The 230,037-nt window shown below is 63.1% G+C and carries 213 protein-coding genes, 2 tRNA genes and 1 pseudogene (2 of these 216 only partly in view); 95 read left to right on the top strand and 121 right to left on the bottom strand.

The window, feature by feature from the left end:
• The 4 genes from F1609_RS02155 to F1609_RS02140 all read right to left on the bottom strand — a co-directional run.
• Positions 1–253, bottom strand: the beginning of a protein-coding gene (locus tag F1609_RS02155; protein WP_167074196.1) for a hypothetical protein. 1,499 nt of this gene lie to the left of the window's left edge; only the first 253 of its 1,752 coding nucleotides appear in the window; the start codon lies at positions 251–253; its stop codon lies off the left edge, out of view.
• A gap of 32 nt (positions 254–285) precedes the next feature.
• On the bottom strand, positions 286–678 hold the full coding sequence (locus F1609_RS02150; protein WP_167074194.1) for a GtrA family protein: 393 nt from the start codon (positions 676–678) through the stop codon (positions 286–288).
• Between the two features lie 48 nt (positions 679–726).
• Positions 727–1,671 (bottom strand): glycosyltransferase family 2 protein, encoded by a 945-nt coding sequence (locus F1609_RS02145; RefSeq protein WP_167074192.1) that lies wholly within the window; start codon positions 1,669–1,671, stop codon positions 727–729.
• A 142-nt stretch (positions 1,672–1,813) separates the two neighbouring features.
• The gene (locus F1609_RS02140; RefSeq protein WP_167074190.1) at positions 1,814–3,358 is read right to left on the bottom strand and encodes a DEAD/DEAH box helicase; all 1,545 of its coding nucleotides are present in this window, start codon (positions 3,356–3,358) and stop codon (positions 1,814–1,816) included.
• A 317-nt stretch (positions 3,359–3,675) separates the two neighbouring features.
• On the opposite strand from F1609_RS02140, the gene F1609_RS02135 reads away from it, so the two are divergent.
• Positions 3,676–6,840 carry a ligand-binding sensor domain-containing diguanylate cyclase gene (locus F1609_RS02135; RefSeq protein WP_167074188.1) on the top strand — a complete coding sequence of 1,055 codons (3,165 nt, stop codon included), beginning with the start codon at positions 3,676–3,678 and terminating at the stop codon, positions 6,838–6,840.
• Positions 6,841–6,959: 119 nt separating this feature from the next.
• On the opposite strand, the gene F1609_RS02130 is transcribed toward F1609_RS02135, so the two are convergent.
• The 10 genes from F1609_RS02130 to F1609_RS02085 all read right to left on the bottom strand — a co-directional run bounded on the left by F1609_RS02130 (position 6,960) and on the right by F1609_RS02085 (position 18,384).
• Positions 6,960–8,012, bottom strand: coding sequence for a beta-ketoacyl synthase (locus tag F1609_RS02130; protein ID WP_167074186.1), 1,053 nt, complete (start codon positions 8,010–8,012; stop codon positions 6,960–6,962).
• A 45-nt stretch (positions 8,013–8,057) separates the two neighbouring features.
• Positions 8,058–9,014, bottom strand: coding sequence for a hypothetical protein (locus F1609_RS02125; RefSeq protein WP_167074185.1), 957 nt, complete (start codon positions 9,012–9,014; stop codon positions 8,058–8,060).
• 11 nt (positions 9,015–9,025) lie between these two features.
• Positions 9,026–9,958: a type VI immunity family protein gene (locus tag F1609_RS02120; RefSeq protein WP_167074182.1), complete on the bottom strand. Its 933-nt coding sequence runs from the start codon at positions 9,956–9,958 to the stop codon at positions 9,026–9,028.
• 22 nt (positions 9,959–9,980) lie between these two features.
• Positions 9,981–11,078, bottom strand: coding sequence for a DUF4150 domain-containing protein (locus F1609_RS02115; protein WP_167074180.1), 1,098 nt, complete (start codon positions 11,076–11,078; stop codon positions 9,981–9,983).
• The gene (locus F1609_RS02110; protein WP_167074178.1) at positions 11,075–12,163 is read right to left on the bottom strand and encodes a DUF2169 family type VI secretion system accessory protein; all 1,089 of its coding nucleotides are present in this window, start codon (positions 12,161–12,163) and stop codon (positions 11,075–11,077) included. Before F1609_RS02110 ends, F1609_RS02115 begins: the two co-directional genes overlap by 4 nt.
• Before the next feature lie 39 nt (positions 12,164–12,202).
• Positions 12,203–12,496, bottom strand: a complete 294-nt coding sequence (locus F1609_RS02105; protein WP_196785387.1) for a hypothetical protein — start codon at positions 12,494–12,496, stop codon at positions 12,203–12,205.
• Entirely contained in the window at positions 12,493–13,878 is a 1,386-nt protein-coding gene (locus F1609_RS02100; protein ID WP_167074176.1) for a hypothetical protein, read from the bottom strand. Before F1609_RS02100 ends, F1609_RS02105 begins: the two co-directional genes overlap by 4 nt.
• A gap of 97 nt (positions 13,879–13,975) precedes the next feature.
• Positions 13,976–16,201: a type VI secretion system Vgr family protein gene (locus tag F1609_RS02095; protein WP_167074174.1), complete on the bottom strand. Its 2,226-nt coding sequence runs from the start codon at positions 16,199–16,201 to the stop codon at positions 13,976–13,978.
• 702 nt (positions 16,202–16,903) lie between these two features.
• Positions 16,904–17,659, bottom strand: a complete 756-nt coding sequence (locus tag F1609_RS02090) for a hypothetical protein (protein WP_167074172.1) — start codon at positions 17,657–17,659, stop codon at positions 16,904–16,906.
• Positions 17,660–17,766: 107 nt separating this feature from the next.
• Positions 17,767–18,384, bottom strand: a complete 618-nt coding sequence (locus F1609_RS02085; protein WP_167074170.1) for an LON peptidase substrate-binding domain-containing protein — start codon at positions 18,382–18,384, stop codon at positions 17,767–17,769.
• 212 nt (positions 18,385–18,596) lie between these two features.
• Between F1609_RS02085 and F1609_RS02080 the strand changes: the two genes are divergently transcribed.
• Entirely contained in the window at positions 18,597–20,366 is a 1,770-nt protein-coding gene (locus F1609_RS02080) for a hypothetical protein (RefSeq protein WP_167074168.1), read from the top strand.
• On the opposite strand, the gene F1609_RS02075 is transcribed toward F1609_RS02080, so the two are convergent.
• Positions 20,341–20,808, bottom strand: coding sequence for a hypothetical protein (locus tag F1609_RS02075; RefSeq protein WP_167074166.1), 468 nt, complete (start codon positions 20,806–20,808; stop codon positions 20,341–20,343). The two genes, F1609_RS02080 and F1609_RS02075, sit on opposite strands and share 26 nt — an antisense overlap.
• A 28-nt stretch (positions 20,809–20,836) precedes the next feature.
• Positions 20,837–21,016, bottom strand: coding sequence for a DUF6726 family protein (locus F1609_RS02070; protein ID WP_167074164.1), 180 nt, complete (start codon positions 21,014–21,016; stop codon positions 20,837–20,839).
• Between the two features lie 128 nt (positions 21,017–21,144).
• Here F1609_RS02070 and F1609_RS02065 point away from each other — a divergent pair, with 128 nt between their 5' ends.
• Positions 21,145–21,855 (top strand): aspartate/glutamate racemase family protein, encoded by a 711-nt coding sequence (locus tag F1609_RS02065; protein ID WP_167074162.1) that lies wholly within the window; start codon positions 21,145–21,147, stop codon positions 21,853–21,855.
• A gap of 212 nt (positions 21,856–22,067) precedes the next feature.
• Entirely contained in the window at positions 22,068–23,111 is a 1,044-nt protein-coding gene (trpS, locus tag F1609_RS02060; RefSeq protein WP_167074158.1) for a tryptophan--tRNA ligase, read from the top strand.
• A gap of 47 nt (positions 23,112–23,158) precedes the next feature.
• On the opposite strand, the gene F1609_RS02055 is transcribed toward trpS, so the two are convergent.
• From F1609_RS02055 to F1609_RS02030, 7 genes and pseudogenes are all read right to left on the bottom strand, one after another.
• Entirely contained in the window at positions 23,159–23,893 is a 735-nt protein-coding gene (locus F1609_RS02055; RefSeq protein WP_167074156.1) for a substrate-binding periplasmic protein, read from the bottom strand.
• Entirely contained in the window at positions 23,860–24,411 is a 552-nt protein-coding gene (locus F1609_RS02050) for a hypothetical protein (protein WP_167074154.1), read from the bottom strand. The genes F1609_RS02055 and F1609_RS02050 overlap by 34 nt, the downstream gene beginning before the upstream one ends.
• Positions 24,412–24,558: 147 nt before the next feature.
• Positions 24,559–25,554 (bottom strand): hypothetical protein, encoded by a 996-nt coding sequence (locus tag F1609_RS02045; protein WP_167074152.1) that lies wholly within the window; start codon positions 25,552–25,554, stop codon positions 24,559–24,561.
• 541 nt (positions 25,555–26,095) lie between these two features.
• Positions 26,096–26,290 carry a HigA family addiction module antitoxin gene (locus tag F1609_RS35320; RefSeq protein WP_167074150.1) on the bottom strand — a complete coding sequence of 65 codons (195 nt, stop codon included), beginning with the start codon at positions 26,288–26,290 and terminating at the stop codon, positions 26,096–26,098.
• A 109-nt stretch (positions 26,291–26,399) separates the two neighbouring features.
• Positions 26,400–26,681 carry a hypothetical protein gene (locus F1609_RS34400; protein ID WP_229421555.1) on the bottom strand — a complete coding sequence of 94 codons (282 nt, stop codon included), beginning with the start codon at positions 26,679–26,681 and terminating at the stop codon, positions 26,400–26,402.
• Positions 26,681–26,839 (bottom strand): FecR/PupR family sigma factor regulator, encoded by a 159-nt coding sequence (locus F1609_RS34395; RefSeq protein WP_370661586.1) that lies wholly within the window; start codon positions 26,837–26,839, stop codon positions 26,681–26,683. The genes F1609_RS34400 and F1609_RS34395 overlap by 1 nt, the downstream gene beginning before the upstream one ends.
• Positions 26,836–27,262, bottom strand: a pseudogene (locus F1609_RS02030) (sigma factor-like helix-turn-helix DNA-binding protein). Before F1609_RS02030 ends, F1609_RS34395 begins: the two are co-directional and overlap by 4 nt.
• Before the next feature lie 76 nt (positions 27,263–27,338).
• Between F1609_RS02030 and F1609_RS02025 the strand changes: the two are divergent.
• The 5 genes from F1609_RS02025 to F1609_RS02005 all read left to right on the top strand — a co-directional run bounded on the left by F1609_RS02025 (position 27,339) and on the right by F1609_RS02005 (position 32,413).
• Complete coding sequence (locus tag F1609_RS02025) at positions 27,339–28,274, top strand: alpha/beta fold hydrolase (RefSeq protein ID WP_370661590.1); 936 nt, start codon at positions 27,339–27,341, stop codon at positions 28,272–28,274.
• A gap of 101 nt (positions 28,275–28,375) precedes the next feature.
• Entirely contained in the window at positions 28,376–29,836 is a 1,461-nt protein-coding gene (locus F1609_RS02020; RefSeq protein ID WP_167074146.1) for a catalase, read from the top strand.
• A gap of 198 nt (positions 29,837–30,034) precedes the next feature.
• A complete protein-coding gene (locus tag F1609_RS02015; protein ID WP_167074144.1) occupies positions 30,035–30,814 on the top strand; it encodes a hypothetical protein in 780 nt (259 codons plus the stop codon).
• A gap of 82 nt (positions 30,815–30,896) precedes the next feature.
• Entirely contained in the window at positions 30,897–31,307 is a 411-nt protein-coding gene (locus F1609_RS02010; RefSeq protein ID WP_167074142.1) for a YbaN family protein, read from the top strand.
• A gap of 74 nt (positions 31,308–31,381) precedes the next feature.
• Positions 31,382–32,413, top strand: coding sequence for an Rpn family recombination-promoting nuclease/putative transposase (locus tag F1609_RS02005; RefSeq protein WP_167074140.1), 1,032 nt, complete (start codon positions 31,382–31,384; stop codon positions 32,411–32,413).
• On the opposite strand, the gene F1609_RS02000 is transcribed toward F1609_RS02005, so the two are convergent.
• Positions 32,410–33,114 carry a GAF domain-containing protein gene (locus F1609_RS02000; protein WP_229421551.1) on the bottom strand — a complete coding sequence of 235 codons (705 nt, stop codon included), beginning with the start codon at positions 33,112–33,114 and terminating at the stop codon, positions 32,410–32,412. The two genes, F1609_RS02005 and F1609_RS02000, sit on opposite strands and share 4 nt — an antisense overlap.
• A 277-nt stretch (positions 33,115–33,391) precedes the next feature.
• Here F1609_RS02000 and F1609_RS01995 point away from each other — a divergent pair, with 277 nt between their 5' ends.
• The gene (locus F1609_RS01995) at positions 33,392–34,951 is read left to right on the top strand and encodes a methyl-accepting chemotaxis protein (protein ID WP_187362890.1); all 1,560 of its coding nucleotides are present in this window, start codon (positions 33,392–33,394) and stop codon (positions 34,949–34,951) included.
• A 91-nt stretch (positions 34,952–35,042) separates the two neighbouring features.
• On the opposite strand, the gene F1609_RS01990 is transcribed toward F1609_RS01995, so the two are convergent.
• Positions 35,043–35,423, bottom strand: coding sequence for a translational machinery protein (locus F1609_RS01990; protein WP_167074136.1), 381 nt, complete (start codon positions 35,421–35,423; stop codon positions 35,043–35,045).
• 227 nt (positions 35,424–35,650) lie between these two features.
• Complete coding sequence (locus tag F1609_RS01985) at positions 35,651–37,177, bottom strand: flavin monoamine oxidase family protein (RefSeq protein ID WP_167074133.1); 1,527 nt, start codon at positions 37,175–37,177, stop codon at positions 35,651–35,653.
• Positions 37,178–37,409: 232 nt separating this feature from the next.
• Between F1609_RS01985 and F1609_RS01980 the strand changes: the two genes are divergently transcribed.
• From F1609_RS01980 to F1609_RS01960, 5 genes are read left to right on the top strand one after another with little or no spacing between them, the layout of a single operon-like run.
• Positions 37,410–40,145, top strand: a complete 2,736-nt coding sequence (locus tag F1609_RS01980) for a type VI secretion system Vgr family protein (RefSeq protein ID WP_167074131.1) — start codon at positions 37,410–37,412, stop codon at positions 40,143–40,145.
• Positions 40,146–40,154: 9 nt separating this feature from the next.
• The gene (locus F1609_RS01975) at positions 40,155–41,288 is read left to right on the top strand and encodes a T6SS effector phospholipase Tle3 domain-containing protein (RefSeq protein WP_167074129.1); all 1,134 of its coding nucleotides are present in this window, start codon (positions 40,155–40,157) and stop codon (positions 41,286–41,288) included.
• On the top strand, positions 41,289–42,365 hold the full coding sequence (locus F1609_RS01970; protein ID WP_167074127.1) for a hypothetical protein: 1,077 nt from the start codon (positions 41,289–41,291) through the stop codon (positions 42,363–42,365).
• The gene (locus F1609_RS01965; RefSeq protein ID WP_167074125.1) at positions 42,362–43,840 is read left to right on the top strand and encodes a virulence factor; all 1,479 of its coding nucleotides are present in this window, start codon (positions 42,362–42,364) and stop codon (positions 43,838–43,840) included. The genes F1609_RS01970 and F1609_RS01965 overlap by 4 nt, the downstream gene beginning before the upstream one ends.
• A 34-nt stretch (positions 43,841–43,874) precedes the next feature.
• Entirely contained in the window at positions 43,875–44,138 is a 264-nt protein-coding gene (locus tag F1609_RS01960; RefSeq protein ID WP_167074123.1) for a PAAR domain-containing protein, read from the top strand.
• A gap of 67 nt (positions 44,139–44,205) precedes the next feature.
• On the opposite strand, the gene F1609_RS01955 is transcribed toward F1609_RS01960, so the two are convergent.
• A complete protein-coding gene (locus F1609_RS01955; RefSeq protein WP_167074121.1) occupies positions 44,206–45,087 on the bottom strand; it encodes a LysR substrate-binding domain-containing protein in 882 nt (293 codons plus the stop codon).
• Positions 45,088–45,198: 111 nt separating this feature from the next.
• On the opposite strand from F1609_RS01955, the gene F1609_RS01950 reads away from it, so the two are divergent.
• Positions 45,199–46,620 (top strand): pyridoxal phosphate-dependent decarboxylase family protein, encoded by a 1,422-nt coding sequence (locus tag F1609_RS01950; protein ID WP_167074119.1) that lies wholly within the window; start codon positions 45,199–45,201, stop codon positions 46,618–46,620.
• A gap of 108 nt (positions 46,621–46,728) precedes the next feature.
• Positions 46,729–47,223: a helix-turn-helix domain-containing protein gene (locus F1609_RS01945; protein ID WP_167074117.1), complete on the top strand. Its 495-nt coding sequence runs from the start codon at positions 46,729–46,731 to the stop codon at positions 47,221–47,223.
• Here F1609_RS01945 and F1609_RS01940 read toward each other — a convergent pair.
• Entirely contained in the window at positions 47,205–47,939 is a 735-nt protein-coding gene (locus F1609_RS01940) for a siderophore-interacting protein (protein ID WP_167074115.1), read from the bottom strand. The genes F1609_RS01945 and F1609_RS01940 overlap by 19 nt on opposite strands.
• Positions 47,940–47,964: 25 nt before the next feature.
• Between F1609_RS01940 and F1609_RS01935 the strand changes: the two genes are divergently transcribed.
• Positions 47,965–48,447, top strand: a complete 483-nt coding sequence (locus F1609_RS01935) for a MarR family winged helix-turn-helix transcriptional regulator (protein WP_167074113.1) — start codon at positions 47,965–47,967, stop codon at positions 48,445–48,447.
• Positions 48,448–48,503: 56 nt separating this feature from the next.
• Here F1609_RS01935 and F1609_RS01930 read toward each other — a convergent pair whose 3' ends face one another.
• The gene (locus F1609_RS01930) at positions 48,504–49,472 is read right to left on the bottom strand and encodes a hypothetical protein (protein WP_167074111.1); all 969 of its coding nucleotides are present in this window, start codon (positions 49,470–49,472) and stop codon (positions 48,504–48,506) included.
• A 203-nt stretch (positions 49,473–49,675) separates the two neighbouring features.
• Here F1609_RS01930 and F1609_RS01925 point away from each other — a divergent pair, with 203 nt between their 5' ends.
• Positions 49,676–50,845: a hypothetical protein gene (locus F1609_RS01925; RefSeq protein WP_167074109.1), complete on the top strand. Its 1,170-nt coding sequence runs from the start codon at positions 49,676–49,678 to the stop codon at positions 50,843–50,845.
• A gap of 147 nt (positions 50,846–50,992) precedes the next feature.
• Here F1609_RS01925 and F1609_RS01920 read toward each other — a convergent pair.
• From F1609_RS01920 to ybiB, 8 genes are all read right to left on the bottom strand, one after another.
• Positions 50,993–51,069: transfer RNA gene (locus tag F1609_RS01920), tRNA-Ile, on the bottom strand.
• A 132-nt stretch (positions 51,070–51,201) separates the two neighbouring features.
• Entirely contained in the window at positions 51,202–53,400 is a 2,199-nt protein-coding gene (rpoD, locus tag F1609_RS01915; protein ID WP_167074107.1) for an RNA polymerase sigma factor RpoD, read from the bottom strand.
• A gap of 510 nt (positions 53,401–53,910) precedes the next feature.
• Complete coding sequence (dnaG, locus tag F1609_RS01910) at positions 53,911–55,695, bottom strand: DNA primase (protein ID WP_167074105.1); 1,785 nt, start codon at positions 55,693–55,695, stop codon at positions 53,911–53,913.
• A gap of 151 nt (positions 55,696–55,846) precedes the next feature.
• Positions 55,847–56,296, bottom strand: coding sequence for a GatB/YqeY domain-containing protein (locus F1609_RS01905; RefSeq protein WP_167074103.1), 450 nt, complete (start codon positions 56,294–56,296; stop codon positions 55,847–55,849).
• Positions 56,297–56,458: 162 nt separating this feature from the next.
• Positions 56,459–56,671 (bottom strand): 30S ribosomal protein S21, encoded by a 213-nt coding sequence (gene rpsU, locus F1609_RS01900; protein WP_008451879.1) that lies wholly within the window; start codon positions 56,669–56,671, stop codon positions 56,459–56,461.
• A gap of 123 nt (positions 56,672–56,794) precedes the next feature.
• The gene (locus F1609_RS01895; protein ID WP_167074101.1) at positions 56,795–58,003 is read right to left on the bottom strand and encodes a BaiN/RdsA family NAD(P)/FAD-dependent oxidoreductase; all 1,209 of its coding nucleotides are present in this window, start codon (positions 58,001–58,003) and stop codon (positions 56,795–56,797) included.
• A 133-nt stretch (positions 58,004–58,136) separates the two neighbouring features.
• Positions 58,137–58,922 carry a uroporphyrinogen-III C-methyltransferase gene (cobA, locus tag F1609_RS01890; RefSeq protein ID WP_167074099.1) on the bottom strand — a complete coding sequence of 262 codons (786 nt, stop codon included), beginning with the start codon at positions 58,920–58,922 and terminating at the stop codon, positions 58,137–58,139.
• Positions 58,906–59,895: a DNA-binding protein YbiB gene (gene ybiB, locus F1609_RS01885; RefSeq protein WP_167074097.1), complete on the bottom strand. Its 990-nt coding sequence runs from the start codon at positions 59,893–59,895 to the stop codon at positions 58,906–58,908. The genes cobA and ybiB overlap by 17 nt, the downstream gene beginning before the upstream one ends.
• 120 nt (positions 59,896–60,015) lie before the next feature.
• Here ybiB and F1609_RS01880 point away from each other — a divergent pair, with 120 nt between their 5' ends.
• The 4 genes from F1609_RS01880 to F1609_RS01865 all read left to right on the top strand — a co-directional run bounded on the left by F1609_RS01880 (position 60,016) and on the right by F1609_RS01865 (position 64,192).
• A complete protein-coding gene (locus F1609_RS01880) occupies positions 60,016–61,521 on the top strand; it encodes a DUF4331 domain-containing protein (protein WP_167074095.1) in 1,506 nt (501 codons plus the stop codon).
• A 21-nt stretch (positions 61,522–61,542) separates the two neighbouring features.
• Positions 61,543–61,782, top strand: a complete 240-nt coding sequence (locus F1609_RS01875; RefSeq protein WP_167074093.1) for a hypothetical protein — start codon at positions 61,543–61,545, stop codon at positions 61,780–61,782.
• 92 nt (positions 61,783–61,874) lie between these two features.
• Positions 61,875–63,068, top strand: coding sequence for a tetratricopeptide repeat protein (locus F1609_RS01870; RefSeq protein ID WP_167074091.1), 1,194 nt, complete (start codon positions 61,875–61,877; stop codon positions 63,066–63,068).
• Positions 63,065–64,192: a HupE/UreJ family protein gene (locus F1609_RS01865; RefSeq protein ID WP_167074089.1), complete on the top strand. Its 1,128-nt coding sequence runs from the start codon at positions 63,065–63,067 to the stop codon at positions 64,190–64,192. Before F1609_RS01870 ends, F1609_RS01865 begins: the two co-directional genes overlap by 4 nt.
• 248 nt (positions 64,193–64,440) lie before the next feature.
• On the opposite strand, the gene F1609_RS01860 is transcribed toward F1609_RS01865, so the two are convergent.
• Positions 64,441–66,129: an alkaline phosphatase D family protein gene (locus F1609_RS01860; RefSeq protein WP_167074087.1), complete on the bottom strand. Its 1,689-nt coding sequence runs from the start codon at positions 66,127–66,129 to the stop codon at positions 64,441–64,443.
• 185 nt (positions 66,130–66,314) lie between these two features.
• Here F1609_RS01860 and F1609_RS01855 point away from each other — a divergent pair, with 185 nt between their 5' ends.
• Entirely contained in the window at positions 66,315–67,373 is a 1,059-nt protein-coding gene (locus tag F1609_RS01855; protein ID WP_167074536.1) for a 3-deoxy-7-phosphoheptulonate synthase, read from the top strand.
• Between the two features lie 113 nt (positions 67,374–67,486).
• Here the strand turns inward: F1609_RS01855 and F1609_RS01850 are convergent, their stop codons facing one another.
• Positions 67,487–67,768 carry a Rieske (2Fe-2S) protein gene (locus tag F1609_RS01850; RefSeq protein WP_167074085.1) on the bottom strand — a complete coding sequence of 94 codons (282 nt, stop codon included), beginning with the start codon at positions 67,766–67,768 and terminating at the stop codon, positions 67,487–67,489.
• A 161-nt stretch (positions 67,769–67,929) separates the two neighbouring features.
• Between F1609_RS01850 and tsaD the strand changes: the two genes are divergently transcribed.
• Together tsaD and F1609_RS01840 are read left to right on the top strand one after the other, a co-directional pair.
• Positions 67,930–68,970 carry a tRNA (adenosine(37)-N6)-threonylcarbamoyltransferase complex transferase subunit TsaD gene (gene tsaD, locus F1609_RS01845; RefSeq protein ID WP_167074083.1) on the top strand — a complete coding sequence of 347 codons (1,041 nt, stop codon included), beginning with the start codon at positions 67,930–67,932 and terminating at the stop codon, positions 68,968–68,970.
• Positions 68,971–69,056: 86 nt separating this feature from the next.
• On the top strand, positions 69,057–69,902 hold the full coding sequence (locus F1609_RS01840; protein ID WP_167074080.1) for an endonuclease/exonuclease/phosphatase family protein: 846 nt from the start codon (positions 69,057–69,059) through the stop codon (positions 69,900–69,902).
• Positions 69,903–69,956: 54 nt separating this feature from the next.
• Here the strand turns inward: F1609_RS01840 and F1609_RS01835 are convergent, their stop codons facing one another.
• From F1609_RS01835 to F1609_RS01805, 7 genes are all read right to left on the bottom strand, one after another.
• On the bottom strand, positions 69,957–70,754 hold the full coding sequence (locus tag F1609_RS01835; protein ID WP_167074078.1) for an ABC transporter ATP-binding protein: 798 nt from the start codon (positions 70,752–70,754) through the stop codon (positions 69,957–69,959).
• A gap of 1 nt (position 70,755) precedes the next feature.
• Positions 70,756–71,658, bottom strand: coding sequence for a nitrate ABC transporter permease (gene ntrB / locus F1609_RS01830; protein ID WP_167074076.1), 903 nt, complete (start codon positions 71,656–71,658; stop codon positions 70,756–70,758).
• Between the two features lie 14 nt (positions 71,659–71,672).
• Positions 71,673–72,911 (bottom strand): CmpA/NrtA family ABC transporter substrate-binding protein, encoded by a 1,239-nt coding sequence (locus F1609_RS01825; RefSeq protein WP_167074074.1) that lies wholly within the window; start codon positions 72,909–72,911, stop codon positions 71,673–71,675.
• Positions 72,912–73,089: 178 nt separating this feature from the next.
• Positions 73,090–73,380 carry a DUF427 domain-containing protein gene (locus tag F1609_RS01820; RefSeq protein ID WP_167074072.1) on the bottom strand — a complete coding sequence of 97 codons (291 nt, stop codon included), beginning with the start codon at positions 73,378–73,380 and terminating at the stop codon, positions 73,090–73,092.
• Position 73,381: 1 nt separating this feature from the next.
• A complete protein-coding gene (locus F1609_RS01815; RefSeq protein WP_167074070.1) occupies positions 73,382–74,053 on the bottom strand; it encodes a DsbA family oxidoreductase in 672 nt (223 codons plus the stop codon).
• 62 nt (positions 74,054–74,115) lie between these two features.
• Positions 74,116–74,733, bottom strand: a complete 618-nt coding sequence (gene plsY, locus F1609_RS01810; RefSeq protein ID WP_167074068.1) for a glycerol-3-phosphate 1-O-acyltransferase PlsY — start codon at positions 74,731–74,733, stop codon at positions 74,116–74,118.
• A gap of 117 nt (positions 74,734–74,850) precedes the next feature.
• On the bottom strand, positions 74,851–77,088 hold the full coding sequence (locus F1609_RS01805) for a TonB-dependent siderophore receptor (protein ID WP_167074066.1): 2,238 nt from the start codon (positions 77,086–77,088) through the stop codon (positions 74,851–74,853).
• A gap of 183 nt (positions 77,089–77,271) precedes the next feature.
• Here F1609_RS01805 and F1609_RS01800 point away from each other — a divergent pair, with 183 nt between their 5' ends.
• On the top strand, positions 77,272–78,531 hold the full coding sequence (locus tag F1609_RS01800) for a TerD family protein (RefSeq protein WP_167074064.1): 1,260 nt from the start codon (positions 77,272–77,274) through the stop codon (positions 78,529–78,531).
• Positions 78,532–78,594: 63 nt separating this feature from the next.
• Here the strand turns inward: F1609_RS01800 and F1609_RS01795 are convergent, their stop codons facing one another.
• Entirely contained in the window at positions 78,595–81,027 is a 2,433-nt protein-coding gene (locus F1609_RS01795; RefSeq protein ID WP_167074062.1) for a M66 family metalloprotease, read from the bottom strand.
• A gap of 240 nt (positions 81,028–81,267) precedes the next feature.
• Positions 81,268–81,759 (bottom strand): aminoacyl-tRNA deacylase, encoded by a 492-nt coding sequence (locus F1609_RS01790; protein ID WP_167074060.1) that lies wholly within the window; start codon positions 81,757–81,759, stop codon positions 81,268–81,270.
• A 38-nt stretch (positions 81,760–81,797) separates the two neighbouring features.
• Here F1609_RS01790 and F1609_RS01785 point away from each other — a divergent pair, with 38 nt between their 5' ends.
• Positions 81,798–82,772 carry an endonuclease/exonuclease/phosphatase family protein gene (locus F1609_RS01785; protein ID WP_167074059.1) on the top strand — a complete coding sequence of 325 codons (975 nt, stop codon included), beginning with the start codon at positions 81,798–81,800 and terminating at the stop codon, positions 82,770–82,772.
• Here the strand turns inward: F1609_RS01785 and F1609_RS01780 are convergent.
• Positions 82,753–85,233 carry a sensor domain-containing protein gene (locus F1609_RS01780; protein ID WP_167074057.1) on the bottom strand — a complete coding sequence of 827 codons (2,481 nt, stop codon included), beginning with the start codon at positions 85,231–85,233 and terminating at the stop codon, positions 82,753–82,755. The two genes, F1609_RS01785 and F1609_RS01780, sit on opposite strands and share 20 nt — an antisense overlap.
• 337 nt (positions 85,234–85,570) lie before the next feature.
• Here F1609_RS01780 and F1609_RS01775 point away from each other — a divergent pair, with 337 nt between their 5' ends.
• From F1609_RS01775 to F1609_RS01765, 3 genes are all read left to right on the top strand, one after another.
• A complete protein-coding gene (locus F1609_RS01775; RefSeq protein ID WP_167074055.1) occupies positions 85,571–86,797 on the top strand; it encodes an efflux RND transporter periplasmic adaptor subunit in 1,227 nt (408 codons plus the stop codon).
• 4 nt (positions 86,798–86,801) lie between these two features.
• Complete coding sequence (locus F1609_RS01770) at positions 86,802–89,927, top strand: efflux RND transporter permease subunit (RefSeq protein ID WP_167074053.1); 3,126 nt, start codon at positions 86,802–86,804, stop codon at positions 89,925–89,927.
• A gap of 97 nt (positions 89,928–90,024) precedes the next feature.
• Positions 90,025–90,492: a nuclear transport factor 2 family protein gene (locus F1609_RS01765; RefSeq protein WP_167074051.1), complete on the top strand. Its 468-nt coding sequence runs from the start codon at positions 90,025–90,027 to the stop codon at positions 90,490–90,492.
• Between the two features lie 52 nt (positions 90,493–90,544).
• On the opposite strand, the gene F1609_RS01760 is transcribed toward F1609_RS01765, so the two are convergent.
• The 6 genes from F1609_RS01760 to F1609_RS01735 form a co-directional block, all read right to left on the bottom strand.
• A complete protein-coding gene (locus tag F1609_RS01760) occupies positions 90,545–90,709 on the bottom strand; it encodes a hypothetical protein (RefSeq protein ID WP_167074049.1) in 165 nt (54 codons plus the stop codon).
• Between the two features lie 76 nt (positions 90,710–90,785).
• A complete protein-coding gene (gene xerD / locus F1609_RS01755; protein ID WP_167074047.1) occupies positions 90,786–91,691 on the bottom strand; it encodes a site-specific tyrosine recombinase XerD in 906 nt (301 codons plus the stop codon).
• Positions 91,664–92,185 carry a methylated-DNA--[protein]-cysteine S-methyltransferase gene (locus F1609_RS01750; RefSeq protein ID WP_167074045.1) on the bottom strand — a complete coding sequence of 174 codons (522 nt, stop codon included), beginning with the start codon at positions 92,183–92,185 and terminating at the stop codon, positions 91,664–91,666. The genes xerD and F1609_RS01750 overlap by 28 nt, the downstream gene beginning before the upstream one ends.
• Before the next feature lie 328 nt (positions 92,186–92,513).
• Entirely contained in the window at positions 92,514–93,794 is a 1,281-nt protein-coding gene (locus F1609_RS01745; RefSeq protein ID WP_167074043.1) for a TRAP transporter large permease, read from the bottom strand.
• Positions 93,791–94,360 carry a TRAP transporter small permease gene (locus F1609_RS01740; protein WP_167074041.1) on the bottom strand — a complete coding sequence of 190 codons (570 nt, stop codon included), beginning with the start codon at positions 94,358–94,360 and terminating at the stop codon, positions 93,791–93,793. The genes F1609_RS01745 and F1609_RS01740 overlap by 4 nt, the downstream gene beginning before the upstream one ends.
• A gap of 100 nt (positions 94,361–94,460) precedes the next feature.
• Positions 94,461–95,453: a TRAP transporter substrate-binding protein gene (locus tag F1609_RS01735; RefSeq protein ID WP_167074039.1), complete on the bottom strand. Its 993-nt coding sequence runs from the start codon at positions 95,451–95,453 to the stop codon at positions 94,461–94,463.
• Between the two features lie 188 nt (positions 95,454–95,641).
• On the opposite strand from F1609_RS01735, the gene F1609_RS01730 reads away from it, so the two are divergent.
• From F1609_RS01730 to F1609_RS01715, 4 genes are all read left to right on the top strand, one after another.
• Positions 95,642–97,567, top strand: a complete 1,926-nt coding sequence (locus F1609_RS01730) for a sensor histidine kinase (RefSeq protein ID WP_229421548.1) — start codon at positions 95,642–95,644, stop codon at positions 97,565–97,567.
• Positions 97,568–97,593: 26 nt separating this feature from the next.
• The gene (locus tag F1609_RS01725; protein ID WP_167074035.1) at positions 97,594–98,178 is read left to right on the top strand and encodes a response regulator transcription factor; all 585 of its coding nucleotides are present in this window, start codon (positions 97,594–97,596) and stop codon (positions 98,176–98,178) included.
• A gap of 117 nt (positions 98,179–98,295) precedes the next feature.
• Positions 98,296–98,763, top strand: coding sequence for a DUF2061 domain-containing protein (locus F1609_RS01720; RefSeq protein ID WP_167074033.1), 468 nt, complete (start codon positions 98,296–98,298; stop codon positions 98,761–98,763).
• Positions 98,764–98,796: 33 nt separating this feature from the next.
• Positions 98,797–99,171 carry a DUF3052 family protein gene (locus tag F1609_RS01715; RefSeq protein ID WP_167074031.1) on the top strand — a complete coding sequence of 125 codons (375 nt, stop codon included), beginning with the start codon at positions 98,797–98,799 and terminating at the stop codon, positions 99,169–99,171.
• 188 nt (positions 99,172–99,359) lie between these two features.
• Here F1609_RS01715 and queG read toward each other — a convergent pair whose 3' ends face one another.
• Positions 99,360–100,454 (bottom strand): tRNA epoxyqueuosine(34) reductase QueG, encoded by a 1,095-nt coding sequence (queG, locus tag F1609_RS01710; protein WP_167074029.1) that lies wholly within the window; start codon positions 100,452–100,454, stop codon positions 99,360–99,362.
• A gap of 55 nt (positions 100,455–100,509) precedes the next feature.
• Between queG and tsaE the strand changes: the two genes are divergently transcribed.
• The 3 genes from tsaE to F1609_RS01695 are packed head-to-tail and all read left to right on the top strand — an operon-like array spanning position 100,510 to position 103,288.
• A complete protein-coding gene (tsaE, locus tag F1609_RS01705) occupies positions 100,510–100,995 on the top strand; it encodes a tRNA (adenosine(37)-N6)-threonylcarbamoyltransferase complex ATPase subunit type 1 TsaE (protein ID WP_167074024.1) in 486 nt (161 codons plus the stop codon).
• On the top strand, positions 100,959–102,488 hold the full coding sequence (locus F1609_RS01700) for an N-acetylmuramoyl-L-alanine amidase (RefSeq protein WP_167074022.1): 1,530 nt from the start codon (positions 100,959–100,961) through the stop codon (positions 102,486–102,488). The genes tsaE and F1609_RS01700 overlap by 37 nt, the downstream gene beginning before the upstream one ends.
• Positions 102,485–103,288, top strand: a complete 804-nt coding sequence (locus F1609_RS01695) for a D-hexose-6-phosphate mutarotase (RefSeq protein ID WP_187362888.1) — start codon at positions 102,485–102,487, stop codon at positions 103,286–103,288. Before F1609_RS01700 ends, F1609_RS01695 begins: the two co-directional genes overlap by 4 nt.
• On the opposite strand, the gene F1609_RS01690 is transcribed toward F1609_RS01695, so the two are convergent.
• Together F1609_RS01690 and F1609_RS01685 are read right to left on the bottom strand one after the other, a co-directional pair.
• Entirely contained in the window at positions 103,285–104,337 is a 1,053-nt protein-coding gene (locus F1609_RS01690) for a carbonic anhydrase (protein ID WP_167074020.1), read from the bottom strand. The genes F1609_RS01695 and F1609_RS01690 overlap by 4 nt on opposite strands.
• 127 nt (positions 104,338–104,464) lie before the next feature.
• Positions 104,465–105,109 carry a VTT domain-containing protein gene (locus F1609_RS01685; RefSeq protein ID WP_167074018.1) on the bottom strand — a complete coding sequence of 215 codons (645 nt, stop codon included), beginning with the start codon at positions 105,107–105,109 and terminating at the stop codon, positions 104,465–104,467.
• A gap of 181 nt (positions 105,110–105,290) precedes the next feature.
• On the opposite strand from F1609_RS01685, the gene F1609_RS01680 reads away from it, so the two are divergent.
• From F1609_RS01680 to F1609_RS01605, 16 genes are all read left to right on the top strand, one after another.
• Positions 105,291–106,223, top strand: a complete 933-nt coding sequence (locus F1609_RS01680) for a peptidylprolyl isomerase (protein ID WP_167074016.1) — start codon at positions 105,291–105,293, stop codon at positions 106,221–106,223.
• Positions 106,224–106,474: 251 nt separating this feature from the next.
• Positions 106,475–108,343 carry a DNA mismatch repair endonuclease MutL gene (gene mutL / locus F1609_RS01675; protein WP_167074014.1) on the top strand — a complete coding sequence of 623 codons (1,869 nt, stop codon included), beginning with the start codon at positions 106,475–106,477 and terminating at the stop codon, positions 108,341–108,343.
• A 2-nt stretch (positions 108,344–108,345) separates the two neighbouring features.
• The gene (locus F1609_RS01670; protein ID WP_167074012.1) at positions 108,346–109,566 is read left to right on the top strand and encodes a multidrug effflux MFS transporter; all 1,221 of its coding nucleotides are present in this window, start codon (positions 108,346–108,348) and stop codon (positions 109,564–109,566) included.
• A 16-nt stretch (positions 109,567–109,582) separates the two neighbouring features.
• Complete coding sequence (miaA, locus tag F1609_RS01665; protein ID WP_167074010.1) at positions 109,583–110,527, top strand: tRNA (adenosine(37)-N6)-dimethylallyltransferase MiaA; 945 nt, start codon at positions 109,583–109,585, stop codon at positions 110,525–110,527.
• A gap of 51 nt (positions 110,528–110,578) precedes the next feature.
• Positions 110,579–110,655 (top strand) — tRNA-Met (locus F1609_RS01660).
• Between the two features lie 165 nt (positions 110,656–110,820).
• Complete coding sequence (locus tag F1609_RS01655; RefSeq protein WP_167074008.1) at positions 110,821–112,053, top strand: tyrosine-type recombinase/integrase; 1,233 nt, start codon at positions 110,821–110,823, stop codon at positions 112,051–112,053.
• 110 nt (positions 112,054–112,163) lie between these two features.
• Positions 112,164–112,727 carry a hypothetical protein gene (locus F1609_RS01650; RefSeq protein ID WP_167074005.1) on the top strand — a complete coding sequence of 188 codons (564 nt, stop codon included), beginning with the start codon at positions 112,164–112,166 and terminating at the stop codon, positions 112,725–112,727.
• 223 nt (positions 112,728–112,950) lie between these two features.
• Positions 112,951–113,205 carry a helix-turn-helix transcriptional regulator gene (locus F1609_RS01645; RefSeq protein WP_167074003.1) on the top strand — a complete coding sequence of 85 codons (255 nt, stop codon included), beginning with the start codon at positions 112,951–112,953 and terminating at the stop codon, positions 113,203–113,205.
• On the top strand, positions 113,202–113,507 hold the full coding sequence (locus F1609_RS35185; RefSeq protein WP_308609334.1) for a helix-turn-helix domain-containing protein: 306 nt from the start codon (positions 113,202–113,204) through the stop codon (positions 113,505–113,507). Before F1609_RS01645 ends, F1609_RS35185 begins: the two co-directional genes overlap by 4 nt.
• Complete coding sequence (locus tag F1609_RS01635; RefSeq protein ID WP_167074001.1) at positions 113,500–114,093, top strand: hypothetical protein; 594 nt, start codon at positions 113,500–113,502, stop codon at positions 114,091–114,093. The genes F1609_RS35185 and F1609_RS01635 overlap by 8 nt, the downstream gene beginning before the upstream one ends.
• Positions 114,090–114,380 carry a hypothetical protein gene (locus tag F1609_RS01630; protein ID WP_167073999.1) on the top strand — a complete coding sequence of 97 codons (291 nt, stop codon included), beginning with the start codon at positions 114,090–114,092 and terminating at the stop codon, positions 114,378–114,380. The genes F1609_RS01635 and F1609_RS01630 overlap by 4 nt, the downstream gene beginning before the upstream one ends.
• Positions 114,381–114,394: 14 nt before the next feature.
• Positions 114,395–116,536 carry an AAA family ATPase gene (locus F1609_RS01625; protein ID WP_167073997.1) on the top strand — a complete coding sequence of 714 codons (2,142 nt, stop codon included), beginning with the start codon at positions 114,395–114,397 and terminating at the stop codon, positions 116,534–116,536.
• Positions 116,533–116,997 (top strand): hypothetical protein, encoded by a 465-nt coding sequence (locus F1609_RS01620; RefSeq protein WP_167073996.1) that lies wholly within the window; start codon positions 116,533–116,535, stop codon positions 116,995–116,997. Before F1609_RS01625 ends, F1609_RS01620 begins: the two co-directional genes overlap by 4 nt.
• On the top strand, positions 116,994–117,287 hold the full coding sequence (locus F1609_RS01615) for a hypothetical protein (protein WP_167073994.1): 294 nt from the start codon (positions 116,994–116,996) through the stop codon (positions 117,285–117,287). Before F1609_RS01620 ends, F1609_RS01615 begins: the two co-directional genes overlap by 4 nt.
• A 145-nt stretch (positions 117,288–117,432) precedes the next feature.
• On the top strand, positions 117,433–118,083 hold the full coding sequence (locus tag F1609_RS01610; RefSeq protein ID WP_167073992.1) for an HK97 family phage prohead protease: 651 nt from the start codon (positions 117,433–117,435) through the stop codon (positions 118,081–118,083).
• A complete protein-coding gene (locus F1609_RS01605; protein ID WP_167073990.1) occupies positions 118,080–119,252 on the top strand; it encodes a phage major capsid protein in 1,173 nt (390 codons plus the stop codon). Before F1609_RS01610 ends, F1609_RS01605 begins: the two co-directional genes overlap by 4 nt.
• Positions 119,253–120,397: 1,145 nt before the next feature.
• Here F1609_RS01605 and F1609_RS01600 read toward each other — a convergent pair.
• The 3 genes from F1609_RS01600 to F1609_RS01590 all read right to left on the bottom strand — a co-directional run bounded on the left by F1609_RS01600 (position 120,398) and on the right by F1609_RS01590 (position 122,706).
• The gene (locus F1609_RS01600) at positions 120,398–121,039 is read right to left on the bottom strand and encodes a hypothetical protein (protein ID WP_167073988.1); all 642 of its coding nucleotides are present in this window, start codon (positions 121,037–121,039) and stop codon (positions 120,398–120,400) included.
• Between the two features lie 153 nt (positions 121,040–121,192).
• Positions 121,193–121,405, bottom strand: a complete 213-nt coding sequence (locus tag F1609_RS01595; protein WP_167073986.1) for a hypothetical protein — start codon at positions 121,403–121,405, stop codon at positions 121,193–121,195.
• Between the two features lie 23 nt (positions 121,406–121,428).
• Positions 121,429–122,706 carry an SGNH/GDSL hydrolase family protein gene (locus F1609_RS01590; RefSeq protein ID WP_167073984.1) on the bottom strand — a complete coding sequence of 426 codons (1,278 nt, stop codon included), beginning with the start codon at positions 122,704–122,706 and terminating at the stop codon, positions 121,429–121,431.
• A gap of 108 nt (positions 122,707–122,814) precedes the next feature.
• Here F1609_RS01590 and F1609_RS01585 point away from each other — a divergent pair, with 108 nt between their 5' ends.
• Complete coding sequence (locus F1609_RS01585; RefSeq protein WP_167073982.1) at positions 122,815–123,726, top strand: LysR family transcriptional regulator; 912 nt, start codon at positions 122,815–122,817, stop codon at positions 123,724–123,726.
• Here the strand turns inward: F1609_RS01585 and F1609_RS01580 are convergent.
• The 4 genes from F1609_RS01580 to F1609_RS01565 form a co-directional block, all read right to left on the bottom strand.
• Positions 123,723–124,058 (bottom strand): putative signal transducing protein, encoded by a 336-nt coding sequence (locus F1609_RS01580; protein WP_167073980.1) that lies wholly within the window; start codon positions 124,056–124,058, stop codon positions 123,723–123,725. The genes F1609_RS01585 and F1609_RS01580 overlap by 4 nt on opposite strands.
• Before the next feature lie 89 nt (positions 124,059–124,147).
• A complete protein-coding gene (locus tag F1609_RS01575; protein WP_167073978.1) occupies positions 124,148–125,299 on the bottom strand; it encodes a CaiB/BaiF CoA transferase family protein in 1,152 nt (383 codons plus the stop codon).
• Positions 125,300–125,310: 11 nt separating this feature from the next.
• Positions 125,311–126,465, bottom strand: coding sequence for an acyl-CoA dehydrogenase family protein (locus F1609_RS01570; RefSeq protein ID WP_167073976.1), 1,155 nt, complete (start codon positions 126,463–126,465; stop codon positions 125,311–125,313).
• 13 nt (positions 126,466–126,478) lie between these two features.
• Positions 126,479–127,663 carry a lipid-transfer protein gene (locus F1609_RS01565; protein WP_167073974.1) on the bottom strand — a complete coding sequence of 395 codons (1,185 nt, stop codon included), beginning with the start codon at positions 127,661–127,663 and terminating at the stop codon, positions 126,479–126,481.
• Between the two features lie 102 nt (positions 127,664–127,765).
• Here F1609_RS01565 and F1609_RS01560 point away from each other — a divergent pair, with 102 nt between their 5' ends.
• Together F1609_RS01560 and F1609_RS01555 are read left to right on the top strand one after the other, a co-directional pair.
• Positions 127,766–128,401, top strand: a complete 636-nt coding sequence (locus F1609_RS01560; protein WP_167073972.1) for a TetR/AcrR family transcriptional regulator — start codon at positions 127,766–127,768, stop codon at positions 128,399–128,401.
• A 63-nt stretch (positions 128,402–128,464) separates the two neighbouring features.
• Positions 128,465–130,180: a cation:proton antiporter domain-containing protein gene (locus tag F1609_RS01555; RefSeq protein ID WP_167073970.1), complete on the top strand. Its 1,716-nt coding sequence runs from the start codon at positions 128,465–128,467 to the stop codon at positions 130,178–130,180.
• 79 nt (positions 130,181–130,259) lie between these two features.
• On the opposite strand, the gene F1609_RS01550 is transcribed toward F1609_RS01555, so the two are convergent.
• Entirely contained in the window at positions 130,260–132,224 is a 1,965-nt protein-coding gene (locus F1609_RS01550; protein WP_167073968.1) for an AAA family ATPase, read from the bottom strand.
• A 468-nt stretch (positions 132,225–132,692) separates the two neighbouring features.
• On the opposite strand from F1609_RS01550, the gene F1609_RS01545 reads away from it, so the two are divergent.
• Positions 132,693–132,830 (top strand): hypothetical protein, encoded by a 138-nt coding sequence (locus tag F1609_RS01545; RefSeq protein WP_167073966.1) that lies wholly within the window; start codon positions 132,693–132,695, stop codon positions 132,828–132,830.
• 278 nt (positions 132,831–133,108) lie between these two features.
• Positions 133,109–133,342 carry a PEP-CTERM sorting domain-containing protein gene (locus F1609_RS01540; protein ID WP_229421546.1) on the top strand — a complete coding sequence of 78 codons (234 nt, stop codon included), beginning with the start codon at positions 133,109–133,111 and terminating at the stop codon, positions 133,340–133,342.
• 75 nt (positions 133,343–133,417) lie between these two features.
• Here the strand turns inward: F1609_RS01540 and F1609_RS01535 are convergent, their stop codons facing one another.
• The 3 genes from F1609_RS01535 to F1609_RS01525 all read right to left on the bottom strand — a co-directional run bounded on the left by F1609_RS01535 (position 133,418) and on the right by F1609_RS01525 (position 136,307).
• Positions 133,418–133,972: a DUF1697 domain-containing protein gene (locus tag F1609_RS01535; protein ID WP_167073964.1), complete on the bottom strand. Its 555-nt coding sequence runs from the start codon at positions 133,970–133,972 to the stop codon at positions 133,418–133,420.
• Positions 133,973–133,982: 10 nt separating this feature from the next.
• Positions 133,983–134,591 carry a glutathione transferase GstA gene (gene gstA / locus F1609_RS01530; protein ID WP_167073962.1) on the bottom strand — a complete coding sequence of 203 codons (609 nt, stop codon included), beginning with the start codon at positions 134,589–134,591 and terminating at the stop codon, positions 133,983–133,985.
• A gap of 150 nt (positions 134,592–134,741) precedes the next feature.
• The gene (locus F1609_RS01525; protein WP_167073960.1) at positions 134,742–136,307 is read right to left on the bottom strand and encodes a sensor histidine kinase; all 1,566 of its coding nucleotides are present in this window, start codon (positions 136,305–136,307) and stop codon (positions 134,742–134,744) included.
• Positions 136,308–136,492: 185 nt separating this feature from the next.
• Here F1609_RS01525 and F1609_RS01520 point away from each other — a divergent pair, with 185 nt between their 5' ends.
• Together F1609_RS01520 and F1609_RS01515 are read left to right on the top strand one after the other, a co-directional pair.
• A complete protein-coding gene (locus F1609_RS01520; protein ID WP_167073958.1) occupies positions 136,493–136,834 on the top strand; it encodes a hypothetical protein in 342 nt (113 codons plus the stop codon).
• The gene (locus F1609_RS01515) at positions 136,831–137,673 is read left to right on the top strand and encodes an HDOD domain-containing protein (protein WP_166872055.1); all 843 of its coding nucleotides are present in this window, start codon (positions 136,831–136,833) and stop codon (positions 137,671–137,673) included. Before F1609_RS01520 ends, F1609_RS01515 begins: the two co-directional genes overlap by 4 nt.
• Before the next feature lie 81 nt (positions 137,674–137,754).
• On the opposite strand, the gene F1609_RS01510 is transcribed toward F1609_RS01515, so the two are convergent.
• A complete protein-coding gene (locus F1609_RS01510; RefSeq protein WP_167073956.1) occupies positions 137,755–138,099 on the bottom strand; it encodes a hypothetical protein in 345 nt (114 codons plus the stop codon).
• Between the two features lie 619 nt (positions 138,100–138,718).
• Between F1609_RS01510 and miaB the strand changes: the two genes are divergently transcribed.
• The 11 genes from miaB (at position 138,719) to F1609_RS01455 (ending at position 152,361) form a co-directional block, all read left to right on the top strand.
• Positions 138,719–140,080 carry a tRNA (N6-isopentenyl adenosine(37)-C2)-methylthiotransferase MiaB gene (miaB, locus tag F1609_RS01505; RefSeq protein WP_167073954.1) on the top strand — a complete coding sequence of 454 codons (1,362 nt, stop codon included), beginning with the start codon at positions 138,719–138,721 and terminating at the stop codon, positions 140,078–140,080.
• Positions 140,077–141,126 (top strand): PhoH family protein, encoded by a 1,050-nt coding sequence (locus F1609_RS01500; RefSeq protein ID WP_167073952.1) that lies wholly within the window; start codon positions 140,077–140,079, stop codon positions 141,124–141,126. The genes miaB and F1609_RS01500 overlap by 4 nt, the downstream gene beginning before the upstream one ends.
• Positions 141,110–141,574, top strand: coding sequence for an rRNA maturation RNase YbeY (gene ybeY, locus F1609_RS01495; protein ID WP_167073950.1), 465 nt, complete (start codon positions 141,110–141,112; stop codon positions 141,572–141,574). The genes F1609_RS01500 and ybeY overlap by 17 nt, the downstream gene beginning before the upstream one ends.
• A 151-nt stretch (positions 141,575–141,725) precedes the next feature.
• Entirely contained in the window at positions 141,726–144,020 is a 2,295-nt protein-coding gene (locus F1609_RS01490) for a hypothetical protein (RefSeq protein ID WP_167073948.1), read from the top strand.
• A 470-nt stretch (positions 144,021–144,490) separates the two neighbouring features.
• The gene (locus F1609_RS01485) at positions 144,491–145,369 is read left to right on the top strand and encodes a CorC family transporter (protein ID WP_167073946.1); all 879 of its coding nucleotides are present in this window, start codon (positions 144,491–144,493) and stop codon (positions 145,367–145,369) included.
• Complete coding sequence (lnt, locus tag F1609_RS01480; protein WP_167073945.1) at positions 145,369–146,940, top strand: apolipoprotein N-acyltransferase; 1,572 nt, start codon at positions 145,369–145,371, stop codon at positions 146,938–146,940. The genes F1609_RS01485 and lnt overlap by 1 nt, the downstream gene beginning before the upstream one ends.
• Before the next feature lie 104 nt (positions 146,941–147,044).
• On the top strand, positions 147,045–147,956 hold the full coding sequence (gene glyQ / locus F1609_RS01475) for a glycine--tRNA ligase subunit alpha (protein WP_167073943.1): 912 nt from the start codon (positions 147,045–147,047) through the stop codon (positions 147,954–147,956).
• Positions 147,957–147,973: 17 nt separating this feature from the next.
• A complete protein-coding gene (glyS, locus tag F1609_RS01470) occupies positions 147,974–150,061 on the top strand; it encodes a glycine--tRNA ligase subunit beta (RefSeq protein ID WP_167074528.1) in 2,088 nt (695 codons plus the stop codon).
• Positions 150,062–150,072: 11 nt separating this feature from the next.
• Positions 150,073–150,642, top strand: coding sequence for a D-glycero-beta-D-manno-heptose 1,7-bisphosphate 7-phosphatase (gmhB, locus tag F1609_RS01465; protein WP_167073941.1), 570 nt, complete (start codon positions 150,073–150,075; stop codon positions 150,640–150,642).
• A gap of 31 nt (positions 150,643–150,673) precedes the next feature.
• Positions 150,674–151,414 carry a lysophospholipid acyltransferase family protein gene (locus F1609_RS01460; RefSeq protein ID WP_167073939.1) on the top strand — a complete coding sequence of 247 codons (741 nt, stop codon included), beginning with the start codon at positions 150,674–150,676 and terminating at the stop codon, positions 151,412–151,414.
• A 14-nt stretch (positions 151,415–151,428) separates the two neighbouring features.
• A complete protein-coding gene (locus F1609_RS01455; RefSeq protein ID WP_167074526.1) occupies positions 151,429–152,361 on the top strand; it encodes a M48 family metallopeptidase in 933 nt (310 codons plus the stop codon).
• A 14-nt stretch (positions 152,362–152,375) separates the two neighbouring features.
• Here the strand turns inward: F1609_RS01455 and F1609_RS01450 are convergent, their stop codons facing one another.
• The 8 genes from F1609_RS01450 to rfbC all read right to left on the bottom strand — a co-directional run bounded on the left by F1609_RS01450 (position 152,376) and on the right by rfbC (position 159,966).
• Positions 152,376–152,933, bottom strand: a complete 558-nt coding sequence (locus tag F1609_RS01450; protein WP_229421545.1) for a YcxB family protein — start codon at positions 152,931–152,933, stop codon at positions 152,376–152,378.
• A 45-nt stretch (positions 152,934–152,978) separates the two neighbouring features.
• On the bottom strand, positions 152,979–154,241 hold the full coding sequence (gene waaA, locus F1609_RS01445; protein ID WP_167073937.1) for a lipid IV(A) 3-deoxy-D-manno-octulosonic acid transferase: 1,263 nt from the start codon (positions 154,239–154,241) through the stop codon (positions 152,979–152,981).
• Positions 154,241–155,221, bottom strand: a complete 981-nt coding sequence (waaC, locus tag F1609_RS01440; protein WP_167074522.1) for a lipopolysaccharide heptosyltransferase I — start codon at positions 155,219–155,221, stop codon at positions 154,241–154,243. The genes waaA and waaC overlap by 1 nt, the downstream gene beginning before the upstream one ends.
• Before the next feature lie 22 nt (positions 155,222–155,243).
• On the bottom strand, positions 155,244–156,626 hold the full coding sequence (locus tag F1609_RS01435; RefSeq protein ID WP_167073935.1) for a phosphomannomutase/phosphoglucomutase: 1,383 nt from the start codon (positions 156,624–156,626) through the stop codon (positions 155,244–155,246).
• 203 nt (positions 156,627–156,829) lie between these two features.
• Positions 156,830–157,138, bottom strand: coding sequence for an H-NS histone family protein (locus F1609_RS01430; protein WP_166887084.1), 309 nt, complete (start codon positions 157,136–157,138; stop codon positions 156,830–156,832).
• 81 nt (positions 157,139–157,219) lie between these two features.
• Positions 157,220–158,314 carry a glycosyltransferase family 4 protein gene (locus F1609_RS01425; protein ID WP_167073933.1) on the bottom strand — a complete coding sequence of 365 codons (1,095 nt, stop codon included), beginning with the start codon at positions 158,312–158,314 and terminating at the stop codon, positions 157,220–157,222.
• Positions 158,315–158,533: 219 nt separating this feature from the next.
• Positions 158,534–159,424: a dTDP-4-dehydrorhamnose reductase gene (gene rfbD, locus F1609_RS01420; RefSeq protein ID WP_167073931.1), complete on the bottom strand. Its 891-nt coding sequence runs from the start codon at positions 159,422–159,424 to the stop codon at positions 158,534–158,536.
• Positions 159,421–159,966: a dTDP-4-dehydrorhamnose 3,5-epimerase gene (gene rfbC, locus F1609_RS01415; protein WP_166872010.1), complete on the bottom strand. Its 546-nt coding sequence runs from the start codon at positions 159,964–159,966 to the stop codon at positions 159,421–159,423. The genes rfbD and rfbC overlap by 4 nt, the downstream gene beginning before the upstream one ends.
• On the opposite strand from rfbC, the gene F1609_RS01410 reads away from it, so the two are divergent.
• On the top strand, positions 159,956–160,225 hold the full coding sequence (locus tag F1609_RS01410; RefSeq protein WP_167073458.1) for a hypothetical protein: 270 nt from the start codon (positions 159,956–159,958) through the stop codon (positions 160,223–160,225). The genes rfbC and F1609_RS01410 overlap by 11 nt on opposite strands.
• A 23-nt stretch (positions 160,226–160,248) precedes the next feature.
• Positions 160,249–161,094, top strand: coding sequence for a symmetrical bis(5'-nucleosyl)-tetraphosphatase (locus F1609_RS01405; RefSeq protein ID WP_229421544.1), 846 nt, complete (start codon positions 160,249–160,251; stop codon positions 161,092–161,094).
• Here F1609_RS01405 and F1609_RS01400 read toward each other — a convergent pair.
• The 6 genes from F1609_RS01400 to F1609_RS01375 form a co-directional block, all read right to left on the bottom strand.
• On the bottom strand, positions 161,091–161,831 hold the full coding sequence (locus tag F1609_RS01400) for a lysophospholipid acyltransferase family protein (RefSeq protein ID WP_167073925.1): 741 nt from the start codon (positions 161,829–161,831) through the stop codon (positions 161,091–161,093). The genes F1609_RS01405 and F1609_RS01400 overlap by 4 nt on opposite strands.
• Positions 161,832–161,927: 96 nt before the next feature.
• Positions 161,928–163,238, bottom strand: a complete 1,311-nt coding sequence (locus F1609_RS01395; RefSeq protein ID WP_167073923.1) for a dihydroorotase — start codon at positions 163,236–163,238, stop codon at positions 161,928–161,930.
• Between the two features lie 2 nt (positions 163,239–163,240).
• Positions 163,241–164,206, bottom strand: a complete 966-nt coding sequence (locus tag F1609_RS01390; RefSeq protein WP_099875215.1) for an aspartate carbamoyltransferase catalytic subunit — start codon at positions 164,204–164,206, stop codon at positions 163,241–163,243.
• A complete protein-coding gene (pyrR, locus tag F1609_RS01385; protein WP_167073921.1) occupies positions 164,199–164,717 on the bottom strand; it encodes a bifunctional pyr operon transcriptional regulator/uracil phosphoribosyltransferase PyrR in 519 nt (172 codons plus the stop codon). The genes F1609_RS01390 and pyrR overlap by 8 nt, the downstream gene beginning before the upstream one ends.
• On the bottom strand, positions 164,701–165,042 hold the full coding sequence (gene ruvX / locus F1609_RS01380; RefSeq protein ID WP_215907622.1) for a Holliday junction resolvase RuvX: 342 nt from the start codon (positions 165,040–165,042) through the stop codon (positions 164,701–164,703). The genes pyrR and ruvX overlap by 17 nt, the downstream gene beginning before the upstream one ends.
• 89 nt (positions 165,043–165,131) lie before the next feature.
• The gene (locus F1609_RS01375; protein ID WP_167073919.1) at positions 165,132–165,794 is read right to left on the bottom strand and encodes a YqgE/AlgH family protein; all 663 of its coding nucleotides are present in this window, start codon (positions 165,792–165,794) and stop codon (positions 165,132–165,134) included.
• 192 nt (positions 165,795–165,986) lie between these two features.
• Here F1609_RS01375 and F1609_RS01370 point away from each other — a divergent pair, with 192 nt between their 5' ends.
• Positions 165,987–167,435, top strand: a complete 1,449-nt coding sequence (locus F1609_RS01370) for a cryptochrome/photolyase family protein (RefSeq protein WP_167073917.1) — start codon at positions 165,987–165,989, stop codon at positions 167,433–167,435.
• Between the two features lie 72 nt (positions 167,436–167,507).
• On the opposite strand, the gene F1609_RS01365 is transcribed toward F1609_RS01370, so the two are convergent.
• The 6 genes from F1609_RS01365 to F1609_RS01340 form a co-directional block, all read right to left on the bottom strand.
• Positions 167,508–173,390 carry a hybrid sensor histidine kinase/response regulator gene (locus F1609_RS01365; RefSeq protein WP_167073915.1) on the bottom strand — a complete coding sequence of 1,961 codons (5,883 nt, stop codon included), beginning with the start codon at positions 173,388–173,390 and terminating at the stop codon, positions 167,508–167,510.
• 27 nt (positions 173,391–173,417) lie between these two features.
• Entirely contained in the window at positions 173,418–175,733 is a 2,316-nt protein-coding gene (locus F1609_RS01360; protein ID WP_229421542.1) for a methyl-accepting chemotaxis protein, read from the bottom strand.
• Between the two features lie 44 nt (positions 175,734–175,777).
• The gene (locus tag F1609_RS01355) at positions 175,778–176,320 is read right to left on the bottom strand and encodes a chemotaxis protein CheW (protein ID WP_243492478.1); all 543 of its coding nucleotides are present in this window, start codon (positions 176,318–176,320) and stop codon (positions 175,778–175,780) included.
• A gap of 3 nt (positions 176,321–176,323) precedes the next feature.
• Positions 176,324–176,695 (bottom strand): response regulator, encoded by a 372-nt coding sequence (locus F1609_RS01350; RefSeq protein ID WP_167073913.1) that lies wholly within the window; start codon positions 176,693–176,695, stop codon positions 176,324–176,326.
• Between the two features lie 15 nt (positions 176,696–176,710).
• Positions 176,711–177,112, bottom strand: a complete 402-nt coding sequence (locus F1609_RS01345) for a response regulator (protein ID WP_126076625.1) — start codon at positions 177,110–177,112, stop codon at positions 176,711–176,713.
• Between the two features lie 105 nt (positions 177,113–177,217).
• Complete coding sequence (locus F1609_RS01340; RefSeq protein WP_167074514.1) at positions 177,218–177,370, bottom strand: rubredoxin; 153 nt, start codon at positions 177,368–177,370, stop codon at positions 177,218–177,220.
• Between the two features lie 108 nt (positions 177,371–177,478).
• Between F1609_RS01340 and thiD the strand changes: the two genes are divergently transcribed.
• Together thiD and hemL are read left to right on the top strand one after the other, a co-directional pair.
• Positions 177,479–178,315 carry a bifunctional hydroxymethylpyrimidine kinase/phosphomethylpyrimidine kinase gene (thiD, locus tag F1609_RS01335; RefSeq protein WP_167073911.1) on the top strand — a complete coding sequence of 279 codons (837 nt, stop codon included), beginning with the start codon at positions 177,479–177,481 and terminating at the stop codon, positions 178,313–178,315.
• Entirely contained in the window at positions 178,312–179,601 is a 1,290-nt protein-coding gene (gene hemL, locus F1609_RS01330) for a glutamate-1-semialdehyde 2,1-aminomutase (RefSeq protein WP_167073909.1), read from the top strand. Before thiD ends, hemL begins: the two co-directional genes overlap by 4 nt.
• Here hemL and F1609_RS01325 read toward each other — a convergent pair whose 3' ends face one another.
• Positions 179,602–179,964: a colicin immunity protein gene (locus F1609_RS01325; RefSeq protein ID WP_167073907.1), complete on the bottom strand. Its 363-nt coding sequence runs from the start codon at positions 179,962–179,964 to the stop codon at positions 179,602–179,604.
• Positions 179,965–179,974: 10 nt separating this feature from the next.
• On the bottom strand, positions 179,975–180,256 hold the full coding sequence (locus F1609_RS35315; protein WP_167073905.1) for a colicin E5-related ribonuclease: 282 nt from the start codon (positions 180,254–180,256) through the stop codon (positions 179,975–179,977).
• Here F1609_RS35315 and F1609_RS01315 point away from each other — a divergent pair.
• Positions 180,200–180,478: a hypothetical protein gene (locus tag F1609_RS01315; RefSeq protein WP_167073457.1), complete on the top strand. Its 279-nt coding sequence runs from the start codon at positions 180,200–180,202 to the stop codon at positions 180,476–180,478. The two genes, F1609_RS35315 and F1609_RS01315, sit on opposite strands and share 57 nt — an antisense overlap.
• 104 nt (positions 180,479–180,582) lie before the next feature.
• Here F1609_RS01315 and corA read toward each other — a convergent pair whose 3' ends face one another.
• The 9 genes from corA to mpl form a co-directional block, all read right to left on the bottom strand.
• Positions 180,583–181,548, bottom strand: a complete 966-nt coding sequence (gene corA, locus F1609_RS01310) for a magnesium/cobalt transporter CorA (RefSeq protein ID WP_167073903.1) — start codon at positions 181,546–181,548, stop codon at positions 180,583–180,585.
• A gap of 81 nt (positions 181,549–181,629) precedes the next feature.
• On the bottom strand, positions 181,630–182,052 hold the full coding sequence (locus tag F1609_RS01305; RefSeq protein ID WP_167073901.1) for a DUF4124 domain-containing protein: 423 nt from the start codon (positions 182,050–182,052) through the stop codon (positions 181,630–181,632).
• A 20-nt stretch (positions 182,053–182,072) separates the two neighbouring features.
• Positions 182,073–182,786 carry a monofunctional biosynthetic peptidoglycan transglycosylase gene (gene mtgA / locus F1609_RS01300; protein WP_167073899.1) on the bottom strand — a complete coding sequence of 238 codons (714 nt, stop codon included), beginning with the start codon at positions 182,784–182,786 and terminating at the stop codon, positions 182,073–182,075.
• Positions 182,783–183,610, bottom strand: a complete 828-nt coding sequence (aroE, locus tag F1609_RS01295; RefSeq protein ID WP_167073897.1) for a shikimate dehydrogenase — start codon at positions 183,608–183,610, stop codon at positions 182,783–182,785. The genes mtgA and aroE overlap by 4 nt, the downstream gene beginning before the upstream one ends.
• On the bottom strand, positions 183,607–184,491 hold the full coding sequence (locus F1609_RS01290; protein ID WP_167073895.1) for an energy transducer TonB: 885 nt from the start codon (positions 184,489–184,491) through the stop codon (positions 183,607–183,609). The genes aroE and F1609_RS01290 overlap by 4 nt, the downstream gene beginning before the upstream one ends.
• Before the next feature lie 79 nt (positions 184,492–184,570).
• A complete protein-coding gene (locus F1609_RS01285; RefSeq protein WP_167073893.1) occupies positions 184,571–186,622 on the bottom strand; it encodes a ribonuclease catalytic domain-containing protein in 2,052 nt (683 codons plus the stop codon).
• A 33-nt stretch (positions 186,623–186,655) separates the two neighbouring features.
• Entirely contained in the window at positions 186,656–187,249 is a 594-nt protein-coding gene (locus F1609_RS01280) for a chorismate--pyruvate lyase family protein (protein ID WP_167073891.1), read from the bottom strand.
• A complete protein-coding gene (locus tag F1609_RS01275) occupies positions 187,246–187,833 on the bottom strand; it encodes a YqiA/YcfP family alpha/beta fold hydrolase (RefSeq protein WP_167073889.1) in 588 nt (195 codons plus the stop codon). The genes F1609_RS01280 and F1609_RS01275 overlap by 4 nt, the downstream gene beginning before the upstream one ends.
• Positions 187,830–189,209 (bottom strand): UDP-N-acetylmuramate:L-alanyl-gamma-D-glutamyl-meso-diaminopimelate ligase, encoded by a 1,380-nt coding sequence (gene mpl / locus F1609_RS01270; protein WP_167073887.1) that lies wholly within the window; start codon positions 189,207–189,209, stop codon positions 187,830–187,832. The genes F1609_RS01275 and mpl overlap by 4 nt, the downstream gene beginning before the upstream one ends.
• 78 nt (positions 189,210–189,287) lie before the next feature.
• On the opposite strand from mpl, the gene F1609_RS01265 reads away from it, so the two are divergent.
• From F1609_RS01265 to F1609_RS01230, 8 genes are all read left to right on the top strand, one after another.
• On the top strand, positions 189,288–189,932 hold the full coding sequence (locus tag F1609_RS01265) for a hypothetical protein (protein WP_167074512.1): 645 nt from the start codon (positions 189,288–189,290) through the stop codon (positions 189,930–189,932).
• Positions 189,929–190,498 (top strand): TlpA family protein disulfide reductase, encoded by a 570-nt coding sequence (locus F1609_RS01260; RefSeq protein WP_167073885.1) that lies wholly within the window; start codon positions 189,929–189,931, stop codon positions 190,496–190,498. Before F1609_RS01265 ends, F1609_RS01260 begins: the two co-directional genes overlap by 4 nt.
• 137 nt (positions 190,499–190,635) lie before the next feature.
• On the top strand, positions 190,636–191,073 hold the full coding sequence (gene aroQ, locus F1609_RS01255; RefSeq protein ID WP_167073883.1) for a type II 3-dehydroquinate dehydratase: 438 nt from the start codon (positions 190,636–190,638) through the stop codon (positions 191,071–191,073).
• A gap of 93 nt (positions 191,074–191,166) precedes the next feature.
• Positions 191,167–191,631 carry an acetyl-CoA carboxylase biotin carboxyl carrier protein gene (gene accB, locus F1609_RS01250; protein ID WP_167073881.1) on the top strand — a complete coding sequence of 155 codons (465 nt, stop codon included), beginning with the start codon at positions 191,167–191,169 and terminating at the stop codon, positions 191,629–191,631.
• 9 nt (positions 191,632–191,640) lie between these two features.
• The gene (gene accC, locus F1609_RS01245; RefSeq protein WP_054268457.1) at positions 191,641–193,041 is read left to right on the top strand and encodes an acetyl-CoA carboxylase biotin carboxylase subunit; all 1,401 of its coding nucleotides are present in this window, start codon (positions 191,641–191,643) and stop codon (positions 193,039–193,041) included.
• On the top strand, positions 193,038–193,985 hold the full coding sequence (gene prmA / locus F1609_RS01240) for a 50S ribosomal protein L11 methyltransferase (RefSeq protein ID WP_167073879.1): 948 nt from the start codon (positions 193,038–193,040) through the stop codon (positions 193,983–193,985). Before accC ends, prmA begins: the two co-directional genes overlap by 4 nt.
• A 4-nt stretch (positions 193,986–193,989) precedes the next feature.
• On the top strand, positions 193,990–196,110 hold the full coding sequence (locus F1609_RS01235; RefSeq protein ID WP_167073877.1) for a zinc-ribbon and DUF3426 domain-containing protein: 2,121 nt from the start codon (positions 193,990–193,992) through the stop codon (positions 196,108–196,110).
• Positions 196,111–196,119: 9 nt separating this feature from the next.
• Positions 196,120–197,058 carry a carbohydrate kinase family protein gene (locus F1609_RS01230; protein ID WP_167073875.1) on the top strand — a complete coding sequence of 313 codons (939 nt, stop codon included), beginning with the start codon at positions 196,120–196,122 and terminating at the stop codon, positions 197,056–197,058.
• A 98-nt stretch (positions 197,059–197,156) separates the two neighbouring features.
• Here F1609_RS01230 and F1609_RS01225 read toward each other — a convergent pair whose 3' ends face one another.
• Both F1609_RS01225 and F1609_RS01220 read right to left on the bottom strand, forming a co-directional pair.
• Entirely contained in the window at positions 197,157–197,456 is a 300-nt protein-coding gene (locus F1609_RS01225) for a DUF167 domain-containing protein (protein ID WP_167073873.1), read from the bottom strand.
• The gene (locus tag F1609_RS01220; protein WP_243492493.1) at positions 197,453–197,980 is read right to left on the bottom strand and encodes a YggT family protein; all 528 of its coding nucleotides are present in this window, start codon (positions 197,978–197,980) and stop codon (positions 197,453–197,455) included. The genes F1609_RS01225 and F1609_RS01220 overlap by 4 nt, the downstream gene beginning before the upstream one ends.
• Before the next feature lie 52 nt (positions 197,981–198,032).
• Here F1609_RS01220 and F1609_RS01215 point away from each other — a divergent pair, with 52 nt between their 5' ends.
• Complete coding sequence (locus tag F1609_RS01215) at positions 198,033–199,286, top strand: hypothetical protein (RefSeq protein ID WP_167073871.1); 1,254 nt, start codon at positions 198,033–198,035, stop codon at positions 199,284–199,286.
• An 819-nt stretch (positions 199,287–200,105) separates the two neighbouring features.
• Positions 200,106–200,585, top strand: coding sequence for a cache domain-containing protein (locus tag F1609_RS01210; RefSeq protein ID WP_229421540.1), 480 nt, complete (start codon positions 200,106–200,108; stop codon positions 200,583–200,585).
• Between the two features lie 154 nt (positions 200,586–200,739).
• Here the strand turns inward: F1609_RS01210 and F1609_RS01205 are convergent, their stop codons facing one another.
• From F1609_RS01205 to F1609_RS01165, 9 genes are all read right to left on the bottom strand, one after another.
• Positions 200,740–201,864: a ribonucleotide-diphosphate reductase subunit beta gene (locus F1609_RS01205; protein ID WP_167073869.1), complete on the bottom strand. Its 1,125-nt coding sequence runs from the start codon at positions 201,862–201,864 to the stop codon at positions 200,740–200,742.
• A gap of 81 nt (positions 201,865–201,945) precedes the next feature.
• Complete coding sequence (locus tag F1609_RS01200) at positions 201,946–204,903, bottom strand: ribonucleoside-diphosphate reductase subunit alpha (protein ID WP_167073867.1); 2,958 nt, start codon at positions 204,901–204,903, stop codon at positions 201,946–201,948.
• A 661-nt stretch (positions 204,904–205,564) separates the two neighbouring features.
• A complete protein-coding gene (locus F1609_RS01195; protein WP_167073865.1) occupies positions 205,565–206,989 on the bottom strand; it encodes a sigma-54-dependent transcriptional regulator in 1,425 nt (474 codons plus the stop codon).
• A complete protein-coding gene (locus tag F1609_RS01190) occupies positions 206,986–208,722 on the bottom strand; it encodes a sensor histidine kinase (RefSeq protein WP_167073863.1) in 1,737 nt (578 codons plus the stop codon). Before F1609_RS01190 ends, F1609_RS01195 begins: the two co-directional genes overlap by 4 nt.
• Before the next feature lie 3 nt (positions 208,723–208,725).
• On the bottom strand, positions 208,726–208,989 hold the full coding sequence (locus F1609_RS01185; protein WP_167073861.1) for a PP0621 family protein: 264 nt from the start codon (positions 208,987–208,989) through the stop codon (positions 208,726–208,728).
• Positions 208,986–209,789: a cytochrome C assembly family protein gene (locus F1609_RS01180; protein ID WP_167073859.1), complete on the bottom strand. Its 804-nt coding sequence runs from the start codon at positions 209,787–209,789 to the stop codon at positions 208,986–208,988. The genes F1609_RS01185 and F1609_RS01180 overlap by 4 nt, the downstream gene beginning before the upstream one ends.
• A gap of 67 nt (positions 209,790–209,856) precedes the next feature.
• Positions 209,857–210,654: an ABC transporter ATP-binding protein gene (locus tag F1609_RS01175; RefSeq protein ID WP_167073857.1), complete on the bottom strand. Its 798-nt coding sequence runs from the start codon at positions 210,652–210,654 to the stop codon at positions 209,857–209,859.
• Position 210,655: 1 nt separating this feature from the next.
• On the bottom strand, positions 210,656–211,471 hold the full coding sequence (locus tag F1609_RS01170) for an ABC transporter permease (RefSeq protein WP_167073855.1): 816 nt from the start codon (positions 211,469–211,471) through the stop codon (positions 210,656–210,658).
• A gap of 46 nt (positions 211,472–211,517) precedes the next feature.
• Positions 211,518–212,492, bottom strand: a complete 975-nt coding sequence (locus F1609_RS01165) for an ABC transporter substrate-binding protein (RefSeq protein ID WP_167073853.1) — start codon at positions 212,490–212,492, stop codon at positions 211,518–211,520.
• 291 nt (positions 212,493–212,783) lie between these two features.
• Here F1609_RS01165 and ffh point away from each other — a divergent pair, with 291 nt between their 5' ends.
• Complete coding sequence (gene ffh / locus F1609_RS01160) at positions 212,784–214,154, top strand: signal recognition particle protein (protein WP_166887218.1); 1,371 nt, start codon at positions 212,784–212,786, stop codon at positions 214,152–214,154.
• Positions 214,155–214,433: 279 nt separating this feature from the next.
• Positions 214,434–214,847, top strand: coding sequence for an SWIB/MDM2 domain-containing protein (locus F1609_RS01155; protein ID WP_099875175.1), 414 nt, complete (start codon positions 214,434–214,436; stop codon positions 214,845–214,847).
• 87 nt (positions 214,848–214,934) lie between these two features.
• Here F1609_RS01155 and F1609_RS01150 read toward each other — a convergent pair whose 3' ends face one another.
• The 4 genes from F1609_RS01150 to F1609_RS01135 all read right to left on the bottom strand — a co-directional run bounded on the left by F1609_RS01150 (position 214,935) and on the right by F1609_RS01135 (position 220,969).
• Positions 214,935–216,317, bottom strand: coding sequence for an alkaline phosphatase (locus tag F1609_RS01150; protein ID WP_167073851.1), 1,383 nt, complete (start codon positions 216,315–216,317; stop codon positions 214,935–214,937).
• 40 nt (positions 216,318–216,357) lie between these two features.
• Positions 216,358–217,797, bottom strand: a complete 1,440-nt coding sequence (locus tag F1609_RS01145; RefSeq protein ID WP_167073849.1) for an alkaline phosphatase — start codon at positions 217,795–217,797, stop codon at positions 216,358–216,360.
• 821 nt (positions 217,798–218,618) lie between these two features.
• On the bottom strand, positions 218,619–219,224 hold the full coding sequence (locus F1609_RS01140; RefSeq protein WP_167074506.1) for a lytic transglycosylase domain-containing protein: 606 nt from the start codon (positions 219,222–219,224) through the stop codon (positions 218,619–218,621).
• 11 nt (positions 219,225–219,235) lie between these two features.
• Complete coding sequence (locus F1609_RS01135) at positions 219,236–220,969, bottom strand: proline--tRNA ligase (RefSeq protein ID WP_167073847.1); 1,734 nt, start codon at positions 220,967–220,969, stop codon at positions 219,236–219,238.
• 204 nt (positions 220,970–221,173) lie between these two features.
• On the opposite strand from F1609_RS01135, the gene F1609_RS01130 reads away from it, so the two are divergent.
• The 3 genes from F1609_RS01130 to F1609_RS01120 all read left to right on the top strand — a co-directional run bounded on the left by F1609_RS01130 (position 221,174) and on the right by F1609_RS01120 (position 223,903).
• Positions 221,174–221,785, top strand: a complete 612-nt coding sequence (locus F1609_RS01130) for an RNA pyrophosphohydrolase (RefSeq protein ID WP_167073845.1) — start codon at positions 221,174–221,176, stop codon at positions 221,783–221,785.
• An 87-nt stretch (positions 221,786–221,872) separates the two neighbouring features.
• The gene (locus tag F1609_RS01125; RefSeq protein ID WP_167073843.1) at positions 221,873–223,396 is read left to right on the top strand and encodes a retropepsin-like aspartic protease; all 1,524 of its coding nucleotides are present in this window, start codon (positions 221,873–221,875) and stop codon (positions 223,394–223,396) included.
• 81 nt (positions 223,397–223,477) lie between these two features.
• A complete protein-coding gene (locus F1609_RS01120; protein ID WP_167073841.1) occupies positions 223,478–223,903 on the top strand; it encodes a DUF1841 family protein in 426 nt (141 codons plus the stop codon).
• Positions 223,904–223,918: 15 nt separating this feature from the next.
• On the opposite strand, the gene F1609_RS01115 is transcribed toward F1609_RS01120, so the two are convergent.
• From F1609_RS01115 to F1609_RS01095, 5 genes are all read right to left on the bottom strand, one after another.
• A complete protein-coding gene (locus tag F1609_RS01115; RefSeq protein ID WP_167073839.1) occupies positions 223,919–225,406 on the bottom strand; it encodes an amidohydrolase family protein in 1,488 nt (495 codons plus the stop codon).
• A 50-nt stretch (positions 225,407–225,456) separates the two neighbouring features.
• Positions 225,457–226,608, bottom strand: coding sequence for a helix-turn-helix domain-containing protein (locus F1609_RS01110; protein ID WP_167073837.1), 1,152 nt, complete (start codon positions 226,606–226,608; stop codon positions 225,457–225,459).
• 5 nt (positions 226,609–226,613) lie between these two features.
• A complete protein-coding gene (locus F1609_RS01105; RefSeq protein ID WP_167073835.1) occupies positions 226,614–228,134 on the bottom strand; it encodes a SulP family inorganic anion transporter in 1,521 nt (506 codons plus the stop codon).
• A 96-nt stretch (positions 228,135–228,230) separates the two neighbouring features.
• Positions 228,231–228,572 (bottom strand): c-type cytochrome, encoded by a 342-nt coding sequence (locus F1609_RS01100; RefSeq protein WP_167073833.1) that lies wholly within the window; start codon positions 228,570–228,572, stop codon positions 228,231–228,233.
• Between the two features lie 10 nt (positions 228,573–228,582).
• Positions 228,583–228,903, bottom strand: a complete 321-nt coding sequence (locus F1609_RS01095) for a c-type cytochrome (RefSeq protein ID WP_167073831.1) — start codon at positions 228,901–228,903, stop codon at positions 228,583–228,585.
• Between the two features lie 175 nt (positions 228,904–229,078).
• Between F1609_RS01095 and F1609_RS01090 the strand changes: the two genes are divergently transcribed.
• On the top strand, positions 229,079–229,945 hold the full coding sequence (locus F1609_RS01090) for an AAA family ATPase (RefSeq protein WP_167073829.1): 867 nt from the start codon (positions 229,079–229,081) through the stop codon (positions 229,943–229,945).
• Positions 229,945–230,037, top strand: the 5' end (the start) of a protein-coding gene (locus F1609_RS01085) for a GNAT family N-acetyltransferase (protein ID WP_167073827.1). It continues 495 nt past the right edge of the window; the window shows 93 of its 588 coding nt (coding positions 1–93); the start codon lies at positions 229,945–229,947; its stop codon lies beyond the right edge, outside the window. Before F1609_RS01090 ends, F1609_RS01085 begins: the two co-directional genes overlap by 1 nt.

Here is a 230,037-nt window from a genome sequence, read left to right as displayed (position 1 = left end):
GATTGAAATAGCTCTGGAACTGGCCCGGGTTGAGGTCGAAGCCGATCTTGTCGTTCAGGAAGGCGTACGGGTTATACCAGTGATAATTGCGCAAATCCCAGTTGGCGTCCTGCCCCAGCGCCATCGACACCAGGCCGGCCACGAACGGCCCGGCCCACATGGCCAGGCGCAGCAGGCGGGCGCGGTCGAGCCCGTCCCACAGGCGCAGTACGCCGGCGTCCACACGCGAAAAAGCCCGAGTCACGACATTCATGGAATACCTGAGATTAAGAGTTACGATGAAAACTACGATTTACGTTGAAAGACGAACCAGCGCGCGCCCACGAAATTGACCGCCATGCCGGCCAGCGAACCGGCGCACACGCCCCAGTAGGGGATGTGCGGCACGCCTGCGAACAGCCAGACGATGGCGCTGTACGTGGCGAAATTAACCGCCCCGCCGCCGCTCATGGCCAGCAGGTAGCGCCACCATTCGGTCCACAGCGAGATGCCGGCCGGATGAAAGGTGTAGCGCCGGTTGATCTGCCAGGTGGCGAACACCGCGCACAGGAAGGAGAGCACGCGCCCGGCATACGGATCGAGGCCGGCGGCGCGCGCCAGCGCCAGCACGCCCAGGTCGACCAGCAAGCCGGCCACCCCGGCCACGCCGAAGCGCAGCAGCTGGCTGGAGAGCTTCATGCCGGAACTGCGGGGGCGGCGGCGACGGCGCCGGCACGAATGCCGGGCTCAGGCATGTTTGACACGCGGTCCCGAGATGGCCAGGTAGGCGAAGCGCTTCTGTTCGATGCGGCCCTTGGTCACGGTGTCGAGGATCAGACCGCAGTTGAGCGAGATCACGCCGAACAGGCTCAGCGCGACCGACAGGATCGCGGTCGGCAGGCGCGGCACCAGGCCGGTGGCCAGGTAGGTCTGCAGCAGCGGCACGGCAAAGCCGAGCGCCGCCAGCATGAAGGCGAAGAAGGCCAGCGAGAAGAAGGCGAGCGGCTTTTCGGTCTTGAACAGCTTGATGATGGTCCACAGGATGCGGATGCCGTCGCGGTAGGTATTGAGCTTGCTGACCGAGCCTTCGGGACGCGAGCGGTAGATGGTTTCGACTTCGGCCACCGGCATGCGCAGTTCGAGCGCGTGCACGGTCAGTTCGGTTTCGGTTTCGAAGCCGGCCGAGTGCGCCGCGAAGGACTTGGCGTAGCGCCGCGAAAACACGCGGTAGCCCGACAGCATGTCGGTGAAGGTATTGCCGAACACCGCCGCGACCGAGCCGGTCAAGAGGCGGTTGCCGAAGCGGTGGCCGAAGCGGTAGGCTTCCTGCTCGGTCGACACGCGCGTGCCGACCACCATGTCGAGGCCCTCGTCGACCAGCTTTTCGGCCAGCCTGGGCGCCACGCTGGCGTCGTAGGTATTGTCGCCGTCGACCATGATGTAGATGTCGGCGTCGACATCGGCGAACATGCGCCGGATCACGTTGCCCTTGCCCTGCAGGGGCACGTTGCGCACCACGGCGCCGGCGTCAAGCGCCAGGCGCACCGTGGCATCCTTGGAATTGTTGTCGAAGACATACACCACCGCCTGCGGCAGGCAGGCGTTGAAGTCGCGAACAATCGCGGCAACCGTCAATTCCTCGTTATAACAAGGCACGAGGATGGCGATGCTTTGATTTATTAGTTTGTTCATGGCTATACAGTGAATAAAAAGAACGACGCCGCAGCGCTTGGCCAGCCGGCCAGGCGCATTGCGGCATTATATTTAGGCAAATTATACATCCGGGCAACACTTGGAGGGGCGAAACTGGTGCGCGCCGCGCCCGCCGGCCGCCTTACTGCTTGGGCGAACCGCCGAGCAGCACGGCAATTTTCTGCTTGGGCTTGGTGCTGGCGCCGACCTGCTCGGCCACCACCGGGGTGCTCTTCTTGGCCGGTTCGTACGGGGTCAGGAACCACGGGTCGACCTTTTCGCGGCGCGGATACGGCGCCGAACGGCCCGACGAACCGCCGGAGGTACGCTCGCTGCTGCCCGAGGAGCTGAAACTGCGTTCGCCGCCGCGCTCGGGTGGACGGCTCGACGAGCGCGCCGCACCGGCACCATGACCACTACCGGCAGCGGCGCCGGCGCTGTCGTCGCGGCGCGGACGGCGCTCGCCCGGGGACTCGGCGCGTGAGCCGCTGGCGCTGCTGCTCGGCACGAAGCCGGCCAGTTCGCCGCGCGTGATGGTCTGCTTGATGAGTTTTTCGATATCGACCAGCAAGCGCTCGTCCTTGTCCGAAAACACCGACAAGGCGTCGCCCGAGGCGCCGGCGCGGCCGGTGCGGCCGATCCGGTGCACATAATCTTCGGCGTTGTAGGGCAGGTCGAAGTTGATCACGCACGGCAGGTCGGAAATATCGAGCCCGCGCGCGGCCACGTCTGTTGCGACCAGCACGTCGATCTCGCCCTTCTTGAAGGCGTCGAGCGCGGCCATGCGTTCTTGCTGGGTCTTGTCGCCGTGAATCGCGGTGGCCTTGATGCCGCCCTGCTCCAGGTGGCGCGACAGGCGCGAGGCGCCGATCTTGGTGTTCGAGAACACCAGCACCTGCTTCAGGTCGCGCCCGCGGATCAGGAATTCGACCACGTCGCGCTTGGCTTCGTCGGCGACCTTGTAGACGATCTGGGTCACTTTGTCGGCGGTGGCATTGCTGCGCGCCACTTCGATGGTAACCGGGTCGGTCAGGAAACTGTTGGCCAGCTTCTTGATTTCCGGCGAGAAGGTGGCCGAGAACATCAGGTTCTGGCGCTTCTTCGGCAGCAGGTTGATGATGCGCTGCAAGTCCGGCAGGAAGCCCATGTCGAGCATGCGGTCGGCTTCATCCATGACCAGCATCTGGACCTGGCCCAGGGACACGTTTTTCTGTTCGATATGGTCGAGCAGGCGGCCCGGGGTGGCGATCACGATCTCGACGCCGCCCTTGAGGATGACGGTCTGGCCCTTCATGTCCATGCCGCCGAACACCACGGTCGAGCGCAGCGGGGTGTGCTGGGCGTAGGCCTTGACGTTCTCGGCCACCTGCACGGCCAGCTCGCGGGTTGGCGTAAGCACCAGCGCGCGCACCGGATGGCGCGCCGGCGACATGCTCGGGCTGGCATGCGCCAGCAGCAGCTGGATGATCGGCAGCGAGAAACCGGCGGTCTTGCCGGTGCCGGTCTGGGCCGCGCCCATGACATCGCGTCCCTGCAGCACGATCGGAATGGCCGCGGCCTGGATCGGCGTGGGGTGGATATAGCCCTGGTCCGTCAGCGCGCGCAGGATCTCCGGCGCAAGGCCGAAATCGGCGAACTTGACGGTGGGTGCACTGTCGGCTTCGATGGTAATCGGTGTTTCAGACATAAGTTTTCCGGGCGTTGGTTCGATATGCTCTACGCCCGGACGGGCCGACGCGGGGAACTTCCAGGATGGACGGGAACGAGCCGGCGTTGCCAACGGCAAGACCGGTAGCCAGCGCGAATAGTGCCACGACAGCGTCGGCAGAACCGGGCGTACGGACGTAGATGCAATAATAGTGCCGTAAACGATACCCTAAATCCCGGCAACTGTACATCGTTAATAGACAGTGAAAGAGGTATTGCCGCACAGCCAACTTGGTTTACACTGCCCGGGTTCCCCGGCATTCCCGGGGTGGCCGGTATTGTCGACACCTATTTGCCATGCTCAGCGTATTTACCGCCTTCGCGCGTCATCCGTTCGCCCCGCCGCGCCTGCCGCAGTGGGCCCTGTTGTGGGCCCTGCTGTGCGTCCTGCTCGGCGCCGCCCAGGCCGGCACCAGCCCGACGTCGGCGCTGCGCTTCAAGCGCCTGCCCTCGTTCGATTCGAGCGAGCTGTCGATCCTGGCCATGCTGCAGGACCGCCAGGGCTTCGTCTGGATCGGCACCCATAGCGGCGGACTGTACCGCTACAACGGCTACCATGCGGTCAAGTACGCCAGCAACGCCAACAGCAGCGGCAACCTGCCGCACGACCGCGTCTCCGACCTGTACCAGGACGCGGCCGGGGCGATCTGGGTCGCGACCCAAAACGGGCTGGCGCGTTTCAATCCCGAGACCAACAATTTCACCCGCTTCGTGCCGCCGCCGGGGCCGGCGTCGCAGCGCATCGTCAAGAAAATCATCGGCGACGGCAAGGGCGGCATGTGGCTGGCCACCTGGGGCGGCTTGCAGCACTTCGACCCAAGCAGCGCCACCTTCACCCTGCATCTGCACGACGCGGCGCGCCCCGGCAGCCTGGCCTCGAACGACCTCAACGCCATCGCCCTGGACGCCGGCGGCGGCCTGTGGGCCGCCACCTGGCCGGGCGGACTGGACTACCTGGCGCCCGGCGCGCGCGATTTCGTACATTTCCGGGTGGACCGCGCGGAGGCGCCCGATCCCAAGCTCAACATCGTGCGCGCCCTGCACTTCGCGCCCGACCGCACGCTCTGGATCGGCACCGAAACCGGGCTGGTGACCTGGCGCGCCGGCCAGCCGTGGAGCACGCGCGAGCAGGTGGCCTCGCCCGCGACCCGCATCAACACCCTGTACGGCGACCGCAACGGCACGATCTGGGCCGGCACCCTGGGCGCTGGCCTGCTGCGCTGGGACCAGGGCGAGGACCCCGGCAGCAGCGGCAGCAACAGCAAGGCCGTCCATTACGTGCACCGCGCCAACGATTCCTACAGCCTGCCGTCGGACGATATCCGCGCCGTCATGCACGACCGCAGCGGCATGCTGTGGATCGGCTCGATCACCGACGGCATCAGCCTTGTCAACCTGAACAGCGAAGGCTTCCAGCGCTTCATTCCGTTCGACGTGGACGCCCACAACCTGCGCCCCAACAACGCCATGCGCGCCATGGAAGGCGCACCCGACGGGCGCTTGTGGCTGGCCAATAACGCCGGCCTGTCGCTGTACGACAGCGCCAGCGGCGCGGTGCTGCGCAGCTACCGCGCCGAGACCCGGCCGGACCCGGACAACGCCGCCGCGGGCGCGCCGGCCAGCGCGCTGAGCAGCAATATCGTCTACAGCCTGTACCAGCAGCCGGACGGCCCCCTGTGGATCGGCACCTCGGCCGGCCTGAACCGGCTCGACGCGCTCGACGCGCCGGTGCGGGTGGTCAGCTTCGGCTCGGTCGGGAGCGACTTCATCAACACCATCGCCCCGGCCGCCGGCGGCGCCCTGTGGATCGGCACCGGCCAGCACGTGCTGCGCTACGACCCGGCCAGCGGGCGCAGCACGCCCTACCCGTCCGACCCGGCGCGCCCGGGCAGCCGCAGCGTCAGCAGCACCACCAGCATCGTCGAAGACAAGCGCGGGCGCGTATGGATGGGGTCGGAATGGGGCGGCGGCGGCCTCGACGTGCTGGACCAGGCCAGCGGCAACTTCCGCAACCTGCGCCAGCGCGGCGGCGACGCCCGTTCGCTGTCGGACAACAACGTCGTCGCCCTGTACCAGGACCCGCAGGGACGGCTGTGGGCCGGCACCGCGCGCGGCGTCAACCAGATCATGACCGACGCCCAAGGCGCCATCCATTTCCGCCGCTACGAAGGGCCCGACAGCGTGGGGCCGCTGAAGATCCTGGCGATGCGCAGCGACCGCGCCGGCCAGCTGTGGCTGAGCACCGCGAACGGCTTGCTGCGGCTCGATCCGGACAGCGGCAAGGCGGCGCGTTTCTCGGCCGCCGATGGCTTGTCGGAAGGGTTTTCCTCGGGCGCCGCGCACGCCGCGCCGGACGGGCGCCTGTATTTCGGCGGGGTCAAGGGCATCACCGGGGTCACGCCGGAGGCGGTGCGCAGCGTCTCCTCGCCGCCGCAGGTGGCCATTACCGACATCAGCGTGTTCAACCGCTCGCTGCGCGACGGGCGCGCGCTGGCCGGCCTGAAACTCGACGGCCCGGTGACGGCGCCCGGCAACCTGACCCTCGCCGGCGACGGCTCGGTGTTTTCGATCGAATTCGCGGCCCTGCACTTCACCGATCCGGCGCGCAACACCTACGAATACCGGCTCGACGGTTTCGACCGCGCCTGGGTCCAGACCGACGCCGCGCACCGCAGCGCCACCTACACCAACCTCGATCCGGGCAAGTACACGTTTTCGGTGCGCGCCGCCAACCACCAGGGCGTGCGCAGCGAGAACGCGGCCAGCATGACGGTGACGATCCTGCCGCCGTGGTGGAAAACCTGGTGGTTCCGCACCATCCTGGCGCTGCTGGCGCTGGGCCTGCTGAGCACGGCGTACCGCGCGCGCGTGCGCGACCTGACCCGGCGCCAGAAGCAGTTGCAGCAGATGGTGGCCGAGCGCACCGCCGAGCTGGAAGCGAGCAACGCCAAGCTGGCGGCGCTATCCTCCACGGACGGGCTGACCGGCATCGCCAACCGGCGCGGCTTCGACAACGCGCTCGAGGCCGAATGGCGGCGCGGCGCGCGCAACGGCTATCCGGTGGCGCTGACCATGCTCGACGTCGACCATTTCAAGAGCTACAACGACCATTACGGTCACCAGGCCGGCGACCAGTGCCTGCGCGCGGTGGCCGGCGTGATCGCGGCGCACGCGCGCCGTCCGTCGGACCTGGTGGCGCGCTACGGTGGCGAGGAATTCGCGCTGCTGGCGCCCGCCACCAGCGTGGCCGAAGCGCACGAACTGGCCAGCGCGCTGTGCCTGGCGCTGGAAAAGCTGGCGCTGCCGCACGCCAAGTCGCCGTACGGGGTGGTGACGATCAGTATCGGGGTGGTGTCGCTGATGCCGGACGAGAGCGGCGGGCCGGAGCAACTGATCGAACAGGCCGACCGCGCCATGTACCGCGCCAAGACCGAGGGGCGCAACCGGGCGTTGTGCGCGTGAGCAGGTGTATTGCTGAGCTAATTCGGCAACAGTGCAATGGACGAGGCGCGAGTTGACGAATCCAGGGGAAATTGCCTTTCATTGGGAAACCTGGCGCCACAATCAGGCACTCATTGCTATCAGGGCAGATTTCCAAGCACCAAAGCAGCGCGCACAGGATCATCAGAGCTCGATAGCAATAAGTGTGTTTGCATTGGTGTACCGCTTCCCAGCTGACGTAGCATATTTGCCGATAACGCCACATGCACCAAAGCGGTCGCACTGCCAACGTCGCCGGTGACCAAAGCAGGTGTGTGGCGCTCCCAATTGCTTTCCAGTCGATCTGAAATACGCAAGATGGTAAAACCAAATTGGTCTGCACGATATGGCTCGCCATTAAGATCACTGAATATGTGCGTGATCTTTTGCGCTTTGGATAAAGTTGCAATAGCATCGTTTGCGGCCTTGGTCCAACCCAAACCGATGCATGGTCGGCTATCCGTACGCAAGACTGGTTCATCTACCGCACCCACGCCTTGGATCTTGCACCAAGCGGGGCCAGTAAGACGCAGCATGACCGCAGCAGCCGCTTCGCCGGGCACGCGGCCATACGGATTGGGGCTGCGTGCGCCTTTGTAAACTCTGCCAGCATTGTGCAAAAGATCTTCCTTTTCAAGCCAGTGTAATGCGTCAGGGTGCAACCATGAATCGACTGCAAGGACGATGGCAATTTGTGTCTGATCTGCCTGATTTCGCTGCAAAGCCAGACCAGCTGCATTCAAGGCTTGCACGCCTGCGGCATGGCCGCCCTTTACGACGTGCGTATCGGTGAACGTAAACGGCTTGCCCTGTATGGCTTCAAGCAAGTTCCCTGATAACTGGTCTGGTATGCCTGCACGTGCGCCAAGTGGAATGACCAAGTGCAAAAGGTATTTCCTGCCAGTTACCAACTGCTGGTCTGGCATTGATAATTGCCGATATAAATCATCTAAAGCCGCTTTGACCAGCGCTATCCAACGTGTAATATCGAACAGCTTTGGCTCAGGGAAAAACGATGCGCGAATCGGTACACCCGTGTTATCAACGTAAAACGGATGCTTGCGATTGAGTGATAGCGTGGATGTCAACGCAATCTCGGCCAAGTCCATCCCTGGTCCGCTGGGAAAAATACAGCTTGCGGCGATGATATTCATAATGTCGGCATTTTATCCTTGCACAGCGGATGTAATTCATGCTGTTTAGTCAAATGAAACTTCCTCCCACCGATTTTGCCAACGCTCATAAGTATCACTTCTCCATTTTGGCATCCACAAAACAGGGGGCATGAATTTTAGAGATTTCAACTGCCGGTCAAGTGCCGCATATTCAGCGATCGCCTGATGATCGCTCGTTGAATTGCGATCGCATATGGATGGTTTTTCACCCGTTTTCCAATAGCGCACGCCGTCTTCAAGCGTTGTACATGCGAGAAGGGTTTCTCTTTGCGCTGGCGCTAATGAACTCAACCGACGCTCTGGAAGACCAATTTTCCAATTAATTGAACGAAAACCGCGAGGCATATAAAAAGTATAGTTACCAAACGGATCGTTGAGGTCAACCCCGAGGTAACGCATGCACAGATTCTCAATCGTGTGACTAACTTCCATCACATGCTCAAAATCGCATGCAAATCCGTAACCAAAGGTGGAATACAACAATTTTTGTTCCAGCATGGATGAGATTACCTTTCTAGCTTTAGTCAAATCTGCCCATGCCGCTGGATCTGATGATTTCAAACAAATTGAGATCGTTAACGGATCGTCTGGAAAAAAATTATCGCCAACGGTTAACCGTACACTGACAGCGCACGCCTGTTTTGGATTTGCATCGCGTTTGCAATTAAGTAAGATTGTCACCGGTTGCATTCTTATTGGACGTGAACTTGCATCTACAAATTCAGATTGCAAGGCAGCTAAAAGAACGTCATCGACAACGCCAACATGCTCATCCATACCCTGGTCATGAGTGATTAGCGTCGCTATTTCTATTTCAGCAGGAAATAGAGCAGCGCTCAATATCCAGGCGTTTAACTTCGCAAGTAGACTGGCTAATTCGTCTTTCGAGTAATGCCCGATCAACTCAAGCGTTGGCACTGCGACTAGCTTGTCAGAAAACTGTACTTCCGTCGACGATAATTGAATTTTAGAAGTGTCCATTTTATTTAGCTCTATTTTGGGAAAAACCGGTCAAGCCACTTGGCACGCAGGCCCGGGTGATCACGTTCACGCATTCCGGGAACCGACATATCTGTAGTGACAGCATGCCGATTACGTAGAGGATTGAGGACTTTACCTAAAGCACGATACGCTTCCAATGTGTCGCCGTTGTGAGTGTCACCCAGATGAGGTCGATCGTCAATCCGAATGCTCGCGCCACCGTCCGCTAGTTCATTCATTGTCACTCCGGGAATAGGGGTCACTGCTGCATTAAGCGACATCATCCCTCCCATCTTTTCCACCATATCTTTTCCAAGCAAAGTGATCCATCCAATATCGGTCAATCCGTGTATTGATACGATGCTCTGTGACCCGCTAGGGCACATAATTCCCGGGTGTCGCTGTAACCACTGCGCATAATATGGATCAAGCTCGCGATCAAAATTTGGATTCCAAACAAAACAAAAGCCAACGTAACCCGACTGCAAAGCAAAGCTCTTTAGAGATTTCTTTAAATATCGCTCAATTCCTTCTAACCCGTTCCAATCAAACCAGGGAAGCGGAAAGCAGGCCCGTACATAAGTGTGAGGCTTGCCAATTTTACTGTAATTGAACTCGAAGGCCGGAGCACGTTTTTCTTGGGGCGTGCTACCATGCCGTAGGAGGGCGATGATTCCGCCTTGTTTGCGTCGTTTTAGATCCTGCATTTCTCTAGGCAGATTCTGCAAATGATCTGCAGTAATTTTTTGCGCACGAGCCTGATCACCATCTAAAACACAATAGTCCAATTGATCTTGGAATAATTCAAGGAATGCTCGATACGGCCCTAACATCTCCGGAGCGTCTGAGACACCCAGATCAGCGTCAGAAAATAGTGTCACGCAAACGCACGGTTCACACATGACGATGCCATCTTTTTGCAAGGTATATTCCGAAAAGTTCATACGTCGTTTCTCCTCCTAATAACTAAAATGGCAAACCTGGCAACCCTGGCAACCCGGGCGGACCAAACAGAATAGAAGCTTTTTTTAAGCTTTCTCCGATTTCTTTTGCCAGTTTATTGTTTTTCCGGCGCTGTTCATTTTCTTCTAGGTCACATGCGCAGTCCGCCTCATCAACTCTAATTAATTTATCCTCGACTGCGGAGCTTTTCCTTGCTTCCAGTTGATTCTCGGTCCAATCATCCCCTGCAAACTTAATTTCCACAATTTTATCAACATTGTCCCAGGTAGCTGGCAGGCTTGCGTTCTTTACGGTGACCATATCCCAAATCACAATAGTTCCCTTATTTCCATGGGATTTATTCATGACACGCCGAACTGAAGCAGGGGCAACAGGGCCGCCAGAAAATGTAGTCCGCCCGGTCTCTGACGTAATAAGATTAGTAGGAATTCTATAAGGTACTTCCGTCAATACTTTCGGATCTTTCGGTATTGTGCCAATCCAGGCGTAACCACTTTTATTGAACTGAGCGGCAAAGCATGCCTGACGACGATGCGGTGCATTGACAGCCGACGGGCGCTCCCGCGTCATATCCTCACTACCCGTCATAACATCAAATATATCTTCTGTCGCCTCTGCTATTTGAGTCCCGCTAGGAAAGAATTTTTTACGGCATTCGCATATCGCGATACAAATTTTCTCCATGAGATCAGCCGGTAAGGTGATTTGATTCAAACCAGCCATATTCACCGTGTTACGATGATTCATCCACATTTTGTCGGTGAGTCTGCAAGCAGGTTTGCCTTCAAAAAACACATCAAACGAGTGCGTAATGAAGTCTGCTTCAGCGAGGAAAGTGCCGGATTTAATCCCACCAAAAGAGCCGCCACCATCTAAAGAGCTTTTGGCGAAAATAGAGCCGAAGTTGGCGATCATATTGCCCTTGTCGGCAAAGACCGTCGTGGTGCCGTTCGCCAGATCTTTGGAGTAGGCCTCGTTATCAAATGGCCTTGGTATAGCTTTATCCGGTGTTTTGCATATGTCTGGCAGGGTGTTATGCGTGATACCGTTACTGCCACGATGGCAGAGCGTGAGATTGTTAATGTTGATGGTAACGGTCATGCCTGCTCCGATTCAATCGCTATGGCAGATCGTTGGGAAGCATGGTATGTTCGCTGTTGCAGCTTGGGATGATCTAAAGGACGATGCTTTTCTGTAATGATGGTGCTCTGCAGTTTATTGACTTTGTCATGACAAGGCAGTGACATGTGATGTACTACACTGACCAAGGGTCCGCTGCCGCCAACCCCGTCGGGCTGCAAGATGACGTTATGTATCACACTGCGCGCGTCGGCTACACTGCCGTCATAGAAGAGTGTTTTGAAAGCCAGACTGAGTTTGGGCAAAATACTGTGATAAATGCCGCTGGGGGCAAAACCTGCCACTGTCAGCCCTCTTAACATCAGCGCTTCCCCTCCTCTTAGATGGCCGCTGGCCTGCTGCTCTTTGGGCGCTACCTGCCAGTGCCTGGGATCAAGATCGGCCGCTTGCAGAGGGGCGCGGTTTTTTTTCCAGTCATCATCGTAGGTGCCTGCATATTGGCGGCGCAAAGGCCAATGACGCGGCACGGGGCCAAGACCTTGCGTTGTAGTGCTGGCAATCAGGCTACCTTGGGGTCTGCTAATGTGCTCCAGATTGGGCAAAGGGCGACCCCCGTCTTCTTCTTTGGTAATGCCACAACCAACTGGATTACCGGTACTGCAATCTGGCCCGTTGCCCCCGAGTGCACGCGCCCAGGTAAGGGGCATGCGTGTAAATGGTTGTGGTTCACTGGGCCCGGTGCGCAAAAAACCTCGCCATTCACGATCACCGATGACTTGAATCTCGCGCGCAATTGATCCCACTGCGAAACCTGCACGCATACGCTGTATGGGTTCACCAGATTGACTGTGGGCATGTCCGACTAACCAGACGTCGGTTGCATTTTTTGGTGGGCCAAGGTCGGTTTCAAATAGTGGGCTTTTTCCATCTTCATGCATGACTAAACCGCTATTGACGGGAGCTTGATACGCAGCAACGCATGTGCCGCCGTCGGGCAGCAGTTCATAAGTGGCCTTGACGGACACTATCCAGATCTCGGCGCCATCGGCATCGCGGATCCAGGTATGATCTGCGGCGTAGGGAGTCCTATTATCGAGTTGCCACATAGTGATTTGCGCCGATGATTGTTCATGAATTACATCAGATCAATTGATTTCGATTTGTCCGCCCACAATCCGGTTGGTACCTTCAGCGGCACTAACGATGTATTCTCCACGCAAGACTATTTTGCCGTTTGCGTGCAGAGTGATACTCGATTGGCCGCACTGCAAGGTGATTTTTCGCCGCGCAGTCAGCATCAATTCTTCTTCTGGCTCGCTCAAATCAGCCAGCTGAACTGCGAGAGTTTCGCTGTTATTCAACTTTAGAACAGGCGTTGCCGATGCCGCTTGCGGATGTTGAATATCTTCATCATCTTCAGTCTTAAGAGAGCTTGTCATGCCGCGTTCCTTCGGGTTGGGGATGCAATAAAGTTGGATATCCACTGACGCTGTTGAGGCATTGGTGCACTTGTGTTGAGGCTTGCCCTGCCTTGCAGGCGGGCGTGAAGACGGCGTGCCGCGAGAGCACGCCAGGCCAATTTACCGCTTTGCAATATCACGATGAGATTGTCGTTAGTGTCTGACAAACCTGCGATCCAGCTTGATTGCGCATGAAAGCGCGTTTTGTTTTTTGCCCACCAGCGCTCGAAACCAGCCTGATCTGGCGGTGGCAGATTGGCATAGCGTTTAGTGGAGGGAATAGTAGCGCCAGCATCGACCGGATCATCAATCAATGCGTTTTCTGATTCGCCAGGCTCAGCTTGCCAGCCGTCACGGGCAGGAAGAGATCCAGTTAACATGGATAATGCCGCGCCGGCGCCACGTGCATGCTCTGGATGATTCAGATAAGCGATGAGGATTGGGACACGCTGACCATTGCCGCTCCAGCCCAGGGATTGCAAGTACACGTCCAGTTTTTCAGGTTGAGCGGCAAGCGAGGTTAAAACGGTATCAAATTCAGCATGGTTCCAACAGGCCAGGGCATAGCTGGCTTGACTTACGATATTTTTTGCTTCAAGTGTTCCGGTCGATAATTCAAGTAAAACATCGGTGGCGCGTTGCTCGGCAATGCGTGCATCGTACTTCGTCAATTGTTTCGTGGGTTGCCACAACATGACTTCTGCCGCAAGGCAGCGTAGTTGCGCGACTGGCGATTGCAACAATTGGGCAGCTCTACCTATTGCTTGCGGATGTGCCGTGGCCAGACCCAATTGCATCAATGCGCACGTGGTGTCGGCTCGATCGGCATGATCATCGCTACTTTTGATGATGCCTGACCACCATGAAGTATTGCAAAGTTCTTCTAAAATTCTGAAGTGATAACGACAAGCAGACAGTGCAATCACATCAAACAAGTTAAAACCCTTGTCAGTTTGGATTTCAGTGTGCTGCCGCCATTCCGAAATAGCCCACCATGCCCCATCAGATGTTGACCATTCCAATGCGGAGGCATAGGCAGCCCGCAGAGTCGGTATTGACTCAATTAAGCCGATACAGGCGTTATGCATGGGTTGATCTTGAACGCGAATGGCATGGTGTGCTATGGCGAACAACTCGCCGCGCGTTAATGGCTCAAGCAATCTCTCATGGATCAGTGTGGATGACGCGGTTCCAATTGTGCTCAATCCTCGCGAGTAGGATTGCAAGTCGCGGTCTATGACGGACAATCCGGAGGCGTCAAGCACATGAGAATCAAGCGCCTGAATGCGCCTCTGCCAGCCAAAGGCCAGACGATCCAGATATTGATCAGCTAATGCGGCGTGGGTGCTGGTAGCAAGCATGAGGCTCGGTTCTCGTCAATTTTTCGTGTTGATCGAGGCAACCGAACACCATCGAAAGAAAAGATGTGAAGTTGCGAAATTACATCCCGAATCGCGGTCAGTTAACATTGACGTCTTCGCCGGTTATCCGAACCGGCCCCGTTGCGTCAACGCTGACTTTCGAACCGTTGATGAAGATCTTGCCGTCTGCGGTCATCTTCAATGTAGCCAGACCGACCGTGATTTCGAGTTCTTCCCCGGCACAGATAGAAATTTTCTTTCCGGCGTTAGTGCTTTGATTGATCCCAACCACGGTCGTCATCATCATCCCGACGTTCAAGCTGTACCCGAGCCCAACATTTTCCATACGGCCCAAACCGACGTTTTGCATGTAGGCCATGCCGATCGTTTCTGTCTTAAAACGACCGACATTGATCGACCAGTTCTTGCTGATCTTGTCTTTTTCGTTCTTCGATACTGACTTTGTACGGTTTCCGCCAACGGTAAACTTCTGTTCTTTTCCTACTGTGACAGACTGGTCTTTGCCAACGCTGATCGTTTCGCTGATTCCAACATCTTCTTCGCGGTTGTCCCCGATACTGATTTTTTCATTGTGATCGACGCGCTCGGAGCGATTGTTGTGGATGGTGATGGTCTCGTCCCGGTTGACCGTCTCGTTTCTGTCGCGCTTGACCAGCGTGGTCTCATCCCTGTCAATGACCTTGCGCCGATCGTTACCAACCCACTTGTCTTCGTCATGCTCGACCTCAGTCAACTGATCTTTTTCAGCATGGAGCCATAATTGCTCTTGGCCTTTCTTGTCCTCGAACCTGAGCGCATTAGCGGTGTCATAACTGCCACCGGGCGTAGAACGCGTGAGGACACCACTTTGTGTTTTGTTTGCAGGTAAAACCCAGGGAGGCATCGTCGCCGCGTTGGGAACCATGCCCGTAATAATCGGGCGATTGGGGTTTCCATCTAGAAATACCACCAACACTTCGGTACCAATCCGGGGAATGGATGTCATGCCAAAGTTTGCCCCCGCCCAAGGCGTTGCTACCCTGATCCATGCTGAGCTTTTCTCGTCATTCGCCCCGACGCGATCCCAATGGAACTGAACGCGGACGCGGCCGAATTCGTCCGTGTGAATTTCTTCGCCGGCAGGCCCGACGACTGTTGCCGTCTGAACGCCATGGATTTTCGTCTCGACACTGTTATGGTCCCTTCCTGCACGATACGGTATGATTTTACGAATACAGGTGAGGCGGTTTTCGTAGTGGGACTCTTCAGTTGTTTTGACGTGATAGTTGTTAGTGGCGCTGTGCCAGACTTCCGTAACCAGAAATTCACGCGCTTGTGGGTCGTCCTGGCCTCCTTGCGCATCAAAGTGTCCGGTCAGCCGGAACCACCTGCCAGGCATCACGCTACGGTTGTTGCTGCTGCCTTCAAAGCGTTTGCCTGCAGCCTCGACTTCTTCCATCCGCAACTGAGCCAGCGCACGACCGTCGCCGCCTTTAAAGCCGAGGGCACCGGTGTACTCGTACGATTCAATATTCGGGACGTCGCCTTGTTGATTGACGGTGGGAAGACTGGTCATCGCAGGATGCGGCGACTTGAAATCGAACGACGCTAGCGCCACACTGCCAGTGACGATAGCTCGTCCCGGCGACCACTCGCTAATGCCATCTTCCTCAGCGGACCCGCCATGGCGCTGAAACGGAATTTCTGGATCGCCATCGATTGGTTGAGCACTTGTCGAGTCGTCCGAGAGCACGAGTTTGTGGTCGGCGGCAGTGTGCTCGAACCAATAAATGATCCCCGAGTTGACCCAGCGTCGTTCGAGAAAGTTGCGGTCACTTTCGTCAAACTGGCAGCAGTCAGTGAGCACTTCTTGCCCGCCCTTGACCTGCCAATCCCAATTAGCTAACCCGGCATAGTCGCCAAAAATGCTGGCCGTCTGCTGATAGATCGTTGTGTAGTGAAAGAGATAGTTATCCTTGCGCAAGCCGAGGTATTTGTACCAGGGACCAAGCTTGGCCTCATAGTAAGATACCCCTCCGTCTACAGTTTTGAGGCGGAAGCTAAATACCCTGCCATTGAAATGGCGCATGGTGCCGTCGCGGCGCACCAGCTCGACACACATCAACTTGCCTTGTAAATCTTTCAGCGGTATGTCCGGCGTATCAGACAGAAGCTCGACGGTGAACTCAAAAGGACGTGACAGACTTTCAAAGGCGTCGAGCCGGTTGACGAGTAGGCTTGCCGACGGTCCGTCACTATTGGGAAAGGACAGGCGTAGGAGACGCCGATGCTGACGATCCGTAACTAACGCTTGAAGACTCATGCGTGCCCTCTCATAGTTATGTTCACGTTCCGATTAGCCCACGCGGGAAAATCTGCGGATGGCAGACAATCCGGTACTGATTCGTAGCCGTAACATCCTTACCGTGCTGGCTAGATACTCATCTAGCAATCTATCACAATTGATAATATCATTGTAGCAACTCTGGATCAATTTTCTACTTGTTGTTATTTCGTGCAAAGTTGACGCGTGAGTCAGATTCGGGCTTGCCTGAGCAGTTGGCGTGACGGCAGGAAGTCCCACGGATCTAAAACGATGAGCATATCCGTGCGGGACGACACAACGCTTGATACAAAGCATGTAAGGGCCAGCCGAGTGGTGGAAAAATTACTGGGCCTGTCGATGTGAGGACGGTATTGTCAACTTGCTGAACCGAGACAGCAAGTTGTAGAATCCAGGCGAAATTGCCTCTGGTGGAGAAACACGATGTCGGTGATCAGCACCCTGATCGACTGCACGCCAAAGGTATGGTGCTTGACCTTATTTGTCACCACGCTGGGGTTGACGCCGGCGAAGTTCGTTGACGGTCATGCCATCGTCACTGTAGCGGCGTTTCGCGTAAACTGGTTTAGACGTTTGCATTGGCAAAGACGAGTACACACCTGCATCCGGCGAGCGTGATCGCTACGTCCAAGAAATCCCCGGCAGACGCGTTTGTCGGTGTCCTGGCGAGCTTGTTACCCCTCAGCGCTTCCAGCCGCGGTCGCGCGCGGCCCGTTCCGCGATCGGGTCGAGCGGCTCGTCGGCGCGCCGCGCGAGCGCGCTGCTGACCACCTGCGGCATGCCGTCGCCCGGGGTGCGGTACTCGCCATGCGCGCTGTCCATACTGGCGAAGACATCGAGCTGCCAGCCGCCGCCGTCGATGCGGCAGGCCAGCCCGCCGCCGTTGGCGATGCGAAAACTGCGGCAGTAGCCACCGTCCCTGGTCAGGAAACTGGCGGCGATGCGCACCGGAGCATCGGCCGCCGGGGTCCCCGACAATTGCTGGGTCAGCGCCTGCGCCAGCGCGCCGCGCGCCATCAGGGCGGCGCCATCGCCGTCGCCCAGCACCAGCGGGACCGGCTGCACCGCGTAGCCGAGGCCGGCACCGGCCAGCACGGCGGCCGACAGCATGGCGCCCAGCTTGGACCAGGCCGGCCACGACCAGATCGGCGGCACGTCTTCCACCGCCGGCGCCGCCACGCTGGCCACGCGCGCGTTGCGCACCGCGTGCAGGTGCACCACCTTGGCCGAACGCGGCGCCTGCGGCTGGCGCTGGGCCGCGCCGTCGGCGCCGCCCGGCCCGAAACCGGCAAAGCCATTGCTGTGCTGGGTCAGGAGCAGGCGCACCCGGGCCGCCAGCAGTGGGTCCTCGCGCAGGGCCGCCTCGACCGCCTGGCGCGTATCCTCGCCAAGCGCGCCGTCGGCGTAGGCTATCAGGATTTCATCGGAAAAGCTCATACTGCCATCCTCGTCTGATCGGGCGCCCGTGCGGCAGGGGCAAAGTCGCTTGCCTGTATCTTATCATTGCCCCATGGCCGTGCAAGTGGCGCAGCCCGCAACACGGCTCAGGACGTGATCAGGCCATGTTCATCGAGCATATCGTGCAACAATTCGAGCCGGATAACCGGATTGTCCAGCATCAGCAAGCGGTATTTCTGGTCGTTCGGCAAGGGCAGCAGGTCGCACCAGCGGTTCGCGACCCAGCCGCAGTCGTCCAGCCGGAACGGCGGCAGCACCGGCCAGCGCTGCTCGGGCACCTCGTCGAGCGAGGCCAGTACGCGGTCGAGCGCGTCGGCCGCGCCCTGCAGCTCGGACGGCACCGGCACCGGGTGGTCGTCTTCGACCAGTTCGGTCTCGGCGATCCACAAGCCGTTCGGACGGCGCTCGCTGGACAGAATGCGAAAGCGCGCGCCGCCGCGGCAACTGACCTGCATCAGCCCCGGCGCGCTCATCGTACTGTCGTGCACCGAGGCCAGGGTGCCGGCTGGGTGAAAACGCTCCTGCCCCTCGGGCGTGCGCACTTCGTGGCCCTCGGTCAGCAGCACTACCCCGAACGGACTGCTGCTGGCGATGCACTTGCCGACCATGTCGAGATAGCGCACTTCGAAAATCTGCAAAGGCAGCACGCCGTCCGGGAACAGGACCGTACCGAGAGGAAATAGAGGGAAAGAGAGGGTCGCCATGAACCCATGATGCCAGAATCCGGGACGGCAGCGAAGCACGATTGTCGCGCGCCATGGTGGCGTGTGTGTATCGCCATTTTACTTTTTTTACATCAAGCAACCCCTTTTTGCGGCCGCTTCCGTTACATTCCATGTCCCGCCAATGCGCAATAGTCGCTGCGGGGCAATAACAAGAAGATACAAGAAAAGACAGAAACCAGGAGAGTCACCCCATGTCGCACATTTTTGCGGCCGGCCTGGCGTTGCTGCTGCTTACCGGCTGCCAGCAGCGCGCCAGCGAGCCGGCGCCACCGAAAACCCTGCACGCGTTCGAGGACGACGCCCGGCTGGAGGCGTTTTTCAAGAAGCAGCCGGCAGCGCCGGCCCCGGTGGAAGCGGCCGCGCCGGCGCCAGCCGACGCGCTTGCCGGAAGCGACAGCGCCCTCACCGCCGAGCATGGCAAGCACCTGGTGCTGCTGCGCCATGGACGCCTGTTTACCGTCGAGATCGGCAAGGACCAGCTCAAGCCGGTGGCGGCGCTCGACGCCTTCGCCCCCGGCGCCGCCGCGCTGAGCCGCTATGACGCGCTGATCGTGTCGGAGGATACGCTGGCAGTGATCGGCTACAGCGAAGCGGAGCGTGGCACCGGCATCAACTTGTTCGACATCGACGCCGGCGGCCGCCTGGCGTTTCGCGCCGGCTACCTGCTGCGCGCCGGCGACGGCGCACCGGGCAGCGTGGCCATCAGCCAGGCCGACAGCAAGCTGGTGCTGTACGCGGCGCGCGCGCCCGATCCGCTGGCCGACGACCCGCTGGCGGCGCTGCCGGCGCTGCGCGCAGGGCCGGCGCCGGCACCGTTCGCGCGGATCGCCCCGGCCAGCCGCGTGTACCGCCTCGACGCCGCCATCGACAGCCCCCTGGCGCTGCACAGCGTCATCGTGTGCGACCTGGCTGCGCGCGTCCTGCGTTGCGACGCCAGCGCCGTGCTGGCGCCGCGCGCGCGCGCCGTCCACATGGCCTCGCAGGCGCTGTATGTATGGACGCTGCCCTACGCGGGCGAGGCCGGCGCCGGCCTGGTGCGCATGCCGTTCAACGGCGGCGCACCGGGCGCGGTGCGGGTCGCGGGCGCACCGCATGACCCGTTCTCCTTTTACGAAAGCGCGGACGCCCACCTGAACGTGCTGGTGGGCGCGGACGGCGCCACCCGCTCCTGGCGCGGGGAGGCCGGCCCAAACGCCCTGGCCTTGCTGCGCCTGCCGCTGCAAGCGTTTTCCGACGGCAGCGAGCGCGCGCCCATGGCCGGCTACAAGGACTTGCCCGATTTTCCCCCGGGGCCGCTGCGCAACCGCTTTATCGGCCCGTGGCTGGTGTACGGCGGCGCGGCCAGTGGCGCCGATGGCCGCGCGCCGCTGTACGCGCTGCGCTGGGATGGCAGCGGCGGCCTGCAGCGCCTGCAACTGGGCCATCCGGTCGAGCGCATCGCGGCCATGGGCGTGGACGCGGTGGTGGCCGGGCAGGCGCGCAGCGCGCTGCACCTGAGCAGTATCCGGCTGGGAGTGGGCCCGGACCAGCCGGCCACCGTGGCCAGCACCTATGTCCATCCGAACGCCCAGGAAACGCCGGCGCCGGTGCAGGAACCGTATTACGCCGCCCAGCGTCCCGGCCAGGGCATGCTGAGCCTGGCGATCGTGGAAGCCGGCCAGCCGGACCACGTCAACGACGCGTCGGCTACCGCGCCAGCCGACGCGGTAGCCGACGCGGTAGCCGACGCGGCCTCCGTGCTCTATCTGCGCAACACCGCGCTCAAGCTGCGTGAACTGGGCGCGCTCAAGGCCCAGCACGACGCGCCCGCCGACCAGGCGGCCTGGTACGGCAACGCCCGCCCGCTGTTCGTGCAGGGACGCATGTTTGCGCTGCTGGGCGATGAACTGGTGGAAGGCAAGCTGAAAAACGGCCGCCTGCGCGAAGCGCGGCGGATTAACTACGCTCCGGCGGCCCCTTGATGGCGTAACCGCGCAGCGCCTGTTCGAAGGCGTACAGGCGCCAGCGCAGGCGGTCCGGTCCGGGATTCGGATGGATGCTCACCAGCACCGTCAGCTCGCCGCTGACGCGCGCGCTGCACGGCAGTTGCAATTCGGTGGCGCGCTCGAAAGGCAGGCGAAATTCCTGGCCCGGCATCAGGCGCAGGCCGCCGACTTGGTGCGGCACGCTGTCGCTGTTCCTGAGCAGCAGCACATCACGCAAACCCACGGTCAGGCGCACCACTGGCGGCAGCACCTCGGCCTTGTCGCCGGCGCGGCGTCGTTCGGCGGCGTGTTCGGGAATGTCGAGCAGGAAATCGCGGCTGCCCGGGCGGATCGGCGCCATCGCGGCCCACACCAGCAGCAGCAGGAACGAGGCGAGCAGGAGCGAAGCGAGCCAATGGCGGCGCAGGTGCTGTTCCATATTCAGCGCCCCACCGGCAAGCGCGGCGTCAAGGATCGATCACCGCGGCGCAGGCGTCGGTCGGCAGCGCCGCCGCATGCCCGACCACGGGAACCATCTTGATCACGGCCGAACCGACGCGGCAAGGCGCGGCCAGCACGCCGCAACCGCTCAGCACGGCCGGCAGCAGGAGGATGGTAGCGATACGGCAAACCAGGCGGGCATTCATCGTGACATCCGGGAAAAGTGAGGGTGAGAAAGAATTGTAAATGGCGCGCCACAATGGCGACAACAATTTAGAGGTAACAAAACGTTTGTGCGCCACATAGTGGGTCACATAGTGATAGGATAAAACGCATGAATTCAAGCGCCCGTGAGTTACATATCGGCATCGTCGCCTGCTCGGCCGAGGGCGCGGCGCTATGCTACCGCACCATCTGCCACGAGGGCGCGCGCCAGCTCGGCCCCTACGAGCATCCGCAACTGACCATGCATTCGCACGCGCTGGCCGCCTACCTGCGCTGCATCGACGCCGACGACTGGGATGGCGTGGGCGAGCTGATGCTCTCGTCGGCGCACAAGCTGGCCAGCGCCGGCGCCGATTTCCTGATCTGCCCGGACAACACCATTCACCAGGCGCTGGCGCCGATCCTTGCGCGCTCGCCCCTGCCGTGGCTGCACATCGCCGACGTAGTGGCCGAAGAAGCGCTGGCGCGCGGCTACAAGCGGGTCGGCGTGACCGGCACCCGCTCGCTGGTCGAGAGCGACGTCTATCCCGAGCGTTTCGCCGCGCACGGCCTGGCCACGGTGCGCCCGGGCCTGGCGGCGCGCATGGAAATCAACCGTATCATCATGGACGAGCTGGTCAACGGCGAAGGCAAGCCGGCGGCGATCACGTATTTTCAGCAAACCATGGCTAAAATGAAAGATGGCGGCTGCGATGCGGTCGTGCTGGGCTGCACGGAAATTCCGCTGATCATGAACAACAGCAATTCGCCCCTGCCCACGCTCGACTCGACCCGGCTGCTGGCGCGCGCCGCGCTGCGCCATGCGATCGGGCAAGAATGACGGGGCGGCCTGGGCGATTGACACGGCCGCATAAAACTGCGACGATACGAGCATGACAACGTTTAACTCACATGCACGCTATTTGAATTGGTGGCTGCGCTGACATCGCGCGGCGCTTGCACCATCATGTGTTTTCCATGAACGCCGCCTCGATTGGGCGGCGTTTTTTATGAGCGTTTTCCGATAGGGGCACCCACCCAAGGACTATCGACATGTCTTCACCAGCAACTTCAGCAGCAAATCCGGCGGCAACCTCGCCAGCACCCATCATCCTGACCGGCGACCGTCCGACCGGCCCCCTGCACCTCGGCCACTACGTCGGCAGCCTGCGCAACCGCGTCACCTACCAGCGCGACTATCGCCAGTTCATCATGCTGGCCGACGCCCAGGCGCTGACCGACAACATGGACGACCCGGCCAAGGTCCAGCGCAACGTGATCGAAGTGGCGCTCGACTACCTGGCGACCGGGATCGACCCGGCCCAGTCGACCATCCTGATCCAGTCGCAGATTCCGGAACTGGCCGAACTGACCTTTTACTACCTGAACCTGGTGACCGTGGCGCGCCTCGAGCGCAACCCGACCGTGAAAGAAGAAATCCGCCTGCGCGGCTTCGAGCGCGATATTCCGGCCGGCTTTCTGACCTACCCGGCCAGCCAGGCGGCCGACATCACCGCGTTCAAGGCGGTGCTGGTGCCGGTCGGCGAAGACCAGGTGCCGATGATCGAGCAGACCAACGAAATCGTGCGCCGCTTCAACCGCATCGTCAATAAAGAGGTGCTGGTCGAAGCCAAGGCGCTGGTGCCGGAAATCGGCCGTCTGCCGGGCATCGACGGCAAGGCCAAGATGAGCAAGTCGCTGGGCAACACGATCAACCTGTCTGCCAGCGCCGACGAAGTGCGCGCCGCCGTCAAGAAGGTCTACACCGACCCGCTGCACCTGCGCGTGGCCGATCCCGGGCATATCGAAGGCAATATCGCGTTCTCCTATCTGGATGCCTTCGATCCGGAAAAGGATGCCCTGGCCGAGATGAAGGCGCACTACCAGCGTGGCGGCCTGGCCGACAGCATCGTCAAGGCGCGCCTGGAAGCGGTGTTGCAGGAGTTCCTGGCGCCCATCCGGGCCCGCCGCGCCGAGCTGGAAAAGGACCGCGGCCACGTGATGCAGATCCTCAAAGAGGGTACGGCGCGCGCGCGCGAAGTGGCGGCGCAGACGGCCGACGACGTCAAGCGCGCAATGGGTCTCAGTTACTTCTGATTTACTTCTGATTTACTTCTGATTTACGTCTGAGTTACTTCTGACCGTCAGCGGTAGCGCGCCAGGATGGCCTCCACGCTGCCATCCTCGATCAGGCCGTTGATGGCCTGGTTGATGTCCTCGAACGGCACCCCGGCCTTTTTCGAGAACGCGCACTGCGCCTTGAACGAGGCGAACACCAGGTCCTGGCGCAGCTTCAGGGCCTTGTTGATGCGCGTATGGTACGCCAGCGTCGTCTGTCCGATCACGGTATGGCGCACGCTGCCGGCCATCAGTTTGCGCAAATTGTCTTCCATGGTCACCGAGTCGCTGCGCTGGAAGCGCAATCCCAGCACCTGCTCGACACGCGGATAACGGTAGCCCACCACGGTACCGACCGGGCGGTCGCGCAGGTCGGACAGCGCGCGCACCGGCGGCGCGCCCAGCTGCGAGGCGACCACTTCGGCGTCCGGGATGAGCGGACGGCTCCAGTCGAAATGGCCGTCGATCCAGAACGGGCGCACGTAGCAGATGCCGTCGGCCTTGCCGGCGTCGAGGGTTGCGCTGACCTGGTCCCCGGACACGCTGACCCAGGCGATGCCGCGCCCCAGGCGCAGCCCGATGGCCTCGCCGAGATCCTTGATGATTCCCCCGGTAAGCTTGTTATTCTGAAAACGGGTCAGTGGCATGGTCTGGTTCAGCGGCGCGATCATGACCAGCTGCGCGTCCGGGGCGGCGCCGGCGGCGAGCGGTGCGCAGAAAGGAACAATCAGCGCGAGGAGGCAGGCGGGTCGCTTGAACATGGACTGGCAGGATGGTCGGACGGAAGCTCTAATGTACCACCGGCAACGCTTTCGAAGCCCTTACTTTCGTGCAAATCGTAAAGACTCACGGTATCGGCACGCCAGATTTGCCACTGGCGCCACGAGGCCAGCATCAGCAGGCAAGCCGGGCCGCCGAAAAGGCCCATCCAGGCGCCGGTGATGTGCACATTGGTCAGGGAGAGCGGTATTCCCAACAGCGCAAAGCCCAGGCACAGCACGCTGCACAGGTAGCCGGCCAGCACCCAGCGCGGTGTCGGGATGAGCAAGTCCGGAAAATGCCACACGGTCCAGCCCAGGGACGCCAGGCTCAGCCAGCCAGTCACCACCGCGCCGGCAAAGAGGGCTTCCGGAGAGGCAAATCCCAGTGAGCCCGATGCGGCCCCTCCCACGACGACGGCGACGCACGCCACGGTGAGCATGCACCATCCCAGCAGCGCCGGAATGGAGCACAGTGTCAGGAAGATGGCAAGTAGCCGCAGGAGATGCAGGAGATGCATAAGGCGCAGGAATGATCAAAGCGCGATCATACCTGACCTGCGAACGCTCCGGCCGCCGTCAAGGAAGGGCCGCGTTGCCGTCTTGTTGACATGACCGGCCCGAGCAGTTGTCTGACGGCTTTGCTACTTTCGCCTATCTTTACCGCTTCAGTTGTCGTCCCGGGTCGCCCTGGCAATCCGCTCCAAGGCATATTTGTTGCCGACCGCTGATGCCGCCTGCAGAAACTCCGGATCCAGATGCCAGCCATTGCCGACACAGTTGTAACCCATGGGATGCGACCCGGCCAGCACCAACATGAAGGCCCGGTCGTCGCGCAGGGCCGGCGGGATCATCGTGCTGTGGATGATGTCACGCTCCCCGGCAAACCGCAGGAATTCTTCCGCCGTGTCCGGGAACACGGCCGGGGCGAGCGTGCGCGTGTTGCGCAGCGCCGGCAGGAGCAGCACGCGGCCCTTGCCCATTTGCCGATGAAAGTCGTCAGTGTCCTCGATCGGCGTGGTCAGCATGAGATTGGCCGTACCAACGACGTCGTCTTCCCATTCGTCGTCTGGATGCGGCGGGAATGCCGTCTCGTCGTTGAAGACGTGGGCGGCGTGGATGTCGCCCCGGATGTCGAACATGTGATCGAACATCCACACGAGTCCCGCGTACAGATGGCCCTGGACCAGCATGCTCCCGTGATTGTAGTCGCCGTAGACGATGTCGCGGACCATCGCGTCGCGCTGCACCACGATGTCGCCGCCGCCCGTCACTACATTGTGCGCCACCAGGTTGCCACGCACAAACAGGGCCGGCCCTGAATCATGGTCCGCATTCAGGACGCCGCCCTCGACCACCAGGTCGCCCATCACGAACAGCCCGTTCAACGAAAGCTCGTTGTCCGGCGCCAATTCGTGCAGGTATTCCCAGTCAAGCCTTAAGTCGCGCGGCCAGGTGAGGGTGCCGTCCACGAGGGCGAACGCACCGTCGGATGCGGCGACGTTCTCCTCTATCCAGAATGGAATAGAAAAACGCTCGCTCAGGCGATAGCGCCGCTCAAGATTCGAAAACGTGTCGATGATGATGTCGATGATTAACCTCTTGCCTGGAATGTTGGACGCAAGGTGGGCGCGCTCCGACCGTTGACCAGGACTGCGCGACAAACCTGCATCCCGGTCTGGTGATGGCCGAAATCGGCCTGTCGCAGCAGGATACCAGCTTGCTGAACACAAAAATGCTCGGATTGTCACGACCGGCCGGTCGTTGAACCTTACTGTTCAGCCGCGCCGATGGCGTCGGCCTGACTCCATTCTTGGGCTGCACAAGCGATGCCATCGCGACGAATTCTGCGCATGCTATTTTCCATAAACAAGCTGGAAGATGCCAAAGCACGCCAGAAAGATACTCGTTCCGAGAAAAAACAATTTGTTCCTCAAGAAAGGAGGCATAGCTTGCTTTGTTTGCGCAGGCAAGTTGTCGAAGTTGAAGTAGAGCCAACACGGCAATAACGCCAACACCAACATGATGATCCCATCAGTCTTAAAACCCATTAATTCTCCGAATGAAAATTAGCGCACCCAGGCTCGTCTGGCGAAACCGATGAGCGCTCCTGGCCGACAGCGGCCAGTCGTGCTGAACCCTACATGAGCTGGATCGAAACGACCAGTTTGCCGAGGTACCAGACTCCCGGCCCCACCAACTTTATCAGGCAGGGGCCAGTTCAGTCCCGCCGACACCCATCTTCGCCAGATGCTTCCGCGCCAGCATCAGACTATGCGCGGTCTGCATCCCCATCCACGCCTCTGCCGACAAATCAAACACCTGCGATAGCCTGACAGCCATCGTAGCGGATAGCTCTGCTTTTCCTGAAATGACACGGGAAACGCTGGATTTATCCACTTGTCGGGCGTGGATGCGGCATGGCGGAGTTCCTTTGCGTGAAAATGGTGGGTTCACAAGGCAGGCCAGCCGAGCCGAAAAAGAGTATCACCATGTCCAGATTATTTTTTTACCGGCACCAGGGTCGTCCACCACCCATCCAGGCGCGACTGCACTTGCAGCGGGTAGGTGGCGGCCAGCATGGCCAGTGCGCGCTCCACCTCGGCCGGGCACCGACCGGGAACGCGCCGGACACCGGCAGCGCCGCCAGTTGCGGCGCGCAGCGCAGCACGGCGCCGTGGGCCGGTTCGATGCGGACCGCGCCATCGAGCGCGGGCACGCTCATGCGCCAGCCGAGCCAGCCGGCCGGCAGCAGCGCCAGCGCCGGCGGCAGGCCGTCCAGCTGGTTCATCAGCGCTTCGGCGCGGGTCCAGGCGCGCGCGTGTTCGGCATCTGCTCACGCCAGCGGGCACAGGCCGCACGGTCGGCATCGCTCGCCTCGCCGCTGTGCAGTTGCGCCAGCCAGGTGGCCGCTTGTTCCAGGATGCGCGGCGCGATCGGCGCCGTCACGCGCCGTCCTGGTCGGCCAGCAGCAGGCAATGCAGGAAGGCTTGTTTCATGTAGCGCTTGATGGTGATGGCCGACACGCCGAGTTCGATGGCGATGGCGTCGTAGGTCATGCCATCGAGCTGGGACAACAGGAAGGCGCGCCGCACCGGCGGCGCCAGCGCGTCGAGCATGGCGTCAACGCGTTGCAGGGTCTCCAGCAGCAGGTAGCGGGATGGCGCGCGCGACAGTGGCGAGGTAGGCGCGCGGCTCGGCGATGCGCGCCGCGTTGCGCGCCGCCAGCACACGCACGAAGGTGTCCTGCGCCAGGTCGGCGGCCTGGGCAGAGCAGCCCAGCTTGTGGCGCAGCCAGCCAGTCAGCCAGCCGTAATGGCCTCGGTAGAGCGCATGCATGGCTTGCTGTTGTACGAGTTCGGCGGCGGACATGGGGTCAGGTGCAAATGAGAATAATTCTCACTTTAACCCACGCCGAATCATGCCGCCAATCATCGCCTGCCACAACATGGCATCCCCGGCCATCCCTCTTTCCGGGGATGCGCCAGCGCGCGCGGCGCCCTATCCTGCTGCGGCGGGCAGCTCCCGCATATCCCAACCATCCCACGGAGAATCACCGATGAGCACATTTACCACCAGCGACGGCGTCGAACTCTATTACAAGGATTGGGGCCAGGGCCAGCCGATCGTGTTCTGCCATGGCTGGCCGCTCAATGCGGACAGCTGGGAGTCGCAAATGATCTTCCTGGCCAGCAAGGGCTACCGCTGCATCGCCCACGACCGCCGCGGCCACGGTCGTTCCAGCCAGCCGTGGGACGGCAACGACATGGACCACTACGCCGACGACCTGGCCCAGCTGCTCGACAAGCTCGACGTCAAGAATGCCGTGCTGCTCGGCTTTTCGACGGGCGGCGGCGAAGTGGCGCGCTACATCGGCCGCCACGGCGGCAAGCGCGTGGCCAAGGCCGGCCTGATTTCGGCGGTGCCGCCGCTGATGCTGCAAACCGGGGCCAATCCGGGCGGCCTGCCGATCAGCGTGTTCGACGGCATCCGCGCCGGCGCCCTGGCTAACCGCGCCGAACTGTATCGCGATATCGCCGGCGGCCCGTTCTACAACTTCAACCGCCCCGGCGCGGTCCGTTCCGAAGGCCTGGTGCAGGCCTGGTGGATGCAGGGCATGATGGGTGGACACAAAAATACCTACGATTCGATCAAGGCGTTTTCGGAAACCGATTTCACCGAGGACCTGAAAAAGTTCACCATGCCGACCCTGATCATCCATGGCGACGACGACCAGATCGTGCCGATCGAGGCGGCCGGCAAGGCTGCGGCCAAGCTGATCAAGCACGCCAAGCTGCTGGTGTATCCGGGCGCGCCGCATGGCTTGACCGACACGCACAAGGACCAGGTCAACGCCGACCTGCTGGCGTTTATCCAGTCGTAATGCCCGTTTGCCGCCGTCCGGCTGACAACGTTCCCTCATAAAAACATCCGGCGGCGCCCCAGGGCGCCGCCATCCTGTCCATTCTCCTGAAAGAAGCTCCCATGACCAAACTGACCACGGCCGCCGGCGCGCCGGTGCCCGACAACCAGAACACGCAAAGCGCCGGTCCGCGCGGCCCGCTGCTGCTGCAAGACGTGTGGCACCTGGAAAAACTGGCCCACTTCGACCGCGAAGTGATCCCGGAACGGCGCATGCACGCCAAGGGCTCGGGCGCCTTCGGCACGTTTACGGTGACGGGCGACATCACGCGCTACAGCAAGGCCACCCTGTTTGCCGGGGTAGGCAAGACCACGCCGCTGTTCATGCGCTTTTCGACCGTGGCGGGCGAGCGCGGCGCGGCCGACGCCGAACGCGACATTCGCGGTTTTGCCATCAAGCTCTACACCGAACAAGGCAACTGGGATATTGTCGGCAACAACACCCCGGTATTCTTCATGCGCGACCCGCTCAAGTTCCCCGACCTGAACCACGCGGTCAAACGCGACCCCAAGACCAATCTGCGCAGCGCCGACAACAACTGGGACTTCTGGACCCTGCTGCCGGAAGCGCTGCACCAGGTGACCATTGTGATGAGCGAACGCGGCATTCCGGCCTCGTACCGCCACATGCACGGCTTCGGCTCGCACACGTACAGCTTCATCAACGCCGCGAACGAACGCTTCTGGGTGAAGTTCCACTTCGTTTGCCAGCAGGGCATTAAAAACCTGAGCGACGCCGACGCGGCCGAACTGGTCGGACGCGACCGCGAAACCCACCAGCGCGACCTGTTCGACAGCATCGAGAACGGCGAGTTCCCGCGCTGGCGCTTCCAGGTGCAGGTGATGCCGGAACGCGATGCGGCGACCTACCACATCAATCCCTTCGACCTGACCAAGGTGTGGCCGCACAAAGATTACCCGCTGATCGACGTGGGCGTGCTGGAACTGAACCGCAATGCCGAGAATTACTTTGCCGATGTGGAACAGGCTGCATTTGCGCCCGCCAACGTGGTGCCGGGCGTGAGCTTTTCGCCCGACAAGATGCTGCAATCACGGCTGTTCTCGTATGGCGACGCCCAGCGCTACCGGCTCGGCGTGAACCATCACCAGATTCCGGTCAACGCCCCGCGCTGCCCGGTGCACAGCTACCATCGCGACGGCGCCATGCGCATCGACGGCAACCATGGCGCGACCATCGGCTACGAGCCCAATTCCAAGGGACAGTGGCAGCAGCAGCCCGATTTTTCCGAGCCGCCGCTGGCCATCGAGGGCGCCGCCGCGCACTGGAACCACCGGGTCGACGAGGATTATTACAGCCAGCCGGGCGCCCTGTTCCGCCTGATGACGCCGGCCCAGCAGCAGGTTTTGATGGACAACACGGCGCGCTCGCTCGGCGGCGCCTCGCGCGCGGTGCAGGAACGGCATATCGCCAACTGCGCCAGGGCCGATGCGGCGTATGGCGCCGGGGTGGCGGCGGCGCTGGCGCGCGGCGTGGCGGTGGCCACGCCGAACACGGCGGTGTAAACACACCCGGAAAAGCAGGGGCGCGCCTAGGAGCCTGCCCCTGCCCTGGAAAGTGGCCAGGCGCCGCATCCCGACGCGCCGATTTAGCGCCGATGTAGCGCCGATTGTCTCAATCGCGCCACGCCGCTGCGCGCTTCTCCCGCACCAGGCGCCAAATGGCATACACTACGCGTTTCCTATAAGCATCAATATTTTCGGATGAGCTACATCTTGAAAGTGGTGGTCCCGCCAGTGCCTTCCGACAATCTGTCTGTGCGGGGGTTTGCCAACACGCTTGCGCATACCTCGATGGACTTGCCGCCGTCGGCGCGCCTGCTGCAGTTTTACGACGCCATCACGGCGCGCTATCCGTGCGCCTCGAGCGGCGCCTACAGCCGCGCCAGCGCGGCGGCCTGTCCTTGGGGCGACACACCGCTGCTCGACTGCCTGACCGGCGACATCGGCGTAATCACCCTGTCGTACAAGAATATCGAGGTGCTCTCGTTCGTGCTGCGCCGCGCTGGCGCGCTGTCGCTGACGGTGATCGACACCCAGGCCGGCCTGGTTTACCGTCCGGCGCGCTTCCGGGTGGTGCTCACCAGCCTCCAGAAAAACGTGAATACGGGCGCCATGCTGGACAAGCTGGTGCCGCTGCTCAAATGCACGCGCGAACAGGCGGTGGCGATGCTGGGGACGCCGAACGCCGTTGTCCGCGGCAGGCTCGACCATGTGACGGCGCAGCGCCTGGTCGCCACCATGCACCTGCTCGGCTGCAACTGCAGCGTCGAAAAAGAACCGTCGCGCTCGGCGCAGAAAGCGGCGGCCAACGTCACGGCAACGCAAGCGGCGCCACGCGCGCCAGTCCCGCGTGCGCGCGCAGCGGCGCGGTCGGGCTTTGCGCTGGCGTACAAATCGGCAGTGAACCGGGCCGTCCACTTCATGCAAGGACTGCTCGAACGCCTGTGGGAACGCATGACGGCCACGCGCCCGTATTCTTAGCGGCGCGGCAAGTGGTAGGATGCGCGCTCGCGCCCGGTTCGCCACCGGCAGCGCCCTCCTCCACGGCGACCAAGGACTCCACATGAAACTGCTGCTGAACATCATCGGATGCCTTGCCGTGCTGCTGGGCATCCTCGGCATTTTCCTGCCGCTGTTGCCGACCACCCCCTTCCTGCTGCTCGCCTCGGCCTGCTTCGTGCGTGGATCGCCGCGCCTGCATGCCTGGCTGCTGGGGAACAAGGTGTTCGGCAAATACCTGAGCGATTTCGAACAAGGGCGCGGCATCCCGCGCCGCGCCAAGATCACCATCATCGTGCTGATGTGGGCGTCGCTGGCGTATTCGATGCTGCGCCTGCAGCGCACCGGGCTGACCGTGCTGCTGCTGTGTATCGGCGCCGGCGTGACAATCTACCTGCTGCGCTACGTACCCACCGGCGCGCCGCGCACGGCGCGCCTGGAAGAACCCGGCCAGGAGAGGCCCGGCCAGGACTAGCAAACGCCCGGCGCCGCGCCGCGTACGCCTGATACAGCGCAAGGATCGGGCAGGTTCGCTGGCTGGAATGCCTCATGCCTGCCCATCACGACCTCGGTTACCGTTCGCTGTTTGCCCATCCTGAAATGGTGCGCGAGCTGGTCACGCACTTTACGCCCTTCAAATTATTCGGGAATGTGGCGCTGGCCTGCTTCGAGCCGGTCGACCCCGTGTACGTGGGCGAGCGCCTGGCGGCGCGCCAGAACGACATCGTCTGGCGCGTGCGGATTGGCGAACAATTCCTGTACGTGTATATCCTGCTCGAATTCCAGTCCGGCGTGGATCGCTGGATGGCGCTGCGCATGCAGAACTACGTCGGTTTGCTGTGCCAGAGCCTGGTCAAGCGGCATCAATTGCCGCCGTCTTTGCTGCTGCCGCCGGTGCTGCCGCTGGTGTTTTACAACGGCGCGCCGGACTGGAGCGCCAACACGGACCTGGCCGCGCTGCTCATGGACGGGCCCGCCGAGCTGGCGCCGTTCCAGCCGTCCCAGCGCTACGTACTGGTCGACCAGCAGCGCCTGGAACCGGCGGCGCTGGAAGCGAATGCGACCCTGCTGGCGCTGCTGTTTCGGATGGAACTTTCGAGCGCTTCCGAGGTCAGAGACAAGGTCTTGCCCACCCTGCTCACCTGGTTCCAGGATGCGCCCCAGGCCGGTTTGATGCGCTCGGTCGAGGTATGGCTACAAAGCCTGGCGAGCCGGCGCGGCGAAACGCAACCGTTCACGTTTGAGAATACGAAGGAGGCCACCGACATGGGACGTCAATTTGCAACCTGGTCCGAGGAATTCGAATATATCGGCTTTCAGAAGGGAAACGAAAAAGGCAGGGCGGAAGGCCTGGCGGAAGGCCGGGTGGAAGGCGAGGTAAAAGGCCGGGAAGAAGGGCAAATAAGCGCACTGCGCGGCGTGCTCACGCATTTGTTGCGCAAGCGTTTCGGCGACCTGCCGGAGGCGGCAAGGCAGCGCATCGCAGCGGCCACCCTGGCGCAACTCGAACCGTGGTGCGAACGCAGCATTGACGCGTCCAGCCTGGCAGCCGTCTTTGACGACGACGCGGCATCGGCCTAGCGCGGCGGGGTGGCCAGTTCGCGCATGGCCATATTGGCCAAGTCTTCCAGGCCCTGCAGCTCGCGGCTCTTGAGGCGGCGCGGCTCGCGGTCGATCACGCACAGGGTGCCCAGCGCCAGGTCATTGACACCGATTAAGGGATACCCCGCATAAAAACAGATGTGCGGCGCGCCCGTCACCAGCGGATTGTCGCGAAAGCGCGCGTCCTGCGAGGCATCTTCGACGATGAACGGCGCGCGCTGCAGGATCGCGTGCGTGCAGAACGCCCATGCGCGCGGCGTGTCGGCCGCTTTCAGACCCACGTGCGCCTTGAACCACTGGCGCTGCGCTGTCAGCAAGGTAATGAGCGCAATCGGGCAATCGGTCACCAGCGATGCCAGGCGCGCGATGCGGTCGAAGCGCTCTTCGGCGGCCGAGGGTACCAGTTGCAGTGCCGCCAGTGCGGACAGGCGCGCCTGCTCTTGCTCCGGCACCGGGTACGGCGGCTCGGCCAGCATCGTGAATTCGGCGCCGGGCGCCGCACCGTTCCAGGAGGCGGGCGCTGCCGACTGGTCGGGCCGGGTCATGCGCAGCACCGAACTCATCAACGCGCGCCGATGCCCGCCCGGTGTTTTCCACGACGCAATGGCACCGCTTTCCATCCATAACTGTACGGTACTGGTGGCCACGCCCAGCAGGCGGGCGGCGTCACTTGTCGTCATGACAGGATCGGAAGGAGCGATGGATTGACGCGACATGACTAATTTCTATAATGAAATATCTAGTGTAACGCAGCCTTTGTGTTTACCCATGGGAATATTTGACGAAATTGATGATTGAAGCTATTTTGCGCGTAAAGCGTGGGGAAATCGGTGTTTCCGGCAAATATTTGTTGATTTTTGGAAACTACTGGCGCACCATATCGGCAGTGTCATCAATTCTTGCGCGCTCATGCTGTTCCGTGGTTGAGTGACGCCCACCATGTCCGGACCGCACACCATGCCCTCTTCCACTACGATCAAAATTGCTACCAAACTTTACAGCGCCTTTGCCCTGGTCCTGTTCATCACGCTGGTACTGGCCGTCTTCGCCGTGGTGCGGATGAACAGCGTGGACAAGGCCATTGGCAACCTGAACCACGTTACCGAGGAAAAACTCGATCCGCTGCACGTGGCGCGCGAAGCACTGGCGCAGACCGGCATCGCGGCGCGCAATGCGTTCATCTTCGTCGACAACGGCGCCGCCATGAGGGAGCTCGATATCGTCGACCAGCAAAAGGCCATTTACCTGGGCGCGCTGGCACAGCTCGACAAGGCATTTTCCGGCGATGCCGATTTCACCAAGGTCAAGGCGGGCTTGCAGGCGATGGCGAAGGAACTCGAGCGTCCGCGCCAGTACCGCGCCAAGGCCGAGATGGACGCCTTCGGCCAGTTCCTGGTCAACGAGTGCAGCCCGCTGCGGCGCCAGATCGTGGCTGACATCGACGTGCTGCTGAAAAAAGTCCAGTCGCAAAGCAACGCGGCCAGCAACGAGGCCAGCCACCAGGCGTCCAGCGCCACGCTCTGGATCGGCGTGCTGAGCATCCTGTCGGTCCTGGTGTGCCTGAGCGTCGGCTTCCTGATCGTGCGCGGCCTGCTCAGGCAGCTCGGCGGCGAACCCGCCTACGCCACCGAAGTGGCGCAGCGCATCGCCCAGGGCGAATTGCAGCACGCAGTCGATGTGCAATCGGCCGTGCCGTCGAGCCTGGTATTTGCGATCAAGACCATGCGCGACAGCCTGAGCGGAATCGTCTCGAAAGTGCGGATGGGCACCGAATCAATGGCGCTGGCGTCGAGCGAGATTGCGGCCGGCAATATCGACCTGTCGCACCGCACCGAACACCAGGCGTCGGCGCTGGCCGAGGTGGCGGCGTCGATGGCCCAGCTGGTCAGTTCGGTCGGGCGCAATGCGGAGTACGCCGCCAACGCCAGCAAACTGGTGCAGGCGGCCTCGGAAGTATCGGTGCGCGGCGGCGAGGCGGTCGATGGCGTGGTGGCGACCATGGGCGTGATCAATGCCTCGTCGCGCAAGATCGTCGACATCATTGCGGTCATCGATGGCATTGCATTCCAGACCAACATCCTGGCGTTGAACGCCGCCGTGGAAGCGGCGCGTGCCGGTGAACAGGGGCGCGGCTTCGCGGTGGTGGCCTCGGAAGTGCGCAACCTGGCGCAGCGCTCGGCGGCGGCGGCCAAGGAAGTCAAATTGCTGATCGACGATTCGGTGTCCAAGGTCGGCACCGGCACCATCCTGGTCGAGCAAGCGGGCAACACCATGCGCGAAGTGGTGGAAGGGGTGCAGCGCGTAAGCCAGATCATGGACGATATTTCGTCGGCCACGCGCGAGCAGGGCGTCGATATCGGCAGCGTCGACAAGGCCATCGTCAAGCTCGACGAAATGACCTTGCAGAATGCGGCGCTGGTCGAACAGGCCGCCGCCGCGGCGCAGTCGCTGCAGAACCAGGCGGCCGAGCTGGCCGACGTGGTACGCGTGTTCAAGGTCGAGGCGGCGCAAGCATAAGCGGGGCCGCCCCGGGCGCGGGACGTAAAAAAACCGGGAACGCCCGCTAACGGCGCTCCCGGTTTTTTACGTCAAGCTGGTTGGCAAATGCTTAATGCATGATGCCTTCTTTGACAAAATACTTGCGCGCGAAGGCGAGCAGCTGGCCATCGTTCGGATGGTCGACCGTTTCGACGCTGACCACCTTGGCAGCCACGGCGGCGTGCTGCTTTTCCAGGTGCTTGATGAAGACCAGCTTTTCCTGGCCGGGGCCGACGATCAGGATTTCCTGGGCCGCTTCGATGGCGGCGGTAATCTCGTTCAGGTACTCGGGATTCTGTTCCGACTGGATGCTGGCATCGACGCCGGCTTTTTTATGCTGCGAATGCACGGAGGAGGTCTTGATGACTTCCGACTCGGCGGCATCGCGCGTGAAATGGATAACGTGAGCTTCGGCCTGGTCGAGCCAGACGACGACGTGATTGAATGACATGATGGTATTCCTTGAGGTGAAGCGTGATCGTGCGCGGACGACGGCCATTGCGAGGCACGACGCAAAAAAGACGGCGCGGCATTCGGCCGCGCCTTAAACGGAACGTGCGCCGGCCTGGGCCGGGGCATTGCAATCGAATGAACCCATTGTGCCCGCGCAGAGCCAGGCCGTCCGTACGGAAGCGCACGTAGCCGGAATGTCAATTTTTTCGGCCGGCGGTGGCCGTCTCAGCGCTCGTGCAGGATGGCTTCCAGCGCCAGCTCGGAACTGTTCAGCGCCCCTTCCACGAAACCCTGGTAGTCGGAATAGGCTTCGCCGACGATGTGCACGTTTTTCGCGCCGCTACCGAAATCGAAGGCCTTGAAGGCATCCATCACCTTCCACGAGCGCACGCCCGGCTGCCAGCCATGGTTGGCGGCGCCGTACGGCGCGCGCGCCCAGTCGCGGATGCCGTAGGTGATGATCGAATTCTTGATGTAGGCCGTGGCCTGGGCCAGTGTCTGGTCGCGGAACACCGCCTTCGAATGGTCGTTGAGCTTGAGGTGCGATTCGTTCGTTTCCAGCAGGCGCTTGACGTCGCGCGCGACGAACAGGGCGAAAGCGTCGACGATGCGCGCATCCTGGTCGACTTCGGCGCGGTCGTGCTTGTCCGGCTCGCTCAGGTAATGGCGCCAGAACTCGGTCGAGGGGCGGTCCATGTACAGCAGCACCATGCCGTGGCCGTCCAGGTCGCGTCCCTGCGGACGGCGGAAATAATGCACTTCGCGGGTCGGCAGGCAATTCGCGTACTGCTGCGGCGGCTGGTCGTAATCCCACCAGGGCGCGTTGCTCACGAAGAAAATCTTCAGCATCGGAAAGCCGTTGACGGCATCCAGATGGGTGGCGATGTGCTCCGGCAGGTGCTGCGCCAGCTTGACCAGCGGCATGCGCGGCAAGGCCAGGATCAGGCGTGCCGCTTGCAGCTTGATGGTGTCGTTCTTGGTGCGCACGTCCAGCTCCATGCCCGGCTGGCCCAGGCCGGTCGGGCGGAAACCGAGCAGGGTATGGCCGCCGGCCAGGGTGATGTTGGGCAGGCTGTGGATCTTGGCCATCAGGCCATCGGTCAGCTTGGCCGAGCCGCCGGCGATGCTGGCCAGCTTCTGGCCCACGGTTTTCAAGGCGCGCAGCCACCAGATGATCCACTCGATCGCGTTCAGGTTCTCGGGAATCATGTGATAGAAGGTGCCGGTGTCGCGCAGCTTGACCAGCGCCCGGTGGCTCAGGATGCCCTGGCCCGACATCACGTTCCAGAAACCGGTGGCCCACAACGGATGGCCGTGCAGCTGCGCGTGGCGGCGCAGGCGGTTGTAGTCGGCTTCGGTCAGGCCATCGATCCAGGCCTGGTCGTTTGGCTCGCGCCCCATCACCAGCATGATGCCGCGCTTGAGCAGTTGCAGCGAGTTCAGGCCCTGCTCTTCGGGCGGCAGCTGGCTGTCCGGTACGCTGAGTTCATCGGCCGAGGGACCGGAAAAATCGACCAGGCCCACGCCCAGCTCGGCGCACAGCTGGGCAAAGCGCGGCTGCAGGGTCGGCTCGAAGCGCATCGGGCCGTATTCGGCGATGAAGCCGTCCATGTCTTCGGTTTCGATGCGTCCGCCCCAGCGGTCGGACGAAGCTTCCAGGATCAGCACCTGGTGCCCGGCTTCGGCCAGGCGGATGGCGCAGTACAGGCCGGAAACGCCGCCGCCGGCGATGACGATTTGTTGTTCAGACATGGGAACCATTCACGCGGATGTTGTGCCTTTGGCACCGAGGGCGCGATTGTGCCATGTAATTGATGAGCTTGGCAGGGGTGGTAAGGCGACAGCGGGGCCGGCTTGGGTTGCTGTTGTAGTTTGGCATCACCTGATCATGAATTGCGATTGGGCAATGTTTGCGTTGCGTTGCACTTGCATAGTGGAATGGATGAATCACCCAGTCCGCCTCTCTCTTTCCAGGAGTGCATGCATGATTGCCAGTCCCCTGCCCGCCGCTTTCCTCAGCGAAGCGAACCGTCCGATCCGTCTGCGGCTGTGCGGCGATAAAGGCGTACTCGACGACAAATTACTCGTCAAACATGTGAGCGGCACCGAAACCATGTGCGGTGGAATCGAGTACTGCCTGCTGTGCGTGGCCACGCAGGCTGGCATGGCGCTCAAACAGTTCATCGCCAATCCGGTCGAACTTCAATTCGTCACCGCCAGCGGCGCCTTGCGCTCGGTGTGCGGCATCGTCACCGGTGCTTCTGAAGGCCAGAGCGATGGTGGGCTGGCAACCTATCAGCTCATCGTTCGCGACGCGTTTTCGCTGCTCGATAAAACCTGCAACACCCGTGTTTTTCGCAATGCCAGTGAAGTCGACATCACCAACGTGATTTTGCGCGAATGGCGCCAGTCCAACCCGATTGCAGCGCGCGCCTTCGAATTCGACCTCGGCCATCTGAACAGCTATCCGGCACGCGAATTCACGATGCAGTACAACGAATCGAACGCCGCGTTCTTGCGCCGCTTGTGGAAACGGCGCGGCATCGCCTGGTTCATCGAGCCCGGCAAATCGAGCGAACGAGGCAGCGACGACACGCCGGTCCACACCCTGGTACTGTTCGACGACGCCATGGCCTTGAAAAAAAATGCCGCCGGCACGGTCCGCTACCACCGCGACGCGGCGACCGAAACGAGCGACACCATCACCGCCTGGCACGCTGTGCGCAGCCTGACGGCGGGCACCGTGAGCCGGCGCAGTTGGGACTACGCCCAAGCATGGTCGATGGCCAGCCAGGAGCGCTGCGCCAATGACCAAGGCACGCTTGGCAACCAGTTCGCCGCCAGCCTCGACGACTATCTGATCGACGTGCCGCATGCGGGCGACAACGCCGGCGACTATCGCAGCCTGGCCGCGCTGCGCATGCAGCACCACGAGTACGACGCCAAGTTCTTCCAGGGCGAAGGCAGCGAACGCAATATGTGCGTCGGCCAATGGAACAGCGTCACCGGCCATCCGGAGCTGGCCTCGCACGCAGCCCATGAATGCGAATTCGTGGTCACGGAACTGCGCGTGCAAGCCCAGAACAACTTGCCAAAGGCCCTCGTCGAACGGGTGCGGCGCCTGTTTGCGCTCAACCACTGGCGCAGCGACAGCGGCTCGCTGGAACAAGCCAGCGCCGAACGCGATGTGCGCTACACCAACTGCTTTACCTGCGTGCGGCGCGGCATCCCGATCGTCCCTGCCTACGATCCGCGCATCGACCTGCCGCGTACCGAAGCGCAAAGCGTGACCGTGGTCGGGCCGCCAGGTGAGGAAATCCATTGCGATGCGATGGGGCGCGTGAAGATACGCTTTGCCGGTTGCCGCGTGGAAGACCACGCGCACGCGCAAGGCGCCGGGGCGTCCGACAGCGAGCGCGACTCGGCCTGGGTGCGCGTGGCCAGTGGCTGGGCCAGCGCGCACTACGGCGCCATCTCGCTGCCGCGCGCGGGCGATGAAGTCATTTGCGTCTTTCTCGGGGGCGATCCGGACAAGCCGCTCATCATGGGCCGCGTGCACGGTGGCGATACGCCGCCACCCGCGTTCAGCCACACCAGCCGGCTCCCGGGCGACCGTTGCCTGTCCGGCATCGTGAGCAAAGAAGTCCATGCGCAGCGCTACAACCAGTTGCGCATGGATGACACGCCGGGGCAGATCAGCGCCCAGCTCGAGAGCGAACACGGACACAGCCAGCTCAACCTGGGCTATCTGACCCATCCGCGCTGTCACGGCGCTGCCGACCCGCGCGGAGAAGGCTTCGAGCTTGCCACCAACGACAGCGGCGCCATCCGCAGCGCCAAGTCGCTGCTGATCTCGGCGTGGAAACGGCTCGACGCCTGCGCCGGGCAATTAAGCAGCGAGGAACATCTGGGCCTGATGCAGGATTGCCTCGACCTGTTCAAGTCGTTGGGACAGTACGCGGCCGAACACCAGGCGCTGGAACTCGATGCCACGCCGCAGCAGGAACTCAAGGACGACCTCGACGCGGCGACCGGCGGCAGCAATACGGCGCCGCAACAGTCGGGCGGCAAGCCGACCTTGAGCATGACGGCGCCGGCCGGGCTGGCGTTGAGCACGCCGAAGACGCTGGTCAGCTACGCCGGCGTGAATATCGATACAGTGGCGCAGCAGCACATGCAACTGACCAGCGGCCAGCGTTTCAACCTGAACGCGGGCAAGGGAATATCGCTGTTTTCGCATCGGGATGGCATCACGCAGATTGCCCATCACGGCAAGTTCCTCATGCAAAGCCAGCACGACGACATGCTTGTCGATTCGGCCAAGGACATCAAGATCACGGCCGGCAAACGGGTGATCGTCATGGCGGAAGATGAAATCACCTTGATGGTTGGCGGTGGCGCCTATCTGACGCTGAAAGGCGGCAATGTGGAAATCGGCGGGCCCGGGCCGATCGACATCAACACGAACGGCCATCACTGGAACGGGCCTGCCAGCGCCACGCCGGTCCTGCCCTCATTTACAGACGGCGAGTTCGGCCGCATCCCACGCCTGCTGCGTCCCACCGACGGCAAACCGGTCGAAGGCATGAAGCTGCATGTCGAGCGATCGGACGACGGCCCGCTGTCCGGCAAAAGCAATGCCGCTGGCGAAGGCGACAAGATCACCAGCGATCGCCTGCAACTGCTGACCGCCACGTTTTTCCGATCAGATTCTGAATGAGGAACCTCCATGAACCCATCTTCCAACCCGGAACAAGCTCAGGGCGCGACAGCGGCCTGCAGCCCACTCGATGAACCCGATGCCCTGATGGTGGGCGTCAATTGTGGCATTTCCCTGCTTAACTCCAAGCACCTCGATGTGCTGATGCAGTTGCCGCTGCCTGGCATCATCATCTTCGTACACGGCGTCAATTCCGACGGCGAGTGGTACGAGCAGGCTGAGGATGGATTATGCAAGGGACTGAACGACCGGCTCAAGCGGCGCGATGAACACATGGTATTTTCGACCCCGGCGGGCGGGCAACTCAGGCCGGTGCAGTATCGCGCGGAGCTCACGGAGGATGGGTTTCTTGATCCTGAATGCTCGGCGAAAAAATTCATTTCAGAGGAAGATCATTTTTCTCCGGTGATCCGGTTCCGTTGGGGTTACAAAGCCAGTTCTAAAGATTTACAGGAATACGGCGACGGACTATATCTCAATGAAAAAGACTATTGGGGCGGCGGGCCGTTTGCCAACGGGTGCACGGCGCTGCCCGATTTGTGGAGCAGTGGCTTATCCGATCAGCTGTTTCTGTGGCTGCATGTCCAGCACTTGAATCCCACCAATAACCGTGACGTGTATGCGTGCCCGCCGCGCCCTTATTACGTGCTGGCGGCGCTGCGCCTGGCCAAGCTGATCGAATCTTTGCGTAAGAAGCAGGCTGACGTGCCGATCACCATCGTCTGTCATAGCCAGGGCAATATGGTTGCCATGGCTGCCGCGTTTATCGGCGACGAACTGGCCGATGTGACGGATACAAAGGGAAAAAGCGGGCGCTGCGTTGCCGATACCTACGTACTTTGCAACCCGCCGTTCAGCTTGGTGGGTAAAAACGCTACCCAGGGCTGGGCCGAGCGCGACATGAAAGACGCTCAGGGCAACGGTGGGCGCCAGTCTTTGTCCGCGCGTAACAGCACTCTCGCTGCCTTCTTCGACATTTTGCGCAAGCAGATCCCGAAGGAGCAACCGGTGCGGAGCATCGACGAATTCATGAAGAACGAAGCGCACGGCTTCGACGCTCAGTCCGACCGCAACAAGTACGGTTACGGACTTAAACCGTCGACGTATGGCCGCGTGACACTGTATTTCAATCCGCATGACTAAGTGATCTCTGCAAGCACCGTGCAGGGAATCGGCTGGCGCGGCTTGAGTCAACAGGAAATCGATGCCACCAGCGGCGGTGGGACGTTTTGCCAGCGTGTCTTTTCCCATGAATTTTTGGTGGGGCCGCAAGGGAAGTACGATTTTTGGGAAAACCAATACGACAAGCCCAAGCGTGGCAGCCAGGCATTCTGGACTCCGGAGTCGCCCAAGGCAAGGTATTCGATATCCAAGGGACTCGATGCCAACACCTCCTTTGTCGGAAAAATCTGGACGGTCATAACAGCGCCCGTGATGATCGTCGCGACCGGGGTAACGAGCATACGCATCAACGCGCTACCGCCGGACGACTGGACGGTTCCGCTGACCGCGCCGATCCTGCCGGAAGCGTTTTTACCCGAAGGCCTGCGCTTTGGGCAGTCCAGCAAGAACTTCGATCAGGGTTTCGACGCGCCGGGGGAATATCGCAACAAGGGCCGGGAATACAAAGATGGCGATCCCTACAAGGACGAGCAAGCCACGGCGGCCGAAGATACCGCAGGTGCCGAGGCCAAGCCTGCCGGTGCGGCCAAAGGCGACAAGGAGAGCGAGGCATCGCTACGTTATGAACATCACGCCATGTTGCGCATGAAGGCCAAGCGCGAGGGTTTGTATAAAAAAGACGCAAAGGTTAAGGAGGAAGACGACCCGACAAGCGCCAGCGACCACTACAAGGCGTGGCGCTCAAAACATATCAAGTCCAACCTTGCCGCGAATATCAATGCGCATGCTACCGATCACTCGACGATCATGACCAATGGGATGCATGCACAGAAGGCGTTGGCGTATGACGTGGCGATTGGCTGTTGCCATATAAAGAAAGAAGATTTGCACAAATTGAGGATGTCCGCGGATTGGCGTCATCTTGATGGATTAAATAAAGACGATAGTCACCACGTATTTTTAAATTATTTTCAATACGGAAAGTTTTCTGAGCAATCGGTTGAGCAGTGGGCGAAAAATTCTGTCAGCGGCAGGATGCCGTCGAAAATTATTGATCAGCGAGAAATCTTCGGAAGTAAGAAAGGCGGAAACTCATGAATGGTCTTGTTTCCAGTAGAAAAAAGCGCTTCAGCTGGGCAGTGCTTTCATTTGTCATCGCGATGAGCATCTCTCTCTGGTTCAATTATCACGCAGATAACGCCTCATCCAAGAAATCAACTGATGGAGAAATCATGACTCGTTTGCTAGTTTTACCCACTCTACTTGCAGTTGCAGTACTTGCGTTCACTACTGCCTGCGCAATCAAACCCAACGCTAAAGTCGGAAGTGCCGCGCCAGCTCCCGCCGTTAAACCAGCCGCTCCGTTCGCCGCCCAAGTTGTGGGAGTGCAATGGCTCAATCCACTGCAACGGCGCGATTACCCAACTGAATGGCAGTTATTATGGACATTAGGGCTAGTTCAGCCCAACAAAGACGATGATATGGTCAGAAAAAATCCAAAGAAATACACGAAACTCCAGGCGATCACAGAAATAGCATACGGCAACGATGGAAGAGAAACCTTTGAAGGCTTTCACGAAAAATACGTCAATAAGCTAACTGTGCTTTTTCACGACATCTATTTCTCAAACCCCAAGTACTTCTATAATGCGCACTCGCTCACTGACAAGAAAACCTGGCGCGAACTGGCAGGAATTCATGTGGAATATGCCCTTCCTGTCGGCAGGCTCGATCCGCTTACCGCCGCAGAAACGACGCGCGACTATCTCATTAAGACCTTTTCCATCGGTAACGTGCATATGCCAACCACATGGTCGCGCAGCACGCCACCGGACGTACGCGTGACCATGGGCGGCCCGAACGCCGGCTTCACCTCCCTGTCCGCAGGACTCGACTACCTGCAGGCACACCCGAACGAAACAGTTTGGGTCATGAACTGGGACGCCCCGAATTTTCCGCCCAAAGACGAACAGATCAACGAGAACATGGTGCTCTTGGTTCTCGCCGGCCCTAACTACAACACCGAACGTGCCGCCCTCGCATGGCTGAGCTACCCAGCGCGCAAGAAGGTCGCCGACTTCGACGCTCAACAAGGCAAACCCAGCCGCGCCGTGCAGGCATGGCAAGCGACGCTGTCCGCTGCCACCCTCAACGCTGGCAAAACCACAGGCGACATCGGCTTCGTCATTCACGACGCCAACAACACCCATGCGGCATCCTCGGACCGGCTGGCCAACCTGGCCCACACCTTCACCACCGAGCTGGTCGAATTCGATTTCGCCAAGCAAACCTTCAACACGCCCGCCCTGCTGGGAGAGATGGGCGCCGGCACCGCGCTCACCAACGTTGCACTCGGCATTGCCATGGCCAATCACATGGGCAAACACGTCCTGGTTGCGGGCACGACCGATGCCGACGAAACGACCGCAGTGCTCGTCACGCCGCCGGCAACCGTGCGTCCTTTGAATCCTGACGCACCATGGTTTCGTGCGCGTGGGGAGAACAACGCCTACCTTCCATGGTGGGGCTTGCGTCACGACGCCACGCCCGGCTCGCAAGGCTATTCCAAATGAATGACTTCAAGCACACTGTTCGCGAGGACCCGTCATGCGTCTCGTCATTCGTCTGAACGACCCCACCACCCACGGCGGCAAAGTTATTTCCGCCGCCCCGACCACCACGGTACTGGGCATCATGGTTGCGCGCCTCGGCGACCGCTGCTCCTGCCCGATTCCGGGCCATGGCGCATGTGTCATCGTCGAGGGGGATCCGAAAGTGCTGATCCACGGCATACCCGTTGCCTTCGAAGGCCATGCAACCAGTTGCGGCGCGAGGTTAATATCGACCGTCCCCAACAGCGGACGCGGCTAGCGGTCTTCTGACAAGCTGTAGCGCCACCCGCCCGCTTGCGGCCGGCCACGCCATTGCCAGCCCTGCGTCACGGCGCGCGCGCAGCTTCGACCTCTATCCACTCCACGAAAGCGCGCGCGCCCGACGCGGCAAAGCTGTCCGCCAAACCGACCAGGTAGTAGCCGAACTGCGTCGGCCACTGCCCCTCAAGCGCCTTGCACAAAATCCCCTTCTGCAGGTCGGCGGCGGCGTAGATATCGCGCACCAGCGCCAGCCCCTGCCCTTCGCAGGCGGCGCGCACCAGCATATGTTCGTCGCTGAACGAGAGCCCGCGCCGCGCCTTGGGCGATTCACTGCCGCTCGCTTGCAGCCACAAGCGCCAATCCTGGCGCTCGCGGTCATGCAGCAGCGGGTAGGCCAGGCAATCGGCCGGGCAGCGAATCGGCGGCCCCTGCCGCAATAAGCCCGGCGCGCCGACCACGATCATGGCGGGCGACATCAACCAGCGCGCCTCCAATCCGGGATAGTGTCCCAGCCCATGCCGGATGGCGAAGTCGACCGCCTCGGTTTTCAGGTCGACCACGCGTGCATCGCTGTCGATCGCGAGCGACACGGCCGGATGGCGCCTGGCAAAGTCGCCCAGCCGCGGCAATAGCCAGCCGGACGCGAACGACGGCATCACGCTCACCACCAGTTGCCGCGCAGTGTCATCCGGCAGATCGCGGCGCGCCACGGTTTCGATCTGCTGGAACGAGGCCCGGATATCCGCATACAAGGCCGCCCCGGCAACGGTCGGCACCACGCCGGCCCGGGTCCGTTCGAACAGGCGCTGGCCGTGCCGCAACTCCAGCTCGCGGATGCGCTGGCTGATCGCGCCGGCCGTCACATGCAATTGGCGCGCGGCCTCTTTCATGCTGCCGGCGCGGCACACGACAAAGAAGGTATACAAGCTCTGTAGAGGAATCTGCATGGCCTCACTTTAGCCCAGCTATAGTGAAAGCGGCAACAGATCGTTTGCGCGCGCCGGGCGCCGGCTTTACGCTCGGGACTACACAATCAATGAAGGTGCTTGCAAACCGCCATGACAACCGCTTCCCCGTTTCGCCCGGCACTCGAACGTGCCCTGAGCCACGCCCTCGACCATCTTGATCATCTGGAGCAACAGCCGGTCGGCGCCCGCGCCAGCCTCGACACCCTGCGCAACCGCTTGTCCAGGCCGCTGGCCGACGCCGGCCTGCCGGCAGCACAAGTCATCGACGAGCTGGCCGCCGACACCGCCGGCGGCATCAACGGCAGCGCCGGCGGGCGCTTTTTCGGCTGGGTGATCGGCGGCGCCTTGCCGGCCGCGCTGGCGGCCGATTGGCTCACCAGCGCCTGGGACCAGAACGCCGCCACCTTTGCCTGCGCGCCGGCGGTCACCGTGATCGAAGAAGTCTGCGGCGGCTGGCTGAAGGACTTGCTCGGCCTGCCGCGCGACGCCAGCTTCGCCCTCACCAGCGGCTGCCAGATGGCGCACGCCACCGCCCTGGCGGCGGCCCGCAATGCGCTGCTGGCGCGCCGTGGATGGGATGTCGAGCGCGACGGGCTGTGCGGCGCGCCGGCGATCCGCATCCTGAGCGGCGACCAGCTGCACGGCAGCATCGCGCGCGCGGCCCGTTTGCTGGGCCTGGGCACGGGCGCCGTGCGGGCCCTGCCGGTCAATGCGGCCGGCCAGCTCGCGGCGGCCACCTTGCAACAGGCACTTGCCGAGAGCGCCGGTGCCCCGGTCATCGTGGTACTGCAGGCGGGCGACCTCAACATCGGCGCCTATGACTGTTTTGCCCAGCTCATTCCGCTGGCGCACCGCTACGGCGCCTGGGTGCACGTAGACGGCGCCTTCGGCCTGTGGGCCAACGCCAGCCCGCGCTACCGCCATCTGCTGGCCGGGGTGGCGCGTGCCGACTCCTGGGCGACCGACGGCCACAAGTGGCTCAACGTGCCCTACGACAGCGGATTCGCCTTCATTGCCCATGCCGATGCGCAGCGGCGCGCCATGTCCTACGAGGCCAGTTATGTTACCCACAACGATAAGGTGCGCGAACCCAAGGACTGGAATCCGGAATGGTCGCGGCGCGGACGCGGCGTGGCTGCCTATGCCGCCATGCGCGAACTCGGGCGCGATGGCATCGCCGCCATGGTCGAGCGCTGTTGCGCGGCGGCACACGCGCTCGTGACCGGCATCGCCGCCCTGCCCGGCGCGGAACTTGTATGGGAACCGACGGTCAATCAAGGGCTGGTACGGTTTCTCGACCGGACGCCGGACGCCGGCGAAAGCGATCACGACCGCTGGACGGATGAGGTCAGCAACGCCGTGCTGGCCAGCGGCGAAGCGCTGTTCAGCAACACCACCTGGCGTGGAAAGCGGTGCATGAGGGTATCGGTATGCAACTGGCAGACTGGCGATGCCGATGTCGCGCGCGCCGTCGCGGCCGTCGCGCAGGTGCTCGAAACGCGTCAAATCTAGGGAAACCAGGGGCGTGGCGGCCATTGTCGGGCCAATGTCGGGGGCGTTTCGTCACCGACACCGCTAGAATCGCGGAATACTCGTGGTTCACCAGCATCCGGAGACAGCATGATCCTCAAGCAACTTCGCCTCAGCCGCCATTTTTCTCAGGAACAATTAGCCCAGATGTCGGGCTTGAACGTGAGAACGATCCAGCGCATCGAAAGCGGCCACAAGGCCAGCGTGGAGTCGCTTAAATGTCTTGCTGCAGCGCTCGATGTAGAGGTGGCAACCCTGAACGAGGAGACCTTCGTGATCGACAAACAATCGGACAACTGGCATTCACTACCGCTGTGGCTGCGCTGCTGGTTCGGCTTCAGCTTTTTGCATATCCACCCGACCCGGCGCGTTGCCAAGCGCATCGAAGCGATGTCGCACGTCACCGGCTTCCTGTTTTGCCTGCTCGGGTTCGTCAGCGAAGCGGCGCTGGCCGGCGGCGTGATCATGCTGGCCACGGCGTATCTGTTTTACTTGTTTTCGTGGCAAGGCGACCGCTACGGCATCTGGTTCGACGCCCCAGCCGACGGCGCACCATCCGCGCCTGCTTACTCCAGGTTCTCGTGAAAGCCGCTGCCGCCGCGCTTCCAGTAGGCGGCGGCGCGAATCGCCGTCTTGTCCAGCCCCTTGACGCCGACCAGTTCCTGGCGCACGGCGGCCATGGTCGCGGCCTCACCGGCGCACCAGGCATAGCCGTCGCCAGCCGGCAGCGCCCACGCCTGCACGGCGGCGAGCAGCTCGGCATCGCTGCCGACCCAACGCAGGTCGACCTCGGCCTGGCCGGCAAAGGCGCGCCGGTCGGCCGCATCGTCAACCTTGACGATCACGGTGGCGCGGGTGCCGCCCGGCAGTTCTTCCAGGCGGCGCGAAATTGCGGGCAAGCCGGTTTCGTCGCCCACCAGCAAATGCCATTCATAATCGACCGGAATGATCAGCGAGCCTTTCGGACCGCCGATAATGACTTGCTGGCCGGGCGCGGCCTGGGCCGCCCACGCCGCGCAGGGACCGTCGCCATGCAGCGCGAATTCGATCACCAGCTCGCCCGCAGCCGGATCGAAGCTGCGCGGCGTGTAATCGCGCTTGGCGGCATCCGGCCCATCGCCGAGAATGAACTTGACGTGGTCGTCGAACGAGGCGCTGTGAAAATCATGCAGCGCCGCGCCGCCGAAGCTAATGCTGCGGAAATGGCTGCCGATGGCGCGCACGCTCAGCACCTCGACCCGGCGAATCTTGAGCTCGTGGCGCACACGCTGCACACGGCTGACTGGAGCGTCTATACTCATCGTTTTATCTTTCAATTGGTTGACAATGTCCCCTATCATCCACGAATCAAATGACAATGTCAACCATTCTGGCGAGGCGCGCCGGGATGCCGTGCTGGAGCTGATCCATTCGATCATGCACCAGTACCGCTCGCAACAATTCCAGGCCCTGCGCGATGGCCGGCACGAACTGACCCATATGGAAGCGAAGGTGCTGGCGTTTTTCGGCCATCATCCGGGTTCGACCCAGAGCGAACTGGCGCGCCACAGCGGGCGCGACAAGGCTCAGGTGGCGCGCCTGATCACGGCGCTACGCGAACGCGGCTTGCTGCTGGGCGCAGCCGATCCGGCCGACCGGCGCAACACGCACCTGTCCCTGACCGATGCCGGCAGGGCCATCCAGCAGGCGGCCCAGGCCGAAGCGGGCAAGCTGAACGCGCAGGCGGTGCGGGGGATGAGCGAGGAGCAGCAGCAAGTGCTGCTCGGACTGCTGATGCAGGTGAAGGGCAATCTGAACCGGGACGAGTAAGGGCCGATGTGCGGCAGGGAGCCTGTCTGGCCAGGCTCCCGGTACTACCGGCGCTGCTATTGCTGCACCACACCGGCCTGATTGCCGCTGCCGCTCTGGCTGATCGCGGCGGCAAAGCCATTGCCGTTCTGGATGATCGAGGCCTTGTTCGGCGTGGCGTAGTTATTGCCACCGTTTTGCGTGACGGACGCGATATTATTGTTACCCGTCTGGCTGACCAGCGACTCGCTGTAGTCCAGGCGCTGGACCACCGTCGCCTTGTTCAGATTGCCTGTCTGGACAATCCGGCTGGCATTATCCTGGCCTTGCTCGTCGGCGCTGGCAAGGTTGTCATTGCCCTTCTGGATAATGGTCTGTTCGCGCGTGAAATACGACTCCTTCTGTTTGACGCTGGCATTATTGGCGTTGCCGGTCTGCTGCACCTGCACCCCCGAATAGAGCGCATTATCCTGATCGATCGTGACCTTGTTCAGATTGCCGACCTGCTCCACCAGCGGCCCGCCGAAGCCCGAGTTGATCTGTTTGGCAGTGATATTGTTGTCATTGCCGTTCTGATAGGCGCGGATACTGAACGGAAATACGTAAAGCTGATCGACATTGACCAGATTGCGATTGCCGATCTGCTCGACCGTATTGGGTACTTCACCGGAATCCTTTTGCTTCACGACCGCCTTGTTATCGGCGCCGACTTGCTTGATGTTCGTGCCGCTGCGGTAGATATTGTCCTGCGAAATGGAGGCCCCGTTCCTATTTCCGTTTTGCACGATCTCAGCGTAAGCATCGTACGAGCGGATCTGGAAAATGCCGGGAGTCTTGGACAGCGGATCGCCAGCCACGTTGTTATTGCCTGTCTGCTTGACCGTGGCAGTCAGTTCGTAGAATTCATAATCCGGGGCCTGCTGCACCACGTACAGGCTGTTGCCTGTGCCCACTTGAGAGGTGGACACCGTGGGCTGGGCCAAGGCGGCGCCGCTGGCAAATGCCATCGCGAAGGCAGTGGCGATGGTTGAGAGTATTGTTTTCATGAAGTTTCTCCTTGAGAGTGCTGCGCAAAAAGGTGGCAGCGAAAGGTCCTGATGCCGCCGTGCATGCAGTGCAAACCGGCCGCTTCAATGGTCGAGTGTATCGGTCGATTCCGGCCCGCTTTTGATGGTTCTCAATGGCTGGGTCCGCTAGTTTTCATGCCCTCGTGTTACTCTCTTCGCAATATTTTTATGCGGGAATAGACATGGTCAACGCGTGCAGGCTGTTCTTTGTGTGCTGGATGCTCATCCTGAGCATGGGCGCGTTTGCCCAGGCCCCCGCGCCAGTGCCAGCGCGCACTGCCGCCGATATCAAAACCGGATTGATCGAACAGATGCGCAAAGACGGTTATTTGAGCGAGCCGGTGGCAAAGGAAGTGACGGACAAATATGTCAGCCCGGGCGATTTCCGGCAAGCGGTCGGCGCGGCCGGTAATGCGCAGATCAACACCCCATCGATGTGGTCGAAATATATGTCCTGGGTAAATCTGATCAAGGTCGTCGCGGTGATCTGTTTCCTGGTGGTGTTTTACGACGCGATCCTTAAAATAAGCAAGGCGCTGTGGATTTACGTGAGCAAAGTGCCGACCATTGCGTACCAGCTGGTGTTCCTGTCACTGACCGTGTTCGGAACGCTACGTCCGCACGCGATCTGGCCATCGCAAGCGTTTTACGTGGCGCTGTTCTGCGGCTTTGCGAACGTCATGCTGGTGGTGTGGATGGTAATGAGCTATGAGGTCATTGGACGAACGCTAAACAAGCTTGCCCTGTACCGCCGGGCGCCGCACAGCGCAGACAGTTTGCTTGGTATGCTCTATTTCGGCGCGCTGGCCTTGATGTACCAGTCGGGCATATTCGGATTTTTTGCCGCAGTCTGCCTGTCCGGCGTTTTTTCGTTCAGCATGCTGTACACGCCGGGCACGCTATCGCTGCAATTTGACGAACGCCTGCTCAACGCGATGGTATTCGGCCATCTGATCGTGCTCACGGCGTATTGCGTCATGCGCAGCACCGGTATGCAGTGGGAAGCGGCCGGCTATTTCGCGGCCGGCATCGAGTATTACTGCACCATTGCGCTGGCGGTTGCCTTGCTGGTGGGCGCCTCGCCGTGGCCGCTGAGGCCGCACCGCAACCGGTACATGGCCTTGTTTATCCTGCTGGCGGTCGCGGCGAGCCTGATCTACGTGTTTCTCGACTTGAAAGTCAGCGCCAGCATCCTCTTATGTTTTTTCGTACTGGTGACGCTGGAGTGGGTCGGCTACCTGGGGTTCAGGATCAATATGCTGGTGGGCGCCGGCGCGCTTGGGGCGCTGTTGTACGGGATTGCCGTGCTGCTCGAAAAATACGGTGGGCTGATCGTGCTGGCGCAGACGTAGCCTCAGGCGCGTTGAAAGGGGGCGGACATGCGCGCGACATACTGGCCATAGGCACCGCGCCCGGCCTCGCCACCGCCCAAGTTGACAAGTCGCAAGCTCCGGCAATATGAAAAAGGGGAACAGCTCACGCTGTTCCCCTCTTCTGTTTGGTAGGCCCGGACGGACTTGAACCGTCGACCAAAGGATTATGAGTCCTCTGCTCTAACCAACTGAGCTACAGGCCCAAAATTTGTACTAAATACCGGCTATTCCCGGTAAAACGCCCGACATCGCGGCAACGGGAATGACGCCAAAAACGTAGCCCCGCGTCACAAAGTGGCGAGAGGATATGGCTTTTCGCCTCAGCCCGTCAAGGCTTAATTACCTTCCAGGAAGCTCTTGAGCTTGTCGGAGCGCGATGGATGACGCAGCTTGCGTAGCGCCTTCGCTTCGATCTGGCGAATCCGCTCACGCGTGACGTCGAACTGCTTGCCCACTTCTTCCAGGGTGTGGTCGGTCGACATCTCGATGCCGAAACGCATGCGCAGCACTTTCGCTTCGCGCGGGGTCAGGGAGTCCAAGACATCCTTGACCACGCCGCGCATCGAGGCATGCAGCGCCGCGTCCGATGGCGCCAGGGTATTGTTGTCTTCGATGAAGTCGCCCAGATGCGAATCGTCATCGTCGCCAATCGGCGTTTCCATCGAGATCGGCTCTTTGGCGATCTTCATGATCTTGCGGATTTTATCTTCCGGCATTTCCATCTTGATCGCCAGGGTCGCCGGATCGGGCTCGGCGCCGGTTTCCTGCAAGATCTGGCGCGAGATCCGGTTCATCTTGTTGATCGTTTCGATCATGTGCACCGGGATGCGGATCGTGCGCGCCTGGTCGGCGATCGAGCGCGTGATGGCCTGGCGGATCCACCAGGTGGCATAGGTGGAGAATTTATAGCCGCGACGGTATTCGAACTTGTCCACGGCCTTCATCAGGCCGATATTGCCTTCCTGGATCAGGTCGAGGAATTGCAGGCCGCGGTTGGTGTACTTCTTGGCGATCGAAATTACCAGGCGCAAGTTGGCCTCGGTCATTTCGCGCTTGGCCTTGCGCGCCTTCATTTCACCAGCCGCCATCTGGCGGTTGATGTTGCGCAAGTCCGGCAGCGGCAGCACCACGCGCGCCTGCAGGTCGATCAGGCGCTGCTGCAATTCCTTGATCGTCGGAATATTGCGTCCGAGGATGGCGGAGTATGCATGGCCGGCATTGACTTCGCCATCGACCCAGTCCAGATTGGTTTCATTACCAGGAAATACCTTGATGAAGTGGGCGCGCGGCATGCCGCACTTGTTCACCGCCACGTCGAGGATCTGCTTCTCGATATGGCGCACTTCATCGACTTGCCCGCGCAGGGTGTCGCACAGTTTCTCGACCACTTTGGCGGTGAAACGGATGCCCAGCAGTTCGTTGGAAATCGATTCCTGCGCCTTGACGTAGGCTTTCGAGTTGTAGCCGTCTTTCTCGAAGGCCTTGCGCATCTTGTCGAACTGCACCGAGATGATGTCGAATTTTTCGAGCGCCTGGTTTTTCAGCGCCTCTAACTGTTCGGCCGAGAAACCCGCAGCGCCGGAAGCATTGTTTTCTTCTTCCTCTTCCTCTTCTTCCTCGTCGGCCTCTTCTTCGTCTTCATCCTCGTCGGTGGCGACCGGCGCCACGACCGGTTCGAGCGGCTCGTCCGGATCGACCATGCCGTCGACGATCTCGTCGATCTTGATTTCGTCGTTCTGGATGCGGATCGCGGCGGAAATGATTTCGGCGATCGTCACCGGGCAGGCCGAAATGGCCTGGATCATGTCCTTGAGGCCGTCTTCGATGCGCTTGGCGATTTCGATCTCGCCTTCGCGCGTGAGCAGCTCGACCGAACCCATCTCGCGCATATACATGCGTACCGGGTCGGTGGTGCGGCCGAAGTCGGAATCGACCGTCGACAATGCCGCTTCGGCCGCGGCCTCGGCTTCGTCATCGCTGGTGACGGTGGCCACATTGTCCGACAGCAGCAAGGTTTCGGCATCGGGCGCGTGTTCGTAGACCGCAATCCCCATGTCGTTGAAGGTGCCGATGATGCCTTCGATCGCTTCCGGATCGACGATGTTTTCGGGCAGGTGATCGTTGATTTCGGCGTAGGTGAGGAAACCGCGTTCCTTGCCGAACTTGATCAGGGTCTTGAGTTTCTGGCGCCGGCGCTCGAGTTCTTCTTCGGTCGCTTCGGTGTCCGACGAGAACGCGTCTTTCAGCAAGGCCTTTTCCTTGGCCTTGCGGTCCTTGGCCTTGGCCTTGTCGACTGCCTTCAGCTCGGCCCGCTCGACCGCATTGAGGGCGGCGACTTCATCGTTCTCGGGCTGGAATTCTTTCGGCTTGCGCCCGCGCCTGCCCGGTACCTTGACTGAGGGCAGCACGTAACCGGACGTGTCGATCGCGGCCAGCGCGGCGGCATCGGTGGTCTGGCTGACGACAGGCGTCGCGCTCGCGCTCGGGCTGCGCGTTTCCGCCTTGTCTTGCGCTTTATCCGCCTTGGCGGACATTCTCGTTGGCTTATCAGCCGCTTTGGTTTCAGGTTTCTTGATTGGCACAGGCGCTTTCGATGTCACAACGACTAGCTTTATGGTGGATTAAGATAAAGTTTGTTGCCGGCCTTTTGGGCCCTACGTCCCCGGACCGGCCTTCGCAGACCCCTCCGGCATTGCTGCACTCATAACACCTTTACATCACCTTACGGGCACGACCCGCGCGATTTCGGCAGTAGTCTACTGCATACAACGGCGGTTGGAGGCGCGAGCCGTGCGTGGCTGGAAGGCAAACCGATGTTTGCCATCGACGGCGCTGCCGTCGCAACCAACGCTGGCCCGAGCCGCCGACGCCCACCATCTTTGCGCCGATCAAGAGCCTAACTCACTGAAAGAAATACAACTTACGGACAACGAAAAAATTTCTGCGAACACAACACTTATCGTTTTATTATAGCACGCAGTCCGTCTTTTTCCAGTGCCAAACGCCCCCTGTGCGGGCTTCCGATTTCATGCTTTGCGCCGGGTCTAACCCGGCGCGCCATCGTCCTCCAGCCGCTTCTGCTCGGCCATGATTTCGCGGTAGCGCACACCCACCTGATCTGAGGTCAGGCCCGCGGAAAACAACTGGGTCAGCTCCTGTTTAAGCGCTGCAAGTTTGATCTGCCTCACAGCCCCGACCAGCCACAATTTCACGCTGTCAATATCCGATTCCGGCTCCGAGGCAATTTCAGCGATCAAGCCATCGTATTCGTTGCTGGTATCCTTCAAATGCTGGGACAAGGCCGCGAAGCCGCCGTTCGGCCCCAATGCCTGGCCGCAAGCGACCAGATACAGCAAGCGCTCGGCCGCGTCGGGTCCGAAATGGTTGAATGCCGCCAGTGCGGCCTCGTCCAGTTCCAGGCTGAGCGGCGGATGCGCCACCAGATGGCGCAAAATCTGCAATTCCAGACCGACCGGCTCCGGCCGGCCCTGGCGCGGCGGCGCGCGGCGCGCCACCGACACCGGCTTGGACAGCTCGAACAGGGCCTCGATTTCGGCCGGCGTGGACTCGGTCATGCTGGCCAGGCCGCGCACGATCTGCAGGCGCAGCGAGCTGGGCGACATCGATTGCAGCAGCGGCTTGGCGTCGAACTGGACGTGGGCGCGCCCTTCCGAGGTGGAAAGATCGTGCTCGCCCGATACTTCGCGCAGCAAAAACTGCGACAGCGGCATGGCTTCGTGAATCTCTTGCTCGAATACATCGGCACCGAATTCGCGCACGAAACTGTCCGGATCGTGTTCGGACGGCAAAAACAGGAATTTGATGATCTTGTTGTCGCTCACTTGCGGCAGGCAGGCTTCGAGCGCGCGGCGGGCGGCGCGGCGGCCGGCCTTGTCGCCGTCGAAGCTGAAAATCACGCTGTCGGTCTGGCGCAGCAACTTTTGCACGTGGGTACTGGTGCAGGCCGTGCCCAAGGTCGCCACCGCTTGCGGAAAGCCAAGCTGGGCCAGCGCGACCACGTCCATATAGCCTTCCGTCACCAGCACGTAGCCGGCGTCGCGGATGGCCTGGCGCGCCTCGTACAGGCCGTACAGCTCCAGGCCCTTCTGGAACAGCGGCGTTTCGGGGGAATTCAGGTATTTCGGTTCGCCCTGGTCCAGCACCCGCCCGCCAAAGCCGATCACCTGGCCCTTGGTATTACGGATCGGGAACATGATGCGCTCGCGAAAACGGTCATAACGCTTCTTGTTGCCGCCGTCCTCATCGACCTTGTCGATCACCAGGCCGGACTCGACCAGCGCCAGCACCTCGTAATCGGGGAACACGGTGCGCAGGTTATCCCAGCCGGACGGGGCGTAGCCCATGCCGAAGCGGGCCGCCACTTCACCGGTCAGGCCGCGGTTTTTCAGGTAGGCGATGGCATTCGTGGCGCCGCGCAACTGGCCGCGGTAGTAATCGCAGGCCTGGGTCATGGCTTCGGTCAGGGCCAGCGCCTGGGCCTGGTTGGCCGCACGTTGCAGAGGCGGAATCTTGTCATCCGCATCGGGCACTACCATGCCGACGCCCTGGGCCAGGTCCTTGACGGCATCGATGAAGCCCATGCCGGAATACTCGATCAGGAAGCCGACCGCGTTGCCATGCGCGCTGCAACCGAAGCAATGGTAAAACTGCTTGGTGGGGCTGACCGTGAAACTGGGGGATTTTTCGCTGTGGAACGGGCACAGGCCCATGAAATTGGCCCCGCCCTTCTTCAACTGGACGTAGCGGCCGACCACATCGACGATGTCGATACGGTTGAGCAAATCGGTAAGGAAGGATTGTGGAATCACGTGCGATGAACAGTCTTTGTGTCAGGTCAGACTATACCGCCGCGCCCGCCGCAGATTTGATCTGCGACAAGACGCGGGCGCGTCGGCGTGCCGCGACGTCTAGCCGACGCGGCTTCCGCGCGGCGTTCTGCGCGAACGCCGCGTACAACGGTCAGGCCGGCGCGAGCGCCTTCTTGATCAGGCCTGAAACGGCGCTCATGTCCGTGCCTTTTGGCAATTTTGCCTTGAGCAAGCCCATGACCTTGCCCATGTCCTGCGGACCGGCGGCGCCCGAAGCGGTCACGGCGGCGGCGACTTCGGCAGCGATTTCCGCTTCCGACAAGCCGGCAGGCATGTAGGCGACAAGAATGGCCAGCTCGGCTTTTTCGATATCGGCCAGATCCTGGCGATTGCCGCTTTCAAACTGGCTGATCGAATCCTTGCGCTGCTTGATCATTTTTTCGATGATCACCAGGGTTTGTTCGTCGTCCAGTTCGATACGCTCATCGACTTCGCGTCGCTTGATATCGTTGAGGATCAGGCGGATCGTCTTCAGCTTGTCCGCTTCTTTCGCGCGCATCGCCGCTTTCATGTCGTCGGTAATTTGTTCTTTCAAGCCCATGGCAATCCTCGTATGGATAATTAATAGAGATCAGGTAATGCACAGCAAAAAACCAAATAGCAAAACCCGCTGCGGTAAACCGGAGCGGGTCTGCGACTACAGTAAAAACAATGACCCGGACAGGCTGTTGGCCGTCACCGGATCAGGTTCGACTGGACAGTCTTAGAATAATTTCTTAGGCAGTTGCTGGCTGCGGATGCGCTTGTAGTGGCGCTTCACGGCAGCTGCCAGCTTGCGCTTGCGCTCAGCCGTTGGCTTTTCGTAGAACTCGCGTGCGCGCAGTTCGGTCAGCAGACCCGTTTTTTCGATGGTGCGTTTGAAGCGACGCATTGCGACTTCGAACGGCTCGTTTTCTTTAAGGCGAATAGTGGTCATGTAAAAATCAAACCGTTAGATTTAGGGAAGAACGAGATAATAGCACCGTTTCCACAGCTTTGGAAGGTTTTCGCTCAAGCCCCTTCCTATTTTGCTATTTCGCAACAGCCGCCGTGATGCCGCTTACACCGCCTGCCCGGCCGCTACGCCCGAGGCCCAGGCCCACTGGAAGTTGTAACCGCCCAGCCAACCGGTCACATCGACCGCCTCGCCGATGAAATACAGGCCCGGCACCTTGTTGGCCATCATCGACTGCTGCGACAGCTCGCGCGTATCGATGCCGCCCAGGGTCACCTCGGCCTTGCGGTAGCCTTCCGAGCCGGTCGGCACGATGGCCCAGCGGTTGATAGCGTCGCCCAGCTTGCGCAGCTTAGCGTCCGGCAAGTCGGCCAGGCGCGCATCCGGGCTCAAGCCAGCCACCGCGATCAAGCCCTCGGCCAGGCGCACCGGTAGCCACTGGGACACCACGTTGCCCAGCTGCTTCTTGAGCGTGCTCTTGCCGTCAATCAGTTCCTGCGCCACATCCATGTCGGGCAGCAGGTTGACCATGATCGGCGTGCCCGGCTGCCAGTAGCTGGAAATTTGCAGGATGGCAGGACCCGACAGGCCGCGGTGGGTGAACAGCAAATCCTCGCGGAAATGCCCGCGCTTGTTGCCCTTGCCCTTGTTGGAGCCGGTTTCCACTTCCACCTCGAGGGCGATGCCGGCCAGCGGCACGAACGCTTCCCAGCTGGGACCGTCGAAGGTCAGCGGCACCAGTCCCGGGCGCGGCTCGACCATTTTCAGGTCGAACTGGGCCGCGATGCGGTAGCCGAAATCGGTCGCGCCGATTTTCGGGATCGACAAGCCGCCGGTGGCGATGACGACGCTGTCGGCCAGGATCTCGCCGCTGTCGGTCAGGATGAAAAAGCCGTCGGCGGTCTTTTCCAGCGACTCGACCTTGGACGGCATGCGCCAGGTCACGTCGCCGCTGGCGCACTCGGCCTTGAGCATCTGGATAATTTGCTCGGCCGACTCATTACAAAACAGCTGGCCGCGATGCTTCTCGTGATAACCGATGCGATGTTTCTTAACGAGCGTCAGAAAGTCCTGAGGGGTATACCGAGACAAGGCGCTCTTGCAGAAATGGGGATTATGCGACAAAAAATTCTGCGGCGCCGTATTGATATTGGTGAAGTTACAACGTCCACCGCCAGAAATCCTGATCTTCTCTGCAAGTTTCTCCGCATGATCGATCAACACCACCCGTTTGCCGCGCTGGGCGGCGACAGCCGCGCACATCATCCCGGCCGCACCCGCGCCGATCACTGCTACATCAAATTGTTTTGCCATGGCGTATGCCGGTTTCCGCTAATCACTAAAACAGTGATTGTAAACCGCGCAGCCCGGCCATGGCCCGAACCCCTCGCAGAAGTTGTAAAACCGGGGACAGACCCCGGTTTTGCAACACTACACCCCTCGTCGCTTATGCAAGCTTTGCCGGCGGTTCATATTGGTCGAGATGCTGAAGCGCGACATCGGCGCAGCGCACCACGTCGCCGATCACGATGATGCTGGGACTGCCCAGGCCGGACACGGCAAGGTCGTCGACCAGGTCGGCCAGGGTCGTCAGCAATTGCATCTGCCCCACCCCGGTCGCCGACTGGATCACGGCCACCGGCGTGCTGCCGGCCTTGCCGCCAGCCAGCAGCGCCGCCTGGATCTGCCTGCAACGCGCCACGCCCATGTAGATCACCAGGGTCAGCCCGGTCTGCGCCAACAAGGCCCAGTCCGGCGTGCGGGCACTGCCGGCCTCGTCGCCACGCTCGTGCCCGGTCACGAAGATGGCGCCCGAGCTCCAGTCGCGGTGCGTCAGCGGCACGCCGATCGAGGAGGGCGCCGCCAGGCCGCTGCTGATGCCGTTGATGACCTCGACCGCGATGCCCTCGGCCATCAGGTGCGCGCGCTCTTCGCCGCCGCGCCCGAAAATGAAGGGGTCGCCGCCCTTGAGCCGCACCACTTGCCGCCCGGCCCGCGCCTCGGCCACCATCAGCCGTTCGATGAATGCTTGCGAAGTGGAACGGCAGCCGCCGCGCTTGCCCACGGGGACGATGCGCGCCGAGGGCGCGGCGTGCGCCAGGATCGCCAGATTGACCAGGTCGTCCACCAGCAACACGTCGGCCGCCGCGATCGCCTTGACCGCCTTCAAGGTCAGCAGTTCCGGATCGCCCGGCCCCGCCCCCACCAGATAAACCTTACCCTTGCTCCCCATGATGCGCACCTGTGTTTGCCTGTATTGACTTTGAAACTAGCAAGCACTGTGCCACTTGTTCGGTAATGGATGGCGGCACAGGCACCTCGCCCGCCAGCGCACGGGTAATCCAGGCTGCGGTCGTGGCCGCGTCGCGCTCGGCCGGCCCCTCGGCCACGTCATCCGTTGGTGCATCGCGCTGCACCAGTACGGTGCGCTCGCCGTCATGGAACCAGTCGATCTGCTGCGCCCGGTTGGCGTTGGCCACGGTTTCGCCTTCGGTGCCGCGCATCAGGAAAGCGTCGCCCCGCCCTTCGCGCGCAATCGTCGTGAAGTATTCGCCCAGCATCTCCAGGTATTCCGGATGCGTGTACGAGACCAGGCGCAGCGCCGGCCCGGCAAACGGCTGCAAGATTTTCACCAAGGTATGCGTCGAGTTGCGCACGCCCAGGATGCGGCGCAGCGCGAGCATCTGCGCCATCTTCGGGGCCAGCGTGTCGATCGGCATGAAGGCCGGCTTGCCCGTCGCAAACGCGGCCTGCACGTCGGCAGCCGACGCGGCCGCCTCGAATCCGAGTTCGCGCAAAATCTCGAAACTCGTCACCCGGCCCGGATCGCTGGTCACGCCATGCACCAGCACCGGTACGCCTTCGCGCGCCAGCAGCAGCGCCAGCAACGGGGTCAGGTTGGCCAGTTTGCGCGCCCCGTTGTAGCTCGGAACGAGCACCGGCGCATACGGACCCGCCGGCGCCACCAGCGGTGCAAACGACGCCTCGGCCGCATCGAGGAACCCGGCGATCTCGTCCACCGATTCGCCCTTGATGCGCATCGCCAGCAAAATGCCGCCCAGCTCCAGGTCGGACACCCTGCCGTCGAGCATCGCCCCGTACAGCGCGTGCGCATTGTCGCGCGACATACTACGCGCCCCTTTTTTGCCGCGCCCGATTTCTTTGATGAAAGTGGCGGCCAGGAATGGTTCGGTTGTTTTGTTCATGGGTTTCAGCTTAACACTGCATTCATAAAAATTTATTTGGCATAAAGTGAATCCGGCGACGAGACCGCCGCGTATATCTGCATACACATCAGTGTGAAAACCTATAACGAGGAGAGAAACATGAATCAGATGAGCGTACGGGCGACCATCGGCGCGGTACTGGCAGGCAACCTGCTGGCCTGCGCATTCGCGCCGTCGGCATTTGCATCGAGCCACCGGGAAGCGCCTTTCATTACGCGCAGTCCCAAGGTCGACGCCACCGACTTCTACATGTTCCGCAGTTACCAGGCTGGCCGCAGCGATTTTACAACGCTGATCGCCAACTATGTGCCGCTGCAGGATGCCTACGGCGGCCCGAATTACTTCATGATGGACCCGGACGCGCTCTACGAAATCCATGTCGATAATAATGGCGACGCCAGGGAAGACATCACCTTCCAGTTCCGCTTCAAGAATACCAATAAAGATACGCAATTGACCGTGGGCGGTAAAAAAGTCTCGATTCCGCTCGTGATCAATGGCGGCCCGATCGCCGACGCCAACGCCGCCGGCGCCAACGTGCGCGAAACCTTCACCGTCACCGTGGTGCGCGGCGACCGCCGCAGCGGCACCCGCGCCGTCGTCGCCAATGCCGACGGCGGCGGCACCACCTTCGACAAGCCCTTGGATAACATCGGCAACAAGTCGATCGCCAACTACGACGCCTACGCCGCCAGGCACATGTACAACGTCACCGTGCCCGGCTGCCCGGCGCCGGCCAAACTGTTCGTCGGCCAGCGCAAGGACCCTTTCGTCGTCAACCTCGGCGAAACGTTCGACCTGATCAACATCAAGGCGCCTGCCGTCGAGTTCAGCGCCAACGCCGAAAAAGGCGCGAAGGATGACCTGGCCAACAAGAACGTGACCACCCTGAGCATGGAAATGCCGACCTCGTGCCTGCTCAACGCCAGCGCCGGCGACCCGGTCATCGGCGGCTGGACCACGGCCAGCCTGCGCCAGGGCCGCCTGATCAACCCGACGCCGAAGTCGGACGCCGATGTCTCGAAAGAAGGCGGCGCCTGGGTCCAGGTATCGCGTCTCGGCATGCCGCTGGTCAATGAAGTCGTGATCGGCCTGAAGGACAAGGACCGCTTCAACCACAGCAAGCCCTCAAACGACGGCCAGTTCGCCGACTACGTCACCAACCCGACCCTGCCTGCGCTGGTCGAGATCCTGTACGGCAGCGCCGGCGCCAAGGCCCCGACCAACTTCCCGCGCAACGACCTGGTGGCGACCTTCCTGACCGGGATCAAGGGCGTGAACCAGCCGAAGACCGTCACCGCATCCGAAATGCTGCGCCTGAATACCTCGATCGCACCGACCGCGCCAGGCGCGCAAAAACGCCTTGGCGTGATTGACGGCGACAACGCCGGCTTCCCGAACGGCCGCCGTCCGGGCGACGACGTGGTCGACGTGGCGCTGCGCGTCGTCATGGGCAAGCTGTGCACCATCAACATCGGCTGCGCGCCAGGCGATGCACCGGCCGGCGCGCTGCGCTTTACCGATGGCGCGTATCTGGACGAGACGATGGTCAGCACCGCCTTCCCGTACCTCAAATCGCCGATTCCTGGCTCGCCGCAGAAGTAATCACACCATCAGGAGAGCACCATGAAAAAACCCAGTCTGATCTGCGCGATGCTGTTGCTGACCGCCTGCGGCAGCGATACGCACACCTCGTCGCCGCCGCAGGTGCCGACGCCACCGCCGCCACCAACCGGCCCGGTCGCCGACGCCTTTTTCACCACGGTGAAGACGACCGTGGCGGCCATGCCGGACGATAGCGAAGCGGTCGGCATCGACGCCATCGCCAGCACCGCGCCGGAAGACACGGAACCGTCGGCCTTGTAAGCACTTGCAGTCGATCCGGCCGGGAAGCGCTTTTCCGGCCGGAGTTCGTCCCCAAAAAAAACAGGACCATTCTCACGCACCGGGAACACACCATGCCGACACGATTCGCACGCCTTACCGCGCCGGCGCTGCTGGCGTACGCGCTCCTGGCGCCGCTGGCGCAGGCCGCGCCGCACCTCCCTGCCAGCGGCGCTACCGTGGTCGAGCGCCTGCCGCGCCGCGCCGACCCGGCCCAGCGCGAACTGGCCACCTTGCGCGCGCAACTGGCGGCCACCCCGCGCGACCTGGCGCTGGCCACGCGCACGGCGCAGCGCTACATCACGGTGGCGCGCCAGGAAACCGATCCGCGCTACTTCGGCTATGCCCAGGCCGCGCTGGCGCCGTGGTGGACGATGGCGGCGCCCCCGCCCGAGGTGCGCCTGCTGCGCGCCATCCTGCTGCAAAGTACCCACCATTTCGCCGAAGCGCTGCGCGACCTGGACGCCATCGTCGCCGCCGACCCGGCCAATCCGCAAGCCTGGCTCACCCGCGCCATCGTGCAGACGGTGCGCGGCGACTACCAGGCCGCCACCGCCAGCTGCGCGCGCCTGTCGTCGCTGTCGACCGAACTGGTGACGATTACCTGCGTGGCCAATGTGGGCACCATGACCGGACGCTCGGCCAAAAGCGAAGCCCTGCTCGAAATGACCCTGCGCCGCAACCAGGAAGCCGACGCCGGCATGCAGGTCTGGGTGTTGACCCTGCTGGGCGAAATGGCGCAGCGCCGCGGCGACGCCAAGGCCGCCGAAGAACGCTTCAAGCGCGCACTGGCCCTGGACGCGCGCGACAGCTACCTGCTCGGCGCCTACGCCGACTTTTTGCTCGATCAAAAGCGCGCACCGGAAGTGATTGCACTCGTCAAGGAACATACCCGCATCGACGGCCTGCTGCTGCGTCACGCGCTGGCGCTGCAGCAGGGCGGCACCGGCGCAGAGGCGCTGCGCAACGCCGACGCCGAACTCAAGGCGCGTTTTGAAGCCGCCATGCGGCGCGGCGACACCGTCCACCAGCGCGAACAGGCGCGCTACGAACTGCATATCCGCGCTGACGCCAAGACCGCGCTGGCGCTGGCGCAGCAGAACTGGGCGGTGCAAAAGGAATCGGCCGACATGATCGTGCTGCTCGAAGCTGCCGCCAAAGCCGGCGACAAGACCGCCGCCGCACCGGTCATCGACTGGGTCGCCAAACATGCGGTCGAAGACGTGGCGGTGGCGCGTTTGATCAAGCAGATCAAGGCGGGCGCATGACCGGCCGCACCGTCATCGCTTTTCTGATGCTGGCCCTGGCCCTGGTGGCCGCGCCGGCGCGCGCCCACAAGCCGAGCGACAGCTACCTGACCCTCAAGGTCGCCGGCCAGCAGGTCGACGGTCAATGGGACATCGCCCTGCGCGACCTCGATTTTGCATTGAACCTGGACCAGAACGGCGACGGCGAGCTGACCTGGGACGAAATCCGCAGCCAGCACGAAGCCATCGCCACCTATGCGCTGGCGCGCCTGGCGCTCACCAGCGGCACGGCGGCCTGCCCCATCGTCGCCGGCGAGCAGCTGATCGACAACCACACCGATGGGGCTTACACCGTGCTGCGTTTTCGCGCCACCTGCCCCGCCGGCGGCGCCGCGCTGGGCGTGAGTTACCGCCTGTTCGCCGACCTCGATCCGCAGCACAAGGGCCTGGTCAAGCTGGAACACGATGGCGCGACATCGACGGCCATCTTCAGCCCCGAGGCGGCGCGCCAGGAGCTGCTGCTGCGCGCACCCGGCAAGTTCACCCAGTTCCTTGATTACGTCAGGCACGGCGTCTGGCATATCTGGATCGGCTTCGACCACATCCTGTTCCTGCTCGCGCTGCTGCTGCCGGCGGTGATGGCGCCGATGGCGATGAAAGAGGCGCAGACCTTGCGGGCCGCCTTTTTCGATGTGCTCAAGGTGGTCACCGCGTTCACGCTGGCGCACTCGCTGACATTGACGCTGGCCAGCCTGGGGGTGCTGTCGCTGCCATCGCGCTGGGTGGAGTCGACGATTGCGGCCTCGGTGCTGCTGGCGGCGGTGAATAACCTTGTCCCGCTGTTTCGCGGACGGCGCCCGTTGGCGGCGTTTGTGTTCGGCCTGATTCACGGCTTCGGTTTTGCCGGCGTGCTGGCCGACCTGGGACTGCCGCAAGGATCGCTGGTATTAAGCCTGGCCGGCTTTAACGTGGGGGTGGAACTGGGGCAGCTGGCGATCGTGGCGGTGTTTTTGCCGCTGGCTTTTCTCACCCGCCGCACCTGGTTGTACCGCCAGTTGATGACCACCGGCTCGGTGGCCATCGCCCTGATTGCCGCCGTCTGGCTGTTCGAGCGCCTTTTCGATATGAAGGTGCTGCCTGTGTAAGGCGAAGAGCCTATGCCGGTAGATAGGGGGAAGCAGATGGCGATGCATGGCAAGCGCGGGCAAGGCGCGAGGAGGATGCATGGCCAAGCCATGCGACGACGAGGGTATTCCGAAGGAATGCCGAGGCTGCCCGCGCTTGTCAGGCGCGCCAGATGCGACCCCTATCTACCGGGATAGCCTCTTAGTGCGTGGTTTTGGGGACGGAGCCGCATTCCACCGTGCGCCCCGTCCCCTTTTTTTGTGCAGCCTTATGCCGCGATCAGCTTGCGGTTGGCGGCGCCCGGCAGCGTCTTGAGGACCTTGCCTGGCAAGACCGTGTAGCTGGTCGACTTGACCGTGCTCACATAACGGTACTCGGCGCGGGTTTCGGTCGGCGTGACCGACACCACCATGAAGCCGCGCGACTTGGTTTCGGCATACACCAGCGGCCCGATGATCTGTTCCAGGCCCGCCGCCACCTGCGCCGGATCTTCGTTCTTGAAGATCTCTTCAAAACCTGGCGAGGTCACCGACGACACCCCGAACTCCACCCCGACGGCCTGCCCGTTCATGTCGGCCAGGTCGCTGGCCCACGCATTGTGCGTGTCGCCGGCCAGCACCACCAGGTTCTTGTTCAGCGCTTTTGCAGTCGCCAGCACGGTTTCGCGCGCGGCCTGGTAGCCGTCCCAGGCGTCGAGGTTGTACGGCACCGATGGTTGCGCCAGGATCTGCTGCTCGGCCGCCGTCAGGCTGGCCGGCGCAGTCTTCGCCTTGGTCAGCAGCGCGACATAGGCGCCGAAACCGATTGCGCCCAGCACCAGTGGCGCGGGCAAATTCATGCGCGCCATCAGCACCTGCTGGCCCAGCATCTGCCAGGTGGCGCTCGACTTGGTCATCTGGCCCTTGAGCCAGGTGGTTTGTTCAAGACCCATCAACTGGCGCGCCGGATTGCCGACGTCGGCCGCGAACGCGGCGCCGTTGAACGCGCCGCCGGCGCCGACATAGCTTGGGTAGCCGAGCTGCTTGTCGCGGCCGATCACGCGCGTGTCGAGCATGTGCAGCGACAGCAGGTTGCCGAAGTCGAAGGAGCGGTAGATGCGGTCAGGCTTGCTGGCGTCCGGCAGCCGGATCGGCATCCATTCGTTGTACGCCTGGATCGCCATCTGGCGGCGCGCCAGGAACAGGCCTTCGGTGGCCGGATCGTGGTTTTCCGCGCCTTCGCGCCAGGTGTCGTTGGCCAGTTCATGGTCGTCCCACACTGTGATGAAGGGCATGCGCGCGTGGAGCGCCTGCAGGTCCTTGTCGGCGCGGTACTGGGCATAGCGGCGGCGGTAGTCGCTCAGGGTGATGATCTCGTTGGCCGGCACCGACACACGGCCCAGCGCCTCGGCGTCCTTGGCGGCGTAACCGTCCTTGGCGTATTCGTAGATGTAGTCGCCCAGGTGGATCGCGGCGTCGATGTCGTTCAGCTTTGCCGCTTCGGCGTACACGTGGAAGTAGCCGGCCGGGTAGTTGGTGCAGCTGAACACCGCCAGCTTGACCTGCGCCAGGTTGCCGGTGCCGATGGTTTTGGTACGCCCGACCGGCGAAGCCACGCCGTAGGCCTCGAAGCGGTAGTAATAGGCGCGGTTGGCGGCCAGCCCGGTCACGTCGACCTTGACGGTGTAGTCGCGCGCCGGGCCGGTACTGGCGCTGCCCTTGGCGGCGATGACGGTGAAGTTGCTGTCTTCGGAGATCGCCCAATTGACATCGATGTCGCCGCTGGCGGTGGTGCTGATGCGGGTCCAGAGGATGACGCGGTCGCTCAGCGGATCGCCGCTGGCGACACCGTGCGCGAAGCGGACATCGATATCGCCGCCATCGCTGCCGCCGCAGCCGGCCAGCGCGACGCTGGAGGCCGCGACGGTACCGAGAGAGAGGTTGCGAAGGAACTTGCGGCGCGAATTCGGTTGGGTCATGACAGCTCGTGATAGGAGTTGGGAAGCCGGCAAGCTTAAACGGGCGAGATGACTCGATGATGACAGAAAAAGCGACTGCGGCCGCGCAGATCAACCGGCTTTTGACACAAGCGGTGCAGGAAGGGCCGATTCGGGCTAAACTCCACCATCCACGCCGAAAAACACGAGAAAAAGCAGCCTTCATGATTACTACTCCAGACATCGAAAATACCAACGTCACCTCGTTCGCGACCATGCCGACCCCGGAAGAGCTGCACAAGCGCCTTCCCCTGACCGACAGCGCGTTCGCCACCGTCATGCAGGGCCGCGCCGCGCTGCGCGACATCATCGACCGCAAGGACAAGCGCCTGTTCGTCGTCGTCGGCCCGTGCTCGATCCACGACCCGGTGGCCGGCATCGACTATGCGCGCCGCCTCAAGGCGCTGCAGGCCGAGGTGGCCGACACCATGCTGCTGGTGATGCGCGTGTATTTCGAAAAGCCGCGCACCACGACCGGCTGGAAGGGCTACATCAACGACCCGCACATGGACGATTCGTTCCGCGTCGACGAAGGCATGGAAAAGGCGCGCCAGTTCCTGCTGGACGTGTGCGAACTGGGCCTGCCTACCGCCACCGAAGCGCTCGACCCGATCTCGCCGCAGTACCTGGGTGACCTGATCGCCTGGACCGCAATCGGCGCGCGCACCACCGAATCGCAGACGCACCGCGAAATGTCGTCGGGTTTGTCGACGCCGGTCGGTTTCAAGAACGGCACCGATGGCGATATCAGCATCGCGATCAACGCCATTCTGTCGTCGGCGCATCCGCACTCGTTTTTGGGCATCAATGGCCAGGGCACGGTCTCGATCGTGCGCACCAGCGGCAACGCCTACGGGCACGTGGTGCTGCGCGGCGGCGACGGGCGTCCGAATTACGATTCGGTGTCGATCGCGATTGCCGAGCAGGCGCTGGAAAAAGCCAGGCTGCCGGCCAACCTGGTGGTCGACTGCTCGCATGCGAACAGCTACAAGAAGCCTGAATTGCAGCCGCTGGTGATGTCGGACGTGGTGCAGCAGATCCGTCACGGGAACAAGTCGCTGGTGGGCGTGATGATCGAATCGAATATCGTCGGCGGCAACCAGAAGATTCCGGCGGATTTGACGCAGTTGAAGTATGGCTGTTCGGTGACCGACGGCTGCATCGATTGGGATGCGACCGAAACCATGCTGCGTGCGGCGCACGCGGAGCTGTTGCAGCGTCCTTAAGTTAGCATCTCCCGTAAGACCACTAACCTTAAAACCGTCATTCCCGCGCGGGAATGACGGTTTTAAGGGTAACGTCGTTTTTGGGTTTAGCGGTGCTTTCTGCGCTTGCGGCTCTACCCATGCGGCATCGTCGCAAACGACCCCGCCAGCGCCGCTTCCGCCCTGCTGGCCGGCGCATTCAACTCGTTCTGGTCCAGGTACACCCTGCCCTCCGCGACCTTGACCGCATAGCGCCTGCCCTCCCCGCCATCGAGCTGCGCCACCACCTGGTCATCCTCCGACCGGAACACCCGTACCCCCGGCAGCTCCTGCCACGCCAGCCCGCGCGCGACTGCGTACCAGCCTTGCAGCGGGATGTCCCTGAGCCTGCAAACCGCTTTCCATTGCTCCGCCATACCGTCCTCCCTGTGGATTCGATGCGACCGCGTGGGCACAAGGCGCCGGCGGATACCTGTCCGTAGCAAGAGCGATGCCAGCCCGCGCCCCGGGCGCCGCACTGCGCCGGCGCAGCCGGTGCTTTACAATGGCGCATTCCCCCTTATTCTGTGCACCTTCCATGATCGTTCTCGGCGTCGAATCCTCCTGCGATGAAACCGGCCTTGCGTTGTATGACACGCAACGCGGCCTGCTGTCCCACGCCCTGCATTCGCAGGTCGCCATGCACGAGGAATACGGCGGCGTGGTACCGGAACTGGCCTCGCGCGACCATATCCGGCGTGCCATCCCGCTGCTTGAAGAAACCCTCGCGCGCGCCGGCGTGGCCATGGCCGACATCGACGCCATCGCCTACACCCAGGGTCCCGGGCTGGCCGGCGCGCTGCTGGTCGGCTCCTCGATCGCATGCAGCCTCGCGCTGGCGCTCGACAAACCGGTGCTCGGCGTGCACCACCTCGAAGGCCACCTGCTCTCGCCGCTGCTGGCCTCCGATCCGCCGCAGTTCCCCTTCATCGCGCTGCTCGTTTCGGGCGGCCACACGCAGCTGATGCGGGTCGACGGCGTCGGCCAGTACACCCTGCTCGGCGAAACGCTGGATGACGCGGCCGGCGAAGCCTTCGACAAATCGGCCAAGCTGCTTGGCCTGGGCTACCCGGGCGGCCCGGCGATTTCGCGCCTGGCCGAATTTGGCGATCCGCTGGCCTACAAGCTGCCGCGTCCCATGCTGCATTCAAAAGACTTCAACTTCAGCTTCTCGGGCCTGAAAACGGCCGTGCTGACGGTGGTGAAGAACCACGACGAAAAAGTCATTGCGAACATCTGCGAACAGGACAAGGCCAACATCGCGCGCGGCTTCGTTGACGCCATCGTCGATGTGCTGACCGCCAAGTGCGTGAGCGCCCTGCGCCACACGGGCCTGAAACGCCTGGTGATCGCCGGCGGCGTGGGCGCCAACGCGCAACTGCGCGCCTCGCTCAACGCGGCGGCGGCGGCCAAGAAATTCCGCGTGTTCTATCCGGAGCTGGAATTTTGCACCGATAACGGCGCCATGATCGCCTTTGCCGGCGCCATGCGCCTGCAAATCAATCCCAACGCCGCCACGCGCGACTACGGCTTCAATGTGCGCCCGCGCTGGCCGCTCGACGAGATCAAAACGGTCTGACCAGGCCGGCGCGGCGATCCTACCGTGTACCGTATTTTTGCAAAGAATGGCACACTCCCCCGGTTCTGTTTTTCCGGAGGTGCTGTATGCGTGTTGTTAGCTGGAATATTCACTGGGGTTGCGGCAAGGATGGCAGGATCCGCATCCACGCCATCATCGATGTGTTGCGCAAGTTAAATCCCGATGTGATCTGCCTGCAAGAAGTTGCGTCAAATCATGCGGAGCTCGAAGGCAATGCGACCTCCAACCAGTTCCGCCAGCTCGCGGGCGCCTTCGGTGGCTACCAGGCGGTGATCGAACCGACCAGCGAAATCTACCAGAACAACCTGCCGCGCCAGTTCGGCAATATGTTGCTCTCCAAATACCGCATCAACCAGGTGCACCGCTATCTGCTGCCGTGGCCGCCCGATCCGGACAGTCCGGCCGGCATGCCGCGCGGGCTGATCGAGGCGGTCATCGACGCCCCCGGCGGCAAGGTGCGGGTGCTGACCACGCACCTGGAATATTACTCGCCGGTACAGCGCCTGGCGCAGGTGCGGCACCTCAAATACCTGCATTGGGAAGCGTGCGAACGGGCGCGCTTGTTTCAACCGGACCCGAGCATGGACTCGCCCTACCAGCTGGGATTCCGGCCGGGCTCGGCGATCTATTGCGGCGACTTCAACTTTACGCCCGACTCGCCCGACTACCAGGAACTGATCGCGCCCGACGACAGTATCGCGCTGCCGCTGGTGGACGCCTGGCGCCTGCGCCATCCGGAGATCGCGCGCGCGCCCACGGCAGGCTTGCACGGTTTCAAGTGGCCAGAGCGGGCCGATTGCTTCGACTATTTTTTCGTCACCAACGATCTGGCGCAGCGCGTGACCGAGGTGGAAGTGCAGTCGGAAACGGCAGCCTCCGACCATCAGCCGATCGTGCTCGATATCGCCTGACCTTGCAAAACCGGGGTCTGTCCCCGGTTTTGCAACTAATAGGGCGAGAGCGGCTCACGCCGCCTGCGGCCGTGCCTGGCGGTGATACAGGAACTCCAGCACCCGCGTGCGGTATTCCATGTACAGCCGGTCATGCGCCAGCGCCACCCGTTCGCGCGGGCGCGCCAGCTGCACCCGCACGATGTCGCCGATGCTGGCCGCCGGCCCGTTGGTCATCATCACGATGCGGTCCGACAGCAGCACCGCCTCGTCCACATCGTGGGTCACCATCACCACCGTCGATCCGGTCTGGGCCACGATGCGCAGCAATTCATCTTGCAGGTGCGCGCGCGTGAGGGCGTCGAGCGCGCCGAAGGGCTCGTCCATCAGCAACACCTTCGGCTCCATCGACAAGGCGCGGGCGATGCCGACGCGCTGCTTCATGCCGCCCGAGATGTCGTTCGGGCGCTTGCGGGCCGCTGCGCTCAGCCCCACCAGCGCCAGCGCCGCCGCGGTGCGCTCGCGCATCTGGCTGGCCGACTCCTTGCTGGCAAACACGCGCTCGACCGCCAGGTAGACATTCTCGAAGCAGCTCAGCCACGGCAGCAGCGAGTGGTTCTGGAACACCACGCCGCGCTCGGGCGATGGGCCGGCAATCTCGCGCCCGGCGCAGATCAGGGCGCCGTCGGTGGCCTTGGTCAATCCCGCCAGCAGGTTGAGCAGGGTCGACTTGCCGCAGCCCGAGTGCCCGATCAGGGTCACGAACTCGCCCTGCGCCACCGTCAGGTTAACGTTACTGAGCGCATGAAAGCGGCCCTTGCGGGTCTCGAACACCATCTCGGCGTGCTGCACTTCAATGAATTTAGCGTTCATGTCAGGTCCCCGCTTGTTCGTAGGTAAAGGCCTTGGCCAGCGCCACCAGGGCAAGTTCGAGCACCAGCCCGACCACGCCGATGACGACGATGGCGATGATGATGTGCGGCACGTTCAGGTTGTTCCACTCGTCCCACACCCAGAAGCCGATGCCCACGCCGCCGGTCAGCATCTCGGCCGCGACGATCACCAGCCAGGCCGTGCCGATGGCCAGGCGCACGCCGGTCAGCATGGTGGGCAGCACCGAGGGCAACAGGATCTTGGTAAAGATTTTCCACTCCGACAGTTGCAGCACGCGTGCCACGTTCATGTAGTCCTGCGGCACGCGCTGCACGCCGCTGGCGGTGTTGACGATCATCGGCCAGATCGAGCAGATGAAAATCGACCAGATCGCGGCCGGATCGGCCGACTTGAAGACCAGCAAGCCGATCGGCAGCCAGGCCAGCGGCGAGACGGGTTTAAGCAGGCTGATGATCGGGTTGAACATGCCCGCCAGAAAACTGAAGCGCCCGATCAGGAAGCCGAGCGGAATCCCGACCGCCGCAGCCAGCCCGAAACCGAGCGCCACGCGCTTGAGCGAAGCCAGGATATTCCAGCCGATGCCCTGGTCGTTGGGACCGTTGCGGTAGAACGGGTCGGCGAACATGCGCACCGCTTCGGCGAAAGTGACGGCGGGCGACGGAAAACTGCTGTTGTTGAGCGACAAAATCTGCCACAGCAGCACCAGCAGGCCCAGCCCGAGCACGGGCGGCAGCACGGCCAGCAAGAAGGTGCGCAAGCGCGGCTTGCCATTGCTCAGAGTGACGCCCTGGCTGGCGAGGCGCTCGCTGCGGGCACGTTTTTCCGGCAAGGGCGCGGCCAGCGGCGCGGCGTCCGGGTTCATCGATTCCAGTACGGCACTCATCATGGGCTCCCGGTTCAGGCTTTGATCTTGAAGGAATCGGCGTAGGCCTTGGGATTCTTGCCATCCCATACCGTTCCGTCGAGCATTTTCACCGTGCGCAGCGGCGAGGTCGGGACGCTCACTTTCGCCATGGCGGCCGCTTCGGTGTACAGCCCGATCTGGTTGACACTGGTGGCGGTCGCCAGGTAATCGGGCTCGGCCTTGAGCAAGCCCCAGCGCTTGTGCTGGGTCATGAACCACATGCCGTCCGACAGATACGGATAGTTGACCGAACCGTCGTTGTAGAACTTCATGTAGTTCGGGTCGTCCCAGGTCTTGCCCATGCCGTTCTGGTAGCGGCCCAGGATGCGCTGGTTGATCACATCGACCGAGGTGTTCACATAGGACTTGTCGGCGATGGTGGCGGCCATTTTGGTCTTGTTGACGAGGCCGGCGTCGATCCACTTGCTCGCCTCCAGCACGGCGGCGATCAGGGCGCGCGCGCTGTTCGGGTATTTTTTGGCCCATTCAAGCGTAGTGCCGAGGGTCTTTTCGGGATGGTCTTTCCAGATGTCCTGGGTGGTGGCGGCGGTGATGCCGACCCCGTCCACAATGGCGCGGTGGTTCCACGGTTCGCCCACGCAGAAACCGTCCATGTTGCCGACCCGCATATTGGCCACCATTTGCGGCGGCGGCACGGTGATCACCTTGGCGTCCTTGAGCGGGTTGATGCCGTAAGTCGCCAGCCAGTAATACAGCCACATGGCGTGGGTGCCGGTCGGAAAGGTCTGGGCGAAGGCATATTCGCGCTTGTCGGTCTGCATGAGTTTGGCGAGGGAGGCGCCGTCCACGCCGCCTTTGTCCGCCACTTTTTTCGACAGCGTGATGGCCTGGCCGTTGTGGTTCAGGTTCATCAGCACCGCCATGTCCTTTTTGGCGCCGCCCACGCCCATCTGGACGCCGTACAGCAGGCCGTAGAGCACGTGCGCGGCGTCGAGTTCGCCGTTGACCAGCTTGTCGCGCACGCTGGCCCAGGACGATTCCTTGCTCAGGACGATCTTGATGCCGTATTTTTTATCGAAGCCGAGCACCGAGGCCATGACCACGGAAGCGCAGTCAGTCAGGGGAATGAAGCCGACCTTGATGTCTTCTTTTTCGGGTTTGTCGGACCCGGCGGCGAACACGCCGCCGCTGGCAAGGCCGGTCAGCGAGACGGCGGCGCCGGCCTTGAGCAGGGTACGGCGGGACAGCTTGGTGGTGCGGTCGGTAGTCATGGTTCCCTCGTTTGGCAAGCGCGGCGCGGACGTGCGCCCTTACCACAGCATCAGCAAATGGCGTGCCAGCGAGAAACGAGAGTGAGGGAGAGGAAAATGGACGGCGCGAGGCGCCGTGGTGGGCGCTTTGGGGCACCGTTGTTGTGCGGCGCACCAAAACGGCCGGATGGCGCGTCGCTCAGCGCTGGACGGTAACGCCTTTCCAGAACGCCACATGCCCGGCAATCTGCCTGGCGGCATCGAACGGTGCGCGGTAAGTCCACACCGCATCGCGATTGGTTTGTCCGTCGACCAGCAAACTGAAATAGTTCGCCGTCCCCTTCCACGGGCACTTGGTCTCCGTCGCGCTCGGCTGAAGATATTCCTGCTTCACCGCCGACATCGGGAAATACACATTGTTTTCAACGATCTGCACCTGGTCGTCCGGTGCGTCGGCGATCACGGCGCCGTTCCAGCTTGCTGTAGGCATTTTATTGCTCCGTTGAAGTGAATTTTTCGGTCGATTCAGCTGCGATCTGGCGCAGCGCCTGTTCGAACACTTCCGGCGGCTGTCCGCCCGAAATCAGATGACGGTCGTTGATAATGATGGCCGGCACCGAATTGATGCCCTGCTGCTGGTAGAACTGCTCGCGTTCGCGCACTTCGGCGGCATACGCGCCGCTGGCAAGCACCTCGGCCGCCGCCGCCGCGTCCAGGCCCACTTCGCCCGCCACCCTTGCCAGCACGGCATGGTCGCCCGGGCTGTCGCCCTTGGTGAAGTAGGCTTCGAACAAGGCCATCTTGAGTTCGCGCTGGCGCCCCTGCTGCTCGGCCCAGTGCAGCAAACGGTGCGCGTCGAAGGTGTTGTAGATGCGGCTGCGCGCACCCATGTCGAAGGTAAAGCCCAGCTCGGCCCCACGTGCGCGGATCATTTCACGCGTCTGCGCGCCCTGTTCCGGCGTGGCGCCGTATTTTTCGCTCAGGTGTTCGCCGATATCCTGGCCTTCGGCTGCCATGCGCGGATTGAGTTCAAACGGCTGGAAGTGCAGTTCGGCGCTGACCGCGCCGTCCAGGCGGCCAATCGCCTGCTCCAGCGACTTGAGGCCAATCACGCACCAGGGGCAGGAAATGTCGGATACAAAATCAATTTTCAGCTTGGTCACAGATGCTCCTGTCAGTCGGGCATTCCATTCTAGCCCCAACTGACATTAGCCATCTGCACGTCCTATTTTTTCGCGTCGGCCGACTTGCTGCCGATCTTGCTTTCCTTGCCGGCCATCAAGTTAGCGATGTTCTGGTTGTGGCGGTACAGCAGCAGCGAACACATCGCCACGATCGCGAAAAACAGCTCGTTAATGCCGAACACCACACCAAAGTAAATCGGCGCGCACACCGACGCCACCAGCGCCGCCAGCGACGAATAGCGAGAGGCGAAAGCCACCGCCAGCCAGGTCAGCGCGACTGCCAGGCCCAGCCAGACGTTAATTCCGAGCAGTACGCCGAGCGCGGTCGCCACGCCCTTGCCACCGACGAAGCGGAAGAAGATCGGCCACAGGTGCCCGAGGAAGACCGCAATGGCCACCAGCGCGATGCCGGCCGTACCCACCCCGAACTTCGGCGCCAGCAGGATCGCCAGCCAGACCGCGAGCCAGCCCTTGGCGGCGTCGCCCACCAGGGTGGCGATCGCCGCGCCCTTGTTGCCGCTGCGCAGCACGTTGGTCGCGCCCGGGTTTTTGGAACCGTAGGTGCGCGGGTCCGACAGGCCTACCACCCGGCTCACCACCACGGCGAAGGAAATCGAGCCGATCAGGTAGGCGACGATGGCGAAAATTGCTGTATTCATTGTGCTCTCTCGTGTTGTGAACAGGCGCCACGCGCCGGGCGTGAATATACACCATCGGCGCTGCCTGATCACCCCCTGGCGGGACGCATGTTGCTCACCAACCCCGCGCCAGGCCCCTCAGAAGTTGGCGCGCAGCGACACCGAGACGCTGCGCGGGTCGCCATAGTAATAGGCGATGCCGGTCGGGCCGAACTTCTTGTAATAGGTTTTGTCGAACAGATTATTCACGTTGGCCTGCACCGAATACAGCTTGCCGATCTGGTAGCTCAGCATGGCGTTATACACCGCATAGCCGCCCTGGCGCGAGGTGATCGCGCCCGCTTTCACCGACGCCTCGCTCTGGATCTGCGCGCCGCCGCCCACCGTCAGGCCCTGCAGCGCCCCGCCCGGCTTGTAGCTGGTGAACAGGTCTACCAGATGGCGCGGGTCGATCGAGCGCAGCGGCTGGCCGACGTTGCTGGCGTTGCTGTCGGCCAGGTAGCGGGTGCGGGTGTTGGTGTAGCCGGCCATCACTTGCCAGCCGGTCATCAGCTGGCCGGAGACTTCTATTTCCCAGCCTTCGCTCCGGGTCTTGCCGCCGGCAATGCGGCAATAGCCGGTTGTGAAGTAGGGCAGGCAAGGATTGACCGAACCGCTGTCTTCGATCCCCTTGCCGACGTTGTTGATGCGGAACACCCCGGCCGAGGCGTTCAGGCGCCCGCCCAGGAACTCGCCCTTCAGGCCCGCTTCGACATCTTCGCCGCGGATCGGGTCGAGAATCGCCCCATTGGCGCCCTTGATGTTTTGCGGGGTAAAGATTTCTGTGTAGCTGGCGTAGGCACTAATCTGCTTGTTGAATGCGTACACCAGCCCGGCGAAGGGCGTCACTTCGCGCTTGACGGCATAGTTGCTCGCCGGCGTGGCGGGCGAGGCCGACTCCCACCAGCTCACGCGCGCGCCCAGCAGCAGCGTGAGCGGATCGGTGACCGACAGGCTGGCGGTGGCGAAGGCCGCCTTCTGGCTGATGGTGCTTGGGGTATTTTTCCTGGCTGTCATCGGCACGTCCCGTTCCGGGTAGGTCGACGACGGATCGAAGCTGCGGATGTCGACCATGGTCGGGTACAGGCTGCCCTGCCCCCAGCTGTCGACCGACTTGTTGCGGGTGCCCTCGGCGCCCAGCACCAGCGTGTGCTTGCGGCCGAACGCCGTGAACGGGCCGTTGGCGCTGGCGCCGATGTTGAGCTGGTCGCTGGCAGCGCCGGTGTACTGGGCGGTCTCGATCGACATCAGGTACGGGTTGGTTTCACGCGCGGGGCGCACCATGTAGGTTTGCTTGAAGCCGTTTTCTTTCAGGTGCAGCTGGGTGTAGGCGGCGTTGACTTTCACGCTCCAGTCGTTGTCGAAGCGGTGTTCGAGCTCGGTGAAGGCCTGGGTGTTGTAGCGATTCCAGCGGTTCCAGTCGGCGCCCAGGTAAGTCTCGCGCGGCAGCGCCAGCGGCGTGCCGTCCAGGTTGCCCGGCAGGTTGCCCCAGGCGCCGGTGGCGTCCAGGTCGGTATGCTGGAGGCTGGCGGTGAGCATGGTGCGCTTGCCCAGGTCGGCTTCCACAACGCCGTAGAACACCTTGCGGTCTTCGCTGCGGCCCTTCTGGTAGAACTCTTTCTCGTCAGTGACGGCCACGATGCGTCCGCGCACGCTGCCGGCGGCATTGAGTGCGCCGCCGAGGTCCGCTTCCAGGCGGCGCCGCTCCCACGAGCCAAGGGTCAGGCCGACCGATCCCTGGAACTCGGCGGTCGGGCGCTTGCGCACCATGTTCACCGTGGCCGACGGATTGCCTGAGCCGCGCAGCATGCCCGAGGCGCCGCGCAACACTTCAACGCGGTCGAGCACGGCGGTATCGGGCTGGATGAAGGCCGACCCGGACTGGTTGATGGTCAGGCCATCGACTTGAAGGGCGTCAATCGCGTAGCCGCGCGAAAAGTAGGTGACCCGTTCGCTGTCGATGTAGTCCACCGTCACGCCGGGGGTGTTCTGCAGCACGTCGTGCAGGTCGAGCAAGGCGCGTTCGTCGAGGAACTGGCGGGTCATCACGGTGACCGGCTGCGGAATGTCGCGGATCGACTCGATGCCCTTGAACAGCCTGGCTTTTTTGGCGGCGAAGGAGCCGGAGTTCTCGGTATTGCTGTTGTCGGCCTCGCCGGTGACGGTGATGACCGGCATGGTGGTGCTGGCGCCTGACGCGGCCGGCTGCGCGTGGACGGCGAACGGCGCCGACAGCAACGCGCTGGCGCACAGGATCCGGGCGCCGCGCGCGATGCCGCGCAATGGCACAGGCAGCGATTCGGGGCGGGCGGGGGCTTGGGCGCTGAGGCAAAACATACTTCACTCCTGGAGGTGGCTACTGTATTGACGTAAATGAGAATCATTCTCATTATAATATGCATTCAAGCTTACTGCCAATTGCACCGCAGCAACGACAAGTGTTCAATATTGGCTTCTTTGCACGCTATAATTCCCCGCTATGGCAGGACAGTTGGCCACCACTTTTCGAGGATGATGCAGATGAACGAGATAGGACGCGGACAAAAAGGGAAGCTGGCCGACATTGGCTGCGCCGGACCATTCAACGTCACACTGGACATGGCGCCGGCCGGGCTGGTGATCGACGTCGCCTGCTTCGGGCTCGATGCCGACAGCCGCCTGTCGGACGAGCGCTTCATGATCTTCTTTAACCAGAAGGCCAGTCCAGCCGATGCCGTCAGGTACGACACGCGCGGCGACGCCAGTATTTTCGCCATCGACCTGGCCAGACTGCCGGCAAGCATCGAACGCCTGGTGTTCGCCGCCTCCATCGACGGCGATGGCAACATGAAACGCCTCGGGCAAAGCGCGATGACCCTGGGCACGGCGCGCTTCGGCTTTTCCGGGGCCGATTTCGACACTGAAAAAGCGGTCATCGTGGGCGAACTGTACCTGCGCGACGGCAGCTGGCGCTACGGCGCCGTGGGCCAGGGCTTCGCCGGCGGCCTGTCGGCCCTGCTGGCCCATTATGGCGGCGCGGAAGATACCGGCGCCAGGGCGCCGGCAGCGCCAGCACCGGCGCCCGCCGCACCGACAGTGTCGCTGTCCAAGGTCACCCTCACCAAGCCAGGCGAACGTCACGTGGTCTCGCTGGTCAAAGGCACCGGTGCGCCAAAAAAACTGGTGGTGCGCGCCACCTGGCAGGATAACGGCGACAAGAACAGCGACAACGACGACCTCGACCTGCGCGTCGGCCTGCTGCTGCCCGACAGCCGCATGAAACTCATCACCGCGCCCGACCGCCCCGGCGCCTTCGACAGCGCGCCGTTCGTGCGCCACATGGGCGACGTCCAGGTGGCCTCGGCCAGGCAGCCGGCCACCGAAACGGTCGAGGTCAATCCGGCCCTGGCCCAGCTCTCGGGCGGACGGGTCGCGCTGGTGTTCAGCGTCTACTCGGCGGTGGGTAATGGCGCGGTCTCGGTGGCCTCGCTCAAGCCGGTCATGCGCATGGAGTACGGCGAGCAAGTGGTCGAATGCGCCTTTGACTTCAACGGCAGCGAGGCGGCCAGGGACAGCAGCGTGTACACCTATGTGATCGGCACGGCCATCATCGACGGCGACCAGATCTCGCTGGGGCCGTCGGGCCAGACCTCGGAGCCGGGCAGCGAAAATACGCCATGGCTGCACTGGGAAGGCGAGCGCGTGCGGATCAGCATGGACGGTCCGATCTTCTTCAAGGGAGACGGCGACGACGATGACGACGACCTCGACTACAGCGACAGCCCCTACCGCTACTCCTGAAGTCCGGTCAAGCAAAACGGCCCTTGCGGGCCGTTTGCTGTTACGACGGGTTAATCGCCCGCCTTACTCGGCCGCGCTGGCGCGCGCCTGCTTGACGAGCACTGAATTGACGCCATCGGACAGGCTCAGTTCGAACGCGCCACCGGCCGGCAAGGCACCGAGCGACAAGAGCGCGCTCCCGCCTTGCAGATCCTGCGCCAGGGTCGAGCGCCCGGCATCGTTGACCACGGTCACGGTCAGGTACGGATAGCTGGCGCGATCCCAGTTCAGTTGCACCGTGCCGGCTTGCTCGCGCACGCGCACCAGCGCTGCCTGGCCCTGGACACTGTTCTCCGGAACCGGACGGGCGCTCGCCTGCATCAGGTTGGCCGTACCCTTGAGCACCGAGATACTGACGATCGGACCCGGATTCGGAATCGCAAAGCTGAAGTTGTGCGCTGCCGCTTCGTCGGCATGGTCGACCACCAGGGTGGCGAACGGATACGCGAGCGTGCCCTTGCCGGTCACGATGCGCAAGGTGTACTCGCCCCGGGCCGGCAGGCTGGCACGGCCGACGAACGATTTCAGTGGCGACAGGGTGGCCTTGTCGCCGCTGATCTGGCCGCTGATCAGCACCAGGTCCTGCGCTGCGGCGCTCGCCGCCGAGGTCCTGAGCGCGTCGGCCGGGGTCAGGAATGCCTGCATCAGATGGGTGTTGTAGTCCGAAAAGGTGCTGCCTCCGCAATAACTCATGATGTCATGCAGATTCGGGCTGCGCGGATCGAAGAACGCTCCACGGCTGAACAGATAGCCCCAGGTGTAGTGCGTGCCCGTGCCCAGTTGCGCGTTCGGGTAGGGATACTTCGGGTCCGGCGAGCCGGCGCCGCCGCACGCGGCGTGGTTCAGGCGGTAGTTGTGGCCCAGTTCGTGGACGACGGTGCCGCGCAAGCCGTCTTCGCTCATCGACGGAATATCGGCGGCCACGCCGGCATTGCCCGGCACATAGGCCAGGCCGGCCAGGCCGTAACTGGCTTTCGGAATGATGCCGAAGTAATGCTGGCGATTGTTGGCGCCTTCCAGCCGGTGCAAGTCGCCGATTTCGCCCAGGATCTTGCCGAACGCGGTACTCCATTCGGCCTCGGTGGCAGGCAGGCGCGTCACGCGCGACGAGACATACGGCGCGCGGCCGCTCTGGTTCACGACCGACACTGGAATGCGGTCCTGCACGAAGTCGCGCAGATTGCCGACGACCTTGCCGACCGAGCCGCCGATCTGGACTGGAATGACGATCAGGTCCATCGGCACCCCGCCGCCCACCCTTGGATTGATGGTCATGCTCTGGCCATTCGACAGGACCACGCTCAGGCGCAGGCCGGGACGCACCAGCTCGGCGGGCACGATGCCGATGTACGAGGTGTTCCTGTCGGGCACGACAGGCACGCTGGCAGGCAGCGCACCGGCGGGTTTGCCCAGGGCGATCTCGCGCAGCAGATTGCCGTTCGCATCCTTGACCTGGATTTTGCCGTCCGGCTTGGCGACCGCTGGATTGTTGCTCAGAGCGTTGACCTTGACCAGCACCGCCTTGCTGTTAATCAGGATCAGGGCGCTGTCGGCGCTGTCGAACAGCTGCGATTGGGCCAGCTGGATGCTGCCGATGCGTGGATCGCCGACAACAGGCGGCGTGGCGTCGGCAACCGGTGCGCCGGGGATATAGCAGTTTTTCACCAGGCCCGGGGCCGGGTTGGCCATGGCGGGGCCCACGGCGCAATCGACGCCATCGGTCTTGGTATAGGTGTAATACTTGCCCTCCGCCCCGAACAGCACCGCATTGGCGCCGCTGAAATTGCAGCGCCCGCCTTCGGTGGCGCACAAGGTCCAGGTGACGGGGGCCGTGTCGCAGCGCTTGGCGATGCCCGGCGTCGGATCGCCGAAGACATTGCTGTTGCAGGCGACGCCGCCGGTCGCCGTCTTGCTCATGAAGCTGGTGCCGGAACCGAAGCGCACGGTGCGCGTATCGGTAAACGCGCACTGGGCGCCCTCGACGCCGCACGCTTTCCAGGTGCTGGTGACCTCGCAATGCTTGGCCACGCCCGGCGCCGGATCGCCGAAGGTGGCGCTGTTGCAGGCGGCGCCCCAGCCCAGCGTCTTGCTGACGAAGCGCTCGCCCGCGCCATAGCGCACGGTCTGGTTGCCATTGAAAACGCAACTGCTGTTTTCGTTGGCGCAAAATGTCCATTGCGTGGTCGAGGCAGCGGCGGCCACACCCATGGTGCTGGCGTTGGCGATCGGGGCTGCGCCAGGCTCGGCTGCGGTGGCGGCGACGTTGGCGCCGCCTCCGCTCATCACGCCGGCCCCTGCGGCATCGGGGACAGCGGCGGCAGCGGCGCTGACGGCAGGCGGCGGCGTGTCCGCCCCGGCTGCGCGGCCGGGGCCGGATGCGCCGGTGTTATCGCCGCATCCGCTCAACACCCCGCTGGTGAGGGCAAGGATTGCCAGGTAGTTCAACAAACGTCTCATATCAACTCCGGTTCAGCGTTTCAGGATTTATGCATATGCAACTTGGGTGCGTATTATCCTGCCGGACTGGACCGTGCTAACTTTTTAGCATGCGATTTCTCACATTGACATGAAATATTTGCAATAAAACGACGTATTTTTTTGAGAATTGGACATTTTCACAACGAGGATAGCGGCCGGCACTATCAATAATGAACGTATTCCATTGCCGGGTGCGGCCGGGCGTGCCGGCGCATTGGCCTACTCTTCCAGCGCGCACAGCACCGGCCGCGCGCCCAAGAGCGCTACCAGCACCTGCGGCGCGATGCCGACCAGATAGCCGCGCCGGCCGCCGTTGATATAGATCTTGTCGAGCGCCAAAATGCCTTCTTCCACGTACACCGGCAAGGCCTTGCGGGTGCCGAACGGCGATGTGCCGCCGATCTGGTAGCCGGAATGGCGCTGCGCCACCTCCGGCTTGCACGGCTCGACCGACTTGCAGGGAATCGCGCGCGCCAGGTTCTTGGTCGAGACCTTGCAGTCGCCGTGCATCAGCACGATCAGCGGCCTGGCCGCCTCGTCCTGCATCACCAGGGTCTTGACCACCGTATGCTCGGGCACGCCGAGCTCGCGCGCGGAGACCGAGGTGCCGCCATGTTCTTCATACGGATAGGGGTGTTCCGAGAAATCGACCCGGTGCTTGCGCAGGAACTGCGTCGCCGGTGTTTCGGAAATATGCTCTTTCTTGGCCATGCGTGATACGCTAAACGTTCAATGAGGAGTTTCTTATTATGCAGCAAGAAATTCGCTTTGCCACGTTTAACGTGTACAACCTCGCCCCACCGGGCGTGAAGCTGTACGACAATCTGTTGCCATCCACCCCGGAGCAATACGAGGCCAAGCTGGACTGGACCGCGCGCCAGATCGACCTGCTCGACGCCGACGTGATCGGTTTCCAGGAGATTTTTTCGCAGGCCGCCCTGCGCGAAGCCCTGGCGCGCACCCGCAATTACCGCGACGCCTTCCACGTCGGCTTCGATCCCGATCCGGCCGCCGAACGCCTTACGCCGAGCGTGGCGCTGGTGTCGCGCCTGCCGCTGGCCGCACCCGGCGTGGCGCACCTGCAGTTTCCCGACGGCGTGGCGCTGCCGCCCGGCAGCCGCGAGGCCGACCGCTTTTCGCGCGCCGTGATCCATGCGCCGGTGATCGTCTCGCCCGACTGCACGGTCGATGTGGTGGTGGTGCACCTCAAGTCCAAGCGTCCCGATTACCGCAACGGCGACAGCAGCGAAGATGCGCAACTGTACGCGCTGGCCTGCCTGCGTTCGCTGATCCGGCGCGGCACCGAAGCGGCGGCCCTGCGCGTCTTCCTCAGTCAGTTAGCGAAGGAAAACCAGCGTGCGCGCGTGGTGCTGGGCGACTTCAACGACGTGGCCGATGCGGTCACCACCATGATCGTGCTGGGCAACGGCAACACCCTGGGCGACCGCATGTTCGACGCCTACCAGTTGCAGCAGCGCCAGGACCACCTGCGCCACGTGGGCTTTTCCATCGTCCACGACAGCCACTACACGACCATCGACCACATTCTGGTGTCCGAAGAATTCAACGCCGCCCTGCCCAACGCCATCGGCGAGGTGCTCGACGTGGTCTACCTGAACGACCATGTGGTGCTGGCGCTGCCCGAGGCCTCCGACCACGGGCAGGTGCTGGCGCGCATCGGCCTGTTCGACGGGCCGCGCACAGTCAGCGAGGGCGGGGCTTGAGGTCGGGCTCGGTCGAGGCCATGCTGGCGTAAAAGCCCTGGTAATCGTCGCAGCCATGCTGTTGCAGGAACATCAGCTGCTCGGCCGTTTCCACTCCCTCGGCGATCACGCGCAGCTTGAGGCTGCGCGCCACCGCGATGATGGCCGGAATCAGATTGGCCGTGGTGTCGTGTTCGGGAATCTCGTCCACGAACGAGCGGTCGATCTTGAGCTTGGTCAGCGGATAGCGGCGCAGGAAGCTCAGGCTCGAATAGCCGGTGCCGAAGTCGTCGATGGTCAGCTGCACCCCGCGCTCGCGCAAGGCGGTCACGGTGGCCATGGTGGCTTCGTCGCCGCGCATGATCACGCTTTCGGTGATCTCGAGGTCGAGGAATTCCGGCGCCAGCCCGGACAGGCGCAAGGCGTCATCGACGCTGTGCGCCAGCCCGCCATGCAGGAACTGCGCCCCCGACAGGTTGACCGCCACCACCACCGGACAGCCTTCATCGCGCCACGCGCGCGCCTGCGCACAGGCCTGGCGCAGCACCCACTCGCCGATCTGCACCATCAGCCCGCATTCTTCGGCCACCTGGAGGAACTGGTGCGGCATGAGCAGCCCGCGCTGCGGATGGCGCCAGCGCAGCAGCGCTTCGACGGCGATGGTCAGCCCGCTGGCGATGTTGACCTCGGGCTGGTATTCCAGGAAAAACTCCTGGTTCGACAGCGCGTGCCGCAATTCGTTCTCGATCTGCACCCGCTCGATGACATGCGCGTTCATGTCGGCATTGAAGAAGCTGAAGGCGTTGCGCCCGTTCTGCTTGGCGTGGTACATGGCCACGTCGGCATGTTGCAGCAGGGTGTCGACGTCGAGCCCGTCGTCCGGGCAGATGGCGATGCCGATCGAGACCGACAGGCTGATCGTGTGGCCGTTGCTGCGCACCGGCTGCGCCACCGCGTGCATGACGCTGGTGGCCACGTGGGCGGCCTGGTCGACCCCGCCGATGTCGGCCAGGATCACCACGAACTCGTCGCCGCCCTGGCGGCTGACGGTATCAACCCCGCGCACGCAGCCGGTCAGGCGCGTGGCCACTTCCTTGAGCACGGCGTCGCCCACGTGGTGGCCGAAACTGTCGTTGATGCCCTTGAAACGGTCGAGGTCGAGGAACATGACCGCCACCTTGTTGTGCTGGCGCCGTGCCGACACCAGCGCCTGGTGCAGGCGGTCGAGAAACAGCACGCGGTTCGGCAGGTCGGTCAGGAAGTCGTGCTCGGCCAGGTGGCGGGTCTGTTCCTCGGCGCGTTTGCGCTCGGTGATGTCGGTCATGATCGCCATGTAGTTCGAGACCTGCTCGGCGCTGTCGCGGATCGCCGTGACCGCGACCCACACCGGCACATCTTCTTCGCCGCGCCGCACGCAGCAGACCTCGCCTTCCCAGTGGTCGTGCACCGCCACGAAGTCCCAGATCTGCTGGTAGAACGAGGGTTCGTGCGTGCCCGAACGCAAACCCGGCACTTCGCCGCCCATCACCTCGCCCGCCGCAATGCCGGTCAAGGTGGTGAACGCCTGGTTGACGGCAATCACCCGGTACTGGCTGTCGGTGATGAGGATGGCGTCGCGCGAATTTTCGAACACCCGCGCCGCCATGGCCAGCGCGTGCTCGGCCGCCTTGCGCGGGGAAATGTCGCGCAGCACCGCGTAGGACAGGAATTCGTGGTCGAGCGTGACCGAGGTGAGCAGCACCTCGGCCCAGAAATGGGTGCCGTCGGCCAGCGCGTATTCCCATTCGTAGCGATAATTGCCGTCGATGAAGGCGTGCGCCGTCACGGCGGCATCCGCCACGACCGAGGTTTCGCCGGTGGCCTGCACCTCGGGCGAAAAATCGAGCAGCGTCTTGCCGACGAGGTCAGGCTTGGCGGCACAGTGGAACAGCGCCAGCGCGGCCGGATTGGCGTCGATGATGCTGTTGCCTTCGATCAGCACGATGGCGTCGGTCGAGCGCTCGAACAGCTGGCGGAAGTTAACCCCCGCCTCGATCAGTTCGGCTTCGTCGACCTTGCGCCTGCTGATGTCGACTTCCATGCAGAACAATTGTTGCGGCACGCCGTCGCGCAAGACCGGAAAGTGGGTCGAGTACAGCCAGCGCTCGGCGCCGTCCAGGCGCCGGATGTGCCAGTCACGCGGCGGCGCCGTGCGCCCGGTCTTCCAGACCGATTCGAGGGTGTTCTTGAAATCTTCCTCGCGGTCCAGGTGCGAGGCCAGGCTGGTCAGGGGCCGCCCGACCGCCTCGGTCGCGGTGACGCCGAACACGTCGGCGCAGGTATGGTTCCAGTAGCGCACGATGCCGTTGCGGTCGGTGCTGTGCACGGCCACCGTTGGCGCCAGTTCCAGGGCAGCGACGAAGCGGTACAGGACGTCGAGCGCCTCGCGCCCCGGTCCTTCCGGCTCGAAACTGCCCGCTTGGGCAGGTGTGTCATCGCTCACGGTAATCCCTTCATCTCGTTGTGGCCAAGACCGGCGCCACGCCGGTCCCTATCTTGAATCAATAGTTAGACCCATTCTGACCACGCCGGTTCGATTCCGTTTGCGCGCACGCAAAGCCAAGGCCGGGAGAATTGTTTCTTATCCGCAAAATTTGCGCTTTGTCGGGTTTTTTTGCAGTTTGTCGTGCCGGAACGGCGGTCTGTCGCATTCGGCGTGCGGCCGGGGCGCCGATTTTCTATAGTGACAACATGCGCACCTGCCTCCATCCTGCACTCAGGACGGAGCGGCCGCGCAACCGAATCCCGCCACCGCCCGACCAGAAGAAGACCAAGCCACCATGAAACTCGAGACCTTGCCCAGCGCGCCGGCCCTGCCCACCCTCAAGAAACCTCGCTGGCGCGCCCCCGCGCTGGGCGTGGCGATCGTCGCCGTGGGCGTCGGCGCCTGGTTTGCCCTGGCCGGTCCCAAGCCGGCCGCGGCCGACGCCAAGCCAGCCGCCAAGGCGGCACCAGTGTATGAACTGGCGCGCGCCGACGTGGCGGCGGTCGCCAGCGCCGCCCTGAGCGTGAACATGCCGCTGTCGGGCTCGCTGGCGCCGCTGACCCAGGCCACCGTCAAGTCCAAGGTCTCGGGCCAGGTGCTGGAAACGACCGTGCAGGAAGGTATGAACGTGACGGCCGGGCAAGTGCTGGCGCGGCTCGACCAGGCCGACCAGAAGGCGCGCGTGGCGCAGCAGCAGGCCGCGCTCGACGAGGCGCAAGCGCGCCTGTCGATGGCCAGCAAGAACAACGCCAATAGCGGCGCCTTGCTGGCGCAAAAGTACATCTCGCAAAACGCTTACGACACCACCGAAAACAGCGTGGCGCTGGCGCGCGCCAGCGTGCGCGCGGCCCAGGCCCAGCTCGACCTGGCGCGCATCGCCCTGAACGACACCGTGATCCGCTCGCCGCTGACCGGCGTGGTCAGCAAGCGCCACGTGCAGGCCGGCGACAAGCTCTCGCCCGACATGGCGGCGTTTTCCATCGTCAACCTGAAGCAACTGACCCTGGAAGCGCAAGTGCCGGCCTCCGACATCCCGCGCGTAAACATCGGCCAGGAGGTCACATTCCGGGTCGACGGCTATCCGTCCCGCACCTTCGTCGGCAAAGTGGCGCGCATCAACCCGACCACCGAAACCGGCTCGCGCGCGATGCTGGTATACATTAGCGTCGACAATGCCGACAGCGCCCTGCGCGGCGGCATGTTCGCCAAGGGGTCGATCACCACGCAAAAATCGGCCGTGCGTCCGCTGCTGCCGTTCGCGGCCCTGCGCAAGGACCAGCTCGGGGACAAGGAAAGGGATGTGGTCTACGTGGTCGAAGCCGGCAAGGTGGTTTCGCGCCCGGTCACCCTGGGCTTGCGCAACGAGGATGAAGGCATGGTCGAAGTCAGCGGGGGCCTGGAACCCGGTGCGCGCGTCATCACCGCCAAATTGGACGGGGTCAAGCCCGGCAGCCAGGTCAAGCTGAGCGAGCCGCCGGCCACCGTGGCTGTGCCAGCCGCCCCCGCCGCTCCGAAAGGCTGACACCATGTGGATCACAACAACCAGTATCAAGAATCCGGTGTTCGCCACCATGGTGATGGTGGCGCTGGTGGTGCTCGGCCTGTTCTCGTACCAGCGGCTGGGCGTGGAAAGCATGCCCAACGTGTCGATCCCGTTCGCCTGGGTGCAGGTCAACTACCCCGGCGCCTCGCCCGAGCAGGTGGAAAACGACATCACCCGCCCGCTCGAAGACGCCATCAACACCGTCAGCGGCGTCAAGAAAATCCGCAGCAATTCGTGGGAAGGCCGGGCCGGCGTGCAGGTCGAGTTCCAGCTGTCGACCAACATGGACAAGGCCATGACCGACATGCGCGACAAGATTGGCCTGGCGCGCCCCGGCTTTCCGAAGGAAGCCAAGGAACCGTTCATCGTCCGTGAAGAAGGCGACAACAGCCGCGCCATCGTCGAACTGTCGCTGATGTCCGACACGCGCAACCTGCGCGACCTGTCGACCCTGACCGAGCAGGTCATCAGCAAGCGCCTGCAGGGCGTGGCGGGCGTTGGCCAGGTGCGCGTGCACGGCACCACCAACCGCCAGATCCTGGTGCACATCCGGCCCGATGGCCTGACCAGCCAGAACATCGGCGTGGACGAAGTGCTGCGCGCAATCCAGAGCACCAACACCAATCTGCCGGCCGGGAATATCGCCTACGGCGCGGCCGAGCGGCTGGTACGCATCGAAGGCAAGATCAAGGATGCGCGCGGCTTCAATAAAATCATCGTGGCGCGCCGCGCCAGCGGCCCGGTGTACCTCGACCAGGTAGCCGACGTCATCGACGGCGAGCAGGAAGAAACCTCGATCTCGCGCATCAACGGCAAGCGCGCCATCACGCTGGAAGTGACCAAGATCCAGGATGCCAACGTGGTCGAAGTGGGCACCGCCATCAAAAAGGCGGTCACCGCGCTCGGCACCACCCTGCCGGCCGATATCCACCTCAAGATCGTCGAAGACCAGTCCGACCGCGTGCAGAAGCAGCTCGACAACGTCAAGCGCACCATCATCGAAGGCGCGGTGCTGACCATGCTGATCGTGTTCCTGTTCCTGCACTCGTGGCGCAGCACGATCATCACCGGCTTGACCTTGCCGATTTCGGTGATGGCCAGTTTCATCGCCATGAAGTTCTTCGGCTTTACGCTCAACTTCCTCACCCTGATGGCGCTGTCGCTGTGCATTGGCCTGTTGATCGACGATGCGATCGTGGTACGCGAAAACATCGTGCGCCACCTCGGTATGGGCAAGACCCACACCCAGGCTGCCAACGACGGCACTAACGAAATCGGAATGGCCGTGATGGCCACCACCTTTGCCATCGTCGCCGTGTTCGTGCCGGTCGCTTTCATGGAAGGCATCATCGGGCGCTTCTTCCTGCAGTTCGGGATCACGGTGGCGGTGGCGGTGATGGTGTCGCTGTTCGTCAGCTTCACGCTCGACCCGATGCTCTCGTCGGTGTGGCGCGATCCGGTCAAGGACCGCTTCAAGTACGTGCCGTGGCTGGGACGCGCCATGGACAGGATCGAGCACGGCATCGAACGCCTGCACGTCTGGTACGGCAAGGTGCTGGAACTGGCGCTGCGCTGGCGCAAAGCCACCCTGGCGCTGGCGGCCGCCCTGTTCGCCGGCAGCATGGCCTTGACCCCGCTGATCGGCGGCGAGATGTTCCCCGAAACCGACGACGGCTATATCCACATGCAGTTCAAGGCCCCGGTCGGATCGAGCCTGGAATACACCGACCAGAAGATGCAGCAGGTCGAAGCGGCGCTCAAGGAATTCAAGGAAATCGACAGCGCGATTACCACCGTGGGCACCGACAACGGCCGCCACACGGCCCAGATGAACCTGAAGCTGACCGACGTGAACACAACCGGCCGCCGCTCGCAGAAGGAAGTCGAACGCCTGATCCGCGCGCGCTTGGAGCCCATCGCCGGGATCACCATGTCGGTCGGCTGGAAGCCGATCTTCATCGCCATCCTGGGCCAGGATGAAGCCAAGCTGGACGCCGTGGCGCAGCAGCTGATGGACAAGATGCGGGCGATTAAAGGCATCGCCGACCTGGAATACAGCCAGGAAGGGGCCAACCCGGCCACCATCGTCAAGATCAACAACGAACTGGCCAGCGACCTGGGACTGTCGACCCAGCAGATCGGGCTGGCGCTGCGGCCTTTCGTGGCGGGCGACCAGATCAGCCGCTGGCTGGCGCCGGACGGCCAAAACTACGATGTCAACGTGCAGCTGCCCAAGTCGGGCCGCCAGAAAGTGGCCGACCTGGCCGACCTGTCGGTGGCGTCCAGCAAGCGCGATGCCGAGGGCAATCCGGTGATGGTGCCGCTGCGCCAGGTGGTTCAATTCGTGCCGTCCACCAGCCCGCAGGTGCTCAAGCGCCAGGCGCTGGAGCGCCGCGTGGCGATCTACGCCAGCGCCGAAGGGCGTCCGACCGGGGATGTGGACGGCGACGTCAAGCTGGCCATGAAGAGCATCACACTGCCCGAGGGCGTGCGCTTCGACGTCGGCGGCGACGCCGAGCAGATGGCCGAAACCATGGGCGCGGCCGGTGCGGCGCTGGGGATCGCGGTGATCTTCATCTACCTGGTGCTGGCCTCGCAGTTCGGCAGCTTCCTGCAGCCGATCGCGATCATGGTGTCCTTGCCGCTGTCGATGATCGGGGTGTTCATCGCCCTGCTGGTGACGGGCAGCACCTTGAATATTTTCTCGGTGATCGGGATCGTGATGCTGATGGGCCTGGTGACCAAGAACGCGATCTTGCTGGTCGACTTTACCAACCACGGCCAGCGCGAGGGCATGAACCAGCACGATGCGATCCTGGAAGCGGGCCAGGTGCGCCTGCGTCCGATCCTGATGACGACCCTGGCGATGATCTTCGGCATGCTGCCAATGGCGATCGGCATGGGCGACGGCGGCGAATCGCAGGCGCCGATGGGACGCGCCGTGATCGGCGGGGTGATTACATCGACGCTATTGACCCTGGTGGTGGTGCCGGTCGCGTACACCTACCTGGACAGCCTGGGCAAGCGCGCGGCGCGCTGGTTCAAGGGCGATGAGAAAGATGAGCACGGGGCGGCGCACGAAGAGGACAAGATCGCCGCCGGCGTTTGAGCATCCGTCGCGCCGCTTCGGCATCGCGACGGCCACAGATTGCATGGGGACGGCCGGGCCGTTCCCATGTCCGCATCACCGACCACGAAAGGTATCCATGCAACGCTCTTTACTGTTTCTGTTGTGCGCCGCCGCGCCGCTGATGGCGCAGGCGGCCGACGCCACCAGCGCCACCGATACTCAGATGATCGAACGCGCAGTACGCGACTATATCGAGTCGCAGCACAAGGCCGATCCGGCGCGCATGGAACGCGGCCTCGATCCCAAACTCGCCAAGCGCACCTACTGGCAGGCGGCCGACGGTTCCGAATTCATCATGCATACCGACTATGAAACGATGGTCAAGGTGGCGCGTACCTTCAACAAGGACGGCAGCAAGTTCCCGGCCCAGCCACGGGTGGACATCAAGATCCTCGATGTCGACCAGCGCGTGGCCACCGTCAAGCTGAGCGCCGACGAGTGGATCGACTACATGCACCTGTATAAGAACCAGCGCAGCGAGTGGAAGATCGTCAATGTGCTGTGGCAGTACCATGACACGGCACGCCAGGTGAACAAAAAGTAGGTTTTCCGGCCGCTGCCGGCGCGATGCGCCAGCGGCCGGGATGCCGGGATGACTATTCCGGCTTGGCTTCCTCGGCGTCATCCTCATCCGGCGCCTCATTGTCTTCACCGCCAGGCGTGGTCTTGGCTTCAAGCTTGCGCTTGGCCTTCTCGTCCGCCTTTTTCTTTTTTTCTAATTCCCTCTGCCGCTTTTCGTACTGGAAATTAGTTTTAGCCATGGATCACCTCTTGGGTTGTAAAAGAATAGGGGTAGTAAGGCACCATTATGACCCAGTTATGCGTTCGGCATTTGAATTAACCACGTGGGTGATGCTCGGCGTGCAGTCGCTTCATGCGCTCGCGCGCAACATGCGTGTAAATCTGTGTCGTCGAAATATCGGCGTGCCCGAGCAGAAGTTGCACAACCCGCAAGTCGGCCCCGTGATTGAGCAAGTGCGTGGCAAAAGCGTGGCGCAGGGTGTGCGGCGACAAGGGCGCCGTGATGCCCGCCGTGCCGGCATGCTTTTTGATCAATATCCAGAACATCTGGCGCGTCATCGGCCCGCCGCGCCCGGTCACGAACAGCGCATCGTCCATCTGGCCGTTCAGGATGATCCCACGCGCGTCTTTCAGGTAGCGTTCGATCCACTGGCGCGCTTCCTGGCCAAACGGCACCAGCCGCGTTTTACTGCCCTTGCCGGTGATGCGCAGCACGCCATCGTTCAGGCTCAGTTCCATCATCTTGAGCGTCACCAGCTCCGACACCCGCAGCCCGCTCGCATACATCACCTCCAGCATGGTGCGCTCGCGCAGCCCCAGCGGCGTACTCACGTCGGGCGCCTCGAGCAAGGCTTCCACCTGCGCTTCGGTCAGGGTATGCACGAAACGCTGCGGCTGCCTGGCCGAGGCCATCTGCAGGCAGGGGTCAAACGTCACCTCCTTGTTGCGCAGCGCCAGCTGGTAAAAGCGCTTGAGCACCGACAGGCGCCGGTTGGCCGTGCTCGGTTTGGACTCGGCGTGGCGGTCGGAAAAATACGCTTCCAGCTCGCCGGCGCCGACCGCGTGCAGGCTGGCGATCGCCGGACGCGTCACTTCCAGCCAGCGCGCGAACAGGCGCAGGTCGCGCCGGTAGGCGTCGATCGAATTCCTGGCCAAGCCTTGTTCCAGCCATAGCTGGTCGCAAAAGGCGTCGATCAGTTGAAGATTGACTGCTGTTGCCATGGTGCCTTGCCTGCCCCTTCATGCGCGAGCAGCCAGCGCTTGACGCTCAGGTGGAAACCATTTTCATCGTCATGGTTCGAAAAGCCGCCCAGCCCGCCTGCGGCGGTGACCCGGTGGCACGGAATGATGATCGGAAACCAGTTGGCGCCGCAGGCCTGCCCCACCGCGCGCGGGGCCGAGCCGATGTGCTTGGCAACCTGGCCGTAGGTACGCACCGTGCCGCGCGGGATCGCGCAAATCGCGTCCCACACCTTGCGCTGGTATGCGCTGCCGGCGTCCAGCAGCGGCAAGGTGAAGCGAAAATCGGGGTCGAGCAGGTACTGTGCGACCTGCTGCGCAGCCAGTTCGGCGACCGGGTCGGTCGCCTCTTTCTCACCAAAATGGGGCGGCAGGTACACCAGTTCGCGCACGCGGCCGCTATCGGTGCGGATGCCGACCGCGCCGAACGGCGCCGCCACGATGGCCGAAAAAATGTTTTCTGCTTGCGGGTTCATACACGAGAGTATAGACCAGTGTACGGGCCCGGACGGCGCCAAACCACTCCCCAGCGCTTTCCGACGGACGAAAAAAAACGCACCTTGCGGTGCGTTCCAAATTTTGTTCACGTTCCCGGCCGTTTGGTCATGCCAACAGCATTCTGTAAAACGCGTGTCTCCTCGATATTTCTCCGGTATGGACTACCGTTTCTTCTATCTTCCCACTCCCCCAACCTGCAATCCGTTCGCCCCCATCCGCACCAGTATGGTGCTGGATCGGTGCCCATCATAACTTATTTGATTTAAGAAAATGTGGCTTTTTTTTCACGGTGGGGGAAAATATATTTCACTTGTAAATTAAATTAGGCAGCCACAGTGAGATCTGTGGTACGTAGGTCACCACCACCAGGAAGGCCAGCATCGTCAGCAGCCACGGCATCACCGCCACGGTCAGTTCCGAGATGCCCATCTTGGTAATGCCCGACGCCACGTACAGGTTCAGCCCGACCGGCGGATGGCACATGCCGACTTCCATGTTGACGATGATCAGGATGCCGAAGTGGACCGGATCGATGCCCAGTTTCATCGCCACCGGGAACAGGATCGGCGCCATGATCAGGACGATCGAGGACGGTTCCATCACGTTGCCTGCCAACAGCAGCAAGATGTTTACCACCAGCAGGAAACTGATCACGCCCAGGCCCTGGCCGGTAATCCAGGCCGCCATCGCTTGCGGAATGCCTTCGCTGGTCATCAGGAACGAGAACAGCATCGCATTGGTGATGATGTACAGCAGCATGGCCGACATCGACGCCGAATCGAGCAGCACCTTGGCCACCTGCTTGAGCTTCAAGTCCTTGTAGACGAACACGGCGATGATGAAGGCGTACACCGCCGCCATCGCAGCCGCCTCGGTCGGGGTGAACTTGCCCGAATAAATCCCGCCCATCACGATGACGATCAGCAGCAAGCCCCAGGCGCTCTTGCGGAACGCTTCCCACCGCTCGCCCCAGCTCGCCTTTTTCATGCGTGGATAGTTATGCTTGCGCGCCAGGAACCAGGTCGTCAGGCCCAGCAGGCTGGCCAGCATCAGGCCCGGCACCACGCCGGCCATGAACAGCTGGCCGACCGAGGTGTTGGTGGTGACCGAATACATCACCATCACGATCGATGGCGGAATCAAAATCCCGAGCGCGCCCGAAGTGGTGATCACGCCGGCGCCGAAGCCGCGCGGATAGCCCTGGCGCACCATGGCCGGCAGGATGATCGAGCCGATCGCCACCACCGTGGCCGGGCTGGAACCGGACACCGCCGCGAACAGCGCGCAGGCCACCACGCCGGCCAGCGCCAGGCCGCCGTGCCAGTGGCCCACCATCGAGGTGGCGAAGTTGATCATGCGCCGCGCTACCCCGCCGTGCGTGAGGAAATTGCCCGCCAAAATGAAGAACGGAATCGCCATGATCTCGAACTTCTCGATGCCGGTAAACAGTTTCAGCGCGACCGACTGGATCGGCACGTCGGTCATGGTGAACAGGAACGTGAGGACGGTCAGGCCGAGCGAGATCGAGATCGGCATGCCCGTGAGCATCAGGACGATCAGCAGGGTGAAGATGATGAGGGCGTTCATGCGGCACCGCCTTTCGCTGCGGCGATCTCGTCTTCGAGACCTTCCACGTGGCCGTGGTCATGCTTGGGCAACTCGCCGGTGCGGATGAAATGCACGGCGACCTGGATGAAGCGGAAGCACATCAGGTAGGAACCGAGCGGCACGGCCAGGTACACCAGCCACATCGGCACTTCGAGATCGGACGAGGTCTGGTCGGTCTGCGCCATGTGCCACACGAAGTTCGCGCCCAGGGTGCCGACGATGGCGGTAAACGTCGCCCCGGCCAGCAGGCCGAACACGATGAACTTGTTGCGCCATGGGGTGTCCAGGCGGTTGATGATCACATCGATGCCGACGTGGATGCCGGTGCGCACGCCGTAGGCGGCGCCGAACTTGGCCATCCACACGAACATGTAGATGCACAGTTCCTGGGCCCAGCTGGTATTAATTTGAATCAGCCAGTCCTGCACCACCGGAATGGGCAGGCCGGAAAAGTAGCGGTGGACCACCGCAACGAACACAACGAGCGTGGCTGCGCCCATCAGGCTCGCAATGATCCACTCTTCCAGATGGTCGAGAAATTTCATGTCGAATCCTTATGTCGAATCTGTAAATTAAGGAAGGGGAATGGGGAAATGCATGAAGGCGGGCACCGCATGCAGCGGCGCCCGCCCTGGTACTGCGTGATTACTTGGCGGCGGCGGCGGTCTTGTTGATCGCGCCAATCAGCTCGGCGCCGATGCGGCTTTCCATCTGTTTATGCACCGGCAGCAGCATCTTGCGCCATTCGGCCTGTTCGGCCGCGGTTGGCGTGTAGATGGCGGTCTTGCCGGTTTTCTTGATCGCTTCGAGCGCCATGTCGTTATCGCGCTGGGCGATGGCTTTCTCGAACGTGGTGGCGTCGCGCATGGCCGTCGTCAGACTGGTGCGGATATCGGCCGGCAAGCCATCCCAGAACTTCTTGTTGACGATGACGGCATAGCCCAGGTAACCGTGGTTCGACAGGGTCACGTGCTTCTGCACTTCGTGCATTTTCTGGGTGAACATGTTCGATGGCGGATTCTCGGTGCCGTCGACCACGCCGGTCTGCAGCGCCTGGTACACCTCGGAGAAGGCCAGCACCTGCGGATTGGCGCCGAGGGCGCGCATCTGCGCGTCGAGCACCTTGGACGACTGGATGCGCAGCTTCTGGCCACGGAAATCGGCCGGCACGCGCAACTGCTTGTTGGCCGACATCACCTTGAAGCCGTTATCCCAGTACGCAAGACCCGTAATGCCCTTCGGCTCGAGCTTTTGCAGCAGGCTCTTGCCGATCGGGCCTTCGGTCACGCTGTACAGCGCAGCCTTGGTCGGGAAAATGTATGGCAGATCAAACGCTTCGAATTCTTTCACGCCGAGCGGTCCGAACTTGGCCAGCGATGGCGCCAGCATCTGCACCGCGCCCAGTTGCAAGGCTTCGAGCTCTTCCTTGTCCTTGTACAGCTGGCTGTTCGGGTAGACTTCCACCTTGACGCGGCCCTTTGTGGCTTTCTCGGCCAGCTCCTTGAAGCGTTCGGCGGCCTGCCCTTTCGGTGTGTCGGTTGCCACAACATGGCTGAATTTGATCACGATCGGCGCTTGCGCCCATGCACTGAAACTGACCGTTGCGGCGAGCGCGACGACGAGCGATTTAATTTGCATTCTGTCTCCAAATTTACGAAAACCAACGTTTCTTGACCGCAATGCGGACTCCCGACCACCATTCTGCACTGCAACAGTAGAACTCCACAATAGCCAAGACGGACAATTACGGACAACTTGTGATTATGAATTCATCTCCGCGGCCCGCAAGGCCCCGTTTCGTTCTTGGCGGCCTGTGGCGCTGGCTGATGCCGGTACTGTTGGTACTGTTGTTTTTAGCGGTGCTGTTCTGGCTGCCGTGGCAGGCGCGCCAGATGGAAACCACCGAGCGCCAGGAACAATTGATTGCCGACACCTTATGGGTCGAGCAAACCATCCGTTTCGAGCTCACCCGCAACGAAGAAGCGCTGGCCGCGCTCGGCGCCGAAGTCGCCGAAGGCAAGCTGGACGACGCGGCGCTGCGCGCGCGCCTGGCCCAGATGCTCAAACTCAGCCACGAGTTGGAGCAGGTGCGCTGGTTCGACCCTGGCCTGCGCCTGCTGGCCGCCAGCGCGGCGCCGGGCGCGCCCTCGCTGCGCGCGCCCGCGCAAGATACGGCCGAGATGGCGCGCGCCGGCCGGGTCGGCCGCTACGCCGAACCGTACCCGGGCGCCGCGCCCGGCAAGCGCCTGCTCGACTACCACCTGCCGCTGTTTCACGACGGCGCTTACGTGGGCAGCCTGGTGGCCACGGTCGACCTCAAGATCCTGCTCGACGAAACCGTGCCCTGGTGGTTCGCGCAGGACAACGCCATTTCCCTGGTCGACCGCGACGAGACCGTGCTGGCCAAGCGCGCCGCCGCCGGCCCGGGGCGCGGCGTGTACACCCACAAACGCGCGCTCGACCTGACTGGCGCCACGGTCATGCTGGCCACCGACAGCGTCAAGAGCGAACCGCGCCTGCTGCCCAACCTGCTGGTCGGCTCGGTGGTGCTGCTGGCCCTCGGCCTGTTGATCAGCCTGATGGCCTTGTGGCGCCACATCGCGCGCCGCCTGGCGGCCGAGGGCGCGCTGCGCCAGCAGATGGCGTTTCGCACCGCCATGGAAAACTCGCTGGTCACCGGCCTGCGCGCGCGCGACCTGGAAGGGCGGGTCACCTACGTCAACCCGGCGTTCTGCCGGATGGTCGGTTATCCGGCCGAGGAACTGCTGGGCAAGACCCCGCCCATGCCCTACTGGGCGCCGGAAGCGATGGCGGTCTACCAGCAGCGCTTCGCCTCGGTGCTGGCGGGCGAAGCGACCCAGCAGTTCGAAACCATCTTCCAGCGCAGCGACGGCGCGCGCGTGCCGGTGCTCATTTTCGAGGCGCCGCTGGTCGACAGCGACGGGCGCCAGACCGGCTGGATGAGCTCGATTCTCGACATCTCCGACCTGAAACGCGTCGAAGAACTCAACCGCCAGCAGCAGGAAAAATTGCAGGCCAGCGCCCGCCTGGCCACCATGGGCGAAATTTCCTCGATGCTGGCGCACGAGCTGAACCAGCCGCTGGCGGCGATCGCCAGCTACACCACCGGCGCCCTCAACGTGCTGGGACGGGCGCAAGACAAAGGACAAAGCGTCGACGCCGGCCTGCTGCAGCCGGCGCTGGAACAGGCCAGCCTGCAAGCCCAGCGCGCCGGCCAGATCATCCGCAGCGTGCACGAGTTCGTCAAAAAGCGCGAACCGCAGCGCCAGCAGATTGGCGTGCAGGCACTGGTCGACGGCATCCACGCCCTGATCGAACTGCAGGCGCGCAAGTTTTACGTGCTGGTCGAGACCAGCATCGCGCCCGGCCTGCCGTGCGTGAGCGCCGACCGCATGATGCTCGAGCAAGTCTTGCTCAACCTGACCCGCAACGGCATCGAAGCCATGCAGGACATCGCCCCCGCACGGCGCCTGCTGCGCATCGCCGCCACCTGCGAGCAGGGCCAGGTGTGCGTGGCCGTGATCGACCAGGGCCACGGGATTGCGCCGGAGGTGGCCGAGCGCCTGTTTTCGCCGTTCTTCTCGACCAAGGCCGAAGGCATGGGAATGGGCTTGTCGGTGTGCCGCAGCGCCGTCGAATTTCATGGCGGCAGCCTGAAACACGCCGCCAATCCGGACGGCGGCACCATCTTCAGCTTCAGCTTGCCGGCGCAAGCGGCGCCGCTGGGGTAGACTACGCGAAAAACCGGAGACTTTCCATGTTGCATATCGTCGATGACGAGGACGTTTTGCGCGACTCGCTCGTCTGGCTGGCGCGCTCGCGCGGCATTGACGCCTGCGGGCACGCCAGCGCCCAGCTTTTCCTGGACCAGGCCGCGGCCCGCTTCGACGCCCAGGGCGACTGCCTGCTGCTCGATGTGCGCATGCCCGACATCAACGGCGTGGCCGTGTTCGACCAGCTGGTCGCGCGCGGCCTGACCGCGCGCCTGCCCGTCATTTTCCTGACCGGCCACGGCGACGTGCCGATGGCGGTCGACAGCCTGAAACGCGGCGCCTTCGACTTCTTCGAAAAGCCGTTCGACGGCAACCGCCTGATGGACCGGGTGGAAGAAGCGCTGGCCCTGTCGCGCCAGGCGGGCGCGGCCGCAGCGGTGCAGGCGCGCCTGGCCAGCCTGTCGGCGCGCGAACGCGAAGTGCTCGACCTGATCCTGGCCGGCAAGATGAACAAGGTCGTCGCCGACCAGCTCGGCATCAGCATGCGCACGGTGGAAGTGCACCGCGCCCACATCTTCGACAAAATGCAGGTCAAGACCGCGGTGGAACTGGCCGGTCTGCTGAAATAAGCGGCAGCTTTCCCTGGGAATAGCCACACGCTATCGCAGCAAGATACACAATCAACTGTCTTTTCCAAATGAGAACGATTATCATTTACTGATCGAACACGCATTGGAAGGGCCGCCATGGTCAGGACAGCCGCAAAAACCACCAGCCGCATCGCCACCCACATGGGGATCGCCTTCGCGCTGACCTGGCTGATGACCGGCTCGGCCGCGCTGGGCGGGCTGGCCGCCGTGATCGAGCCCATCATCAACGTGGCCTTGCTGCCGCTGCACGAAAAAGCCTGGCACGCGCTCGCCAGGCTGGCGCGCACGGCGCGCCAACGGATGCTGGCGCTGGGGCTGGAAAAGCTCAGCCAGACCGGTTTGCACATTGCGGTGGCGTTCGGCGTGATGGCCTGGGCCAGCGGCTCGCTCGCCTTTGGCGGCCTGGCCGCGCTGATCGAACCGGTGCTCAACGTCATCGTCCTGCCCTTCCACGACCGCCTGTGGGACCGCTTCGGCAAAAGTGGCCATAAAGAAACTGAACAGCATCATCAACATGAAAATGAACGCAATGGTGCGTACCCGGGTCAAACACTGGTAGCATAATTTCGCTTCCTATTTCAATCTGGGTACTATCCGATGAGTGAGAAAACGATAGCCGACAAGATGTACCTGAAGACGGCCAGGTCGCTGGCGGTCTTCAATGGCGGGGTCCATCCGGCCATGATGGAACAGTTGCCGAAGAGCTTGATCAACGAGGAAGAAGGGCCGGCGGACGTGGTGCTGGTGTTCGCGCTGAGCCAGGATGAGCTCGAAAAATGGTTCCCCGCCGCATTGCAGCGGCTGGGCGAGAAAGGGTCCTTGTGGGTGGCCTACCTCAAGCCGAGCGCGCCCAAGGCCACCGACCTGAGCAGGGATTCCATTTTTGCCTGGGCCAAGGAACGCGGCGTGACGGGCGTGGCGATGGTGTCGATGGACAGCGACTGGTCGGCGGTGAGGTTGAAGCGCTTGTAGGGGAAATAGCTACGGTGGTTTGTGAGATCCACCGTGGTTGCAAATAGGTACCCCGTCGTTCCCGCGCAGGCGGGAATCCATAGCACCGTTGATCATAGGTGCTATGGATCCCCGCCGAGGGCCGCCTTGGCGCGGGGAAGACGGTTTGGAGTGTAACGGTTCTGAATGCGTATAGGCGTTAGTCGAGATTACTCCGCATGCCTTCCCAGCGCCCACGCCACATGCTCGCGCACCATTGGCGAGTCATGGTCCGCGCGCGCCTGCAAGGCCGCCACGATGGCCGCATCGCCCTTGCGTGCCTCGGCCGCATTGCCCAAACCCACCGCCAGATTGCGCAGCCAGCGCTCGTGCCCGATGCGCCGGATCGGGCTGCCTTCCAGCCGGCGCCCGAACTCCTCCTCGCTCCAGCCGAACAGACTGACCATGTCGGCGCTGCCGAGCGCGTTGCGTTCATCAAAATCGGGCACCACCGCCTTTTGCGCGAACTTATTCCACGGGCACGCTGTCTGACAATCGTCGCAGCCATATACGCGGTTGCCGATCAGCGGGCGCAGCTCTTCCGGGATGCTGTTTTTTAACTCGATGGTCAGGTAGGAAATGCAGCGGCGCGCATCGAGCCGCCCCGGCGACAAAATCGCCTGGGTCGGGCAGGCCGTGATGCACGCACTGCACTGGCCGCAATGGGCGCTGGCCGGCGCATCGACCGGCAGCGCCACGTCCACCAGGATTTCGCCAATGAAAAACATCGACCCCGCATCGCGATTCAGGATCAAGGTATGCTTGCCGCGCCAGCCGATCCCGGCTTTTTCGGCCAGCGGCAGCTCCATCACCGGCGCCGAATCGGTAAACACCCGAAAACCGAGCTGCCCGGTCTCGCGCTCGATGCGCTCGGCCAGTTGCTGCAAGCGGCTGCGCAGCACCTTATGGTAATCGCGGCCGCGCGCATAGACCGAAATGACGGCCGCGCCCGGATCGCGCAGGCGCGCCGCCTCGCGTTCGCGCCAGTCGTCGGGCGTGGCGGACGGCAAATAGTCCATGCGCGCACTGATGACCCGCACCGTGCCCGGCACCAGTTCGGCCGGACGGGCGCGCTTCATGCCATGGCTGGCCATGTAATCCATCTCGCCATGGCGGCCGGCGTCGAGCCAGGCTTGCAGGCCCGCTTCGGCGTGCGACAGGTCGGCATCGCTGATGCGCACCTCGCCAAAGCCGAGCTCGCGGCCCCATTGCTTGATGGACTGCGCCAAAGCGGACAGATCGGATTCGGTAGAGGAAGAAAGCATGCTGGGCGGGAGTACAATCGGAGACTGGCAAACATCACAGATCACATTCTATTCCATGCAGCACTTCAAAGCCCACCTCCATGACGAAGCCGGCACCACCGCACTGGGCGCCGCACTGGCGCGCGCGCTGCTGCCGGGGCTGTCCATCCACCTGCACGGCGACCTTGGCGCAGGCAAGACCGCCCTCACCCGTTCGCTGCTGCACGCGGCCGGGCATGCCGGCACCGTCAAGAGCCCGACCTACACCTTGTCCGAACCGTACCGCATCGACCTGGACGGCCGCACGGTCAATGTGATCCATTTCGACCTGTACCGCATGGCCAGTGCCGAAGAATTCCTGGACGCCGGATTCCGCGAAGAATTTAACGGCGACAACATTTGCATCGTCGAATGGCCGGAAAAAGCCGACCCGGTACTGCCGCCGCCCGACTTGCGTGTATTCCTTCACGTTGCCGGGCTCGGCCGTGATGTAGAATTGCAAGCGTTGTCTGACCTGGGTTTGCTATGCCTCGACCGCCTTACATTCGCACCAAACCTTTGATACCGGGAGCAGTCACCCGGCGCACCATCCTGAAAGCTGGCGGTACGCTGCTGCTTTCCGTATTCCCGATCCTGCCCGCTGCCGCCGCGCAAATTCTCGCGGTGCGCGTCTGGCCGGCGGCCGACTACACCCGCGTCACGCTCGAAAACGACAGCGACCTCAAAGTCACGCACTTCACCGTGCCCGACCCGCAGCGTCTCGTGGTCGACATCGAAGGGCTCGAACTCAATCCGACCCTCAAAGGCCTGGTGGCCAAGATCCAGTCGGGCGACCCGTACATCAAGCAGGTGCGCGTGGGCCAGAACCGGCCCAACGTGGTGCGCCTGGTGTTCGACCTGAAAGAAGAAATCAAGCCGCAGGTGTTTACGCTGGCGCCCGTCGGCAGCTACAAGCACCGCCTGATTTTCGACCTGTATCCGGTCAAGCCGGTCGATCCGATCGCGGCGATGATCGAAAAAGGCGAGTGGTCGCGCGCCGACGCGCCGGCCGGCAACCCGGAACTGCCGGCGCCCGCGCCCAAGCCCCCGATTGCCGCCACGCCGCCGGCCGCGACAACGCCGCCGGCCGTCAACCCGCCGCTGCCGCCGGTGGTCACGCCGCCGGTGGTGGTGGTGGTGCCTCCGGCGCAGCCGCCGGCGCCGCTGCCGCCGGCCGGGCCGGTGCTGGCCCAACCGGCCGTGCCGGCGCCAAAGCCGGACCTGCCCGAGCCAGCCCCGATCCGTCCCGACCCGCCGCGCATAGCCGCGCAAAAGAACGAGAAAAATGACAAGGGCGGCAAGGTGGTGCGCATGATGACCATTGCGCTCGACCCTGGCCACGGCGGCGAAGACCCGGGTGCGATCGGCGCGTCCGGCACGCGCGAAAAAGACATCGTGCTGGCGATCGCCAAGCGGCTCAAGTTCAAGCTCGAAGAACTGCCCAACATGCGCGTCATGCTCACCCGCGACGGCGACTACTTCGTGCCGCTCGGCGTGCGCGTCGAAAAAGCGCGCAAGGTGCAGGCCGACCTGTTCGTGTCGATCCACGCCGACGCCTTCATGCTGCCGACCGCGCGCGGCTCGTCGGTGTTCGTGCTGTCCGAAAAAGGCGCCACCTCCACCGCCGCGCGCTGGCTCGCCAACAAGGAAAACCTGGCCGACGCCATCGGCGGCGTGAACATCCAGAGCCACGACAAGCAGATCGCCAGCGTGCTGCTCGACCTGTCCACCACGGCCCAGATCAACGACTCCATGAAGCTCGGCAAAGCGGTGCTGGGCGAAATCAGCGGCATCGCGCGCCTGCACAAAGGCTCGGTCGAACAGGCCGGCTTTGCGGTGCTCAAGGCGCCCGACATCCCGTCGATCCTGATCGAAACGGCCTTCATTTCGAATCCCGAAGAAGAAGCCAAGCTGCGCGACAACGGCTACCAGGACCAGATCGCGGCCGCCATCACCAAGGGCATCCGGCGCTATTTCGCGGCCAATCCGCCGCTGGCCAAGGGCCGCCAGACATGAATGAATCCACGAGTACCATCGACATGGTCGACTACGGCCAACTGCCGGCCGTGCGCATCCGCAGCGCCGACGGCGCCCAGGCCATCGTCACCCTGTACGGTGCGCATCTGGTGTCGTGGCAGGGGGCCGATGGCGCCGAGCGCCTGTTCTGCAGCGCCGCGTCCAAGCTTGACGGCAGCCGCGCGATTCGTGGCGGCGTGCCGGTAATCTTCCCGCAGTTCGCCGAACGCGGCACCGGCATGCGCCACGGTTTTGCGCGCGTGGCCACCTGGCGCGTGCAAGAGAGCGGCGCCGGCTTTGCCGTCTTCGCCCTGGAAAACAGCGATCTGCCCGCGGCGCTGGCGCACGCCTGGCCGCACGCTTTTGCCTTGACCTTGCGGGTGGAAGTGAACGGCGCCGCGCTGGCGCTGGCGTTCGAGGTGGCCAACACGGGCGCCGATGCGTTTGCGTTTTCGGCCGCGCTGCACACCTACTTTTTGGTCGGCGAACTGGCGCGCGTGCGCATCGGCGGCGTGCAGGAAGGGGCGCTACAGATCGACGACAAGTTCGACCACATCTACCGTCATATCGACGGCGCCATGACGCTCGCCGACGGCAGCGCCACCCTGCGCCTTGCGCAAAGCGGCTTTACCGACGCGGTGGTGTGGAACCCGGGTGCGCTCGACGCGGCCGCGCTGAACGACATGCAAGACGCCGAGTACCGGCGCTTCGTGTGCATCGAACCGGCCCTGATCGAACCGGTAACCCTGGCCCCGGGCGCCGCCTGGCGCGGCGCGCACACGGTCAGCATCGAACCCTAGTTCGACTCCTTGATCATCCGTCCCGAGCTGGCCTGGACCGGCCGGGCGTTGAGCGGATACATGCGCGAGAACAGCGCCATCTGGGCCGGCGAGGCCTGCATCGGCTGTTTCATCACCAGCCACAGCACGCCCTCGTTGCAGGGCGGCGTGGTCATCGACCCCATGAACGTGAAGTAATCGCGGCGCTGCGGCAGCATCTCGGCCACGTCGAGCACCACGTTGGGGCTGACCACATCGAGCTTTTCCAGCGGCAGGTTGTTCCACACCGTCTGGATCATGCTGTTCCCCTTGCCGCGTTCGAGCAGCACCGCCAGCATGGCCAGGCGCCCTTCCGGATCCTTGTGCAGCATGTGCACCACCATCTCGAAGCCCTTGCCGTTGACCCTTTCCTCGGACGGGCGATGGAAGTGGAACTGAATCAGCTCGTACGAGCGGTTCTGCACCGTGATGAAATTGCCGGCGCCAACATTGACCTGCACCGTGTGGCCGTTATCGACCACGTTGAAGCCCGATGGCTTGTAATCGAAACTGATCTGTTCGAGGTCGACCTTCATGCCGTCGCGCAGGTCGATCGGCGACTGGCGCGTGCCGGTCCCGCACTTGGTCCAGGCGGCGTTGATCTTGCCCCAGTTGGCCGGGCCGGTCTCACCCTCGTACGACCAGGTATCGCTGTGGATCGGGCGCGCCGGCGGCGGCTGGGTGATCGCGGCGACGGCTTCGCGCCGCGTCACGGAGGCTTTTTTGGCTTTGGCGGCGGCGGCCAGGCGGGCGGCCTGGTTGGCGCGCATGAGGGCCAGGCGCGCCGCGATCTTGGCCGACAGCTCGGCTTCGGCGTCCGCTTCGCTCAAGGCCTGGGCGGCAGCCGCCTTGGCCGACGGCGCGGCCGCCTTGGGCGTATCGAGCGCGGCCAGCTTGACCGGCTCGGCCTTGGACGCGCCAAGTTTGGTGGCAGGGGCGGCAGGGGCGGCCTTGGCGGCTGCGGGAGGATCGTTGGCGCTTGCCGTCGAGATGGCCAGACTGCAAGCGAAGAAGGCGATCAGGTTGCGCATGATGTTCCAGAAAGTTAGAAATACAGTCTGGTTATCGGCACCTGCCTCGTAAAACTTGAGTCCACAAAGCAACATCGGCGCGAAAAATTCGCGCCGATGAAGGGAACTATTGATGTGGGGAAACCGCTTAGCGGCTGAGCATCTTGCGGCTGACTTTATACAAACCGCCGAGGGCCAGCGGCACCACCGCCGCGCCCACCCCGAGCATCACGATAATGGTCAGGTTATCGCGCACGATCGGCAGGTTGCCGAAGAAATAACCGGCAGTCACCAGGCTGACCACCCACAGGATGGCGCCGGCAAAGTTATAGAACTGGAAGCGCGCATGGGTCATGTCCGACACGCCCGCCACGAACGGCGCGAAGGTGCGCACCACCGGCACGAAGCGCGCCAGGATAATGGTCTTGCCGCCGTGTTTTTCAAAGAAATCGTGGGTGCGGTGAAGCGCATCCTTGTTGATCCAGCGGTAATTATGGGTGAACACGCGCTGGCCGATTTTTTCGCCGATCCAGTAATTGACCGTATTGCCGGTGACTGCGGCGGTGATCAGGAGTGCCGTGAGGATCCAGGGATCGAGCTGGCCGGTGGCGCAGGCCGCACCCGCAATGAATAGAAGAGTATCGCCAGGAAAGAAGAACAAGACGACCAGGCCGGTTTCGCAAAACACGATGGCAAACAGGACGGCGTAAACATAGACGCCATATTGGGCCAGCAACACCCCCAGCGTCTTATCGACATGCAGAATCATGTCGAAGAATTGCATCAGATCCATAGATATCCTAAAAGGTAGCGCCGCATAATAACATCACTCTGTGTCAAAAATTGTATCTGTCACAGGGGGTTCCGCAAGAAAATTGCGCTATGTCAGAAGTTTCCTGACTAGCTATCTTGCGGTTTACAATTGTGCCGAGCAGCGCAGACGACATGCGCGCCAACCGACCTGGAGACAACAGATGGAAGTGCAACACCGGATAAACAAGGCCAGCATTGTGGCGGCCGTGCTTGCGGGCGGCCTGGCGTTGCCCGCGCACAGTGCGGGAGCGGCCAGGGAACTGCCCTCGAAGAGCACCGTGGCCGACGTGATCAAGGATTCCAAGCCATCGGACTGGCGCGCGCTCGACCCCGAGAATACCCTCTACATGGAAGTGCCGGGCGGACGGGTGGTGATCGAACTTGCGCCCACATTTGCTCCACGGCATGTGGTGAACATCAAAATGCTGGCCCGCGAAAACTATTTCGATGGCCTGGCGATCATCCGCTCGCAAGACAACTGGGTGGTGCAATGGGGCGATGCGGATGAAAAGAACCCGCGTCCGATGAAAACCGCCAAGGCCACGCTGCCTGGCGAATTCACGGTCCCGCTGAAAAACGACACCCGCTTCACGCGCCTGCCCGACCGCGACGGCTATGCGCGCCAGGTGGGACACTCGAACGGCTTTCCGTCGGCGCGCGACCCCAGGACCGGCCAGGCCTGGCTGGCCCACTGCTACGGCATGGTTGGCGTCGGGCGCGACAATGGCGCCGACAGCGGCGGCGGCTCCTCGCTGTACGTGGTGATCGGGCACGCCCCGCGCCACCTGGACCGCAACATCACCGTGGTCGGCCGGGTCGTTGCCGGCATGCCACTGCTATCGACCCTGCCGCGCGGGCCGGCGCCGATGGGCTTTTATGAAAAGAAAGAGCAGCACGTCCCGATCGCCTCGTTCAAGGTCGCGGCCGATGTGCCCGAGGCCGAGCGCAGCAAGTTCGAAGTGATGCGCACCGACAGCGCCGCCTACAAAGCGGCGGTCGAAGCCCAGCGCAACCGCGGCGGCCCCTGGACCAAAGTTGCCGCCGGCCACGTCGACCTCTGCAACGCCCCCATCCCCGTGCGCGAACAACCATAATTTCCTGACCGGGGTCAGAGCTTTTATTCGAAACTTTTCAGTTGCGAAACGGATGCCCGACGTCCGTTTTGCAGCATTCGCACCACAATTCGCCAGTCTGCCTTAAGAAAAATTGTCAATCAGGGTGTGCTGACAGTTTCCCGGCTCCGGACTTCGCAATGTTTCGAATTAAAGCTCTGACCCCGGTTGTAGGAAGTTGGGAAGTTGGGGCGCGCTGCGGCATTCGCGGGCGCTGGGGATATAATTCGCGCATGAATGCTCCTATTTCCGCGCACCGCCCGATCCAGGCCCTCCCCGACCAGCTGATTTCGCAAATTGCCGCCGGCGAGGTGGTCGAGCGACCGTCCGCCGTGGTCAAGGAGTTGCTCGAAAACGCGCTCGACGCCGGCGCCACCCAGATCACCGTGCGCCTGGAAGAGGGCGGCGTGAAACGCATCGCCATCACCGACAACGGCCGCGGCATCGCGCCCGAGCAGCTGCCGCTCGCCCTGGCCCGCCACGCCACCTCGAAAATCGCGTCCCTGACCGACCTGGAAAACGTGGCCACCCTCGGCTTTCGCGGCGAGGCGCTGGCCTCCATCGCGGCCGTGGCCGCCGTCTCGGTGACCTCGCGCACGGCCGATGCCCCGCATGCCTGGGAAATCGCCGGCTCGCATCTCGGCACCGTCGCGCCCTCGTCCGGCGCGCACGGCACCACGATCGACGTCCAGGACCTGTACTTCAATACCCCGGCGCGGCGCAAATTCCTTAAATCCGAACAGACCGAATACGGCCACTGCGCCGAAGTGGTGCGCCGCATCGCGCTGGCGCGCCCGGACGTGGCGTTTTCGCTGTCGCACAACGGCCGCACCATCGATCACTGGAACGTGAGCGAGATGGCGCGCCGCAGCGCCCATATTCTCGGCAACGACTTCGCCGAGGCGCGCCTGGCCATCGACGAAAGCGCCGGCCCCTTGCGCGTGCACGGCTACGCCGGCCTGCCGACCGCTTCCAAGGCGCGTGCCGACGGCCAGTTCTTCTACGTGAACGGGCGCTACGTGCGCGACAAGCTGCTGGTGCACGCAGTGCGCGCCGCTTACCAGGACGTGCTGCATGGCGACCGCTTTCCGTCCTATGTGCTGGCGCTCGACCTCGACCCGGCCCTGGTCGACGTCAACGTGCACCCGTCGAAAATCGAAGTGCGCTTCCGCGACAGCCGCGCGGTGCACCAGTTTGTGTTCCACGCGGTCCAGCGCGCGCTCGCTAAAACCTCGGCCACAGACCACGGCAACGCACCGGCGCCGCAGATGGCGGCCGAGGTGGGGGGCGTGTCTTCATGGCGCCGCGAGCATGAGCAGACCAGTTTCGGCGCCCAGCTCTCGGCCACCTATTCGCCCTCGCCCTACCCGCCCGGCAGCCGCTACGACGCCCCCGGCGTGGCGCAGACCATGGACAGCTACGGCGCCCTGTTCGCCGGCGCGTCGAACGCGGCCAGCGCCCCGGTCACGCCCTACACCGCGCCGGCGCAGACGATGTCGAACGATGAATACCCGCTCGGCTTCGCCCTGGCCCAGCTGCACGGTATTTATATCCTGGCGCAGAACACCAAGGGCCTGGTGCTGGTCGACATGCACGCCGCGCACGAACGGATTCTGTACGAACAGCTGAAAAACGCGCTCGACGCGCAGGTCGGCGGCCAGGAGATGCAAGTCCAGGCGCTCCTGATCCCGGTCACCTTTTTCGCCGACGCGGTCGAAGTGGGCACCGCCCAGGAAAACCGCGACACCTTGCAGGCGCTCGGTTTCGACATCGCCGCGCTCTCGCCGACCACCCTGGCGGTGCGCTCGGTGCCGGCCCTGCTCAAGAACGCCGACGCCCAGACGCTGGCGCGCGACGTGCTGCGCGACGTGCGCGAATTCGGCGGCTCGCGCGTGCTGATCGAGCGCCGCAACGAATTGCTCGGCACCCTGGCCTGCCACACCGCGGTGCGCGCCAACCGCATCCTGAACCAGCCCGAAATGAACGCCCTGCTGCGCCAGATGGAAAGCACCGAACGCGCCGACCAGTGCAACCACGGCCGCCCGACCTGGGTGCAGCTCGACATCTCCTCGCTCGACAAGCTGTTCCTGCGCGGCCAGTGACAATGCGCCAGCCCGACACCATCGCCCCGCTGGTGCAGTACGCGCACGCGCCGGTCCTGCTGCTGATCATCGGCCTGCTGATGCTCCAACCCCTGTCGACCGACTTGTACCTGGCGTCGCTCCCGAGCCTGGCCACCGGCTTCGGCGCGCCCGCCGCCACCGTGCAACTGACCTTGTCGATGTTCGTGATCGGCTTCGGCGGCGCGCAGCTGGTCGCCGGCCCGCTGTCGGACCGCTTCGGACGGCGCCCGGTGCTGATCTGGGGCCTGTCCCTGTACGTGGTGGGCAGCCTGCTGTGCGCGGCCGCGCCCGATATCACCTTGCTGATCGTGGCGCGCTTCCTCCAGGCCCTGGGCTGCTGTTCGGGCGTGATCGTCGCCCGCGCCATCGTGCGCGATGCCTACGCACCGGCCGACAGCGTGCGCGTGATCGCGCGCGCCAGTTCCTGGATTTCGCTCGCGCCGCTCAGCGGGCCGATTCTCGGCTCCTACCTTCAGGTGGCCTTTGGCTGGCGCGCCGCCTTCGTGGCGCTGTCGATCCTGTCGGCGCTGCTGCTGGCGGCGGTGGTGCTGCGCCTGCCCGAGACGAACCTGCATAAAAACCCGAAGGCGACCGAGTTAAGCGGCCTCGCGCAAAACTACCGGCTGGTGCTCGGGTCGCGCGAATTCTGGGCCCACGCACTGCCCGGCGCACTCTCGTTCGGATCGATCTTTGCTTTCATTTCCGGTTCCTCGCTGGTGCTGATCCGCGTGCTGGGCGTGCCGACCGAATGGTTCGGCTACTGCTTCGCCATCGGCGTCTCGGGCTACCTCACCGGGACCATCGTGTGCCGCCGCCTGCTGCCGCTGTTCGGCGCGGCCGTCACGCTGCGCATCGGCAGCACCGTCTCGCTGGCCGCCGGCGCCGTGTTCCTGGCCGCCGTCGGCGCGGGCCTGGCGCATTGGAGCGTGGTGGTGCTGGCCATGTTCATGACGATGGGCGCGCACGGCGTCAATTTTCCGGTCTCGCAATCCGGTTCGGTCACGCCCTTCCCGCAGCAGGCCGGCACCGCCGCCGGCTTGATGGGCGCTTTATATATGTGCGTCGCGTTCGCGGTCGGCACCGTGGTGGGCGCGAGCTTCGACGGCACGCTGTACCCGCTGGCGCTGGTCTCGTGCGCGCTCGGCCTGGCCGTATTCGCGTCGGTGCGCCTGACCGCCACGCCACTCCCGGCCACGCAATGACAGCAAGGATCACGCAATGAAACCAATGGCCGTTGCCATTATGGGCCCGACCGCGTCGGGCAAGACCGCCGCCGCGCTGGCGATCGCGCGCGCTATTCCGGCCGAAATCATCTCCGTCGATTCGGCGCTGGTGTACCGCCAGATGGATATCGGCACCGCCAAGCCAACGCCAGAGGAACTGGCCAGCGCGCCGCACCACCTGATCGACATCATCGACCCGACCGAATCGTACTCGGTGGCGCAGTTCCGCGACGATACGCTGCGCCTGGTGGCGCAGATCAGCGCGCGCGGCAAACTGGCGCTGCTGGTGGGCGGGACCATGATGTACTTCAAGGGCCTGGCCGATGGCCTGGACGACCTGCCGGTGGCCGATCCGGCCCTGCGCGTGCGGCTCGACGCCGAAGCGGCCATCATCGGCTGGCCCGGCATGCACGACAAGCTGCGCGCGCTCGATCCGGAAACGGCCGACCGCCTCGCGCCCAACGACGCCCAGCGCATCAACCGCGCGCTGGAAATCATCGCCATCTCGGGTAAGCCAATGTCGGAGCTGCTGGCCAAACGCGAAAAGACCGAGCTGCCGTTCGAGCTGCTCTCGTTCGGACTGGAACCATCGGACCGCGGCGTGCTGCACGCGCGCATCGCGACCCGCTTCGACCAGATGCTGGGCATGCGCGACGATACCGGCATCGTGGCCGAAGTGGCCGGCTTGCGCGCGCGCGGCGACCTGCACGCGGGCTTGCCGTCGATGCGCTGCGTGGGTTATCGCCAGGCATGGGATTATCTCGATGGCAAGATCGACCGCGCCGCCTTGCGCGAAACCGGCATCATCGCCACCCGCCAACTGGCCAAGCGCCAGCTGACCTGGCTGCGTTCGATGCCGGACCGGGTGGTGATTGATTGCCTGAGTGACAACCCTGCCGGGCAGATGCTGGACATGATCGTAGCCCGGCAGCAAAAATAATCGCAGAGCCTTGACACTTCAAAATCGGATCTTTATAATCTTTGTCTGTCGGGTGATATAGCTCAGTTGGTTAGAGCACAGCATTCATAATGCTGGGGTCGGTGGTTCAAGTCCACCTATCACCACCAAAAACATGGCAAAGTATGACCAAGTTTGCCAAGAAACCCCTAAGAAATCAAACGCTTAGGGGTTTTTTTACGCCTATAGCGCCAAAGTTTGCCCATTGACACCTATGTATTTTGGGGGCAGTCTTGGGGGCCAAACCGATGCCCCCAAAAGGCGATGCCCCCAAGATGCCAAAAATTGTTCTACCTCTCGCTGACAAAACCATCAAAAACGCCAAGGCGAAGGACCGTCCGTACAAGCTTGCTGACGGCGGCGGGCTCTACCTGGAGGTGATGCCAACCGGTGTGAAGCTATGGCGCATGAAGTTCAAGCAGGCCAACGGTAAAGAGAGTCGCCTATCGTTCGGTTCCTACGACGAGGTGTCGCTCGCGGAGGCCCGTGACAAGCGTGACGCGGCCCGCAAGCAAATGGCCGGCGGCGTGGACCCGGCCCAGGCCCGCCGCATCGAGAAACAGCAGAAAGCAACACTAGCGAGCAACACGTTCGAGGCTGTGGCGCGCGAGTGGCACGCCAACAAGCTGGATTCCTGGCAACCCCGCACGGCGGCGAACATCATTCACCGGCTGGAAGTCGACGTATTCCCACTAATCGGGCGGCACCCAATTGCGGAAATCAAGGCTCCGGTCATCCTGGACGTTCTGCGGCAGATCGAAAAGCGTGGCGCTCTCGACATGGCAAAGCGCCAGGGGCAAGTGTGCGGCCAGGTGTTCCGGTACGCCATCGCATCGGGCAAGGCCGACACAGACCCCGTGCCGAGCCTACGCGGCGCTCTCAAGCCCACCGCAGGCGGCCACCATGCCGCCATCACCGCCGACGACCTGCCGGACTTCCTGAAAGCCTTCGCCAAGATCGAGGGGCGCATGTTCGTGCCGACCAAGGTCATGTTCCGGCTGATGATGATGACGTTCGTGCGCACCAGTGAGCTGACCGAGACGCCCTGGTCAGAAATCGACCTGGTGAACGAGTCCTGGGTCATCGACTGGCACCGCATGAAGATGGGCAAAAAGAAGGTCAACCCGCGCAAGGTAAACCACCATGTGTTTCTGCCGCGCCAGGGCTGGGCGCTGCTGCGCGAGCTGCACGAAATCACAGGTGGTAACAAGTACCTGTTCCCCAACATGCGCGATCACACCAAGCCGGCGACCAACTTCGGCATCCTGGCGGCTCTCAAGCGCATGGGCTATGCCGGCAAGATGACCGGCCACGGCTTCCGCTCGCTGGCGATGGGGGTCATCAAGGAACGCTTGGGATACCGCCATGAGGTTGTGGACCGCCAGCTGTCGCACGCATCGGGCGATGCCTACGGAGAGGCATACGACCGCGCGATGTTCTTGGATGAGCGGCGAGTGATGATGCAAGAGTATACAAACTATATAGAAAAATTACGAACTGCAAAGTGAAATTATTACCAGGACAAGTTTAGCCATGCCTACCGCGACGGCGGGAAAAAAGAGTTTGCCCTTTTTCTCTTCCAGTATGGCTTCCAATTTAAAAAGGCAAGGGGCATTTCTTGAAATATCATTCGACTAAAACAATGGGGCTCTATTCCCTGATCATTTCCACAGGGGCGGCTTCCACCGCGATGGCTATATTTAAAATTTCTACGGGCCAGTACCGCGTTGGTATTTGCATGGGACTTCTCAGCCTAGGACTATTATGCGGGTATTGGAGCGCATGTCTTTTTGAACGATATAAACGAGAAGACGAGGAATTATTAGCACGCAACAAAGTTGACAACATCAGCCCATCGACTGAGAAAATAGTACATAAACCAGAGATATTTACGCCTGCATATCTAGATACCAGTCATCCCCGTTATTCGGCAAAACTTGCTGCTGCTGTGAAAGCTTGGGAGGCAATGGAAGATGAAAACCTCCGACGCGGGAAAATGCCGATGGCGGCAATGGCAGCATGGCTAGAAAAAAATAGCTCGGCCCTGGGGCTTACCCATAAACGCGCCAGTGAACAACACAAATACCAAGTTGGCGACATAAATAAAACCGCAATAGCGGAGGTCTCAAAAATTTGCAATTGGGAGGTTGATGGAGGCCCCCCACCCAGCCTTGGTGGCTAACCCACCCACCCCTGAAATCGGCCCTGGCACTAGCTTTCGGGCGGCGCAATGCCAGCCCCCTCCCCTTCCCCCGCTGCCCCGCAGAAGCTAGAACTCCCCCCTCCATTCAATGTTTCACCAGGTGAGTTTTATGAACTCACCCATCTATTCTTCGACTCTGTCTTTGCATAACCTTTGCATCAACCCGCCGAAGTCTGGCGGCAACATGCAAAGGTAGGCAATCATGGCAAATCAAACCGCCGAACTCAGTAAGACTCTCCCAGTGGACGGCATGAGCCGCTGGAAGCAGATAGAACCTTTCTCCCCAGTCAGCCGTGAGAAATACCGCCAACTGGTCAATGCCGGCAAAGCACCGCCAGCCGTCCGCTTATCGGAACGCTGCACCTGTTATTCAAATCGCGAGCTGCACCGATTCTTTGCCGATCCGATTAACTATCGCGCCGCCGCATCGACCGCCCAAGCCGGGGCCGCACAATGAGCACGCCTCCAAATAATCACCCTCTGGATCGCGCCGGAATCATGGCATCAATATTGGCCGCGATGCCCGGAACCGATTCGTTTTCTCAACGGCAGCGCATTTTGACCGCTATCCAAAAAATGGGCAGTGTGACCACTTTCGAAGGTTCGCGGTATCTCGACTGCTACGACCCGCGAGCGCGGGTTCATGAACTGCGCCGCGCTGGCAGTCGCATAAAAACTGTAATGCGTGCAGAGCGAACGGAAAGTGGCAACCTTCACCGCGTCGGTGTCTATGTGCTGGATGGAGTAGCCCATGCTTAATTCGTCCCCACACGGTGAAAAACCAAATAGCACAAACTGCTTGACAGCCATCAAAGCGTGGACAGATACTGTCCCTGTCGCGAAAAAAGAAGCGACCGGGTTTGGCGACCTGAAATTGACAAAGGCGGACAACCGCCACCAGGCGGCTTTTTTTCGTCCGTTGCACCATTGCGTCCTCTATGAGCGGCAGTGGTGGGGATACCTTCGGGTATGCCGGTTTCCTTTGTCACCGGTTCGCCAACCCCGCCATTTGCTGCTCACCCCGTTTGGCGACGGGTTGCGCGGTTTAACAACCGACGAGGAAACAATCATGTTTAGCACCACCACATCCCAACATTCCCCATCATCAGTCGGCACCCTGTCCGTCGAGCAGCTTTTTCAAACCGCGTTCTACAACGGTCGCACGCCGCGCAGCCAGGAGTACAAGGCCGGCGCACGCATGGCGCTTGAGCACCGCATTGAGCGCAAAGATTTTGACATGCCGTATCAGGCGGGCACAGCCGCGGCTGATGCCTACTTCGCTGGTATCGAGGAAGGCAAGACTATCTGGCGCGCCGCTGTCGCAAAAATCGGCGGTGCCGCATGAACGCCCCTGTTGCGGTGAAATTCCCTGTGCCCCCTTACCGCTTCACTGGCGGCGACCTGGGCCTGAACAGCGACAGCGACCAAAAGCCGTGGATCTATTTCGTTGACAAGAACGGCGAGGAGTGGCTTGCCCATTCGGTCGAGTCGGTATTGCGTGTCATCGACCAGTTCCAAGAGACCGGACGCGGCGGACGTGAGCAGCTTCTCTGTCTCGCAGCGATTCACTACGGCATGGACGCGTACGCCCTGATCGACGGTCGAGACTTCCAACCACGGGCGGAGGCGTAACAATGCAAGCGACCATGACCAACATCGAGGCCGAGTTCGGCGCAGCAATGGCCGTCTACGACCTGGCGCCGGCCGAGATCATCGCGGACGGCAAGCGCCGCCGCTTTGATGCCGCCGACGACAAGAAAGGCAATAAATCAGCCTGGTACATCCTGCACGGCGACGGGGTGCCCGCTGGGGCATTCGGCAACTGGAAAACCGACCTGTCGGAGAAGTGGTGCGGCAAGTCTGACCAGAAAATGACGCCGATAGAGAATGCCGAGTACCGGGCACGGGTGGACAAGGCCCGCCAGGAAGCCGAGCACACGCGCCTACAGCTCGAAGTCGACGCGGCGGCGGTGTGCGTGCGCGTCCTGGCTGGCGCCCAAGAGGCGACCGACGACAACCCCTATTGCGTACGCAAAGGGATCAAGCCCTACGGCCTGAAAGAGTTCAAGGACAAGCGTACCCTGATCGTGCCGATCCGCGATGCTGCCGGCGCGGTCACCAGCTTGCAGTTCATCTATGAGGATGGCACCAAGCGCCTCAAGTCGCACGGCAAGGTCAAGGGCTGCTATTACAGCTTCGGCGGCAAGCCAACCGATACCCTGCTGGTCTGCGAAGGGTTCGCCACAGGTGCAAGCCTGTTCGCGGCCCTCGGCCATCCGGTAGCTGTCGCCTTCAACGCTGGCAACCTGGAGGCGGTGGCGCTGGCGCTGCGCGGCAAACTGCCAGGCGTCCAGATCATCCTATGCTCTGACAACGACCGGTTCAACACTGTCGGCAACGTGGGAGTGGAGAAAGCCAAGGCCGCAGCGCGCGCGGTCGGCGGCTGGCTCGCAGTGCCGGAGTTCGAATCCGACGAAGGAAACCCAACTGACTTCAACGACCTGGCCCAGCGCCAGGGCGACGAAGCGCTAGTCGAGGCGCTCTCAAAAGCTGTGCACTTCGAATTGCCAGCCCACCAGCCGGCACAGCCTCCAAGCATGCGCCCTACCGCTCCGCCCGAAAGCCGGGTGGTGAAAATCCGGTGTGGTAACGACATCAAGCCGCTGCCCATCACCTGGTTGTGGCCGGGCTGGCTCCCGGCCGGCAAACTGACGATCCTGGCTGGTGCGGCCGGCACCGGCAAGACCACGCTTGCATTGGCTCTTGCGGCGGTGCTGACATCTGGCGGGCGCTGGCCTGACGGTAGCCCGTGCCACCGTAAAGGCAATGTGTTGGTCTGGTCCAGTGAGGATGTGGCCGATGACACGCTGGTGCCCCGCCTGATCGCATCGGGTGCCGATCTGAACCGCTGTCACTTCATCGAGGGCATTGTTCACAACGGCGAGAGCGTGCCGTTCGATCCGTCGCAGGATATCCCGGAGCTGCACAGGGCCGTGGACCGCATTGGCGGGGTGTCACTGCTGATCATCGACCCGATTGTGTCGGCTGTCGCTGGCGACATGCACCGCGCCAACGATGTGCGCCGAAGCCTACAGGCGGTTGTGGACTTCGCAGAGGCTCATAGCTGCGCTGTCATCGGCATTACGCACTTTGCCAAGGGCGGCGCCGGCAAGTCGCCCCAGGACCGCGTAATCGGCTCCCAGGCGTTCGGCGCGCTGGCCCGCATGGTGCTGGTCACCGCAAAGGAAGAAGACAGCAGTCGGCGCGTCCTGGCGCGTGCGAAGTCCAACATTGCGCCAGACGATGGCGGCGTGGCCTACGGCTTGCAGATGGTCACGATTGACGGCGGCATCGAGGCGACACATGCGGTTTGGGAAGGCACGATCGAGGGGACCGCCCGCGAAATCTTGGGCGAGGTCGAGCATGACGAGAACGGCGAGGCTGGCGACAATCCGGGCGACTTGCAGAAGATGCTGATCGACATGTTGACCGATAACGGCGGCAAGATGCCCGCCAAGATGGTCAAGGCCGAAGTCAGTGACGCGGGGTATTCGTGGACGTCTGCAATGCGGATAAAGGCAAAGCTCAATATCGAATCCGCCAAGGAGCCTGGCAGCAAAACCAGCGGATGGAATTGGTATTTACCCAACAAATCACCGTCAACAAACCACAACAAACCACAAGAAACACAAGAATCCACAGAAATTGAGTGTGTTTCTTGTGTTTCTTGTCCGGATTCTTGTGACACGACGGACGGTGCGGATACGACCGTTGAGGTGTCGATATGAGCCCGCAAGCACTGATCGACAACTGCTCGGCGGCTGGCGTTTCTGTCTACCTGGCCGGCGATGGTCTCAAGCTTCGCGGCCCGGCCGAAGCCGTCAATGCGGTATCCGCAAAGGTCCGGGCGAACAAGGCGGCACTGCTCGCGCACCTGTCGACCAACCCCGCCATCGACCTGGTGGCCGAGTTCATGGAGGTTGACGGGTTGACGCGCAAGGAAGCGGAAGCCATGGCCGCAATCTCTGTGCAGCCGCGCACGCCCGCCGTCTGGCTGGGCCTGATCGCTGAATTGAACACGTTGATCGCGACGTACTGCGACAGCGCCCAGGTCAGCCAAGAGGCCAAGCAGCGCCTACACGCCGTCGCCGCTTCCCAAAGCCTGGCAAGCATCCCCACAGCAATCGAATGGTTCCGCGCCGAGCTGCGCACCCTGAACGCATCCCACCCTACTGAAAGCACAAAATGACTGACAAATTTATCCCCGCCGCAAACGCCGCCGACCTGTCCGCCCAGTGCGCCGCATTGGTCCGCGCATCCGGCACGTTGATGCACACCCTCATGGTCGACCTTGGCCTGGAAAAGCAGGAGGGTCTTAACCGCTTGCTGGCCGGTGGCGGGCGCGTCGGCATCGAAATCACGATCGACCGCCACGGCGCTAACCAGATCAGCCTGGTTGCTGTCGAACGCGAAGGAACGCATCGCACCCTGGCGACTGTGCAAACCATCGGAAACGGCATCACCGGAGTTGCGAATTGATCAGGAGTAACGTAAACTTACGGTCAGTGATCGAGCTTGCGGGATGCAAGCCCGGTCCACTTCAACAGCAGCGCGGGATGCCTGCCGAAGTCAAATCGACACCTTCAACGGTGTTCAATTTCGCTCGGACTAAAGGATCCACATAATGTCGCTATCTCACTCTCTACCACTCCTGGAAGTACGCTCGCAGGCCGAAGGAATCGTCACAGGTTACGCCTCCGTTTTCGGCGGTATCGACTCGTACGGGGACCAAGTTGCCAAGGGCGCTTTCGGCGCCTCACTGGCACACCACCGCGCCCAAGGCACCGCCCCAGTCATGCTGTGGGCGCACAAAGCCGACACGCCAATCGGGCGATGGGTCGAAATATCCGAGGACTCACGCGGGCTTCTGGTAACCGGACAGATCAACCTCAAGACGACTGCCGGCCAGCAAGCTTTTGAGCACCTTCGTGCTGGCGATATCACGGGCCTGAGCATCGGCTACCGGGTCGTCAAAGGTGGCGCCAAGATGCGAGAAGGGGTCAACGTCCTGACCGCTATCGACCTGGCGGAAATCTCAGTGGTATCCGTGCCTGCCGATTCGTCGGCCCGGATCAGCGAAGTGAAAGCAGCAGGGATCAAGCCGACCACGCTCCGAGCATTTGAAAAGGCAATGGAGCAAATCGGGTTCTCACGAAGCGAAGCACGGCACATCGCCGCCAAGGGATTTTCCCTGTCTGGCGCACCCGACCCATCGAACGAAATCATCGCGGCGCTCAAAGCCGCCACTCAACAATTTACGAAAGCATCCCAATGAAAACTCAGAACACCAACACCACACCCCTGCTGACCAAATCCTACGGCGACCAACACGGCGGCGCCGGCGACGTGGCCCAGGCCATCACCGAACTGACCAAGTCGGCAAACGCACGCATCGACGCAACCGCCGCCGAGCTCAAGGAATTCAAACAAGAGACGAGCGCCCAAATCATGGAGCTTGAGCAGAAGGGCGCGCGACGCCAAGGCGGTGACGATAGCGGCACCCCATCGGTAAGCTCTCTCGTACTCAAGAGCGACGGCCTGAGTATGCTGCGCGATAGTTCGATCAAGAACCTGCGCATCTCCGTTAAGGGATTCGAGCTGGGTCAGAAGGCAACCGTGACCAGTAGCGCAGTACGCGTCCAGGCCGCACGTGACACCGAGATTTATGGAACCATGGGGCGCCGCACTGCCGTTCGTGACCTGCTGATTACCCGACCGACCACAGCGGCCAGCATCGAATACCTCAAGGGTGTTCGCACTGGCGCCGCAGCGGTCCAAGTAGTCGAAGGTGACACCAAATCGGAAATCGGCCTGAACATCGCGCTCGAGTCCGCGCCTGTCCGCACCATCGCGGTATGGATCCCAGCCTCGCGCCAGGCTCTCGATGATGAAGTGATGCTGGCCGACTACATCGACACTGAGCTGCGCGATGCTCTCCAGCTTGCCGAGGATGCTCAACTCCTGAAAGGCACCGGCACCGGCGCCAACATCATGGGCATGTGGACTGTGGCGACAGGCTACATTCGTCACGTTACTGGTGACACCCCAAGCGACACACTGCGCCGTGCCATCACCCAGGTGCAGTTGGCGCGCGGCGTGGCCACTGGCATCGTCATCAATCCGATCGGCCTGGAGCGCCTCGAGCTGGACAAGGATAAGGAAGGCCGCTACCAGTTCTCGTACAACGTGACCGATGACAACGGCCGCGCCAGCGTGTGGCGTGTGCCTGTCGTGGTCACCGACGTGATGGGGGAGACAGAGTTCATGGTAGGGGACTTCGCCCGCGCTGCACGGCTGTACGACCGCCAGCAGGCCACTGTCGAAATCGCTACCCAACATGCGGACTACTTCACCCGCAACCTGCTGGCGATCCTGGCCGAAGAGCGTTTGGCTCTGACCGTCAACCGTCCTGAAGTGCTGATCAAGGGCGTGTTCCTCCCATAACGTGGCAGCAGGGCGTAACTCATGAGTGGCCCGCACGACAAACCGTGAGACCTGCAGGACGTCATCCTTGAGTCTGATGCAGGACTGGCCCAGCCTCACACGCTGGGCCTTTTTGCGTCTGGCGCCAGGTGCGCATAGGGTCAGACTTGGAATCCAACCCACGCGAGGGGGAGGCCCGTCGAGACTGGCGGAAGGTCGCCCACACAGGACCGCTCCGACCCTCGATGCGCACAACCGCGAATTGAGAATATTTTTCTGGAACGGCACCCGACCCCAGAATCAGACCCAGAGTGGGGGCATCGAAACTCTGCACGGCCACGCAGAACAGGACCGCGCTCTACCCATTTATTCGCGCAGTCAGAATAGAAAAACGGTTTTTTGACATAGCCTCAGATTCCCCAGGGCGGGTCAAAACCTCGGGCATATCCCCCACACAGGACCGCGCTCACCCTCGAATTTAACGCTAACCCACAAAACGCCAGGCCCCCGAATCGGGGTTCTCGATCGCATGACCGGCAACCAGCAGCGTTGTGCGCGCGCGTGCGCGAGAAAGCGCCGAAGGGTTGCATTTCAAATGCGAACCCACAGTCCAGCGTCAAAGAATTTTGCTCCGCCATCGCCATGCATTTACCTCATTGCGTGGACCACGTGTTACTGTGGGGATTCACTCCGAATAAAGGCAGCTCCAATGTCCTCCGACAATTCCTTTCAAGAAGCACGGCAAGACAGTGAAACCGCCGATATGATCACTCATGCGATCGCCATAGAACAGGGTCGGGGGGTCGTTGCGGCATGGGCGTTTTTGGAGGGCTCGCAGGTCTCGACTGCAACTAAGTTACGCGTGCTTACTGTCGGCACAAGCCGGCGTGATGGTCAAACGAGTACACGTGTGCCATTACCAACGATTTTTGCCTAGAGGCAGACACAAAAATATTTGGGGGCAGATTTAGGGGCAGAAACCGTGCTGGAATATGCGAGAGTGAGTGCCAGTGCGGCTTACAGACCACAATCCGAGTCCACCTATCCCACCAAGAATTTGCTTCAAACAAAAACCCGCAGTGTCTTCAACAGGCCTGCGGGTTTTTGCTTTTGACCTTGGAACACAGCGATGTTGCGACTCCGCCCCGGACGAAGAGTCATCTTGTCTAAAAATCTAGTTCTCCTTGAACAGCGCCCTTCCCATACTGGCACGGCAAGGCGATAGCCAAGCGGCGCCCTGCCATTGGCATGAACCCGCTATCGATAACATGCTTCCCATCAAAGAGCGACCCTTGTCTCGTGACGATCTCGGCAGCATTACTCATCCGGTACGCAAGAACGCCAAGAGAAACCATCAAGTAGGAACATAATCTCGGACGATCGCTCTTGAAATTAGCGAGCACTACGAGATATGCCTTCGCTTGGGAGTAACTCGCAGCGAGCAACATGGCCTGCTCTGCCAACGCCTCATCGTTTTCACGAGCGTCAAGTGGATCAGTCAATGCCCGATCTGCAATCCGCTCTGACCAAGGCAGATTTTCCTGAGACACCGAGTCGATGCTGACAGCTCTGTGAAGACGCCAATCGCCCTGTTTGCGTATCTGGCTGTATACGTGCGCGAGGATAAGCTCCTGGTCCACGAGGTCTTGAAAGTCAATGGATCGACCGCGCTGGTCCGCGATCTCGCTTGCGGCGATCCATACCTCGCCAACCAAATCAGTTCCCTTAAGGCCGACCTTGGTCGCACGCGCAATGCCACCTAAACGAGCACCCATTTTGACTAGAAATGCAGAGATCGTCTCAACCATATGAATTGCCTTTGATCGTTGAATGCTGATGATTTTGACGATTATTGTAAAGTTCACAATAATCCGACGTCGGCGCTCCGGCGCGATAGTTCCAATTAACTTAGTTGAGAAGCGATGATTCGCTTTTTAGGATTGCAATATCGACTCACACTGCTACGTAAAATTCATCGGCCCACCCCCACTGTCGATAATCGCGCACACGCGCGTCAGCGCGGCGGCGTCGCCGACAAACACATACAGCGGCGGATCGGTGCCGTCGATCGGCAGGCACAGCGCTTCAGTCTGGTTATGGTCGAGCACATTGAGCGCGGCGGTTTGCAGGTCGCGCATCAGCTTCTTGTTGCGCGCGTCAAAAAAATCGTTCATGGGCAACTCCTTGGCAGGTGATCTCACCTCCTTGGACGCCGCCGGGCGCCATCTGGTTCAATGCCGCGTGCGCTTTTCCCCATCACTGCGCTCACATCGAGCGCCTGCGCCAGGGCGCGGTAGCCGGCGTCGCCCGGATGCAGATGGTCACCCGAATCGTAATCGACCCGCATGCGCGACGGCCGCGCCGGATCGCGCAGCACCGCATCGGCATCGAACACCGCATCAAACTCGCCGCTGCCCACGATCCAGCGGTTCACCTGCTGGCGCACCGCTTCCTTGGCGGGACTGTAATGGCCTTCGAAGGGCGTACCGGCCAGCGCGCCTTCGAACGGCAGCAGCGTGGCGCCGACGATGCGCAGCTTGTGCGAGCGGGCGCGCGCGATCAGCTGGCGATAGGCCTTGACGACCTGCTCCGCGCTGACAGCGGCATCGCCCGGCGCGAACGGGCTGCCTGGCCAGCCGATGTCGTTAATCCCCATCATGACGATCACGCTGGCCACGCCGGGCTGCGCCAGCACATCCTGGTCGAAGCGCGCCAGTGCATTGGCGCCCATGCGGTCCCCCAGCAGGCGCGCGCCGGAAATGCCTGCATTGACGACGCCCACACCGCTTGGCGCAAGCCGCTCCGCCAGCGCGTCGGTCCAGCGCCGGTCCCGGTCGGGCGACGAGCCGTTACCGTCGGTGATCGAGTCGCCCAGCACCACCACGCTGCGCGTCGCGGCAGGCGCCTCGACCAGCACCGTGGTCAAAAATGCGCGCCCCGCAAAGCGCGCGGCCGCCGGCAGGTCGGTCGCCGCCGTGGCATTGCCGTGCGCCAGATACGGCGTTTGCTGGCCGCCCCAGTGAAAGGTCGACACCGGCGTATGCGCCGGGTAGTAAGTGGTCACAGCCAGCCGCGCCAGTGCGCCGGCCGGCAGGTCGACCGGATCGCTGACCAGCACCGCACCGGGCGCCGCGCTGGCGTTGGCACTGGCGCCGAAGGTAACCGCGTGGCTTGCGCCCACCAGCGCAGCCCCTTCGCCGGCCAGTGCAACCCGCATCCCGCCCACGTGCAGCGGCGTGGCGCCGTAGCGGTTCGACAGCACGATGCGCAGGCGCTTGCCGCCCACGCTCAGGCGCACCACGTCGCGCACCGACTGCTGTTCGAACGACGCCGGCATGCCCACCGGCAGGACAAAATCCTGGTCCCAGCGCGCCTGCGGACTGGCGCCCCAGCTGGCCACCCAGTGCGGCGGACTGGCGGCGGCAGCCTGGAATGACAACAATAACAAGACCGGCAGCGTGCGTAATCCCGACATGGCATTTCCCCTTGAATGAAGTGAAGGCACAAGGTAGGCCATTCCGCATTGTGCCGGTAGAGGGCCGGATCGACTATCATCCATTCCAATCTGGAATAAGGAGTGACGATGGATACCCTGCGCTTGATGCACCTGTTCACCCGCGCGCTCGACCTGAGCAGCCTGTCGGCGGCGGCGCGCGAGGCCGGCACCACGCAGCCGACGGTCAGCAAGGCGATCACCGCGCTGGAGGCGCACCTTGGCGTGCGCCTGCTTGAGCGCAGCACCACCGGCCTGCTGGCGACGGCCGAAGGCTTGCGCTTTCATGAGCGCGCGCGCCGCCTGCTCGACGAATACGACGATGCGCTGGCCGACGTACGCGGCCACGCGCGCCAGGCGACAGGCCTGCTGCGCGTGAATGCACCGGTGGCGCTGGGCCAGTTCCACCTGAACGCACTGGCGCAGGAATTCCTGGCGCTGCATCCGGACATCGGGATCGAGCTGATTTTGAATGACCGCTTCGTCGACCTGGTGGGCGATGGCGTGGACGTGGCGGTGCGCCTGGGCGGACCGTTACCGCCCGATGCAGTGGCGCGCACGATTGCGGCATCACCGCGCTGGCTGGTTGCAGCACCAGTGTACCTGGCGGCGCATGCGCGCCCCAGGCAGCCGGAGGACCTGGCGCGGCACGAGTTCATTCGCTTCGCGTGGCTTGCCGATGGCGACGAGCTGGCCTTGCAGCGTGGTGCGGAGGTGATGAAGGTGACGACGCGCGGGCGCTATCGGGTCAATAACGCACTGGCGATTCGCGACAGCCTGCTGGCGGGCGCCGGAATCGGCCTGTGCCCGCAGTGGCTGGTGCACGATCTGGTGCAAGCGGGCCAACTGGCGCGCGTGCTGCCTGCGTGGAGCGGCACGCCGCAGCAAGTGGCGCTGGTGACTCCATCCAGGCGCTACCAGCCGGCGCGGGCGCGCCTGTTCATGGACTTCCTGGCAGCGCGCATCGGCGCCCTGCCAGGATGGACGTCGACGGCAGCCTAGTTTTCAGGCTGGCCGACATCGGCATCGTCGCTCAGGGTAAAGTCGCCGTGCTCGCGCGCGGCCAGCAGTTCCTGCGCCTGTTCCAGGTATTCTTCGGGCGCCAGCACGCGCACGCCGCCCATCGCGGGCAGCAGGAACTGGTCGGCCTGGGCGTGATTCACATCGGCCACCACCGCCGGAATGCCGGAAGCGACCAGGAAGCTGCGCGCCAGGTGCGCTTCGGTCGGCGTGAAGAATTTGGCGACGATGAACAGGTCGCGCCCCGGAATCGCTTCAGATTCGGCCGTGCCATCGTCCGGGAAGGACTCAGCGCCGCTCAGGGTATCTTGCATAGTGCCTCCGCATGGTGTTTAACCGTACCGATCTTACTCCTGATCGCCCCAGGCGCTGGTTAATCAGGCCACACATGCGTCACATCCGGTTAAATGACTCCCTGCACCGCCAGGGCGGCAATCGCATCGTCATCCCAGCCCCAGTCTTTCAGCACTTGCGCGCTGTGCTGGCCGGGCCAGGCCGGTGGACTACTGAGCTCCGGAACGGTGCGCGAGAAGCGCGGCGCGGGCGCCGGCTGCACGACTCCGTCGACGTCCACGAAGGTGGCGCGGGCGGCGTTGTGCGGATGGTGCGGCGCTTCGTCCAGATCGAGCACGGGCGCGAAGCAGGCGTCGCTCCCTTCCAGCAGCGCGCACCATTCATCGCGCGTGCGCCGCGCAAACAAGGCCGCCAGTTTATCGCTCAGCCCAGGCCAGCCGGCCGGCTCCATCTGCGCGTCGAAAGCGCGATCGTCGGCCCCGGCGAGCTTGCGCAACAGCGCGTAGAACTGCGGTTCGATCGCGCCGACCGAGACAAATTTGCCATCGGCGCACGCATAGGTGTCGTAGAAATGGGCGCCGCCGTCGAGCAGGTTGGCTTCGCGCCCGCCGCTCCAGCCGCCCTGCGCGCGCAGGCCGTACATCATGGCGCCCAGCAGCGCCGCGCCATCGGTCATGGCGGCGTCGATCACCTGGCCCTTGCCCGAGCCGCGCGCTTCCAGCATGGCGCAGACGACCCCGAAGGCGAGCATCATCCCGCCCCCGCCAAAGTCGCCCACCAGGTTCAGGGGCGGCGCCGGCGGCGCATCGGCACGGCCCATCGCGTGCAGCATGCCGGTCAGGGCGATGTAGTTGATGTCGTGCCCCGCCGCCTGCGCCAGCGGGCCGCTCTGGCCCCAGCCGGTCACGCGCCCGTACACCAGCGCGGCGTTGCGCGCCAGGCAGGCGTCCGGCCCGAGCCCGAGGCGCTCCATCACGCCGGGACGAAAGCCTTCCAGCACCACGTCGGCTTTGACGATGAGCTCGAGCGCGATCGCCTGGGCGGCCGGCTGCTTGAGGTCCAGCGCCAGCGAGCGGCGGCCACGCGCCAGCACGTCATATTTCGTGCCCAGCATGGGGAACGGCGTGGCCGCGCCGGGTGCGCTCTTGCGCTCGATGCGGATCACTTGCGCTCCCATGTCGGCCAACATCATGGCGGCAAACGGACACGGTCCGAGGCCGGCCATTTCGATCACCTTGATTCCTGCCAGCGGTCCTGCCATGTGGTGTTCTCCTAAAGCGAACGGGCGATGATTTCCTTCATGATCTCATTGGCGCCGCCGTAGATGCGCTGCACGCGCGCGTCCACGTACATCTGGGCGATCGGGTATTCGAGCATGTAGCCGTAGCCGCCAAAGAGCTGCACGCACTGGTCGACCACCTTGCATTGCAGGTCCGAGATCCAGTATTTGGCCATCGAGGCGGTCACCGTATCCATGCGCCCCTTGATCGTTTCATCGATGCAGCGGTCGATGAAGATGCGCGCAATGGTGGCTTCGGTCTTGATCTCGGCCAGCACGAAGCGCGTATTCTGCATTTCGATCAGGGCCTGGCCGAAGGCGCGCCGCTCGCGCGTGTGGTCGACTGTCAGGCGCAGTGCGCGTTCGATGGCGGCCACGCCGGCCACGCCGAGAATGGTGCGCTCGTACGGCAGCTCGGTCATCAACTGGGCAAAGCCTTGGCCTTCCACGCCGCCGAGTACATTGTCGAGCGCCACATCGGCGTCGTCAAAAAACAGTTCGCACGTGTCCTGGCCTTTTTGCCCGACCTTTTCCAGGATGCGGCCGACGCGAAAGCCGGGATTGTCCCTGGTTTCCATCAACAGCAGCGAAACGCCTTTGGCGCCCGCCTCGGCATCGGTCTTGACCACCACGACGACCAGATCGGCCAGGTAGCCGTTCGAGATGAAGGTCTTGGAGCCATTGACCTTGTAGCCATCGGCCGTCTTGACGGCGCTGGTGCGGATGCCTTTCAGGTCGGAGCCGGCGCCCGGTTCCGACATGGCGATCGCCGCCACCATCTCGCCGCTTGCCAGCTTGGGCAGGTACTTGCGCTTTTGCGTTTCGGTACCCTGGTTCAGCAGGTAGTGGGCGACAATGGCGTGCACGTGGATGCCGAAGGCCATGTCGCCGGCATAGCCCAGTTCTTCGAACACGATGGCCTGGTGCGCGAAGCTGCCGTCCGATCCGCCGTACTGCTCGGGAATGTCGGCGCACAGGATACCCATGGCCCCGCCCTTGTGCCACAGATCGCGGTCGACGTGCTGCTGCTCGCGCCAGCGCTGCTGGTGCGGCGCGACTTCGCTGGCCACAAAACGCCGCACGCTGTCGCGAAAGCCAACGAGCTCGCCGGTCATCCAGGGCGAGGCGCCGCATACGTTCATTTCCATGATGCGGCCCGATTCACGCGGCTCGATACATGGTGACCACGCAGGCGCCGCCCAGGCCCAGGTTGTGCTGCAGGGCGACGCGGGCGCCGTCCACCTGGCGCGCGCCGGCGCTGCCGCGCAGCTGGTGGGTCAGCTCAAAGCACTGGGCCAGGCCGGTCGCGCCCAGCGGATGCCCTTTCGAGAGCAGGCCGCCGGACGGGTTGGTGACGACCTTGCCGCCGTAGGTGTTGTCGCCATCGCTGATGAACTTGTCGGCGCCGCCTTCCGGGCACAGGCCCAGTGCCTCGTAAGTGATCAGCTCATTGTGGGCGAAGCAGTCGTGCAGTTCGACGACATCGAGTTCGTCGGGGCCGATGCCGGCCTGCGCGTACACCCTGGCGGCGGCATCGCGGCTCATGTCGTAGCCGACCAGGCGCATCATGTCGCCCGACTCAAACGTGCTGGCGCGGTCGGTGGTCATGGCTTGCGCGGCGATGTACACGTCGGCCTTGAGGCCGCGCTTTTTCGCGAAGTCTTCCGACACCAATACGGCGGCGGCGGCGCCGCAAGTCGGTGGGCAGGCCATCAGGCGCGTCATCACGCCCGGCCAGATCATGGGCGCGTCCAGCACGTCCTGGGTGCTGACCTCCTTGCGGAACAACGCCAGCGGATTGTTCACGGCGTGGCGGCTGGCCTTGGCGCGGATTTTGGCAAAGGCGTCGAACGGGGTGCCGTACTTCTTCATGTGCGCCAGGCCGGCGCCGCCGAAGTAGCGCAGCGCCAGCGGAATGCCGGGCATGCCGACCAGTTCATCGGTCACGGCGTCGAACGGCTCGAACGGGCTGGGACGGTCGGCGAACACGGATGCGAGCGCGCCCGGACTCATTTGCTCGAAGCCGAGCACCAGCACGCATTCGGCGGCGCCGCTGGCGATCGCCTGGCGCGCCAGGAACAGGGCGGTCGATCCGGTCGAACAGTTGTTGTTGACGTTGACGATCGGGATGCCGCTCATGCCCACCTGGTACAACGCCTTCTGGCCGCTGGTGGAGTCGCCGTACACATAGCCGGCGTAGGCCTGCTCGATGTCGTCGTAGGCCACGCCCGCATCGTCTAGCGCCTGGCGCGTGGCCAGGGCGCCCATCTGGTCGTAGGGCGCGCTGGCGCCCGGCTTGGCGAAGGGGATCATGCCCACGCCTGTGACAAAAACGTTGCGGCTCATGCGCGTCTCCTGGATATTTTTATGAACTAGGTCGCTCGACCTAGTGCGCCGATTATAGGTCAGCCGACCTGCTTTGCATAGCACCATGCGATAATCGCGCCCATGTCCCCTACCCTCGCCAGCGCCCTCAGACACAAGCCTTCCGTCACCACCGAAAAAGGCTTGGGGCGGGCCCACGACATTTTGCGCGCGGCGCGCAGCGTGCTGGCGGCCGAAGGGTATGCCGGGCTGTCGATGCGGCGCGTGGCGGCGGCTGTGGGCATCAGCCTGTCGAACGTGCAGCACTACTACCAGAGCAAGGATGCGCTGCTCGAAGCGCTGCTGCTCTATACGATGGACCTGTTCCAGTCGAAGATGGATTCGATTTCGGCGGCCATGGCGGGCGAGCCGCGCCTGGACCAGTTTTTGTCCACCTGCGACATGTTCCTCGACGAGATCACCGACCCGGTGACGCACGCGATCTTTTTCGAGATCTGGGCCCTGGCCTCGCGCAACGCCTTCGCCTCGAACCTGATGGATACCATGATGGGGCGCGAGCGCAAGGCCATCTTCAAGCTCATTCACGGCCTCAATCCCGCCATCGGCGACGACGAATACCGCCAGCGCGCCATCCTGATGGTGGCGCAGATCGAGGGCCTGATGCTGTTCCGGCTCGATAAAACCGGTCGCCGCGACGAATTCGCGGCGGTGCGCGCCTCGGTGCGCAAGGTGCTGCTGGCGCTGGCCACCATCCCGTAAGCGTCTGTACAGGCTCATGTAAACTATACTGGGGGCTCCGCCCATCACGAGGAGAGCGTCCGTATGCACCACAACATCAGCCTGATAACCACCATCGCCGCCGCATTGGGCTTCGGCCTCATATTCGGCATGATCGCCGTGCGCTTCAAATTGCCGGCGCTGGTCGGCTACCTGGCCGCCGGAATCGTGATCGGCCCGGCCACGCCGGGCTTCGTGGCCGACGTGGCGCTGGCCGGGCAACTGGCCGAAATCGGCGTGATGCTGCTGATGTTCGGCGTCGGCCTGCACTTTTCGCTGGACGACCTGATGGAAGTGCGCGGCATCGCCGTTCCCGGCGCGGTGCTGCAGATCGGCGCGGCGACCGGAATGGGGATCGGGATGGCGTATCTGTGGGGCTGGAGTTTGGGCGCGGGCCTGGTGTTCGGCCTGGCGCTGTCGGTGGCCAGCACGGTGGTGCTGCTGCGGGCGCTGGAAGACCTGGGCATACTCGATTCGATCAATGGCCGCATCGCGGTCGGCTGGCTGGTGGTCGAGGACCTGGTCACGGTGCTGATGCTGGTCATGCTGCCGGCGCTGGCCGGTGCGCTGGGTGGCACAGGCCCGGACGGCGTTGCCGCCGGCCCCGGCGCGAACATCTGGAAGACCCTTAGCATCACCCTGGGCCAGGTGGCCGCCTTCATCGTCTTCATGCTGGTGGTCGGGCGCAAGCTGTTCCCGTGGTTCCTGTGGCGCGTGGCGCGCACCGGTTCGCGCGAGTTGTTCACGCTGGCCGTCGTCGCCACAGCGGTGGGGATCGCCTATGGTTCGTCGGAATTGTTCGGCGTGTCGTTCGCGCTGGGCGCGTTCTTTGCAGGGATGGTGCTGCGCGAGTCGCCCCTGAGCCACCGCGCGGCCGAAGAATCGCTGCCGCTGCGCGATGCGTTTTCGGTGCTGTTCTTTGTCTCGGTGGGCATGCTGGCCGATCCGATGGTGCTGGTCGAAAGCCCGCTGCGCGTGCTGGCGGTGGTGGCCGTGGTCATGTTCGGCAAATCGCTGGTGGCCTTTGCGCTGGTGATCGCGCTGCGCTATCCGCTCAATACGGCGCTGACGGTGTCGGCCAGCCTGGCGCAGATCGGCGAATTTTCGTTCATCCTCGCCGCCTTGGGCATGTCGCTTGGTTTACTGCCGAAAGAAGGCCAGAGCCTGATTCTGGCGGGGGCGATCATTTCGATTGCGCTCAATCCGCTGCTGTTCAAGCTGATCGAACCGCTGCAGCGCGCCTTGCGTGCGCGCTCGGACGCGGCGCGCAAGGTGGAGCGCTCGACCGATCCGCTGGCCGAGCTGCCGATGTCGGTGCCGCAGGAACGTTTGAGCGGCCAGGTGGTGCTGGTCGGGTACGGGCGGGTCGGACGCATGATCGCGGCCTCGCTCACGGCGCAGGGCGTGCATATCGTGGTGGCGGAGCAGAACCGCGAACTGGTCGAAGAGCTGCGCAAGCACGATATTGCGGCGGTGGTGGGCAATGCGGCCGAACCGGCGGTGCTGATCCAGGCGCACATCGCGCGCGCGGCCTTGCTGGTGATCGCCACGCCGGATACCTTCCATGTGCGCGCCATGATCGAGACGGCGCGCGCGCTCAATCCGGGGATTCGGACGCTGGTGCGCACGCATAACGAGGAAGAGGCGGAGTTGCTGCGCAAGGAAACCGGCAGCCAGGTGTTCGTTGGGGAGCGGGAGCTGGCGCGCAGCATGGCCGAGAGAATCAGCGTGGATCTGGCGGCGCTCAAGCCGGGCCACTAACTCGTCGTTCCCGCGCCAAGGCGGCCCTCGGCGGGAACGACGGAGCATATTTAGCGAGTACTAAAGTGTGGCGCGGCTATTAAACCGCCGCAGCCTCGGTACACAGCTTCAGGTTACCCAAACGCTGGCCGGCCACGTGAAACGCCAGCAGGTCGCGGCGCTCTTCCAGCAGCGCGAACACGGCATCCTTGGACAGCACGTACTGGTCCAGCAAGGTATCCTTGAGCGACTCGATCACCGCCTTGTAATCGCGGATCGCGCCCAGGGTGTAGCTGTACAACTCGTCGGACTTTTCTTCCACCTGGCGGATCGTGTGCTCGCCGCCGCCTTCGTTCTTCAACTGGGTGTAGTCGATTTTCGAGCGCGAATACATCGACAGGCGGTTGACCATCAGATTGAGCATCTTGGTCGCTTTCTCGATGTCGTTCTGGCTACCCACCGAAATCCCGCGCGCTCCGTAAAACAGCTCCTCGGCCGCCACGCCGCCGTACAGCTGGATCACGTCCTGCTCCAGTTCTTCCAGCGTGCGCAACGACACGTCGTCGCCCGACTGCAGCACATACCCCAGCGCGCCCAGTTTCGACACCGACTCGGTACTGATCTTGAGCAGGTGCGATTTTTCCTTCACCTCGGCCAGGGAGAGGCCCTGGCGCAGGTACGGGTCGATCTGCATGAAGAAGTGACCCAGTTCGTGCAGCGCCACGCGCTCGCGCTGCTTGTGCTTTTCGGCCGTGGTGGCGCGGTCGGTCAGGCCCAGGGTGGCGCGCTCGAACGCGCGGAACATCAGGTCGGTGTTGATGATGGCCTTTTCCTGGATCGAGATCATGCTGGCGCGTTCGACCACGGTTTCAAGCAGCGCGGGACTGAGGTTGGCGGTCATTTCGGCGACCTGGCCCAGATCGAGGTCGTTCCAGTCGACCAGGCCATCCTTTTTGCGGCCCAAGAAGCTCTTGAGCAGCTGGCCGCGCTCGCCCTTGTTCGGCAGGCGGAAGTTGATCTTGACCGAGAAACGGCGCAGCATCGCTTCGTCCATCTCGACCGAGGCATCGTCGAAGTTCGAGGCCACCACCCAGATCACGCCGGCGCCCTTGTCGCTCTTGACGCCGTCGAGCAGGCCCAGAAGCGTGTTGGCGGTGTCGTCTTCCCACTTCTTCTCGCCGCGCCCGCGCGGCATGAACAGGGTTTGCGCTTCGTCCAGGAAGATAATGCAGCTGCCGCGCGCGCAAGCCTTGCGGTACAGGGCATTCAGGGCCTTGGAGCCGCCGCCCACGTAGCCTGATTCGAGCGCGGAGCCGGAGGCCTGGATCAGCGGTACATTGAGTTTCTTGGCCAGGTAGCCAACCAGCTTGGTCTTGCCGGTGCCGGCGGGGCCGGTCAGCATCACATTGAACGGCTTGTCGATATTGTGCGACTTGTATTCGCTGCGGTTGCGGATCATGTCTTCCAGGTGCAGCACTTCCTGCTTGATGTCGTCCATGCCGATCAGGTCATCCATGCTGCCTTTGAGCTTGTCCGGCATGATGATGGCGGCGCTCATGCCCATGCCGGGGATGCCGAACTTGATCGCGTAGAGAATCAGCAGGATCAAACAGATATCGAGCGCGTGGCGCTTGAGGAACGCGATTGCTTCGGCGCTGGCGGGGTTCTGGCCTTCGTCGAGCAGGACCGCCTTGTGCGAGGCCAGGTAGTCTTCCTTGGCGATCGAATACGGAATCGCGTTCTTGAGCAGTACTTCGCGCTCCAGGCTCAGGTGCGAGGTGCTCGGCACCTTGATCACGTGCAGCTGGGGCGCATCCTTGAACTTGAAGATGTAGCGCGGCGACTCCGACAGCGGCTTGGCCACCATCAGGTATTCCAGCTTGTCCTTCTGCGAGGCCAGCGCGGTGATGCGCGAAATGTCCTGCGAATGGACCAGCGGGCTGGTGTCCTGCTCTACATCGGCATTGTAGATGACCAGGCCGACGAGCAGGACGAGCAGGAGTCCGGCGCCGATGCGCACGTAGACATTCTTGAGGGCGAGCTGGAGCTTGGCAAGATTGGGCATGTGGTTACTCTATGAATGGTGGCTGCGGACGGATTACCAGCACTTACTATGACTATGCAAACATCGTTCTTCTGCCGCGCAATGGTGGGGAGCGGCAGTGACAGCGACGTTCGATATGTGACCATGACAATTTCCGCAAACCATGTGGCCAATCGATGTCGCCTGACAGTACATCCGCACGCCGGGCGATGTGGCCCAGGCGTGCTCCTTTGCCATCAGTTTGATGCCTGAGGGCAATTGATTAGGGAGACTATACCGCCAAAAAAAAGCCAGGTATACCTTGATCTGCTGAAAAAAATTTGCGACGCAACACCTCTGATCAACTCGACAATGCGTCATGTGACGGACCTGAGCCACCTCAAGACCCGCTTGGGAAATGCCGGTATGTTCGTAACATTTCGTATCAGCCCTTGATGGTAAATCGCGATCATTAGATGATCCTTAAAACCCACGACTGGACAATGTGACATGCGTCGACTCTTCGCCTATTTCGCCAGCCTGTTCGGCGCCCGCTGCCCCGCCGACGAAGACCACCTGACCGGCGCAGTCGACCTGTCCGATACCGCCTACTGCCACGGATTGCTGTCGCGCGACAGCGAGCTGTAACACGGGCAAGCCTCGTGTCTTTTTGACAGCTTCCTTGCTTTTTTCCGCAGTGCAGCATTTGCCGAGAAATGTTAATTCCTCTGGTCAATAAAACATCAAAAAAACGACGTTTAGAGCGGAATGGCTTGGAAATCGGTGGTGAGCGTGGTTAAATACAAAGCCGGGTGATTCGCATTTAGTGCTCATCTGGTTGCAATGCAGCATGAGTAATCATGCTCTTGCGGAAACCAAAAAGAAGAGGAACCACCGTGAAAAAATACGCAGTCGCAGCAGCTTTCATGCTCGCCCTGGCCGCCGCCGCACCAGCGAGCGCGATCGAGGTATTGGATAACCAGCAGGCGGCCGCCGCCCATGTGGACAGCCAGCCGCGGATGAACGCCATGCAAATGGCCACGATGCCCGCCCCGCACATGTCGGAATTGCCCGAGCCTGAAGTCTTCGCCATGATGTTGCTTGGCCTGGTGCTGATCGGTTACCGCGCGCGCCGCGAAAGTGGCGAGAAGTTCCAGTAATCACCGAATTGCATAAAAAAATCCCGCTGACTGCGGGATTTTTTTTGCCTGCCTGCGCCCGCACTACCAGGGGCGTCAGCCTTTGGCCGGCTCCGCGCACAGCGAGCGCAGCTTGCACAGCGTATTCCAGTTGCGCGACGTGAGCCCGTCGCCGAGCAGCCTGGTCATCGCGGCCATCGCCTTGCTGTCCAGCACGCCAGCCGGACACCACAGGTAAGCGGCATGTTCACCCACGGACAGTACTTCCAGCCCCCAGTCGCTGGCGGCCAGGGGCGCCAGCAAGGCCGGCGCGTCCGGATCGCTGAAGACAAACACCAGCAGACGCGCATGGTCGGTCGCCACTTCCAGCAGCGGATTGGCGGCGATCACGCGTTCAAGTTCGTCGCTGCCGAGCACGATGACCCTGGACACCACACCCAGCTTGAGCACCATGGCATCCTGGATGCGCGCGGCGATCTTCGCGCGCGCCCGTGCTGGCGCAGTAAACACCACATTCCCGCTGTTGAGCAGGGTACGCACGTCCGTGCAGCCCAGTTCGCCAACAAGCTGGCGCAGATCGGCCATCGCGATGCGCTTGGCGCGCCCGACGTTAATGCCGCGCAGCAGCGCGATACAGCGTTGTCCCGGCATCGAGCGCGGCTTACTTGAGCAAGCCTTCGTCGCGCATGGCCTGCTGCACCATCGGCCGCTCGCTCACGCGCTTGTGGAAAGCTTGCACCAGCGGAAAGCCGGAGAGATCGAACTTGAGCACGCCGGCCCAGTTAAGCACGGTAAACAAATAGGCGTCGGCCACCGTGAACTGCGATCCGGTCAGGTAGTCGCGCCCGTCGAGCATGCGTTCGACATAGCCCAGGCGCAAGGTCAGGTTGCTGTGCGCATAGTTCACCAGGTCGGCGCCGGCGTTCGGGCGGAACAGCGGGGAAAAATTCTTGTGCAGTTCCGTCGAGATAAAGTTGAGCCACCCGGCCAGCACATAGCGCTCCGGAGTGCCGGCGGCGGGCGCCAGGTTTTTCTGGGGGGCCAGGTCGGCCAGGTACTGCACGATGGCCGGGCCTTCGGTCAGCAGGACGCCGTGGCCGGTTTCCAGCGCCGGCACGTAGCCCTTGGGATTGATGGCGCTGAAATCGGCCCCGCTGGCAGTGACCTTCTTGCGCAGATCGACCGCTTCGGTCGTAAATGGCAGCCCTGCTTCGAGCAGGACGATGTGGGGAGAAAGGGAACAAGCACCGGGACTGAAATACAGTTTCATGATGGTCCTTTGAGATGGAAGGGGCGCAGCGACTGGCAATGCGTCGCCAGGGCGCCGGGGCGATCCGCGCGCTGGACGGCGGCGCGTTTCAAGAATGGCAAGCGTACAATAAAACGAGCGCTCGCGCTTGGGCGCACGCAAGCCGCGTGACTATGCCACGTCCTCGGGAGCGCCATCGACCGGCGTCACGCGCGGGATGCGCAGGGTGAAATGGGTGCCCTGGCCCAGGGTGCTGCTCACGGCGATGGTGCCGACAAATTGCTTGACGACCAGGTTGTACACGATATTGAGGCCCAGCCCGGTGCCGCCCTGCCCGCGCCGGGTCGTGAAAAACGGGTCGAAGATGCGGTCGAGCACGTCCGGCGCGATGCCCCGGCCGTCATCCTTGACGTGCAGTTCGACCACCTCGCCGTCGAGACGGGCGCTGATCATGATTTCGCCGGCGGTGTCGACCTCGAAGGCGTGTTCCACGCAGTTGAGGGTCAGGTTGGTGATGACCTGGGCGAAGGCGCCGGGGTAGCTGTCGAGCACGATGTCATCCGGGCAGTTCAGCACCAGCGCGATCGGGGTTTTCTTGAGCTTGGGCTGTAGGCTGGAAACAATTTCCTCGATGTATTCGTGCAGGCCGAAGGGACGGCGCGCCTCGCTGGTCTGGTCGACCGCGATCTGCTTGAAGCTGTGGATCAGGTGCGCCGCGCGGTAGGCGTTGTTCATGATCAGGCGCGCGCTTTCGCTGGCCGTTTCCACATAGCGCAGGATGTCGGATTTTTTCAGGCCGGCGCCGTTGACGGCCAGTTCCAGCTCGTCGGTGGCGGCCTTGAGCACCGAGGCGCTGGTCAGGGCGATCCCGACCGGGGTGTTGATTTCGTGCGCGACCCCGGCCACCAGGCTGCCGAGCGAGGCCAGCCGTTCAGCCTGGAGCAAGGACTCCTGGGTCTGGCGCAAGTCGTGCATCGCCTGGGCGGTCTGCTGGGCCGAGCGGCGCGCCGCGTCCTCGGCGTCGCGGATGCGCCCGATGGTCGATTTCAGGCGGCGCTGGATCTGGTTGAAGCCGCGGATCACCTCGCCAAGCTCGTCGCGCCGGTTCTCGGGCAATTCCTCCACCTCGTCGGTGCCGCGCGTGGCCAGGTCGAATAAGCCGTCGCGCAATTGCTTGAGCGGCTCGAACACCACCCGCAAGGACAGCGACAGCGCCGCCACCAGGATCAGGTCGAGCAGCAGCACTTCGATCACCTTGCGCATCAGTTCGGAAGCGAGCGCCTGGTCGATCTGGGCGCGGCTGAAATTGATCACCACCCGGCCCACCGAGACCGGCTTGATCGAGGCGCTGGCGGTGCCACCTTCGTGGAACACCAGCTGGGCGTCGACCGCCTGGCCGCCCGGCCCGGACGCGCCATCGACCGCGACCAGCTTGCCGTCGGCCGCGCGCAGCTTGCCGGCGAACAGGCCGACCGAGCTGTCGTAGACGCGGATCGCCACCACTTCGGGCGGCAGCATTTCGGCCTCGACAATGCTGTCGACCTTGGACTTGTCCAGGTCCCACAGCGCCGATGGCAGGCTGATCTGCAAACGCGTGATCACGCCCTTGCGCAGGCGCTGGTTGCTTTCCTCGAGCGCCTTGCCCAGCGAATACTGGGTGTAACTGCCCGAAATGGTCAGCACCAGGGTGACGATCACCACGAACAGCAGTTTCAGCCGGCCTTGAATACCAGACATCCGATTCCTCCGCTAAACAGCGCCTTCCGACAACCAGCGTGCGCGATGCATCTCCGAATGTACGGTAAGCCCTTCTCCTTGGCAAGAAATTGCCGTGCATGGACACGCAAAAAGTAAAGCTTTTTCCGTGGCGCACACGCTCCGGTAGCAATGGTAAGATCGTAGCCTTACGAGGGAGGATGCCTATGAGCGCAGCTTACCAGCACCTGGCACTGGCCGAGGTGGTACCGGGAATGGTCTTGTCCGACAATCTGCTCGACCGGCAGGGACAGATCCTGTTACCCAAGGGAGCGATACTGACCGACCGCACCATCGCCTTGCTGCCCAGCCACGGCATCGACGCCGTTCCCGTGCTGCGCAGCGGCGCCGCGCCCCCCGCCGCTTGCGCACCCGACCACGCCGCCAGCGTGCAGCGCCTGGCCGTGCTGTTCCGCAAGCACAAGCCGGACGAGCCGCACGACTGGGCCACCAGCGCCCTGCGCCGCTATATAGAAGACTACCGCGCCGCGCGCGAGGCCGCCTTATGAGCGCCATCGTCCTCGACGACGTCTTGAAGCGCCTGGCCGACCTGCCTTCGCTGCCGGCGGTGGTGATGGAACTGCTCACCAGCATCGACCAGGAAGACATCGACATCACGGTGCTGGCCAAAAAAGTCTCGCACGACCAGGCCCTCACGGCCAAGACCCTGCGCCTGGCCAATTCCTCGCTGTACGGCTTGCAGGTGCGCGTGACCACCATCCAGCAGGCGATCACCTACCTCGGTTTCCAGACCACGCGCAACCTGATCACGGCCTCGGCCCTGACCGGCTGCTTTGCCGAAGGCCGCTGCGCCGCTTTTGACCACAAGGCCTTCTGGCGCCACTCGATCGGCACCGCCTGCTGCGCCAAGGTGCTGGCGCGGCGCGTGCGTTTCAACCAGGATTACGCCTTCACGGCCGGATTGCTGCACGATATCGGGCGCCTGGTGCTGGTGAGCAGCTACCCTGATCTGTATCAACAAGTGATGGAATACCGCGCGGCCAACGATACCTACGTGCAAGACGCGGAACTGGCGGTGATGGGCGTGGACCATGTGCTGGCCGGCGTGGCGCTGGCCGAACACTGGAATTTTTCGGATACGATGAAGATGGCGATCGCCTTCCACCATGATCCGGGCGCGCCGGACGCAGGCTTGCTGGCCACCATTGTGCATGTGGCCAACGCCATCGTGCATGCGCTCGACCTGGGGCGCGAAAGCGACGATCTGGTGCCCGCCGTGTCACCGGTCGCGTGGACCGCACTGGGACTGAACGAAGAATGCTATCTGCAAGTGTTCCGCGAAACCGAACTGCAGTACGAAGAAATCACGATGATCCTGATGGGCTGACCGACCCGCCTCTGCATGCAGAGGCGGAATCAGGCGCCCGGTTCCGCTGGCATGACAGCTGAAACTGCCATGCCGGAAGACTTAGTGCGCATAGTTTCCGGACGTCGATGCGTCTGGTGCCGCCGGTTTTTCCTCGGCGCTCGCTTTTGGGCGGCCCTGGGCGTCGGACAGGCGATACTTGGTGCGGCGGTCGCCCATCAGGTCGCGCAGGTCGCGGATGCTCATGCCGGTCACTTCGTGCATGCGGATCAGCAGCGAGGCGCCGACCGGCAGGCGGTGGTGGCGGATCTTGCTGATCACCGGTGGTGCGACTTCGAGCATGCGCGACAGCGCTGCATCGTTTTTCAGCTGCATCTTGCCAAGCAGAATGTCGAGCAGGTGGTTGGGGTTGTAACTTTCCTGTGATGCCAGAGCATGGTGTGCCATGATTTTACCTCGTGGTGAGTGGTTGAAATAATGCCGTTACGAACTATGTTAAAGACCCATACGCGTCTTAATAAGTTCCCGGAAAATCGCCCTTGAGCGTGATTAAACAGAACAAATCTGATAACTGGCTTAAAAGCACGTTTCCGGATCGTATGCGCTCTGCGCTACTCACTTCCAACGCACTTGAAACTCCAAACACATTATTAGACTCATATGCAATAAGTACAACTTATCTTTGCATATGTGACATTGTTTGAAATCAAGCTAACCGCCAGAAAGCTTGTCACATCGTCATTTCAACACAGCGAGACAAATTGTGGCGCACGCAAGAACATTTTTTGTGCTCAGTTCGTTCACAAAGTTCCCTCGGAACCCATTGATTTACAAGAAGAAATAGGTAGTGTGCAATCAAGCAATTGTAAAACATTTTTGAGGGAAACTTTTCCCGGTCACATGGAAGAATGACGGACGGCTAGTCTGGCGGTTGACACGCCGCAATGTCGGCAATGCAACATGGTCCGCCGAGCGGCTGCCGTCGCGAACATGGCCGCCCCCGCTGATTTACGATAAACTGGCAACCCCGCCTGAAACCAGGCTGCAGCGCCACGTTGATCATTCCATGCAGAAAAAAGTCTTCATCAAAACCTTCGGTTGCCAAATGAACGAGTACGACTCGGACAAGATGGCGGACGTGCTCGGCGCCTCCGACGGCCTGGTTCGCACCGACACGCCGGAGGATGCCGATGTGATTTTGCTCAACACCTGCTCGGTCCGTGAAAAAGCGCAAGAAAAAGTCTTTTCCGACCTCGGCCGCCTGCGCGAGCTCAAGCTGGCGCGTCCCGACCTGCTGATCGGCGTCGGCGGCTGTGTTGCCTCCCAAGAAGGCGCAGCCATCGTCAAGCGCGCCCCGTATGTCGACATGGTGTTCGGCCCGCAAACCCTGCACCGCCTGCCGCAGATGATGCGCGAACGGCGCGCCAGCGGCGACGCCCAGGTCGACATCAGCTTCCCCGAAATCGAAAAATTCGACCACCTGCCGCCGGCCAAGGTCGATGGCGCCTCGGCCTTCGTGTCGATCATGGAAGGCTGCAGCAAATATTGCAGCTACTGCGTGGTGCCGTACACGCGCGGCGAGGAAGTCTCGCGCCGTTTTGAAGACGTGCTGACCGAAGTGGCCGGCCTGGCCGCCCAGGGCGTGAAGGAAATCACCCTGCTCGGCCAGAACGTGAACGCCTTCCGCGGCGTGATGGAAGGCGGCGACGTGGCCGACTTCGCGCTGCTGCTCGAATACGTGGCCGACATTCCCGGCATCGAACGGATCCGCTTCGTCACCAGCCACCCGAAAGAATTCACCCAGCGCCTGATCGACGCCTACGCCAAGATCCCGCAGCTGGTCGACCACCTGTACCTGCCGGCCCAGCATGGCGCCGACAATGTGCTGGCCGCCATGAAGCGCGGCTACACCGGCCTCGAATACAAGTCGATCATCCGGCGCATCCGCGCGGTGCGTCCGAACATGTCGATTTCGTCCGACTTCATCGTCGGCTTCCCGGGCGAGACCGAGGCCGATTTTGCCGCCATGATGAAACTGATCGCGGATGTCGGTTTCGACACCAGCTACAGCTTCATCTTCAGCAAGCGCCCCGGCACCCCGGCCGCCAACCTGGCCGACGACACGCCGCACGCGGTCAAGCTGGCGCGCCTGCAGCAGTTGCAGGCGGCGATCGACGCCAACACGCGCAAGTACAGCGCCGCCATGGTCGGCAGCGTGCAGCGCATCCTGGTCGAAGGGCCATCGGTCAAGAACGCCGCCGAACTGCAGGGCCGCACCGAAAACAACCGGGTCGTCAATTTCGAACCCGGCATGAATGCGAGCGCATTGATCGGCCAGATGGCCGACGTGCGCATCACCGAGAGTTTTAACTACACCCTGCGCGGCGAACTCGTTGCGCGCGGTGACACTTTAGCCTGCGCCAGTTGAAAACCAAGACACCCATCCAGCCTCACTACTTCATCCCCGAGCCGCTCGACAACACGCGGCTGGCCCACCTGTGCGGACCGCTCGACGAGAACCTGCGCCAGATTTCGTCGGCGCTCGACGTGACCATTTTCCGGCGCGGCGAAAAATTCATCGTCAGCGGCCATAACGCCGAACACGCAGTCCAGATCCTGGAACGCTTCTACGCGATCGCCAACAAGATCGTCCCGATCGAGGAAGTGCAACTGGCCCTGGTCGAACAGCGCTCCGGCCTGCACAGCCAGCAAAGCCCGGACAGCACCCCGACCGAAGCGCTGCCCGACATCGAGATCAACAGCCCCACGCTCAAGACGCGCCGGCACGACCTGCGCGGGCGCACGCCGCACCAGATCCAGTACCTGCGCTCGATCCTGGAGCACGACATCAGCTTCGGCGTGGGCCCGGCCGGTACCGGCAAGACTTACCTGGCGGTGGCCTGCGCGGTCGACGCCCTGGAACGCGACGCCGTCAAGCGCATCATCCTCACGCGCCCCGCCGTGGAAGCGGGCGAGCGCCTGGGCTTTTTGCCGGGCGACCTGACCCAGAAGATCGACCCCTACCTGCGCCCTCTGTACGACGCGCTGTACGACCTGCTCGGGTTCGACCGCACCCAGAAGATGTTCGAGAAACAGGTGATCGAGATCGCCCCGCTGGCCTACATGCGCGGACGCACCCTGAACCACGCGTTCGTAATCCTCGACGAAGCGCAGAACACCACCGTCGAACAGATGAAGATGTTCCTGACCCGGATCGGCTTCGGCAGCAAGGCCGTAGTCACCGGCGACGTCACCCAGGTCGACCTGCACAAGACGCAAAAGAGCGGCTTGAGCGACGCCGTGCATGTGCTCAAGGACGTGCGCGGGATCGCCTTTACCCAGTTCTCCAGCGCCGACGTGGTGCGCCATCCGCTGGTGGCGCGCATTGTCGACGCCTACGAGTCGGCCGCCTCGGTCGACGAACTGGCCGCCCTGCCGAAACCCGTGATGGCTAAAAATGTCCGCAAAAAATAAGTTGTCGCTGTCGGTCCAGTATCCCGACGCCCGCCTGCAGGCATCGATCACGCGCCCGAAAATACGGCGCTGGGTGCAGGCGGCGCTGTTCGCGCCGGCCGAACTGACCATCCGTTTCGTCGACGCCGAAGAGGGCCGCGTGCTCAATCGCGACTACCGCGCAAAGGACTACGCCACCAACGTGCTCACCTTCGCCTACAACGAAGGCGACGACATCGCCGGGGATGAACCAACCCGCGCCGACATCATCCTGTGCACCGACGTGCTCGAAAAAGAAGCGCTGGACCAAAAAAAGACCGTGGAAGAGCACAGCGCCCACCTGATCGTGCACGGCGTGCTGCACGCGCAAGGGTACGATCACAACGACGACGCCGAAGCGACCGAGATGGAGCAGCTCGAACGCGACATCCTCGCCGTGCTCGGCTACCCCGATCCGTACGCTTCCTGATCGCCCGGGCGCCGTGCGCGCTTGTCACTTTCTTTCCACAATGCTAACGCTTTGATGGACCCGGAACAGGGCTCTGAAGTACCATACGGCAAATATATAAATCGTATGTACGGTGCGCGTTGACGTGCCTTTGCACCTTTCCGGGATTTTCGTGACCACTTTTCTTTACTTGCAGCGCTTCGCCGACGGCGAAAGCGCTGTCATGCCTTTCGATGTCCTGCTTTCCATCCTTGCGCGCCACGGCAAACCCGGACGCGGCGCGCACGATACCGAAATCACTTTCGCCAACGGCCTGGCCGCCGGCGCCACCCTCATCGGCGGGCGCACCGGCGGCGCCCTGTGCATCGGCTTCGAACGCCCGCGCTTCGACGCGCCGCTGCGCGCGCTGGTGTGGGAGTGCATGCGCGAGCTGGGCTGCGTCGCATTCGACGACGCGCTCGAAATGGTCTACGCCCCGCTGCACGGCGCCACCGGCCTGCCGCCGGCGTTCATCAGCGCCTGCGCCAACGGCGTGCGCCGCGTCGACAGCGTCCAGCAGCTCTGGCCCGACCTGCTGGAAACGCGTTTTCCCGAGGTGGTGCCTCCCGGCCTGTCTTATGCCAACGGCGTGCAGCTGTTCGACGAGGGCAATGTCACCAGCAAGGAAGTGACGATCGACCTGGCCATCCGTCCCGAAGCCTGCAACAGCGCCACCCTGCGCGTGCTGCGCAACCTGACCGCGCGCGTCGATACCGCCATTGTCGCCAATCCCGGCTACCAGCCGTTCTACCGCTTCGTCCACGACGACAGCGCGCAGTTGTTCCTCGCCTCGGCGCAACTGGGGCCGCTGGCGCACAGCGCCACCATGATCAGCCCCGGACCGGGCCTGTCCACGCATCGCCCGGGCTTTGCCAGCGAACGCGAGGTGCATGCCGGGGCAGAGGCAGAACAGGCCAGGCTGGTCGCCTTCGTGCGCGACAAGTACCAGCTCGCGCTCGACGGCAGCGGCGCCAGCATCACTGCGCTGTCGGCCCTGCTCGACAAGCTGCACGCCTGGTACGTTCTCGAACGCGCCAGGCAGCCGGCCGGCAGCGCCTTCAGCAGCCCGACCGTCACCAGCTGGGCGCTGCGCGCCGGCTATTATCTTGGCTGCGTGCTGGCCAGCCAGGTTGGCGGCCAGTGGGGCACCGTCACGCGCGGCGAGCGGCGCCTGGCGGTGGTGCGCACCCATCGCGGGCGCATCTGCCATCCGCACCTGCAGGTGCTCGACCACATCATCAACGGCGCCCATGACAGCGTGGCGCGCTGGTACGCGCAGCTGGCCGTGAGCGACGCCAGCGCCTGCGCGCGCGCCGACGATATCGCCAGCCGCATCCCGCACCTGTGCGCGCTGCTGCCCGCAAGCGGCGACGACGCCCTGCCGCTCGCGGCGCAACTGGCGCGCGGGCAGCTCGATTACAGCGTCGCCTCGCTGCGCCACCTCGACGCCTGGCTCGCGCTGTTGCGCCAAGAAGGCGCGGCCATCCCCGCGCAGGAACGCGAACGCGTCATCGACGCGGCCGGCGCGTATTTGGGTGAAGTCGTGCGCTGCAACACGCCGGACCGCGGCCAGTGGCAATGGATGAACTACGACGACATGGTGCGCGCCTATCCCGCCTTTGCGCGCCAGCGTCCGCGCGCGCGCGGCTTCATGGCGTTTCTCGACAGCGTGGAGCACACCACCTACCCGCTGGCCACCGTGAGCACGCTGCTGGCCGATGCGCGCGCCGAATCGCTGCACGACTACGCGCGCAAGCTGCTGCCGCAGGCCGCCGACGATCGCGCCGGGCCGCTGGAGCCGGGCCAGATCGAAGAATGGGCGGCCGACCCCACCATGGCGCTGGCGCTCGACCAGATCCGCAACGCCATCATGAAGTGGCGCCGCTATGCCAAGCCGGAAGAATACCCCGCCATGTGCGCCGACAACCCGGGCTGGATGGGGAACGACAGCCTGACTGAGATCTATCGCCGCCAGCACCTGCTGCTGGAAAAGGGCATGGTGGTGTGGGCCTCGCTGGTCCAGGCCAACAACGCCCTGTTCGCGGAAGGTCCGCACGACATGCCGGCGCTGCTGGCGTACAGCCTTGAGCGCCATTTCGAAGCACGCCCGCAAGCGCTGCACCGCATCGCGCAGGAGCTGGTGTCGTACAAGGGCAAGGAGATGCCGCCCGCGCTCCAGCACATCGGCCAGTTCCTGGCCAGCGAACAGCAGCGCGCGCAGGACCTGGCGCTGCCGCACATGCTCACGCGCCGCCGCGTGATGGTCTCGTCCTTTTTGGCGATCCGCAAGCACATCCCGGACGATGTGATGAAGGGCGCCTGGTTCCCGCTGCTGACCCACCCCGACACCTTGTGCCTAATGATCGCGCCGCACAAGTTCTGGCCGCCGGAACTGGTCAACGCGTGGAAATCGGGCGCGATGATGTAAGCGCGGCATGCTGTTCTTGCTTGAAGGAGCTCATGATGCACAAAGTACTTAAGGTAGTTGCGGTTCTTTGGGCCTGGGGATGCTGGGCGTGGTCAGCCTGCAGCCGTCAGTGGTACTGGTTCCCCCTGTCTTTTGTCCCGTACTTGCTGTTGAACGCCTTCGGTCATCCCCTTGAAAAAAAGAAGGACTGAACGGCAAGAGCGCGCGCAATCGCCGTCGTATTTTCGCACCCACGCGCGGCTTGCGGGCCTACGCAAAAAAGGGTACTCCGCTCACCCGCATTGCTACATCATCGCACTGTAGCCGACTCAATAACGTCGCCCCCGCCAAGGCGGCCCTCGGCGCGGGGGCGACGGTGGGTGTACGGATCTCATCGACACAAGCATACATACCCGCCACTCCGCTTAAAAAACAGGCAACCGCGCTTTTGGTGTATCCTACGCTTATCGCAACAACGGCTCACGCCAACTATGCCAGAGCACCCTAATGACGTCCGAACGGACGCCAAGACCCACCGGTCACTGTTTGAACGCCTGACCGCACTGATCTCTCCCGAGCCCGAAAACCGCGCCGAGCTGCTTGAAGTGCTGCACGACGCCCATGAACGCAACCTGATCGACGCCGATGCGCTGTCCATGATCGAAGGGGTGTTCCAGGTCTCGGACCTGTCCGCGCGCGACATCATGGTGCCGCGCTCGCAGATGGACGTCATCGACATCAGCAAGCCGATCGAGGAATGGATGCCGCAGGTGCTGGAAACAGCCCACTCGCGCTTCCCTGCCATCGAAGGCGAACGCGACAAGGTGATCGGCATCCTGCTGGCCAAGGACTTGCTCCGCTATTACGCCGAAGAAACTTTCGACGTGCGCGAGATGCTGCGTCCCGCCATCTTCATTCCCGAATCGAAACGCCTGAATGTGCTGCTGCGCGATTTCCGCGCCAATCACAATCACATGGCCATCGTCGTCGACGAATACAGCGGCGTTGCCGGCCTGATCACGATCGAAGACGTGCTCGAGCAGATCGTCGGCGACATCGAGGACGAATACGACTTCGATGAAGAAGAAGACAACATTCTGTCGATCAAGGAAGGCCAGTTCGGCCCGCGCTGGCGCATCAAGGCATTGACCGAGATCAGCCAGTTCAACGAAGAACTCGGCACCAGCCTGCCCGAAGACGATGTCGACACCGTCGGCGGCCTGGTGGCAAGCCACCTGGGCCGTATGCCGCACAAGGGCGACACCTTCGACGTGGCCAACATGCGCTTCGAAGTGCTGCGCGCCGACGCCCGCCAGGTGCACGTCTTGCTGGTGGAAAAACTGCCGCTGGCCGAAGACGAACACGATTGATGCTGCGCCGCACGACCGTTGCGCGCGATCCGGCGCTGCGCTATCCGGCGGGGCGCCCTCCCCGCACCACGCTGCTGCCCATGCTGTTTGCCGCCCTCGCGGGCGCATCGAGCGTGCTGGCGTTCGCCCCGGTCGGCTGGTGGCCGCTGCAAATTCTCGCGCTCGCCTTCCTGTTCTACCAGGTCGGGATGGACACCAGTGTCCGCCGCAGCAGCCTGATCGGCTGGGCCTTCGGCTTCGGCTGGTCGGTTGCCGGCATGCACTGGCTGTATATCACCATGAATCGCTTCGGCAACATTCCGGGACCGATGGCGGTGGCGGCCGTGTGCCTGCTGGGCGCGTACATGGGCTTGTTCGGGGCGTTTGCCAGCGGTGTCTCGACCTGGCTGCGCCGCCGCTGGTCCTTGCCGGTCGCCAGCTTTTTGCTGCTGGTACTGCCCTTCATGTGGGGTTTGTCGGACTGGATGCGCGGCTGGATACTCACCGGTTTCCCCTGGGTTGCCACCGGCTACGCCCATAACGCCAGCCCGCTCGGCGGCTACGCGGCCATTGTCGGCGTGTACGGCATCGGCGTGATCGCCGCCGTGTGCGCCAGCTGCATCGTCATGCTGACCCAGCGCGCGCGCTGGCCCGGCCTCGGTCTGCTCGGCGCCATCCTCGGGATTGGCTACGGGCTCAGCTTCGTCGCCTGGACCACGCCGCAAGGCATGCCGATCAGCGTGCGCCTGCTCCAGGGCAACGTCGCGCAGCAGAAAAAATTTGACCCGGATCACGTATTGCGCGCGCTGGAGATGTATCGCGGCATGATCACCGCCCAGCCGGCCGACCTGATCGCCCTGCCGGAAACAGCCATCGCCAGCCTGCCCCAATACCTGCCGCCCGACTACCTGCCGTCGATCCAGAAGTACGCCGCCGACACTGGCAGCCACGTGCTGTCCGGCATTCCCATGTCCGACGGCCCCGGCAGCTATGCCAACAGCGTGATCGGTTTCAGCCCGTCCGGCCAGGCCTACCGCTACGACAAGCATCACCTGGTGCCGTTCGGCGAATTCGTCCCGGCCGGTTTCCGCTGGTTCGTCGACATGATGCGCATTCCGCTGGGCGACATGAGCCGTGGCGCCGAAGTCCAGCCGGCCTTTGCCGTCAAGGACCAGCTGGTGCTGCCGAATGTCTGCTACGAAGACGTATTCGGCGAAGAAATCGCCATGCAGCTGCGTACCATGCCGCGCCCCGCCACCATGTTGCTGAACGTATCGAACCTGGCCTGGTTCGGCGAATCGGTGGCGATTCCCCAGCATGTGCAGATGTCGCAGATGCGTTCCTTAGAGACCGGGCGTCCGATGCTGCGCGCCACCAACACCGGCGCCACCGTCGTGATCGATGGGCGCGGCAAGATCGTCAATGCCTTGCCGATGTACACCCAGGGCAGCCTGGCGGCCCGGGTGCAGGGGATGGGCGGCATGACGCCATTCATCCGCATGGGCAATTATTTGTTCCTGGCTCTAGCGGCGCTGGCGTTCGGCGTCGCCTGGTTCTCGGGCCGTAACTTTGTAAAAACGCAGCAAACATGACGTTGTCAATCACTTGCCCCCCAGCGTCCCGCTAAAACCCGCTAAAATTGGTCGTTTTAGCAAACTCATTCGTTCGCGCCGTCAGCCGCGCGACAGCCACCAAGATGCTCACATTTCAACAAATTATCCTGACCTTGCAAACCTACTGGGACAAGCAGGGCTGCGCCTTGCTCCAGCCATACGATATGGAAGTCGGCGCGGGCACCTTTCACACGGGTACTTTCCTGCGCGCGATCGGACCGGAACCCTGGCGTGCCGCCTACGTGCAGCCGTCGCGCCGCCCGAAAGATGGCCGTTACGGCGAAAACCCGAACCGCATGCAGCACTACTATCAGTATCAGGTGGTCCTGAAACCGGCGCCGGAAAACATCCTCGACCTGTACCTCGGCTCGCTCAAGGCGCTCGGCCTCGACCTGCAAAAGAATGATGTGCGCTTCGTCGAAGACGACTGGGAAAGCCCGACACTGGGCGCCTGGGGCCTGGGCTGGGAAGTGTGGCTGAACGGCATGGAAGTAACGCAATTCACCTATTTCCAGCAAGTTGGCGGCCTGGACTGCAAACCGGTGCTCGGCGAAATCACCTACGGCATCGAACGCCTGGCCATGTACCTGCAGGGCGTCGAGAACGTCTACGACCTGGTCTGGACCGAGTGGGAAGAAGGCGGTGAAAAGAAATCGCTCAGCTACGGCGACGTGTTCCATCAGAACGAAGTCGAGCAATCGACCTATAACTTCGAGCACGCCAACACCGACCTGCTGTTCACCCAGTTCGCCAACCACGAATCGGAAGCCAAGCGCCTGATCGGACTCGAACTGACCCTGCCGGCCTACGAACAGATCATGAAGGCTTCGCACAGCTTCAACATGCTCGACGCCCGTGGCGCCATTTCGGTCACCGAACGCGCCGCCTACATCGGGCGCGTGCGCACGCTGTCACGCCTGGTCGCACAAGCCTATTACGACTCGCGCGAAAAGCTGGGATTCCCGATGGCTCCCAAAGCGCCGCTCGCCGCCTGAAAGATAAAAACAGAATGATGACTCAAACTCTCCTCGTCGAACTGCTGACCGAAGAACTGCCGCCGAAAGCACTGGCCAAACTGGGCGCCGCTTTCGCCGCCGGCATCAACAACGGCTTGAAGTCGCGCGACTTCCTGTCCGACGACAGCGTCGCGACAAGCTACGCCTCGCCGCGCCGCCTGGCCGTCTCGATCACCGGCGTGCGCGCCATGTCGCCCGATAAATCGGTGCGTGAAAAAGTCCTGCCGGTCAGCGTCGCGCTCGACGCCGACGGCAAGGGCACCGCGCCGCTGGCCAAGAAGCTGGCCGCGCTGGGCGTGCCGGACCTCGATATCAGTACCCTGGAACGCGCGGTCGACGGCAAGGCCGAAAGCCTGTTCTACACCCGCAGCGTGGCTGGCAGCGCGCTGCAAAGCGGCCTGCAAGCGGCGCTGGAGGAATCTTGTGCCAAGCTGCCGATTCCAAAGCTCATGAGCTACCAGCGTCCGGACGGCACCACTGTGCAGTTCGTGCGTCCGGCCCACAAACTGGTCGCGCTGCATGGCGACGCGGTCGTGCCACTGACCCTGCTGGGCCTCGCAGCCGGCAACCAGACCCTCGGCCACCGCTTCCTGACCGATGGCGCGCCGCTGGCGATCGCGCATGCGGACCAGTACGCGGCCACGCTCGAAGAAGGCGGCAAGGTCATCGCCAACATCGACGCGCGCAAGGAAAAAATCCGCGCCGCCCTGCTGCAAGCGGCCGGCGCCGACCAGGTGCTCATGCCCGAATCGCTGCTGGACGAAGTCTCGGCCCTGGTCGAGTGGCCGGTGGTGTACGAATGCCGCTTCGAGGAAGAATTCCTGGCCGTGCCGCAGGAATGCCTGATCCTCACCATGCAGACCAACCAGAAATACTTTGCGCTGACCGATGCCGGTGGCAAGCTGCGTTCGCGCTTCCTGATCGTCTCCAACATCGCGACAAGCGATCCGCAGCACATCATCGGCGGCAACGAGCGCGTGGTGCGTCCGCGCCTGTCCGACGCCAAGTTCTTCTTCGAGCAGGACAAGAAGAAAACGCTGGAGTCGCGCCTGCCGCTGCTGGCCAATGTGGTCTACCACAACAAGCTGGGCACCCAGGCCGCGCGTTCGCAGCGCGTGGTAGCCATCGCCACCGACATCGCCCACACCATGGGCTACGACGAACAACTGGCCGCGCGCGGCGCGCAACTGTCCAAGGCCGACCTGCTGACCGACATGGTGGGCGAGTTCCCCGAGCTGCAAGGCATCATGGGCACCTACTACGCGCGTCACGACGGCGAGCCGGAAGAAGTGGCCTTGACCGCGACCGAGCACTATCAGCCGCGCTTTGCCGGCGACACCCTGCCATCGACCGACACCGGCACCGCCGTGGCCCTGGCCGACAAGCTCGAAACACTGGTCGGCATCTGGGGCATCGGCCTGCAGCCAACCGGCGAAAAAGATCCGTTCGCACTGCGCCGCCACGCGCTGGGCGTGCTGCGCATGCTGGTCGAAAAGCGCATGGATGTGTCGATCATCGAACTGCTCGGCTACGCCAACGCGCGTTTCGAGGGCATCGCCGGCTTCACCGATCCGGTGCTCGACGTGCGCGCCTTCATGTTCGAGCGCCTGCGCGGCGTGCTGCGCGAGCGCGGCTTTTCCGCCAACGAAGTCGAAGCGGTGCTCACCTCGCACGTGGACCGCCTGCACGACATCGTCGAGCGCCTGGAAGCGGTAAAAGCCTTTGCTGCCCTGCCGGAAAGCGTCACCCTGGCCGAAGCGAACAAGCGCATCACCAACATCCTCAAGAAAAACGGCGCCGTGGCGGAAGAACCGCTTGAGGCGCTGCTCAAGGAAGACGCCGAGCGCACCCTGTTCGCGGCTATCAAGCGTGTACGCCCCGAAATCGACGCCGCTTTTGCGGCGCGCGATTTCGCCGGCACGCTCAAAACGCTGGCCCAGCTGCGCGACGACGTCGCCAGGTTTTTTGACGACGTGATGGTGATGGACGAAGACCTGGCGCTGCGCAGCAACCGCCTCGCGCTGCTGTCGGTCCTGCACGGCATGATGAACCGCGTGGCCGACATTTCGAAGCTGGCGGCCTAGGAGAAACCCGCATGAAGATGATCATCCTCGACCGGGACGGCGTGATCAACCACGATTCGCCGGCCTTTATCAAGTCGCCGGCCGAATGGATTCCGATCCCCGGCTCGCTCGAAGCGATCGCCCGCCTGAACCAGGCGGGGTATCGGGTGGTCATCGCGTCGAACCAGTCGGGCATTGCGCGCGAACTGTTCGACATGGCGATTTTGAATGCCATCCACCAGAAGATGCACGCCAGCGCGCAGCAGGTGGGCGCCGACATCGACGCCATCTTCTTCTGCCCACACGCGGCGATCGACAACTGCGACTGCCGCAAGCCCAAGTCGGGCATGTTCGACGAGATCTCCAAGCGCTTCAAGGTCAGCCTGAAAGGCGTACCGACCGTGGGCGACTCGCTGCGCGACCTGCAGGCGGGCTTCATCAGCGGCTGCACGCCCTACCTGGTCCTGACCGGCAAAGGCGAGAAGACCCGCGAAACCGGAGGCCTGCCGCCCGGCACCCAGGTCTTCCCCGACCTGGCGGCCATGGTCAGCGCGCTGCTCAAGACCAATGCCCCCGCCGCCGCCCCCGCCGGCGCAAGCTGACACCACCCCTTACGCATTCCCGGAGACTTCTTTGCGTCATACCATTCTGTTCCTGCGTTCCCTGCTGTTTACCGTGATCATGGTGGTGGCCACCATCGTATGGGCCTGCGTGTGCTTCCTCGCCGCGCCGCTGCCGTACAACCAGCGCTTCTGGGTCACCTCGCGCTGGAACGTCTTCGTGATCTGGTGCGCCAAGGTCATTTGCGGCATCCACTACCAATTCAAGGGCTACGAAAACCTGCCCGACGCACCGGCCATCGTGCTGTCGAAACACCAGTCGGCATGGGAGACGATTTTCCTGCTGCCGAACCTGACCCGCCCCCTGGTATTCGTCTTCAAGAAGGAGATTTTGTATATCCCCTTCTTCGGCTGGGCCATGGCGCTGCTGCGCATGATTCCGATCGACCGCAAACAGGGCAAGAACGCCTTCAAGCACGTTGTCGCGCATGGCAAACGGCGCCTGGCCACCGGCCAATGGATTATCATGTTCCCTGAAGGGACCCGCATCCCGGTCGGACAAAAAGGTAAATACAAAAGCGGTGGTACGCGCCTGGCGATTGAAACCAATGCGGTGGTGGTGCCGATCGCGCATAATTCAGGCGAATGCTGGCCCAAGAACTCTTTTCTGAAACGCCCCGGTGTGATCACGGTCTCGGTCGGCAAACCGATTTCTCCCGATGGACACACTCCCGACAGCTTGATGCAAGAGGTAGAAAATTGGATAGAATCAGAAATGCGCGTCATTTCGCCCCACGTCTACAGCGCTGGCTGAGCGGCGTCGGCGCCCTGATCCAGTCATCGGCGCCGCACAAGACCGAGTCCTCGCCCAAGCTCGATGGCGACCAGCTCGAACTGTTTGCCCAGGATTTTTTTGCGGCGCTCGAACCGGCCGCGAAGCAGTCCATTGCGCCGCAGCCGCTGTTCAAGGCGCCGCCGGCGCCACCCAAAGTCGTTTTCCCCACGCCGGTGCGCGCACCGGACGCGCCGCCGCTGCGGCGCATTCAGCTCGGTCCCCATAGCCTCGAATTCGAACTGCGCCGCTCGACCCGGCGTTCGATCGGCTTCATGATCGACGACCAGGGCCTGCGCGTCACGGCCCCCAGGCGCATCGCCCTGGCCGACATCGACAACGCCATCCGCGCCAAGCAGCGCTGGATCCTCACCAAGCTGCGCGAACGGGGCGAGCGGCGCGCCACGCGCCAGGAGCGCGCCCCCGTGGTCTGGGTCGACGGCGCCCAGCTGCCCTATCTGGGCGCCAACATCACCCTGCGCCTGGAAGACGCACCGCGCAGCCGCTGCGAGTTCGATGCCGAAGCGCGCGTGCTGACCGTGGGGGTGGTGGCCGGGCTGGCCGAATGGCAGTTGCAGGAGCGGGTGAAAATCTGGTTCCAGGCTGAAGCCAAGCGCCTGTTCGCCGAACGGCTCGACCTGTATGGAGAAAAACTGGGGGTGCGCCACGCGTCCCTCACGCTCTCGTCGGCCGGTACGCGCTGGGGTTCATGCACGGTCGATGGCCGCATCCGCCTGAACTGGCGCCTGGTGCACTACGCGCTGCCGCTGGTCGATTATGTGGTGGCGCACGAACTGGCGCACCTGCTCGAAATGAACCACAGTGCGCGCTTCTGGGCCAAGGTGGAATCGGTCTATCCCGACTACGACGGCGCCAGGCTGGCGCTGCGCCAGCGCTCGCAGGAGATGCCGGTGGTGTTCAGCGCCTGAGCCAGGCGGCAGGCTCAGAGCCGCGCCAGGGCCCGTACCGATTCGCCGAAGCGCGCCATGCTCTCGCCCTGCGCGTGGCTCAGGCAGCGGAACGGAATCGGCAAGGTGCCGCGCTTGAGCACCATCATGAAGCCGCGCGAATAGCGCCGGATCGAACACACATCGCCCCACGGCACCAGGGTCACGCCGCTGCCGCTGGCGCGCACGATGCCGTGCGTGTCGATCGTGAATTCATAGGTATGGCGCGAGCGCCCCTGCGCGACGAAATGCAGCGCGGCCGACGAGGTACATTTCGCCTGCATCCAGTAAGTTGCGAGTGTACCGATGCGGCGCCGCCGGATGATGTAGCCGCAGTGCTGCCACATGAAGCTGACGTATTCCGGCAGCGCATAACGCACCGAAAACTGCACCGTCTCGGGCGCGCTGGCTGGCACCAGCCCCGGTCCCAGCGTCGGCAAGGGCATCAGAGGCGCATCAATGGTGATACCGCCGGAAGGATCGAGGCGTTCGCGTTGAACCAGCACGGCGACGCTCTTGCGGCTGCCCACCTGCTTTGGATGACTGAACCACATGTGCTTCCCCAGTTATTATTTATTGTGGGGACATGTTACCAAAGCCTAATAAATCAGTCGTCGTAATAAACCAACTGTGCGCGCGGTCGCGCCGCGATGGCGCTGCGCATACGCGGCGGCGTGCGCGCCCATACCAGCGCGGGCCTCGGGGTCGCCCAGCAGGCGTGCCGCTTCGCTCAGCAGTGCGGCGGCATCCGGCACCCGCAGCGCGCCGCCGTCGGCGATGGCGTCCTCGGTGGCCAGCGCAAAATTGAAGGTGTGCGGACCGACCAGCACCGGCTTACCCAGCGCGCATGGCTCGATCAGGTTCTGGCCGCCCAGCGGCAGCAGGCTGCCGCCCACAAAAGCGACATCGCAGGCGGCGTAGTAGGCGAACATTTCGCCCATCGAGTCGCCCAGCAGGACATCGGCATCGACGCCCTGCTGCGCCAGGCCCGAGCGGCGTTGCAGCGACAGGCCGCGTTCCAAGACCTGCGCCGCCACGTCGTCGAAACGCTGCGGGTGGCGCGGCACGATCATGAGCAGCGGCGCCCCCTGCGGCCAGACCATGCGCTTGAAGGCGTCGAGAATCAGCGCCTCTTCGCCATCGCGCGTGCTGGCGCACAGCAGCACCGGGCGCGCGCCAATGCGCGCGCGCAGCCAGGCGCCGGTTGCCAGGGCCGCCTCGGGCACCACCACGTCGAACTTGATGCTGCCGGTGACTTCCACCTTGGATGCGCCGAAAGAACGCAGGCGCGCCGCGTCAGCCTCGGTCTGCGCGGCCACCAGGGCGATGCCGCGGCCGGCGTCGGTCATGAGTTGACCGAAGCGCTGGCCGCGCCTGAGCGAGCGCTCCGACAGGCGCGCATTGACCAGCGCGACCGGAATGCGCTCGCCGCAGGCGGCAATCAGGTTGGGCCAGACTTCGGTCTCCATCAGGATGCAGATGCGCGGCGTGAACTGGCGGATGAAGCGGTTCACCATGGCCACGGTGTCGTACGGAAGATAGGCCTGGATCAGGCGCTCGCCATGTTTGGCGAACAGCGCTTTACCGGTGGCGCGGCCGGTGGGCGTCATGTGGGTGAGCAGGATGCGGCTGTCGGGATAGGCCTCGACCAGCGCATCGATCAGCGGTTCGGCGGCGCGCGTTTCGCCCACCGAGACCGCGTGCACCCAGATCGTGTGCCAACCCGGCACCCGCTCGCGGTAGATGCCGAGCCGCTCGCGCCAGTGCTGGCGGTAGCCCGGCTCCTTCATGCCGCGCCACCACAGGCGCAGCAGCACCAGCGGCAGGGCCAGGTACCACATCGCGCTGTAGAAGGTGCGCATCAGGCCATGCCCCGCAACTGCTTCACCGCAGCGAGCACCTCGGCCACCGCGGGCGGCGCGCCCTTGTCGCCCAGGTTGATGATCTTGTCCGACCAGTTGCCTTCGGTCTTCCACTTGGGCGAGTCGCAGTAAATTTCGATCACCGGGCGCATGAAGGCGGCCGCGATGTGGGTAAGACCCGTGTCGACGCCGATCGCCAGCGCCGCGTTGCGCGCGAGAGCCACCGCTTCATCCATCGACAGCTTGGGCAGCACGCTGGCATTCGGCAGGCTGGCGGCCAGCGTCTCGGCTTCGAGTTTTTCGGCCGCCGAACCCCAGGCCAGCAGCACCGGCATGGGCGCCAGTGCGCGCCCGGTGGCGATCCAGTTCTCGGGCGCCCATTTTTTTGCGTTGCGCGCCGTCCCGTGGAAAAACACCGCGTAATCGCCGGCCGGCATCCACGCCGGGCGGTTGGCATGATCGGGGCCCGGCAGGCCGAAGTCGGGCTGGGTAGTGAGCGCGTAGTTCAGCGCCGCGCCGGCCACCAGGCGCCCGCGCGCCACCGCATGCGTGCGTGGGTCGGTGGGTATGCTTTCTGTGTGGAAGATGCGCGAAATGCCTTCGTAACCGGAGCCTTCGCTGCCGTTGGCAAGACCCACCTTGCGCCCGCCCTTTGAAACGCGCGCCGCGCCCATGATGATGCCGGTCTTGAGCAGGCCCTGGGTGTCGAACACGTAGTCGTATTCTTGTTCGCGCACGGCCTTGAAGAAGCCGCGAATCTCGGCGCGGGTTTCCTTCTTGCCCAAGCTCTTGCGCCAACGTCGCAAGGCGAATGGAATGATGCGGCGCACGCGCGGATTCAGGCGCACCAGGCTGACATAGCCCTCCTCCACCACCCAGTCGATATTGGCGTCGGGATGGTGGCGCAGGATGTCGGCCACCATCGGCAGGTTGTGCAGCACGTCGCCCAGGGACGACACGCGCACCAGCAGGATGTTCAGGCGCGCCAAGCGGGGCTCGCGCTCAGAACGGCAGTTCGGCGTCGGGGCGCACGGCCACGATCACGCGCCGGAACTCGCCCTGGATGCGGCGCAGCGCTTCCGGCGTTTCCGCTTCAAAGCGCATCACCACCACCGGCGTGGTGTTGGACGAACGCGCCAGGCCAAAGCCGTCCGGATATTCAACGCGCAGGCCGTCGATGTCGATGATGCGCTCGGAGCCCGGAAAGGTCGCTTCATTGCGCAGGCGCTCGATCAGGACCACGTTCTCGCCTTCGGCCAGGTGCAGGTGCAGCTCGGGCGTGCTGTCGGACTGCGGCAGCGCGTTCATCATGGCCGACGGATCGCTTTCCCTGGTCAGCAGTTCGAGCAGGCGCGCGCCGGAGTACAGGCCGTCGTCGAAACCGTACCAGCGGTCCTTGAAGAAGATATGGCCGCTCATTTCGCCGCCCAGCGGAGCGCCCGTTTCGCGCAGCTTGGCCTTGACCAGCGAGTGGCCGGTCTTCCACATCAGCGGCCGCCCGCCATGTTTGGCAATCCAGGGGGCCAGGTGGCGCGTGCATTTGACGTCGTACAAAATCTCGGCGCCCGGGTTGCGCGACAGGACATCGGCTGCGAACAGCATCATCTGGCGGTCGGGATAAATGATCTGGCCATCCTTGGTGACCACGCCCAGGCGGTCGCCGTCGCCGTCGAAGGCGATGCCGATTTCGGCGTCGGTCTCTTGCAGGCAGCGGATCAGGTCCTGCAGGTTTTCAGGATGAGCCGGATCGGGATGGTGGTTCGGGAAGGTGCCATCGACTTCGCAGAACAATTCGATCACTTCGCAGCCCATGCCGCGATACAGGTCGCCGGCAAAGGCACCGGCCACGCCGTTGCCGCAGTCGACCGCGATCTTCATCGGGCGCGCCAGCTTGACGTCGCCGATGATGCGCTCGAGGTAAGCGGCGCGGATGTCGTGGGTGCTGTAGGCGCCCGCAATGGCGGCGACGCTGCCGTCGTGCGCGGCGATGCTGTGATACAGCGCTTGAATGGTTTCGCCGTGGATCGCTTCGCCCGCCAGCACCATTTTAAAACCGTTGTAGTTGGGCGGATTGTGGCTGCCCGTGACCATGATGCCCGAGGCCGCGCCCAGCACATTGGTGCCGAAGTAGACCATCGGCGTGGCCACCACGCCCAGGTCGATCACATCGACGCCGGCGGCCTGCAAGCCTTGCGCCAGCGCTGCCGCCAGTTCCGGGCCTGACAGGCGGCCATCGCGGCCGATGACGACGGTGCGCTCGCCCTTGGCCAGCGCGGCGGCCCCGAAGGCCTGGCCGATCTGGTGCGCGATGCCGGCGTCGAGCGTGCTGCCGATCACGCCGCGAATGTCGTAGGCTTTGAAAATGGTCTTGGAAAGTGGAAGCATGGGGTAGAAACCTCAGGTAAGTCGCGGCGCGGCGGGATGCTGGCGTGCGCCATGCGGAACAGGCGGTACCGGGCTTGCAAACAGTGCGTCGGGATGGTGATGGGGGGAAAGCGCTTAAATGAATGCCTGATATTGTAGCGGCAAGCGGGGCCTTTGGGAATTGCCCGCCGATCCTGCCGCTACATGCGCTGCACGAAAAACAATTACACGCGCAGCTTGTCGATATCCTTGCCGCCCTCGACCCATTCTTTGACCCATTTCGGCTGACGGCCGCGGCCGGTCCATTGTTGGGCTGCATTGTCGGGATGACGATAACGCACGGCCACGCTGCCGGTCTTGGCACGGATGCCGGTACCAATCAGATCCTTTAGTGGCACACCAACGCTCTGGGCAATTGCCAGGATTTGTTCGCGGGCTTTGGCCACTTCCTGGTGCTCGCGCTTCTTCATTTCTTGCTTGATTTGATCCTGCAGGTTGCGCAGATCACCGATCGACATATTTGACAGATCCATCATCGTTCCTTCAAAGTGGGTTGAAACAGATTAAGTGAAAACTCACCAATTGTCGCAATATACTACATCCGCGCATTAATGCTAGTCCTTCTTGCGAAGAATGAGCCAGCGGGGTGACTTAAATCGAACAATACGCGCATACAGCCACACATAACTGACGACGAACAATAAGCAGAAGAAAATCAATACTCCGGTATCTTTCCAGAACACCGTGGCCGGGATTACCGCCATCAGGGAAAACATCCACAGGTACGGCGATGTCAGCGAATTGCGGCGCATCAGGGCGCGCGCTTCTTTGCGCCCGACCGCCCATTGCACAATGCGCCGGAAAATCAGGCTGTGCAGGTGTATTCCGTCCGGCATTGCCGGGGATTTGCCGCGCAAGAACATGCGGCGATAGGCCGAGAAAATCGTTTCGAAGGCTGGATATATCAGCAGCAAAGCCGCGTACCAGGTCGACACGTCGGGGTTGCGCATTACCAGCAGCAACGCCAGTTCGCCCAGCATGAAGCCGATAAAATACGCCCCGCCGTCACCCAGGAATATCAGTCCGACCGGGTAATTCCAGATCAGGAAGCCGGCCGTGGCGCCCGCCACCATCAGCGCCGCCACCAGCACGAACACATCGCCCACCTGCCACGCCACATAACCGAGCGAGATAAGCATACAAATGGTTACCACGCTGGCCAGACCATTAAATCCATCGATGATATTAATCGCGTTGGCGATACCGGCCACCGCCAGCACGGTCAGGGGAACGGCCACCCAGATATACATGATGCGCCAGGAACTGAACGGAAAATCAATGCGGTCGAGCTTGGCGCCGAGCAAAAAATAGCCGAGCAAGGCGGCCGCCATCGTCAATACCAGGCGCCGCAGCGCACTGACGTTGCCGGTATAGTCTTCCACGATGCCGCCGACAAAGGCCACCCCGGCGCACAGCATCAGCGACATCAGCCAGACGGCCATGGCCGGCACGCGCCAGATCGAAATGAGCGCGCTGATCACGACCGCCATGAAAATCGGCAGCCCGCCAATGCGCGCCACCGTATGCGAATGGACTTTTTGAACACCGAAGAAATCGGCATCAAGCGCGGGACCATGCAGCCTGGCCTGCTTGATTACAAGCAGGGTCAGCAAGGCGGAAGCGACGAAACTCACGAGAAATGAAAACATTATTATTTATATATGCAAAAACGCGGGCAGGCTCGTGCCCTACCCGGCGGACCAACGCATGCGGTGAGTGTTGCGGTCGCCATGATCTGGTATGAAGGTAATCCATGATTGTACCGGATTACCTGCCCTCCAAAGACGCCAGGAGGGGGCCCAGCGGCTGACGATACGCAGGTTTTATGCAAAAAAGAGCGATTTCGGCGCCTGTTGCGGCACTTTTGCTTAGTCCGGGACAAGGCCCTTGCTTGCATCCGCTGAAGAAAGGCAGCCGGCCAGGGCGGTTTGCCAGTCGGGCAAGGGGCCGCACAGCGCCATCAGCTTGCTGCAATCGAGACGGGAATTGGCCGGCCGGGGGGCCCTGGCGCCATATTCCGCCGCAGTGATCGGCACCACCTCGCAGCCCATGCCGGCAGCGCTGAAAATCGCCTCGGCAAAGCCGGCCCAGCTGGTGCAGCCCTGGCTGGTCAGGTGATACAGGCCGCCGTGCCGCTCCCACCACGGGGCGCCGCCCGCCAGCGCCAGGCCCAGCAGATGCGCGCTGGTATCGGCCAGGGTGCGGCTCCAGGTGGGCGCACCATGCTGGTCCGCAACGATGCGCAACTGCGCGCGCTCACGTCCCAGGCGCAACATGGTCAGCAAAAAGTTATTGCCGCGCAGGCCAACCACCCAGCTGGTGCGCAGGATCAGGTGCCGGATGCCGGCGGCGGCAATCGCCTGTTCGCCGGCCAGCTTGCTCTGGCCGTAGACGCTCAGCGGCGCCGGGGTATCGGTCTCGGCATACGCCCCGGCCGCGTTGCCGTCGAACACGTAATCAGTGGAATAGTGCAGCAGCGCGGCGCCCAGCTCGCCCGCCTCCTGCGCCATCAGGGCGGGCGCGTCGGCATTGATGCGGATCGCCAGCGCGCGCTCGTCCTCGGCCCGGTCCACCGCCGTATACGCGGCCGCGTTGACGATCAGGCCCGGCCGCACGCTGCGCAGCACGGCACGCAGCTGGTCGAGGTCGGCCAGGTCGCAATCGGCACGCGCAGGCGCGACCAGCTCGCCCAGCGGGCGCAGGCTGCGCGCCAGTTCGTGGCCGAGCTGGCCGTTGGCGCCGGTAAGCAGAATCTTCATGGGAATACGTCTGACTGCGCCAGCAGCGCGCCCTTGCTGTCTTTACCGGAGAGCATAGGCAAACCGGGCAAGGGCCATTCGATGCCGATGTCGGGATCATTCCATAGAATCACCCGTTCCAGCTCGGGCGCCCAGTAATCGGTGGTTTTATACTGGACTTCGGCGCTATCGCTGGTGACCATGAATCCGTGCGCAAAACCGGGCGGCACCCATAGCTGACGCTGGTTTTCGGCGGATAAATCCAATCCGATCCAGCGTCCGAAAAAGGCCGAGGATTTGCGCAAATCAACGACCACGTCATACACCGATCCGGCCGTCACCCGCACCAGTTTGCCTTGCGGCTGGCTGATCTGGTAATGCAGGCCGCGCAAGACGTTTTTGGCGGACTTGGAGTGGTTATCCTGGACAAAATGCGCGGACACGCCGGTCAGTTGCTCGAATTTGCGTTCGTTAAAACTTTCGAAGAAAAAGCCCCGGTCGTCGCCGAACACGCGCGGCTCCAGGATCAGTACTTCGGGAATGGCGGTGGGCGTGACTTTCATCAGCAAATCCTATCATCGAAGATGGCAGCAAATACTGCCGGCAAGCATTAACTCTTATCCGCCGGAGCAGTGCGGACCGGCTGCGGATCGGCATATGATACGCAAATACGGCGGCGCGAACGAAGCACATATTGGCCAGGCTCAATTCATCAACATGTGCACCAAAGCAAACCATGTTGTAACTCAAAGCGGCACCCCTGGTTACAAAAATGATTTAGTATGCGCCGGGCCCGGAATGCCGAACCCCGATTTTATGTGAAACCTGCCAGTACTGGAATTGAATTGTTAAGAACTTATGTCATCGGCGATCTGCAAGGATGCGCCCACGAAACCGCTGTCCTCCTGAACCGCATCGAGGAAGATGCCGGCGGCCCCGCGCGCGTGCTGTTCGTCGGCGATCTGATCAATCGTGGCCCGGCCTCGCTCGACGCCCTGCGCCGGGTGGCGGCGCTGGTGCGCGCGGGCGTAAGCGAAGCACTGCTCGGCAACCACGACCTGCATCTGCTGGCGGTAGCCGCGGGTGCGCAAAAAACGGCCAGGTCCGATACGCTCGACGCCATTCTCGCCGCGCCCGACCGCGCTGACCTGATCGACTGGCTGCGTCAGCGCCCGCTGGCGATGATGGCCGAAGGCCACCTGCTGGTGCACGCCGGCGTGGCCCCGCAGTGGGATGCGGCGCAGACCATGGCGCTCGCGGGCGAAGTCGAAGCGGTGCTGCGCGGGCCGGGCTGGATCGATTTTTTGCGCGACATGTACGGCAACGAGCCGGCGCGCTGGGACGATCGCTTGCGCGGCATGGCGCGCCTGCGCTGCATCGTCAACGCGCTCACGCGCATGCGCCTGTGCGCGCCCGACGGCACCATGGATTTCAAGGAAAAGGAAAGCGCGGGCGCGCCGCCCGGATCGTCGCTGCTGCCCTGGTTCGACCTGGCGGGCCGCCGGAGCCTCGGCACCACCGTGGTGTTCGGCCACTGGTCGGCCCTCGGCCTGCTGCTGCGCGAGGACGTGGTCGGCCTGGACAGCGGCTGCGTGTGGGGCGGCAAATTGAGCGCGCTGTGCCTGAACGACCGCAGCCTGCTGCAAGTGGACTGCCCCGAGTACAAGGAACCGGGCAAGCAGAAAGGCTAATCGGGTTTGTGCCCGAGCGCCGCGCCCACGGCCGCGTGGGCGGCCGCGCAAATGTCGCGCCGGTGCGCGCCGGCGGCGTCGATCGGCGCCATGCAGACCAGGCGCGCGCTCACGGCGGGACCCGACAGGATCGCCACCATGCTCTCGGCAAAGCTCATCTCGCCGATGAATTCAATCGAGGGATGCAGCGCGCCGCTGGCGTCCACATAGCTCACCGCGTACGGCTGCACCATCACGCCGGCGTCGACCGCCGCTTCGAACAGGTTGGCGTGGAACGGCAGCAGGCTGCCCTGGGAAGCCGTGGTTCCTTCCGGGAAGAAGGCGACGCGCTCGCCCTGCTCGAGCTTGTGCACCAGCCCCTTGAAAATCTGGCGCAGGTCGCGCCGGTTGCCGCGCGCGAGGAACACCGTGCCGGCCTTGTCGGCCAGCCAGCCGAGCACCGGCCACGCGCGGATCTCGGACTTGGCCACGAAGCGGCACGGATAGAGCGCATTGATCACAAAAATATCCAGCCACGACACATGGTTGGCCACCACCATCGCGTGCGCCAGCGCCGCCACGCCGGTGGACGGCGTCACGGTCACGCCGCAGATGCCTACCAGCCGGCGCGACCAGCTTTGGGTGACGCGGTCGCGCAGCGCATGGCTGGCCCACGGGAACACGAATGCGCACGCGGACAAGCCGGTCAACAGGTGGAAAAACACGCGGCACAGCCGGAAATAGAGCTTGATCTTCAAATGAATCCAGAGGAACGGGAAAGCCGGGAGTGCGAACTACCCGATATGCATGCGGCGTCGCGCGCCGCATGCCCTGTTAGCGTTCAAGCGCCTGAACTAGCGCTGAAACGCGATGCGTCCGCCCACGATGGTCGCCTTGACCTGCCCGGCCAGTTCGTAGCCGAGGAACGGCGTGTGCTTGCCCTGGCTGGCCAGCGCCGACGCTGCCACCGTCCAGCGCGCGGCCGGATCGAACACTACCACATCGGCGGGAGCGCCCGGCGCCAGCTGGCCTACTTCCAGGCCGGCGATGCGCGCCGCGTCGATGGTGATCTTGGCGATCGCCCGCGCCAGCGGCGTGCTTGAGGCGGCGGCGCCGTGCTGCATGCCGGCGTAATCGTCGGCCCATTTGATCGCCAGCGACAGCAGCAGTTCCAGCCCGGTGGCGCCGGGCGAGGCTTCGCCGAACGGCAGCAGCTTCTCGTCGTCGTCGACCGGGGTGTGGTCCGAGCAGATGGCGTCGATGGTGCCATCGTACAGGGCGGCGCGGATCGCATCGCGGTCGCGCTGGCTGCGGAACGGTGGCGTGACGCGCGCGTTCGAATCGAAAAAGCCGATGTCGGCGTCGGTCATGTGCACATGGTGCACCGCCACGTCGCAAGTGATCGGCAAGCCTTCCTTCTTGGCCGCCTTGACCAGTTCCAGGCCGGCGGCGGACGACATGCGGCACAGGTGCACGCGCGCGCCGGTGGCGCGCACCAGTTCGAACACGGTGTGCAGCGCGATGGTTTCGGACATGACCGGCACGCCGGCCAGCCCCAGGCGCGAGGCCAGCGGCCCGCTGTGGGCGATGCCGCCGCGCCCGATGTGCGCATCCTGCGGACGCACCCACACGGTAAAGCCGAAGGTTTTCGCGTACTGCATGGCGCGCAGCAGCACGGTGGTGTCTTCGATGACTTCCTCGGCCTGCGAAAAGCCGATGCAGCCCGCTTCGGTCAGCTCCATCATTTCGGTCAGGGCCTTGCCCTTCAAGCCCATGGTCAGCGCACCCAGCGGATGCACATTGGCCTGCCGCAGTTTGCTGGCGCGGTGCTTGAGCATTTCGACCAGGCCCGGTTCGTCCAGCACCGGATCGGTATCGGGCGGGCAAATCAGGCTGGTCACGCCGCCCTGCATCGCCGCCTGCATCTCGGACTTGAGGGTAGCCTTGTATTCGTAGCCCGGCTCGCGCAGGCGCGCCGACAGGTCGACCAGGCCGGGAGCGACCACCAGGCCGGTGGCGTCGATGCTATTGCCGGCATTGAAGCCGGCCGGCGCGCTGCCGACCGAAGCGACCTTGCCGTCGATGATGTACAGATCGGTGACTGTGTCGATGCCGTTGGCCGGGTCGATCAGGCGTCCGTTTTTGATATGAAGATGGTTGTTCACGTTCACCCTTGCGCTCCTGCCAGAATACTCATTACCGCCATGCGTACCGCGATCCCGAACGTCACCTGCGGCAAAATCACCGCCTGCGCGCCATCGGCCACGGCCGAATCGATTTCCACGCCCCGGTTCATCGGGCCCGGATGCATGACGATCGCATCGGGTTTGGCCAGCGCCAGGCGCTCGGGCGTCAGGCCATAGCTCTTGAAATACTCCTGCGCCGACGGCAGCAAGGCGCCGCTCATGCGCTCGTTCTGCAGGCGCAGCATGATGATGACGTCGACGTCTTTCAAGCCCTCGTCCATGTTGGTAAACACCCGCACGCCCATCTGTTCCAGCCCGCCCGGCAGCAAGGTGTGCGGGCCGATGGCGCGCACTTCCGGCACGCCCAGGGTGGTCAGGGCATGGATGTCGGAACGCGCCACGCGGCTGTGCAGAATGTCGCCCACGATGGCCACGCGCAGGTTGGTGAAGTCTTTTTTGTAGTGGCGGATCGTGTACATGTCGAGCAGGCCCTGGGTCGGGTGCGCGTGGCGGCCGTCGCCCGCGTTGACCACGTGGACGTGCGACTGCTTCGTGTCGATCAGGTGCTTGGCGATCAGGTAGGGTGCGCCCGACTGCGCGTGGCGCACCACGAACATATCGGCGTGCATGGCCGACAGGTTGTCGATGGTGTCGAGCAGCGACTCGCCCTTGCTGGCCGACGACGCCTGGATATTCAGGTTGATGACGTCGGCCGAGAGGCGCTTGGACGCGATCTCGAAGGTGGTGCGGGTGCGCGTGGAGTTTTCGAAGAACAGGTTGAACACGCTCTTGCCGCGCATGAGCGGCACCTTCTTGACTTCACGGTCCGAGATGCCGACGAAGCTCGACGCCGTGTCGAGGATATGATTGACGATCGATTTTGGCAGCCCTTCGATGCTTAACAGGTGCTGCAGTTCGCCATTTTTATTCAGTTGCGGATTAAGCATGGTCTTCTTCTATGGTGAGCGAAAATTGCCCGTCGCCGGCACGCGCCAGCGCAAGCGACTGATTGGCTTCCAGCGCCACGCTGGTGGCGACGAAATCGGCCGCCACCGGCAGCTCGCGCCCGCCGCGGTCGGCCAGCGCCGCCAGCATGATGCGCGCCGGACGGCCATAATCGAACAGCACGTTGATCGCCGCACGCGTGGTGCGCCCGGTGTAGAGCACATCGTCGACCAGCACGATGTTGGCGCGGTCGACGTTGAACAGGATGTGGGTCGGCTTGACGTCCGGATGCAGGCCCTTCTTGGCAAAGTCGTCGCGGTAGAACGAGACATCGATGAAGCCCAGGCGCTCTTTCAGGCCCAGGTCCGCCGCGAGGCGTTCGGCCAGCCAGGCGCCGCCCGAATGGATGCCGATGATGGCCGCGTCCTGCACCCCGTGCAAGCCGCCCTTCACCTGGCCGAGCAAGGTTTGATACAGCGCCTCGGCGTCGAGCTGATTAGTTGTTGTTGGCATGGTCGTCAAAGTATTGTTGCAAAATGATGGAGGCGGCCTGGTCGTCGATGATCTGGCCGCGCCTGGCGTTGATCACGGCCGACGAATAGCGTTCGTCTACCAGGGTGACCGGCAGGTCGAAGCGTCCATGCAGCTGGTTGGCGAAGCGGCGGCAGCGCAGGGTCATCTCGTGTTCGGTGCCGTCGGGGTGGCGCGGTTCGCCCACCACCAGGCGGGCCGGCGCCCAGGCGGCGATCAGCTCGCCGATCTGCTTGAAGCGGGCCGCGTTGTCGATGGCGTTGACCACCGCGAGCGGCTGCGCCTGGCCGGTCAGGGTGTTCCCCATGGCGATGCCAATACGCTTGATGCCGAAATCGAAGCCGAGTACGAGTTCAATCACCGCTTCAGCCACGCGTGCGCTTCCCGCGGAGTTGATCACGCATGGCCGGCCTCGGAAGCGAGCATCATCGGGTCGATGCCAAGCAGTTTGATGGCGGCGTTGTAGCGTTCTTCGATCGGCAGGTCGAACAGCACGCGCGCGTCGGCGCCCACCGTCAGCCAGCCATTGCGGCCGATTTCATCTTCCAGCTGGCCCGGGCTCCAGCCTGCATAGCCGATCGAGACCAGCAGCCGTTGCGGGCCGTCGCCGTTGGCCACCGCTTCGAGCACGTCGATCGAGGTGGTGAAAGCGACGTCCTCGGTCACGGTGAGCGAGGACGAATAGCGCGCGCCTGGCGTGTGCAGCACGAAGCCGCGGTCGTCCTGGACCGGGCCGCCGAACATGATCGGCTCGTTGACCACGGTGGTGCGCAAGCCGTCGGCCAGTTTCAGGTCGATCCGTTCGAACAGCACTTCCATGGTCATGTCGGTCGGCTTGTTGATGACCACCCCGAGCACGCCTTTATCGTTATGCTCGCAAATGTAGACCACGGTGCCGCCGAAAATCGGATCCTGCATCGACGGCATCGCTATCAAGAAATGATTTGCCAAATTCAATGTGAACGCCGATGCCGCGACGTTGCCTTCGTCGGGACGAAGCGCCTCGTCCTGCGACATGCCGGGCACGGGCAGAGTTTTGTCGATTTTGCTTTTCTTCATATTCGTCACTCTCTCTGCTCGCTCTCTGATGTTCCGCTTCGCTGCTATTATCCAAGCTTGCAAACGATGGATTTGTCGATAGTTTACACTGAATTGCGGCCGCCACCATGGGAAGCGCCATCACGCGCGCAGCTAAAGCGATGGTAGCCGATAATCTCCCCACCTTCCTTGATACCGAACACCAACAACATTATGAGTAAATCGCTCGTCTGGTTTCGCCGCGACCTGCGCGCCTTCGATCACGCCGCGCTGCATCATGCACTAACGTCGTCGAATAGCGTCTATTGCGCGTTCATTTACGATAACACAATCCTCGACAGTTTACCGCGCGCCGACCGCCGCGTCGAATTCATTCACGCCTGCCTGGCCGAACTCGATGCCGAATTGCGTCAGTTGGGCGGCGGCCTGATTGTGCGCCATGCCGACGCGGTGGAGGCAATTCCAACACTGGCCGCCGAATTGGGCGTGGAGGCGGTGTTTGTCAACGGCGACTACGAGCCGCAGGCGATCGCGCGCGACGCCCAAGTGGCCGCGCGGCTGCAGGCCCAGGGCCGGCGTTTTGTCAGCTACAAGGACCAGGTCATTTTTGAAAAGAGCGAAGTGCTCACCCTGGCGGGCCAGAACTTCTCGGTCTTCACGCCGTACAAAAACGCCTGGCTCAAACGCATGGCGGCCGAACCCGATTGCGTGGTGGCGTATGCGGTCGAGCCGCATGCGGCGCGCTTTGCGCCCCCTGTTGGCGAGGAGCGCCTGCCCACCCTGGGCCAGATCGGCTTCGAGCCGACCAACCTGTCGGCCTTGTCGATCCCGACCGGCATGAGCGGCGCGGCGCAGCTGTTCGAGGACTTCATCGGCCGCATCGCCGACTATGGCGAAGCGCGCAACTACCCGGCGGTGAAAGGGCCTTCGTACCTGTCGGTGCACCTGCGCTTCGGCACCCTGTCGCTGCGCCACCTGGTGCGCACGGTGACGCAACTGATCGCGCGCGGGGCCGGCGGCGAAGGCGCGCCGGTGTGGCTGTCGGAACTGATCTGGCGCGATTTCTACGCCATGATCCTGTATAACCATCCGCATGTGGTCGAGCGCGCGTTCAAGCCGGCCTACGATGCGATTGCGTTCGAGACCGGGCCTGATGCCGACGAGCTGTTCGCCGCCTGGTGCGAAGGGCGCACCGGCTATCCGCTGGTCGACGCGGCCATGGCGCAGTTGAACCAGACCGGCTACATGCACAACCGGCTGCGCATGGTCACGGCCTGCTTCCTGATCAAGGACCTGGGGATCGACTGGCGTCGCGGGGAGGCGTATTTTGCGCTGCACCTGAACGACTTCGACCTGTCGTCGAACAATGGCGGATGGCAGTGGGCGTCGTCGTCGGGATGCGATGCGCAGCCGTATTTCAGGATTTTCAATCCGGTTACGCAGTCGGAGAAGTTCGACGCCAAGGGCAAATTCATCCGGCGCTATCTGCCGCAGCTCGATGCGCTGTCGGACAAGGAGATCCACGCGCCGTGGACCGTGCCGCCGATGGTGCTGGCGCAAAAGAAGATCGTGCTGGGGAGGGATTATCCGGCGCCGCTGGTCAGGCATGACGAGGCGCGCGCCAGGACGCTGGAGCGCTATGCGGTGGTAAAGGCATCGTAATGGCGCGAGCATAAAAAAACGCCCTGCACCGTTTGACCGGTGCAGGGCGTTCTTGTTTGTGCCGCCTGTCGCTTAATGCGCTACCGGCATCTCGCGATTGAGCAAACCGGCGATTGCGGCCAGCAGCATGTCTTCCTGGAAGGGCTTGCCGAAGTAGGCATTCACACCCAGGTCGAGCGCGTAGTTGCGGTGCTTGTCGGCGGTACGCGAGGTGATCATGATGATCGGGATCTCTTTGGTGCCGCTGTTGCCGCGAATGTTGCGGGTCAAGTCGAAACCATCCATGCGCGGCATCTCGATATCGACCAGCATCAGGTCGGGCACGGTCTCTTGCAGATGCTCGAGCGCGTCCACGCCGTCCTTGGCCAGCACCACCTGGTAGCCCTCGCGCTCCAGCAGACGCTGGGTCACTTTGCGCACGGTCAGCGAATCATCGACCACCATGACCACAAAGTCGGCCGCACGCGTCTCGGGCACCGCCGCCACCGTTTCCACGACAACGCGCTGGCGCTGTTGCGGATGATGGTCGAGGTGATGCGACAAGGCCACCGGGTTCAGGATCAAGACGATATCGCCCGAACCGAGCACCGTCGCACCCGAAATACCGATCATGCGCGAGAGCTGCGGGCCGATGTTTTTAATAACGACCTCGCGGTTACCCTGCACATCGTCGACCTGTACCGCCAGGCGGTCGGTGCCGCTTTTAAGCACCATCACCGGGCACGAACGCTGCGACATCGGCCGCGCTTCGGTATCGCCCAACAGGGTTGGCAGGTAATGCAGCGCCACCTTCTGGCCCTGGAATTCGACAAACCCTTCGGCATGCGCGGCGTTGACTGCCGCTTCTTTCATCTGCAAGACCTGCTCCACCAGGATCGATGGCAGCGCAAAGGTCTTGGTGCCGCTGGTGGTCAATACGACCTGGGTGACCGCAAGGGTCAGCGGCAGGTGAATCGTGAAGCGCGCGCCCTTGCCGGCTTCGGTGGAAATCGCCACCCGGCCGCCAAGCGCCTGCGCTTGCGAGCGCACCACGTCCATACCCACGCCACGGCCGGCCAGTTCGGTCAGCGCATCGGCGGTCGAGAAGCCTGGTTCGAAAATCAGGTCGGCCGCTTCGGCGTCGGTGACGATCGCATTCGGCGCCAGCAGGCCGTTTTCACGCGCCTTGGTGCGAATGCGGGCCAGGTCGAGACCTGCGCCATCGTCGTTGAACTGGATGACTACCTCGTTACCTTGCTGGCTGACCTGGATCAGCAGCTCGCCCGTTTCGGCCTTGCCGGCCGCGCCACGGCGGGTACGCGACTCGATACCGTGCACGATGGCGTTACGCAGCAAGTGCTCGAACGGCGCGGCCATCTGTTCCAGGACGCTGCGGTCGATTTCGACCGCGCCGCCGCGAATATCCAGGTTGACCCGTTTGTCGATCTCTTTTGCGGTCTGGCGCGCCACGCGGAACAGACGCTCCGACAGGCTGGCGAACTGCACCATCCGGACGCGCATCAGATCCTGCTGCAAGTCGCGCGTCAGGCGCGACTGCACGTTCAAGTCGTCGGTGGCGCCATCGACCGTGCGCGTCAGGCTTTCGTGGAACGACGCAACGTCGTTCACCGATTCGGCCATCATCCGCGTCAGTTCCTGCAGGCGGGTAAAGCGGTCGAATTCGAGCGGATCGAATTCGCGTTCGCTGGAAATCGACATGCGCGACGAAATCTGCGATTCCGCCTGCATCTCGACTTCGCGCAACTGGCGCCGCAGGCGGCCCAGATTGTCCGAGAAGTCGGAGAGCGAGGCCTTCAGGGTCGAGACCTGGCTTTCCAGCTTCGAGCGCGTGATCGACACTTCGCCTGCCTGGTTGACCAGGCGGTCCAGGATGTCGGCGCGTACCCGCACCAGCGGCGAACGGGCCGTCGCCGCATGCGCATCGTCCACGCTGCCGGCGACCGCCGCGGCCAGGCCCGGCACCGGCACGACGCCCAGTGCTGGCTGCTGCAATTGTTCGAACAGCAGGAGCGCGTGATCGTAGTTGGCCATCAGTTCGTCGAACGCGGCTGGCGTCGACGTTCCGGCGTGGACCATGTTCTCGATCTGCGTTTCGATCTCGTGGGTGTGCTGGCCGAGGCGCATCGCACCGGCCATCCGCGCACTGCCCTTGACCGTGTGCAGGGTACGCAGAAGCTGCGCTACCGGCGTAGTGTCGGACGGATTTTGCTGCCACTTGCGCAGGTTGTTGCCGATTTCCGGCAGCAGGTCGGTGCCCTCTTCCAGGAACACCGGCAGCAAGTCGACGTCAAGGTCATCGGCGAACGACGTTTCGGGCGCCACCGGCACAGCGGCCGTCTCGGACTCCGGTTGCAGCAAGGCTTCGAGCAGCGGTACGTGCGCCGTCATCGGCTGCATTGGCACCGGTTCCGGTGCGGCTGCGACGACCGGCTCTTCGATCACCGGTTCTTCGATCACCGGTTCTTCGACAACTGGTTCGGCTTCGAGGACTGGCTCTTCGAGCACAGGCTCTTCGACCACCGGTTCGGCTTCAAGAACCGGTTCGGCTTCGATGACTGGCTCTTCAAGCACAGGTTCAGCTTCAAGCACTGGCTCTTCGACTACCGGCTCGGCTTCGATGACTTCTTCGGCCTCGATGACTTCTTCGGCTTCGACGACTTCTTCGGCTTCGACGACTTCTTCGGCCTCGACGACTTCTTCGGCTTCGATGACTTCTTCGGCTTCGACGACTGCTTCGGCCTCGATGACTTCTTCGGCTTCGACGACTTCTTCAGCGTCGAGCACCGGCTCGGCTTCGAGCACCGGCTCCTGTGCTTCTTCCAGCACCGGCTGCGCCGGTTCCGGATTGGCCAGCAGCGGAATGTCGAACGGATCGTCCTCGCCGAACAGGGCGTCGATGGCGTCGATTTGGGGTTCGGACGGGGCGTCGGCCACGGCCGATGCGCGTTCCGGCATCACCGGTGGCGAGGCCACCAGCTCGTCCAGCGTTTCGGCAAACAGGCCGTCCAGGCGGCGTGCCAGATCTTCGTCGGCGCCCGCAAACACGGCGGCCGCTTCCTGCGCCGCCAGCTGCTCGCGCAGGACGTGCAGGCGTGCCACCAGATCCGGCTCGGCCGGCGCCAGTTCGCCCAGCGCGAAGCGCTGCAGCATGTGGCGCACGCGCTCGATGGTTTCGTCGAGCAGGTCGCGCTGGGCGTCGTCGAACACCGGCGCGGGGCTCTTGAGCACCATTTCGACTTCGTAGGCGATTTCGCGCAGGGCGTGGAAGCCCACCGTGGCCGAAGTGCCGGCCAGGGTATGCGCGGCTTTTTCGGCTTCCGGCGTGACCTGGCGCTGCGGTTCGTGACGCCATTCGGCGAAGTCCTGGCTTAACAGGCGAACCAGCTCGTCGGTCTCGGCGAGGTAGATGTTATACAGCGGCAGCGGGATTTCGAGTTCGCCAATGCGCTTGGTATTGTCGTCGTCGGCGGCGATGGTGCCCGGTACCGGGAACTCGATCACATTGCCAGGCGCTGCGCTCTCGGTCGCAGGCAGGGCGATGATGTCGTCGAGAATCATCGGTTCGAACGAATCGTCGATCGCAAAGTGTTCGTCGTGATGCTCGTCCACCGGCGCGGCTGCCACGATCTCTTCGACAAGCGGCGCGGCCGGGGCCTCGTCCGCGCTGTCGCGTGACCCTGCGTCGACCGAGAACGCTTCGCCATGCTGCACGCGTTCGGCGGCGGCGACCAGTGCTTCGCTGGTGCGCTGCGAGCTGCCGCTAGCGGCCAGCTGCTCGACCCAGGCGGTCATGTCGGTGGTGGCGTAGGTCAGCAAGGCCAGCAGGTTGGCGTCGGCGGCGCGTTCTTCCGACAACCACAGGTTCATCACTTTTTCGACGGCGGCTGCGCCTTCGGCAAAGTTGTTCAGGCCGACCATGCGTCCACTGCCCTTGAGGGTGTGGAAGGAGCGCCGCAGCATCGTCAGCGTTTCCAGGTTGTTCGGCATGCTTTGCGCGGCCGGCAGGGTCGAGCCGACAAAGGCCAGCACTTCCTGCGCTTCGGAGATGAAAATTTCGAGCAGTTCGGCTTCGATTTCGTCGTCGCCCGGTGGCGCGGGTGCGGCCACCACGACCGGCATCCTGACTTCTTCTTCGACCACTGGCGCGACTGGCGCAGGGGCGTCGATCACAGAGATAGGCTCGATCTCGAGCACCGGTTCCTGGTCGAATTGCGATTCGCCATGCGCCGGTTTTTCGAACGGAACGGCGCGCAGCATGCCCTCGCTGCTATCGAAGGTGAAGCGCTCGCGCGCTTCGTCGACGTTCTTGGCCAGCATGTCGACAAAAAAGCCCAGCGCGCCGATGTTCTGGGCGATGTTTTGCAGCGAGGCCGCTTCCAGTTCCGGATTGCCTTCGGCCGCGGCCAGGGTGCGTACCGCATCCTTGACGTGCAGGGCGGCGCGCATCGCGTCTTCCTGGTCGAGGATGGCCACGGCGCCCTGCAACTGGTGCAGGACCGGATCGATCTGGGCCAGGGTGGCGCGCTTGCTGGTGTCGGAATAATAGTCGTCGAGGACTTTTTCGACCTGGCGCAAGCCGTTTTTCATTTCGGCGGCCAGCACGGCGACGGTCTGCTCGTGCTGGATGCGGCGCGACAGGTCGCCCTGCCATTGCGGCGCTTCGGGCGGCGTTTCGCCGGCGCCAATGGCGGTCAGGCGCGCGCCGATGATGTCGGCGTGGGCCTCGAAATCGTCGGGCAGCTGGCGGATTTTATCCAGGCTGTTCTCGATGAACAGCATGGCGGTCGCCATTTCGAGACTGAACACGCTGTTATGCTTGGTCGCGGCCGTGGCGGTGGCCACGTGCACCATCTGCCGCTGCAGGCGCGCCAGCGCCGGAGCGCCCAGCTTCTCGCCGGCGGCTGCCATGGTATTGAGCAGTTCGACAAATTCGGTTTCCAGCGCCGGCAGCGGTTCGACCGACAGGCGGTCCCAGTGGCTCTTGGCCTTGGCCAGGGCTTCCTTGGCCGTTTTCAGCGCGTCGGCGTCGATGCGGCCGTAGCGGCGCGTATCGTAATCGGCCGGCACCATGCCGTCCAGATGATAGGCACGGCGCAGGGCCAGCGCCGTCGGCGGCGGATTGGGCACGGCGGCCATGAAGAACAGGGCGTCGCGCAGCATCGTTTCGGGCAGGCTGACCTGGCCTTGCGAGAGGCGGCGGATCTGCAGATTGATCAGGCCGAAAAGCTGTTTGACATACAGGTCGCTGGCCAGGTGGCCCTGGGCCACCAGTTCGGCGAAGCCCTGCATCGCCATCCAGAAGGTGCGCGGCAAAGGCTGGTCCTGGGCGTCGGCCACGTGGGCGATCGCGTCCAGTAACACCTGGGCGTGCTGCTGCTGGCTGGTTTTGTCGGCGCTTTTCAGGAACGGCAGCAGCGCTTTTTCGAAACGCGTGCGGCAGGCCGCGTAGTCCGGCGCCGCGTCGCTCGCCACATGGCGCTTGAGCGACACCGGCGCCGACAGGTCGGCGAAAAACAGGTCGGCCGGGTGGATCCGGTCGGCGCCCAGCATTTCCTTGAGCGCGCGGTAGTAAGGGAACAGGCGCGCCGGCTGCTGTGGCGCGCCCGAGAGCAGTTCTTCGAGATACTCGATCACCGCCTGGTAGGCGTGGGCGATGACTTGCGCGCGCTCGGGCGTGCAGTCGAGCAGGCCATCCTTGAAGCGGTCCAGCGCGCTCTCGGCGGCTTCGGTCATGGCGCCGGCGCCGTCGACATCGACCATCTGCAAGGCGCCATGCGCCTGGTGCAGATAGGCTTTCGCATGTTTGAGCGAACTTGCCTGGGCTTCCGCCGTATGCTCCGCCGCCTCGGACAGCGCGGTGTTGGAGCGGCCCAGCGCATCGCGGATCTCGCTCATGACCCAGGACAGGGGTCCTGTGTCGAACTGCGGCACGTGCGAATTGTCAGTAGTGGTCATGCTTACCTTGATAAATCAACCGGGTTCTCAAGCCACCACGCGGAAGCGCGATACCGAGTTTTTCAGTTCCTGCGCCAGCAGCGACAGTTGGCGAATCGATTGGGCGGTTTGCTGCGTACCGTCCTGGGTATTTTCGGTCACCGACAAGATGTGCTGAATGTTGTGCGCCACATCGTTGGCCGATGTCGCTTGCAGCTCGGTTGCGAACGAAATGCCCTGAATCAGTTCCGCAAGACGGTTCGAAACGCGCGAAATGTCGGACAGTGCGGCACCCGCGGCATCGGACAGCCTGGCTCCCTCGACCACACCCTGCGTCGATTTTTCCATAGCGGCCACCGCGTCGTGGGTATCGGTCTGAATGGTACGCACCAGCGCGCCGATCTGTTTTGCCGCTTCCGCCGAACGTTCCGCCAGTCGCTGGACCTCTTCCGCAACCACCGAGAAGCCGCGACCGGCTTCGCCGGCCGATGCCGCCTGAATCGCCGCGTTCAGCGCCAGTACGTTGGTCTGTTCGGTAATGTCGGAAATCAGTTCCGTGATCTCGCCAATCTCCTGGGACGATTCGCCCAGCCGCTTGATGCGTTTCGAGGTTTCCTGGATCTGCTCGCGGATCTCGTGCATACCCTTGATCGAGTTTTCCACCGCCGTCGAACCTTGCAATGCCGCCGCAACCGACTGGCGCGCAACCTCTGCCGATTCATTCGCCGACTTCGATACGTCGGTAATTTCGTTCGCCATTTTCAGAACCGTCTCGGACGCTTCCTGGATCTCGCGCGACTGCTGCTCGGTCGCCGCCAGCAGGTCGGTCGAAATATTCTGCGCGTTGGTCGATGCCGACGTCACCTGCTCGGCCGTTGTCGTGACGCGTTCCACCAGGCCGCGCAGCTCTTCGACCGTATAGTTAACCGAGTCGGCAATCGCGCCGGTAATGTCTTCCGACACCGTTGCGTGCACGGTCAAGTCACCGTCCGCCACTTCCTGGAGTTCGTTCATCAGGCGCAAAATAGCTGCCTGATTCTGGTCGTTGGTCGCTTTCGCTTCTTCTTCCTTCGACTGCGCCAGCTGGCGCATCGATTCCGCTTCCTGGCGACGCACATCGGCGCCGCGGGCCCGGGTACGCGAGTCTTGCAGCATGACGCGGGCGATACTGACGCCGACGCCCAGGGTGAACATGGTGGCTACCGCCATGATCCAGAACCATACGGTGCTCGAATCCTGCTCGTTACGGAAGCCCACCTGCACTTTGGTCAGCAGCGATTTGACTTCTTCGTTCTCGTAGAAGATCGACTGTTCGGCGCCTTTGGCGGCCGTGAATTTCGGCAGGTTGTCGAGGATCGAAGCCACCAGTTTCTGGTAGGTGTCGAATTTCGATTTGATCTGTTCGAGCTTGACGCGCAGTTCCGCGTCCTTGGTCGCCGACAGCTGCATGGTCTCGTTCCCGTTCAGGAAGCCTTCGACCGTGGTACGGAAGGTGGTGGTGTCGCGGCCCAGCTGGAACGCGGTTTCGGGACGAATACCGCCCGAGGTCAGGAACTCGCTGGCGCTGCGCGAGAGGCGCTGGGTCAGCATCATCAAACGGCCGATCGCCGCCAGTTCACGTGGCGTGCCGCCGCGCTGGACTTTGTCGTTGAGCAGTTCTTCGGTCATCGTCAACAGCTCTGGCGAGAGCGTGTCGAGCTGGCGCAGGGTCTTTTCGAAGCCCGTCAGTTCCGGCTTCATCTTCATGATGGTGCCGGCGGCATTGTCGGTGCTGACCCACTTGGTCTTGGCCGCGGCGATCAGGCGGTTCATGCTCGCCGGTGGGGTCGGCAGCTGCACGCCGCCGATCTTGCCGCCACGCTGCAGCGCGGTCAGGTCGGCGTTGAGCTGGGCACGGCTTTGCTCGAGCTGCGCGAACGCTTCCGGGTTACCCTGGATCGCGTTAGGCGCCGCTTTACCGATACGCTGGGAGTGCATCAGGGCGTCCGACGCGATCTGCGTCTGGGCAGATGCGTCGGAGCTACTGGCCGCGTTGCGCCACAGCGCCAGCACGGTGACCAGGATGCCGGCCACGAACACCATCAGCAAGATACGCAGCTGGCGCGGCAACGACAAATGGCCGATGAACGGCAGGCGCGCTTCCACCTCGCCGTCGTCATCGTCGTCGCGCCGCTTGCGGCCCATGATATTGGCCAGGCGCAGCTCGTCGTGCTGATCGAGTTCGGCGCGATGGCTGTCGTCGATCACGTTCTGCACGCCCGCCGGCGCGTCGTCCTTGTTCAAGGCCGCAGCCTCCAGGTCGGGACCGAATTCAGTATCCGGTACCGGCTCACCCTTTGGGGTACTCTTCCATGCAAATCCCATTCCAGCTCCCAGTTTCTTAAGGTATGGCCACTTATGACTGCGGCTTAAAATCCAACGTGCAAAAACCGCGCATCGGTGACGAGGGCCGCCAGGTCGAGCGGGATCCATTCGTTCGCGTCGGTATCGCGTAATCTGTCGCCAATGACTTCCATGTCGCCGGCGTGGCGCAGGCCGTAGACGCGGGCCACCAGCAGGCCGCAGTTAAAGCCCAGGTGGCTGGCCAGGGTGACGATGCGGCTGTCCGGGCCAACCTGCGTTTCGGAGCCTCCCTGGAAGCGCGCGAAATCGATCAGGCCAACCAGGTTGCCCCGGATATTGGCCAGGCCCAGGTACCACGGCTGCGTCAGCGGCACCACCGTCACCGGCGGCACCGGCACGATCTCGCCGGCCTGGGTGAGGTCGAGCAGGAAGCGCTCGGCGCCGATCAAGACCCCCAGCTGGTTGACGCGCGCACCGCTGTTGGTGCGCGCCGCCTGCATGCGTTCGAGCAGCTGCACCTGGTACTCGCGCAGGCGGGTGCGGCGTCCCGCGCCATCGCTGGGCGCGGAAGCGATTGGGGCAACTGGGGCGAAATCGACGTCGCTCACGATTTAGGCGCCGCCGAGGGCGGCGATCTTCGCCAGCAGCAGTTCGGCGTCGACCGGCTTGACCATGTAGTCGCGCGCGCCCTGGCGCAGGCCCCAGACACGGTCGGTTTCCTGGTTCTTGCTGCTGCAGATGATGATCGGCACGTCGCCCAGCTCGGGGTCGCGCGCGATGGTGCGGGTGACCTGGAAGCCGTTCGCGCCAGGCATGACCACGTCCATCAGGATCAGTTCAGGTTTGTCTTCCTTGATCTTGAGCAGGGCTTCCTCGCCGTTTTCGGCGGTGGTCACGGTGAAGCCGGCTTTGACCAGGATGTCGGTCAGGTAGTAACGCTCGGTCGGGGAATCGTCGACGATCAGGATTTTTTGTATGGCCACGGGAGGCTCCAGTAATTATTTTGAAACGGTATCGGCAGTGTGCTCGCGCACGGCGCTAAGCAGACTGTCTTTGCTAAAGGGTTTGGTCAGATAGGCGGAGGAGCCGACCATCAGGCCGCGCGCCCGGTCGAACAGGCCGTCTTTCGACGACAGCATCAGCACCGGGGTGGCATGAAAACGCGCACTGCGCTTGATCAGCGCACAGGTCTGGTAGCCGTCCAGGCGCGGCATCAGGATGTCGCAGAAGATCAGCGACGGATGATGGTCGTTAATCTTGGCCAGGGCATCGAAGCCATCTTCGGCCAGCACCACCTGATATCCTGCCTGGGTGAGGAAAATCTCGGCCGATCGACGAATCGTGCTGCTGTCGTCGATCACCATGATTTTCAGTACGTTCGGTTGCGGCAATGTCGTCATATTCAGTTTCACTCGGCATGAGCATGAACGATATCATAGGGCAACCCTTTTGTCCCCTTAATGTTGCGGCTAGTCAACATGTGTCGGCAATAAGCCTCATGCCAATCAGATAACTGTCATTTCGAAGTCGTCTTTACGGGCGCCGCACTCCGGGCAGGTCCAATTCATGGGCACATCGGCCCAGCGGGTGCCGGGGGCGATGCCTTCGTCGGGCAGGCCGGCGGCCTCGTCGTAGACCCAGCCGCAGATCAGGCACATCCAGGTCTGGAAAGCGGCGCCTGGTGCGCCGGTTGATTCATTGCTGCTCACGTTGGACTACCCTTCTATCTAGTAAAATGCCGAATCAGGCATCTTAATCTACCGGCCGTGCAAATCCAAACTTCTCCTCTGATCTTAACGTTCGGCGTGTCCGACCCCATAGGCGCTATCGGCATCCAGGCCGACCTGGCGTGTTTTTCGGCCCTTGGCTGCCACGGCCTGTCGGTCATGACCGGCATTCTCATTTCCGACACCGCGAGGGTCGAAGACGTGCAGGAGGTCGACGCCGACTGGGTCTGCGACCAGGCCCGCGTGGTGCTCGAAGACATGCCGGTGGCGGCCTTCAAGGTGGGCGCGCTGACCAGCATCGAGCAAGCCTCGGCGATTGCCGAAATCGTCTCCGACTATCCGGACGTGCCGCTGATCCTCGACCCGTTTTTATCGAGCCTGCCCGATTCGGGCCTGGCCGACGACGACATGCTCGGCGCGATCCGCCAGATCCTGGTGCCGCAGGCGACCGTGCTGCTGCTCACGCAGGTGGAACTGGCGCGCATGGCCGAGACCTGGCGCGACGGCGGCGGCGACATGCTGAAAGAAGACGTGGCGGAACTGACCGGCATGGGCTGCCAGTATGTGCTGGTCAAATGCACCGGTTCGAGCGGCACGGGCGCCGGCGCGCAGCTGGCCAACACCCTGTTCGACGAAAACGGCGTGGTCGGCACCTTCAACTGGCAGCATTTTCCCGGTCCGTTCGTGGGCGCCGGCAGCACCTTGTCGGGCGCGCTGGCCGCGCTCATGGCGCGCCAGTTCGAGCCGATCGACGCCATCCAGGCGGCCCAGGAGTTCACCGTCGGCGCGCTGGCCAATGCGCAGCGCTTCGGCATGGGCAAGCTGGTGCCCAACAAATTTTTCGCCCACCCCATTTCCTTATCGAGCAAGCCATGAACCAAGACTCCCTGAATAACACGCTGTTCGCGCGCGCCCAGAAAACCACCCCGGGCGGCGTTAATTCGCCGGTGCGCGCCTTTAAATCGGTGGGCGGCACGCCGCGCTTCATCACCCGCGCCGAAGGCCCCTACTTCTGGGATGCCGACGGCAAGCGCTACATCGACTACATCGGCTCGTGGGGTCCGGCCATCGTCGGCCACGCCCATCCGGAAGTGGTGAAAGCGGTGCAGGATGCGGCCGCGCGCGGGCTCTCGTTCGGCGCGCCGACCGAAGGCGAAATCCTGATGGCCGAAGAAATCTGCCGCCTGGTGCCGTCGATCGAGCAGGTGCGCCTGGTCTCGTCGGGCACCGAGGCGACCATGAGCGCGCTGCGCCTGGCGCGCGGCGCCACCGGACGCGACAAGATCGTCAAGTTCGAAGGCTGCTACCACGGCCACGCCGACTCGCTGCTGGTCAAGGCCGGCAGCGGCTTGCTGACCTTCGGCAACCCGACCTCGGCCGGCGTGCCGGAAGATTTTGTGAAGCACACCCTGGTGCTCGACTATAACAATGTGGCCCAGCTGAAAGACGCGTTCGCCTCGATGGGCGACACCATCGCCTGCGTGATCGTCGAACCGGTGGCCGGCAACATGAACCTGATCAAGGCCACGCCGGAATTCCTGCGCGCCATGCGCGCGCTGTGCACCAAGCATGGCGCGATCCTGATTTTCGACGAAGTCATGTGCGGCTTCCGCGTGGGGCTGGGCGGGGCGCAGGCGCTGTACGACATCGTGCCGGACCTGACCGCGCTGGGCAAGGTCATCGGCGGCGGCATGCCGGTGGCGGCCTTCGGCGGGCGCGCGGAACTGATGCAGAACATGGCGCCGATCGGGGCCGTGTACCAGGCCGGCACCCTGTCGGGCAATCCGGTGGCGGTGGCGGCCGGCATGACCACCCTGAAGCTGATCCAGCAGCCGGGTTTCTACGAGAAGCTGACGGCGCAGACGGCAAAGCTGGCGGCCGGGCTGGCGCAGGCGGCCAAAGAAGCGGGCGTGACCTTCTGCGCCGACTCGGTGGGCGGCATGTTCGGGATTTACTTCAGCGAAGAAGTGCCGGGCAGCTATGCCGAGATGATGGCGGGCGATAAGACCCGCTTCAATGCCTTCTTCCACGCGATGCTGGACGAAGGCGTGTACTTCGCGCCGGCCGCGTTCGAGGCGGGCTTTGTGTCGGCACAGCACGATGACGCGGTGATCGAAGAAACCATCGCGGCGGCGCGCCGGGTGTTTGCCAAGCTGGCTTGATCAGTCAGCGTATTGCACCTGGCTGGCCCGGTGCGGCCAGCCGGCGCACGGGGCCGTGGTCAGGATGAACGCGCTGTGCGCAGTGGCTTGCGCGGCGACAAACCGCGCCGCTTCTTGATTGTTTGCACTGGCCCGCTCCTGATCGAGCGGCGGGTCTTGCCCATCCCAGATACAGTCGAGCCGGGATTCAAATCCGGGCGCATGCCAGATTCCACCTTCCACGCGGGCGACAACAAGCCCCTTGCGCGCGGCCTCGGCGCAGACCTCGATTGCGGCGCGTGGCGACAGGCGCATGGTGACGCTGCCGTTCATTTCGAAGAAGGCAGCCGGCGATTCGTAAAGACGGCTTTTGTCGATGTTCATGGCAATGTCCTCATGACTCCCAAATAATACGACTATCAGGCATCCAGTAGGGATCGTTCTTGTCGCTAACATGAACCACTTCCCCAGTGCGGTCGTTCACGACGACATGCCCACCATCTTTGGACCCGTACACTGTAGCGGTGTCCCGCCGCGCCCGTCGATCCCCAGTTTTTTGAGGCGTCCGATGATCGATCGAGCGGCCAATCGGCTCGGTCTCGATTAAATCCAGTACCTCTTGCTCGGTCCAACCGCGATCCGCAAGTTGCCGTATTATCCGGTCGCCAAGGATCATGGCAGCGCGCCCGGAAGATACTTCATCTTAGTATTGAGATGTGGGACGCGCAAGACAGCTTTCGTCGCTATCGGCCCGATTGAATCCCTTTGCAACCAGTCACAAGTGACGACAACGATAGAACTATCGCTGCGTCGCAACTGGGGGAAGACGGGAAAAAGAATAATCGCACGCAGCAAAGGCGGGATGGGCAGCGAAGGCATGATCGTCGATCCGGCTTGATTGAGGTCAAGCCAGTCTAGCCCTGCCAATGGCTGCGTTCAGACCCGGTCACGCCATGACTGACACCAGTCAAGCATGCGAAACAAGGTCGGAACTTATGAACCTTAGCGCAACCAGCCCCTGCGCAAGAACACCCACACTGGCGTAATCATCGACGCCACCATCAGGGTCAAGGCGAGCGGATAGCCGTACTGCCACTCCAGCTCCGGGAAGGCCTTGAAGTTCATGCCGTAAATACTGGCGATCAGGGTCGGCGGCAGGAACGCCACCGAGGCCACCGAGAAGATCTTGATGATCTTGTTCTGGTTAATGTTGATGAAGCCGACCGTGGCGTCCATCAGGAAGTTGATCTTGTCGAACAGGAAGGAAGTGTGGCCGTCCAGCGATTCGATGTCGCGCAGGATCTGGCGCGCTTCCTCAAACTGCTCGGCGTTGAGCAGGCGCCCGCGCATCAGGAAACTGACGGCGCGCCGTGTATCCATCATGTTGCGCCGGATGCGGCCGTTCAAGTCTTCCTCGCGCGCGATCGCGTTCAGGGCGTCGGCCGCGTCTTTATCGGTGAATTCCTTTTGCAGCACCAGCCCGCTGACTTCTTCCAGGTGCTGGTAAATCCCTTCCAGCGCATCGGCCGAGTACTCGGCGTCGGTGGCGTACAGGTCGAGCAGCACGTCCATGTAATCGGCAATCGAACCGGGCCGCGAGCGGGCGCGCATGCGCACCAGGCGAAACACCGGCAAGTCGTCGGTATGCACCGAAAACAGCATCTTGCGCGCGAGAATGAAGGCGACCGTGACCACGCGCGAGGGGCCGTCGTCTTCTTCCAGCAGGAAATCGGTGCGCAGATGCAAGTCGCCGTTTTCCGCTTCGTAATAGCGGGCCGACGCTTCAATATCCTTGACTTCGTCTTCGCCCGGCAAGATCACGCCGTAGATGGTCTTGACCCAGGCCCGCTCGTCGTCATTGGGATCGGTCAGGTCGACCCAGACCGGGTCCACGTTTTCGAGATCCGCCCGCGACTCGATCGGTACCTGATTGAGTCGGCCATTTTGTAGGACAAATACGTTGATCATGCGCTTTCTCGGCCGGATTCAAAACAGCGCAAGTGTACCCGTTAGCCCTCTACCCGGCCACCCCGAAACACTTAAATTGACTCAGCGCAGCTGTTTTTCGATCATTTTGTCGAGCATCGGGTTCGACCCCGGCGCGGCCTGCTCCACCGGCGGCTTTTTCGGCGCTTCAAAGCCCTTGGTGTCGTGAATCTGGATCACCTTGCTGCTGCGGTTGTCAGGCTTGCAATCGGTGTTGGAAATGATGATCTTGCCGTTGATGACGCACTTGCGCATCTGGCCGTCGCCATTGCCGGCCGCTTCGCTCACGGCTTGCTTGGCCGAGTCGATCACCTTGCCAGCCGGACTGGCGGTGACGGTCTTGCCGAGTTTGGCAGCGCCCTCGGCGAACAGATTGCGCTCGTAGCGCATGGAAAACAAGGCGGCCATGGCCAGCGCCGCCAGGGCGACCGAGCCGGTGGCGACCCACAACAGCGAGATGGCGCCCTGTTGGTGACGAGAAATCATGGACATTTTCCAGTAAAGAATCAGGGCAAGTCTGCCGAACTCATGCGGTTGACGATGAGGGTGGTGCGGCGCGCCAGATAGCTCGAGCTGCGGTTGCGGTCGTAATAGCGCGGATTGGGCAGCATCACGGCCAGTTTGGCGGCCTGCGCCACGCCCAGGTTGGCTGCGGTGGTGCGGTAGTAATAGCGCGCCGCGGCCTCGGCGCCGAAGATACCGCGCCCGAATTCGGCCACGTTCAGGTAAATTTCCAGGATGCGCTGCTTGCTCATGACCGTTTCGAGCATGAAGGCAATGATCATTTCCTGGCCCTTGCGCAGGTAACTGCGCGAGCCGGTCAGGAACAGGTTCTTGGCCAGTTGCTGGGTGATGGTGGAGCCGCCGCCGACCACCTTGTGGCGCCGGTTGTTGCGTTCGTAGGCTTTTTGCAGCGCTTCCCAGTCGACCCCGTCATGCTCGGAAAAATTCGCGTCTTCCGAGGCGATCACGGCCCGTTTCAGGTTCTCCGAAATACGCTCGTACGGCACCCACTGGTGTTGCAGCACCGCCTTGGGTTTCTTTTCGCGCATCACGGCCAGCTGGTCTTCCATCATGTTGGTGCTCGATGGATTGACCTGGGAATACCAGCACACCATGAAGAAGAAATACAGCTGGACCACGATGAAGATCAGCAAGGGACCGAGGAACAGCCAGGTGATCCAGCGCCTGCGTGCGCCACCCTTGGCGGCCTTGCTCATATGGCCAGGCGCAGGCGGTCCAGGATGGCCGCGGTGTCGGGACGGGCGCCGCGCCACAGCAAAAAAGCTTCGGCGGCTTGCTCGACCAGCATGCCGAGGCCGTCGCGGGTAAGCGCGCCGTGGGCGGCGGCAAACAGCATGAAGCGGGTCGGGTCCTTGCCGTACATCATGTCCAGCGCCAGGGTGCCGGGGCCGAAGGCGCTGGCCGGGACCGCCGGCATATCGTCCGCCAAGCTGGCCGAGGTCGCGTTGATGACCACGTCGTAGGGGCCGCCAATGTCGTCAAAAGCGCAGGCGGCCAGGCGCTGGTCCTGCGCCAGCTGGGAAGTAAAGCGCTCGACCAGGGTGTCGGCCGTGGCCAGGGTACGGTTGGCGATCATCAGTTCGGCCGGCAAGGCGGCCAGCAGCGGCACCACGGCGCCGCGCGCGGCCCCGCCGGCGCCCAGCAGCAGTACGCGCTTGCCTTCGAGGTCGATGGCGGCGTTGCGGGTGATGTCGCCCACCAGTCCGGCGCCGTCGGTGTTGTCGCCAATGATGCCGCCGCTGCTGTTAAAGACCAGGGTATTGACGGCGCCGGCCGCGCGCGCGCGTTCGGTCAGGCGGTCGGCCAGGTCGGCGGCCTGGAGTTTGAAGGGCACGGTGACGTTGGCGCCCTTGTAGCCGGCGGCCACCAGGGCGCGCACGGTTGCATCAAAAGCGTCGAGCGGCGCCAGGCAGCGTTCGTACACCATCTCTTGCCCAGTCTGCCGGGCAAAGTCGGCGTGGATCTCGGGCGACTTGCTGTGGGCAATCGGGTTCCCGATGACGCAGTAACGCTCGCTCATTTGGTCTGGCCGCGCAACTCGGCTTCGAGCTTGTCTTCCCGCGTGAACTTGAAGCTCGTGATCATGATCCACAAGTCGTCCTTGTCGCTGGAACGCATGTTTTTCGGGAACTGGGTGAACGGCGCGGCACGCCGCACGATGGCCAGCGCCGCCTTGTCGAGCGCGGGATTGCCCGAACTCTTTTCGATGCGTACGCCGCCTTCTTTGGTGTAGATGGTGCCATCCTGGAAGATCGGGATGTACACGATCAGCTCGCCGTACAGCTTCTTGCCGTCTTTTTGCGGGAAGTTCAGCGTACCGACGTCTTCGATCTTCTTCTGCGTCGTTTTATAGTAAACGGCGTAGCCGACTGCCTGCGTGCTCGGCGTAAAGAAGGTCTTGCGCGGACGCTTGTTCTGGTCTTCGATGCGCTGGGCAATCTCGGCCTTCTGGCGCGCGAGGGGCTTGGTGCTCTCGATCAGGTCGTTGCCGTCCTGCTCGGGATCGGGCGTTTCCTTGTCGGTCACCGGGGCTGCGTGCACCTTGGAATCGTTGGCCTTGGTCAGCAGGTTCTTCTGCATCTGCTCCAGTTCCGTGATGCGGCGCAGGGTCGATTTGACGCTCTCGCCGGTCTCGTCCTTGCGCATATCGGGCAGGGGCGAGGCGGCGCGGCCGGTATCGGCATTGCCGCCGCCATCGAGGTCGGCCTGGGCCAGCGCGTCCGCCTTCAGCGGTTTGCTGGCGTGCTTGGCGTTGACCAGGATGACTTCGAGGCCGGGATCGGTCGGGGTCAGGTTGAACGCCTCGGGCGCGACAAAACGGACCGCCAGCAGGGCCGCGTGCACCGCGACCGAAACGGCCACGGCAATGGACAGGGAGCTTATATTTTGCAAGTGCTTCACACGATACCGGGAAGAATTTTGTTGAATCAGGGAACGGCCATTCTACATTCTAATGGCCGCCGTGGCGATGTTGGCAACGTCAGCCGGCCGCCGGCTCGCTGGTCACTACCGTTACCGATCCCTCGGCTTCGACTGCCTCGGTGGCGGCCGCTTCGCCGGTGTCGGCCGGGACCGCCGCCGGCTCTTCTTCCTCGTAGTCCAGGTCGGCATCGGCCGCGATCTCGGTGCTGGAAGGCAGTTCGAGCAGGCGCGCTTCGATGGTCAGATCGAGCTCATCCCAACGCAGGATGTCGAGTTTGACCTGCGCCCCGCGCGCCACCTGCGGCATGCCGGGCAGGCGAATGATCAGCGGAATGTCGGCCAGACGCAACACTTCATCCTTGAGCACCACCGCCTCGACCTGGCGCTGCTCCTGCTGGCCGAGCCAGCGCAGGCACCAGTAGCGCTCCATGTTCTGCTGGTGGTCGTTGTAGGCGCCATAGGCGGCGTCAAAGGCCGAGACGATGGCGAACAGGTTGGCGTCACGGGGCTTGAACGGGGCCACCAGCGGGGCCGTCACGCCATGTTCGGCGCAGGCCAGGATCTGCCACTGGTTGACCAGGTCGGTATACCGGCGCAGCGGCGAGGTGCTCCAGGCGTACTGGTCCACGCCAAGGCCCTGGTGCGGCGCGGCATGAGTGACCATGCGCACCTGCATCTTGGCGGCCCAGCCGGCGCCGCTACCGGCGCCTTGCGAGCGGTAAATACCCGGCACGCCCGAGTCGTGCATCAGCTTGCCCCAGGTGCTGTTGGCGAAAATCATCAGCTCGGCCACGATCTTGTCGAGCGGCGCGCCACGCTTGCGGCGCAGCACCGTCACGACATCGTCTTCGACGTAGAAATTGAAGTCGACCCGGTTGTTCTGCTCGGGTTTCAGCCCGAAGCCTTCGCGCTTGACCATGCGCGCCGCTTCCAGGGTGAGCGCCCACTGCCACAGCACGGCCAGCTCGGCCTTGTGCGGATACTCGCCGCTGCCCGCCGCCAGCGCTTCTTCGCTGACCACCTCGTCCAGGTCGTTGTTGCGCAGGTTGCTCTTGATCGGCACCAGTTCGGCGCGGGTCACGGTCGACTTCACGCTCCAGTCGGCCGGGTCGATGGTGGCGTACAGCGACACCGCCGGGCAAGTCTTGCCTTCGGCCAGGGTGAAAGCGGCGACCAGTTCGTCCGGCAGCATGGTGATTTTGTCGCCCGGCATGTAGACGGTGGACATGCGCGTGCGCGCCATTTTGTCGATCGCGTCGTCGGGACGAATGCCCAGGCCCGGCGCGGCGATGTGGATGCCGACCTGCACCATGCCGTCCGCCAGGGTCACGACCGAGAAGGCATCGTCGATCTCGGTGGTGGTGACATCATCGATCGAGAACGCGGCCACCTCGGCGACCGGCAGATTGGCCGGCATTGGCGGTACCGCGACGGCCGGGAAACCGGCGCCGCGCGGGAAATTCTCGAACAAAAAGCGTGCCATGTGCAGCTCTTTGGGCGAACCGAAGCCGCCGGCGGCCAGCATCAGACGCTGCGGCGTGGTGTGCAGTTCGTTGCAGGCGGCGTCCAGCGCCTTGAATTCGATGCTGTTCTTGTCCGGCTTGAACAACAGTTGCTGCACCAGCGGACGCATCGATTCCGGCAACTTGTTGGCCTTGAGCTCGTCCACATAGCCGGCCTGGATCAAGCCTTGCTGTTTCTTTTTCTCGATGCCGGCCTGGGCCGCGCGCAAGGACGCTTCCGGGGCCGCCTTGTAGCGTCCGCGTCCCTTCTTGTAGAAATAGATTGGGGCGCCATGCAGCGCCAGGATCAGTCCGGCCGCTTCGGACGGCAGCGGGGTGTGGCCGAAATACTCGGCGCCCAGCTCGGCGAAACCGAATTCGTCCTGGCCGGCAACTTCCCACAGGAATTCGAAATCGACATCGGCGGCAACCGCTTTGGCCGCTTCCAGCAGGTCGGCCGCGGACGGCTTTTCGTACTGCAACAGGACGTCCTTGACCTTGACCTTGGTGCGCTTACCGCTTGGCATTTCGACCTGGTAAGCCTCGCCCGCTTGCGACAACACGGTGCCGACCTTGAAATCGCCGGATTCTTCAAAAAATAGGTTCATGTGAATGCTTTGTCTTTACTTGGATATATATTTTTACTTGGTATTGTTTGTTGGCGCGGGGGTCGGGTCGCGCCTGGCAAGCGCCAGGACCGGGGGCAGAAACACCTCGGTCACGAGCAAGATGCCCCGGTGGCGGCGATACAGGCAGCGCCGCGCATATAAAACAGTATCGCCGTCCACGCCGAGCGCCGCCCGGGCGCGTTCCATTAATGGATGACCGGCGCGGATGCGCGCAAATTCGAGTTCGCCGCGCAGCACTTGCGGATCGTAAAACAGGGTACTGCCCAGCGAGCGTTCGCCCAGGCCGCCAAACAGCGGCCAGTCGCTGGCGCTGGCCGACAGCGGCACCACCGTGTGCGCGAACACCACCGGCGTCTCGTCGCAGCGCAGCAAGACTTCGCGCTCGAGCACCTGGACCGTGCGCGGCAAACCCAGCGCGCCGGCTTCGTCCGCCAGGCACGGGGCGCGCCGCTGGTGCAGGCGCTGCACGCGGAAAGCCTTGCTGTGCGCCACCAGGCGCGCCGTCAGCGAGCCGCCGCTGGTGAGCCAGTCGCGCAGCGGCGGCGGCGCGTTGAGCCGGTTCACATGCCGATGCCACGATGCCTGGCGCAGCGAGGCGCCCCTCACCGCGCCGGGCTCGCGGCGCCGTCCAGGCAAAACGCCAGGACCTCGTCCACGTACTGCCCGAATTCGGCGATGGCGTGGTCGCTGCCCTCGATCACATGCTGGCGCGCGCCGGCGTAATGCATCGTCATGTCGCGGTAGTCGAGCACTTCGTCGCCGCTCGCCGCCAGCAGGAAATAGCGCTCAGGACGGGTAATGGCGGGCACGGCCAGCACGCCCAGTTCCTCGATATACGCGCGCTTGAATTCAAAAACTTTGTCGGAATGATACTCGGTCGTGACGCCGACATGCTTGTCGAGGTCTTTCAAGGGGTACACCGCCGGGTTGAGCAGCGCCGCGCGGCAACCGAGATGCTCGGCCAGCCAGGTGGCGTAATAGCCGCCGAGCGAGGAGCCGATGATCGCCAGGTCGGCCGCATGGTAGCGTTCGACCAGGGTCAGCGCCAGGTCCATCGCCTCTTTTGGCGAGGCCGGCAGTTGCGGGCAGATCAGTTCATGCGCGCGCCCCAGCGCCGCCATCTTCTCGCCCACCATGCGCGCCTTGCAGGAGCGCGGGGAGGAGCGGAAACCGTGCAGGTAAAGAATCATTGGGCCAGCGCCTCAAGCAGTTTCTGGTGTACGCCGCCGAAGCCGCCGTTGCTCATGACCAGGATATGGTCGCCCGGCTGGGCCGCGTCGGCCACGGCCTTGACCAGGAAATCGAGATGGTCGAAGCTGTGCGCGATCGCGCCCAGCGGCGCGAGCGCATCGGCCAGGCTCCAGCCCAGCGCTTGCTGGCTGCCGAAGCCGAACACCAGGTCGGCTTCGCGCAGGCTGCCCGGCAAGGCGTCTTTCATCGAGCCGAGCTTCATGGTGTTCGAGCGCGGTTCCAGCACGGCCAAAATGCGGCCCTGGGCCTTGTCGCCGCTGCCAATCTTCTGGCGCAAGCCATTGACAGTAGTGGCGATCGCGGTCGGATGATGAGCAAAGTCGTCATACACGGTCATGTTGCGCACCACGCCGCGCACTTCCATGCGCCGCTTGACGCTCTCGAAACGGGCCAGCGACTCGGCCGCCTGCGCCACCGGCACGCCCACATGGCGCGCCGCGGCAATCGCCGCCAGCGCGTTCAGGCGGTTGTGCTTGCCGGTCAGGCCCCAGGCCACGGTGGCCACGACCGCGCCCTTGAAGACGACGTCGAAATCGCCGCCGGCATGTTCCGCCATGCTCCAGTCGGCGCCGTCGCTGGCGCCGAACATTTCTTTCTCGCTCCAGCAGCCGCGCTTGAGCACGCGGCCCAGCGAGGCTTCGTCGCCGTTCACGATCAGCCGGCCAACGCCGGGCACGGTGCGCACCAGGTGGTGGAACTGGGTTTCGATGGCACCGATATCGGGGAAGATGTCGGCATGATCGTATTCGAGGTTGTTCATCACGGCGGTTTTGGCGTGGTAATGCACGAACTTGCTGCGCTTGTCGAAGAACGCCGTGTCGTACTCGTCCGCTTCGATCACGAAGTAGCCGGACGGCTCGCTGCCGGCCAGACGCGCCGAAATGCCGAAGTTCATGGGCACGCCGCCGATCAGGAAGCCCGGCGAGTAGCCCGCGTCTTCCAGGATCCAGGCCAGCATGGCCGAGGTGGTGGTCTTGCCGTGCGTACCGGCCACGGCCAGCACCCATTTATCGTGCAGGATATGTTCGCCGATCCACTGCGGACCGGACATGTACGGCAGGCTGCGGTTCAGGATTTCCTCGACCAGCGGATTGCCGCGCGCCACCACATTGCCGATCACATACAGGTCGGGATTGAGCTTGATCTGGTCCGGGCTGAAGCCTTGGATCAGTTCGATGCCCTGGGCTTCGAGCTGGGTGCTCATTGGCGGATAGACGTTGGCGTCGCAGCCGGTGACCTTGTGGCCGGCTTCTTTCGCCAGGACCGCGAGGCCGCCCATGAAGGTGCCGCAAATGCCGAGGATGTGAATATGCATGGTGTCGAAGCCAAATGAATGAATACGCGATTTTACCCGACCCGATCGCATTTGCCGTTCCAGAGTATCATCTCGCTCATGATGCCTACCCCGATTGACGATCTCTCCCTGCTGCGCGCGGAAATCGCCGCCGTCGCCGCGCGCATGATTGCCCAGGACGGCGCCGACTACGCCAGCGCCAAGCGCAAGGCCGCGCTGCAGGTGCTCGGCGAGCGTGCCGACGCCGCCAACTTGCTGCCCGATAACGTGCAGATCGAAACCGCCGTGCGCGATTACCAGGCACTGTTCCTGGCCGACACCCAGCCGGCGCGCCTGCTGGCGCTGCGCACGGCCGCCCTGCAAGTGATGGATGCGCTGGCCGAATTTTCGCCCTACATCACCGGCGCGGTACTCAATGGCACCGCCGGCGAGCACGACGACATCGAGCTGCAACTGTTTGCCGACAGCGCCAAGGAAGTGCAGATTTACCTTCTGAACCGCAACGTCACGATCGACATATCGGAGACGCCGCACTTCAAGGGCGCGCGTTTCGACCCGGTCGAAACGGTCAGCTTCTTGTGGCATGGCGAAGGCGTGCACGCCGAACTGTATGAAAAGCACGACCTGCGCGGCGCCCTCAAGCCACGCGCCGACGGCCGCCCCCAGCGCGCCGACGCCGCCACCCTGCGCAGCATGATGACAACTTCCGACACCACACCGACTTCGCCCCAGGACCCGACATGAACAAGCAAACGATTTTCACCTTCGCCGGCATCGCCGTGCTGGCCGGCGCGCTGGGCGCCTGGTTCGGCATGCACAACAAGCAGGACCCGGTAGTGGCCTCCACCACCCCGCCTGCGGTGCAGCCCGGTCGCGCCGGCGCCACCCCGGTCGAGGCATTGTTTGCGGAAACCCTGAACAACCCGGCCGGCACGCCGCAGGCGCTGGCCCAGTGGAAAGGCAAGGCGCTGGTGGTCAATTTCTGGGCGCCATGGTGTCCGCCTTGCGTGGAAGAAATGCCGGAGCTGGCCCAGGTAGCCAAGGACCACAGCGCCAAAAATATCAATATCATTGGCATCGGCATTGATTCGCCGTCCAACATCGCCGAATTTACCGGCAAATTCAATATCAGCTACCCGATCTACGTGGCTGGCATCAGCGGCACCGAACTGTCGCGCAAGCTGGGCAATAGCGCCGGCGGCCTGCCCTACACCGTGCTGATCGGCGCCGACGGCCAGGTCAAGAAAACCTATCTGGGACGCATCAAGTTCGACGAGCTCAAGGCCGACCTGGCCGCACTCAAGTCCTGAGGCACAAACCCTTGGCGCAACCATGCTTGACGGTACGGAATGCACCAGCCAATAATTTTTAGCAATTTTTTTCGCTTGCCAATGCCCACAGTTGGCGGCAAAATGCGTGACTTTCGCGTAATAACGACCCTTCAACCATGGCAAAAAAGCTCCTTCTGCTCAACGGCCCCAACCTGAATCTGCTGGGGACACGGGAGCCTGAGGTGTACGGCAAGGCAACATTAGCCGACATCGAGAACGCTGCGACAGCCCAGGCTGCTGCGGCGGGCGCCACGCTAACTTGCTTTCAGAGCAATCATGAAGGCGCCCTGATCGATGCCATCCATGCCGCCCGCGGCGACGGCGTGGACGCGATTGTCATCAATCCGGGCGGGCTGACGCATACCAGCGTGGCCCTGCGCGACGCGCTGGCCGGGGTGGCGATCCCGTTTGTGGAGGTCCATATCTCCAATATTTACCAGCGCGAAGCTTTCCGCCATCATTCTTTTTTGTCCGCCATTGCGCAGGGCACCATTTGCGGGCTCGGCATTGATGGATATCGCTTTGCCATCGACTTTGCGCTTAAAAAGCGTTAATCTACTGGCATCTTCAAGCATTATGCGCGGTTATGCTTATATCATGAGCACGCCGCATACTCTTAAAACACAAACAATTCCAAGGGGTTTCACATGGATTTACGAAAACTCAAGACCTTGATCGATCTCGTCGCCGAATCGGACATCGCTGAACTCGAAGTAACCGAAGGCGAGAGCAAGGTCCGCATCGTCAAGTCATCCGCAATCCCGCAGAATCAGATGGTCATGATGCAGCCGCAAGGCATGCAGCAGCACTACGCCGGCGCCCAGGCCCCGGCACCGGCCCCGGTCGCCGCCCCTGTGGCCGTGCCGGCCGAGCCGACCGGCCACACCGTCAAGTCGCCGATGGTCGGCACCTTCTACCGTTCCTCGGCACCGGGCTCGGCCGCCTACGTCGAAGTCGGCTCGACCATCAAGGAAGGCGAGACCCTGTGCATCATCGAAGCGATGAAGCTGCTCAACGAAATCGATTCCGACGTGTCCGGTGTCGTGACCAAGATCCTGGTCGAAAACGGCCAGCCTGTCGAGTTCGGCCAACCGCTGTTTGTGATTGGCTGATCGACCACTATGTTTGAAAAAATTCTCATTGCCAATCGTGGAGAGATCGCGCTTCGTATCCAGCGCGCCTGCCGCGAGATGGGCATCAAGACCGTGGTGGTCCACTCCGAAGCCGACAAAGACGCCAAGTACGTGAAGTTGGCCGACGAATCGGTCTGTATCGGACCGGCGCCATCGGCGCTGAGCTACCTGAACATGCCGGCGATCATCAGCGCGGCCGAAGTCACCGATGCCGAAGCGATTCACCCCGGCTACGGTTTCTTGTCCGAAAACGCCGACTTCGCCGAACGTGTCGAAAAATCCGGCTTCGTCTTCATTGGTCCGCGTTCCGACTCGATCCGCCTGATGGGCGACAAGGTCTCGGCCAAGCAAGCCATGATCCGCGCCGGCGTACCGTGCGTGCCAGGCTCGGACGGCGCCCTGCCGGACGATCCGAAAGAAATCATCCAGACCGCGCGCCGCGTGGGCTACCCGGTGATCATCAAGGCAGCCGGCGGTGGCGGCGGACGCGGCATGCGCGTGGTCCACACTGAAGCTGCCTTGCTCAACGCCGTGGCGATGACCAAGACCGAAGCCGGCGCCGCCTTCGGCAATCCGGAAGTGTATATGGAGAAGTACCTGGAAAATCCGCGTCACGTGGAAATCCAGATCCTCGCCGATGAACACAAGAACGCCGTCTGGCTGGGCGAGCGCGACTGCTCGATGCAGCGCCGCCACCAGAAAGTGATCGAAGAAGCACCGGCGCCGGGCATTCCGCGCAAGTTGATCGAAAAGATCGGCGACCGCTGCGCCGAAGCCTGCCGCAAGATCGGTTATCGCGGCGCGGGTACCTTCGAATTCCTGTACGAGAACAACGAGTTCTACTTCATCGAGATGAACACGCGCGTGCAGGTCGAGCACCCGGTCACCGAAATGATCACCGGCATCGACATCGTGCAGGAACAGATCCGCATCGCCTGCGGCGAAAAACTGCGTTTCCGCCAGCGCGACATCATGCTCTCGGGCCACGCTGTCGAGTGCCGCATCAATGCCGAAGACCCGTTCAAGTTTACCCCGTCGCCGGGGCGCATCGTGTCCTGGCACGCGCCGGGCGGTCCTGGCATCCGCGTCGATTCGCATGCCTACGCCGGTTATTATGTGCCGCCGCATTACGATTCGATGATCGGCAAGGTCATCGCTTACGGCGCCACCCGCGAGCAAGCCATCCGCCGCATGCAAATCGCGCTGTCGGAAATGGTGGTTGAGGGTATCCTGACGAATATCCCGCTGCATCGCGAATTGATGATCGATGCGCGCTTTATCGAAGGCGGCACCAATATTCACTACCTCGAGCAGAAACTGGCCGACAAGCCGGACCTGCCGAAAGGCCCGACCAGCCCTAACAAATCGGAAACGAAGGCAGACGCATGAGCTGGACAGAAGTTGTCATTGAAATTGCACGTGAACACGCGGAAGCCTTGTCCGACGCGTTGATGGAAGCCGGCGCCCTCTCGGTGTCGGTGGAAGACGCCGACGAAGGCACCGACCAGGAAAAGCCGCTGTTCGGCGAACCCGGCATGGAACCGACCGAAGCGGCGTGGGACCACAGCCGCGTGGTGGCCCTGACCGACGTCGACGCCGACCAGGCCGCCATCGTGGCCGAAGCGGCTGCGGCGATTGGCATCGACACCACACCCTCGTTTACCACGCGCGCCGTGGCCGACGAAGACTGGGTGCGTTTGACCCAATCGCAGTTCGCGCCTATTCATATCGGCAAGAACATCTGGGTGGTTCCGAGCTGGCACGAAGCACCCGACCCGGACGCCCTGATTCTCGAACTCGATCCGGGCCTGGCTTTTGGCACCGGCAGTCATCCGACCACGCGTTTGTGCATGGAATGGCTGGAGGCGCATCCGGCCCCCGGCAAGACCGTGCTCGACTACGGTTGCGGCTCCGGCATCCTGGCCATGGTGGCCAAGAAAATGGGCGCGGGCGACGTGGCCGGTGTCGATATCGATCCGCAAGCGATCGAATCGGCGCGCGACAATGCCGCACGCAACCAGTGCGAGATCGATTACTACCTGCCGGACAGCTTCGCCGCCTCGGCCAAGCCGCATCACGCCACCGGCAAGTTCCACACGGTTGTCGCCAATATTTTGTCGAGCCCGTTGAAACTGATGGCGCCGATGCTGGCCGGCCGCGTGGCGCCAGGCGGTTCGCTGGTGTTGTCCGGCGTGCTGGCGCGCCAGGCTGAAGAAGTGGCCGAGGCGTATGCCCCGTTCATTACTCTCGGCGTGTGGGCTGAGCAAGATGGCTGGGTAGCACTGCACGGCCAGCTTGGCAGCAACGTTCCACCTACCCCTCGCGGTCAATAAAGGCATGGCGCTCGCCACTCGATGCCCCCATTGCAGCACGACTTTCCGGGTCGCTTCCGACCAGTTGAAGTTACGTGGGGGCATAGTGCGCTGCGGCGCCTGCAATGAAATTTTCGACGGCAACGCGGCCCTGGTCGAACTCGACGCGCTGCCGCCAGTCATCCCCACCCCTGTTGCCCCGCCGCCCGCCGCGACGGCGACCGGTGCGCCGGTGGATAACGGCACTCCCGTGTCCACCTTGCAGATGGAGAACTCGGTCGAGCCAGCGTTCGTTCCGGTGTGGCTCAGGCCCCAGCCGGCGCCGCAGCCTGTTCCCGAGCCAGTTCCCGAGCCGGAGCCGGTGTTTGTAGCGGAGCCAGAGCCTGTTCAGATGGCCGAGCCCGAGCCCGAGCCCGAACCGGAGCCCCCGCGTACAAAACCTTTCATCCCGCTCTCGATTGCCATGTTCGTCGAGCCCGAGGATATGTATGACGAGCCGTACGCGGCGCCTTACGTCGAGCCCGAACCGCAACCGAAAGTCTGGCGCGGCAAGTCCACGACGCCATGGCCGACGATCGATATCGGCGCCAGCGGCGACGCAACGTCCGGTTCGAATGCGGCGCCATTTTCGATCGACATGCCGATCGATGAAGAAATCGTCGCGATTGCTCCTCCGGAAGATTCTTCCGAGCTGGACTTCGGCGATCTGAGCTTCAACGAGCCGCTGCTCGACCTGAACTATCCATCAGCCCCGGTAGCGGAGGCGAACGCGCGGATCGAGCCGGTCTTCTTCGAGCCCGAGCGCAGGGAGCCGGACTTTGCCGAGCCGCTGTTCGTCGAGCCGCGCTTTGCCGAGCCGGCCTTTGAAGAACCGCGTTTTGCCGAACCCGCCCTTACGCAAGCCCCACCTGCCGATGCAGCGCCGGAACCGGTATTGCCCGAGCCCGCATTGGACGAGCCGGTCGCCCTGGACGCGCCCATCGACGAGCCGGCCCAAGTCGAACCTGCCGTAGCCGAGCCAGCCCAATTCCTGCCACCGCTGGCCGAACCTGACCTGGACGAGCCAGTCCACGTCGAACCGGCCGTTGCCGAGCCAGCCCAATTCCTGCCGCCGCTGGCCGAGCCTGAGCTGACCGAACCGGTCCACGTCGAACCGGCCGTTGCCGAGCCGGCCCTGTTCCTGCCGCCGCTGGCCGAACCCGTCCTCGACGAGCCTAATCCGGCCGAGCCTGATCCGGCCGAACCTGATCCGGCCGAACCGGCCCACGTCGAGCCGGCCGTTGCCGAGCCCTCCCAATTCCTGCCACCACTGGTCGAGCCAACCTTCGACGAGCCCGTGCGTGTCGAGCCGCCCGCCGCCAGGCCGGGCCGCACCGAGCCGATGCTGGTCGACCATGCGTATGACGAGCCCGGTCACACGGTGATGGTGCTGTCCTACGCCGAGGAAACGGATGACCACGCGCGCAGCGACGCCTTGCTGAACCCGAACACCGAACCGCTGGTGCGCGACCTGGAGCATGCCCCGCTGCCGCTGCTGCGCCAATCCTCGGGCGACAAGCCGGCCAATGTGCCGCTCGCGCCACCGCCACCGCCGCCGGCGCCCGTCATCCCCGAGCCCGAAAACGACGAGCCCGATTTCCTGCGCCGCAGCCGCGAACTGGAAGAAAAGCAAGGCTCGCGCCGCATCGCACTGATGATCGGCTCGCTGGTACTGGCGATCCTGCTCGTGGCCCAGGGCGTCACCACCTTCCGCAACATCCTGGTGGCGAAGTTTCCGGCCGTCAAACCAATGCTGGTAGCGGCGTGCGCCACATTGGGCTGCAAGCTCGAACTGCCGGCCCAGATCGATAGCCTGAGCATTGAGACGGGTGAGCTGCAATCGCTCGGCTCGAATGCCTTTACGCTCTCGACCCTGCTGCGCAACCAGAGCGACCTGACCCAGGCCTGGCCGAATATCGAACTGGCGCTGACCGATGGCAACGACAAGACCTTGCTGCGGCGCGTCGTCGTGCCGGCCGAATACCTGCCCAAGGGCACGGTGAGCGCCAAAGGCTTCACGGCGCGCTCCGAACAAGCGATCAAACTGACTTTTGAAGTAAAACAGATCAAGGCGTCCGGCTACCGCATCGCCATCTTCTATCCATAAGGCACTCTCATGACCAAGACCACACTGATCTGCGGATCGCTCGCATTCGACAAGATCATGCAATACAACGGCCGTTTCGGCGAAACGCTGCTGGCCGACCAACTGCACAAGGTCAACGTCTCCTTCCTGGTTCCCACCTTGCGCACCGAATACGGCGGCTGCTCGGCCAATATTGCCTACAACCTCAAGATGCTCGGTGGCGAGCCGCTGATCATGGCCGCGATCGGCCAGGATGGCGGCGAGTACCTGGAGCGCTTCGACAAGCTCGGCATCGACACGCGCGGGATCCGCAAGATCACCCACTCGTACACCGCGCAATGCTTCGTCACGGCCGACCTGGACAACAACCAGATCAACGCCTTCCACCCGGGCGCGATGGAATTCGCGCATGAAAACAATGTCGGCGACCAGGGCGAGCTGCGCGTGGCGATCATCGCGCCGGACGGCCGTGGCGGCATGATCAAACACGCGCGCGACTGTGCCGCCCTGCAAGTGCCGTTCATGTTCGACCCGGGCCAGCAATTGCCGATGTTCAGCGGCGACGAATTGATCGAATTCATCGACCAGGCCACCTACGTGGCCGCCAACGACTACGAATTCGAAATGTTGATGGACCGCACCGGCCTGACCCTGGCCGAGATTGCCGGGCGCCTGGAAGCGCTGATCATCACGCGCGGCGAAAAGGGCTCGGAGATCCACACCGGCGGCAAGCGCCACGAGATTCCGTGCGTGCAAGCGGCGGCCGTGGTCGATCCGACCGGTTGCGGCGACGCCTACCGCGCCGGCCTGCTGTTCGGCATCACGAACGACCTCGACTGGCCTACCACAGGCCGCCTGGCGAGCCTGATGGGCGCCATCAAGATCGCGCACCAGGGTGGCCAGAACCACGTCGTCACGGCCGCCCAGATCGCCGACAAGTTCGAATCCGAGTTCGGCTACCGCTTCTAAGTTACACAACCGAAAGTTGTAAAACCGGGGACAGACCCCGGTTCAAGTTGCAAAACCGGGGACAGACCCCGGTTCGCCGGTCGCCGGTTTTGCGACGCTTACTTCAAGAGTATCTGCGCGACCTGTTCCGGCGTCAGGCTGCCTGACACCACTTCAATCAGCTTGCGCTTGCTGGTCAGGCCGTGCGTGATCGTGAGCGCGCTTTTCGGCACGCCCAATTCTCCAGATAAATATTTGATCAAGGCCTCGTTGGCCTTGCCTTCGATCGGCTGCGCCTGCAACTTGAGCTTGAGCGCGTCGTCGAGCACGCCGATCACCTCGGTCTTCCTGGCGTTCGGCGTGATCTGCACCGCCAGACGCAGCGCGCCCGGCAAGGCCGAGCACCAGGCACGGCTCATCGCAGCCCGAACATCATCTGTACCAGAAGATGCACGATCTTGATCAGAATCAAGGCCACCATCACCGACAGGTCGATCCCGCCGATCGGCGGCACCACCTTGCGCAAGGGGCGCAGCAGCGGCTCGTTGAGTGCCTGTATGAAGGGCGCCATGGGCGCCTGCGGGTTGACCCAGCTCAGGATCACCTCGACCAGCAGCGTCCCCATGAAGCCGTACAGGATCCAGGTCAGGAAGGTGTACAGGGACATGAGGGCCACCAGCTCATACGGCGCCCCAAAGTAGACGATGGCCGAGGCCAGTGCCACCACCAGGAAAGCGCCAACCAGGCTGGCCCAATCGTAGCCGCCCACGCCGGGAATGACGCGCCGCATCGGCAACACCATCCAGTCGGTCAGGGTAAAAATGAATTGCCCGATCTGCGGCGGCGGACGCACGCGGATCGCCTGCATCCAGAACCGGAGTAACAGGACCCCGCCGAGAATGCTGGCGATGGTGTCGACGATCAACTGAACAATACTGTGCACGTGCTCTCCTTAAAAAAAAACCGCTGTGTGAATCAAGTCACACAGCGGTATTTTGCCTGATCCAGGCCCAACAACCTGTTACGGACGGCTGCTGGTCGGGAATGGCCATGCGGCGGCCGGAACCACCACGGTTTTCACCGTTGCCGCCGGAGCCGGTGCTGCCGCTGCTGCTGGTGCAGGAGCTGCCGCTGGCTTCGATGCTGCGTCGGCTTTCGGTGCCGCTGCCTTTTTAGGGGCTGCCGCTTTCTTTACGGCCGGCTTGGCTGCCGCGACGGCAGGAATCGCCGCTGCTGGAGCTGGTGCTGGCTTGGCTGCTGGCGTTGCCGCAGCCTTAACCGGCTTTTTTGCTGCTGGCTTAGCCGCCACCTTTTTTGCTGCTGGCTTTGCTGCTGCTTTCGCTGCTGGCTTTGCTGCTGCTTTAGTTACTGCTGGTTTCTTGGCGGTCGACGTCGCTGCTGCTTTTTTGGCGGCTGGCTTGGCTGCGGCTTTGGTCGCTGCTGGCTTTGCTGCTGCTTTCTTTGCGGCAGGTTTGGCGGCGGCTTTCTTCGCTACCGGCTTGGCTGCTGGCTTGGCTGCCGGCTTGGCCGACGATTTTGCCGTGGCTTTCTTCGCTGCTGGCTTGGCTGCTGCCTTGGCTGCTGGTTTAGCTGCTGCCTTCGCTGCTGGCTTCGCTGCTGCCTTTTTGGCGACTGGCTTGGCCGTCGCTTTTGCCTTGGCTGCCGGCTTGGCTGCTGCCTTGCTTGCTGCTGGCTTGGCTGCCGCTTTTTTGGCGACTGGCTTGGCTGCCGCTTTTTTAGCGACTGGCTTTGCCGCCGACTTGGCTGCTGCCTTTTTCGCTACTGGCTTGGCTGCGGTTTTTGCAACGGCTTTTTTCGCTACTGGCTTGGCTGCGGCTTTTTTGGCTGCTGGCTTCGCTGCGGTTTTCGCTGCTGGCTTGGCTGCGGCTTTCGCTGCAACTTTTTTCGCTGCTGGTTTCGCTGCAGGCTTTGCTGCGGCTTTCGCTGCTGGCTTGGCTGCGACTGCTTTAGCGGCGACTGCTTTCGCGGCGACTTTCTTCGCTGGTTTCTCGGCAGTGGCTTTCGCGACTGGTTTCTTTACTGCGGGTTTCTTAGCGGCTGTTGCCATTTGGGTTCTCCTTCATCTGCGATGGGAAAAAATCACGCTACAAGATTTAAAACCCGTCCGACCCGTAACTGGAGGTCAGGCGAATTATTCATCGGCACAAACGTGTTCGGTGTTTATGCTAATGAATTCGGCACCAGCTGAACTGCTGCAACTCCTCAAGTTTGCAGCGCTTCAGCTATAGTCGTTTCTGAAAACAGAGACGACGGATACGGTGTTCATGGTTCGCTGTCCGCATCAAGAGCCCACAACCGTAAAAGAAAAAGCCGCCATGCCTGAACCGGATCAGGCAGTGCGGCTTTGTCTTTTGCAGAAGTTTAAGCGCATATCTGTTTGAATCAGCGTCCCATTTTGATCGATGATTTTGTCGTCGCGCGCGGCTTGCATCTTCGCGTTCACGTTTTGACAAATTCAATCACGTAAAGTACACGAAAACCTTGTCAGTGCGCAACCTGCACACAGCATTTGTTTGACTTTTTTTTTCAAACGATGCAGGCAGCTGCGCACGATCATCGCGCGCGCATGCGTGCCGGTGCACGCGCCACGCCGCCGCGCGTGCTCTCCGTACGGCCCGAGCGCGCCGCGCATGCGCCCACGCGCTACGCAGACATGGCGTACCTAAAGGCGCTATGCAAAATACAGCGGAACCGGCGAGCGCGCATCGGCGACGTGCGGCGCGTGCCGCCGCAGCGCTTGCTGCGACGCCGCGCGTCGAATACGTCGCGTGCGCAGCGAGGTGCGCACTGCACGCTGTTCGTTGCTGCTGCGAGACGTATTCGCACGAGCATGCACGCGATGTCCGCAAGCGTGCGCGCTGTTTGCCTCTCGTTCGTCGCTCGTTCGTCTCTCGCTGTTCTCGCGCCGGACGCTCGTTTGTCTCTTGAGGTAAACAGTTTGACGCGCGCCGCCAGCGCATCTCGCGCTCCCCCTTGTGCGCAAGCGGGTGACGGCATAGGATCATTTCAGGCGCCGCGTGGCGACCACAACGAGACGGAGAGAATCGATGAACAGACTAGTCAAGTGGCTCGCCATGATCGGCATGGCATCGCTGATGGCGGCGGCGGCGGGAGCGGCCGGCGCGGCCGAACGCGGCACCAGCGAGGAAGCGGTGGCCCTCGTGAAAAAGGCGATCGCCTTCTACAAGGCGAACGGCATGGAGAAGACGGCGGCCGAAATCAATGGCAAGACCGGCATGTTCGAAAGCAAGGACTTGTATCTGTTCGTCGCGCCCGTCGCGCCGGGGCCGGTGACGGCGCATGGCGCCAACGCCAAACTGGTCGGCAAGGAGCTGGGCGACCTGCGCGACGTCGACGGCGTGTACTTCACGCGTCGCTTCCGCGAGGTGGCCGGCAAGGAGGGCAAAGGCTGGGTCGACTACAAATGGCCGAACGCGAAGAGCGGCGCGCTCGAGGCCAAGAGCACCTACGTCGAGCGGGTCGACAATGTGTACTTCGCCTGCGGGGTTTACAAGGCGGGCAAGTAGACAGGCAAACAAGACCTGCGGGCGCGCTGCGGCGACGCCCATCATGCAAAAAGCTCCCGAGGGAGCTTTTTTAATGGAGGCAGCCGGATCGCATGCCGTCCGGGGTCGCTGCCGGCGCGGCGCCGTCCAGCGCAGCGCCAGGCAGTGGCGCGGCTTATTCCCAGTTCAGGGCGCCACCGGTCTGGTACTCGGTCACGCGCGTCTCGAAGAAGTTGCGTTCCTTTTTCAGGTCGATCATCTCGCTCATCCACGGGAATGGATTTTCTTCCTGGGCGAACATCGCGTCCAGGCCGATCTGCTGCGCGCGGCGGTTGGCGATGAAACGCAGGTAACCTTTGAACATGGTGGCGTTCAGGCCCAGCACGCCGCGCGGCATGGTGTCTTCGGCGTAGGCATACTCCAGGTCGACCGCTTTCAGGAACAGCTGCTTGATCTCTTCCTTGAAGGCCGGGGTCCACAGCAGCGGGTTTTCCATCTTGATCGTGTTGATCAGGTCGATGCCGAAGTTGCAGTGCATCGACTCGTCGCGCAGGATGTACTGGTACTGCTCCGCCGCGCCCATCATCTTGTTCTGGCGGCCCAGCGCCAGGATCTGGGTGAAGCCGACGTAGAAGAACAGCCCTTCCATCAGGCAGGCGAACACGATCAGCGATTTCAACAGCTTCTGGTCGTTTTCCACGGTGCCGGTGGTGAAGGCCGGATCGGTCAGCGTGTTGATGAACGGAATCAGGAACTCGTCCTTGTCGCGGATCGACTTGACTTCGTTGTAGGCGTTGAAGATCTCGCCTTCGTCCAGGCCCAGCGACTCCACGATGTACTGGTAGGCGTGGGTGTGGATCGCTTCTTCGAAGGCCTGGCGCAGCAGGTACTGGCGGCATTCCGGCGCCGTGATGTGGCGGTAGGTGCCGAGCACGATGTTGTTGGCGGCCAGCGAGTCGGCGGTCACGAAGAAGCCCAGGTTGCGTTTCACCAGGCGGCGCTCGTCATCGGTCAGACCGTTGGGATTTTTCCACAACTCGATGTCGCGCTGCATGTTGACCTCTTGCGGCATCCAGTGATTGGCGCAACCGGCCAGGTACTTGTCCCACGCCCATTTGTACTTGAACGGGACCAGCTGGTTGACATCGGTCTTGCCGTTGATGATGCGCTTGTCGTCGGCGTGGACGCGCTTGGCGACCGATGCGGCGTCGGCTGCGGGTTCGGTACCCGCTACGGCGGCGCTTGGCGCCGCAGGGCGCGCGGCTGGCGCGCTGGCTGTTTCATCGTCCCAGGACAACATGGTGATTCCTCTTTTCGTCTGTGTTCAATTCGGTCTTGCGCGGAGCGCCGCAGCGCTCCGCCTCGGTACCAGCTATTACTCTTACTGGCAGGCTTCGCATTCCTCGAAACCATCGTCGCCCGGACGCAGGTAGCACGCCGCGCCCTCTTCCTCGGCCGCCGCCGCAGCCACCGAGGCCGCCGTCGCCGCGGCAGCTGCCGCCGCCGTATCGGCCGCCGCACCCATGGCGTGGGCCGACATGCCGCCGTCCACCGCCACCGCGTTCAGGGCGCCGGTCTTGGAGGTCGATTTCTCCATGTGGGTCGCCGCGATGGTGCGCAGGTAGTACGTGGTCTTGAGGCCGCGCAGCCAGGCCAGCTTGTAGGTTTCATCGAGCTTCTTGCCCGAGGCGCCAGCCATGTAGATGTTCAGCGACTGGGCCTGGTCGATCCACTTCTGGCGGCGCGATGCCGCTTCCACCAGCCAGCTCGGCGAGACTTCGAAGGCGGTGGCGTAGATGTCGCGCAGGTCTTGCGGGATGCGGTCGATCTTGGCCAGCGAGCCGTCGAAGTACTTCAGGTCGGCGATCATGACTTCGTCCCACAGGTCGCGCGCCTTGAGGTCGCGTACCAGGTACGAGTTGATTTCGGTAAATTCGCCGGACAGGTTCGACTTCACATACAGGTTCTGGAAGGTCGGTTCGATGCAGGCCGACACGCCGATGATGTTCGAAATGGTCGCGGTCGGAGCGATCGCCACGCAGTTCGAGTTACGCATGCCGAACTGCTTGATGCGCTCGCGCACCACGGTCCAATCCATGGCCGACGACATGTCGACTTCCAGGTAGCCGCCGCGCTCGTCTGCCAGCAGCTTGACTGAATCCTGCGGCAGGATGCCACGGTCCCACAGCGAGCCGCTGTACGACTCGTAGCGGCCGCGCTCTTCGGCCAGCTCGGTCGAGGCCAGGTAGGCGTAGTAGCACACCGCTTCCATCGAGCGGTCGGCGAATTCCACCGCCTGGTTCGACGAGTACGGCACGCGCATCATGTGCAGGCAATCCTGGAAGCCCATGATACCCATTCCCACCGGACGGTGGCGCATATTCGAATTGCGGGCTTTTTCGACGGCGTAGTAATTGATATCGATGACGTTGTCGAGCATGCGCATCGCGGTGCGCACGGTTTTCTGCAGCTTGACCGGGTCCAGCTTGCCTTCTTTCATGTGCGCCGGCAAGTTGACGGAACCCAGGTTGCAGACCGCGATTTCCGACTCGTTGGTGTTCAGGGTGATCTCGGTGCACAGGTTCGAGCTGTGGACCACGCCCACGTGTTGCTGTGGCGAACGGATGTTGCATGGGTCCTTGAAGGTGATCCATGGGTGGCCGGTTTCGAACAGCATCGAGAGCATCTTGCGCCACAGGTCGAGCGCGGCGATCTTCTTGAACACGCGGATCTCGCCGGCGGCCGCTTTCGCTTCGTAGCCGGTGTAAGCCGCCTCGAAGGCCTTGCCGACCTTGTCGTGCAGGTCCGGCGTTTCGGATGGCGAGAACAGGGTCCAGTCGCCCTTTTCCATCACGCGCTTCATGAACAGGTCGGGAATCCAGTTGGCCGTGTTCATGTCGTGGGTGCGGCGGCGGTCGTCGCCGGTGTTCTTGCGCAGGTCGAGGAATTCTTCCACGTCCATGTGCCAGGTTTCCAGGTAGGCGCAGACCGCGCCCTTGCGCTTGCCGCCCTGGTTGACCGCCACGGCGGTGTCGTTGACCACTTTCAGGAACGGCACCACGCCTTGCGACTTGCCGTTGGTGCCCTTGATGTGGGCGCCGAGAGCCCGCACCGGGGTCCAGTCGTTGCCCAGGCCGCCGGCGAACTTGGCCAGCAGCGCGTTTTCTTTAATGGCGTCGTAGATGCCTTCCAGGTCGTCCGAGACGGTGGTCAGGTAGCACGACGACAGTTGCGAGCGCAGGGTGCCGGAGTTGAACAGGGTCGGGGTCGAGCTCATGAAGTCGAACGACGACAGCAGGTTGTAGAACTCGACGGCGCGCGCTTCGCGGTTTTCTTCGCGCAGCGACAGGCCCATGGCCACGCGCATGTAGAACGCCTGCGGCATTTCGATGCGCACGTCGCGCACGTGCAGGAAGTAGCGGTCGTACAGGGTTTGCAGGCCGATGTAGCCGAACTGCAAGTCACGGTCGGCGACCAGGGCTTTCGCCAGCTTGGCCAGGTCGAAGGTGGCCAGGACCGGGTCCAGCAGCTCGTTCTCGATGCCCTTGGCGATGTATTTCGGGAAGTACTCTATATAGTGTGCTGCGGCCTGGGCTTGCGGCACTTCTTCGCAGAAGACTTCCTTGCGGATCGTGTGCAGCAGGATGCGGGCGGTGACCTGCGAGTAGGCCGGGTCCTTTTCCATCAGCGCGCGCGCAGCCAGGATGGCGGACTTGTGCAGCTCTTCGACTGGCACGCCGTCGTACAGGTTCTTGACCGTTTCGGCCAGGATGGCGTCGGCGTCGACGTGCTTTTCCAGGCCGACGCAGGCGGCGGCGATCAGGTCGCGCACCTGGTTCATGTCGAGCAGGCGGCGCTGGCCGTTTTCGAGCACGTGGATTTGCGGGGCTGCCACGTCGGCCGAACCGCCCAGCGCTTCCTTCTGCAGGCGGCGCTCTTCCATGTGCTTGGCGCGGTACAGCACGTAGGCACGCGCCACGTCGTGCTCGCCCGAACGCATCAGCGACAGTTCGACCTGGTCCTGCACATCTTCGATATGGAAGGTGCCGCCCGATGGCTGGCGCCGGATCAGGGCCGACACCACGTTCTCGGTCAGCTGCTCGACCAGTTCGCGCACGCGCGCGGAGCCGGCTCCCTGACCGCCGCTCACGGCCAAAAAGGCCTTGGTGACGGCGATCGAGATCTTCGATGGTTCAAATGCGACGACGGCGCCGTTGCGGCGGATGATGCGGTAGTCGCCGCGGGCGGCGACAGCGGCGGCGCTGGTGGCCGTGGCCGGAGCGCCTGCTCCAGGTGTGACGTGCAATTGGTTAATCGAAGAATCTTGGGATGTTTGCATGTGGGACCTCCTGGAGCGGCGGGCTTTGGTCTGCCGCCGGTTGTTATCAAGTGGACGGCGTCAATCAACCGTCCCCAACAAATATAAAAACAAAAAACTACCCCGCCGGCCTGGAATCCGAGGCCGGCGCCGTGACGCGCGATGGTGGGTTGAATGCGTTAAAAACCTGGGCTTGCCGATACTGAATCAAGGGGGCGACCAATCGGTGGCGGAGCGCCAAGAACCACTATATCTAGTCGATTGCTCATTTCTGGGACTAATTGTAGTGCCTCACCGGGGTAGTGGCAATAGAATTACTGGCAATTTTTTCCGGTGTTTCCCTTGACTTTTTTGAGGCATGCCACAGGCGGGACTGCCCGGTTAGCGGGTACTAACGGGTGCCGGTTTTTAAAGCAGCCGCAAGTTCGCACGCTTGCCGTTTCCGGGTCGCGGGGCAGCATTATAAACCGTGGGGGGAGCGGGCGTCGGAATCGGTTCCAGCGCCCGCAGTCTTCATCATGTAGCGGTACCGGCTGCTTTAACACCGTCTCCCCCGCGAAGGCGGGGGTCCATAGCACCTTTGCTCATAGGTGCCATGGCCCCCCGCAAAGGGGGCCGCCCAGGCCGGGGGAGACGGCTTGAAGTGTATCGAAGAAAGTACACGCAACCGTGCGGAGCCGACCTACCCCTCCGGCTCCTGGATATCGAGCTTCTGCATCTGGTAGCGCAACTGGCGGAAACTGATCCCCAGCAGCATGGCCGCCTGGGTGCGGTTGAACTGGGTCTGGGTCAGCGCGCGCAGGATGATCTCGCGTTCGACCTGTTCCAGGTAGTCGGGCAGGCTGCTGGGCAGCTGCGCTGGCGCACCGGCGCTGACCGGCAATGGCGCTGCCACCGGTTCCGGCGCCACCAAAGCCGCCGCCACCTCGGCCGGCGCCGTCCCGGCCACCCGCGCGCCCTTGAGCGACAGGTCGCCCACCTCGATCACGCCGTCATTGGCAAACGCCAGCGCCCGTTCCAGCACGTTTTCCAGCTCGCGCACGTTGCCCGGAAACGAATACGTGCGCAAAGTCTCCAGCACCTGCGGCCCCAGCGCGGCCGGCTGGCCCGCTCCGGCCAGGCGCGCCAGCATTCCGTTTACCAGCACGCCCAGGTCGTCGAGCCGCTCGCGCAGCGGCGGCACGCTCAGTTCGATCACATTCAAACGGTAAAACAGATCTTGCCGGAACTTGCCGGTTTCGACGCACTGGGCCAGGTTCTGGTGCGTGGCGCTGATAATGCGCACGTCGACCGGCTCTTCGGCAGTCGCCCCGATCTTGCGCACGCGCCGCTCCTGGATCGCGCGCAGCAGCTTGACCTGCATCGCCAGCGGCAGGTCGGCCACTTCGTCGAGCATCAGGGTGCCGCCGTTGGCCGCATGGAAAAACCCGTCGCGCTCGTCGGCGGCGCCCGTAAACGCCCCCTTGCGGTAGCCGAAAAACTCCGCTTCCATCAGCGCTTCGGGAATCGCGCCGCAGTTCACGGCAATAAAAGGCTTGCCCGCGCGCGAGCTGCGGGCGTGGATTTCGCGCGCCACCAGTTCCTTGCCGCTGCCCGACTCGCCAGTAATGGCGATCGGCGCCATCGAGCGCGCCAGCCGCTCGATCTGGCCGCGCAGCGACTGCATCACGGCCGATTCGCCGATCAGGCGCGAGCCGCTGCCCCCCGCCCCGGCCGCACTGGCACCCGGCGCGGCCGGCGCCGACAGGCGCAAGGCCGACTGCACCATCACCCGCAAATCTTCCAGCACCACCGGCTTGGAGACGTAATCGAAGGCGCCCGCCTTGAGCGCCACCACCGCGTTTTCGGCGCTGCCGTAGGCGGTCACGACCGCGATCGGGGTCGACTTGCTGGAGGCGCCCACTTCCTGCACCAGTTCCAGGCCCAGCCCGTCGGGCAGGCGCATGTCGGTGAGAATGAGGCCGTAATCGTTCTGCGCCAGGAAGGCGCGCGCCTCGCGCAGCGTTTCGGCGCTGTCCACATCGAGCCCCATCCTGACCAGCGTGATTTCCAGCAGTTCGCGTAAATCAGCCTCGTCATCGACGACCAGTACGCGGGGTGATGTCATGTTGTTGCCTTTCTGTTACCGTTACCAATGGCGCCGCGCGCTCCCAGCGGCTGCGCGAACGAAATCACAAAACGGCCGCTGGCCGCGCGCACGCCGAAGCCGCCGGCATCGAAGCGATATTCGTAATCGAGCATCGCCGCGTTGTTCAGGCACAGCTCGCGCGCCAGGTACAGCCCCAGCCCGGTCCCCTTGCTCGAGGTCGTGTAAAACGGCTCGAACAGGTGGGCCCGCACGTCCGGCGTGATGCCGGGACCGTCGTCCTGCACGTGCAGCTCCATGCCGCCGGCCGTATCGGTGACGACGTAGACCCGGATGCTGCCCACCCCGCCGCTGGCGTAGCGCAGCGCGTTGGTCAGCAGGTTGATCACCACTTCGCGCAGGTGCAGCGCGTCGAAACGCACCGGCACGGCGCCAGTGTTGCCTAGCCACACTATATCATCGGCAACCCCCTGGGTTTCATCAAATTCGGTCTTGAGCTCATTCAAAAAGGGGCCGAGCAACAACGGTGCGCCATTGGGCTGGACCTTGCGCGACAACTGGAGTATGTCTTCCACCATGCGGTTCACGCGCGTGACGTTGTCGCCGACAATCTTGAGCAGGCGCGCCTGGCCCGGCTCGTGCAGGTCTTCGGCCAGCAGCGCGGTGGCGTGGCCGATGGCCGAAAGCGGATTGCGCACCTCGTGGGCGATGCTGGCGGTGAGCCGTCCCATCGAGGCCAGTTTCAGTTCCTGGGCCTGGTTTTCGATGGCGGTCACGTCCTGCAGGAAGATCACGCAGCGCTCGGAAGCCTCGTCGACCGTGTCCACGCGCGCAAAGCGCAGCTTGAGGTGGGCCGCCAGGTCGCGCCGTCCGCTCCAGGCGGCCGTGCCGGCGGTGCCACCGCCGCTGTCGCGATACGGCTTGACGGTCACAAAGGCGGCGCGCGCGGCCGCGCTTGGTGCGGCCGGCCCGACCTGCTGCTGCCACTCCGAAAACGCAAACGCCACCGGTTCCAGCGCCGCCACCTCGGACAGGGCGAAGCCGCTGTCGCCATTGGCCAGCCCCAGCATCTGCTGGGCGGCCGGGTTGCCGGCAAAGATATGGCCGTCGCGGTCGACCACGAGAATGCCGTCGGCCACGTCGGCGATGACGATCTGGTTGATCGCCAGCTGGATCTGCAGATCGGCGCCGTGGCGCGTGGCCAGTTCTTCCTGGCGGATCAGCTTGCCGGCGAGGTGGCTGACCACCAGCACGATGGCGAAGAAGGCGCCGCCGTACAGGCCGGCCTGGGTGATCGGCATGCCGTTGATGCCCATGAACGCCTGGTAGAGCGAGGCCAGCAGCAGGAACAGGGTGACCAGCGCGGCCGAAAACAGGGCCAGCACGCGCGGCGCCAGGATCGCGGCGCCGGCCAGCGGGAACAGGTACAGGATCACCAGGCTGCCGCGGCCCTCCTCGGCGGCCATGTACAGCACCGAGATGACCGCGATATCGACCGCGATCTGGATCACCACCTGCCCCAGGAAACGGGTGCGTACGTACAGGCAGGCCAGCGCGAAGGCGCCGGCCATGACCAGGTAGGCGATGCAGGTTTCGGTATACAGATACAGGCCGGCGGTCGGCACATCGCGCCGGTCGAACATCAGGTAGGCCAGCAGCACCAGCGAAATGACGATGCGGGTGGCCGAGAGCGCCTGCAGGGAGCGCCAGAATGTCTCGCGCGACTCGGCCGACAAGCCGCTCCAGAACGACATCGGTCAGGCCGGCGGCAGATTGACGTGCTCGGGGCAGCAGTAAGCGCGGCCGTTGGCCGTGACCGCTTCCGACTCCGGAAAATACACGTGGCAGTGCGCGCACTCGACGGTAGCGCCCAGTTCGCGCATCGGCGCCTGCGGCCCGGCGCCGGGATGGCCCGGATGGCCGGGCGGCGGCGTCATCTCGCGAATCTTGGCGCGGATCTTGCTGCGAATGGCGGCGATGACCAGCACGATCAGCGCCACCCAGAACAGAATGCGCATCATGCCAGAGCCCGGTGCAGAATCACTTCAAGAACAAAACGGCTGCCGACATAGGCCAGCACCAGGGTGGCGAAACCGGCCAGGGTGAAGCGCAGCGCGGTCTTGCCGCGCCAGCCGCGCCAGCGCCGTCCGGCCAGCAGCGCGGCGAACAGGAACCACGACAGCAGCGCGAACACGCTCTTGTGATCCCACTTGAGCACGGTGCCGAACAACTGTTCCGAGAACACGATCCCCGACAGCACGGTCAGGCTGAGCAGCACGAAGCCGATCCAGATCAGGCGAAACAGCAGCTTTTCCATGGTCAACAGGGCCGGCAGCTGGTCGAGCGCGGTGGCCAGCCAGCCGGCCTTGGGGTTGCGCGCATGCAGCCGCGTTTCCTGCAAGGCCATCAGGACTGCGTGGAAGGCGGCAATGGTCAGGGTGCTGTAGGCCAGGATGGCGACCGCGATATGCCAGCCGAAGGCCGGCGCGCGCCCTTCGAGCTGCAACACGCTGCCCGGGAACACGGCCGGCAGCAGCGCCGCGGCAGCCGCGCACGGCATCACCAGGCGGCGCAGGCCGTCCAGCGCGAAATTGCGGTTTTCGATCCAGTAGGCCGCCACCGAGATCCATAGCGCGGCCGAAATCATCAGCGCGAAGCCGATCCGCACGCTGCCGGGCGCCATCATGTCGAGCCACAGGGCGGCGCCGTGCAGCAGCCAGGCCACGGCCGTGACGGCGGAAATGAGCGAACCCCGGGGCGAGGGAAGAAGGGCGCACACCGCGTACAGCAGCGCCGCTGCGATAAGTAAGTAAGTCTGCATGCTGCAAGTTTACACTATCGGGGCGTGCTGGCGGGGACGGCGTGCCGCCGGCCGCGCCGGCGGCATCTTAATCGCCGGCCGCCATGCGCAACTCGTCGTTGTGGTGGCGCTGCTGCTCCTCCATCACCAGCTGGCCCAGTTCGCGCTTGAGGGCATTGAAGGCGGGCGCGGACGGATCGCGCGGGCGCGCCAGCTCGACCGCCACATCGCGCTTGACGGTGCCGGGCCGGTAAGTCATCACCACGATCCGGTCGGCCAGGTAAATCGCTTCCTCGATGCTGTGGGTGACGAACAGGATGGTCTTGCCGGTAGCGGCCCAGAGGCGCAGCAATTCGTCTTGCAGGTTGCGCCGGGTCAGGGCGTCGAGCGCGCCGAACGGCTCGTCCATCAGCATGATCGGCGAGTCCAGCGCCAGCACGCGCGCGATCGCCACGCGCTGGCGCATGCCGCCCGACAGGTCCTTCGGATAGCGCTGGCGAAAATCCGTCAGCGCCAGCGTCTCGAGCAGCGCGCCGACGGTGGCTGCGATGGCCGCCTTGCCGACGCCCTTGATCTCGAGGCCGAAGGCGATGTTCTGCTCGACCGTCATCCACGGGAACAGCGCGTACTCCTGGAACACCATGGCGCGCTCCGGCCCCGGCCCGGTCACTGCGCGCGCGCCGGTGCGGATGGTGCCGCGCGTAGGCGGCGCAAACCCGGCCACGGCGTTGAGCAGGGTCGACTTGCCGCAGCCCGATGGCCCCAGCAGGCAGGTGAACTGCCCGGCCGGGATGGCCAGGTTGATGTCGCGCAGGGCGACGATGTCGCGCCCGGCGCTGCCGAACACCTTGTCGACGCCCTCGATATGGATCGGTGCTGCGCTCATCTCAGTGCTCCAGGCCGCGGTGCCAGCGCAGCAGATAATTGTTCAGGCGGTCCATGCCGGCGTCGATCGCCAGCCCTAGCATGCCGATGCTGATCATCCCGGCCATGATCTTGTCGGACCAAAAATACTCGCGCGCTTCCAGGATGCGAAAACCCAGGCCATTGTTCACCGCGATCATTTCGGAGACGATCACCACGATGAAGGCGGTGCCGATCCCGATCCGCACGCCCGACAGGATATAGGGCACGGCCGCCGGCAGGATCACGCGCAGGAACAGGGTGCGGCGGCCCGCGCCCAGGTTGCGCGCGGCGCGCAGGTAGATGGCGTCGACCTGGCGCACCCCGGCGATGGTATTGACCAGCACCGGGAAAAACGCCCCCAGCGCGATCAGGAACACGGCCGGCGGGTTGCCCAGCCCGAACCACAGGATGGCCAGCGGAATGTAGGCGATCGGCGGAATCGGGCGCAGCAGCTGCACCAGCGGATTGAGCCAGGCGTACACGCGCGCGTTCGCGCCCATCGCCAGCCCGAGCGGCAGCGCCAGAGCGGCCCCGATAGCAAAGCCGAGCAGCACCCGCACCATGCTGGTGAACGCGTCGAGCACCAGTTCGCCCGACAAAGCCCAGGACAGCCAGCTGCCGCCCGCGTAGGGCTGCAGCGGCAGCAGATACTCGATCCACTTGCGCAGCACCGCCAGCGGCGACGGCAACACCTGCGGATTGACCAGCCCCTGCACGGCCGCCAGCTGCCACAGGCCGATCACCACCAGCGGCGCCACCAGGCCGATGCCCTTCTCGCGTAAACGCCTGCCGTCCATGCCGCCTCCGGATCGGGTTGTCGGATTGCCTGCCAGCGCGCGTCCCTTACTTGGCAGGGACGCTTTTCTTGGCCGCCTCGAGCAGGTCGGTACGGACCCAGTCGGTCGCGCGCGGCGGGCGCACCATCCGTCCCACCCCGGTCTTGACCATGGTGTCGGTGGTGACCTGGATATGCGCGGCCGTCACGTCGAGCGCATACGGCGAATTGGCGATCGCGTCCTCGAAATCGTCCTTGCTGATCTGGCCCTTGAAAAGGGTCTCGCGCACATATTTTTCAGCCACTGCGGGCTCGCTGATGAAGGTGCGCGTGGCCTGCACGAAGCAGCGCATGAATTTTTCGGCCAGCGCCCGCTTGCCGCCGTAGAACGCTTCGGTCATCACCAGGGTGCGCACCGGCTCGCCGATCGGGGTATCGTAGGGTTTGAGCACCTCGACCCCGAATCCCTTGTTGATCGCTTGCGAGGATTGCGGTTCGGACTGCATCATGGCGTCGATGTTGCCGCCCATCAGCGCCTGATTCAGGTCGGCGAACGGCAGGTAAATCAGTTGCACGTCCTTGCCGGGGGCGCTGTCGGCGCTCATGCCGTGCTGTTGCAGTTCGGCCATCAGCAGCACTTCCTGGATGCCGCCGCGCGTCACCCCCACCTTCTTGCCCTTGAGCTCGCGCATGCCCTTCACGCCCAGCCCGTGGCGCGCCACCAGGCGCGCGCCGCCCCTGGCGAAACCGGCCACCACCACGATCGGCGCACCGCTGGCCCTGCCCGAAATGGCCGCCTCGGACGCCGTCGCCCCCACATCGAGCTCGCCGGCGATGATGGCCTGCATCACGTCCAGTCCCTTGGCGAAGATTTTCTCTTCCACCTTGATGCCGCAGGACGGCGCAATTTCCTTGACGTAGGCGACGGCGCCGAAATGCGCGAACTTGAGGTTGCCGAGGCGAACCACTTCCTGCGCCTGGCTGGCGCCGGCGGCGCACAGCACCGCCAGTACCAGGGTCTTGCAAATGAGCTTGCCTGTCATGCCAATCTCCGGTCAGTGCTGCAGCGTCGCTGGGGGCGCGGGTCCGATTGCCTTATGGAAAAGTATCGCGGCCAAACGGCGCAGTCCCACGACTGGCGCAAGCTTTGTGCGAAAAAACCGGGCAGGCGCATGAGAAAGAGACAATTGCCGGCCCGCGCCACCCCGCTGTCGGGCCTGCGGGCAGCCTTGCGGCGCTGGCCCGGCCGCAGTCTTTTTTGCCCGTAACATAGGGTAAAATGACGCCACAACCGGCGCGTGCCGGCATCGCCCTATATATTAGTCAGGTCTGCCATGCTAGATAACTTAACCCAACGCCTTGCCAAGGTCGTCAAGACCATGCGCGGTGAGGCGCGTCTGACCGAATCGAATACCGCCGAGATGCTGCGCGAAGTGCGCCTGGCCCTGCTCGAAGCCGACGTGGCCCTGCCCGCCGTGCGCGAGTTCATCAGCCGGGTCAAGGAAAAAGCCCTCGGCGAAGAAGTACTGGCCTCGCTCAGCCCGGGCCAGGCCCTGGTCGGCGTGGTCCAGCGCGAGCTCGGTGCGCTGATGGGCGCCGATCTGGGTCCCGAAGCGTCGCAGCTGAGCTTTGCCCAGCAGCCGCCGGCGATCATCCTGATGGCCGGCCTGCAAGGTGTGGGTAAAACCACCACCGTCGGCAAGCTGGCCAAGTACCTCAAGGAAGAGAAGAAGAAAAAAGTCCTGACCGTCTCGGCCGACGTGTACCGTCCGGCCGCGATCGCCCAGCTCGAATCGGTGACCAAACAGGTCGGCGCCGACTTCTTCCCGTCCGCCGCCACCGACAAGCCGGTCGACATCGCCCTGGCCGCGCTCGACTGGGCCAGGAAGCACTACCACGATGTGCTGATCATCGACACCGCCGGCCGCCTGGGTATCGACGAAGCGATGATGCAAGAGATCTCCGCCGTGCACGCGGCGGTCAACCCGATCGAAACCCTGTTCGTGGTCGACGCCATGCTGGGGCAAGATGCGATCAACACCGCCAAGGCCTTTAACGACGCGCTGCCGCTGACCGGCATCGTGCTCACCAAGCTCGATGGCGACTCGCGCGGCGGCGCGGCGCTGTCGGTGCGTCACATTACCGGCAAACCGATCAAGTTTGCCGGCGTGTCCGAAAAGCTCGACGGCCTCGAAGCCTTCGACGCCCAGCGCATGGCCAACCGTATTCTGGGCATGGGCGACATCCTGGCGCTGGTCGAAGAAGCGCGCAAGGGCGTCGACAGCAAGGCGGCGGCCGACCTGGCCAACAAGATCAAGGTGGGCGGCCGCTTCGACATGAACGACTTCAAGTCGCAGCTGGGCCAGATGAAAAAAATGGGCGGCATGTCGAGTCTGATCGACAAACTGCCGGCGCAGTTCCAGCAGGCGGCCGGCGGCGCCAACATGGACCAGGCCGACAAGCAGGTGCGGCGCATGGTCGGCATCATCGACTCGATGACGCCGGCCGAGCGCGCCAAGCCGGAACTGATCAAGGCCACGCGCAAGCGCCGCATCGCCGCCGGGGCCGGCGTGCAGGTGCAGGAAGTGAACCGCATGCTGGCGCAATACGACCAGATGCAGGCCATGATGAAGAAATTCAAAGGCGGCGGCATGATGAAAATGATGCGCTCGATGAAGGGCATGATGCCGGGCGGGATGCGCTAAAACGTCCTTCGGCTGCTCGTGCAAAGTCAGCGCAGCCGCAGCCGTTACCCGCGAAACCGTCTCCCCCGCGCCAAGGCGGCCCTCGGCGCGGGGCGACGGTTCAACGGTTCTTCTCCCCGATCCGTCAAAATCGCCCTTCTCGGGCCATCGTTCTGGCTTTTCCCTATGAAAACGCCGAAAAATTCTTGAAAAACACTTGCGTCATCGGTAAATCCCCACCAATATAAGCCGTGCGATGAATTGCGCAATTTCCCATGTGTTCGTTAAGGAGGCTTGAAGATGGCAACAGCCAAAAAAACCCCAGCAGCAGCGCCAGCAAAAAAGGCCGCCGCAGCTAAGCCAGCCGCAGCGGCAAAGCCGGCAGCAGCGAAGAAAGCCGCCCCAGCAAAAGCTGCGGCAGCACCAAAAGCAGCAGCCGCAAAAAAACCCGCAGCAGCCCCACGCAAGCCGAACGCCGCCTTCATGAAGGCGATGACTCCGTCCGCCGTCCTGGCAGCCGTGGTTGGCGCAACGCCGCTGCCGCGCACCGAAGTGACCAAGAAAGTCTGGGACTACATCAAGAAGCTCGATCTGCAAGACGCGGCCAACCGCCGCATGATCAATGCTGACGACAAGCTCAAAGCAGTCTTCGGCGGCAAAGCGCAGGTCTCGATGTTCGAAATGACGAAACTCATTTCCGACCATCTGAAATAAAAACAGTTCGCCTGTCCAAGCCGGATTACAAAAAGCCCCGTTCTCGCGAACGGGGCTTTTTGTTTATGGGACGCGTTCAGCTCCGCGTCAGAAGCCGAAGGCCGCCTTCATCAGGTGGAACACCCTGGTGTTTTCCATCGTCCCCTTGAACACCCCCGCGCCGGCGCCGGTGGCGAACAGCTTGACGTCGCCGCCGCCGTGGGTCTCGCCTTTCAGGCGCACCCCGGTCTCCTGGTGATAGTCGCCGGCCTGCGCCTGCGCGCTGTCGACATCGCCCCGCTGATGCGGGCGGTTCGGGCCATTGCCGAACACCAGCGCAGTGTAGGTCTTGCCATCGGCATCGCGCGCCGGCGCGCCATCGTCCACATTGCGCACGATATCGAGGATCGAGCTGCCGCGTTTGGCGTAACCGTTCATCACGATCGTGTGATCATGGTCGGCGGTGACCACCAGCAGCGTATTGCGCAGGCCCGGATCGAGCGCCTCCATCTTGTCGAGCGCGGTCTTGATGGCGTCGTCGAAGTCGACCGTTTCGGCCAGCGCGTTCCTGACGTTGGTATCGTGCAGCGCATGATCGATCTTGCCGCCTTCGACCATCAGGAAAAAGCCCTTCGGGTTGGGCGAGAGCAGGTCGATCGCCTTGGACGTCATCTGCGCCAGGGCCGGCTGGCCGGCGCGCCGCGCCGTCGCATAATCGAGGTGGCTCACGTCACTGTAAATACCCACCAATTTTTTACCAGGCGGCGCGGCCCGCATCTGGTCCGCATTGGCCGCCACCGTGTAGCCCTGCGCCGCCAGTTCGGCCATCAGGTCGCGGCCGTCGGCGCGGCCCGCGGGATTACGCGCCGCGTCGAACGGCGTGAAGTGATTGCGCCCGCCGCCCATCAGCACATCGACGCCATCCTTCAGGGCCGGGTTGTAGCCGGCGCCGCCCGGCACCACCTGCGCCGCGATCTGGTACGCCATGTCGCGGTCGCACACGTGCGAGAAGGTCGACGCCGGCGTGGCGTGGGTCAGCTCCGTGGTCGTGATCGAGCCGACCGACTTGCCGGCCGCCTTGGCCAGTTCCAGGATAGTGGCCGCCGCGCGCCCGTTCCCAAGCGGACAGGCATCGATGGTGGCGTTGCCGTTGGCGTCCTTCTTCGGGCCGAAGGGCTTGGCATCGGCCATCGAGATCACATCGTTATTGATCTTGATGCCGGTCATGTAGGAACCCATCGACGGCGCGCTGTCGGTGGTCTGGGCATCGTTCGAATAGGTCTTGATGCGCGCCGAATGCGGCATGCGCTCGAAGTGCAGCAAGCCCTCCTCCTTGTAGCGGTAGATGCGCGCGGCGGTGATAGTGGTCGGCCCCATGCCGTCGCCGAGGAAGAAGATGATGTTTTTGGCGACCGGCGCGGCGAACGCCAGGGATGGCGCCAGCGCGCACGAAGCGGCCAGCAGGAGCGAAGGAAAACGGGATAGCGTCATGGTGACTCTCATTAGGGTGACTTTACAAAGGACGCGCCGCTTACCAGCCGGCGGCCGCCTTGATCAGTTCAAACACGCGGGTGTTATCGATAGTGCCGCCGAAGCGCGCGGCGCCTGCGCCGACCGCGCCCAGGTACACATCGGTGCCGCTGTGGGTTTCGTAACCGGGCTCGGTGCGCACCACCGCCTCCTGGCGGTAGTCGTCGGCGCTGACCTGGGCGCTGGTCAGGTGCGGCGCCGCGCCGCGGCTGCCCTGCACCCGGTTTTCGCCGGCCCCGAAGCCGATGATGGTAAACGGCGCGCCGTCGGCATCGAGCTTGATCTCGTTGTTATCGACCCGGCGCATCAATCCCAGCACACCCGCTTCGGTGGGGGTGGTCTTGCCGGTGCGGCGCGCATAGCCGTTCAGGAGCAGCGCATGATCGTGGTCGGCGGTGGCCACGATCAGCGTGTTTTTCAGGTCCGGATCGATTGCCCGCATCTGCGCGATGGCCGCCTTGAGGGTATTGTCGAAGACCACCGTCTCCTGCAGCGCGCGGCGCGCGTTCGAATTATGCAGCGCCAGGTCGATCATGCCGCCCTCGACCACCAGGAAGAAGCCTTTCGGGTTGTTGGCCAGGATGCCGATGGCCTTGCCCGCCATCTCGGGCAGGGACGGCTGCCTGGCCGCGTCGCGCATCGAATCGAAGGCGAGGTCGTACGGGGCGAACAGGCCGACCAGTGGCGCGCTGGCGGAGGGATCGACGGCGCGCAGCTGGGCGCTGTCGGCGACGCTGCGCACGCCCTGCGCGGCCAGTTCGGCCAGCAGGTCGCGGCCGTCGCTGCGCTTGCCGCCTTTGGCGGTAGGCGTGAAATGGGCGCTGCCGCCGCCCAGCAGCACATCGAGGCCGCGCGCGCCGAGGGCCGCGTTATAGCCGGCGCCGCCGGGAACGAGGGCGGCGGCGATATCGTTCTCCATGCCGCGATGGCACACGTGCGAAAAGACCGCGCCCGGGGTGGCATCGGTAACGCGGGTAGTGGTGACCACGCCGACCGACATGCCGCGCTGTTTGGCCAGTTCGGCCAGGGTGGCGACCGGGCGACCGCCGCCGCAGCGGCCGGCCAGCCTGTTGCCGAAGGCGTCGAGGGCGGGCGCGCTGGCCGGCGTATCGGCGCTCATCGACAGCACATTATTATTCACTTTCACCCCGGTCATGTAGGCCGACATGGACGCGGCGCTGTCGGTGACCTGGGCGTCGTTGGAAAAGGTCTTGACGAAGGCCGATTCGGGCAAGGTATCGAGGGTCAGCTCGCCCTCTTCGCCGACGGCATAGATGCGGGCCGCGGTCAGGGTATTGATGCCCATGCCATCGCCGAGGAAGAAGATGATGTTCTTCGCTGGCGCGTGGGTGTGGGTAAGGGCGGGGGGCGGCGGCTGGACGCTCGCGCATCCCGACAACACCGCCAGCGCGGACGCTGCGGCAAGAAGAATCAATCGCATATGCACTTTCGTGAGCTCTGGAAAAAAAGGCAGTCTACACCGCCGACTGCCGCCCGTGCTACCAGCATCAGAATTGCAAAACCGGGGACAGACCCCGGTTTTGCAATACCCCAACCGGGGTCAGAGCTCTGACAAGCAACATTTTGCACAAACTCGGCACAAATTCCGACCGCCAGCGCCCAACTTCCTACAACCGGGGTCAGAGCTTTAATTCAAAATCTTTCTATTGGCTACAACCGGGGTCTGACCTCTGATTAGAAATCTTGCCTCCCCACAGCGAAATGGCAGGTGTCATTTGCCCATCATTTTGTGCATCCAGCGCTTCTTGAGAACCGCGCACTCGTCAGGTGTGTTTCCCTTGCGTGCGGCGCGCCACTCGGCCAACGCGGCCCGATCGCTCAAGCAATGGTAACCATGACCGTCCTTCTGCATGGCCCAAACGTTGCTGACCTCACGTTCCACGACAGGCAAATGGGCCTCCAGGGCCTCCGGCGTGGCCGTGCCCAGCGTCTGGCGCTCGCTTTGACGGAAACGGCGATGCCAGGTCTTCTTGCACCAGCTCGCTGCTCGAGATACAGATGCCCCAGATGGGATTGCGGCGACGGCTACGGCTCATGATTGATTGTTCCTTCGCATTGGTGGGCCGGCAAACGAGCGGCTCTTTTAACATTGAAACCCGTTGCAGCGCGTGCCCCGCAGGCCACCCATCGGTAGGCCAAATTGGCAACTAATTGCACATTAAAGCTCTGACCCCGGTTTTGGGTAACGGAAAATGTTTCGAGTCAGAGGTCAGACCCCGGTTGTAGGCGGGGTCTGGGTTTTTAGATAGGAAATTTCCACTTTTCCCAGGCGGAGAGGACCGCGTTGGGGTAGGCGGGTTTGCCGCGGCTGCCGTTGTAGCGGCCCAGCGCCAGGTACAGGTTGCCGTTTTCGATGTCGAGGTACATGCGCAAAATCGAGCAGCCGTAGCGCAGGTTGGTTTGCATGTGGAACAGCTTGCTGCGGTCGCTGTCGCCGATCGCGTTGGTCCAGAACGGCATCACTTGCATGTAGCCGCGCGCACCCACCATCGAGACAGCGTACTTGCGGTATGCCGATTCGACCTGGATCAGCCCCAGCACCAGCCCCGTATCGAGCCCGGCCCGGTTCGATTCGTACCAGACCGATTGCAGGAATTCGAGCCGCACCTGGTCGTCCGGCAGCTTGCGCTTGAGCCGGTCCGACATGGCCGTCAGCCATTGCTGGTAGCGCACCCGCGCCGCTTCGTCGCGAAACACCGGCTGCGGCGGGCGCGTGTCCTTGATCGCGTTCGACAGGGCCACCCGCACCGAGTCGGCCATGGCCTCCTCTTTCTGGTTGCCCGCCCACGCGGCCCAGGACCAGAGCAGGCCGGCCGCCAGCACCGCCTGCGCCAGTCCATTCACCATGAACGACATGCTCACTGGCTTAATTTGCCCTTGATGAACTCGGCCATGCCGGCCACCGGCACGGCGGTCGCTTCAAGATCGCGCCGGCCCTGGTATTCGAGGTTGCCTTCTTTCAGGCCACGCTCGCCGATCACCACGCGGTGCGGCACGCCGATCAGTTCCCAGTCGGCGAACATGGCGCCCGGACGCAGGCCGCGGTCGTCGACGATGACGTCCACGCCGGCCGCTTGCAGCGCCGCGTACAGGCTTTCGACTTCGGTCTTGACCATCTCGCTGCGGTCCATCCCCATCGGGCACAACACCACTTCGAACGGCGCAATCGCGGCCGGCCAGATGATGCCCTTGTCGTCGAAATTCTGTTCGATCGCCGCGCCCAGGATGCGCGTGACGCCAATCCCGTAGCAGCCCATCTGCAGCGGCGCAGGTTTGCCGTTTTCGTCCAAAAAGGTCGCTTTCATGCTCTCGGAGTAGGAAGTCCCGAGCTGGAACACGTGACCGACTTCGATGCCGCGCTCGATCGCCAGCACGCCTTTGCCGTCTGGCGAAGCGTCGCCTTCGACCACGTTGCGCAGGTCGGCTACTAACGCTTCCGGCAGGTCGCGCACCCAGTTCGCGCCCGTGTAGTGGAAGCCTTCTTCATTTGCGCCGCAGACAAAATCGGCCATGTTGGCCACCGTGCGGTCGGCCACGATGGTGACCGGCTGTTTGGTGCCGATCGGTCCCAGGTAGCCGGGAATGCTGCCGTAGCAGGCCAGGATCTCGGCTTCGGTGGCGAAGCGGTGCCCGGCCAGGCCCGCAACTTTGCCGGCCTTGATTTCGTTCAGTTCATGGTCGCCGCGCAGCAGCAGCATCCAGTTTTCCAGCACCTGTTTGCCGGCGACTTCTTTTTCGACCGTCAGGGCGATGGTCTTGACGGTCTGGTTCAACGGCAGCTTGAGCATCTCGGCCACGGCGTCGCATTTGGTCGCGCCAGGGGTGGCGGTCTTGGTCAGCGGTGCGCTAGCGGCGGCGCGCGCTGCGGCCAGCGGCAGCGCTTCGGCCGCTTCCATGTTGGCCGCGTAGTCGGAGGTCGGGCAGTAGACGATGGCGTCTTCGCCGGTGCTGGCGATGACGTGGAATTCGTGCGAGCCGGAGCCGCCGATGGCGCCGTTGTCGGCCGCCACCGCGCGGAACTTCAAGCCGAAGCGGTTGAAAATGGCGGTGTAGGCGTCGTACATGATCTTGTACGAGGCCTTCATGCTCGCTTCGTCGCGGTCGAACGAATACGCATCTTTCATCGTGAATTCACGGCCGCGCATCAGGCCGAAACGCGGACGGCGCTCGTCGCGGAACTTGGTCTGGATGTGATAAAAATTGAGCGGCAGCTGGCGGTACGACTTGATCTCGGAGCGCACCACGTCGGTGATGACTTCTTCCGAAGTCGGCTGGATCGCGTATTCGCGGCCGTGGCGGTCTTTCACGCGCATCAGTTCCGGGCCCATCTTTTCCCAGCGGCCGGTTTCCTGCCACAGCTCGGCTGGTTGCACGAGCGGCATCAGCAGTTCGATGCCGCCGGCCTTGTTCATTTCCTCGCGGATAATCGCTTCGACCTTGCGGATCACGCGCAAGCCGGTCGGCATGTAGGTGTAGATACCGGAGCCGAGGCGCTTGATCATTCCTGCGCGCATCATCAACTGGTGACTGACGATTTCAGCGTCGGAAGGTGCATCTTTTAAAGTTGAAATAAAAAAACGGGAGGCGCGCATATCGGTGAATTCTTTTTAAAAAGAGAGGGTTATAATCAACCTAATTTTAAAGGATTAGCTGGCTGATGCGTCCAAATCTTATACAAATGGACCCGTTTGACGCGGTTCCTGCCGTTTTCGTACCCCGAAAGCCGGGCGGGGACCAGAATTTGTGGGTAAATATGTAAAGAAGGCGCGCGCTGGCAGAAAGTTTCGAGGTGCACTATGCTCGATCGTGAAGGGTTCCGGCCCAACGTCGGCATCATCCTGCTAAACGCCCATAACGAGGTGTGGTGGGGCAAGCGGGTGCGCGAGCACTCGTGGCAGTTCCCGCAAGGGGGCATTAAATACGGTGAGACACCGGAACAGGCAATGTATCGCGAACTGGAGGAAGAAATAGGGCTGCGTCAGGAGCATGTGAAGATTGTGGGCCGTACCCGCGACTGGCTGCGCTATGAAGTACCCGACCATTTTATCAAGCGCGAGATTCGCGGCCATTACCGCGGGCAGAAGCAGATCTGGTTCCTGCTGCGCATGTGTGCCCGCGATAACGATGTCAACCTGCGCCTGACCGACCACCCCGAGTTCGACGCCTGGCGCTGGCACGATTACTGGGTGCCGCTCGATGTGGTCATCGAGTTCAAGCGCGATGTGTACCAGCGCGCCTTGCAGGAATTGTCGCGATTCCTGACCTGGCCGGCTAACGGCGGAGGCCACACGCACGAACGGCGCCACACGGCGCGCTACCTGCGCCAGCCGCACGCCCCGCGCCAGCCAGCCCCGGACCAGCCCTGCGCCCCGGAGCCGCAACTGGTGCTGGTGCCGAGCAAGGACTAGCAAACCACCCGAAACGGCGCTTCACGGCGCCGTTTTTTCGTCTGCCACCTTGTATTTTCCGCAAGTGGGCAGCGTACAATCCGTCCCATGCCACTCTTTCGCTCCTCCTGCCGCGCCCTGCTGCTGTCGGCCCTGTGCCTGGCGGCCCCCGCCAGCGCCCTTGCCGCCCCGTCCACCACCTGCAAATTCGTCCAGCAGCAGCAGGTGCCCATCAGCTTGCGCGGGCTGGCGCTGCAACCGGCCGTGCAAGGCAGCATCAACGGCAAGCCGGCGCTCATGCTGCTCGATACCGGCGCCTTCATGACCATGCTGACCCGCACCGGCGCCGAGAACCGCAAACTGGCGCTGCGCTCGGGCGGCGGCCGCAAGGTGCTGGGAACGGGCGGCAGCAGCGCGCTGTATCTGGCGAGCCTGGACGACTTCACCGTGGGCCCGAGCGGCGGCGGCAAGATCACCCTGCCGGTGCTCGGCGAAATGGGCACCACGCCCTGGTACGACGCGATCGTCGGCGCCGACTTCCTGATGCAGTCCGATCTCGAAGTGGCGCTGGCCGACAAGGTGGTGCGCTTTCACCGCAGCGACAACTGCAATGACGACAACCGGCTGTCGTACTGGGACGCGCAGGCCATGATGGTGCCGATGACAGGCGCCAGCCGCAAGGCGGCCACGCCGCAGGTGGACGTGCAGGTCAACGGCGTGACCCTCTCGGCGATTCTCGACACCGGCGCGGGCGTCAGTTCGATTACCGAGAGCGCGGCGCGCCGCGCCGGCGTCACCACCGACATGCCGGACGTGAAGCGCAACGGCTTTTTCATCGGCGCCGGCGGCGGCAGGGCGGCGCGCTGGAACGCCGTCTTCAAGACCTTCGCCATCGGCGACGAGACGGTGCGCAATGCCGATATCGCCATCGCCGAATCGCTCAACCGCGAGTACGGGCAGGTCGATGTCATCCTCGGCACCGACTTCCTGCGCGCGCACCGGGTCTTGTTTGCCAACAGCCAGCGCCGTATTTACCTGAGCTACCTGGGCGGCGAGGTGTTCGCCAAACCGGGCAGCGGCAACCTGGCCCTGGTGCGCCAGGAGGCCAACGCCGGCAACCCCGACGCCCAGTACATCCTGGCGCGCGACTACTTCAATGGCGCGCGCCTGCCCAAAGACCAGATCGAGGCCCGTGCGTGGCTCGACAAGGCGGCCGCGCAGCACCATCCGGCCGCGCTGCTGCTCACGGCGCGCCTGCTGCGCGAAGCCGGCAGGCCGCAGGAGGCGGTCACGCGCCTGCGCGCCGTCCTGGCCGCCAAGCCCGACAAGATCGAGCTGGACCTGGAACTGTTCCTGGCCCAGGTCGAAGCCGGCGAGCGCGAGGCCGCCAAACGCGCGCTGGCGGCAGCGACCGACACGCGCTGGCCGGCGCCGGTGGCCGCCTTCTACCTGGGCCGGATCGACGCCGCCGCGCTGATGGCCGCCGCCCGCGACGGCAGCACCCAGGAGCGGGCGCGCGTCTGCCAGGCCGGTGGCTACGTCGCGTCGCTGCAGCGCAGCTCGGGCGAGCTGGCGCTGGCGCACCAGACCATGGAAAGCATCGGCGACGCCTGCAAGCCGAGGAAGAACTAGCAGTCTTAAGGCGGCGGCGGCGACGGCGGCGCGGCGATGGCGGTACAATGTGGCCTACCTCATTTGCCCGCCCCGCCAATCATGTTTACCCCCTCCTCCGACGACGTTCGCCGTTTTTTCTGCGAAGCCTACCGCAAGCAGCGCAGCGGCGAGATCCTCAGCCCGATGGACGCCATCGCCGCCGACTGGATCGTCCAGCATCCCGAGTACGCCGATGTGCTGTCGAACGCCGAAGCGGCGCTGGCGCGCGATTATTCGGTCGAGGGCGGGCAAGCCAATCCGTTTTTGCACCTGTCCATGCATCTGTCGATCGCCGAGCAGGTCTCGATCGACCAGCCGCCGGGCATCCGCGCGGCCTGCAACGCGCTGACCCAGCGCCTCGGCGCGCACGACGCCCATCATGAAATCATGGAATGCCTGGGCCAGATGATCTGGACTTCGCAACGCAACGGCGTGCCGCCCGACAGCGTGGCCTACGTCGAGTGCGTGCGGGCGCGCTGCGCCTGATCCGGCCAGCTTGCTCTACTTATAGTCGGCGGCCAATGCCTCGCGCGCCGTCTGCTGCCCGCGCACCCAGACCGTCACCACGCTGTCGTAAGCGCTGATGTCGTCCAGCGGCGAGGTTTTCAGCAGCAGCAGATTGGCCGCCTTGCCCACTTCAATCGACCCCAGTTCCCGATCCAGCCCGAAGGTGCGCGCATTGTTCATCGTGGCCGCCTTGAAGATCTGCGCCAGCGACATGCCCGCCGCGTGCAGCTGGCGCATCTCGCGATACCCGTTCAATCCCGGCAAATTGCCGTACGTCGGGGACGATGGCGTATCCGACCCGAACACGAAGTTGGCGTCGCGCCCGGCCAGGTAGGCCACCACCGCGCGCTGGCGCCGCAGCGGCCCTTCCATGCCCTGCATGACGGCGGCGTCCTCCTCGCCATCGGTCACTTCCGGCTTGAACCACTGCCCCTGCGGCGTCGAAAACCAGGCCAGCAACGCCGCCGGCACCACCTTGCGCAGCGCCGGATCGTCCAGATAACCCGGTTCCACGTACGCGCGCAAGCCATACAGCACCTGCATGGTTGGCTGGTAGCCGGTGCGCTGGTCGACGATCTTGTCGAGCAGCGCCTTGATCTCCTGCGGCAGGCCGGCCTGCCCGTTCAGCGCGCCCCAGTGCCACATGCCGTGCGCCAGCACGTCGGCGCCCCCGGCCACCGCGAACGACTGCGCTTCGAACGAATTGGCGTGCGTGATCAGCACTTTGCCTGCCTGCGTGACCGCAGCCCGCACTTCGGCAAATTTGGCGCGGCTCATCACCGGCAGGTTGCGCTCGGCCCCGAAACCGCGCTCGAAGTGGGTCTTTACGCAGATGCCGCCGGCCTTGGCCACCCGCGCCACCCCCGCCGCCACGGTGTGGGCCGAAGGCGCAAACTGCGCCGGCACGACGGTCGGCATGGCCGGATCGAACAGGTAGTTGCCAAAGCTCTGGAAGCGTTTATCGGGCGAAAAGAACGACATCGGGTAGCCGTTGGCCAGCACCAGCGCCTCGCCGCAATGGAATACGTCCGGGTGCAGCGGCTCCTTGCGCAAGCGCTCGATCATGCCGTAATCCGACACCGCCAGGTCGATCACGGTGGTAAAGCCGTAATACAGGAACGAGCGTGGCAGCTGGAGAAAGTAGGCCCGGGCCAGGCTGTCGCCGGACGCGCCCTGCTCCATGCTCATGCCCGGCACGACGTGCAGGTGCACATGGGAGTCAATCAGGCCGGGGGTGAGGTAGTAGCCTTTGCCATCGACTACGCTGGCGCCGGCCGGGGCGGGACGGGACGGGCCGCGCTCGACCCGCGCAATGCGCCCGCCCTCGATCAGCACACTGCCCGTTTCGATGCGGTCGAGCCTTTCGGGCGAGACCAGTTTGACGTTCGCAATCCAGGTTTTGTCGGCGCCAAAGGCCGGGGTGCACAGCATCAGGGTGGCCACAAGGGCCGGTAAAAGGGCCGGTAAAAGGGCAGGTTTCATCAAATCTCCGTGGCGTTAAGTGAAGGGGCGAATGGACCCATTTTCACGATTTAGCCCGGGAGAGTCGTGCCAGATGATGATTCGGCACCTGTCCCGGCGCCGCCACGGCGACATTCGGACGGGGTCAGGCCGGTCTGCTTCTTGAACGCCCGGTTCAGGGTGGTCTTGCTGTTAAAGCCACACGCCAGCGCCAGGTCGAGGATGCTGGTGCTGGCCTGCTCCGGCGCGAGCAAAGCCGCCTTGAGCGCGTCGACCCGGTAGCGGTTCAGGTATTCCTGCAGGTTGACGCCGCAGGCATCGTTGATCAGCTGCGACAGTTCGTGCGGCGTCATGGCCAGCAGCGCGGCCAGTTCGTCGAGCGTCAGTTCGCCGTTGCGATACACCTGGTCGACTTCCATGCACCGTTTCAGTGCATCGAGAAAGCCGGCGCGGTCCGGTTCCGACAGCCGTTTGTTGGCGTAGCGCGGCGCCGGTTCCGGCAAGGGCGCCGGCAAGGTCGCCGGCGCCGGCGGGAGATACCCGAGCGGCAGGCGGATCGCCAGGAACGCGGTCGCGTACACAAAACAGGCCAGCGCGATGGCGCCCACCGCATCCGACGACAGCGGCAGCGCCACGTCGGCAAACTCGATGCCGAAGGCGGCCACGCTGCCGGCAGCGCCGAGCACCCAGATTTTCGCCAGCCGCGCCAGGCCGCCGGCCAGCGGGCCGCTGGCGGCGCCGCGCATCAGGCGGTAGCTGGCGACGACATAACAGATGAACATGAGCGACTTGACCAGCACCGACAGCCCGATATACCAGGGCAGCAGCGGGCGCTGAAGCATCCAGGCCAGCTTGGCCTCGGCGCTTTGCAGGTAAAACGGCAGCATGGCGCCGGTGGCCAGCAAAAACGGCGCGCCATGGAGCCAGTCGCGCGCGGCCAGGCGCCGCCCGGTGAGCGCAGTGCGCAGATATAAATACAGCAGCGGCCCGCTCAGCAAACCAATGGTGGCAATGGCCAGGGCGCTGTGCGGATAGCTTGTATACAGGTGGTTGATACCCAGCCAGGCATGGCCGATGACCGCCACGCTCCCCAGCAGCAGCCCGGCCAGCAGGCGGTTGGCCCCGCGCAGTTCGGCCTGGCGCGCCGCCAGCAAGGCGATTGCCAGGAACACGCCCTGCCCCATCGCCAGCAGCAGGATCAGGGAGAGCGCGGTCTGCATCATCAGGCTCAGGCCAGTTTGTCGTCGGCGATGCGGTAGCGCGGATCCTCGGCCAGGTTCACCTCGATCATGTCGCGCGCATTTTCCAGCAGCTCGCGGCAGTCGGGGCTCAGGTGGCGCAGGTGCAGGCGCTTGCCGGCCTGGCGGTAGCGCAGCGCCAGCGCGTCGATGGCCTGGATCGCCGAATGGTCGACCACGCGCGCGCCGGCAAAGTCGACCACCACGTCCTGCGGATCGTCCCTGGGCGTAAACAGCTGGTTAAACTGCGCCACCGAGGCGAAAAACAGGGTGCCTTCCAGTTGGTAGACCTTGGCGCCCTGCTGGTCCGGGTGGATGGCGACCCGGATCCGCTTGGCGTGCTCCCATGCGAACGCCAGCGCCGAGACGATCACGCCGGCGACCACCGCAATGGCCAGGTCGAAGATCAGGGTCAGCACGGCCACCAGCAGGCCGACCGCGATATCGGCGCGCGGCACCTTGCCGAACAGGCGAAAACTGCCCCAGGCGAAGGTTTTCTGGCACACCACGAACATCACGCCGATCAGGGCGGCCAGCGGAATGCGTTCGATCCATGCGGAGGCGAACAGGATGAACGAGAGCAGGAACACGGCGGTGGCGATGCCCGACAGGCGCCCGGTGGCGCCGTTGTTCACGTTGATCATGCTCTGGCCAATCATGGCGCAGCCGCCCATGCCGCCGAACAGGCCCGTGACCACGTTGGCCACGCCCTGCGCCATGCTTTCGCGGTTCGGCTGGCCGCGCGTGTCGGTCATCTCGTCGATCAAGGTGAGCGTGAGCAGCGACTCGATCAGCCCCACCGCGGCCAGCACCAGCGCATACGGGAAGATGATGCGCAGGGTAGCCCAGTTCAGGGGCACGTCCGGCAGGTGAAACGCCGGCAGGCCGCCCTTGATCGAGGCCAGGTCGCCCACGGTCTTGGTATCGATACCAAGCGTGGCCACCAGCACCGACACCAGCAGGATGCCGGCCAGGGTCGAGGGAATGGCGCGCGTTACGCGCGGCAGCAGGTAGATCACCGCCATGGTCAGCGCCGCCAGGCCCAGCATCGTATACAGCGGCGCGCCGCTCATCCAGTGCTGCGCGCCGTCGGCGCCCGTCACCTTGAAGTGCCCGAACTGCGCCATGAAGATCACCATGGCCAGCCCGTTCACAAACCCCAGCATGACCGGATACGGCACCATGCGGATGAATTTACCGAGGCGCGCGGCGGCGAACAGCAGCTGCAAAAGCCCCATCAGCACCACCGTGGCGAACAGGTATTGAACCCCGTGCGAGATCACCAGCGCCACCATCACCACCGCCAGCGCACCGGTCGCGCCCGAAATCATGCCGGGCCGCCCGCCGATCGCCGAGGTAATCAGGGACACCATGAACGCGGCGTACAGGCCGGTCAGGGGCGAGACGTGCGCCACCAGCGCAAAGGCGATCGCCTCCGGCACCATGGCCAGCGCCACGGTCAGGCCGCTGAGCAGGTTCGATTTGAGGTAGTGGGGCGACAAGGTGGGCAAACGCAGCTCCGTGGGCGGTCTATAAATACAAAACGCCCTCCCCTTCCCGATAAAGAGAAGGTGGAAGGCGCTCGGGGTGCTGCGGGTGCGTTCTGCTTAGCGCTGCAGCACCAGTCCCGAAGGAAGGCTGTGCAGGTACGCTGCGATGTCGTCGATTTCCTTGTTCGACAATGGCTTGGCAAAGCCGCCCATGATGGCGTTGTTACGGCCGTTCGGGCCTTCGCCGCGCTTGTACGCGATCAGCGCGTGCTTGAGGTACTCGGCGTGCTGGCCGGCCAGCTTGGGGTAGCTCGGGTCGGTCGACTTGGTAAAGTCGGCGCCGTGGCACGACGCGCAGTTGTACTTCTTGGTCAGGGCTTCGCCATTGGCGATATTGCCGCCAGCGGTCGCGCTCAGGGATACAGCGCCGCAGAACAGGGCGATCATCAGTTTTTTCATGGCTCTGTCCTTATTTCTTCACTTGCTGCGAGTAGTAGGCAGCGACATCGGCGATTTCCTGGTCGGTCATGGTGCCGGCCACACCGCGCATCGAAGGATGCTTGCGGTCGCCCTTTTTATAGGCATTCAACGCGTTTTCGATGTACTTGGCCGACTGGCCGCCAATCATCGGCACCGGATAGACTTCGGGGAAAGTCGCTTTGTAACCGGGGATGCCGTGGCAGCCGATACATTGTTCAACTTTGGCAGCCTTGGCGTTTCCAACGATGTCCGCTGCGGCGGACACGTTCGCGACGCAGGCGAGCACGAGGAGTGCGATGAGTTTTTTCATGGTGGCGAGGGTAAGTGATAATCGGGTATCGCACGTGCAAACTTATTATGTTTTGCACTATCAACCTGAGAGTTTAACCGAACTGACGTGACGCGTCCACTTCACTGTGTTGCAGTGCCGCCCTTCCGGTTCTGGCATATACTCGAAATAATTCCACTTTTGACCACACACGCACATGCACGCATCGACTTCGCAGGCGCACCGCTTCCAGGGTTCGGATAGTTATGTCGCCACCGCCGACCTGAAACTGGCGGTCAACGCCGCCCTCACCTTGCAGCGGCCCTTGCTGATCAAGGGCGAGCCGGGTACCGGCAAAACCATGCTGGCCGAAGAAGTCGCGGCAGCCCTGAACATGCCGCTGATGCAGTGGCATATCAAGTCCACCACCAAGGCCCAGCAAGGCCTGTACGAGTACGACGCGGTGTCGCGTTTGCGCGACTCCCAGCTCGGCGACGAGCGCGTGCGCGACATCCACAACTACATCGTCAAGGGCGTGCTGTGGCAGGCCTTCACCGCGCCCGAGCCGGTGGTGCTGCTGATCGACGAGATCGACAAGGCCGACATCGAGTTCCCCAACGACCTGCTGCGCGAACTTGACCGCATGGAGTTCTACGTCTACGAGACGCGCGAAATGGTCGTGGCCAAACACCGCCCGCTGGTGATCATCACCTCCAACAATGAAAAAGAGCTGCCGGACGCGTTCCTGCGCCGCTGCTTTTTCCATTACATCAAATTCCCCGACAAGGACACGATGGAGCAGATCGTCAAGGTGCACTACCCGACCTTGAAACAGGACCTGCTGGCGCAGGCGCTGCAAAGCTTCTACGAAGTGCGCGACGTGCCGGGCCTGAAGAAAAAGCCGTCCACCTCTGAATTCCTCGACTGGCTCAAGCTGCTGCTGGCCGAAGACATCCCGGCCGAAGCGCTGCGCAGCCAGGATACCAAGGCTATCGTGCCGCCGCTGCACGGCGCCCTGCTCAAGAACGAGCAGGACGTGCACCTGTTCGAGCGCCTGGTGTACATGTCGCGGACCAACCGCTGATGATCCAGGTCGACGCCCTCACCCTCGAATTCAACGGCGTGCGCCTCGAGCCTTTGTCGCTCGCGCACGCCGGGGGCCTCTGCGCGGCAGCA

The sequence above is a fragment of the Massilia aquatica genome (assembly GCF_011682045.1).
Classification (GTDB): Bacteria; Pseudomonadota; Gammaproteobacteria; order Burkholderiales; family Burkholderiaceae_D; genus Telluria_A; species Telluria_A aquatica.
Note: the sequence above shows the minus strand (reverse complement) of the source record. Positions and strands in the feature narration are given on the sequence as shown.

Coding starts and splice junctions, on each gene's coding strand:
- F1609_RS01760 (WP_167074049.1), bottom strand. CDS start 90,709: ATGGCTAAAACTAATTTCCAGTACGAAAAGCGGCAGAGGGAATTAGAA.
- F1609_RS01590 (WP_167073984.1), bottom strand. CDS start 122,706: ATGTCGGGATTACGCACGCTGCCGGTCTTGTTATTGTTGTCATTCCAG.
- F1609_RS01575 (WP_167073978.1), bottom strand. CDS start 125,299: ATGGCAGGACCGCTGGCAGGAATCAAGGTGATCGAAATGGCCGGCCTC.
- F1609_RS02025 (WP_370661590.1), top strand. CDS start 27,339: ATGGCATCCCCGGCCATCCCTCTTTCCGGGGATGCGCCAGCGCGCGCG.
- F1609_RS01260 (WP_167073885.1), top strand. CDS start 189,929: ATGAACAAGCAAACGATTTTCACCTTCGCCGGCATCGCCGTGCTGGCC.
- F1609_RS01835 (WP_167074078.1), bottom strand. CDS start 70,754: ATGAACGCTAAATTCATTGAAGTGCAGCACGCCGAGATGGTGTTCGAG.
- F1609_RS01595 (WP_167073986.1), bottom strand. CDS start 121,405: ATGAACGATTTTTTTGACGCGCGCAACAAGAAGCTGATGCGCGACCTG.
- F1609_RS01135 (WP_167073847.1), bottom strand. CDS start 220,969: ATGCGCGCCTCCCGTTTTTTTATTTCAACTTTAAAAGATGCACCTTCC.
- F1609_RS01610 (WP_167073992.1), top strand. CDS start 117,433: ATGTCGCTATCTCACTCTCTACCACTCCTGGAAGTACGCTCGCAGGCC.
- F1609_RS01145 (WP_167073849.1), bottom strand. CDS start 217,797: ATGCGATTGATTCTTCTTGCCGCAGCGTCCGCGCTGGCGGTGTTGTCG.
- F1609_RS01285 (WP_167073893.1), bottom strand. CDS start 186,622: ATGAACCTATTTTTTGAAGAATCCGGCGATTTCAAGGTCGGCACCGTG.
- mtgA (WP_167073899.1), bottom strand. CDS start 182,786: ATGAGCAAGGCCGCCAAGGGTGGCGCACGCAGGCGCTGGATCACCTGG.
- F1609_RS02105 (WP_196785387.1), bottom strand. CDS start 12,496: ATGACAAGCTCTCTTAAGACTGAAGATGATGAAGATATTCAACATCCG.
- F1609_RS01980 (WP_167074131.1), top strand. CDS start 37,410: ATGATTGCCAGTCCCCTGCCCGCCGCTTTCCTCAGCGAAGCGAACCGT.
- F1609_RS01195 (WP_167073865.1), bottom strand. CDS start 206,989: ATGACATCACCCCGCGTACTGGTCGTCGATGACGAGGCTGATTTACGC.
- F1609_RS01390 (WP_099875215.1), bottom strand. CDS start 164,206: ATGCTTAATCCGCAACTGAATAAAAATGGCGAACTGCAGCACCTGTTA.
- F1609_RS01785 (WP_167074059.1), top strand. CDS start 81,798: ATGCAGCAAGAAATTCGCTTTGCCACGTTTAACGTGTACAACCTCGCC.
- lnt (WP_167073945.1), top strand. CDS start 145,369: ATGCTGCGCCGCACGACCGTTGCGCGCGATCCGGCGCTGCGCTATCCG.
- F1609_RS01685 (WP_167074018.1), bottom strand. CDS start 105,109: ATGGATCTGATGCAATTCTTCGACATGATTCTGCATGTCGATAAGACG.
- F1609_RS01150 (WP_167073851.1), bottom strand. CDS start 216,317: ATGACGCTATCCCGTTTTCCTTCGCTCCTGCTGGCCGCTTCGTGCGCG.
- F1609_RS01435 (WP_167073935.1), bottom strand. CDS start 156,626: ATGCTTCCACTTTCCAAGACCATTTTCAAAGCCTACGACATTCGCGGC.
- F1609_RS01540 (WP_229421546.1), top strand. CDS start 133,109: ATGCTCGCCCTGGCCGCCGCCGCACCAGCGAGCGCGATCGAGGTATTG.
- tsaE (WP_167074024.1), top strand. CDS start 100,510: ATGCAGCACTTCAAAGCCCACCTCCATGACGAAGCCGGCACCACCGCA.
- F1609_RS01175 (WP_167073857.1), bottom strand. CDS start 210,654: ATGAGCGCAGCACCGATCCATATCGAGGGCGTCGACAAGGTGTTCGGC.
- rpsU (WP_008451879.1), bottom strand. CDS start 56,671: ATGACCACTATTCGCCTTAAAGAAAACGAGCCGTTCGAAGTCGCAATG.
- ffh (WP_166887218.1), top strand. CDS start 212,784: ATGCTAGATAACTTAACCCAACGCCTTGCCAAGGTCGTCAAGACCATG.
- F1609_RS02125 (WP_167074185.1), bottom strand. CDS start 9,014: ATGGACACTTCTAAAATTCAATTATCGTCGACGGAAGTACAGTTTTCT.
- F1609_RS01680 (WP_167074016.1), top strand. CDS start 105,291: ATGGAAGTGCAACACCGGATAAACAAGGCCAGCATTGTGGCGGCCGTG.
- F1609_RS01205 (WP_167073869.1), bottom strand. CDS start 201,864: ATGTTGTCCTGGGACGATGAAACAGCCAGCGCGCCAGCCGCGCGCCCT.
- F1609_RS01615 (WP_167073994.1), top strand. CDS start 116,994: ATGACTGACAAATTTATCCCCGCCGCAAACGCCGCCGACCTGTCCGCC.
- F1609_RS01800 (WP_167074064.1), top strand. CDS start 77,272: ATGAACGAGATAGGACGCGGACAAAAAGGGAAGCTGGCCGACATTGGC.
- F1609_RS02085 (WP_167074170.1), bottom strand. CDS start 18,384: ATGGCGACCCTCTCTTTCCCTCTATTTCCTCTCGGTACGGTCCTGTTC.
- F1609_RS01635 (WP_167074001.1), top strand. CDS start 113,500: ATGCTTAATTCGTCCCCACACGGTGAAAAACCAAATAGCACAAACTGC.
- F1609_RS01725 (WP_167074035.1), top strand. CDS start 97,594: ATGTTGCATATCGTCGATGACGAGGACGTTTTGCGCGACTCGCTCGTC.
- F1609_RS01880 (WP_167074095.1), top strand. CDS start 60,016: ATGAATCAGATGAGCGTACGGGCGACCATCGGCGCGGTACTGGCAGGC.
- F1609_RS01865 (WP_167074089.1), top strand. CDS start 63,065: ATGACCGGCCGCACCGTCATCGCTTTTCTGATGCTGGCCCTGGCCCTG.
- F1609_RS01625 (WP_167073997.1), top strand. CDS start 114,395: ATGACCAACATCGAGGCCGAGTTCGGCGCAGCAATGGCCGTCTACGAC.
- F1609_RS01925 (WP_167074109.1), top strand. CDS start 49,676: ATGGTCAACGCGTGCAGGCTGTTCTTTGTGTGCTGGATGCTCATCCTG.
- F1609_RS01580 (WP_167073980.1), bottom strand. CDS start 124,058: ATGCAAGATACCCTGAGCGGCGCTGAGTCCTTCCCGGACGATGGCACG.
- F1609_RS01740 (WP_167074041.1), bottom strand. CDS start 94,360: ATGAAATTTCTCGACCATCTGGAAGAGTGGATCATTGCGAGCCTGATG.
- F1609_RS01265 (WP_167074512.1), top strand. CDS start 189,288: ATGATGCCTACCCCGATTGACGATCTCTCCCTGCTGCGCGCGGAAATC.
- hemL (WP_167073909.1), top strand. CDS start 178,312: ATGAACCAAGACTCCCTGAATAACACGCTGTTCGCGCGCGCCCAGAAA.
- F1609_RS02010 (WP_167074142.1), top strand. CDS start 30,897: ATGAAACTGCTGCTGAACATCATCGGATGCCTTGCCGTGCTGCTGGGC.
- F1609_RS01200 (WP_167073867.1), bottom strand. CDS start 204,903: ATGCAAACATCCCAAGATTCTTCGATTAACCAATTGCACGTCACACCT.
- rpoD (WP_167074107.1), bottom strand. CDS start 53,400: ATGTCCGCCAAGGCGGATAAAGCGCAAGACAAGGCGGAAACGCGCAGC.
- F1609_RS01825 (WP_167074074.1), bottom strand. CDS start 72,911: ATGACTACCGACCGCACCACCAAGCTGTCCCGCCGTACCCTGCTCAAG.
- F1609_RS01695 (WP_187362888.1), top strand. CDS start 102,485: ATGAATGAATCCACGAGTACCATCGACATGGTCGACTACGGCCAACTG.
- F1609_RS01450 (WP_229421545.1), bottom strand. CDS start 152,933: ATGTGGTTCAGTCATCCAAAGCAGGTGGGCAGCCGCAAGAGCGTCGCC.
- glyQ (WP_167073943.1), top strand. CDS start 147,045: ATGCTCACATTTCAACAAATTATCCTGACCTTGCAAACCTACTGGGAC.
- F1609_RS01110 (WP_167073837.1), bottom strand. CDS start 226,608: ATGATGCAGACCGCGCTCTCCCTGATCCTGCTGCTGGCGATGGGGCAG.
- ybiB (WP_167074097.1), bottom strand. CDS start 59,895: ATGAACAAAACAACCGAACCATTCCTGGCCGCCACTTTCATCAAAGAA.
- F1609_RS01325 (WP_167073907.1), bottom strand. CDS start 179,964: ATGAACATCGACAAAAGCCGTCTTTACGAATCGCCGGCTGCCTTCTTC.
- accB (WP_167073881.1), top strand. CDS start 191,167: ATGGATTTACGAAAACTCAAGACCTTGATCGATCTCGTCGCCGAATCG.
- F1609_RS01485 (WP_167073946.1), top strand. CDS start 144,491: ATGCCAGAGCACCCTAATGACGTCCGAACGGACGCCAAGACCCACCGG.
- aroQ (WP_167073883.1), top strand. CDS start 190,636: ATGGCAAAAAAGCTCCTTCTGCTCAACGGCCCCAACCTGAATCTGCTG.
- miaB (WP_167073954.1), top strand. CDS start 138,719: ATGCAGAAAAAAGTCTTCATCAAAACCTTCGGTTGCCAAATGAACGAG.
- F1609_RS02120 (WP_167074182.1), bottom strand. CDS start 9,958: ATGAACTTTTCGGAATATACCTTGCAAAAAGATGGCATCGTCATGTGT.
- F1609_RS02095 (WP_167074174.1), bottom strand. CDS start 16,201: ATGAGTCTTCAAGCGTTAGTTACGGATCGTCAGCATCGGCGTCTCCTA.
- F1609_RS01155 (WP_099875175.1), top strand. CDS start 214,434: ATGGCAACAGCCAAAAAAACCCCAGCAGCAGCGCCAGCAAAAAAGGCC.
- F1609_RS01230 (WP_167073875.1), top strand. CDS start 196,120: ATGACCAAGACCACACTGATCTGCGGATCGCTCGCATTCGACAAGATC.
- F1609_RS01425 (WP_167073933.1), bottom strand. CDS start 158,314: ATGTTTTCATTTCTCGTGAGTTTCGTCGCTTCCGCCTTGCTGACCCTG.
- waaA (WP_167073937.1), bottom strand. CDS start 154,241: ATGCGCACCTTCTACAGCGCGATGTGGTACCTGGCCCTGCCGCTGGTG.
- F1609_RS01875 (WP_167074093.1), top strand. CDS start 61,543: ATGAAAAAACCCAGTCTGATCTGCGCGATGCTGTTGCTGACCGCCTGC.
- glyS (WP_167074528.1), top strand. CDS start 147,974: ATGACTCAAACTCTCCTCGTCGAACTGCTGACCGAAGAACTGCCGCCG.
- F1609_RS01620 (WP_167073996.1), top strand. CDS start 116,533: ATGAGCCCGCAAGCACTGATCGACAACTGCTCGGCGGCTGGCGTTTCT.
- F1609_RS02080 (WP_167074168.1), top strand. CDS start 18,597: ATGTCGCACATTTTTGCGGCCGGCCTGGCGTTGCTGCTGCTTACCGGC.
- F1609_RS01895 (WP_167074101.1), bottom strand. CDS start 58,003: ATGGCAAAACAATTTGATGTAGCAGTGATCGGCGCGGGTGCGGCCGGG.
- queG (WP_167074029.1), bottom strand. CDS start 100,454: ATGCTTTCTTCCTCTACCGAATCCGATCTGTCCGCTTTGGCGCAGTCC.
- F1609_RS01535 (WP_167073964.1), bottom strand. CDS start 133,972: ATGCCGGGACAACGCTGTATCGCGCTGCTGCGCGGCATTAACGTCGGG.
- F1609_RS01510 (WP_167073956.1), bottom strand. CDS start 138,099: ATGGCACACCATGCTCTGGCATCACAGGAAAGTTACAACCCCAACCAC.
- F1609_RS01170 (WP_167073855.1), bottom strand. CDS start 211,471: ATGGACGGCAGGCGTTTACGCGAGAAGGGCATCGGCCTGGTGGCGCCG.
- F1609_RS01545 (WP_167073966.1), top strand. CDS start 132,693: ATGCGTCGACTCTTCGCCTATTTCGCCAGCCTGTTCGGCGCCCGCTGC.
- F1609_RS01600 (WP_167073988.1), bottom strand. CDS start 121,039: ATGGTTGAGACGATCTCTGCATTTCTAGTCAAAATGGGTGCTCGTTTA.
- F1609_RS01930 (WP_167074111.1), bottom strand. CDS start 49,472: ATGAAAACAATACTCTCAACCATCGCCACTGCCTTCGCGATGGCATTT.
- pyrR (WP_167073921.1), bottom strand. CDS start 164,717: ATGCCAACAACAACTAATCAGCTCGACGCCGAGGCGCTGTATCAAACC.
- F1609_RS01550 (WP_167073968.1), bottom strand. CDS start 132,224: ATGCCCAATCTTGCCAAGCTCCAGCTCGCCCTCAAGAATGTCTACGTG.
- miaA (WP_167074010.1), top strand. CDS start 109,583: ATGAAACCAATGGCCGTTGCCATTATGGGCCCGACCGCGTCGGGCAAG.
- F1609_RS01605 (WP_167073990.1), top strand. CDS start 118,080: ATGAAAACTCAGAACACCAACACCACACCCCTGCTGACCAAATCCTAC.
- F1609_RS02135 (WP_167074188.1), top strand. CDS start 3,676: ATGCTCAGCGTATTTACCGCCTTCGCGCGTCATCCGTTCGCCCCGCCG.
- F1609_RS01585 (WP_167073982.1), top strand. CDS start 122,815: ATGGATACCCTGCGCTTGATGCACCTGTTCACCCGCGCGCTCGACCTG.
- F1609_RS01565 (WP_167073974.1), bottom strand. CDS start 127,663: ATGAGCCGCAACGTTTTTGTCACAGGCGTGGGCATGATCCCCTTCGCC.
- F1609_RS01520 (WP_167073958.1), top strand. CDS start 136,493: ATGAGCGCAGCTTACCAGCACCTGGCACTGGCCGAGGTGGTACCGGGA.
- F1609_RS01345 (WP_126076625.1), bottom strand. CDS start 177,112: ATGACGACATTGCCGCAACCGAACGTACTGAAAATCATGGTGATCGAC.
- F1609_RS02065 (WP_167074162.1), top strand. CDS start 21,145: ATGAATTCAAGCGCCCGTGAGTTACATATCGGCATCGTCGCCTGCTCG.
- F1609_RS34400 (WP_229421555.1), bottom strand. CDS start 26,681: ATGAACCAGCTGGACGGCCTGCCGCCGGCGCTGGCGCTGCTGCCGGCC.
- F1609_RS01180 (WP_167073859.1), bottom strand. CDS start 209,789: ATGCAGACTTACTTACTTATCGCAGCGGCGCTGCTGTACGCGGTGTGC.
- F1609_RS01360 (WP_229421542.1), bottom strand. CDS start 175,733: ATGGGATTTGCATGGAAGAGTACCCCAAAGGGTGAGCCGGTACCGGAT.
- F1609_RS01305 (WP_167073901.1), bottom strand. CDS start 182,052: ATGATTTCTCGTCACCAACAGGGCGCCATCTCGCTGTTGTGGGTCGCC.
- F1609_RS02005 (WP_167074140.1), top strand. CDS start 31,382: ATGCCTGCCCATCACGACCTCGGTTACCGTTCGCTGTTTGCCCATCCT.
- F1609_RS01745 (WP_167074043.1), bottom strand. CDS start 93,794: ATGAACGCCCTCATCATCTTCACCCTGCTGATCGTCCTGATGCTCACG.
- rfbD (WP_167073931.1), bottom strand. CDS start 159,424: ATGAAGATTCTGCTTACCGGCGCCAACGGCCAGCTCGGCCACGAACTG.
- ntrB (WP_167074076.1), bottom strand. CDS start 71,658: ATGAGTGCCGTACTGGAATCGATGAACCCGGACGCCGCGCCGCTGGCC.
- F1609_RS01130 (WP_167073845.1), top strand. CDS start 221,174: ATGCTCGATCGTGAAGGGTTCCGGCCCAACGTCGGCATCATCCTGCTA.
- F1609_RS01940 (WP_167074115.1), bottom strand. CDS start 47,939: ATGAGTATAGACGCTCCAGTCAGCCGTGTGCAGCGTGTGCGCCACGAG.
- F1609_RS01870 (WP_167074091.1), top strand. CDS start 61,875: ATGCCGACACGATTCGCACGCCTTACCGCGCCGGCGCTGCTGGCGTAC.
- ybeY (WP_167073950.1), top strand. CDS start 141,110: ATGTCCGCAAAAAATAAGTTGTCGCTGTCGGTCCAGTATCCCGACGCC.
- F1609_RS01120 (WP_167073841.1), top strand. CDS start 223,478: ATGTTTACCCCCTCCTCCGACGACGTTCGCCGTTTTTTCTGCGAAGCC.
- F1609_RS01185 (WP_167073861.1), bottom strand. CDS start 208,989: ATGATGCGCATTCTGTTCTGGGTGGCGCTGATCGTGCTGGTCATCGCC.
- F1609_RS02145 (WP_167074192.1), bottom strand. CDS start 1,671: ATGAACAAACTAATAAATCAAAGCATCGCCATCCTCGTGCCTTGTTAT.
- F1609_RS01730 (WP_229421548.1), top strand. CDS start 95,642: ATGCCGGTACTGTTGGTACTGTTGTTTTTAGCGGTGCTGTTCTGGCTG.
- gmhB (WP_167073941.1), top strand. CDS start 150,073: ATGAAGATGATCATCCTCGACCGGGACGGCGTGATCAACCACGATTCG.
- F1609_RS01995 (WP_187362890.1), top strand. CDS start 33,392: ATGCCCTCTTCCACTACGATCAAAATTGCTACCAAACTTTACAGCGCC.
- F1609_RS01735 (WP_167074039.1), bottom strand. CDS start 95,453: ATGCAAATTAAATCGCTCGTCGTCGCGCTCGCCGCAACGGTCAGTTTC.
- F1609_RS01645 (WP_167074003.1), top strand. CDS start 112,951: ATGGCAAATCAAACCGCCGAACTCAGTAAGACTCTCCCAGTGGACGGC.
- F1609_RS01960 (WP_167074123.1), top strand. CDS start 43,875: ATGCGTCTCGTCATTCGTCTGAACGACCCCACCACCCACGGCGGCAAA.
- F1609_RS01630 (WP_167073999.1), top strand. CDS start 114,090: ATGAACGCCCCTGTTGCGGTGAAATTCCCTGTGCCCCCTTACCGCTTC.
- F1609_RS01820 (WP_167074072.1), bottom strand. CDS start 73,380: ATGCCTACAGCAAGCTGGAACGGCGCCGTGATCGCCGACGCACCGGAC.
- F1609_RS01235 (WP_167073877.1), top strand. CDS start 193,990: ATGGCGCTCGCCACTCGATGCCCCCATTGCAGCACGACTTTCCGGGTC.
- F1609_RS01140 (WP_167074506.1), bottom strand. CDS start 219,224: ATGGTGAATGGACTGGCGCAGGCGGTGCTGGCGGCCGGCCTGCTCTGG.
- prmA (WP_167073879.1), top strand. CDS start 193,038: ATGAGCTGGACAGAAGTTGTCATTGAAATTGCACGTGAACACGCGGAA.
- mpl (WP_167073887.1), bottom strand. CDS start 189,209: ATGCATATTCACATCCTCGGCATTTGCGGCACCTTCATGGGCGGCCTC.
- F1609_RS01655 (WP_167074008.1), top strand. CDS start 110,821: ATGCCAAAAATTGTTCTACCTCTCGCTGACAAAACCATCAAAAACGCC.
- F1609_RS01950 (WP_167074119.1), top strand. CDS start 45,199: ATGACAACCGCTTCCCCGTTTCGCCCGGCACTCGAACGTGCCCTGAGC.
- F1609_RS02055 (WP_167074156.1), bottom strand. CDS start 23,893: ATGTTCAAGCGACCCGCCTGCCTCCTCGCGCTGATTGTTCCTTTCTGC.
- aroE (WP_167073897.1), bottom strand. CDS start 183,610: ATGAGCGAGCGTTACTGCGTCATCGGGAACCCGATTGCCCACAGCAAG.
- F1609_RS01095 (WP_167073831.1), bottom strand. CDS start 228,903: ATGAAAAAACTCATCGCACTCCTCGTGCTCGCCTGCGTCGCGAACGTG.
- F1609_RS01090 (WP_167073829.1), top strand. CDS start 229,079: ATGCACGCATCGACTTCGCAGGCGCACCGCTTCCAGGGTTCGGATAGT.
- F1609_RS02070 (WP_167074164.1), bottom strand. CDS start 21,016: ATGAATGCCCGCCTGGTTTGCCGTATCGCTACCATCCTCCTGCTGCCG.
- F1609_RS01975 (WP_167074129.1), top strand. CDS start 40,155: ATGAACCCATCTTCCAACCCGGAACAAGCTCAGGGCGCGACAGCGGCC.
- F1609_RS01720 (WP_167074033.1), top strand. CDS start 98,296: ATGGTCAGGACAGCCGCAAAAACCACCAGCCGCATCGCCACCCACATG.
- F1609_RS02075 (WP_167074166.1), bottom strand. CDS start 20,808: ATGGAACAGCACCTGCGCCGCCATTGGCTCGCTTCGCTCCTGCTCGCC.
- F1609_RS35185 (WP_308609334.1), top strand. CDS start 113,202: ATGAGCACGCCTCCAAATAATCACCCTCTGGATCGCGCCGGAATCATG.
- F1609_RS01905 (WP_167074103.1), bottom strand. CDS start 56,296: ATGGGCTTGAAAGAACAAATTACCGACGACATGAAAGCGGCGATGCGC.
- F1609_RS01525 (WP_167073960.1), bottom strand. CDS start 136,307: ATGTCTGGTATTCAAGGCCGGCTGAAACTGCTGTTCGTGGTGATCGTC.
- F1609_RS01100 (WP_167073833.1), bottom strand. CDS start 228,572: ATGAAAAAACTGATGATCGCCCTGTTCTGCGGCGCTGTATCCCTGAGC.
- F1609_RS01965 (WP_167074125.1), top strand. CDS start 42,362: ATGAATGGTCTTGTTTCCAGTAGAAAAAAGCGCTTCAGCTGGGCAGTG.
- F1609_RS01840 (WP_167074080.1), top strand. CDS start 69,057: ATGCGTGTTGTTAGCTGGAATATTCACTGGGGTTGCGGCAAGGATGGC.
- F1609_RS01770 (WP_167074053.1), top strand. CDS start 86,802: ATGTGGATCACAACAACCAGTATCAAGAATCCGGTGTTCGCCACCATG.
- F1609_RS02000 (WP_229421551.1), bottom strand. CDS start 33,114: ATGACGACAAGTGACGCCGCCCGCCTGCTGGGCGTGGCCACCAGTACC.
- accC (WP_054268457.1), top strand. CDS start 191,641: ATGTTTGAAAAAATTCTCATTGCCAATCGTGGAGAGATCGCGCTTCGT.
- xerD (WP_167074047.1), bottom strand. CDS start 91,691: ATGGCAACAGCAGTCAATCTTCAACTGATCGACGCCTTTTGCGACCAG.
- F1609_RS35315 (WP_167073905.1), bottom strand. CDS start 180,256: ATGATCCTTGGCGACCGGATAATACGGCAACTTGCGGATCGCGGTTGG.
- gstA (WP_167073962.1), bottom strand. CDS start 134,591: ATGAAACTGTATTTCAGTCCCGGTGCTTGTTCCCTTTCTCCCCACATC.
- F1609_RS01365 (WP_167073915.1), bottom strand. CDS start 173,390: ATGACCACTACTGACAATTCGCACGTGCCGCAGTTCGACACAGGACCC.
- F1609_RS02015 (WP_167074144.1), top strand. CDS start 30,035: ATGAGCTACATCTTGAAAGTGGTGGTCCCGCCAGTGCCTTCCGACAAT.
- F1609_RS01795 (WP_167074062.1), bottom strand. CDS start 81,027: ATGAGACGTTTGTTGAACTACCTGGCAATCCTTGCCCTCACCAGCGGG.
- F1609_RS02150 (WP_167074194.1), bottom strand. CDS start 678: ATGAAGCTCTCCAGCCAGCTGCTGCGCTTCGGCGTGGCCGGGGTGGCC.
- F1609_RS01370 (WP_167073917.1), top strand. CDS start 165,987: ATGAGTAAATCGCTCGTCTGGTTTCGCCGCGACCTGCGCGCCTTCGAT.
- cobA (WP_167074099.1), bottom strand. CDS start 58,922: ATGGGGAGCAAGGGTAAGGTTTATCTGGTGGGGGCGGGGCCGGGCGAT.
- F1609_RS01860 (WP_167074087.1), bottom strand. CDS start 66,129: ATGACCCAACCGAATTCGCGCCGCAAGTTCCTTCGCAACCTCTCTCTC.
- F1609_RS01700 (WP_167074022.1), top strand. CDS start 100,959: ATGCCTCGACCGCCTTACATTCGCACCAAACCTTTGATACCGGGAGCA.
- F1609_RS01765 (WP_167074051.1), top strand. CDS start 90,025: ATGCAACGCTCTTTACTGTTTCTGTTGTGCGCCGCCGCGCCGCTGATG.
- F1609_RS01670 (WP_167074012.1), top strand. CDS start 108,346: ATGCGCCAGCCCGACACCATCGCCCCGCTGGTGCAGTACGCGCACGCG.
- F1609_RS01515 (WP_166872055.1), top strand. CDS start 136,831: ATGAGCGCCATCGTCCTCGACGACGTCTTGAAGCGCCTGGCCGACCTG.
- F1609_RS01115 (WP_167073839.1), bottom strand. CDS start 225,406: ATGAAACCTGCCCTTTTACCGGCCCTTTTACCGGCCCTTGTGGCCACC.
- F1609_RS02090 (WP_167074172.1), bottom strand. CDS start 17,659: ATGAGCTTTTCCGATGAAATCCTGATAGCCTACGCCGACGGCGCGCTT.
- plsY (WP_167074068.1), bottom strand. CDS start 74,733: ATGAATACAGCAATTTTCGCCATCGTCGCCTACCTGATCGGCTCGATT.
- corA (WP_167073903.1), bottom strand. CDS start 181,548: ATGATCAACGTATTTGTCCTACAAAATGGCCGACTCAATCAGGTACCG.
- trpS (WP_167074158.1), top strand. CDS start 22,068: ATGTCTTCACCAGCAACTTCAGCAGCAAATCCGGCGGCAACCTCGCCA.
- F1609_RS01990 (WP_167074136.1), bottom strand. CDS start 35,423: ATGTCATTCAATCACGTCGTCGTCTGGCTCGACCAGGCCGAAGCTCAC.
- F1609_RS01955 (WP_167074121.1), bottom strand. CDS start 45,087: ATGCAGATTCCTCTACAGAGCTTGTATACCTTCTTTGTCGTGTGCCGC.
- mutL (WP_167074014.1), top strand. CDS start 106,475: ATGAATGCTCCTATTTCCGCGCACCGCCCGATCCAGGCCCTCCCCGAC.
- F1609_RS01165 (WP_167073853.1), bottom strand. CDS start 212,492: ATGACAGGCAAGCTCATTTGCAAGACCCTGGTACTGGCGGTGCTGTGC.
- ruvX (WP_215907622.1), bottom strand. CDS start 165,042: ATGGGGAACACCCTGACCGGCCAGGCGCAGCCGCTCGCGGTGGTCAAC.
- F1609_RS01985 (WP_167074133.1), bottom strand. CDS start 37,177: ATGTCTGAACAACAAATCGTCATCGCCGGCGGCGGCGTTTCCGGCCTG.
- F1609_RS01375 (WP_167073919.1), bottom strand. CDS start 165,794: ATGAAGAAAAGCAAAATCGACAAAACTCTGCCCGTGCCCGGCATGTCG.
- F1609_RS01750 (WP_167074045.1), bottom strand. CDS start 92,185: ATGAACCCGCAAGCAGAAAACATTTTTTCGGCCATCGTGGCGGCGCCG.
- rfbC (WP_166872010.1), bottom strand. CDS start 159,966: ATGAAAGTCACGCCCACCGCCATTCCCGAAGTACTGATCCTGGAGCCG.
- F1609_RS01935 (WP_167074113.1), top strand. CDS start 47,965: ATGTCCCCTATCATCCACGAATCAAATGACAATGTCAACCATTCTGGC.
- F1609_RS02130 (WP_167074186.1), bottom strand. CDS start 8,012: ATGAATATCATCGCCGCAAGCTGTATTTTTCCCAGCGGACCAGGGATG.
- F1609_RS02050 (WP_167074154.1), bottom strand. CDS start 24,411: ATGCATCTCCTGCATCTCCTGCGGCTACTTGCCATCTTCCTGACACTG.
- F1609_RS01560 (WP_167073972.1), top strand. CDS start 127,766: ATGTCCCCTACCCTCGCCAGCGCCCTCAGACACAAGCCTTCCGTCACC.
- F1609_RS01805 (WP_167074066.1), bottom strand. CDS start 77,088: ATGTTTTGCCTCAGCGCCCAAGCCCCCGCCCGCCCCGAATCGCTGCCT.
- F1609_RS02140 (WP_167074190.1), bottom strand. CDS start 3,358: ATGTCTGAAACACCGATTACCATCGAAGCCGACAGTGCACCCACCGTC.
- F1609_RS02115 (WP_167074180.1), bottom strand. CDS start 11,078: ATGACCGTTACCATCAACATTAACAATCTCACGCTCTGCCATCGTGGC.
- F1609_RS01125 (WP_167073843.1), top strand. CDS start 221,873: ATGCCACTCTTTCGCTCCTCCTGCCGCGCCCTGCTGCTGTCGGCCCTG.
- F1609_RS02100 (WP_167074176.1), bottom strand. CDS start 13,878: ATGCTTGCTACCAGCACCCACGCCGCATTAGCTGATCAATATCTGGAT.
- F1609_RS01775 (WP_167074055.1), top strand. CDS start 85,571: ATGAAACTCGAGACCTTGCCCAGCGCGCCGGCCCTGCCCACCCTCAAG.
- F1609_RS01275 (WP_167073889.1), bottom strand. CDS start 187,833: ATGATTCTTTACCTGCACGGTTTCCGCTCCTCCCCGCGCTCCTGCAAG.
- F1609_RS01190 (WP_167073863.1), bottom strand. CDS start 208,722: ATGTCGTTCTGGAGCGGCTTGTCGGCCGAGTCGCGCGAGACATTCTGG.
- F1609_RS02020 (WP_167074146.1), top strand. CDS start 28,376: ATGACCAAACTGACCACGGCCGCCGGCGCGCCGGTGCCCGACAACCAG.
- F1609_RS01210 (WP_229421540.1), top strand. CDS start 200,106: ATGAACAGACTAGTCAAGTGGCTCGCCATGATCGGCATGGCATCGCTG.
- F1609_RS01570 (WP_167073976.1), bottom strand. CDS start 126,465: ATGGAAATGAACGTATGCGGCGCCTCGCCCTGGATGACCGGCGAGCTC.
- F1609_RS02110 (WP_167074178.1), bottom strand. CDS start 12,163: ATGTGGCAACTCGATAATAGGACTCCCTACGCCGCAGATCATACCTGG.
- F1609_RS01340 (WP_167074514.1), bottom strand. CDS start 177,370: ATGTGCCTGATCTGCGGCTGGGTCTACGACGAGGCCGCCGGCCTGCCC.
- F1609_RS01430 (WP_166887084.1), bottom strand. CDS start 157,138: ATGGATCTGTCAAATATGTCGATCGGTGATCTGCGCAACCTGCAGGAT.
- F1609_RS01850 (WP_167074085.1), bottom strand. CDS start 67,768: ATGGCGGAGCAATGGAAAGCGGTTTGCAGGCTCAGGGACATCCCGCTG.
- F1609_RS01225 (WP_167073873.1), bottom strand. CDS start 197,456: ATGAGCCGTGCCTGGTGCTCGGCCTTGCCGGGCGCGCTGCGTCTGGCG.
- F1609_RS01715 (WP_167074031.1), top strand. CDS start 98,797: ATGAGTGAGAAAACGATAGCCGACAAGATGTACCTGAAGACGGCCAGG.
- F1609_RS01945 (WP_167074117.1), top strand. CDS start 46,729: ATGATCCTCAAGCAACTTCGCCTCAGCCGCCATTTTTCTCAGGAACAA.
- tsaD (WP_167074083.1), top strand. CDS start 67,930: ATGATCGTTCTCGGCGTCGAATCCTCCTGCGATGAAACCGGCCTTGCG.
- F1609_RS01555 (WP_167073970.1), top strand. CDS start 128,465: ATGCACCACAACATCAGCCTGATAACCACCATCGCCGCCGCATTGGGC.
- F1609_RS01790 (WP_167074060.1), bottom strand. CDS start 81,759: ATGGCCAAGAAAGAGCATATTTCCGAAACACCGGCGACGCAGTTCCTG.
- F1609_RS01690 (WP_167074020.1), bottom strand. CDS start 104,337: ATGCGCAACCTGATCGCCTTCTTCGCTTGCAGTCTGGCCATCTCGACG.